Raw genomic sequence first — 181393 nt, forward strand, 5'->3', positions numbered from 1 at the left:
GCGGCGACGGGTCGCTCTCGGTCGAGGACATCCCGCTGCTCGACGAGCTGCGCTACGCGCTCGGCGACGTCCCGGCGAAGGTCGAGGACGAGCGCGACGACCCGATGGCCCTGATCGAGGGTGCCGTCGACCTCCAGGAGCTGACCACCGCCTCCGACCGTGAGTACGCGCCGTCGGGCCGGGCCTGGGCGCCGCCCACCTACCGGATCGAGGACGACGCGTTCGCCCACATCCTCATCGACGAGGCGCAGGACCTGACGCCGATGCAGTGGCGGATGGTCGGCCGCCGTGGCCGGGCCGCCTCCTGGACCATCGTCGGCGACCCGGCGCAGTCGTCGTGGCCGGTGCCGGCGGAGTCCGCCGCCGCCCGGGCCGCCGCGCTCGAGGGCAAGGCGCTGCACGAGTTCCATCTCTCGACCAACTACCGCAACTCCTCCGAGATCTACGAGTACGCCGCGGCCTACGCCGAGCGGGTCGGCCTCGACGCCGACCTGCCCACCGCCGTGCGCTCCACCGGCGTCGAGCCCCAGGTGATCACCGGGGTGGCCGACCTGGAGGCCGCGACCCGCGACGCCGTGGTCGACCTGGCCGGCCGGGTCGCCGGCACCGTCGGGGTCGTCGTACCCGTGGCTCGGCGCTCCGAGGTCAACGCCTGGCTGGCGTCGTGGCCCGAGCTGGCTGCCGACGCCCCCAGCGCCCGCGACGCGATCGACTCCTCGGTCGCGCCGTCGGGCAGCGACCGGGTGGTCGTGCTGACCGGCCTCGACACCAAGGGTCTGGAGTTCGACGGCATCGTCGTGGTCCGGCCCGGCGAGATCGAGCAGGAGTCGGCCACGGGGCGCGCGACCCTCTACGTCGTGCTCACCCGCGCCACCCAGCTGCTGACCACCATCTCCTGACGGTCGCTGCGGGTCAGGTGCGTCGCAACACCACGATGTCCTGGAACAACGGCCCCGGGCCGCCGGCCCAGCGGCCACGCTCGACGTCGACGAGCTCCAGGCCGGCGTCGGCCACCATCGCGCGAACGGCGTCCTCGTGGAACGCGATCGCCCGCAGCGGGTCGTCGGCGTCGTTGTAGATCGTGACGTCGTCCAGACGGTGGGTCATCGGGTAGGCCTCGGAGGCGACCGCGGCCTCGAGCCGGTCGTCGTCGTAGAGGAACCAGGTGGCCACCACCGTGCCTCCGGGGCGCAGCACCCGCCGCAGCTCGCGCAGGTAGAGGGCGATGTCCTCCTTGTAGAAGTGCGTGAAGATGCTGAACAGGCTGGCCATGTGGAAGCCCTCGTCGCGGGCCGGGAAACGGACCTCCGCGGGCTCCACCGTGCCGCCGGGGTTGTAGCGGTCGTTGCGCACGTCGACGTGGCGGAAGTGGAGGCGCCCGGCGACCGGGGAGAGGTTGCGCTTGGCCCACATCACCTGGCGGCGCATGACGTCGAAGCCCACGTAGCGTCCCCGGAAGTCGGTGCCGGCGAGCAGCCCGATCGGCAGCCGCCCCACGCTGCAGCCGACGTCGATCAGCTCGTGCCCGTCCTCGAGCCCGAGCCGGTAGAGGAGCTCGGCCAGCAGCACCCCGGCCTCGACGAAGGCCTCTTCGCTCTCGCCCATCAGTCGCAGCTTGCGGGGCGGGAGCGGGATCTCGACGTCGGTGCCTCTGATGGTCGCCACCCGCGGATGCTAGCCCCGACGGACGGGCCACCCGTGACGGGCCGGAGGCGAATAGGGTTCTGGCATGTCTGAGACCTCTGCCGCCCGGGACGCCATCGCCGCGCTCCAGGGGCACGAGGCATGGGCGATCATCCGGCGGTCCACCCGGGCGGGCGACCGCGACACCGTCGGCCTGGTCGGCGGCCGACGCAGCGTCGTCGAGTCGCTGCTCGACGTACCGCTCACCGACGGCGTGCCGTCCGACGCCCACATCGCCGACCGGCTGCTCGCGATCCCGTTCCGCCAGGTGGCCGAGCGCGGGTTCGAGGCCCACGACGACGGCACCCCGCTGGTCGTGGTCGACGTCGACACCGAGCTGGAGTTCTCGGTCGCCGAGATCATCGCGGCGATCGACGACGTCCCCGTCGAGTTCACCGACCGCGGCGGCTTCGAGACCGGCGACGAGGAGTACGGCGGGCTGGTCAAGGCGATCATCGAGGACGAGATCGGCCAGGGGGAGGGTGCCAACCTGGTGATCGGGCGCCACTACCGCGCGAAGGTCGCCGACTGGGGCCCGGCCACAGCGCTCACGGTCTTCAAGCGGCTGCTCGAGCGCGAGCGCGGGGCCTACTGGACCTACGTCTTCTTCACCGGCGACCGCTACCTGATCGGCGCCAGCCCGGAGCGGCACGTCACCATCCACCCCGTTCGCGACGGAGCCGAGCGAGGTACGAGCGAGCGACCGAGCGGACGATCAAGGCTGGCCGACGTCCGGATGAACCCGATCAGTGGCACGTTCCGGATCCCGCGGTCCGGCGACGGCGCACCGGTCAAGCAGCAGCTCCTCGACTTCCTCCACGACGAGAAGGAGATCTACGAGCTCTTCATGGTCGTCGACGAAGAGCTGAAGATGATGTGCGACCTGTGCCACGAGGGCGGCCAGGTGCTCGGGCCGTTCCTCAAGCCGATGACCCACCTGATCCACACCGAGTACCTCCTCGCCGGCCGCACCGACCGCGACGTGCGCGAAGTGCTGCGCGACACGATGTACGCCGCCACCGTCACCGGCAGCCCCGTGGAGAACGCCTGCCGGCTGATCAAGCAGTACGAGACCGAGGGCCGTGGCTACTACGGTGCCGCGCTGGCGATCCTGGGCCGCGACGCCGAGGGCGGCCCCGAGGTCGACAGCCCGATCGTGATCCGCTCGGCCGACGTCGGCCTCGACGGCAGTCTCAAGGTCACCGCCGGTGCCACGCTGGTGCGTGACTCCGACCCGGCGTACGAGGTGGCCGAGACGCACGCCAAGGCCGCCGGCATCCTGCGCGCTTTCGGGCTGGTGCCGGCCGCGCCGGTGCCGGACGTCAACATCGCCGAGCTCGTCAACGACGAGGACGTGCTGCTGACCCTCAACGCGCGCAACCGGCGGCTCAGCTCGTTCTGGCTGACCGACCAGGCCGGCTCGCCGCCGGACCGCCGGCTGGCAGGCAAGAGCGTCGTGATCCTGGACGGCGAGGACGACTTCGTCAACATGCTGCGCCACGTGCTCGGCGTGCTCGGGCTGACCAGCAGCGTGGTGCGCCACGAGGACTACGTCGCCGGCTGCTTGGACGGTTTCGACCTGGTGATCGTCGGGCCCGGACCGGGCGACCCGCGCGACGGCCACGACCCCAAGATGGCCCGGATGCGCGACGCCGTGGCCGCGCTGCTCGCGTCGGGGCAGCCGTTCCTGGCGGTGTGCCTCGGACACCAGACGCTGTGCCACCAGCTCGGGATTCCCCTTGTCTACAAGGACATCGTCTTCCAGGGCACGCAGTCGCCGGTGGTCGTCAACGGGCGCACCGAGCGGGTCGGCTTCTACAACACGTTCGTCGGCCGGGCCGGCGACCAGGCGCTCCCGGCCGGGGTGTCGGTCGACGCCGATGCGGACACCGACGACATCAACGTGCTGACCGGTCCGCACTACCGCGGCATCCAGTTCCACGCCGAGTCGATCCTCACCGAGCGTGGCTACGACGTACTTCACGAAATCGTTGTGGAACTTGTCCTTGGAGGGCGTGGCGCGGAGCCCCGGGACGGCTAGCATGACGACTGCAGTGGTGTGGACCCGGTGGAGACTGCCCCCCAGATTCATCGGGTCCCCCACTGCACTTCTGTTGTCAGGGGCGAGCGCGTGACGACACCCGACGTGGTCGTGGTCGACCACCACGACTCCTACACCTGGAACCTCGTCCACCTGGTCGCCGAGGTCACTGGGGTCGTCCCGGCCGTCGTCCAGCACGACGAGGCCACCCTCGACGAGGTGCTGGCCCACTCGCACGTCGTGCTGTCGCCCGGCCCCGGTCATCCCGACGTCCACGCCGACTTCGCGGTCGGCCGCGAGGTGCTGCTCGCCGGCACCCGACCGGTGCTCGGCGTCTGCCTGGGGCTGCAGGGCCTGGTCTCGGCGTACGGCGGTCGGGTCGACCGGGTGCCGCCGGGCCACGGGGTGCTGGCCACCGTCCGGCACGACGGCGACGGGCTGTTCGCCGGGGTGCCCGACCCGTTCCAGGCGGTGCGCTACCACTCACTGGCCGCGCTGGAGCTGCCGCCGTGCCTGCGGCGGACCGCCGTCGACGAGGTCAGCGGCGTCACGATGGCCGTCGCGCACCGTGACCTGCCGCTGGTGGGCGTGCAGTTCCACCCCGAGTCGATCCTGTCCGAGCACGGCGCCGCGATCGTGGCCAACTTCCTGGGGTCCTCGTGAGCCCGGGCCCGGCGGGCCCGGTGGCGTTCTTCCGGGAGGTGGCCGCCGCGCGGGCGCGCTGCTTCTGGCTCGACGGCGGCGGGGCGCGGGAGTGGTCGGGGCGCCGCTCGCTGATCGGGTGGCTCGAGGACGACGACGTCTCGCTGAGCTACGACGCCGCGCGGCGCGAGGTGACCCGCCACGAAGGCGGTCGGGCCGAGATCGTCGGCGACGACGTGTTCGCCGTACTGGAATCCGAGCTGGCTGCCGGTGACCCGGGCGACCAGTGGTTCGGCTACCTCGGCTACGCCTGTCGCCCCGACCTCCCCGCCGCCCCCGGCGAGCTGCCCGACGCGGTCTGGATGCGCCCCCGTCACGTGCGGCTGTTCGACCACCCGCCGTCGGCGTCTCCGTCGCTGTCGGGTCGTGTGCCTGAGAGTGCGCCGGGGCGCACCGTGGGGCACACGACCCACCCGACGCCGGCGTACGCCGACGCGTTCGAGCGTGTCCAGCAGGAGCTCCACGCGGGCAACTCCTACGAGGTCAACCTGACCTACCGGGCCGAGACCCGCAGCGGCCTCGACCCCGCGACCGCCTACCTGCGGCTGCGCGAGCTCAACCCCGCGCCGTACGCCGGTTTCCTCCAGCACGACGTCCCGGGCGCGCGGTCGTGGCTGCTCAGCTCGTCGCCTGAGCGCTATGCCCTGGTCGGCGCCGACCGGACCATCGAGACCAAGCCCATCAAGGGCACCACGCCGCGCGGCGCCGACGCCGCCGAGGACGAGCGGCAGCGGCGGTCACTGGCCACCGACCCGCGCTTCCGCTCCGAGAACCTGATGATCGTCGACCTGCTGCGCAACGACCTCTCGATGGTCTGCGACCCCGGGACGGTCGTGGTGCCGACGCTCATGGAGGTGGAGTCCTACGCCACCGTGCACCAGCTGGTCTCCACCGTCCGCGGCCACCTGGCCGACGGGGTCTCCACGGTCGCGGCGCTGCGGGTGCTGTTCCCGGCCGGCTCGATGACCGGCGCCCCCAAGCTGCGCACGATGCAGATCATCGAGGAGGTCGAGGACTCTCCGCGGGGCGTCTACTCCGGTGCGTTCGGCTGGGTCGCGGCCGACGGCCGCGCCGACCTCGGCGTGGTCATCCGCTCGCTGATGACCGGCGGCGACGGCCGCTACCTGCTCGGCACCGGCGGCGGGATCACCGTCCAGTCCGACGTCGCGTCGGAGTGGGTGGAGAGCGCGGTCAAGGCGGAGCGACTGCTCGCCGTCTTTGTGGACTGACTGCGTCAGCTGACGCCGTATTCGTTGGCATGAGCCGACAGCGCGGCCAGCACCGTGCGTACGCCGGCCACGTCGAGCGCCCGGTCGTGGGGCTTGGGGTCGACCAGGTTGACCATCTGGATCAGGTCGCCGTTCTGCACGAAACCCGTGACCAGCAAGGAGCCCTGCGCGAACTTCACGACCAGACGGGCGGCGTCCGCGCCCTCCACCTCGAGCTCCTCGACGTCGCCGGCGAGCGTGCCCATGGAGTCCCAGGCGGCGTCGAGCCCGGCCGGGAAGAGCATGTAGTTGGCGTCGAGCGCCGGTCCGCCGGTCTCGACGGGCGTGAAGGTGCACCGCGGCGCGGTGGGCTCGCCGTCCTCCTTGGTGAAGTCGACGCCGAACGCGCGTTGCAGCGCCGGCTTGGCGAGCCCGGCGCAGGGGTTCCAGACCGCGGGCGGGTCCTCGTCGATCGTCGGCGGGTCCGTCTTGTCGTCGCTGCACGCCGTGAGGGACAGCACGGCTCCGACGAGTACGACGGCCAGCCGGCGCGCGCGCTCAGGCATGGACGTGCTCGGCGGGGACGGGCGTACCGGGCAGGCGCATCGCCAGGCGGGCTCCGCCGCTGGGCGCGGAGACGGCCTCGACCCACCCGGAGTGCCGCTCGGCGACCTGGCGCACGATCGAGAGCCCGAGGCCCGAGCCCGGGAGCCCGCGCGACTCGTCGGCGCGCCAGAAGCGGTCGAAGACGTGCGGCCGGTCGGCCTCGGCGATCCCAGGACCTTCGTCGTCGACGGTCAGTGCGCCGCCGACGAGCCGGACCGTGACCGTGCCACCGGGCGGGCTCCACTTGGCGGCGTTGTCGAGCAGGTTGGTCATGGCCCGCTCCAGCGACGACGCCTCGCCGACGACCCACCAGGGCTCGGCGTGCACGTCGAAGGTCAGCGACGGCGCGCGCAGCCGGACCCGGCTGACGGCCTGGTCGACGATCCCGGTCAGGTCGACCGGCTCGACGACGGGGGTGAAGGGCTCGTCGCGGGCCAGCTCGACCAGGTCGCCGATCAGCGTGGTGAGCTCCTCGATCTGGGCGCGGACGTCCTCGAGCAGCTCGGCGCGGGCCTCGGGCGGGAGGTCGGGGCCGTCGCTGCTGGAGGCCTGCGTGAGCAGGTCGACGTTGGTGCGCAGCGACGTCAGCGGCGTACGCAGCTCGTGGCCGGCGTCGGCCACCAGCTGGCGCTGGCGGTCGCGGGAGGCGCCGAGCGCGAGCAGCATCTGGTTGAACGCCGAGGCCAGGCGGGCGATCTCGTCGTCGCCCTCGACCGGCAGCGGGGTGAGGTCCTCGGTGCGCGCGATGTGCTCGACGGACCTGGTCAGTCGGCGCACCGGCCGCAGCCCGTTGCGGGCGACGCCCCAGCCCGCGACCGCGGCGGCGGCCACGCCGAGCAGGCCGAAGACCAGCATCACGATCCCGAGCTTGGTCAGCACCCGGTGCTGGCCCTCGAGCGACTGGGCGATCACCAGCGCCTGGCCCTCGCCGTACGGGACCGTGACGACGCGGTACTCGACGTCGCCGCCGGGCACGGTGCGGATGCTCGACTCCGCGTCGCCGCGGGCCACCTCGAGCTCGGGTTCGTCCAGCTCGGGCGGGTCGTCGAGCTGCTCGGGCCGGTAGATCGAGCCGTCGGCGTAGACCAGCGCGATCCGCAGGTCGCTGGCGACCAGGGCCCACGCCGGCACCTCGCTGCCGGTGCGGGTGTTGAGGATCGTCGGCGCCTCGGTGGTCTGGTAGGCGCGGTCGTAGAGGGAGTCGTCGAGGGTCGACTGGAGCTGCATCCGCACCGTGACGTAGGCGCCGGCGGCCAGGAAGGCGACCGTGAGGCCCACGGCCATCGTCGTCAGCAGGGTGACCCGGCTGGCGAGGGAGCGGCGGTAGTGCCACCGGCTGGGCTCGGTGACGCTCATGACTCCTTCAGCACGTAGCCGACCCCACGGACCGTGTGGATCAGCCGCGGCTCGCCCTCGGCCTCGGTCTTGCGCCGCAGGTAGCCGACGTAGACCTCCAGCGAGTTGGCGGTCGTGGGGAAGTCGTAGCCCCACACCTCCTCGAGGATGAACGCCCGCTCCAGCACGCGCCGCGGCCGGCGCAGGAACATCTCGAGCAGCGAGAACTCCGTGCGGGTCAGCTCCATCCGCCGGGTGCCGCGGGTGACCTCGCGGGTGGCGACGTTCATGGACAGGTCGGCGAAGGTCAGCGTCTCCTCGGGTGCGTCCTCGGGGGGTACGACGCGGCGCAGCAGCGCGCGCAGCCGGGCGAGCAGCTCCTGGAGCGCGAACGGCTTCGTGAGGTAGTCGTCGGCCCCGGCGTCGAGCCCCTCGACCCGGTCGCCGATGGCGTCGCGGGCGGTGAGCACCAGGATCGGCACCGAGTTGCCCGCGGTGCGCAGCGCCCGGGTCGTCTCGAGCCCGTCGAGGCGCGGCATCATCACGTCCATCACCACGACGTCGGGGCTGACCCCGGCGATCCCGGCCAGCGCCTCGGCGCCGTCGCCGGCGAGGTGCACGTCGTACCCGTTGAACTCCAGCGAGCGCCGCAGCGACTCACGCACGGCGCGGTCGTCCTCGACGACGAGGACGCGCGGCTTGGCTACGGGAGGAGGCACGTCCCCACTCTGCCAGGACTGTCTGAGCCACTCCTGAGAGTGGAGGACTTCGTCCTCCATTGGGAGTACTCGCTTCGCTCGTACTCCCGCCTGTGTCAGCGGTCAGATGTAGCGGGCGGCGGTGTCGGCGGCGCGGGTGCCGTAGCCGCCGCCGAACAGGCAGGCGTGCACGAGCAGGGGGAAGAGCTGGTGCAGGCCGAGCCGGTCCTCCCAGCCGTCGGCGAGCGGGGTGGCCTCGTCGTAGGCGTCGAAGGCACGGGGCAGGTGCGGCAGCCCGAACATCGCCAGCATCGCGAGGTCGACCTCGCGATGACCGCCGTACGCCGCCGGGTCGACGACCCAGACCTGGCCGTCCTGGCCCCAGAGCACGTTGCCGTTCCAGAGGTCACCATGCAGCCGGGCCGGCGGCTCGTCGGGCACCAGCCCGCTCAGCCGCCCGATCACCGCCTCGACAGTCGCGGCCTCGCCGTCGGTCACGGCGCCGCGGTCGCGGGCCAGCTTGAGGTAGGGCAGCACCCGGCGGACGGCGTAGAACTCCGCCCACGAGTCGGCGGTGCGGTTGGGCAGCGGGAGGGTGCCGATGAAGCCGTCGTTCTCCGCGCCGTACGCCGAGGCGCCGGCGGCGTGGGTGACGGCGAGGGCCCGGCCGAACGCCGCGGCCGCCTCGACGCCGTTCTTGCCGGGCTCGACCCAGCGCACGATCAGGCACTCGCTGTCGACGCCGAGCACCTCGGGGACCCGGATGCCGTCGGCCTCGGTGAGCCAGCGCAGCCCGGCCGCCTCGGTCTCGAAGAACCCCTCCGGCGCGTGCGGCAGTGTCTTCATCAGCGCGGTGGTGCCGTCGGAGAGGCGCAGCTTGGTGGCGGTGCAGATGTCGCCGCCGGCGACCGGGGCCGTGGCGACGACCGACGACCCGAGGAGTCCCTCCGCGCGGCGGGCGACCAGCGGCTGCCGGGTCACGTGCGCTCGGTCCCCTGGGTCAGGTGCTGGGTGAGCGCGGCCACGAGGGCGCCGGTGGTGCGTTCCACCATCGCGAGCACCTCCTGGAATCCGTTGTCCCCACCGTAGTACGGGTCGGGTACCTCGCTCCCGGGATCGACGGGGTCGAAGCTGCGGAACAGCATGGCGCGGTCCGGCTCCGTGGTCGAGGCCCGGACGTCGCTGAGGTTGGACCGGTCCATCTCCAGCAGCAGGTCGAAGCGGTCGAACCACGACGCGTCGAGCTGCTGCGCGCGGTGCCGGGTGGCGTCATAGCCGGCGGTCGTGAGGGTCGCCGCGGCCCGTCGGTCCATCGGGTTGCCGACGTGCCAGTCGCCGGTCCCGCAGCTGGCGACGCTCACGCGGTCGTCGAGGCCGGCGGCGCCGAGGCGCTGCTGGAGTACGACGTCGGCCATCGGCGAGCGGCAGATGTTGCCCAGGCAGACCAGCGCGACGGCGTACTGCCCCGGGGTGCGAGCGGGAGGCAGGCTCGTGGTCACTTCTTCTCGGCGTCGGTGCCGATGAAGCCATCGACGATCCACGTGACCAGCGTGATCACGATCGCGCCGCCGACCGCCGGCCAGAAGCCGGTGACGTCGAAGCCGATGTCGAGCTTGTCGGCCAGCCAGGCGGTGAGCATCAGCATCGCGGCGTTGATGACGAGCAGGAACAGCCCGAGCGTGACGATGATGAACGGGATCGAGAGGATCGTCAGCACCGGCTTGACGAACGACGAGATCAGGCCGAGCAGCAGCGACACCAGGATCAGCGGGAGCAGCTTCTCCTGGATCTCGGCGGTGCCCGAGTCGGGTCCGGAAAAGCGGATGCCGTCGATCAGCCAGGCGGCGGTCGCCACGGCGATCGCGGTGGTCAGGAGCCAGGTCAGGAAGCGCACGGCTCCAGTGTGGCAGCAGTGCGGCAGTGCTGTGGTCGGGGCGGGTCAGGCCAGCCCGAGCGCCTCGATGATCGCGACCTCGGCGTCGGCGAGGTGCTGCTGGAGGAACGCGGAGGCGCCGTCGATGTCGTCGTCCTCGAGCAGCTGGACCAGCGCGGTGTGGGTGTCAGCCTGGTCGTGGGCGTTGCGGCGGAGCCGGTCGACCTGGGCGAGCGCCAGCTTGAGCTCGACCACGAGGTTGTCGGCCATCGCGACCAGGCGCGGGCTGCCGGTGAGGCCGACCAGGGACACGTGGAAGGCGAGGTGGCGCTCGTTGAGCTGCTGGTAGGACCCGCCGCGGCGTACGGCGGAGGTGTAGTCGTGCAGCGTGGCCCGCACCCGCTCGCGCTGGGGCTCGTCGGCCTCGCGCCAGCGGCGTACGCCGGCTCCTTCGAGGACCCACCGTGCGGCGCAGACGTCGCGCACGGAGTCGGCCTCGGGGCTCGAGACGGTGACGCCGCGGTGGGGCTCGCGGGTGGCGATGCCCTCGGCGACCAGGATCGTGAGCGCCTCGCGGACCGTGGGCCGCGAGACGCCGAGCGAGGCGGCCAGCGCGACCTCGCGCAGCGCCGTTCCGGACTCGAGCTCGCCGTCGAAGATCGCGCGCCGCAGTTCGTCGGCGGCCCGGTCGACCGTGGAGGAGTGCTCCAGGTGCAGGGTCGCGAACGGCTCGGCCATGGGGCCATTCTGCGGCACCCCGGGAGTCGTTGCTGCTTGCACTCACCGGGGAAGTCCCTACACTGATCATTCTGTCAGATTGTCTGACAACTAATCGTCCGCCGAGCAACCACCACGCAACCACCGAGAACGGGGTGATCCGCCATGTCCGAGCTGAGCTGGGGCCGCCACTACGTCATGGTCGAGCCGAGCCACTTCCGCATCGACTACGCCATCAACCCGTTCATGGACCCGTCGGTCCAGCCGGACCCGGTGCGCGCCACCGACCAGTGGCAGGCCCTCGTCGACACGCTGCGCGGGCTCGGCGCCGTCGTCGACGTGCTGCCGCAGCGCCCCGACGCCCCCGACATGGTCTACGCGATGAACCTCGGTCTCGCGCTCGCGCGCGCCGAGTCCCACGGCGGCGGGCGCCACGTCGTCATGTCGCACATGCGCTACCCGCAGCGGCGCATGGAGACCGGCTCGGCCCAGCCGTGGTTCGCGGACCGCGGGTTCACCACGTCGTACGTCGGTCACGAGGGCGTCGGTGCTCACCTGGAGGCCGGCGACGCGTTCGCGTTCGGCGACGCGCTCGTCGTGGGCTACGGCCCGCGCACCGAGGAGCTCGCGCTCAAGCACCTCGCCGCCGACCTGGGCATCCGGGTGCGCGGCCTGCGGATCACCCACCCCGGGATGTACCACCTCGACCTGGCCTTCTGCCCGCTCGACGCGAACCGGGCGATGGTCTGCCCGGCCGCCTTCGACGCGCCGTCGGCCCGCGCGCTGCTCGACCTCGTGCCCGAGCCGCTGATCCTGACCGAGGAGGAGGCGCTGACGTCGTTCGCCGCCAACTCCGTGGTCGTCGGCCGCACCATCGTGATGCCCTCCTGCCCAGACCGCGTCCGCGCGCAGCTCGAGGACTGGGGCTTCGAGGTGCGGATCGTCGACGTGTCGGAGTTCCACCTCGGCGGTGGCTCGATCCGTTGCCTGACCAACCCGCTCGACGTCACCCTCGGCCGCGACCTCCCCATCCACGGTCCTGGCGAGGTCGTCCTGCCCCTCGCCGCCTGACCGAGCCGCGGTTGGTCCCACCTGGCCCGGTCGGTAGCGTCGGCCAGGTGTTTCCGGTAGGTGGTGTCGACGTCATGCTGTTCGGCAGCGCCCTGGCGGGGGCGGTGTTCGTGCTGCTCGCGCTGGCGCTGCGGCGCCGCCTCGGGCCGACGGCCTGGACCCTCGCGGGGCTGCTGTGGACGCTGGTGGTGATCGGCATGATCACGCTGATCCCCGCCGACGGCGCGCCCGGCGTCGTACCGGCCGCGACCCGGCTGACCACCTGCTCCTGGGACATCGGTGGCCCCGCGCCCGAAGGCTTCTGGATCTTCTCCGGGGGCCAGCGGCTCCTCAACACCGTCGTGTTCGTGCCGTCGGGGATCCTGCTGGCGCTGATCGCCGTGCGGTGGCGCAGCGGGTGGGTGACGGTGCCACTCGGCCTCGGCCTGCTCGCGGCCTACTCCGCCGGTATCGAGTGGACCCAGCTCGAGCTGGCCCGGATCGACCGTGCCTGCGACGTCACCGACATCATCGACAACGTCACCGGTGCCGCTATCGGCGTCGCGATCGGGTTGGCGCTCGCGGTCGTCGTGAGGCCGTGGCGCAGCCGCCGCTAGCCTGCAGGGATGGCCCACCCTCAGCCGCGATCGCACATCGACCGGATCCCCACCTACGTCCCCGGCAAGCCGCCCACCCCGCGCGCCGGGCTGACGACGTACAAGCTCTCCTCCAACGAGAACCCCTACCCGCCGCTGCCCGGCGTGGTCGAGGCGGCGGAGGCCGCGGTGGCGGTGATGAACCGCTACCCCGACATGGGCAGCACCGCGCTGTACGACGCCCTGGCCGCGCGGCTGCAGGTCCCGGTCTCGGACCTGGTCGCTGCCACCGGGTCGGTCGCGCTCGTCTACCAGCTGCTCGCGGCGTTCTGCGACCCCGGCGACGAGGTCGTCTACGCGTGGCGGTCGTTCGAGGCCTACCCGATCGCGGTCACCGCGGCCGCGGCGACCTCGGTGCAGGTGCCGGTCACCGCCGACGGGCGCCACGACCTGGCCGCGATGGCGGCGGCCGTGACCGAGCGGACGAAGGTGGTCATCGTCTGCACGCCCAACAACCCGACCGGGCCGTCGGTCACCCAGTCCGACCTGGACGCCTTCCTCGCCGCGGTGCCTTCGCACGTGGTGGTCGTCGTCGACGAGGCCTACCTCGAGTTCGTACGCATGGACGACGCGGTCGACGGCCTCGCGACCTACCGCGCCCATCCCAACGTGGTGCTCTTCCGCACCTTCTCCAAGGCCTACGGGCTGGCCGGCCTCCGGGTCGGGTACGCCGTGGCGGCGACGCCGATCGCGGGTGCCCTGCGGGCGGTCTCGCTGCCGTTCGGCGTCTCCCACATCGCCCAGGCCGCGGCGATCGCCTCGCTGGCGGCCGAGGACGCGCTGCTCGAGCGGGTCGAGGCGCTGACCGTCGAGCGAGCCCGGGTCGCGGCGGACCTGGCGGCGGCCGGGTGGGACGTGCCGGAGCCCCAGGGCAACTTCGTCTGGTTCGCGCTGGGCGAGCGCACCGCCGAGTTCGCCACCGCCTGCGACGCCGCCGGGATCGTCGTACGACCCTTCGCCGGTGAGGGTGCCCGCATCTCCATCGGCGAGCCCGAGGCCAACGACCGGCTGCTCGAGGTCGCGCGCGCCTGGCACTTGTAACTCACTGTTACTGCTTGTGTCATGCCCGTATACGGGTGCGCTAGGTGCAGTAACGGTGAGTTACATAGCTGCCGCCGCGGGCTGGGGCCGCCGGTCGATCTCCCGCCAGCGCGGGTCGAGGGCCGGGAGCATGGTGACGGCGAAGTAGAGGGCGCCGCAGACGGCCATCGCGAACGGCAGCCCGCCGGTGGTGACCAGGACGCCACCGAGCAGCCCGCCGAACGGCAGGAGAGCGAAGCACATCGCCGTCGTCAGCGACGACACCCGGCCGAGCAGCCTCATACCCCTTCGTGATCCCCGGGCCGGTCCTCGACAAGCTCGACTTCGTCGCGTCGCTGCGCCCGGACCGCCCGGTCCAGAGTGGTTGAGCGTTCACCTACTCTTGGACGCATGAGCGACAGCGACGACCACACCCCGACGTACGTCGAGGCCGGCAAGGAGTTCAGCCGGGACATGAACTACGTCCCTGACCGGATCACCCGCGACGCGCGTCGCCCCGAGCACGGTCCGGTCGAGGGCGGGCTGTGGCCGGTCGAGCCCGGCCGCTACCGGCTGGTAGCCGCCAAGGCCTGCCCGTGGGCCAACCGCGCGATCATCGTGCGCTCACTGCTCGGCCTCGAGGACGTCATCTCGCTCGGCACGCCCGGCCCGACCCACGACAAGCGGAGCTGGACCTTCGACCTCGACGCGGGTGGCCGTGACCCGGTGCTCGGCATCGAGCGGCTCCAGGAGGCCTACTTCAAGCGCTTCCCGGGCTACGAGCGCGGCATCACCGTCCCCGCGGTCGTCGACATCCCCACCGGTGAGCTGGTCACCAACGACTTCCCGTGGATCACCCACGACCTGTTCTTCGAGTGGCGCGAGCACCACCGCGAAGGCGCGCCCGACCTCTGGCCCGCCGACCTGCGCGAGGAGATGGACGAGGTCATGCAGCGGATCTTCACCGAGGTCAACAACGGCGTCTACCGCTGTGGCTTCGCCGGCTCGCAGGAGTCCTACGACGCGGCCTACGACCGGCTGTGGACGGCCATGGACTGGCTCGAGGAGCGGCTCTCCGACCGCCGCTACCTGATGGGCGACGCGATCACCGAGGCCGACGTACGCCTCTTCACGACCCTGGCCCGCTTCGACGCCGTCTACCACGGGCACTTCAAGTGCAACCGGGTCAAGCTCACCGAGATGCCGCACCTGTGGGGCTATGCCCGCGACCTGTTCCAGACGCCGGGCTTCGGCGACAACACCGACTTCGAGCAGATCAAGGCTCACTACTACGTGGTCCACACCGACATCAACCCGTCCGGCGTCATCCCCGCCGGCCCCGACCCCGACGTCTGGCTGACGCCGCACGGTCGCGGCTGAGGGTCGCGCACCTGGAGGGGAACCTCTGACACCGTGAGCTGCGTCTAGAACAAGACAGCGACGCGGTTTCGGAGGATGAGTGGGCAATAGGGACGAGGACTTCAGCGAGTTCGCCAGCGCGCGCTGGCTGTCGCTCGTCCGCGCCGCTGTGGCCTTGGGGTGCACGGCCTCGGAGGCAGAGGACCTGGCGCAGGGCACCCTGCTGCGTGCATACGTCTTCTGGGCCAAGGTCGAGAAGGCCGACCACCGCGATGCCTACGTGTCGAGGATGCTCGTGAATGCCCATCGAGACAGCCATCGCAGTCGCTGGCGGCGGGAGACCGCGTTCGCTGAGGTGCCTGATGCACAGGTAGACGACACGACGGCCGCCAGCGACTCAGCCGATGCGCTGCGCCGAGCCGTTGGGCAGCTGAGCCAAGGACAGCGAGAGGTCCTGGCTCTTCGCTACTACCTACGCCTGACCGAGCCTGAGATCGCCACCGCGCTCGGCATTGCCCAAGGGACTGTGAAGAGCCGACTCTCACGGGCGCTCGCAGCTCTCTCCCACAGTCCTGATCTGGCTGAGTTCGGAGACACCAATGAACCACGATGAAGCGACTCGGCTCTTCGATGACCTGGGGGAGATGGTCCCTGACCGGCGTCCAGCGATGCCTGACCTGCTCGCCGCTGGGAAGTCTGCTGCGCGGCGTCGAAGCCGGAGGACGCTCGCGCTGAGTATCTCTGCGGTCTTGCTCGTCGCCGGCGCGGTGACGGCGGTAGGTAACGTCCTCACTGATGGTCGGGCCGACCCGGTCGATGGCGTCGCCTCCCCGGTGCTGACCCTGCCCGAGCGGGACGGCCCTTGGCCGATGGCCCTGGTGAGGGGTGTGGTGAGCCTGCGGGGCGGGTGCCTCTACGTCGGCGACCAGGCAGTCGTCTGGCCGAACGGCAGCACTTGGGACCCGGCGGAGCAGGCCGTCCGCTACGGATCCCTGGTCATTCCTGTTGGCGACTACGTCCGTGGTGGCGGCGGCTTCTACACGGTCGGCACGGATTCGGGCGGCGACTTCGGTGACGCTTGGCCTGCCGCGGAGCAGTGCGCTCGGCGGTCCGCTGGGGGCGGGGTCGTGGTGCTTCTCCCGGAGCAGGTGACGCCAGCGGACCCGGCCATGGTTGCTACGCCTGCCAGGGCACGTCCGGGCGACGTGGTGTCCCTGACCTTTCCGACCGAGCAGCCCCGAGGCGTGGGCTTCACCCTCACGGCGCGCTCCGACGGGACGAGATACGAGCTGACCTCGAACGCCACGCAACAGGACCGGGAGCCGACTGGGTGGACCGCGGGAAGGATGGGTTGGATCGATATCGGGATCATGGGTCCAGGCCCGGACGAGGTGTTGATTCCGCCCCCGTCCGCGCCGGGTGAGTACGACCTGTGCACAGGCAACGCCGTCGACGAGCTCTGCGTCCGTCTCACCGTCAGCGCGCCCTTGTCCACGATCGGGCCGACGTTGGCACCCTCGAGGCCGTGCCCGGCGATCCACTTCGAGGACCGCCGATACGTCCTCACCCTCCGTCCTGAGGGGGCCGGACCGGGCGTCGGTCGCGTGCTGGGTACCGGACGACTCATCGGCTGTGACACGGCAGTGGTGACTGTCTACTCAGTCAACGAACAGCCGAAGGGCGCGGCGATCACCGTCTCCGATGGCGAGAGCGTCTGGCTCTACACGGTTTCGGACTGAGACCACAACTATGAGCGATGAGCACTGTCGGTGGTCCCACCTAAGGTGAAACGCATGTTCGAGGTCTCGGGAGCATCGGTCAGCCAGTGGGTCTCCCCCCTGGCCGATCTCCCGCGCGAGCTCACCGACAGCGAGCGGATCGACCTGATCCGAGCTCTCGAGGACCTCAAGGGCGCGGCGGCTGCTGCGCAGGCGGTCGTGTCGGTGGACTTCGACGACTCTCAGCGGGCTGCGCAGAAGGAGCGTGGCTGGCCCGCGGCGCGGCTGGGTGAGGGGGTGGCCTCCCAGATCGGACTCGCCCGGCGAGAGTCGTCCAACAAGGCGTCCCGGCTCCTGGGCCTGGCGAAGATCCTCGACCGCGAGATGCCCTACACCCTGGAGCAGATGCGCACAGGTCGGCTCAGTGAGTGGCGCGCCACCATCCTGGCCCGTGAGACCGCCTGCCTGTCGGTCGAGGACCGACGCGAGGTCGACCGACGCCTGTGTGGTCCCGGCGGCACGGGACTGGACCTCTCGGACCACGCGTTGGGCAACGCGGCGCGCAAGCTCGCCGCCGACCTCGACAACGCCGCCGTCGCCGCCCGGGCCAGGAAGGCCGAGGCCGACCGGCACGTCACCCTGCGTCCGGCGCCGGACACGATGACCTGGTTCAGCGCGCTGCTCTCGGTCAAGGACGGGGTCGCGGTCTTCGCCGCACTCAAGGCCGCCGCTGACACCGTCCGCGCGGTCGGTGACCCCCGCAGCCGGGGCCAGGTCATGGCCGACAGCCTCGTCGAACGCGTCGCCGGCACATCGGTGGCCGACCCGGTGCGGGTCAACCTCGACCTGGTGATGACCGACCGCAGCTTCTTCGGTGCCAGTGAGGAGTCCGCGCACGTGCCGGGCTACGGGCCGGTGCCGGCGGACTGGGCCCACGATCTCCTTGACGACGCGATGACCGCGGTCCAGGTGTGGGTGAGGAGGCTCTACACCCATCCCGAGACCGGACAACTGGTCGGAATGGACTCCCGCGCCCGTCACGCACCGGCCGGCCTTGCTGACATGGTGCGGCGTCGTGACCAGGACCTGTGCCGCACCCCCTGGTGCGGTGCCCCGATCCGCGCCACCGACCACGTCACCGAGTGGCAGACCAGCCGCGAGACCTCCGAGACCAACTCCCAGGGCCTGTGCGAGCGCTGCAACCTCGCCAAGCAGGCCCCGGGCTGGTCCGCCTATCCCTCACCAGCCACCCGGGACGGCACCGACCGCCACACCGTCATCACCAGCACTCCCACCGGGCACACCTACCATTCCCGCGCGCCCGCACCCTTGGGCCACCTCGACTACAACGGCCGCACGACCCTCGGCTACGAGCTCATCGCCTAGAACGCCCTGACCTTGTAGTCGTCGCCGAGTGCCGCTGCAACCTCACGGGCGAGCATGTCTCCCGCGTCCTGCCACGCCCAGACCTCGGCGTCGTTGTCGCCGGTCGCGTGCGCGTACGTGCTCACCTGCGCCTTCCATACCGTCACCTTCGCCTTGAGTGCCGCCTCGACCGGGAGCGAGTTGACGTCGTCATCGAGCAGGGAGACGGCTGCCGTCGGGGTCGATCGAGCGGGCGGAACCGCGACCGCGGGGCCGACTTCGGCTGCCAGGCGACGCAGGAGCCCCTGCTCGACAACGAACAGCGCCTCCGAGCGGGCACCTGCTGCCAGGGAGGCGGAGTGCCAGGCCATCACCTCGTCGTACAAGCCTCGAGAGATCCCGATGTCCTCGTGGAGTTCGTCGAAGTCGTCACCCAGGCACCCCTCGGAGTACCAGAACGGTCCGCCGTACTCGTCGACCCGTAGGTGGACGTCCCGCACGGGTGGGTCTACGTAGCGGTCATCTGAGCCGGCACGCGGGTATGCGAACCAGCCGAACCTGTCCTCACTCTCGCCGCCGCTCACCGACCCATCTTCGCTCAGCTACCTCGGGGCGCGCGAGGTCAGAGCGGGAGGTCCGGGAGCCCGACGCCGGTGCCCGGGCCGGAGTCGCTGCCGGACGACTGCTGGTGCCCCCTGGGGCGGAGCCTGGTCGGCGTCACGAACCGGCCCAGGTGCGGGCGGCCGCGGCGGTCCCAGCGCAGGTGCGCGGCGTAGAGGACGCGCCGGGCGCCGTACCAACGTGCGCGTTGGAGGTCGCCGGCAGGGCACGGGCGGCCGTGACAGGTCCAGGCGTGCATCAGCACCATCGAGCCGCCGACCACGTCGGCGCCGCCAGGCCCGCACAGACGCGTGCTCTGGCGGGTGACCAGCGCGCGGGACCGGGCGTGGCGGAGGCCCTTCAGGTTGGGCGCGCGGCGCCAGGTGGTGCGGTAGCCGCAGTCGCCGTAGTAGCCCTGGGAGGTGATCAGCACCCATCCCTTGCGCTGCTGCATGAGCACGGGGTTCTCGACCACTCCCTTGGACGTCGCCAGCACCCGGCTGCGTACGCCGCGTCGGGCACGCGTGCCGTCGGCGGTGAGCCGCACCATCCGGATCGTCGACGGGGTGCCCTGGGTGCGGTAGAGCAGGTAGCGCTGACCGCCGCGGGTGCGGAAGCCCTCGGGGTCGATCACGCCGGCGCGGGCGAGCGACGGGCTGGCGGGGCGTACGGGGTCGAAGGCGTTGGGCGTGCGCGCCCAGCGCGGGCAGGTGAGCGGGCGCCGCATCGGACGGAACTTCTGCAGTGGGGTCCGGGCCACCGCGACCCCGATGCAGCGGCCGAGCGGACCGAGGCCGGCGACGGGGGCGGAGAAGTAGAGCAGGTAGCGGTTGCGCACGGCGACGACGTCGGAGGCCCAGATGCCGCGACCGGTCGCCCACCGCGGCATCCGCGACAAGGCGGTACCGGCCTTGCGCCACGGGCCCCGGAACGTGGGGGCGATGCTGCGCGGCGCGAGGGAGCCGGTGGCGATCGCGACCACGCGGCCGTGGAAGGCGATGCCGGTCGGGTCGGGGAACTCGGTGTGCCGGAAGAGCGGGCGTCCCTTGCGCTTGGGGTGTCCGCGGATCACCCGGCTGGCCAGGGGGTTGAGCACCCCGGCGCTCTGCCACGACACCGCAGCGGGGTGCGGCCCGCGGCCGGAACCGGCGGCCTCGGCAGGAGCGGTGACGCCGAGGGAGAGAAGGGTGGCGATGAGGGTGACGAGGGTCGTCAGGCTCGCGGCGCGTCGCGCAGGGGTCACCGGCAGGGTCACTTTCTCGGTCATGGGGTGCACAGGGTCTCCGGTGCGACGAACCCCGTCCGGGGAGCGCTCGAACCGTGACCTCTTCGTGACCGAGCCCCACGCGGAGGAGAGAATGGCACCACCAACTGCTGGCGGAGTAACGATGGGACACGGTCACGGTCACGGGCATGCCGCCGGGCGCGCGGCCGACCGCTCCCGCCTGCGGTGGGTCCTCGCGGCCACCGGCAGCGTCCTGGTCGTAGAGCTGGTCGGCGCGTACCTCACCGGCTCGCTCGCCCTCCTCGCCGACGCGGGCCACATGGCCACCGACGCCGGCGCCGTGGTGCTCGCGCTCGGGGCGTCGTACGTCGCGGGGAGGCCGGCGGGACCGCGTTCGACGTTCGGCTACCACCGCGCCGAGATCCTCGCCGCGATACTCAACGCCCTTGTCCTGCTGGGGGTCTGCGGTTATGTCGGCTACGCCGGGATCACCCGGCTGGGCGACCCGGCGGAGATCGAGGCTGCCCCGATGGTCGCGTTCGCGGCCTTCGGCCTGCTCGCCAACGCGGTCTCGCTGATGGTGCTCAACCGCTCGGACACCGGGTCACTCAACCTGCGCGGCGCCGCCAACGAGGTGCTGGCCGACCTGCTCGGCTCGGTGCTCGCCGTCATCGCCGGCGTGGTCGTCTGGACCACCGGCTGGGACCGGGCCGACGCGGTGGCGTCACTGCTGATCGCGGTGCTGATCCTGCCGCGCGCGCTGCTGCTGCTGCGCGACTCGGCCGTGATCCTGCTGGAGATCGCGCCCGCCGGCCTCGACCTGGACGACGTACGGCGCCACCTGGTCGAGGTGCCGGGCGTGGTCGACGTCCACGACCTGCACGCCTGGACGATCACCAGCGGCATGCCCAGCCTGTCGGCGCACGTGACCGTGACCGACGAGGCGCTGGCAGACCGCGGGGTGGGGCCGATCCTCGACGAGCTGTGCGAGTGCGTCAGCGCGCACTTCGAGGTCCGGCACGCGACCTTCCAGGTCGAGCCGCTCTCGCACGAGGCCCACGAGGACCTCGGCGAGGTCCACTGAGCCACGCCGCATGGGTCGTGTGCCCCAGAGAGCTCCAGGGCGCACGCTCAGGCACACGACCCGCCAGCGTCAGGCGGCGCCGGCCTCGGCGGCCTGCTTCAGCTTGACCAGGGTGCCGTCGATGGCCTTCTGCGTCTTGCCGGCGAGGGCCGCGGAGAGCCCGAGCCGCAGCGGCAGCGGGTAGCGGGAGAGGTCCCAGGTCTCGGTGACCTCCGTGCCGCCGTCGGCGGTGGGGGTCAGCTCGTAGCGCCAGCGGTGCAGGCCCTTGTGCCGCCATGCGATCAACCGGTCCTCGTCGTACTCGACGACCTTGTTCTTGATCTTGTACGACGCGCCCATCTTCATGTCCATGCCGAACTCCGCGCCCAGCGTCAGCCGCTCCGGCCCGGAAACCGTGCCCTGGACGGTGCCGGACCCGTCGATGTGCTGGTGCTGGCGGGGGTCGGCGAGGATCGCGAAGACCGCTGCGGGCGGTGCGTCGATCGTCGTACTGGCCGAGACGTTGCGAGAGGGCATGTCCGCGACACTAGCCAGGAAGGCATCGGATTGGCGACGCCGACGATGCCAACGGTAGGTTGGCGGAGCACGATTGTGTTCCGGGTCACAGGGCGCACCACCCCCGCGCCCCGCGTCCGGACGACAGCCCTCGGCCATCGCGGAGACCCCGTTTCGGCCGGCGACCTCGAAGGAGTACACGTGACTCAGCAGCCCACGGGTGAGACCCCCGGCTTCGGCCCCAACCTGGTGGAGGTCTTCGGACCCTCCCAGCAGGACGGCGGCCCCGAGCTGATCCAGCTCCTGACGCCTGAGGGTGAGCGCGTCCACCACCCCGAGTTCGACCACGACTTCACCGCCGAGGAGCTGCGCGGCTTCTACCGCGACATGGTGCTCACCCGGCGGATCGACACCGAGGCCACCGCGCTCCAGCGCCACGGCGAGCTCGGCATCTGGGCCCAGCTGCTCGGCCAGGAGGCCGCCCAGATCGGCGCCGGCCGCGCCCTGCGCCCGCAGGACTTCGTCTTCCCGACCTACCGCGAGCACGGCGTCGCCTGGTGCCGCGGTGTCGACCCGCTGCGCCTGCTCGGCCTCTTCCGCGGCGTCGACCAGGGCGGCTGGAACCCCGACGACAACAACTTCGGTCTCTACACGATCGTGATCGGCGCCCAGACGCTCCACGCCACCGGCTACGCCATGGGCATGCAGCGCGACGGGGTCGTCGGCACCGGTGACCCCGACCGCGACGCCGCGGTCGTCGCCCACTTCGGCGACGGCGCGTCCTCCCAGGGCGACGTCAACGAGGCCTTCATCTTCGCGGCCTCCTACAACGCTCCGGTCGTCTTCTTCTGCCAGAACAACCAGTGGGCGATCTCCGAGCCGATCGAGCGCCAGAGCCGGATCCCGCTCTACCAGCGTGCACTCGGCTTCGGCTTCCCCGGCGTCCGTGTCGACGGCAACGACGTGCTCGCGACGTACGCCGTCACGAAGGCCGCGCTCCAGCGGGCCCGCGACGGCCAGGGCCCCACGTTCGTGGAGGCCTACACCTACCGGATGGGTGCGCACACGACCACCGACGACCCGACCCGCTACCGGCTCTCCGGCGACGTGGAGAGCTGGAAGCTCAAGGACCCGATCGCCCGGGTCGAGGTCTACCTGCGCCGCAACGGCCTGGTCGACGACGAGTTCCTGGCCGGCATCCAGGCGGAGGCCGACGACCTCGGCCACACGCTGCGCGAGGGCTGCAAGGCGATGCCCGACCCGCAGCCGATGAGCATGTTCGACCACGTCTACGCCGAGATGACCGACGAGCTCGCCGCCCAGCGCGACGCCTACGCGGCCTACCTCGAGACGTTCGAGGGGAGCACCCACTGATGGCCACGCAGAAGATCACGCTCGCCAAGGGACTCAACATGGGTCTGCGCAAGGCGATGGAGGCCGACGACAAGGTCCTGCTCATGGGCGAGGACGTCGGCAAGCTCGGTGGCGTCTTCCGGATCACCGACGGCCTGCAGAAGGACTTCGGCGAGGACCGCGTCATCGACTCCCCGTTGGCCGAGTCCGGCATCGTCGGCACCGCGGTCGGCATGGCGATGCGCGGCTACCGGCCCGTGGTCGAGATCCAGTTCGACGGCTTCGTCTACCCCGCCTACGACCAGATCGTGTGCCAGGTCGCCAAGATCCACTTCCGCAGCCAGGGCCGCGTGAAGATGCCGATCGTCATCCGGATCCCCTTCGGCGGCGGCATCGGCGCGGTCGAGCACCACAGCGAGTCGCCGGAGGCGCAGTTCGCGCACACCCCCGGCCTCAAGGTGGTCGCCTGCTCCAACCCCGTCGACGGCTACTGGATGATCCAGCAGGCCATCGCCTGTGACGACCCGGTGATCTTCCTCGAGCCCAAGCGGCAGTACCACGCCGACAAGGCCGTGCTCGACGAGTCGGTCACGCCCGAGCCGCTGTTCACGTCGCGCGTCGTACGCGAGGGCAACGACCTGACGCTGCTGGCCTACGGCCCGATGGTCAAGACCGCCCTCAAGGCCGCCGAGGCCGCGTCGGGGGAGGGCCGCTCGGTCGAGGTGATCGACCTGCGCACCCTCTCGCCGCTCGACATGGCGCCGGTGCTCGAGTCCGTACGCCGTACCGGCCGCGCCGTCGTCACCCACGAGGCGCACGTCAACCTCGGCATGGGCGCCGAGCTCGCCGCCCGGATCACCGAGGAGTGCTTCTACTCCCTCGAGGCCCCGGTGCTCCGCGTCGGTGGCTTCGACACGCCCTACCCGCCGTCCCGGATCGAGGAGGACTACCTCCCCGACCTCGACCGGGTCCTCGACGCCGTCGACCGCAGCTGGGAGTTCTGAGATGCCTGAATACCTCCTGCCCGACGTCGGTGAGGGCCTGATCGAGGCCGAGATCGTGACCTGGAAGGTCAAGGTCGGCGACGTCGTCGCCATCAACGACATCGTCGTCGAGATCGAGACCGCCAAGTCCCTGGTCGAGCTGCCCTCGCCCTACGAGGGCGAGGTCACCGCCCTGCTCGCCGCCGAGGGTGACACGGTCGCCGTCGGCACGCCGATCATCGCGATCGGGGCGCCGGCCGAGGTGCCGGCGGAGATGGAGATCGACCTGTCCAACCCCGCCGCCAGCGGTCGGGTCGAGGGCGAGAGCCTCGTCGGCCGCAACAAGGCCGAGCGCGGCCCGCAGCGCCGTGCCCGCAAGGGCTCGGCGTCGCCGTCGACCGTGGCCGGCGCGTCCGCCCAGATGCAGCTCCAGGGTGCGTTCGCCCCCGGCGGCGCGCTGTCCGACGACGTCGTCGCCGACGACGAGCCGGCGGTGCCGGCCACGCCGGCCCGCCCACACGCCACGGCCGAGCGTGGAGCGCCGAAGTCGCTCCACGCTCTCGCCAAGCCGCCCGTCCGTAAGCTCGCCAAGGAGCTCGGCGTCGACCTCGCCGCCCTGGTCGGCACCGGTCCGCAGGGCTCGGTCACCCGCGCCGACCTCGAGGCCGCGGCAGGCGCCAACGGTGACGGGGTTTCGAGGCCCCTCGCTGGCGCTCGGGGCACCTCGACCACCGTCGAACGCGAGACTCGCGAGCCGATCAAGGGCGTCCGCAAGATGATGGCCACCGCGATGGTGGGGTCGGCCTTCTCGGCGCCCCACGTCACCGAGTGGGTCACCGTCGACGTCACCCGCACGATGGACTTCGTCGACCGGCTGAAGAAGCGGCGCGAGTTCCGCGACGTCAAGGTCTCGCCGCTGCTGGTGCTCGCCCGCGCGGTCGCGCTGGCGGTGCGCCGTACGCCGGAGGTCAACTCGTTCTGGGACGAGGCCGCCCAGGAGGTCGTGCTCAAGCACTACGTCAACCTCGGCATCGCCGCGGCCACCCCGCGCGGGCTGGTCGTCCCCAACGTCAAGGACGCCCAGGACCTCACCCTGCTCGAGCTCGCCGGCGCCCTCAACGCGCTCACCGCGACCGCGCGCGAGGGCAAAACCCAGCCGGCCGAGATGAGCGGCGGCACGTTCACGATCACCAACGTCGGCGTCTTCGGCGTTGACGCCGGCACCCCGATCATCAACCCCGGCGAGTCCGCGATCCTGTGCTTCGGCGCGATCAAGAAGCAGCCGTGGGTCGTCACCACCGACGGGGTCGACGAGATCGTGCCGCGCCAGGTCACCACGCTGGCGCTGTCGTTCGACCACCGTCACGTCGACGGCGAGAAGGGCTCACGCTTCCTCGCCGACGTCGCCGGCATCCTCGAGGACCCCGCCTCGGCCCTGCTGTTCTGACCGTCAACACCGCCGAGTCGGCGCTACTGCACGGCTGAGATCGCGCGAATCGGCTCTACTGCTCGTCATTGGCGCCAACTCGGCGTCCTTTGGGCGTGCACAAGCGCCGACTCGGCGTCGGGTCAGAGCTCGAGGGGGCCGATCTCCCAGCCCTCGGGGGCGATCGGGTGCAGGATCGCGTCGGTCCCGCCGTCGACGAACAGCACGACCCCGACCACCAGGCTGGAGGCGTCGGAGAGCAGGAAGCCGATCGTCGCGGCGACCTCCTCCGGCCGCCCGGGCCGGCCGAGCGCGGTCGGGTAGCTGTCGGCGAACGGCCCGAACTGCGGGTCGGCCCGCAGCTGCTCGGTCATCGGGGTCTCGATCAGGCCGGGCGCCACGGAGTTGATCCGGATGCCGGCGCCGATCCATTCCGGCGTCACGCCCTCGCGCCGCGCCCACCAGGCCAGCGCAGCCTTGGACGACGGGTAGACCATCACCGAGTCGACCTGGGCCGCGGCCGCGCGCGCCGCGGGCTCGTCGTCGCGCAGGCAGTGGGCGGCGACCTCGGCGTTCCAGCCGGGCATGCCGGTGATCGAGTTCGACGCCAGCAGTACGACGGCAGCGCCGTCGGCCGCCGCGAGCTGCGGGCGCAGCCCCCGCACCAGCGCGAGCGCCCCGAAGTAGTTGACCGACACGAGCAGCGCCGAGTCGACCCCGGTCAGCCCGGCGATCCCGGCGCAGGGCACCAGCCCGTGGACGACGTCGGTGAGCGACTGCACTCCCGCGACCGCGTCGGCGCGCCCCTGCTCGGTGCTCAGGTCGGCCACGACGTCGGCGTCGCGCTGGTCGACGGTCACCACGCGGTGTCCCTGGTCGCGGAGCATCTGGGTGGTCGCCGCACCGATCCCGCTGGCCGCACCGCTGACGACGTACGTCTTCATGGCGGGACTGTAACGCGTTCTAGTTCTGGGCGGCGGCGTGCCAGGCGGCGAGCAGCTCCGCCTCCCGGTCGCGGGTGATCCCGCTGACCGCCGCGTCCGGCTCGGCGCGCACCCAGGCGAGCGTGTCGCGTGCGGTCTCGGCCACCGGTCGCGGACGCAGCCCGGCCGCCAGTGACGGCGTCACGTCGTGGGCCAGCATCCCGTCGTACTCCGGCCGAGGCAGCCACAGCGGGAGCCCCTCGGGTCCGGACCAGGGCTCGACCCCCTGCTCCGTCAGGAACTTCTGGTCGACCCAGGTCCAGGTCGGCTCCACCCCGACCCCGGAAGCCGACGCCGCGAGCAGGTCGGCGATCCGGGCTACCGGGCCCACGCCGTCGAAGACACCGGTGAGCCCGGCCTCGGCGCCCTCCACGACCCACGTCGCCAGGTCCCGCACGTCGATGATCTGGACGGCGTCGTCGGGGCGGCCCGGCGCCAGCACCTCGCCCCCGTTGGCCAGCCCGGCCAGCCGGGCCGGCCAGTAGGTGTAGCGCCCGGTCGGGTCGCCGGGTCCGCTGATCAGGCCGGGGCGGACGACCATCGAGGAGGCAGCCCCCGACTGGACGATCTGCTCGCACGCGACCTTCATCGGGCCGTAGGCCTCCATGTCCACCGAGAGGTCGACGTCGTCGACGATCGGCTCCCGCAGCGCCAGCGCCGCGGGCGTGCCGCCGGGCGTGGCCTCGTCCGGGTAGACGTTGATCGTCGACACGAACACCCAGTGCGCGCCCGGCCACGCGGCGACCGCCGTGCGGACCCGTGACGGGTGCCGCGCGACGTCCACCACGGCGTCGTACGCCGTGTCGGTGAGGTCGGCCGGCACCGGCTGGTCGCGGTCCCACACGACGAGCCGGGCACCGTCGGGCACCGAGCCGGAGCTGCCGCGTGCGGCGCAGTCCACTTCGTGTCCACGCGCCGCCGCCTCGGCCGCGACCGCCTTCGACAAGAACACCGTGCCGCCCAGGACCAGGATCCGCATGGCCCGACCCTGCGTCACAGCACGCACCAGCGCAAGCAGTTCCGCCCAAGGCAGACGCGTCAGTCGCGCGGCGGCGTGACGTCCCCGAGCAGCCAGGCGTCGAAGAACTCCGTGAGCTCCTCGCCGGTCTGCTCCTCGAGCCAGGGCAGGTAGTCGTCGCGCCCGGCGTTGCCGTTGGCGTTGGCCTCGGGCCAGCCGCGCACGACGTCGAAGAACCGCTCGTCGCCGATCATCTGACGCAGCTCGTGCCACATCAAGGCGGGGCCGTAGTAGATGTTGCCGGAGCCGAACGAGTCCTTGTCGTAGTCGGCCGGGGGGCCGGCGAAGGTGCGCTCCTCGTCCTCGAACTGCGCCCACCCGTCCATGACCTCGTCGATGGTGCCGGCTCCGTGGTCGGCCTCCCACATGCCCTGGAGGTACATCGCCATGCCCTCGTTCATCCAGACGTCGCGCCAGTCGTCGGGCGTGACGGTGTCGCCGTACCAGTGGTGCGCGAGCTCGTGGAGCACCACCTTCGCCGACGTCGTGTACTCCGTGTCGCCCAGCGTCACCAGCGTCTGGGTCTCCATGCCGCTCTCGGAGTCGACGACCAGGACGCCGAACGTGTCGTAGGGGTAGGGACCCAGAAGGTCCTCCAGCCAGGCCATCGCCTCCGGCGTGACCCGCAGGTCGCTCAGGACCCCCGGGTCTGCGGCGCGGTTGACCCAGTAGCTGATCGGGACGCCCGACTCGGAGCGGTCCTCGGTCTGCTCGAAGTCGCCGAAGGCGACCGTGGTGAGGTACGACGCCGCGGGGTCGTCGAGGCTGAACGTCGTCGTGGTGGTGCCGCCCTCGTCGGTGCGCGACTCGAGGGTGCCGTTGGCGACGCCGACCCAGGGCGAGGCGACCGACAGCGTGAAGTCGTAGAGGGCCTTGTCGGACGGGTGGTCGTTGACGGCGTACCAGGTGAAGGCGCCGTACGGCTCCTGCATGGTCCACGTCTCGTGGGTCTCGGTGATCGTGAAGCCGGTGCCGCTGAAGTCGCTGCGCATCGTGGGCACGGGCACCGGGGCCGGCGTGCCGGCGTAGGTCAGCTCGAGCTCGTAGCGCTGGTCCTCGACCACGTCGGCGGTGACGACGAGGTCCTTGCCGCGCTCCTGGAACGGCACGCCGACGCCGTCCAGCGTCAGGGTCTCGACGGCCAGCGGGATGCCGAAGTCCAGCTGGAACTTCGGCCCGGTCGTGGTCGAGCGGAAGGTCAGCACCTCGGTTCCGGTGAGGGTGTCGGTGTCGGGGTCCCAGTCGAGGGTGAGGTCGTAGTGGAGCGCGTCGACACTCGGGTCGCCGACCCGCGGGTAGAGGGAGTCCTCCTGGGGCTCGCTCAGCGCGACGTCGAGCTCGGGCGCTGCCTCGGGGTCGGTCGTGGCACCGGACGACGACGGGCTGGTCGGCGACGACGAGCGCTCGCCCTCGCCCGCCGTGACGCCGGAGCAGGCGGCGAGCACGGTGGCGGCGACGGCGGCCGCGCCGACGACGACGGCACGCCCCACGAGCCGCTTCACAGGGCGCCTCACGGGTTGCCTCGCAGCAGCGGCCGGGCCAGTTTGCGGCCGGTGTGGATCTGGGCCTTGATCGTGCCGAGAGGCGCACCCACCTGCTGGGCGATCTCCTCGTAGGACATGCCGTAGACGTCGCGCAGCAGCAGCGGCTCGACGAGCTGGGGGTGGTCGCGCTCGATCGTCTCCATCGCCTCGAGCAGGTCCAGGCGGGTGCCCGCGATGACGCTGGTCGTGCGGGGGTCGGGCTTCTCCAGGTGGATCGCGTCGGTGGCCGCCGCCTGGTTGCGCATCCGGCGGTACGTCGTACGCGCCGAGTTGACTGCCACGACGTGCATCCAGGTCGTGAACCGCCCGCGGCCGCCCCACGACCCGATCTTGGTGGCGATGTTGAGCAGCGCCTCCTGGCAGGCGTCCTCGGCGTCGGGCGTGTAGGGCAGGACGCCCCGGCAGACGTTGAGCGCCCGCGGCCTCACCGCGGTCAGCAGGTCCTCGAGCGCAGCCCGGTCGCCGTCCCGGGCGCGCCGCGCCAGGTCGTCGATTGCGTCGGGCGTGAGCCCCTCGGTGGTCATGCCCGGCATCCTTCCCCCTTTGCGTGGAACATAATGCAGCGGTGTCCATGCCCAGCCGGATCGGTCGCTACGTCGTACGACGTCGCATCGGCGCGGGCGGTTTCGCCACGGTGTGGCTCGCCTACGACGAGCAGCTCGACTCGCCGGTCGCGGTGAAGGTCCTCGCGGACAACTGGACCGAGGACCACCACGTGCTCCAGCGCTTCGTCGAGGAGGGGCGCTACCTGCGCCGGGTGGAGTCGCCGCACGTCGTCACCGTCTACGACGCAGGCACGCTGGAGGACGGTCGTCCCTACCTGGTGATGACGTACGCCGACCAGGGCACCCTCGCCGACCGGCTCGAGGTCGATGGCCTCACCACCGGACAGGCGCTCGAAGTGGTGCGTCAGGTCGGGGCCGGCCTCCAGGCGCTGCACGACCGCGACATCCTGCACCGCGACGTCAAACCCGCCAACGTGCTGTTCCGCACGGTCGACCACGACATCCGCGCGATGGTCGGCGACCTCGGGCTGGGCAAGGCGCTCGACATGTCCTCGCGGCTGACGATGGTCGCCGGCACCCCGTCCTTCGTCGCGCCCGAGCAGGCGCAGGCGGAGGCGATCGACGCGCGCGCCGACCAGTACTCCCTCGGCGTCCTGACCTACCTGCTCCTCGCCGGCCACACGCCGTACGCCCACGCCAACCTCTCCGCCGCCGCGGAGCCGGACCCGCCGCCGCCGCTGTCCACCCCGGCGCGAACCTTCCCGACGGCGGTCGAGGAGGTCGTGCACCGGGCGATGGCCCGCGACCGCGGTGACCGCTACGACTCCGTGACCGAGTACGTCGCCGCCCTCACCGCCGCGTTCGGCGAGACGAGCAACCCCGGCCAGATCGCCGAGCCGTGGCTGCCGCTCGACCCCGACCTGACCCAGCCGGGGCCTCGGCCCTCGCCCCTCCCGGTGGCCGCCGGACAGCAGACGCTCCCCGTGCGCCCTCGCCGTCGCTGGGTGCCGGTGCTCGTGGCCGTCCTCGCCCTCGTGGTGGGGGCGGGCATCGGCGCCGCCGTCGCGCTGGCCGGCGACAGCGGCGACGTACGGCTCTCCGACGAGACCGGCTCGGTCTCCGTCCTCGTGCCCGACGACTGGGACCGGGCCGTGGCCGACGACGGCTGGGTTCCGCCCAACGCGCCCGAGGGGCACTACCCGGCCCTGTCGGTCGGCGGCGCCGGCGACTGGAACGACCTCGACTCCGAGGCGGAGGGCGTCTTCCTCGGCCTGTTCCCCGGCGACACCCTGCCCTCCTACCTGCCCAACCACCCCGAGTGCGAGCTCTCCGACGACCCGGTCGGCGACGCCAGTGGCGACCCGTCCTTGACCGTGGTCAGCACCGGCTGCCCGGGCGGCGTCACCGTCGAGCGGGTCGTGCAGGTGGCGTCCAACCGGCTGCTGTGGGTGCAGGTCCGCAGCGCCGACCGCGCCACGGCCAACCAGGTCCTCGACACCGTCCAGACCCACGGCCTGTGAAGCGACTTGTGGAAGGACTTCGTCCTTCCATTGGGAGAACTCGCTGGCGCTCGTTCTCCCGGTCCTGATTATCTGGTGGCGCCGTCGGTGATCCGCTCGAGCAGGTCGGCCATCCCGACCCGGTCGCTGAGGCGCCCGACCACCACGATCGTGACGTAGGCGCCGGGGCCGCCCAGCGAGAGGTAGCGCTCCATGGCGAGCCGCCGGTAGCTGTCGTTGATGTAGCTGGCCACGAACGTGTCCTCCGTGCGCGCCTCGAGGTCCCACTCCGAGACGACGGCCTCCAGGTCGTCCAGCCGCTGCGCCAGCGCCTGCTCGACCGTCAGGTTGAGGCCGCTCACGATCTTGACCCGCAGGAAGTAGGTGTTGAGCGGGGCCCGGGGCGGCAACCACTTGGCCTCGACGAGGTTGGTGTTGCTGCGGCCCCACCCGTCGGGGACCGGGACGGTCACGCCGAAGTCGCGCGAGCCCACCCGGGCGTCGTGCAGCGGGATCGCCGGCGCGAGGGCCGGGGTGCCCGGGTCGGGGAGCACCTCGACCTCCGGGTCGGAGGGGTACGACGGCGACTCGCCGGGCACGGGCGCGGCGACCCCGATCTGCTCGGGAGCCGGCTCGAGCCGGTCGACGAGCAGGTAGCCGCCGACGGCGCCCGCGACGGCGAGCAGCGCCGCCACCCCGAGAGCCCGCGCGTTCATGCCGATCACCGTAGCGGGGGCGAGCGATGACTAAATCGGTTGGGAGTGGTCTGTCGTATCTGTGACCCTCCCTTCGTGGAAGAGATGAAGCCTCTCCTCCAGACCAAGGACTGATGATGACCGACCTCACCACCCGCAGCCGCTGGCTCGCGCTCTACGTGCTCTGCCTGGGCGACCTGATGATCGTGCTCGACTCGAGCATCGTCAACGTCGCCCTGCCCTCGATCCAGTCGGACCTGGGCTTCTCGCAGTCCGCGCTCGCGTGGGTCGTCAACGCCTACCTGCTGACCTTCGGCGGCTTCCTGCTGCTCTCGGGCCGGCTCGGCGACCTGCTCGGCAGCAAGCGGGTCTTCCAGGGCGGCGTCGTGTCGTTCACCGTGGCGTCGGTGGCCTGCGGCCTGGCGCCGACCTCGGAGCTGCTGGTCCTCGGCCGGGCAGTCCAGGGGCTCGGCGGCGCGGCGGTCTCCGCCGTCGCTCTCTCCCTGATCATGGGGCTCTTCTCCGAAGCGGGCGAGCGGGCCAAGGCGATGGGCTTCTTCGGCTTCGTGATGTCCGGCGGCGGGGCCGTCGGCGTGCTCCTCGGCGGAGTCCTGACCGGTCTCTTCTCCTGGCACTGGATCTTCCTGGTCAACGTCCCGGTCGGGATCGCGGTGTGGTTCGCCGCCCGCCGGGTGCTGCCCGACGACGAGGTGGTGCCGCAGGAGGGCCGGCTCGACATCTCCGGTGCGGCGCTGGTGACCGTGGCGCTGATGGTGTCGGTCTACGCGATCGTGGGCGGCAACGAGGCCGGCTGGACCAGCGCGCGCACGCTGCTGCTCCTCGGGCTCGGTGTCCTGCTGCTCGCGGGCTTCGTGGCGCGGGAGGCCACCGCGTCCAACCCCCTGGTGCCGCTGCGTCTTTTCGGGCTGCGCAACGTGTCGGTGTCGCAGGTCGTGGGCGTGCTCTGGGCAGGCGCGATGTTCGCGTGGTTCTTCCTCGCTGCGCTCTACCTCCAGCAGGTGCTGGGTTACGAGGCGCTCGAGGTCGGCCTGGCGTTCATTCCGACCAGCGTGGTGATGGCCTTCTGCTCGCTGCGGGTCAGCGACCGGCTGGTGATGCGCTTCGGCATCCGCCCGCCACTGGTCGTTGGTCTGACCCTGGCTGCGACCAGCCTGGCGCTGTTCTCACAGGCCCCCGTGGGCGGCCGGTTCGTGACCGACGTACTGCCCTCGATGGTGCTGCTCGGTGCGGGTGCCGGGATCGCGTTCAACCCGGTCCTGCTCGCTGCGATGGGCGACGTCGAGCCGCACGAGTCGGGGCTCGCGTCGGGTGTGGTCAACACCAGCTTCATGATGGGCGGCGCCCTCGGGCTGGCCGTGCTCGTGAGCATCTCGTCGGCCCGCACCGAGAGCCTGCTCACGGGTGGGGCGAGCGAGGTGGCGGCGCTCAACGGCGGCTACCAGGTCGCCTTCGGGGTCGGCGCCGGGTGTGCGCTGCTGGCCGCGGTGGTCGGCGGGGTCTTCCTGCGGCCCAAGCCGATGATGGGCGGCGACCCCCACGACCCCACCCCGGCCGACGAGGTGGTCCCGGCCTGTCCGTAGCGTTTGCCCGGTGCTGATCCGCGACGCCCGTCTGGTGCCCGTGACCCCCGTCGCGGACCTGCCCGACCGACCCGTCGACGTGCTCGTCGAGGGCAGCCGCGTGACCGCCGTCGGTTTGGGGCTGGAGCGGCCCGCCGGTGTCGAGGAGTACGACGCCGGGGGACGCTGGCTGGTCCCCGGGCTGTGGGACCAGCACACCCACCTGGGTCAGTGGTCGCTCACCTCGACGCGGCTCGACCTCAGCGCCGCCGACTCCCCGGAGCACGCTCTCGACCTCGCCCGCGCCTGGCTCGCCGAGCAGCCGGGACGGCCGCTGGTGGGCTTCGGCCACCGGCCCGCGGTGTGGGACCGCCAACCCACGGTGGCTGAGCTCGACGAGGTGGCCGGCAACGTGCCGGTGGTGCTGATCGCAGGCGACGCCCACCACGCCTGGCTGAGCAGCTCGGCCCAGCGGGCGCTGGGGCTCGCCGTACGCGACGACAACATCTACGAGAACGAGTGGTTCGGCGCCTACGCCGACCTCCCGGGCCTGGTCGGCAACGACGGGATCTCACCCGCGGGTTACCAGAACGCGCTCAACCGGGCGGCGTCCAAGGGCGTCGTCGGGCTGGTCGACTTCGAGTTCGGCGGCGGCCCCCAGGACTGGGTGGAGCGCTGGTCCGAGGGCTGCGACGTGCTCCGCGTCCGCGTCGCGATGTACGCCGACCGGCTCGAGGAGGTCATCGCCGCGGGCCTCCGCAGCGGCGACCGTCTGCTCCCCGACGACGACCGCCTCACGATGGGTCCGTTGAAGATCATCAGCGACGGCTCCCTCAACACCCGCACGGCCTGGTGCTGCGAGCCCTACGCCGACGGCGGCCTGGGCGCCGCCAACCAGAGCGCGGCGGAGCTGCGCCGCCTGATCTCACGCGCCTCGGCGTCGGGTCTCGAGGTCGCCACCCACGCCATCGGCGACGCGGCCGTCGCCCACGCGCTCGACGTCTACGCCGCCACCGGCGCCCGCGGCAGCATCGAGCACGCGCAGCTCGTCACGCGTGACGACGTACGCCGGATGGCCGGGGTCGCCGTCCGCGCCAGCGTCCAGCCCGCCCACCTCCTCGACGACCGCGACCTCTCGGAGCAGATCTGGCCGGGGCTCGGAGGCCGCTGCTTCGCGTTCCGCTGGATGCTCGACGACGGCGTTCCGCTGGTGCTGGGCTCCGACGCCCCTGTCGCCCCGCTCGACCCGTGGCTGGCGATCGCGGCCGCCGTGCACCGCAGCGGCGACGCCCGCGACGCCTGGCACGCCGAGCAAGCACTCACGCCCGCCGAGGCGCTCGCCGCCTCCGTCGACTTCCAGCCGACCGTCGGCGTCGGCTCGCGCGCCGACCTCGTCCTCCTCGACCGCGACCCGCTGCTCGCGACCGGCGACTCCGCTGAGCTCGGTGAGCAGCTGCGCACCATGCCCGTGGCGCTCACCGTCGTCGCCGGCGTCGTACGTCACTCGACGCTGTAGCCCTAGTGCGGCACTAGCCTGCCAGCAGCTCCAGCAGCAGCCCCGCGACGGCCCGCTGCTCCACCGGGAACGGGTGGAACGCGAGCGCCCGAGACGGGTCGGTGTCGATGCCGTTGACCCAGGGCTGGTCGGAGCAGATGTCGTGGCCCTCGCTGGCGGCGTACATGTCGAGCACCTCGGCGCCGCCCGCCTCCGCGCCCGCCTTCTGTGCCTCCACGAGCGCGAGGGTGACCTCGCGGACGAAGGCGTAGTCGCCCTTGGCGAGCGGCACCAGGTCGGGGCAGACGCCCCAGGTCGGCAGGAACTTGGGATAGGTCACCAGCACCACCCGTGCCCCGGGTGCTCGCTCCCGGACCTCGGCGACGACCGACTCCACGCGCCCCTGGATCTCCGACACCTGGTCGAGCAGGCGGTTGGCGCCGTCCTGGTCGTAGGAGTCCCGGCACGGGGAGCCCGCCCGGTCGGTCCCCGCGAGGTTGAGGCAGCGGTAGACCAGGAAGCTGAAGAGGCTGAAGTCGTTGGCGCCGATGCCGAGGGTCACCACGTCGACGTCGTCGCTGAGCGCGTCGAACTGTGGCGGGTGCTCGACGCCGCCGACCACCTGCGGCTGCGTCATCTCGGCGCTGGAGGCGCCCGAGCAGCTGACGTCGACCAGCTCGTAGCCCGCGAGCTCGCGCACGGCGAGCTGGGGGTAGTTGTGGTCGGAGCGCAGGCAGCCGTGCGTCATGTTCGTCTTCGGCACCAGTGGCGCCGCCACGAACGAGTCACCCAGCGCGACGTAGACCGAGCCGGTCGGGCTCGGCGGCTCGGGCGCGGTCGACGTCGCGGTCGGCAACGTCGGCTCGGTCGGAACGGGTGAGCCCGCCCCGGGCGTGGCGCCGTTGCTCTGACAGGCGGTCAGCAGCAGCATCGCCGCCAGCCCGCCGAGCGCGCGCTGGAGGCCGGAGCGGGACGCGGTCATGCGGTCACGCTACGACGCCCGCACCGAACCCCGGCCCGACACCCAGCGCGAGCGTCAGCGCGAGGACTGTCTCGGGCTCCTCGAGCCGGTCGCCGTACAGCTCGCGGAGCTGGCCCATCCGGTAGCGCACGGTCTGCGGGTGCACGAACAGGGCGCCCGCCACCTCGTCGCGCCGCCCGTGGTGCAGCAGCCAGGTCCGCAGGGTCTCGGTGAGCTTCTCGGCGACGGCCGGCCGGAGGTCGGCCAGCGGCGCGAGCACGCTGGTGCGCAGGTCGGCCAGCGCGGCGGCGTCGGCGGTCAGCACCAGCTGGACCAGGTGGGCGTCGGTGTCGCCCAGCAGCCCGAGGGCGCTGGCCCGTAGCGCCCGTTCGTACGACGCCCGCACCTCGAGCCACGGCCGGGCCGGGCCGGCCACGCAGCCGCGGTCGGCGAGCACTCGGAGCAGGGCGGCGCGGCGTCGTCCGTGGGCGTCGGGCACCAGCAGCAGCGCGCCCTCGTCCAGGTCGGGCACCTCGGTCTGGAGGGTGTGCGCCGAGACCTCCGCCAGCACCGGCCGCACCTGCGACTCGGGCACGATCACCGCGGTGAGCGTGGTCGGCGCTGGCCACCCGGCCCGCTCAGCAGCGCTGGTGACGGTCTCGACCGGGGCGCCGTTGAGCAGGTGGTGGGCGATCCGCTCCACCAGCCGCTGCCGGACCCGCCCGGAGGTGGCCAGCTCGTCGGTGTGCCCGGCGACGCTGGCCGCCGACAGCTCGTCGATATAGGCGAAGACCAGCTCCGCGAACGACACCAGCGTCTCGGCCGACAGGCCGTTCTCGACCGCCCGCATCGACATCTCCCGCCAGGAGACGCGCGCGCCGATCCGGTAGGCCGCCAGCAGGGCGTCGGTCGAGCGGCCGCTGCGGGCCTCGCCCCGCCCGAGCTGGTAGGCACCCTCGACGGCGGGGGCGGCCGGCGTACGCGGGTCGGCGCCGCGGGTGCCGCCGGCCAACGAGAGGAACCCGCCGAGCGCGAGCTGGACGGCGTTGCGGATGGTCTCGCCCATCGGGCCGCTGAACGCGTCCTCGTAGCTGGGCACCTCGGCGATGATCGCGACCACGACGTCGTCGGCCACGCTCGGCAGGTGGGAGCGGATCTCGGCGACGGCCTCGGGCGGGATGAGCAGGCCGTGGCTGGCCGTCGAGCGGGAACGAGGGGGCATTTTTGTCTCCTACGAACAAAGTTGGCCGAGATCTTCACGTCCACCGGTCAGGACTTTACCCTTCCCGGTGCACCACAGTAGAGATATGACCCCCGTAGCCCTGATGCGCGCCTCCCAAGGCCCCGGCGCACCCCGGTCCAGGTCGTTGCGAGACCGCCTGATGCGGGTCGCCGAGGCGGCCGTGACGCCCCTGATGCCCTCCGACGTGCTCGACATGTTCGACCCGCTGCGCTCCGGCGCCGACCTGCGCGGGCGCATCGTCGCCGTGGTCGCTGAGACCGCCGACTCCGCCACCATCGTGCTCAAGCCCGGCAAGGACTGGGCCGGCCACAAGCCCGGCCAGTACCTCCGCGTCGGCGTCGACGTCGACGGCGTTCGCCTGTGGCGCACCTACTCGCTGACCCACGGCCCCCGCGCCGACCGCTGCATCAGCATCACCGTCAAGGCGATCCCCGACGGCAAGGTGTCCAACCACCTCGTGCGCCACGCCCGCGCCGGCCAGATGCTCCAGCTCGGCCAGGCCGAGGGCGACTTCGTGCTCTCCGACCCGCCCGCCGACAAGCTGCTGCTCGTTACCGCCGGCTCGGGCATCACCCCGGTGATCGGGATGCTGCGCAACATGTTCTCGCGCGCCGTGCCGGTCGTCGCCGACATCGTGCTGCTCCACTCGGCGCTCTCGCGCTCCGAGGTGATCTTCGGCGACGAGCTGCGACGCTACGCCGCCGAGGGCAAGCTGCGGCTCGTCGAGCTGCACACCGACGTCGACGGCATGCTCGACGTCGCCGACCTCGACACGATCGTCCCGGACCTCGCCGAACGTACGACGTACGCCTGCGGCCCGGTGGGCCTGCTCGACGCCCTCGAGGGCCACCACGGCGAGCGCGAGCTGCCGCTGCACATCGAGCGCTTCCGTACCGCGGTCGTCGCGGCCGCCGGAGACGAGCAGAGCGGTGGCACCGTCACCTTCTCCAGGACCGGCATCACCGTCGAGGGCGACGGCTCCACCCCGATCCTCGACGCCGCCGAGTCCGGTGGCGTCCTGATGCCGAGCGGCTGCCGCATGGGCGTCTGCTTCGGCTGTGTGCTGCCGCTGCGCGAGGGCGCCGTACGCGACCTGCGCAACGGCGAGCTCACCGTCGCCGCGCCCGGTGACGGCGTGATCATCCAGACCTGCATCAACGCAGCCGCCGGCGCCTGCGACATCGACCACTGACCGATCGACCCACACCCCGAGGAGATCGACATGACCGTCCTTCAGAAGAAGACCGAGAGCACCAACCCGATCGCGCACCTGAGCGCCGACGAGATCGAGCAGCTCGGCGTGGAGCTCGACGCCATCCGGCAGTCGATCCTCGACAGCCGCGGCGAGGCCGACGCGGCCTACATCCGCAAGGTGATCGCCGCGCAGCGCAAGCTCGAGCTCGGCAGCCGCGTCGTACTGCTCGCCAGCGTGTTCCCCCCGGCCTGGGTGCTCGGCACCGCCGGCCTGAGCGTCGCCAAGATCATCGAGAACATGGAGATCGGGCACAACATCATGCACGGCCAGTGGGACTGGATGCGTGACCCGAAGATCCACTCGACCACCTGGGAGTGGGACAACGCCTCCCCGTCGGACCAGTGGAAGCACTCGCACAACGAACTGCACCACACCTACACGAACGTCGTCGGCAAGGACAACGACCTCGGCTACGGCATCATGCGCGTCGACGAGGACCAGCGCTGGTATCCGCTCTACCTCGCCCAGCCGCTGTGGAACTTCATCAACGCCTGCTTCTTCGAGTACGGCATCGCGGCCTACGACCTCGAGCTCGGCAAGAACCTCGCGAGCGAGAAGCGCCGCAAGACCCCGGAGTTCAAGGCGCGCTACCAGCAGACGCTGAAGAAGATCCGCAACCAGGTGACCAAGGACTACGTCGTCCACCCCGCGCTGTCGCTGCCCACCGGCTCGTTCCTGCCGACCGTGGCCGCCAACTTCACCGCCAACCTGGTGCGCAACCTGTGGACGCACTCGGTGATCATGTGCGGTCACTTCCCCGAGGGCGTCGAGACCTTCGAGCGCACTTCGATCGAGGGCGAGACCCGCGGCGAGTGGTACCTCCGCCAGATGCTCGGCTCCGCCAACATCTCCGGCAGCAAGGCCATGCACTTCATGACCGGCAACCTGTCGCACCAGATCGAGCACCACCTGTTCCCCGACCTGCCCAGCAACCGCTACGCCGAGATCGCCCCGCAGGTGCAGGACGTGTTCCAGCGCTACGGCCTGAGCTACCACATGGCGTCGCTGCCCAAGCAGGTCGGCAGCGCCTGGCACAAGGTCGTGCGGCTCTCGCTGCCCAACGACTTCCTGGCCACCACCACGGTCAAGAACCTCCCCAGCCAGCTCAAGATCCTCTACGGCATGACCACCAAGGGCCCCAAGGTCCGCCGCGCCGCGCAGGCCCGCCTCACCCAGCAGGCCCGGCGCCTGAAGGTCGCTGCCGCCGCCTGATCCGCACCTAGACGTTGACCCGCCCGAAACTTTCGGGCGGGTCAACGTGCATTTCGGTCAGTTTCGGGCGGGTCAACGTGTGCCGTACCTGTGACGCCGGTCGCGCGTTAACCTCCCGTACCCCCAGGAGGAACCACCATGGACCGACGTCTCGTCGCGCTCGGAGCGGCACTGCTGCTCCCGCTCGTCGCCGCACCCGCCCTGCCCGCCGCCAGCGCCCCGCCGCCGTCCGCGTCGTCGGTGGCCGTCGAGGCGCCGGCCCCGGTGTCGACGAGTACGCCGGTCGCGGAGCGCAAGGCGCCGGGCCAGCGCCGGGCGCTGGTGATCCGGGTGCTGTCCAACCGGGCGGACCTGATCTCCGAGGGCGACGCCCGTATCTCGGTGATGCCGGCCAAGGGCATCAAGCTCCACACGATCAAGGTCTTCGTGGGCAACCGCAACGTGACCGACCGGTTCGCACTGCGGGCGAGCAAGCGCTTCGAGGGGTTGGTCACCGGGCTGCGCGTGGGGCGCAACGTGATCACGGCGACGGCCAGGGGCTACACGACCCGCGTGGTCGTCACCAACCACCCGACCGGGGGTCCGATCTTCTCCGGGCCGCAGCTGGGGCCCTACCAGTGCCAGGAGACCGCGCGCGACGCGAAGTGCAACGAGCCGGCGACGTACTCCTTCCTCTACCGCTCCACCGACCCGACCACCGGCGGCCTCCAGCCCTACGACCCGCAGGACCCGCCGAGCGACGTCGCCACGACGACCACCGACACCGGCGTGACGGTCCCGTTCATCGTGCGTCGCGAGGACGGCTTCCAGGACCGCGACCGCTACACGATCCTCACGCTCTTCCAGCCCGGGAAGCCGTGGGCGCCGTGGAAGCCGCAGTCGCAGTTCAACCACAAGGTGCTGGTGACGCACGGCGGCAACTGCGGGGCGTCGTACGCCCCCGGCAACCCGCCGCTCGAGGACTACTCCGGCACCATCCCGTCGGAGACGCCGGGCTTCACGCAGAGCTACGTCACGGCGCTGGGCAAGGGCTTCTCGGTCATCTCGACCGCCCTCGACAACACCGGGCACAACTGCAACGTCGCGATGCAGGCGGAGTCGCTGGTGATGGCCAAGGAGCGCTTCGTCGAGCGCTACGGCCTGATCCGCTACACGATCGGCACCGGCTGCTCGGGCGGCTCGATCGCCCAGCACACGGTCGCCAACGCCTACCCCGGCGTCTACCAGGGCCTGATCACCACCTGCTCCTACCCCGACACCCTGACCGCCGGCGCGCAGTTCGCCGACTACCACCTGATGCGGCTCTACTTCGAGGACCCGAGCCGCTGGGCGCCGGGCGTCGTCTGGTCACCCACGCAGATGGCCGACGTCGAGGGGCACATCTCGATCATCAACTCGGTCGCCGCCGACGAGGGTTTGTTCAAGGAAGCGCTCAACCCGGAGTCCGAGTGCAGCGGCACCAAGCCGCCGGTCGCCGGTGACCGCTCCACGCGCTACGACTCCGAGATCAACCCGGGCGGCGTGCGCTGCTCGGTGCTCGACATCATGATCAACGCGATCGGGCCGCGTCCGGAGTCGGTCTGGAGCCCGCAGGAGAAGGCCGCCGACCGCGGCTTCGGCGGCATCCCCTTCGCCAACACCGGCATCCAGTACGGCCTCGAGGCGCTCAAGGCCGGACGGATCACCACCGCGCAGTTCATCGACCTCAACACGAAGGTCGGCGGGCTCGACGTCGACTCGCAGCTCATCGAGGACCGCACCGCCGGCGACCTCGCGTCGGTACGGCGGGCCTACCGGACCGGGCTGGTCAACGAGGCCACCAACCTCGACCAGGTCGCGATGCTCAACTTCGGCGGCCCCGACCCGGGCATCGCCCACGACTACGCCCACGCCTTCTGGACCGAGGAGCGGTTGCTGCGCGACCAGGGCCACACCGACAACCGGGTGATGTGGTTCGGCGTGACGCCGCTGATCGGCGACCCCGGCTGGGCCAACGAAGCACTCACCGAGATGGACCGCTGGCTGCGCGCCGTCGAGCGTGACCGTCGTACCGTGCCGCTGGCCGCCAAGATCGTGCAGGACAAGCCGGACGACCTCACCGACCGCTGCTCCAACGTCCCGGGCGTCCTCGAGGTGCCCGGCGAGAACGACGAGGTCGACTGCGTGCTGCCCGAGCCGCTCCAGCTACGCCTCAGCACCCCGCGCGAGATGGCCGGCGACGAGGTCTTCAACGACCGGCTCTCCTGCGCGCTCAAGCCGCTCGAGCGCAGCTCGTTCGACTTCCTGCTGCTCCCGCTGACCGACGACGAGTGGGCCCAGCTCCAGGCGCTCTTCCCCGACGGGGTGTGCGACTACAGCTTGCCGGGGCTCGGGACGACGGGAGCAGAGACTTGGCTGACCTACTCCGACGCCGACGGCAAGGTCGTGTACGGCGGGCGCAACCTGCCGGCCGTCCCGTCCAACTCCGCCGACGGCTGGGCCAGCCCGTCCTTCCGGGGGCTCATCCGCTCCTGATCCTCTATTGGGCCTGATCGATCGAAGACCTTGTGATTTCGATTGTTTATCGATAGCTTCACGTCGTAAGTCAATAGACGGAAGGAGTGGTCACATGGGCAAGGTGACGGTGCTGGCGCTGCGGGTGGTGCTCGCCCTGGGGCTCGCGGGCTCGCTGTTCGTGCAGGCGGTGATGGTGCCGCTGCTGGCGATCGACCTCGACGAGGACTTCAACCAGGACGTCGCCGACGTGCGCGTGCCGATCATCGTCATCGTGCTGCTCGGGATCCTGACCGTGCAGGTCGCGATGGTCTGCGTGTGGCGGCTGCTGACGATGGTCAGGCGCGGCACGGTCTTCTCCCACGGCGCGTTCCGCTACGTCGACATCGTGTTCGGCGCGATCGCGGCGGCGTCGCTGCTCATGTTCGCCCTCGGGGTCGTGCTCGCGCCGGGAGAGACCGTGGCGCCGGGCATCGTGCTGCTGATCGGCGGGGCGGCCGGGCTGATCGCGGGGGTGGCCCTGGTCGTCGCCGTGCTGCGGATGCTGCTCGCGCAGGCGGTCGACCGTGACGCCGAGGCCCAGCACCTCCAGTCCGAGCTGGACGAGGTGATCTGATGCCGATCGTCGTCGACATCGACGTGATGCTGGCCCGGCGCAAGATGTCGGTGGGCGCGCTCGCCGAGCGGGTCGGGATCACTCCGGCCAACCTGGCGGTGCTCAAGAATGGGCGCGCCAAGGCGGTGCGGTTCACCACCCTCGAGGCCCTGTGCGAGGCGCTCGACTGCCAGCCCGGCGACCTGATCCGCTGGGAGCCCGATCCGGCTACTCGTCCCCGGTCAGGTTGAACGCCCGCAGCCGCTGGCCGGTGAGCCAGGTGCCGAGCACGAGTACGACGGCGGTCGCGATGACGGCGTACGTCACGGGCAGGTCCTCGACCAGCTCGAGGTCCGCGAGCTCGCCGATGACCGCCTCCGACCACCGGGTGATGCTCAGCCAGCGCACCCCGTCGAGGAGGCCACCGAGCAGGCCCTCCCAGATCAGCAGGTAGATCAGGCCGATCACGACGGCGTGCCGGCTCATCACCGACAGCAGCGCGAAGAGCGCGCAGTAGGCCAGCCCGCCGGCCACCGAGCCGACCCCGAAGCCGACGGCGAGCGACGGGGACGAGGTCAGCATGACCAGGCCGGCGATGAACAGCGGCACGGCGGCGAACACCACGACGCAGACCGCCGCGACCACGAGCTTGCTCATCACGATCGTGTAGCGCGAGATCGGCTTGGCCAGCAGGTAGGAGACCGACCCGTCGTCGATCTCCGGCGCCAGCAGACCCGAGGTCGCGAGCAGGGCGACCAGCGGCACGATCACCACCAGGCCGAGCCCCTGGAGCGTGTGCTGGGCACCGGTCTCGTTCTCGCCGACCAGCACCCGGACCAGCACCGACACCGCGATCAGCACGAGCGGCAGCACGAACAGCAGCGCGCCGCGCCAGCGCCCGAAGACACTACGGACGCCGAGCCGGACGATCGTGCGCGAGATCATGTCGACACCAGGTAGGCGAAGACGCTCTCCAGCGACTCGTCGGTCGGGGTGACCTCGTGGAGCCGGATGCCGTGCTCGCGCGCCAGCCGCGGCAGCACCTCGCTGAAGCGGCCGAAGTCGGAGGCCTCGAGCTCGATCCCGCCCTCCGAGCGCAGCCGCGCGCCGCGCACGGAGGCGTCGGCCAGCAGTGCGGAGGCCATCGTCCGGTCGTCGGAGGTGCGCAGCACGAACCGGTTGGGCCGGTCGGTCATCAGGCGGCGGATCGCGCCGAAGTCGCCGGACGCCGCATGCCGCCCCGCGACCACGACCTCGATCTGGCGGGCCACCTGCTCGACCTCCTCCAGGATGTGTGAGCTGAACAGCACGGTCCGGCCCTCGGCGCCCATGGTGCGCAGCAGCTCCATCAGGTGGATGCGCTGGCGCGGGTCCATGCCGTTGAAGGGCTCGTCGAGCAGCAGCACCGACGGGTCGTGCACGAGCGCGGACGCCATCTTGATCCGCTGCTTCATCCCCTTGGAGTACGTCGAGATCGTGCGGTCCTGGGCGTCGGTCATCTCGATCAGCGCGAGCGCCCGCTGCGCCGCGGCGCCCGGGTCGGGCAGCCCGTGCAGCTCGGCGTTGGCCACCACGAACTGCCGCCCGGTCAGGTAGTCGAAGAGCGCCTCGCGCTCCGGGACCAGCCCGATCTCGCGGTAGACCTGCTCGTTGCGCCAGAGGGGGTCTCCGTCCAGCGTCACCGTGCCCGTCGACGGGGCCAGGAAGCCCGACATCAACGCGATCAGCGTGGACTTGCCGGCCCCGTTGGGCCCGAGCAGCCCGGTCACGCCCGGTCCGATCGTCATGGTGATGTCGTTGACCGCGACGACGTTGCGGTACCAGCGCGAGACGTGGTCGATCTGGATGGTCGTCACGGGTGCACCGTCCGGTAGCGGGCGAGCAGGCCGCCGATCGCGCCGCCCACCGTCAGCACCACGGCGAGCAGGTAGACCAGGCCCATCGCGTCACTTGACGGCGGCGTGTTGGTGGCCGCGGGCGAGTCGAAGAGGAACACCTGGACGCCGTTGACGAGCGTGTAGGGCGAGAAGAGTCCCGCGACCTCCCCGACGGCCGGGCGGCCGGCGTCCCCCGAGATGCCTTGGATGGTCGCCACCACCGTGTAGCTGACGAGCAGCACCACGATCACCGCCGCCACCGCCAGCCCGCGCCGGACCGTCAGTGCCGCCACGAGTGCCGCCAGTCCGGACAGGCAAGCGGCCAGCAGTGCCGCGCCCACGATCGCGCCGAGGAAGCGCCCGGTCTCGCGGCCGACCGGCAGGTCGGCGAGCAACCCACCGACGTACATCAGCAGCAGCGGCGCCCCGATCAGCAGGAACGTCGCGACGGTCAGCGACGCCAGGCGCACCAGCACGTACGTCGTCCGGCGCATCGGGCGCGCCAGGTAGAGCGTGATCGTGCGGAAGCGCAGGTCGCGCGAGATCAGCGCCGGTGCCTGCGACGCGACGAAGACCGAGATCAGCAGCTGCGTGGTGAGCGGGTAGGTGGAGTAGGCCACGATCTGCTCGTTGAGACCGAGGATGTTGCGCGCCTGCACCAGCACCCCGACCAGGATCAGCGCCGGCAGCAGCATCACCCCGAGCAGGATGAACGGCAGCACCTTCGAGCGCCCCGAGCGGCCGAGGCCGTAGGTGTTGCGCAGGCCGGTCACGAAGAACGCCCGCGCGACCGCGCGCTCGCCGAGCCGCGGCCCGCCGTAGGGCCGGTAGCCGAGGTCGTGGATGACGCCCGTGGGTGCTCCGGCCGGTTCGCTGTCAGACGGGCTGGACACTGCCGGCACCTCCGTCCCGGAAGACGTCCTCGATGCGGTGGTGACGCTCCTGCATCCGGACCAGGCCGAGGCCGAGGTCGACGGTGAGGTCGCGGACGACGTCGGGCGTCGCGTCGTCGCGCACCTCGACCTCGATCATCCGGCCCTCCGCCGGCCGGGCGACCAGACCCGCGTCGACGAGCGCCTGCCCGAGCAGCCGGTCGGCGTCGGGACGCCCCTGCACCTCGACCAGCAGGCTGCCGGTGGCGTGCAGGAAGTCGGTGGTGGCGGAGGAGCGCAGCAGGCGCCCGCTGTCGAGCACGACCACGTGGTCGCTCATCCGCTCCAGCTCGCCGAGCAGGTGCGAGGTCACGAGCACGGCGATCCCGAACTCCGACCCGATCCGCCGCACCAGCGCGAGCATGTCGTCGCGCGACGAGGGGTCGAGGCCGTTGGTCGGCTCGTCCAGCAGCACCAGCCGCGGGTCGTGCACGAGTGCCTGGGCCAGCTTGGCCCGCTGCTTCATGCCGGTGGAGTAACCGCCCATGGGCCGGTAGCGCTCCTCGGCCAGGCCGACGTGGCGCAGTACGTCGGACGCCCGCTCGCGCGCCGCGGCGTACGGCAGGCCGGACATCTGGCCCAGGTGCACGACCAGGTCGCTCGCAGAGACGTCGGCGGGGAGGCAGTCGTGCTCGGGCATGTAGCCCACCAGCGCCCGGATCTCGGCGCCCTCGGTGGCGACGTCGTACCCGAGGACCGAGGCGGTGCCGCTGGTCGCGGGGACCAGTCCCAGCAGGATCTTGATCAGCGTCGACTTGCCGGCGCCGTTGGCGCCCACGAGGCCGGTGACGCCGTCGCCGACGGTGACGTCGAGGTGGTCGAGCGCGGTGACACGCGGGTAGCTCTTGGTCAGCCCCGCGGTCTCGATCACGCCCACGGCATCACGGTATCCGGTGCCTCTCGTCGCCGGTCCCCCTGTCGCCGCGAGCCTGCGTGCACGACAATCCCAGAGGGACGAAGGTGGGGGAGCCATCGTGGCGCAGCAACACGGCACGCAAGCGACGGACGGGCAGGTGACCCGGACCGACCACTCCGGCTGGTCGGACTCGTCGGCCCGGGCGGTGCTCCAGCTGATGGTCGAGTCGGTCGCGGAGATGATCGGTTTCGAGGTCGCGACGCTGTCGGTGGTCCTCGGCGACCAGCTCGTGACGGTGGCCTACACCGGTCCCGACGAGTTCCGGGAGTACCTCGAGCAGCCCGACCCGGTCTCCGTCCTCGACCCAGTCGCCGAGCACGCGGAGTCGTGGGGACGCTTCCGGTTCCTCGCGTCCGAGACCTACGACGACGCCGACCTCGAGGGCCACTGGCTGGTGGTGGACGACGAGCACCCCGACGTGCCCGACGCATGGCACCCGCACGATGCCCTGGTCGCGTTCCTCACCGACGACGAGGGCCGGCTGGTGGGGGCCATGTCGGTCGACCGTCCCGTGACCCACCGGCGGCCGGACGCGGCGCAGCGGCGGCTGCTCGAGCGGTACGCCGCGCAGGCGGAGCGGGCGGTGATCACCGCTTTCGAGCGCGAGGAGCTGGTGCGACAGGTGGCCGACGCGGAGACCGCTCGCCAGCTGATCCGCTCCGCCTCGATGCCGGCCCAGGCCTCCCTCGAGGCGGTGCTCCAGCACACGCACCGCCCGCTGATCGAGGGCTTCCGCGCCACCGGCTCGTGGATCCAGGTGTTCGACCCCGACGGTGAGGGGCGTGGCTACGCGCGGGCGCATGACGGGGAACCCGTCGCGCTCTCGGACCGGATGGTCGACCTCGCGCTCCACTTCGCGCCGCGGTTGTGGGCCGAGCAGCGGGTTTTCGTGATCACGGAGGACTGCGAGTCCGACGTGCCCGACGGCACCGGGCCGCTGCTGGACCAGGCCCGTCGCCAACTGGCGGAGCTGGGGCTCAGCACGGCGCTCGGCATCCCGCTCGGCGTCGCCAGGGAGTGCCTCGGGTTCCTGGTGCTGTGCCGCCGTCCCCGGGACCCCGCCTGGACGCCGGGCGAGATCGGCTCGGCCCTGCAGATCGGGCACGACCTCGGCGCCGCCCTGATGACCGCACGCGCACTGGAGCGCGAGCGCAACCTGGTGCGCGAGCTCCAGCAGCTCGCCGACTACCGCACCCAGCTCATCGCCACGCTCTCCCACGAGCTCCGCACCCCCCTCTCCGTCATCTCCGGGAACCTGGAGATGCTCGGCGAGCTGGACCTGGAGCACCCGGCGACGCAGTACCGCGAGGCGATGGCGCGCGGCACGGGCCGGATGGCGAAGGTCGTCGACGACCTGCTGCTCCTCGCCCGCGTCAGCGACCCGCGGCACCCCCTGGAGCGCACGCCCGTCGACCTGCGGCTGGTGGCCGAGGACGTCCTCGCGCTCGTCGGCTCGTCCGCCCGGTCGAAGGAGCTGACCCTGCGCGTCGAGCTCGGCGACGAGCCGTTGCTGGTCCCCGGCGACCCCACGGAGCTGGACCGCCTGGTGGCCAACCTGGTGAGCAACGCCGTGAAGTACACCGGGAGCGGTGGGACGGTCGTCGTGGCGGCCGCCCGCCGCGCTGCTGACGTCGTACTCCAGGTCGGCGACGACGGCCTGGGGATCTCGGAGGAGGACCAGATCGGTCTGTTCAGCCCGTTCTTCCGGACCACCAACCCCGACGCGCTGAGCCAGCCCGGCACGGGCCTCGGCCTGTCGATCGTGGCCACCATCGTCGAGCGGCACCACGGTCGGGTCGAGGTCAGCTCGCGCGTCGGCGTGGGTACGACGTTCACCGTCACCCTCCCCGTCGCCTGACCGGCGACCGAGGTCAGGCCTCGAGCAGGGGCAGGGTCACCCGGAAGGTGCTGCCTCGCCCGACCTCGCTCTCGACCGAGATCGTCCCCTCGTGCGCGGCCACGATCGAGCCGACGATGTCGAGGCCGAGCCCGGTTCCGGGGATGTGCTTCGCGAGCGCGTCCCCGCCCCGGAAGAAGCGGTCGAAGACCTGGTCGACCTCGTCCGGAGCGATGCCGATGCCCGTGTCGCGCACCTCGAGCTCGACCCCGCCCTCCGTCTCCCGCAGGACGACGGTGACCGAGTCGTTCGTCTCGCTGTACTTCACGGCGTTGGAGAGCAGGTTGTCCAGGACCTGGCGGATCCGTTGCTCATCGACCACGGTCACCAGTCGCTCCGGCACGTCGAGCGTGAGGCTCACCCCGGACGCGCCGGCGACCGGCCGGGCCACCTCGCTGGCCTGCCGCACGAGTGCGACCAGGTCGACGGGTTCGGGACGCAGCCGAAGGTCTCCGTCGCCGGCCCGGCCCACGTGGAGCAGGTCGGAGACCAGGGACTCCAGGCGGGCCGCGTTGCGCTGCACGACGCGCAGCTGACGGGTGACGTCGGCCGGCAGGTCACCGCGCCCGGCCAGGATCTCGAGGTAGCCGAGCACCGTGGTGAGCGGCGTACGCAGCTCGTGGGAGACCGACGCGACGAACTCGTCCTTAACCTGGACGGCGCGCATCAGCTCGGTGATCTCCTGACAGGCCAGGGTCGCCCCGATCCGCTCGCCGGAGGCGTTGCGCACCTGGCGGGCGGACGTGGAGTAGGCCGAGCGGGTCCGGGGGTCCGCCCCCGCCCAGTAGGAGTAGTCGTCGAACTCCTCGCCCTGGACCGCGCGGTAGGACGGCATCTCCTCCCGGGACATGGGCGTGCGGCCGTCGAGGTGGTAGACGTGCCCGAGCTGTCCGGCCTCCCCGGCATGGCCGTCGGGGAACGCGACCTCGATGGCCTCCTGGTGGCGCCGGTTGGTCCGCTCGTAACGGCCGTCCTGGCCGATCAGCAGGAGCCCGACGCCCACGGTCTCGAAGATCGCCTCGAGCGCCTGCCGCTCGCGCTCGACGTCGGCGTGGGCGGCCCTCAGGCGCTCCGCCTGCTCCTGGTGCTCGGTGACGTCGAGGATCTGCGAGATGAAGTGCAGGGGTAGGCCGTCCTGGCCGCGCACGAGAGCCACCGACAGGTCACCCCACACGACGTAGCCCTCGGCGTGCAGGTAGCGCTTGCGCAGGCGGTAGGAGTCGATCTCGCCGGCCAGCGCCTGGGTGACGAGAGCGAGGTCCTCCGCGAGGTCGTCGGGGTGGGTGATCTCCTGGAAGCCACGCTTCGTGAGGTCCGCGACGGCGTACCCGAGCATGTCGGCCATCGCCGGGTTGACCCTCAGCAGGCGCCCGTTGGGGGCGACGAGCGCCATGCCGATCGGCGAGTGCTGGAGCGTGAGGTTCCACAGGGCTGAGCCGTCAGATGTGCTCTCCAACGGAACCCCCCTCCCGGTAGGCACGGTGTGTCGGGTCCACCGTAGGGGACCGGCGCCGTCCCCGCAGGGTGCCAGGGTGTCCCCATGACCCGGGTCTCGCTCTCGCGCCTGCCGGGCGAGCGGGTGCTGGCGGTCGACGGCGGGTCCGAGCGCGACATGGCGATGGCAGACCTGGCGGCGTACGTCGAAGCGCGCGAGGCGGACGCCGGGGAGACGCGCTGGGCGTGGGACGACACCGCACGGTGGTACCCGCCGCTGCTGGCGGCCGGTGTGCGGGTGGAGCGCTGCCACGACCTGCGGCTGGGCCACCACCTGCTGCGCCGGGCACCCGCGGTGGACCAGCAGCTGCTGGAGGGGGAGCAGTCGGAGCACTGGGACCGGCTCGGGCCGAGCGCACCGTCCGCGCCGACGCTGTTCTCGATCGACGACACGGCCGAGCACCTGCGGGCCGACCTCGAGGACGCCCGCCAGCTGGCCGCGGTGGCGGCCTCGCCGGAGGCTCCGCGGCTCGGGCTGCTGCTCGCGGCCGAGTCGTCGGGTGCGTTGGTCGCCGCCGAGATGACGCACGCCGGGGTGCCGTGGCGGGTGGACGTCCACGAGCGCCTGCTCCGCGACCTGCTCGGGCCGAGGCCGCCGCGCGGTGCGCGGCCGCAGCGGCTCGAGGCTCTCGTGGCCGAGGTGCGTGAGGCGTTCGAGGCGCCCGGCCTCAACCCGGACTCACGGCCCGAGCTGCTGGCGGCGCTGCGCCGGGCGGGTCTGGAGGTCGCCGACACCCGGGCGTCGTCGCTGCGCGTGCTCGACCACCCGGGCATCGAGCCGCTGCTGCGCTACAAGCAGCTGGCGCACCTGTTCTCGACCAACGGTTGGGTCTGGATCGACCAGTGGGTGAGCGACGGCCGGTTCCGACCGTCGTACCAACCGGCCGGCTCGACCACCGGCCGCTGGTCGTCCAACGGCGGCGGTGCCCTGTCGTTCCCGGCGCAGGTGCGGCCGGCGGCCGTGGCCGACGAGGGCTGGGTCTTCGTCGTCGCCGACGTGGCCCAGCTCGAGCCGCGCGTGCTCGCCGGGATGAGCGGCGACCGCGCGTTGGCCCAGGCCGCCCGGGGCGCCGACCTCTACCAGGGGATGGTCGACGCCGGCGCGGTCGCCAGCCGCATGGACGCCAAGCTCGGTCTGCTCGGCGCGATGTACGGCGCCACCAGCGGCGAGAGCGGCCGCATGGTCGCCGGCCTCACCCGGCGCTACCCCCTGGCGTTCGGTCTCGTCGAGGAGGCGGCGCGTGCGGGTGAGCGGGGCCAGATCGTGCGCACCCTGCTGGGCCGCGGCTCACCCAGCCTCGGCGACGCGTGGGACCGCGACCCCGACGACCCACCGGGCGACCCGGACGCGCAGGCCCGCTACCGGCGCGCCTACGGCCGCTTTACCCGCAACTTCGTCGTGCAGGGCACCGGCGCCGAGTGGGCGCTGTGCTGGATCGCCGACCTGCGCAACCGGCTGTGGCGGTTGGGCTCGTCTGGGCCCCTGGATGCCCGCCCGCACCTGGTGTTCTTCCTCCACGACGAGGTCGTCGTCCACACGCCCGTCCGCCTGGCTAGTGCTGTGACTGCTGCGGTCACCGAGGCGGCAGCGACTGCCGGTGGGTTGCTGTTCCGCGACCTCGCCATCGACTTCCCGCTCAACATCTCGACCGTTCGTTCCTACGCCGACGCCGGCAAGCCGGGCGCACCCGAGTCCGCGGGGGACGGAGGCCCGCGCGCGTAGCAGGGTGGAGCCAACTCACCCCTTGCTGTCGCTGGGCCGCCGCATGCGTACCTTCGGAGTACCGACAACCGAAGAAGGAAGTGCCTCATGGGTCTCTTCAAGATCAGTAGAAGTCCGCAGGCACAGGCAGAACGGGATCTCAAGATCGGGGGGCGGACCAGTCACCGGAGTCTCCGAGAGCTCCAGGACCAGCTTCACGCCGTCGGAGATCTTGGCCTCGACCTGGACGAGACCGTGCGGAGCCCGAGCCAACGCCAGAAGGTCGATATCGCCACGCTGCTCAAGGCATTGACCATCGCGACTGAAACCGCTGAGCAGGCGCTCGCGGAGGTCATCGCACTCCGGCAGGCACTCGAGGGACCCTGACAGACGGCAATCCGGGGCGCCGCGGTCACGGACGCTGGGTGAGGACCTCTCGGGCCGTGGCCGAGCCGGAGCGCACGGCTCCTTCCATGTAGCCGTTCCACTCCACGGCGTACTCGGCGCCGGCCCAGTGGATCCGGTCGACGGGCGGGCGGAGGGCGTGGCCGTAGCTGGTCCACACGCCCGGGGCGAAGTGGGCGCCGTAACAGCCTCGGGTGAACTCCTCGGCACTCCAGTCCTTCTCGACGTAGTCGGTGGGGGTGGCGGCCTGCGGGCCGAAGTAGCTCGTGAAGCAGTCCAGCACGGCACGGCGGCGCTCGTCCGCGGGGAGCCGCTGCCACTGACGTGCCTCGTTGCCTTCGACGAAGCCGAGGAGGATGCCGACCTCGCCGTCGGGTGGCGAGACGTCGAAGGTGACCTTGACCGGTCCGGTGTCGGTGGCGGCCTGGCCGTTGAGTCCCTGGTCGCGCCAGAACGGCGTCTGGTAGGCGGCGAAGGTCTTCGCGACCGTTCCCGCCGGCACCCGCTGGGTGAGCTGGTCGCGCCAGGCCGGCAGCAGCGGGTCGTAGTGCAGGCGTCCGGCGAGCGTGGGCGGGAGCGCGACCACGACACGGCCGGCGGTGATCGTCTCCCCGGACCTCGTGATGATCCGGGTGCCCGACGCATCCTGGGCGACCGTCGTGACCGGCGTCGAGAGTCGTACGTCGAGGCCCTCAGCGAGCCGCTGGGCCACGAGCACCGAGCCACCCACGACCCGGTCCTGCTGGGCGCCGTGGTCGACGGCGAGCAGTGTCTCGAGGTCGGCGTTGCTCACGGCGTAGAACAGCGCGTGCAGGAGCGAGAGGTCGCTGGCGTCGGCGGCGAACACCGCCTCGGTCGCGATCCGGAAGTAGGCCCGGCCGGCGGGGGTGCGCAGGTTGCGGCTTACCCAGGTCTCGAAGGTCTGGCCGTCCAGCTGGTGGGCGCGCGGGTGCGCCCACGGCTGGGCAGGGTCGACGCTGCGGGCGAGCCGCCCGAAGCGAGCCATGCCCTGCGCGAGGTCGGCGATCGCGACCGGGTTCAGACGGGGGATCGCGCCCTTCTTGCCGGAGACGAGCGCGCGCTTCCTCCCGAGCCGGATCAGCAGCTTGCCCTCGTCGTTCCACGTCCGGAACGTCTCCAGCCCGAGCTCGTCGACCAGTGCGTACATCCGCGAGTGCCCCTCGCCGATCCAGGTGCCGCCGAGCTCGATCGGCTGCCCCTCGAGGGTGCCGCCCTCCAGGCGGCCGCCCACGCGGTCGCGGGCCTCGACGACGACCACCTCGCCGCCGGCCTGTTGGAGCTCACGCGCCGCCGACAGACCCGCCAGGCCGGCACCGATCACCACGACCTTCATGGCCACTCAGCCCAGCGCCGCCGACACCACGTCGCGGGCCTCGTCCTGCACCTGGGCGAGGTGCTCGGCGCCACGGAACGACTCGGCGTAGATCTTGTAGACGTCCTCGGTGCCGGACGGCCGGGCGGCGAACCACGCCGACTCGGTGGTCACCTTGAGGCCGCCGATCTTGGCGCCGTTGCCGGGGGCCTCGGTGAGCTTGGCGGTGATCTCCTCACCGGCCAGGCGGGTGGCGCTGACGTCGTCGGGGGAGAGGGCGGCGAGCTTGGCCTTCTGGGCGCGGTCGGCGGGCGCGTCGATGCGGGCGTACGCCGGGTCGCCGTGCTCGGCGACCAGGTCGGCGTAGTGCTGGCTGGGAGTCCGTCCGGTGCGGGCCAGGATCTCGGAGGCGAGCAGCGCGAGGATCAGTCCGTCCTTGTCGGTGGTCCACGTGCCGCCGTCCATGCGGAGGAACGACGCCCCCGCCGACTCCTCGCCGCCGAAGCCGAACGACCCGTCGATCAGGCCGGGCACGAACCACTTGAAGCCGACCGGCACCTCCACCATCGGCTTTCCGAGCGATGCCGCGACCCGGTCGATCATCGACGACGACACCAGCGTCTTGCCGATCCGGGCGCGGTCCGGCCAGCCCGCCCGGGCACCGCCGAACAGGTAGCCGATCGCGACAGCGAGGAAGTGGTTGGGGTTCATCAGTCCGCCGTCGGGCGTGACGATGCCGTGCCGGTCTGAGTCGGCGTCGTTGCCGGTGGCGATGTCGTAGTCGTCCTTGCGACCGATCAGGGACGCCATGGCGCTGGGCGACGAGCAGTCCATCCGGATCTTCTCGTCCCAGTCGAGAGTCATGAACCGCCACGTCGGGTCGACCAGCGGGTTGACCACGGTCAGGTCGATCCGGTGCCGGTCGGCGATCGCTGCCCAGTAGTCGACGCTCGCGCCGCCGAGCGGGTCGGCACCGATCCGCACGCCCGCTTGGCGGATCGCGTCGATGTCGACGACCGAAGGAAGGTCGTCGACGTAGGTCCCGAGGAAGTCGTACGACGAGGCGGCGGCGCGGGCGCGCGCGAACGGGATGCGCCGTACGCCGTCGAGGCCGGCGGCGATCAGCTCGTTGGCGCGCGCGGCGATGACGGAGGTCGCGTCGCTGTCGGCCGGGCCGCCGTGCGGCGGGTTGTACTTGAAGCCGCCGTCGCTCGGCGGGTTGTGCGACGGGGTGACGACGATGCCGTCGGCCAGCCCCGAGGTCCTGCCGACGTTGGCGCGGATGATCGCGTGCGAGACGGCCGGGGTCGGCGTGTAGCGGTCGTCGGCGTCGACCAGCACGGTGACGTCGTTGGCGGCCAGCACCTCGAGCGCGGTCGCCCACGCCGGCTCGGACAGCCCGTGGGTGTCGCGCCCGATGAACAGCGGCCCGTCGTACCCCTGCTCCTTGCGGTAGTCGCAGATCGCCTGCGTCGTCGCCAGGATGTGGGTCTCGTTGAAGCTGGTCCTGAGGCTCGTGCCGCGGTGCCCGCTGGTCCCGAACGCGACCTGCTGGTCGACGTCGCCCGGGTCCGGGACTCCGGTGTAGTACGCCGTCACGAGGTGCGCGACGTCGACGAGGTCCTGCGGCTGGGCGGGCGTGCCCGCGCGAGATTCGGCCATGGCCCCATCATGCACGGACCCGACGACGAGGGTTTCCTCGCTTCTGGTGCGGCGACGCCGTGCCTAGCGTCCTGGCATGAGGATGATCCGGCTGGTCTGCCTGACGACCGCGCTCACCTGCAGCCTGCTGCTGCCCGGCGCCACCACCCCTGCCCACGCGTTCGAGAGCAACGGTCCCGACATCGCGGTCGGCAACGTCACCGCGCACCTCCAGGCGCTGTCGGACATCGCGGCCGCCAACGGAGGCAACCGCGCGCACGGGACCAGCGGACACAACGCGAGCGTCGACTACGTGAAGGGCAAGCTGGACGCCGCCGGCTACACGACGCAGAAGGTCGCGTTCACCTACAACGGCAAGACCGGCTACAACCTGATCGCCGACCTCCCCGGCGGCGACACGACCAACACGGTCATGGTCGGCGGGCACCTCGACGGCGTCTCGTCGGGTCCCGGCATCAACGACAACGGCTCCGGCTCGGCGGCGATCCTCGAGGTCGCGCTGCGGCTGGCGGCCAGCGGCGAGACGCCGACCAAGCACGTGCGCTTCGCCTGGTGGGGCGCCGAGGAGCTCGGCCTGATCGGCTCGACCCGCTACGTGCAAGGGCTCACGACGACCCAGCGCTCGCAGATCGACTCCTACTACAACTTCGACATGGTCGCCTCGCCCAACCCCGGCTACTTCCTCTACGACGGCGACAACTCCGACGGCACGGGCTCGGGCCCCGGCCCCACCGGCTCGGCCCAGCTCGAGCAGGTCCTCGGCGACTACTTCACCGGGATCGGCGTGCCCACGCGTGGCACGGACTTCGACGGGCGCAGCGACTACGGACCGTTCATCCAGTACGGCATCCCGGCCGGCGGCACGTTCACCGGCGCCGAGAGCCGCAAGACCGCGGCCCAGGTGCAGCTCTGGGGCGGCACGACCACGGCCCACGACCCCTGCTACCACTCGTCCTGCGACACCATGGCCAACCTCAGCACCACCGCGCTCGACCGCAACGCCGACGCGATCGCGCACGCCGTCTGGACCGTCGCGCAGGTCGGCGACGTGACGCCGCCGCCCGCCGCCTGCGCCGAGCACACCGGCACCGGCACGCTCGCGTCGCGCGCCACGTCGTACCAACCCTCGAGCACGGGCTTCGCTGCCGCGGCCGCCACCATCCGCGGCTGCCTCGACGGCCCGACCGGCACCGACTTCGACCTCTACCTCCAGCGCCGCAGCTCCACCGGCACCTGGTCGAACGTCGCGGCGTCCGAGAGCTCCGGCGCCGACGAGGAGATCTCCTACACCGCCACCGCCGGCACCTACCGCTGGCGGGTCTACGCCTACTCCGGCTCCGGCGCCTTCACTCTCGGGTACGACGTGGAGTGACCCTCCCGAGGGGAAAGTACGGAACGTTTTCGACCTGGAAAGGTCCGATCCGGGTCGATTTCGTTCCGTACTTTCCCGGGTGGCCGACAGGCGGTGAGCCGCAACCGGTAGAACTTCCCTGTGAAGTTCCAGCGCACGGCCGCCCTGCTCGGAGTGGTGTTGCTGATCTGGGCCCTCGGTCCGCTGGTGCTGCTCGCCGCTCTGGTGGCGCTCGGCTTCCCGCGCGTACGCCGTTGGCTGCGCCCGACCCGCCGGGTGGTGGCCATCTGGGCGGCCACCGTCGTCGTCCTGGTCGGCGTCGTGGTCCTGGTCCCCGACGGCTACCTGCCGATCCCCCCGGGACCGGGCGCGCTGGTGACGCCGGGCTACGTCGGCAGCCCGGCCACGCCAGACCCGATCGACCTGCGCATCCCGCAGCACCCACGGCTCGCCTCCAACGGCAACAGCTCCATGCACAACGACGGCTGGGCGTCCGACGCGTACGCCGGGCCCGGCCCGCTCGGGGAGTCGCCCCGGGTCGACACCGCCTGGTACGGCCTCGAGGAGTGCGCGACGCTCGCCTTCGACTCCCGCGACCGGCTGATCGCCCTGTGCGGCAACATCTCCGGGCCGGTGATCCACGTGCTCGACCCCGAGTCGATGCGCGCCCAGGCCACCCTCGAGCTGCCCGGCCGCCGCGACAACGGCAACGGCAAGAAGCCCTGGGAGAACCTCTGCGGCGGCTCCTACTTCTTCCTCGACGACCAGGACCGTGCGGTCACCGCCACCACCGAGCGCAGCATCGTCGCGATCACCACCGCCGACGGCGAGGGGGAGCCGGACCTCACCATCCAGACGTCGTACGACCTCACCGAGCAGGTGCCCGAGGACGACTGCCTGATCGCGCTGATGCCCGACTGGGGCGGCCGGATCTGGTACGAGACCGAGGACGGCCGGGTCGGCTTCGTCGACCCCGGCACGGGCCGGGCGACGGTGCTGGACCTCGGTGAGGAGATCGCCAACTCCTTCTCGGTCGGCGCCGACGGCGGCGTCTATGTCGTCACGGTCAACGCGCTCTACAAGCTCGGCGTCGACGCCGCGGGGCGTCCCGCGGTCACGTGGCGCACCACCTACGACCGCGGCACCGACACCAAGCCCGGGCAGCTCAGCCGCGGCAGCGGTACGACGCCGACCCTGATGCCCGGCGGCCTGGTCGCGATCACCGACAACGCCGAGCCCCGGATGAACGTGCAGTTCTACGAGACCGGCGACGGCAGCCTGGTCTGCCAGCGCGCGGTCTTCGGTGACGGTGCCAGCGCGACCGACAACTCCCTGGTGTCCGTGGGCGACGGCGTCATCGTCGAGAACAACTACGGATACGGCGGCCCGCTGAGCACCATGTTCGGCAGGGCCACCCCGGGTGGGTTCGCCCGCGTCGACGTCGCCGGCGGGGAGTGCGAGCTCGTCTGGACCTCCGAGCAGGTGGCGCCGACGTCGGTCGCCAAGGTGTCGCTGGAGACCGGCCTGGTCTACGCCTACACCAAGCGCAAGAGCTGGCTGGGCGTCAACGCCTGGTACTTCACGGCGATCAGCGCCCGCACCGGCCGCACGGAGTTCTCGGTGCGCACCGGTCTCGGCACGCTGTTCAACAACCACTACTCCGCGGTGACGCTGGCCCCCGACGGCTCGGCGTACGTCGCCACCCTCGCCGGCCTGGTCCGGATCCGCGACCGTGAGTGACCCGCGGCTTGTCGGCCCAGGGTCGACGGTGACCCGACTTCGGTCGCGGAGTCACCGACCTGGGTCCAGCGTCCGGACCAGCTCGTCGATGTTGCCGTAGCTGAGCTTGGCGACCAGCCGCTGGTCCGCGAGGGCGTCGTCCATCGGTCGCTGGCTCGCCGTGGACAGCACCCAGCCGAGCGGGCCGGCGATCCCGGGGCTGGTCGCCTGGTAGACCACGAACACCGAGTGCGCCCGCCACTCGTCGACGCGGGACACGAGGTCGGAGCCGTCCACGCTCCACAGCTGGTCGGTGGCCAGCGCCGCGGTCGCCCGCTGGAGCTGTGAGTCGGTGGAGTACAGCGACTTCTTGGCCTTCAGCGCGGTGGCGACCGGCACCAGCACCTCGAGCGCCGGCTCTGGCGTGGGGGCGGCCAGGTCGGAGCCGCTGCCGTTGTCGAAGTAGACGAGCAGCGGCACGACCAGGGTCGTCGGCCGGGCACCGCAGTCCGGTCCGGCCATCAGGACGCAGTCGTTGTGGGCGCGCACCCAGGGCAGGACCTGTGGCGCGAGGTCCACCAGGGTGCCGATCCCGGTGTTCTCGGCGTACCCGCCGTCGACGTACTGCTGGTCGACGCCGGCGCACTCCTCGGACCCCGCGGGGGTGACGAACGGGAAGCGGGACGCCAGCAGGGCCGCGGTCGAGGTATACAGCTGCCCGGTGCACGCGACCAGGTCGGAGCTGCCGGCGACGTCCGTCGGCTCACCGCAGCCGGATCTCGTCATCTCCCCCAGCGCGACCTGGCTCACGAGCGCGCGGCAGCCTGTGGTCGAGGAGGTCGAGTTGAGCACCAACGGCCCGGTGATGCCCCAGCTCCACGACCCCCGGGCCTGCAGCCACGGCTCTCGCAGCTCCGGGATCTGCTCCTCCCAGGACTCCTCGATCAGCGCCGCACGGTCGGCCCACGTCGCGTCGTCGCGTCCCTCCGCTCCGAAGGACGGCAGCCCGATCCCGGTGGCGGCGAAGATCGTGTCGCGCAGCACCATCCCGGTGACCGCCTCGGTCAGCCCGTCCGGTCCACTGATCTGCCGCACCGCCTCGCGGGCATCCCCGGGGTCGCGCACCGAGGCGATGGCCAGGCCCAGCGCCCCGCCGGACGCCCCGGACGAGACGAACGCGCCACCGCAGACCTCGGGCCCGGGGGTGAGGGCGGCGATCTGGTCGACCCCGGACGCGGTCCAGTACGCCGCCCGGATCCCGCCGCCCTCGGCGGCGTACATCACGAGCGGTCGGACCCGCTGGCCTTCGAGCTCGGTCTCGCAGACGCCGTCCGGGTCGGCGGCCAGCCACTGGTCGAGGAGCACGGGCACCCCGGCGCGTACCCCGATCCCGGCGTCGTTGGGGCCGTCGCGCACCGGGTGCACGTCGTCGCCGGTGCCCGCGACGGCCGTCGCGAGGCAGGCCAGGACCACCAGTGACGTGGTGGGTGTGAAGGCGAGGGTGCGCGGGGTGAACCAGAACGCCTCGGGGGCACCCGGACGCTGGGTGATGACGACGACCGACGCGATCAGGATGCTGAGCGAGCCGAGGGCCAGCTGGAAGGTGGCGATCACGCCGAGTCCGGCGGCGGCCCAGCCCGGCAGCAACGCGAGGAGCAGCCCGGCCAGGGTGCTCAGGGCGAGTGCCAGCCAGCTGACGGGGTGCTGCTTGAGGCTGGCCAGGCTCGCGCTGCGCGAGGTGCGGCTGCGTGCTGGGGAGTCGATGCCAGGCGTCAGGAGCACCGTCGCCGCGTTGCGGTCGGCGGCATCCGCGAGCCGCCCGAGGCACCACCCGTACAGGGGCCAGGTGACCGCCACGGTGACGACGCCGATGAGCATGAGCGCGAGCGCCTGCCATCGGTCGTCGCCGAGCGCGACGACCGCGGTGAACGACCGGATCGCCCCGAGCCCGGTGACCACGAGCAGCACACCCGGCAGCACATCGCCCACCAGGGAGGCCGCCCGGAACCGGTCGGCTGTCACCTTCGGCCGTGTGGGGCGCCGGGCCGCCGACCCGCTGGAGCGCACGCGCCTGACCCAGGAGCAGAAGCCGACGAGGATCGGGATCGCGGCGAAGCCGCCTGCACGCCGCCACGCCACCTCACCTCCACCGACCTGCACGGCCACGCCGGCGACGAGCAGGACGACCGGCCCCGCGAACCACAGGAGCAGGGGCGACAGGGGGTCGGCCTCCTCCGGCAGCTCGACCGTCGTACGACGCCAGAGGTGGTCGGTGCGCTGCCGCCCGACGACGAACGTCGCGCCCGCCAGCACCGCCGTGACGAACGCCGCGGCGACCACGTGCCAGGGCCCGTCGTCGACCCAGCGACGCTGGATGTCCGGGACCTGCTCGACGATGTCCGGCCCGGCCACCAGCCCCAGCAGTGCCAGCGGCAGCACGATGATGGCTGAGTAGCGATGCGTGTAGAACGCCCCGGCCCCGAGCCGGAGCCCGGAGACCAGGTCCCGTCCCCGCATGACGACGAGGACGAGGACCGCGACCGCGAGGCCGGCCCACTTCACGTAGGACGCGAACGGCAGCGGGGTCTCCCAGCGCCCGAGGATCAGGACCCCCTCGGTCAGGTCCGCGGCGACCGCGACCACGGCGGCGGCCCCGGAGGCGACCGCCGCCCAGGCGCGCCCGAACGTCGTGGCCCGCGCGAGCTCGTGGACGACCCACCGCATCAGGAGCGCCCCGTAGGTCAGGGCGAAGGCCACGTCCAGGAAGACGTAGCCGGTGAGCCAGGCGTCGAGGCGGTGCTCCGCGGCGTCGGCCGGCCCGAAGAGGAAGCGCCAACCCTCGTGCGCGGTCTCGGGCCAGTGCAGGCCGGTCAGGTCGGTCGGGGTCCAGCGGGTGCCGTCCTGGAGCACCTGACCGACCAGCCCGTCGAGCTGGCGCAGGGCGATGGCGAGCGCGGCCGCCAGCGAGAGCAGGGTCGCGAGCCCGGCGTCGATGCGGGCCAGTGGTGCAGGTCGGTCGGGCATGGGCGATCCCGTTCGTGCGGGGGAGCGGTGCGGCCCAGACAACCGTGGGGGGAGTGTGCCACTGCGCGGCCCCGCCGGGGAAGGCCTAGGGGTAGTCGATGCCGGTGGTCCGCTCGCTGATCTCCCACAGCCGTCGCTGCGCGATCCGGTCGTAGGAGGCCTTGCCGCTGGTGACGATCTGCGGCGCCCCGGCCATCTGGGCCAGGCCGCTCGGTCCGCAGTAGGTGCCACCCGGCAGGTCAGCGGTCGCGGCCATCAGGCTCGGCCACGCGCCGGCCGCCGCCGACTGCGACACGGCCCGGATCGCGGCGTCGAGGATCGACGCGGTGCCACCGGAGGACCGGCCGTACTGGCCGTTGGCGGCCAGGTGCGTGCCGGCGAAGCCGGGGTGGGCGGCCAGCGCCTTCAGCGGCAGACCCGCCTCGCGCGCCCGGCGGTCGAGCTCGTAGGTGAAGAGCAGGTTGGCGAGCTTGGTCGCGCCGTAGGTGGGCCACTTGGAGTACCTGCCCTGCTGCGCCTTCGGGTCGCCCAGCGGCGCGCCCTTGGCATAGCGGTGGAACTGCGACGACACCGCCACCACCCGCGCGTCGCCGCTGGCGGCGAGCTGCGGGAGCAGCAGCCCGGTCAGCAGGAACGGGCCGAAGTGGTTGGTCGCGAGCTGGAGCTCGAGACCGTCGGCGGTGCGGGAGTAGGGCGTGCCCATGACGCCGGCGTTGTTGATGAGTACGTCGATCGGGCGAAGGCGGCCGCGTCGCCAGCGGCCCGACGTACGGACGCCAGGTCGGAGACGTCGACGGTGAGCCGCTCGAGCTCGGCGTCGGGAACCTCTCCGTGGATCGCCTCGTCGGTCTCGGCGATCTTGCTCTCGGTGCGGCCGGCCAGGATCACCCGGGCGCCGCGGCGGGCCAGCTCGAGCGCGGTGTGGTGGCCGAGGCCCCCGACCGTGGTGCCGGTGACCAGGATGGTGCGCCCGCTCTGGTCGGGTACGGCGTCCAGCCGCCAGTCGCTCACGGGGTCGTCGCCATCGCGTCGACGACCCGCTGTCCGACGGCTCGGTCGCCCTCGATGCTCACCACTCCCGGCTCGACCGGGGAGCGGCCGCCGGCCAGCACCACGAACGTCGGCCGGTCCATCCGCAGCCGGACCGTCGGCTCGGTCGGCACCTCGCTGAGACGCTCCCCGCGGCCGGCGTCGTTGACCGTGAACGCGAACGGGTTGCTGCCGGCCATCTCGAGGACCAGGGTGGTGCCCGGGTCGGCGCCGACCTTCTTGGCCAGCACGAAGCCGAGGCTCTCGGCGAGGTACTCCGCCGTGTGCTTGGCCGGGACGGTGTCCATGCCGCCGGGGAGGCCGACCGCGCGGCGTACGTCCTGCTCGTGCATCCACACGTCGAGCGGCCGGTTGCGCAGCAGCACCTCCCAGGTCCACGGGACACCGCCGAAGATCACCTCGGGCTTGGCCTTGGCATCGGTCGGCGGGTCGGCCAGGAGCCTGGTGTGGCGCGCGGTGGTCGCCTCGCGGATCTCGTTGATGATCGCGTCGGGGCTGCTGTCGCGCCGGTTGACGACCCCGATCTCGGTGTAGAGCCCCATGAAGCCGGTGACGTGGGCCGGCTCGCCGACCTCGGCGGTCTCCTCGGGGCCACCGGCGAGGATGCCCTCGAGGTGCGCGACGTGGGAGGCGCAGGCGCGGACGTCCCACCCCGGAAGGTCGGTGGGCGTCGCCCACTGCTCGGGGGTCAGCTGCTCGAGCAACGTGGTGAAGTCGTTGATCGCCTCCCACCAGACCTCGATGTAGCCGGCAAGACGCTCCTGGTCGCTCATGTCAGCCACCCTAGTGAAGATCACTGGCGCTGCTCGACCGTCCGAGGAGGGAGTGCGAGCGCAGCGAGCACTCCCAATGGAATGACGGAGTCATTCCACGTCACCCTAGGGCCAGGTTGAGCGCGATCCCCAGCATGGTGAGCCCGATGAGTACGTCGAGCACGCGCCACGCCCCGGCGGTGGCGAAGAGCCGCTGCGCGAAGCGGGCCCCGTAGCCGAGCGTGGTGAACCACAGCAGGCTGGCGGCGCAGGCGCCGACCGCGAACCACCAGCGCCCGTCGCCCTCCGCGGTCGCGATCGAGCCGAGCAGCAGCACGGTGTCGAGGTAGACGTGCGGGTTGAGCCAGGTGAGGGCGACGGCGGTCCCGACCGCTCGGCGCAGGGTCGGCGCCCCGGCCCGCGCGGCCTCGAGCGGCTGCGGACGCCGGGCCCGCAGCAGGGACGAGAGTCCGTACCAGGTGAGGAAGGCGACGCCGAGCCAGCGCACGACGTCGAGCACCCACGGCGCCTGCTCCACCACGGTCCCGATGCCGCTCACCCCGGCCAGGATCAGTACCAGGTCCGAGACCGCGCAGACCGCGACGACCGGACCGACGTACTGACGCACGAGGCCCTGCCGCAGCACGAACGCGTTCTGTGCGCCGATCGCGACGATCAGGGTCAGGCCGGTCGCCAGACCGGTCAGGAGCGAGTGCAGCACGCCCCGAACCTAGGGCACCCCGAAATGCACGTTGACCCGCCCGAAAGTTTCGGGCGGGTCAACCGTGGGTGGATCAGAAAGCGGCTTCGTCGAGGTCCATCAGCGAGAGGTCGGTGGCCTCCGCGATGGCGCGCTCGGCGCTGAGCCGGGGCAGGTTGGTCTGCGCGAAGAACTGCGCCGCCGCGACCTTGCCCTCGTAGAACGCCTTGTCCTTGCCGGGATCACCGGCGAGCTTCTCGAGGGCCACCTCGGCACCTCGCAGCAGCAGCCAGGCACACACGACGTCACCCAGGGCCATCAGCAGGCGGGTCGTGTTGAGGCCCACCTTGTAGATGTTGCGGATCTCGCCCTCGGCCGACATCAGGTCGTTGATCATGTGACCGACGATGGCGTTGGCGTCCTCGAGGGCCTGGGCCAGCAGGTCCCGCTCGACCTTGAGCCGACCGTTGCCGGCCTCGGACTTGATGAAGCCCTCGATCTCGCCGGCGAGGTGGCCGAGCGCCTTGCCCTGGTCCTTGACGATCTTGCGGAAGAAGAAGTCCTGGCCCTGGATCGCGGTCGTGCCCTCGTAGAGGGTGTCGATCTTGGCATCGCGGACGTACTGCTCGATCGGGTACTCGGACAGGAAGCCCGAGCCGCCGAAGGTCTGCAGCGACTCCGTGCCGAGCAGGACCCACGAGCGCTCCGAGCCGTAGCCCTTGACGATCGGCAGCAGCAGGTCGTTGACCTTCTCGGCCAGCTCGTCGCGCTCGCCGGCGTGCTCGGCCAGCATCACCTTGTCCTGCCAGGACGCGGTGTAGAGCACCAGCGACCGCATGGCCTCGGCGAACGACTTCTGCGTCATCAGCGAGCGGCGTACGTCGGGGTGGTGCGTGATCGTGACCCGCGGGGCGGTCTTGTCGCCCGACTGAGTGAGGTCGGCGCCCTGCTGGCGCTCCTTGGCGTAGTCGAGGGCGTTGAGGTAGCCGGTCGAGAGCGTGGCGATGGCCTTGGAGCCGACCATCATCCGGGCGTTCTCGATCACCTGGAACATCTGCGCGATGCCGTTGTGGACCTCGCCGAGCAGCCAGCCCTGGGCCGGCTCCCCGCCGTAGACCGAGGAGTCACCGAAGGTGACCTCGCAGGTGTTGGAGACCTTGATGCCCATCTTGTGCTCGACGTTGGTGACGTAGGCGCCGTTGCGCTCGCCGGTGAGCTCGCCGGTCTGGTGGTCGAAGTGGTACTGCGGGACCAGGAACAGGCTGAGGCCCTTGGTGCCAGGGCCGCCGACGCCGTCGATGCCGACGGGGCGGGCGAGCACCAGGTGCATGATGTTCTCGCTCATGTCGTGCTCGGCCGAGGTGATGAAGCGCTTGACGCCCTCGATGTTCCACGAGCCGTCGTCGTTGAGCGTGGCCTTGGCGCGACCGGCGCCGACGTCGGAGCCCGCGTCGGGCTCGGTCAGGACCATCGTGCAGCCCCACTGACGGTCGACCATGATCTGGGCGATCTGCTTGTCGCGCTCGTTGCCGTTGCGGTAGACGACGTTGGCGAATGCCGGGCCGGCGGCGTACATCCACACGGGGGCGTTGGCGCCGAGCACCATCTCGCCGAGCGCCCACACCAGGCTCGAGGGGGCGGGCTGGCCGCCGAGCTCCTCGAAGACCTGCAGGCGCCACCACTCGGAGTCCATCCAGGCCTGGTAGCTCTTCTTGAACGACTCGGGGATGTCGGCCTTGCCGGTCTTGGGGTCGAACACCGGCGGGTTGCGGTCGCTGTCCTCGTACGACGCCGCGAGCTCCTCGCGGGAGAGGCGGTCGACCTCGGCGAGGATCGAGCGAGCGGTCTCGCTGTCGACCTCGGCGAACGGGCCGGTGCCCAGGACCTCGTCGCGCCCCAGCATCTCGAAGAGGTTGAACTCGATGTCGCGAAGGTTGCTCTTGTAGTGGCTCACGGAACCCACCGTTTCTGTGTCTTGAGGATTCATCGACGCGCGCGGCAGCGGATTGCTACTGGTCGGTAACATAATGATAGGCAGGGGTTCAGCGGCGCGCAAGCCAGCGATGGTCAGGGCCTTGGTCCAGTAACTGAGTCGAGACATCTGACACACTTGCTTCATGCGAGTCTCCGCCAAGTCCGACTACGCCCTCCGCGCGCTGATCGAGATGGCTTCGCGCGTCGACGGTCGCGCGGTCAGCGCCGAGGAGCTGGGCAAGCTCCAGGAGATCCCTCACGGCTTCCTCCAGGCGATCCTGGCCGACCTACGCCGCTCCGGAATCGTGATGTCGCAGCGCGGCCAGTCCGGTGGCTGGCGGATGGGTCGGCCCGCGGCCGACGTGTCGGTGGCCGACGTGATCCGCGCTGTCGACGGCCCGCTGGTCTCCGTCTACGGCCTGCGCCCCGAGGCGGTCAGCTACAACGCCTCGGCCGAGGTGCTCCAGCACGTGTGGATCGCCGCCCGCCGATCGCTGCGCGACGTCTTCGAGGCGGTCTCCATCCAGCAGCTCGCCGACGGCAAGCTCCCCAAGGCGGTCACCACGCGCACCGCCGACGAAGACGCCTGGCAGCCTCACTGAGTGGAGGACTTCGTCCTCCATCGGGAGTACTCGCTTCGCTCGTACTCCCGGGCCAGCCGCCCCACGTCAGGCGACCGACGGGTCGTCCGCACCCCGCTTGAACCGGCGCTTGCGCTCGAGCCCGACCAGCCTGGTCTCCAGGGTGTCGTTGCGGCGCGCGAGCCGGTCGACCGTACGCAGCGCCTCGGCGAGCGCCGCGTCGGTGGACGTCACCAGCGTGACCGGGTCCGGGACCTCCATCGCCTCGGGGACGAGGTCGGAAAGGTCGCCGTGGACGTCGAGCTCGCGGCTGGCCAGCTGGCAGGCCCACCGGCGGCCGAGGTCGCGCAGGGCGTCGTACCGCTCCGTCGACACCAGCCGCGGCGGCCGGGGCACGGCCGGCTTGCCGACGCCGTCCAGCGGCAGCGACGCGGTGCCGAAGCCCACGACCCGGCCGAAGGCCTTCCAGATCGTGCGGCGGCTGCGGTCGGCCGGGGCGACGAGCACGTGGAGCCGCTCGGTCTTGCCCAGGGCGGTCGCCCACCGGTCGAGGAGGGCGCCCAGGTCGAGGTCGGGCTCGGTCCAGGTGTCGGGGGCGGCCACGGTCATGAGGACGTGCACCTTGAAGCCGCGCAGTCCGTCGAGCAGCAGCGCGATCTGGTCGGGGGTCGAGTCCGCGAGCAGAGGCTGGCTGAAGACCAGCGTGTCGTTGCCCTTGTAGCCGCGCCGGCAGATCTGCGCCCAGGCGCCCTCCACCTCGGCGCGGCGGAAACCCCAGGCGCGGTGCTCGCGCCGGATCTCGATCGCCGCCCGGAACATCTCCTCGGTCGCGCCGGGGCGGCGTACGCCGAGCGCCGCGAGCGCGTGCTGGTGCCGCTCCAGAGCGGCGTCGAGGAAGTTGCCGGAGTGGTCGTCCAGCCCGACGTGCAGGAAAGCCTTGCGCTTGGCCATGCCGTCACGGTGACAGTCTCCGGCGAGGGCGGTCCGAGCGTGCGGTGAACGCACGGTGGCCGGCGCCGGAAGCCTCGGAGATCTAGAACGTGTTCCAGTTCCGTCCTACGATGCCTCCATGATCACGTCGGACGCCATCATCTGGAACGCCCCCAACGACCCCCACCCCGCCCGCGCCGCGTCGCAGCGGTCCTACTCAGCGGTCGCCAAGGGGGACCTGGCCGAGTGGCTGACGGTCTACGCCGCCGATGCCGTCCTCGAGGACCCGGTCGGCCCCTCGATGTTCGACGCCGAGGGCAAGGGCCACCGCGGCCACGAGGGCATCTCGGCCTTCTGGGACGCAGCGATCGCGCCGATCGAGACCTTCGAGTTCACCATCACCGACTCGTTCGCCAACCCCGGCAGCAACACCTGCGCCAACATCGGCTCGATCCGTACGACGTTCCCCGACGGCAGCCACACCACCACCGACCTGATCATGGTCTACGTCGTCAATGACGACGGCACCGTCGCCTCCATGAAGGCCTACTGGGAGCCCGACCGCACCATGGCCAGCTTCACCAAGGCCTGACCTACTCAGCGGCGGCGAAGGCGCGCTCGAGCCAGGAGACGAGGGGCTTGAGTGCGCGCCAGTCAGTGCGCACGTGGTCGACCAGCTCGGCGGTGTGGATGAAGTCCGCGAAGCCGTAGGGCTTGCCGGCCAGGAGCTGCTTGTGGCGCAGCAGGTCGATGCGCGGGTGGTCGGCGTCGTAGCCGCGCGGAGTGGTCTTGAGCCGCTCGCCGCTGATCTCGAAGCCGTCCTTCTCGAGCTTGGTGAGGATGCGCTTCAGGGCCGGTCCGGTCTTGTCGTCGGCCACCGCGTCTCGTACGGCGGCCAGTCGCGGCCCGGCGGCCTCGTAGTAGCCGGCGCCGACGCGCATGCCCTGCGGGGCGATCTCGACGTACCAGCCGGTGGCGGGACCGGCCGCGACAAACGCGCCCTGGTGCGTCTTGTACGGCGTCTTGTCCTTCGCGAAGCGCACGTCGCGGTAGGGCCGGAAGATCTTGGCCGCACCGAACTCCGGCTCCAGCGCGGCGGTCAGCCCCTGCATCGGGGTGAGCACGGCCTGCTCGTAGACGGCCTTGTGCGCGGCCCAGTACGACTTGGTGTTGTCGACCTCGAGGTCGTCGTAGAAGTCGAAGGCCGCGACGGGAAAGCCAGTGAACTCCACGGTGCCCACCCTACGGAGGCGCCGCCCGCCCCCTCGAGGTCAGGCCCGGTAGGCGTCGCGCGGCACGACCACGGCGCGCCCCGCGACCTCGCCGGCCGCGAGCCGTCGGTAGGCCTCAGGCGCGTCGGCCAGCGAGAAGCGCGTGATGTCGGGCCGGAGCAGCCCGCGCGCAGCCAGGTCGAGAACCTCGACCAGCTCGCCACGGGTGCCCCAGTAGGTCGTCTGCAGGCTCACCTCGTAGGCCTGGCTGAAGAACGAGAACGGCACGCTGCCACCCGCGATCCCGACCAGGGTGAAGTCGCCGAGCATCCGGGTCGCGGCCAGGCCGGTCTGCATGGTCGCCTCGGACCCGACGAAGTCGAGCACCACGTCGGCTCCCCGGCCGTGCGCCGCCTGGCGGATCGTCGCCGCGGTGTCGGCGTCCGGCGACAGGCTCAGGTCGGCCCCCGCCTCATCGGCGAGCTGCCTGGCCTCAGCGCGCGGGTCGACCGCGATCACCTGGGCCGCGCAGACTGCCTTGAGGAGCTGCACGGCGAGGTGGCCGAGCCCGCCCACGCCGATCACGACCGCGGTCGCGTCCGGGGTCAGCTTGGGCAGCGAGCGCTTGATCGCGTGGTACGGCGTGAGGCCGGCGTCGGTCAGCGGCGCGGCGTGCACGGGATCCAGGCCGTCGGGCAGCGGCACCAGGAAGCGCGCGGCCGGCACCAGCAGGTACTCCGCCATCCCGCCGTCCAGGCCGAGCCCGCCGCCTCCGGCGGGGACGGGGGCGTTGGCGGGGTCCTCGCAGTAGGTCTCGAAGCCGACCCGGCAGCGCGCGCAGGCGCCGCAGCCCCAGGCTCCGACGACCGCCACCGGCTGCCCGGGCTCCGGGCCGGTCACGCCGGTGCCCAGCGTGTGCACCCAGCCGGCGTTCTCGTGGCCGAGGGTGAACGGCAGGTGCCAGGGCAGCAGTCCGTCCTCGAAGTCGTGCATCAGGTGGAGGTCGGAGTGGCACGCGCCCGCGCCACCCACCTGGACGAGCACCTGGCCGGGGCCGGGCTCGGGGACCGGCACGTCCTCCAGGACCGCCTCGGACTTCCAGCCGTTGAGTCGTAGAGCATGCATGGCGACACCCTTCCCTCAGGGCGATCGTCCGCCGAGGGTTCGACAATGGGAAGGGTCGGAGGTCCCGACGTGAGAGCTGGAGCGGACGACGAGATTCGAACTCGCGACATCGACCTTGGGAAGGTCGCGCTCTACCAACTGAGCTACGTCCGCACGGCCCGGTGTACCGGGTCGGCGTCAGACTATATCGACGCGTCCACGCCGCCGGGGCCCACCCGCCCGAGGGTCGGGTGGCGGGGCGAGACGGTGTCGCCGGACGACCGACCGGTGAGGCGGCGGTGCACCCACGGCGCCGCGGACCCGCGCACCCAGGTCGCGTGCTCGCGCAGCTGCTCGCGGCGCCCGGCGACCGTGAGGTCGCGCAGGGGCAGCGGCTCCAGGCCGTGGTCGACGCCCAGGACGTCGAGGACCTCGATCGCCATCCGCTGGTGACCGGCCGGCCCCATGTGCATCCGGTCGTCGTCCCACAGCCGCCAGTCGCGGTACTCCCGCAGTCGCCAGAAGTCGACGATCGACGCCCCGTGCCGGTCGCCGCTCTCGCGGACCAGCTCGTTGTAGAGCGCGAAGCGACCACGAAGCATCCTGTACGTCGCCGAGCCGCCCGGGTCGAAGGCCGTGAACACGAGCAGCCGGGCGCCGGTGGCCGCGAGGCGGCCGAGCGCTTCGTCGTACCGCCCGACCAGGGTGTCGAGGTCGACCTTGGGGCGCAGGATGTCGTTGGCGCCGGCGTAGACGGTGACCAGGTCGGGCTCGAGCGCGAGGGCCGGCGCGACCTGCTCGTCGAGCACACCGGCCATCTTGCGGCCGCGGATCGCGAGGTTGGCGTAGCCGAAGTCGTCGTTCTGCTCGGACAGCACCTCGGCGACGCGGTCGGCCCAGCCGCGCAGCCCGTTGGGTCGGGTGTGGTCGGGATCGCCGACCCCCTCGGTGAAGGAGTCACCCAGTGCGACAAACCTGTGGAACGACATGGCCCCATTCTGCTGGGCGCTCGGCTGCGGGCTCAGCCGAGGTCGGTGAAGGCCTCGTCGGCGCGCGCCACCTCGAGGTGGATGAGGGAGGCGGTGACCATCAGGTCGAGGGGCTCGTCCGCGCGTACGGCGTCGTCGACCGACGCGCACAGGGCGGCGAGCGCGAGCGCGCCCAGCGACGCGCTCGACGACCGCAGGCTGTGCGCGACCCCGCCGACCGCCTCCCGGTCGCCGGAGGCCGCGCCGCTGTCCAGCTGCTCCAGGAGGTGCCGCGACTCGCGGCGCCATGCGGAGACGAGCGTGTCGCGGAACCCGGGACCGTTCGCCCCGAGGTGGCGGGTCAGCGCGTCGAGCGCCGCCGGGTCGACCGCCGGCCCGCCGGGTGCAGGTGTGAGCGCGGGCGCGGCGGGCGGCGCCGCGGAAGCGCGGGTGGTCACGCGGGCCAGCACGTCGGCCAGCTCCTCGGCGCGCACGGGCTTGGCCAGGTGGTCGTCCATGCCCGCCGCGAGGCTGGCCTCACGGTCCTCGACCAGGGCGTTGGCGGTCATCGCCACGATCCGCGGCTGGCGGTCGGCCGGCAGGTCGGCCCGGATCCTGCGGGTCGCCTCGAGGCCGTCCATCACGGGCATCTGCACGTCCATCAGCACCAGGTCGTACGCCGCGTTCCTGAGTGCCTCGACCGCCTCGGCGCCGTCGCTCACGACGACCGGACGCTGACCCAGTCGCTCGAGCATGAGGACGGCGACCTTCTGGTTGACCGCGTTGTCCTCGGCGAGCAGGATCCGCAGCCGCCCCACCCGTTCGGGGCGTTCGGTCGCGCGGTGCTCGGGCTCGGTGGAGCCCAGGGCGCGGGCCACGACCGCCCGCAGGGCAGCGGCCTTGACCGGCTTGGTGAGGTGCACCAGGTCGGGCACCTCCGCGAGGGTGATCCGGTCTCCCAGAGACGTGAGCAGGACCAGCGGGATCTGCTCCCAGCCCGGGAGGGCGCGGAGCGTCACGGCGAGCTCGGCGCCGTCCATGTCGGGCATGTGCATGTCCAAGATCGCCACGTCGTACGCCGCGTCGGCGCCACGCACGCGGTCGAGGGCCTCGAGCGGCAGGCCGTCGTCGTCGACCGACATCCCCCACGCCTCCAGCTGGGCCCGCAGGATGCGCCGGTTGGTGGGGTTGTCGTCGACGATCAGGGCGCGCTTGCCGGGCAGCTGCGCGGGCGCGATGCGGACCCGGTCCTCGAGCTCGTGGCCCGGCGTGAACGGCGCGACCAGGGTGAACGTCGAGCCGGTGCCGACCTCGCTGCTGACGTCGAGCCGGCCACCCATCGCCTCGGCGAGGCGCAGGCTGATCGCCAGCCCGAGTCCGGTGCCGCCGTGCGTGCGGGTGGTGCTGCTGTCGACCTGGCTGAAGGAGCGGAAGAGCCGGTCCATCCGGTCCGCGGGGATCCCGATCCCGCTGTCGCGCACTGCGAACGAGAGCACGGGACGTCCGTCTGGCCCGGCCGATTCCGCGGTCACCGACACGAGGATCTCGCCCTGCTCGGTGAACTTGACGGCGTTGCCGAGCAGGTTGACCAGGACCTGGCGCAGTCGGGTGACGTCGCCCTCGACCACCGGCGGCACCTCGAGGTCGATCTGGGCGACCAGGTCGAGCCCCTTCGCGGTCGCCTGCGCGGCCACGAGGTCCAGCGAGCTCTCGACGCAGTCGCGCAGGACGAACGCCTGGTGCTCGAGCTCGAGCTGCCCGGACTCGATCTTCGAGAAGTCCAGCACGTCGTTGATGATTGTCAGCAGCGCATCGCCGCTCTGGCGCACGGTCTCGGCGAACTCGCGCTGCTCGTCGGTGAGCGGACTGTCCAGCAGCAGCCCGGTCATCCCGACGACGGCGTTCATGGGCGTGCGGATCTCGTGGGACATGGTGGCCAGGAAGGCGGACTTGGCCGCGTTGGCGTCCTCGGCCTCACGTCGGGCCTCGCGCAGCTGCTGCGCGCGTCGTTCGGTGCCGGCGCGCTCGGTGCCGAGCGCCTCGGCGAGCTCGTCCAGGCCGTCACCCACGGCGCGCAGCTCGGCCGGCCCCTGGGGTCGGCTGCGGGCCGAGAGGTTCCCGTCGCGCAGCTCGCTGATCGTGCCCAGCAACCCCTGGACCGGCTCGAGGATGGCGCCACGCAGGCTCCTGAGCTGCCGCCCCACGATCAGCAGCCCGGCGCACAGGAGCACCACCTGGAGCGCCAGGGCGCCCTTCACGACCCGGCCCCGCTCCGCCTCGGTGTCCTCGCGCAGGACGTTGGCTGCGACCTCGACGTCGTCGTGGGCCGCACGGTAGTCGTCGAACAGCAGCCGGCCCTCGGTCACGAACTCTCGTTTGTAGGGGCTCACCCCCGAGGAGGAGATGGACCCGCCGACCTGCACGGCCCGGTTGGCCCACTGCGAGGTCCAGGCGCGGCGGCGCTCGTCCTGGACGTCGATGAGCCCGAGCAGCTCGTCGTTGTCGGTGAGGAGGTCACGGGCCGCTGCGAGGTGCTGCACGACCACGTTGCGGCCCTCGAGGTACGGCGCCAGGGACTCTGCGTCGCCGGTGATGAGGAAGGCGCGGAGCCCGGTCTCCTGGTCGAGCATGGCCAGGTGCGCCAGCCGCAGCTCGCGCCCCGCGTCGGTGGCGCGCACCTCCTCGGCGTCGAGGTGGAGGTTGAGGTAGGCGAGCATCGCCATGTTGATCAGGGCCGCGACGGCCACCACCAGGAACGCCGTCCGCGTGACGCGGGCGACCTGGCGGGCGAGGGTCATGGGCAAAGACTCCCACGCCGACGAGACCGTGAGTATCAGGTACGGGTTTCGGACTAGGCTCGGGGTGTGCTGCTGAGCGACCGCGACATCCTGGCCGAGATCGACGCGGGCCGGGTGGCTCTGGACCCCTGGGACCCCGCGATGCTCCAGCCGTCGTCGATCGACGTGCGGCTCGACCGGTTCTTCCGCGTCTTCGAGAACCACCGCTACCCCCACATCGACCCCGCGACCGACCAGTCCGACCTGACCCGGGAGGTCCAGCCGGAGGGCGACGAGCCGTTCATCCTCCACCCGGGCGAGTTCGTGCTCGGCTCGACGTACGAGGTCGTGTCGTTGCCCGACGACATCGCGGCGCGGGTCGAGGGCAAGTCGTCGCTCGGCCGGCTGGGGCTGCTCACCCACGCGACCGCGGGCTTCGTGGACCCCGGGTTCTCCGGCCACGTCACCCTCGAGCTGGCCAACGTGGCCACCCTGCCGATCAAGCTCTACCCGGGCATGAAGATCGGGCAGTTCTGCTTCTTCCGGCTGTCGTCGCCCTCCGAGCACCCGTACGGGTCGGAGAAGTACGGCTCCCGCTACCAGGGCCAGCGCGGCCCGACACCGTCGCGCTCGTTCCAGAACTTCCACCGCACCCAGATCTGACATCCTCACGACGCTCGGGGTAAGGTCGTCCTAACTTAGGATTACCTAACGCCGAGGATCGCGATGACGACCACTGCCTCCACCGCCACCCTTCCGCTGCTGCTCGCGGAGGTCGAGGTCGTGCGCGTCGAGCGGCTCTCGCCCAGCTTCGTCCGGGTGGAGCTGGCCTCCCCGGTGCTCGCCGACTTCGGCGTCGACGGGCCGCGCTACGACCAGCGGATCAAGCTGATCTTCCCGGGCGAGGGCCCGCTGGCGAGCTTCGAGGGGGTCGACGAGGCCTGGATGCAGGCGTGGTTCGAGCAGCCCGCGGAGGAGCGCGGCCACATGCGCACCTACACCGTGCGCGACGTGCTGGGCTCCGGGGCCGACACCCGCCTCGTGGTCGACTTCGTGCTCCATGTCGGCGACGGACCGTGCGGCCCCGGTGCCTCCTGGGCCGACGGTGCCCGGGTCGGCGACCGGATCGCGACCATGGCCCCCCGCGCCGGAGTGCCGTTCGGTGGCATCGAGTTCGTGCCAGGTACGGCGGACCGGCTGCTGCTGGTGGGCGACGAGACCGCCGTACCGGCCGTCGCCGGCATCCTGGCCGACCTGTCCTCGGACGCCCAGGGAGCGGCCTTCCTCGAGGTGCCGGTGGCGGGCGACGTCCAGAGCGTCGTGCACCCCGAGGGCGTGAGCGTGACCTGGCTGCCGCGCGACGGCGCGCCGCGCGGCGTGGCCCTGCATCGGGCGGTGCTCGACCACCTCGGTGCCCCCGTCGCCGTACCCGAGGTCGACGAGGTGGACCCCGACCTGTGGGAGACACCGACCTACTCCTCCTCCGGCGAGGAGATCGACGACGCCGTCGTGGTGGGCCACGACTTCGACGGCCTCTACGCCTGGATCGCCGGCGAGTCCAAGGTCGTCACCGGCCTGCGTCGCGCGCTGGTCAACGACCTCGGCATCGACCGCCGCCAGGTGGCGTTCATGGGCTACTGGCGCGTCGGCGTCGCGATGAGGTCCTGACCCGTCCTCATCCTGGCGGGACCACCGGCTCCTCGCGGAGCCCGGCGACCGCCAGCAGGATCAGGACGCCGCCGGCGATGCCGAGCGGACCGATCCGCTCGTCGAGGAACAGCGCCGCCACGATCGCCGCGGTGACCGGCTCGAGCAGGGTCGCTATGACCGCCGAGCTGCCCGGCGTCGTACGCAGCCCGGCGTAGAGCAGGCCGTAGGCCAGCGCCATCGTGAGCACGCCGAGATAGGCCAGGGTGCCGACGACGACGGGGTCCGCGCTGACGACCGGGCTGCCGGCCAGGCCGCTCACGAGGCCGAGCGGCAGCAGCGCCAGGGCTCCGACGGTCGTCGTCGTCGTGGTGAGGGCGAGCGGGCCGGCGCCCCGGGCGAGCGGGCGACCGAGCACCGTGGTGAGGGCGTACGCCGTACCGGAGCCCGCCGCGGCGAGGACGCCGAGCCCCGGGTGCGGACCGGTCGCCGCGGAGCCGGCGCCCACGCTCACCAGGACCAGGCCGCCCAGGGCGGCGGCCAGCACCGCCAGGCGGCGGGGGTCCGGGCGCCGCCCGGCGTGGAGCGACTCGCCCACGGTGAGCAGCACGGGCGCCAGCCCGAGGCTCACCACGGTGGCGACGGTGACGCCGACGTTGACGACGGAGGCGAAGTAGAGCGCCTGGTAGGCGGCCGTGCTGACGCCGACCAGGGCCGCGTGCCCGGGTCGTTCGCGCAGCAGCCGGGCCACGCCACCCAGCTGGCGGAGTGCGAGGACCGCGGCGCCGAGGACGACGGCCGCGATCGCCATCCGGTAGGCGCTGATGACGAGGACCGACATCGGCGTGACCTCGCGGATCACCTGGACGGCGAGGCCGCCCGTGCCCCAGAGCACCCCGGCTGCGGAGATCTGCAGCAGCCCGACGCGGGCTGCCGAGGAGTGGGACACCCCAGGAGCCTGACGGATCAGCGCTCGTGGAGCATCCGCTTTTGGGGTTGGCTCAGGAGTCGAGACGGTCGGCGAGGGTGCGCAGGCGGCGCGCCATCCGGGCGCCCCGGCGTGACGTGATCCGCGGGGCGGCGGCCTTTGCGAGCCGCTCGCTGATGCGGTGGCGGGCCTCGGCCTCGCTCAGGGGGTGGTAGTCGAACATGGCGGCCTCTCAGATCTCGGTGAGGACGACGTCGCCGCTCACGGTCTTGGCGCGGACCTCGATGTGGTCGGCGCCCTCCTCGGGCTGCCCGGCGCCCTGCAGGGTCGAGTGGATGCGGCCCGTGACGGTGGAGATGTCGGTCCAGACGGGGACGCCGGCCGGGATGCCGATCCGGACGTCGCCCGACGCGCCCTTCGCGGTGAACCGCCCGCGCGTCGCCGTACTGATGAGCAGGTCGCCGCTCCCGGTCGACATCGACACGTCGTGGCTGGCCTGCACCACCTTGAGGTCGCCGGAGCCGGTCTTGACGATCGCGGGGGCGCTGTTGGTGCCGACCTGGACGTCGCCCGAGCCGGTGGACACGACCACGGCGCCGGAGGTGCGCTCGACGTGCACGTCGCCGGAGCCGCTCTTGACCCGCAGCTCGCCGCGCGCCTCCTCGATGCGGATGTCGCCGGAGCCGGTGTCGATGGTTCCCGGCCCCCCGAGTGTCTCGACGTTGACCTGACCGGACCCGCTCTTGAGCTGGCCGGAGCCGAACGCGCCGCGGCAGTCGATGTCGGCGCTGCCGGTCTTGACGGCGAGCTCGCTGTCGTTGGGCACGGTGACCACGACGTGCAGGGCCGCGTCGCCGCTGAGGAAGCTGGCCCGCTGTCGGGGCGCGACCACGCTGATCTGGTCGCCGTCCTGCTCGACCTGGACGTCGTCGGCGTCGCGGCCGGTGACTTCGACGAGGGACTCGGTGGTGTCGGTGGCGCGGACGCGCACCGAGCCCTTGCCGAGCTCGACGTACAGGCTGACGGGGCGCAGGGTCTCGTAGTGGTAGCTGGTCATGGCGGTCCTCTTTCGGGTGTGCTCGTCCGCGGGACCGGCCTGTCGCCGGACCCGGGTGGGTGGGTGGGTGGTGGGTCTAGATCCAGCCGGTCATGCGGCGGCCGGGCTTGTTGCCGCCGCCGAAGGGGTCCTTGCCGAGGAAGGGGATGCTCGACAGGTCGATGTCGACGGTGACGGCTCCGCGCTGCGTGGCCGAGCGAACGACGTTGACCAGCCAGGTGTTGAGCGACTGGCCGGCCTCGGCGGCGGCCTCCTCGGCCTTGGCCTTGACCGACTCGGGCAGCCGCAGGGTGATCCGGGCGACGCCGCCGTCCTCGTCGGTCTCCCCGGGGGGCGGCGGGGCAGGCGGAGCCGGGGGCGCCGGGGGCGTCATGGGTGCGTGGACGACGAAGTCGAGCTCGCGGCCGTTGAGCCGGACGTCGACCCCGCCCGCGGGCATCTCGGCGGTGATCTCGGCGGCCGCCTGGGAGACGGCCTCCATCAGCGCGAGGCGCGCGGCCGGGTCGAGCGCGAAGCCGAGCCGCTCGGCGGCCTGCCGGGCCTCGGGCCCGGCCCCTTCGGCAGCGGCCAGCAGGTCGCGCCGGAGGCTGTCGACGTACGGCGTGATGTCCATGTGCACCAGTATGACGTCATAGTGGCGTCACGTCAAGGCATGGTGATGTCATTTCTGGTGTCACGTTTTGCGGCCGGGGTGAGCGGGCACGGGGCGGTGTGGCCTCAGACACTCTCATCGACGCCAACGCCGTCGACTACCTGATCGTCCTGCTCTACTTCGGCGTCGTCCTCGGGATCGGGGTCGTCGCGCGGCGGCAGGTCTCCGACTCGGTCGACTTCTTCCTGTCGGGCCGGTCCCTGCCGGCGTGGGTCACCGGGCTGGCGTTCATCTCCGCCAACCTCGGCGCCGTCGAGATCATGGGCATGTCGGCGTCGGGCGCGGAGTTCGGGCTGCCGACGGTGCACTACTTCTGGGTCGGCGCCATCCCGGCGATGCTCTTCCTGGGCATCGTGATGATGCCGTTCTACTACGGCTCCAAGGTGCGCTCGGTCCCCGAGTTCATGCGCCGCCGCTTCGGCACGGGTGCCCACCTGGTCAACTCGCTGTCCTTCGCCGTCGCGCAGCTGCTGATCGCCGGCATCAACCTCTACCTTCTCGGCAGCATCATCCATGCGCTGCTGGGCTGGCCGCTGTGGGTGGCGCTCGTGGTGGCCGCGGCGATCGTGCTGTCCTACATCACGCTGGGCGGCTTGAGTGCCGCGATCTACAACGAGGTGCTGCAGTTCTTCGTGATCGTGGCGGCCCTGCTGCCGCTGACGCTGATCGGCCTCCACCGGGTCGGTGGCTACGGCGGGCTCAAGGACAAGATCACCGAGGCCGCGTCGGCCGGCGGTGACATCGCGCCGGCCGAGCAGCAGCTCAACTCCTGGCCGGGCCAGGCGCTGTCCGGCTTCGACTCCCCGCTGTTCTCGGTGATCGGGATCGTGTTCGGGCTCGGTTTCGTCCTGTCCTTCGGCTACTGGACGACCAACTTCGTCGAGGTCCAGCGGGCGATGGCCTCCGACTCGATCTCCTCGGCCCGCAAGACGCCGATCATCGGCGCCTTCCCCAAGATGTTCGTCCCCTTCATCACGATCCTCCCCGGCATGATCGCGGCGGTTCTCGTGAGCGAGATCGCCGACGTCAAGGCCGGCGAGACGGTGCCTGGCGGCGCCTCCGGTGAGGGCGTCGCCTACAACGACGCCCTGCTCTACCTGATGCGCGACACCCTGCCCAACGGCCTGCTGGGGTTGGCGATCGCCGGCCTGCTGGCGGCGTTCATGGCCGGCATGGCCGCCAACATCTCGGCGTTCAACACCGTGCTCAGCTACGACCTGTGGCAGCAGTACGTCGTCAAGGAGCGCGACGACAGCTACTACCTGCTGGTGGGGCGTCTGGCCACGGTCGCCGCCACGTTCATCGCGATCTTCACCGCGACCCTGGCCAGCAACTTCTCCAACATCATGGAGTACCTCCAGGTCCTGTTCGGCTTCTTCAACGCCCCGCTGTTCGCGACGTTCATCCTCGGCATGTTCTGGAAGCGGATGACACCGACCGCCGGCTGGGTCGGCCTGGTCTCCGGAACGCTCTCGGCCGTGGCCGTGGCGTTCCTCAGCGAGGACGCCTTCGGCTCCTGGAGCAGTGGCGTCATCCCGATCGGCGGCCAGGGCGCGGCCTTCCTCGCAGCGGCCGCGGCCTTTGTCGTCGACATCGTCGTCAGCGTCGCGGTCTCGCTGGTCACCAAGCCGAAGCCGGTCTCCGAGCTGCGGGGGCTCGTCTACTCCGAGACCCCCCGCGAGGACCTGGTCGACGCCGACGAGGCGTCGTACCCCTGGTACCGCCGCACGCTCCCGCTCGCCGGCGTCGCGCTCGCGATGGTCGTCATCCTGAACTTCGCCTTCTGAGGAGAACCCGATGCCCACTCCCCGCACCCGCAAGCCGGTCGTCGCCCCCGAGCGCCGCCACAAGGCCGGCATCCTCGACATCCGCAACATCATCGGCCTCCTGCTGACGACGTACGGCGTGATCCTCACCCTCACCGGGATCGTCGCCGACCCCCAGCACGACAAGACCGGCGGCGTCAACGCCAACCTCTGGGCCGGCCTCGCCCTCCTCGTCGTCGGCCTCGCCTTCGTCGCCTGGGCCAGGCTGCGGCCGGTGCTGGTGCCGGAGCAGCCAGCCGAGGACGACTAGGGAGCACCCATCAGCAGATTGACGGCGGTGATCTGGCCGACGTCGTTGTAGCCGATCTGCACTGCCCACGTGTCCAGCAGCGCCCGGTTCTCGTCCCGGGTTGGCGCCACGGTGACGGCGTTCCTATCGCGGAACTGGGGTGGGGTCTCGGGCTCGAGCAGGCTCAGGAGCTCGTAGGGGTTGTCGGCCAGCAGCTCGACATCGCCGCCCTCGGCGAGGAGCGGGATGGACGAGAGCGGGCAGGAACGCTCGGCGTATCCGCCAGGAACGCAGAGTTCGTACGACGAACGGACGCCGGAATCCTCAGCACTGATGGTCTTCACGAACCGGTTGCCGAGGTAGAGGTCGACGGGGGTGTCGACAGGTGGGAGGTCACGCTCACCGCGGGCGAACTCCACGAACAGGCGGCCGATGCGGTCCCGTTCCCCGGCGGCGGGACCCGGCGGGCCTCCACAGCCGTCGTCCTGGTTCCGGTTCACGACGAGGTGCACCCGGTCGCCGTGAGGTGCAGGCTCGCCAGCGGTGGGCTGTTGGCGCAGCACCACCCCGTCCGGCAGGCACCCGGCGCGGTCCTTGTAGTCCACGGACACGTCGATGCCCAGGTCCAGGAGCACCGCCCGCGCCGCTGCCTCGTCGATTCCGACAACCTTCGGAACCGCCAGCTGCCCAGGGTTGGTGCTGCGAGGCTTGGGCGCCGCGGAGTAGGCGATGACTGTGTCGATGCGGCCCCCGGTCTCGTACAGGTCGACTGCGGCAGGGCAGTCGTCGCTCGTAATGAGGGAGAGCTCGATCGACCACGCCTGGCGTCCTGCCGGGGGCGCGGGGACGCGGCCCCAGCGACAGGCGTCGACCGGGTTGCCGACACGGGTCGTCAGGAAGGGGCCTCGGTAGGCGCCGTACGTCCTGGTGACGAACTCGCCGCGGTCGGATGCGGGTACGACCACCTGACGAGCACGCTCAAGGATCGTGAGGGCCGATGACTCGCCCCAGGCCTCCTGGTCGGCCGCCTCGTCGGCGGACAGTGTTGCCGTCAGCGCGCCATCGACGTAAAGCGTCACCTGGTCGGCGAACGTCGGTCCCGGCCCTCGGGAGCCAGCGAAGTCGAGGAACGCGTAGGACTCCTGCCGGCGCGGCTGAGGGATGCAGTAGGCGCCGCTCATGTCGACGCCACTCGGCACGAGTGTGACCGGGTCACCCGGTTCGAACCGGGTGCCGATCGGCGGCTCGGTTCGCCAGGCGCGACCTGGAGGCTCGCCGCACTCCTGCGCGATGTCATCCGGGTAGCGGCTGGGCTGCACCTCGAGGCCGAGGTCGGTGAGCATCGCCTCGGCGTGCTGCACCGAGAGGCCGAAGACCGACGGGATCTGATCGGCCTGGAGAACTGAGTCTGGCGTCATGGATGGAGATGGTGCCGGGTCGGGGCGGTCGCCGTCGGAGCCTCGTGCGACCACAGCCGCCGCACCGGAAACCAGGACCAGCACAGCCGCGGCTGCGGCCAGCGCCTGCCAGCGCGGTCGGCGGCCAGACGTCTCGATCGGTCCGGAGGGTGCGACGTCGATCGTGGTTGCGGCCTCGCGCAACAGGGCGCGAGCCTCAGAGTCAGTGAGCATCGGGGCTCCTCAGGTTCTGGTCGGCGGCGAGGGCGGCGAGCGCTCGCGAGGTGCGGCTCTTGACCGTCCCGGGCGGGATCCGCAGCACGTCGGCGGTCTCGCGTTCGGAGAGGTCGGCGTAGTAGCGCAGGACGAGTACCTCGCGGTGCTCGGGGCGCATGGCCGCGAGCGCGCGGCGTACGCCGAGACCGACGGTCGCGTCGACCTCGCCGTCGGGTCGGTCCGGGAGCGTCTCCGTGGGCAGCTCGCCGTTCCAGCGACGGTTACGGGCGTCAGTCAGGGTGTTGACCAGGACGCGGTAGACGTAGGCATCGGGCTGGTCGGCGCGCTGGACGCGGCGCCAGGAGCGGTAGCACCGGAGCAGCGCGGTCTGCACCACGTCCTCCGCGTCGGGCTGCGGACACCCGAGCAGCACGGCGGAGCGCACCAGGCTGGTGCGGCGCGCCACGACGTACTCGCTGAAGTCCACGCGTTCTCCCGTCCGGTCACCACTATGACCGGCGGGACGGGTGGATCGGTTCCCGCCTCATGCGCAGGCGGCACATCGTTGGGCCTGACCGGGCCAGCCTTGTCGCTGCAGCACCAGCCCGAGCCGGGCCGCGGTCGAGCATCCGCGCTCGAACACCTGGCCGTAGCCGAGACGGATGGTCTCGGCCCCGCTGACCGCGGCATCCAGGTCACGCTCCAGGTCGAGGTCGCGGGCGTGGGCGGAGTCGTGGAAGACCCTGCGCGACGTCGTCGAGGATGTTCTCCAGCCAGGTACGGCGGGGGACCCGAGGCCGTTGGGCGAGGGTGCGCAGCAGCCGCGCCGCCGTGGTGCGCCGCGACCCGCAGGCGTCGGCCAGCGCCGCCACCGCGTCGAGGTCGGAGGGGGCGTCCGCCGCCACGTCGATGATCGCGTCGTCGTAGCGGACCCTCGGCGGGCCGAGGTTCCACTGCACGCGAGCCTCGAAGTCGCGCATCCGGCGGATGCGTACGCCGTCCGCGTCACCGGACAGGTGACGCTGGCGGTCGACCGTCACCTCGATCAGTCGGTCCTCCCCGCTGCGTCGACCGGGCCCCTCCGCTGCCCGCACCGCCGATCGGTGGGTCAGCGCCGCCGGCCAGGCGAAGAGCACGCCGGCCCACGCGCGCTGCTGCCAGGTGAGCGGCCCGGTGTGTTCGACGTAGACGCCGGGGTGCACCCGCGCCAGCTCGCGCCGCCGGAGCATCCTCGCGAGGTCTCCCGGGGTCAGCCCGGCCTCGTGCAGCTGTCTTCGACTGACCACGCCGTCCTGGTCGCGCAGCAGCTGGCTGATCTGGTCCATGCGGGAAGCCTGCGTCCCGGGTGACCGCCTGAAACTCCGGGCAGCGGGGCCTGTGGACGAACAACGCGGTTGATCTGACACACGGGGTGTGTCAGATCAACCGCGCTATTGCTCAGAGGTCGAAGAGGGACCCGGAGTCGCTGATGTCGACGTCGGTCTTCGGCTGGTGGGACTCCCCGGAGCTGGCCGGCTTCGGCTTCTCCTCCGGCTTGTCCTCCGCCTCGGGCTCGGGCTCGGGCTCGGGTTCCGGCTCCGGCTCGGCCTCTGCCTCGGCTTCCGCCTCGGGGGTGTCGCTCCCGAGCGAGGTCGCAGCTGCGCTGAGGGCCGCCCCAGGGGACGCGGACTCGCTGGGCTCCGGCTCCGGCTCGGGCTCCGGCTCCGCTGCCTTGGCAGGCGCAGGCGCGGGCTCGGCGGCCTCGATGTCGAAGAGCGACCCGGACTCCGGGATCTTCGTCGCCGCCTGGACAGCCTCGCCGGACGACACCGGCGCGGGCGCGGGCTTCTCCTCCGGCTCGGGCTCGGGCTCGGCCTGCTTCGGGGCGGGGGCACTCGGCTCCGGGGACGCGATGTCGAAGAGCGACCCACCGGACCCGAGGTCGGCGGCCGGCTTCGCAGCCGGCTTCGCCTCGGCCTTGGGCTCGGCCTCTGTCTTGGGCTCGGACTTCTCCTCCGGCTCGGCCTCGGGCTCAGGCTCCGCCTTCGTGGCCGGCTCGGTCCTCGCCTCGGGCTCCTCGGAGCCGAGGTCGAACAGCGACCCGCCACCGGACTCGAGGTCGGCGGCCGGCTTCGCAGCCGCCTTCTCCTCGGTCTTCTCCTCGGTCTTGGGCTCGGCCTTGGCTGCGGGCTCGGCCTCCGGCTCGGGGTCGTCGAACAGCGACCCGCCGGACTTCTCGGCCGGCTTCTTCGCCTCGGGCTCGGCCGCGACCTCGGTCTCTGGGTCGTCGAACAGCGACGACCCACCGGACGCCTTGGCCGCAGGGCCGGCATCCTCGGTGGCCACCACCGTGTCCTCGGTGATGGTGTCGTCGCCCGCTTCGGGCTCGGCCTTGGTGGCCTCGTCCTTCTTCGCGGCCGGCGAGGCCGCCTTCGCGCTGGCCCCCGCGCCGGGGGCGAGCTTGGTGGCCTGCTCGCCCTTCACGGACGCGAGCAGCATCTGCGCGACGTCGAGGACCTCGACCTCCTCGCGGGCGTCACCGTTGGACTGGGCGGCGGTGAGGCCGTCGGAGAGCATCACGCGGCAGAAGGGGCAGCCGACCGCGATCTGGTCGGCGCCGGTGCCGACGGCCTCGTTGGTGCGGTTGTTGTTGATCCGCTCGCCGATGGTCTCCTCCATCCACATGCGGGCACCACCGGCGCCGCAGCAGAAGGACCGCTCGGAGTTGCGCTCCATCTCGACGAACTCCGCACCGGGCAGCACCTGGAGCAGCTCGCGCGGCGGCGTGTAGACGCCGTTGTGGCGGCCGATGTAGCACGGGTCGTGGTAGGTGATCGTGCGCTTCTGGGCACCCGCGCCGTCCTTGACCGGCGTCAGCTTGCCCTCACGGACCAGGCGGTTGAGCAGCTGCGTGTGGTGCACGACCTCGAGCTCGATGCCGAACTCGGAGTACTCGTTCTTGAGGGTGTTGAAGCAGTGGGCGCAGGTCGAGACGACCTTCTTGACCTTCGCCTCCTTCAGCACCGCGACGTTCTGCTGGGCCAGGCCCTGGAACAAGAACTCGTTGCCGGCCCGGCGGGCGGAGTCACCGGTGCAGGTCTCACCGTTGCCGAGCACGCCGAAGCTGACGCCCGCGATGTCGAGCAGCTCCGCGACGGCGCGGGTGGTCTTCTTGGCGCGGTCCTCGTAGGCGCCCGCGCAGCCGACCCAGAACAGCCACTCGACCTCGTCGAGCGACTCGATGGACTCACCGACGACCTTGACCTCGAAGTCGAGACCCTTGGCCCAGTCCATGCGCGCGGTCGCCGACATGTTCCACGGGTTGCCCTTGTTCTCGAGGCCCTTGAACAGCCCGTTGAGCTCGGCGGGGAAGTTGGACTCGACCAGGACGGCGTAGCGGCGCATGTCGATGATGTGGTCGACGTGCTCGATGTCGACAGGGCACTGCTGCACGCAGGCGCCGCAGGTGACGCAGGACCAGAGCACGTCCGGGTCGATGACGCCGGAGCCGTCCTCGGGCATGTAGAACCAGTCGTCCCCGGTCTCGCCCACCAGCGGCCGGTCGACCTCCTTCTGGAGGGTGTCGTTGCCCTCGAGGAGCTTCTCCCGCTTGCCCTCGCCCGCGAGGACGTACGGCGCCTTCGCGAACGAGGCGTCGCGCAGGGCCATGATCATGAGCTTGGGGGAGAGCGGCTTCTCGGTGTTCCACGCCGGGCACTGCGACTGACAACGGCCGCACTCGGTGCACGTGGCCATGTCGAGCAGGCCCTTCCAGGAGAAGTCCTCCACGGCGCCGACGCCCAGCTTGGCGTCCTCGTCGAGGTCATCGATGTCGTCGAGCGTGACCGGCTTGCCCTCGGACATCAGCGGCTTGACCGCGCCCAGCGCGACCGGCCGGCGTCCGAAGAGCACGTTGAGCGGCGCCAGGAAGATGTGCAGGTGCTTGGAGTTCAGCACGAGGATCAGGAAGACCAGCATGATGCCGATGTGGAGCAGCAGCCCGACGTGCTCGAGGGTCTCGATGGTGTCGTGGCTGAGCCCGTCCAGCAGCTTGCCGATGCCGATCGAGACGAACGCGCCGTTGTCGTAGGGCAGGTTGTGGGCGGCGGAGGCAGCGCCGCGGAACAGGAACATCGTCCAGATGACGTTGAAGATCATCAGCAGGACGAGCCAGGCCCCACCCAGGTGGGAGCCCTTGAAGCGGGACTTGCGGCCGAGCCGCTCAGGGGAGTTCTTGAGCCGGATCTGGGCGAAGACCACGAGGCTGACCACGGCCATGACGGCGATGAAGTCCTGGGCGAAGCCCAGGATCGCCCAGTGCCCGACGAGCGGGATCGCGAACTTGGGGTCGAAGAGGGCGCCGTACGCCTCGAGGTAGACCGTCGAGAGGATCAGGAAGGCCCAGAACACGAAGAAGTGGGCGGCACCGGGCACGGACCACTTGAGCAGCTTCTTCTGGCCGAAGACCTCGACCACCTGGGTCTTGAGCGACTCGCCCAGCCGCTTCGTGACGTTCTCGAGGCGGTCCGGGGCCGGCTGCCCGCTGGTGATGAGCCGGCCGAGGAAGAGCACACGCCGCCCGGCGAGGGCCAGCGTGACCGCTGTCATCCCCAGCCCCAGAATCAGCACCAGATCCACTTTTACTCCCTCATCACGGGCGGTTCGCCGGGGTTGCCCGACGGATTGCTGTCAGGAGGATACGGCCCCACGCGGCCCGGCTCCGGCCCGGACCATGTGAGATTTTCGGCGAACGAGGTCAGCCAGGGCTACCCGAGGCGCGTGACCCGGCCGGCGCGGTTGAACGTCACAGTCATCATCACCTTGGGCCGGGTCGCGGTCTTGGCGCAGAAGCCGTACGTCGTACCGAGCCGCGTGTAGGGCTGGCCGACGGCTCGCATCACCGCGTGGGTGGTCATCCCCTTGCGGACCAGACCCTGCACGGTCGAGACGTCCTTGCGCAGGCCGGGGTTGCGGCACGAGTCGGCCTTGATGCCCATGGTGCGCTCCCACATCTGCAGGTAGGCCTCGGCTCCGCGCGCCATGTCGTCCACGATCGCGGCGCCGTCGCGGCCGGCGACCTTGCGCAGGTCCTCGACCCAGTCGGGGTAGAGGCCGTACTGGGCGACGCCGTCGAGGTTGATGTCGAAGACCCGCTGGCCGGCCGTCTGCCGCTTGACCCTGATCCCGTTGATGCCGCGGAAGGGATAGTTGACCTTGTTGGCGACGTTGGCACCACGCGGGTCGCCCTGCGCGCCGAGGCCGTTGATGTCCGCGCCGAAGCCGAACCCGAAGTAGTAGCGCTTGTCGGCCCAGCCGAGGTGGGTGCGCCACTTCTCGACGAACCCGGTCGAGTCGCCGGCGTACGGCGCGATGAAGCCGCCGAGCTTGTAGATGCGCGGGTAGGTGTCGGGGGTCGACCAGGAGTGGCTGGAGATGATCCCGGGGTAGTTCATCCGGTCGATCTGGTTCACCGCGGACTTGCGCGCCTTCACGCTGAGGTGGTCCGGGTCGAAGATCATCCGGCGCTTCGCCAGCCCGCGGATGGTGTGCTCGCCGAGGGTGGTGAGGCCGCGGGCGTTGCAGTGCAGCGGCGGCCCGTAGACCGGGACCGCGGGGAGCACGCCACCGAAGAGCTGGCCGATGGCGCCGAAGAGCGCGTCCTGCTGCTCGGGGTCGATCTCGGGGGCGGCGTACTGCGTGTTGTCAGCCGACTCGCCGTCGGCCGGCTCGCAGTGCTTCATGTCCCAGAACGTGCCGGTCTCGAGGAAGTTGGCGCCGTTGACGACCGTGCCCGTGCTGCCGGCGTCGCCAGCGACCCCGGCGAGGGCGTTGTCGAACTTGTTGACCAGCTCCATCTGACGCACGCCCATGCGGTGCACCTCGTTGAGCTGGCGGTCGATCTCGGCGGCGCTGCAGGCGGGCACGTCCTCACCGCCGACCTGCTTGAACGTGCAGCCGAACGGGATGCTGGTCTCGATGCCCATGACCACGGCCATCTTGCCCTGGTTGATCACCTTGCGGGCCTGGAAGGGGTTGGTCACGATCCGGTAGAAGCCCTTGCCCGGGCCGCCGAACTGGGCGTCGATGTAGTCCTCGAAGTTGTGCATCTGGCGCGCCTGCAGCCGGACGGAGTCCATGTCGTCACACGAGTTGCGCTTGAGCGGGTAGAGCTGGCACAGCTGGTTGTTCTCGACGAGCAGGTTGACGAACAGGCGCTGGCCGCCGCGCCACGCGCGCTCCATCCAGCGGTAGTAGGTGCCCTCGTGGGTCAGCGAGTGCGGCGCCGGCCAGTCCTTGAAGGTCGGCCAGCCCACGGGGTCGTGGCCGGGCTCGCCGGACAGGAAGGTCTCGAGCACGCCGCCGTAGCCGCCACTGGCCGAGTGGTCCTCGCAGTCGACCAGCGCGTAGGGCGCGCCGTACCGGTCCCAGGGCTTGCCGCAGTGGGCCTCGCCGCCGAGGAACTCGAAGGCCATCCCGTGGGTGTGGGCGTCGACGTAGCCGCGGACCTCCTGGAACGAGGTCACGCCGCCGTGAGGGTTGCCGCTGATGTCGATGCCGGACTCGGGGTAGGTGGCGCAGCCGCGCACCTTCTCGATGACGAAGCCGGAGGGCCGGTCGCCCAGGGCGAGCCGTCGTCCGTCGGCCCGCAACGCCTGGCCGCTGACCTGGCGGAGGCCGAAGAAGCCACCGCTGGTGCGCTTCACGACCCAGTCGGCGTTGGGGCTCGGCTCGGCCGCGAAGCCGGTGCCGGACAGGAAGTCGCGCTTGTTGCCGTAGAGCAGGTAGCTGCCGAGGTCGGTGGCCTTGAAGTAGAACCGCGCGGACCGCGCCCGCGTCTTCGCGCTCAGCACGAGAGCGCCGCCCGGCGTCCGGGCGAGGTAGCGCCCGCGCGGGACGCGCAAGGTGTAGCAGCCGCCCGCCATCTCGTAGCGGGTGCGCGGGTGGAGGGCGCGCTTGATGCCCATCGCGACGGTGGTGAGCGTCGGCTCGGCGAGCTTGCGCTGGCTGGCGACGTACGCCGCGTTGGCGCGGCGCTCGGCGGCGGTGGTGGGGTCCTGGGTGTCGGGGCCCACGTCACCGGCGCGAGAGATGGCGTTCTTCGTCGAGGGGTCGTTGTGGTCGTGGGGAGGGGCGCCCGGCGGGTCGTCGTGAGGCATCGCCTCGAGCGCGGCGGTCTTGCTGGTGTCGTTCTCGTCGAGGAGCGAGCCCTCGCGGTGACCGAACGACGGCACGGCCTGCAGCGCGCCGATGACGACGGCGACGGCGACGAGGCTCGCCCACAGGAGATGACGGCGGGGACGGGGCTGTGGACGCATCTGCTCTCCTGGGTCGGCTGCCGACAGGATCACCCACACGGTGGGCCCTGTCGAGGGAGCAACGCGTCAGCGGAGCTGGTGTTACGCGGTCGTCTCACCCACGGGACGACCGCCGATCCGCCGGGAGAGCGCCGCGGCCGCGTCACGCACGGCACCGACCAGCGCGGCAGCGCCGTCGCCCTCGACGGTGACCGCCACGGCGGCGGCCGGGAGCCCGTTGTGGTCCAGCACCGCCGACGCGACGCTGGCGAAGCCCAGGGTGACCTCGCCGTCCTCGGTGGCGTAGCCCCGACGGCGTACGTCGGTCAGCACCGACCGCAGGGCGCCGAGCGCCCGCGGGCCCTGGCCCGTCCGGTCGACCAGCGCGGCGGCGGAGGGGTAGAGCGCGCGCACCTGCGCGGCGGGCAGCTGGGCGAGCAGGGCGCGGCCGCTCGCGGTGAGGTGCGCGGGCAGGCGGACGCCGATGTCGGTGACGAGGGAGGGGCGGCCGAGGGCGCGTTCCTCGGCGACGTAGAGCACGTCGCGGCCGTGCAGGACCGCGAGGTGGGCGGTCTCGCCGACCCGGTCGACGAGGGCCTGCAGGTGGTGCCGGGCCAGCCGCTGGAGCGGTGCCTGCCGGGAGTAGCCGCTCCCGACCTCGAACGCCGCGACCCCCAGGCCGTAGCGGCGCTCCTCCTCGAGATGGACCACGAAGCCCTCGTCGGCCATCGCCGACAGGAGGTGGTAGGCCGAACTGCGGGGCAGGTCGCACGCGCGGCAGATGCTCTCGATGGGCACGGGGTCGGGCTGGCTCGCGAGGAACCGCAGCACCCGCAACGTGCGGGTTGCTGCGGGGACCTGGGACATGACCTTCATCCTGCTCTTCACCTGACGCGCCGAGGGCGGGGCCCCCGTCGGGGACCCCGCCCTCGGCGGTGGTGGAGTGCTCAGCCCTTGCGGATCTGGGTCTCGGCGATGCCGAGGTCGATCACCGCTCCGGTGCCGTCGAGCAGGGTGATGCGCAGCGCGATCACGGAGATGCCGTTCTTGATGTGGTGGACCACGGCCTCCTCGAGCTTGGCGATGCCCGGGATCTGCAGCACGCCGGTGGCCGGGAACGCGTAGGTCTGGCCGTTGGCCCGGATCGACCCGATGGTGGTGCCCTCGGCGTTGCGGGTCAGCGTGGTGCCGGTGCGGGTCACGTTGGCCTTGCCGGTGATGCCGTCGATGACCAGCTGGCCGTCGCCGATGTTGACCTTGGCGACGTGGCCGAGCTCGTAGGCGGTGGCGAAGCCGGGGCGCTGACGGCCCATCTGCTCGCTGTCGAGGCCGCGGACGACCGCCTGGTCACCGAGGTTGACCTGGGCGATGGCCTTGTTCTTGACTTGGCCCTTGGTGCCCTTGCAGGGCATCAGCGACAGCGGCGTACGACCGACCTTGGCGTTGTCCTCGAGGGCCCTGGCCTGGACACCGGCTGAGAAGCCGCGGAACGTGCCGAACGGTGCGCCCTTCTGGATCCTGGTCGCGGTGTGGGCGATCCGGGTGCGGGTGTCGGAGGGGATGACCTTGATGTCGAGCGCGTCGACGGCGACCCGGACACCATCGGTGATCTTCTGCGTCACCTCGTTGCCCACGGCGATGCGGGCCATCCCGGGCACTACGAGAGGCTGGCCGGGCTTGGGGATCTCGAGGACCTGCTCCGGTCCGGCGGCCGGCTTCATCACGATCTTGGCGACCTGGGTCTCGGTCTGCATCTTGAACTGGGTGCCGTCGTGATAGGCGCGCGACATCGACCGGACGCCCTCGATGGTGAGCGTGCCCATGGAGCTCTCGGCGATGACGATCTCGGCGACGCTGTGGGTCGCGTACGACGACACCACGTCGCCCTTCTTCTCGGTCCACAGGCGGGTGCGGAGGCCGCTCAGGGTGCCGATCCCGGGGATCGTGGTCTCCTCGACGAAGTTGCTCTTCGCGATGCCGGCGCGGACCGTGCACCCGATCATCGTGAACGCGGTCCCGTTGGAGCCGGCGGGCAGCTGGCCTCCGGTGAGGACACTGCCGACGCCGGTGCTGAACAGCGCGAAGCCGGTCTTGACCGTCGCCTTCTGGGCGAGGGGGGCCGGCGCGGCGGAGGTGGTGGCGGGCGCGGCCGTGAGGACGGTGGCGAGGAGACCGACGCTCGCGGCGATGGTTCCCAGACGGAGAGTCGGGCGCATGGCTGTGCTCCTTGGTTCGATGGCAGGTCGGGCCCCCCGGCCCCGAGTCGTTCCTGTGACACCCACTCGGTGCCCAACTTGTTCCTACCCCAAACGGCCGCCGTGAAGCCCCCGCGGGTATTGCGTCTCATATCTCGGATTCGAGACGGTGCCCTGTCGCCCGGGCTGTCGCGGGGCCCCATGGGGGCGTTGGATGGGCGCATGACGCCTCAGACGACCTCGCTCTCGCCCCCCACGGTCGTCGTCGACGTCGGTCCGCTGAGCCTGGAGGACGTCGTGTCCGTGGCTCGCGACGGCGCCCCCGTGGTGCTCGGCGACCAGGCTGTCGCGGCGATCGACCGCGCCCGGGAGGTGGTGGACGGCCTCGCTGCCGCACCCACCCCGGTCTACGGGATCTCGACCGGCTTCGGCGCCCTGGCCACCCGGCACATCCCCGCCGAGATGCGCGCGCAGCTCCAGCGCTCGCTGGTCCGCTCGCACGCGGCGGGGTCCGGTCCCGAGGTCGAGCGGGAGGTGGTGCGCGCGCTCATGCTGCTGCGGCTGTCCACGCTCGCGACCGGGCACACCGGCGTACGACGGGAGACAGCGCAGCTGCTCGCCGACCTGGTCAGCCACGGGATCACGCCGGTGGTGCATGAGTACGGCTCCCTCGGCTGCTCCGGCGACCTGGCGCCGCTGGCGCACTGCGCGCTGGCGCTGATGGGAGAGGGGCCGGTGCGTGACGCCTCGGGGGCGCTCGTGCCCGCCTCGGAGGCGCTGGCCGCGGCCGGCCTCACGCCGGTCGAGCTGGTGGCAAAGGAGGGGCTGGCGCTGATCAACGGAACCGACGGCATGCTCGGCATGCTGCTGCTCGCCATCTCCGACCTGCGCCGCCTGCTGCGTACGGCGGACGTCTCGGCCGCGATGTCGGTCGAGGCCCAGCTCGGCACCGACCGGGTCTTCGCGGCCGACCTCCAGGCGATCCGGCCCCACCCGGGGCAGGCGCTCTCGGCGGCCAACCTCACCCGGCTGCTCGCCGACTCCGGTGTCGTCGCCTCGCACCGTGGCCCCGACTGCAACCGGGTGCAGGACGCCTACTCGCTGCGCTGCTCGCCCCAGGTCAACGGTGCCGCGCGCGACACCGTCGAGCACGCGTCGACGGTGGCGGGCCGCGAGCTGGCCAGCGCCGTCGACAACCCGGTGGTGGTGGGGGACCGGGTGGAGTCCAACGGCAACTTCCACGGGGCTCCGGTCGCCTACGTGCTGGACTTCCTCGCGATCGTCGCGGCCGACGTGGCCTCGATGAGCGAGCGGCGGACCGACCGGTTCCTCGACAAGTCGCGCAGCCACGGGCTGCCGCCGTTCCTCGCCCACGACCCGGGCGTCGACAGCGGTCTGATGATCGCGCAGTACACCCAGGCCGCGATCGTCTCGGAGCTGAAGCGGCTGGCGGTGCCGGCCTCGGTCGACTCGATCCCGTCCAGCGCGATGCAGGAGGACCACGTCTCGATGGGGTGGTCGGCCGCTCGCAAGCTGCGCCGATCGGTGGACGGCCTGACCCGAGTCGTGGCCATCGAGGTGCTCACCGCTGCGCGAGCGCTCGACCTGCGCGCGCCGCTCACGCCGTCGCCCGCCACCGCTGCCGTCGTACGGCTTCTGCGGGAGGGTGGGGTCGAGGGCCCCGGCCCCGACCGCCACCTGTCCCCGGAGATCGAGGCCGCCGTGGAGCTGGTGCGGTCCGGGGCCGTCGTCACCGCCGTCGAAGAAGTGATCGGAGAGCTCGCATGACCGAGTCCAACCCGCGCTTGCCCATCCACGCGGCCACCGGCACCGAGCTGACCGCGCGGTCGTGGCAGACCGAGGCGCCGCTGCGGATGCTGATGAACAACCTCGACCCGGAGGTCGCTGAGCGTCCCGAGGACCTGGTCGTCTACGGCGGCACCGGGCGGGCCGCGCGCAGCTGGGAGGCGTACGACGCCCTGGTGCGGACGCTGCGCACGCTCGGCGACGACGAGACGCTGCTCGTGCAGTCGGGCAAGCCGGTCGGGGTCATGCGCACGCACGAGTGGGCGCCGCGGGTGCTGATCGCCAACTCCAACCTGGTCGGCGACTGGGCCAACTGGGAGGAGTTCCGGCGGCTGGAGGACCTCGGACTCACGATGTATGGCCAGATGACCGCCGGTTCGTGGATCTACATCGGGACCCAGGGCATCCTCCAGGGCACGTTCGAGACGTTCGCGGCCGTGGCGGACAAGCGGTTCGACGGGACCCTCGCCGGCACGATCACGGTGACGGCGGGCCTGGGTGGCATGGGCGGCGCCCAGCCGCTGGCGGTCACCATGAACGACGGCGTGGTCATCTGCATCGAGTGCGACCAGTCGCGGATCACCCGACGGATCGAGCACCGCTACCTCGACGTCCAGGCGGCGTCGCTGACCGAGGCGGTGTCGATGGCGGTGGCGGCGCGCGAGGAGCGGCGGCCGCTGTCGATCGGCGTACTCGGCAACGCGGCCGTCATGCTGCCCGAGCTGCTCGAGACCGGCGCGCCGATCGACATCGTCACCGACCAGACGTCGGCCCACGACCCGCTCTACTACCTGCCGGCCGGCACGTCGTACGACGACTGGGCGACCGAGCGGGAGGCCGACCCGGTCGGCTTCACCAAGCGGGCGCAGGAGTCGATGGCGACGCACGTGCGGGCGATGGTGGAGTTCCAGGACGCCGGGGCCGAGGTGTTCGACTACGGCAACTCGATCCGCGACGAGGCGCGCAAGGGCGGCTACGACCGGGCCTTCGAGTTCCCCGGGTTCGTGCCGGCCTACATCCGGCCGCTGTTCTGCGAGGGCAAGGGACCGTTCCGCTGGGCGGCGCTGTCGGGCGACCCCGCTGACATCGAGGCCACCGACCGCGCGATCCTCGAGCTCTTCCCCGACAACGCGCGGCTGCGGAAGTGGATCACCATGGCCGGTGAACGGGTCGCCTACCAGGGGCTGCCGGCGCGCATCTGCTGGCTCGGCTATGGCGAACGCCACCTGGCGGGGCTGAAGTTCAACGAGATGGTCGCCTCGGGCGAGCTGAAGGCCCCGATCGTCATCGGCCGGGACCACCTCGACTGCGGCTCCGTCGCCTCGCCGTACCGCGAGACCGAGGCGATGCTCGACGGCTCCGACGCCATCGCCGACTGGGCGATCCTCAACGCCCTGGTCAACACCGCCTCCGGCGCCACCTGGGTCTCGTTCCACCACGGTGGGGGCGTCGGCATGGGCCGCTCGCTCCACGCCGGCCAGGTCTGCGTCGCCGACGGGACCGAGCTGGCGGCCCAGAAGATCGAGCGCGTCCTCACCAACGACCCCGGCATGGGCGTCATCCGTCACGTCGACGCCGGCTACGACCGCGCCTCCGAAGTCGCCTCCACCCGCGGCGTCCGCATCCCCATGCAGGAGTAGCGCCGGAAAGTACGGAACGTTTTCGACCTGGATCAGCCAAATCCAGGTCGAAAACGTTCCGTACTTTCCCGGCCGCTGACCACCGCGACGCCACGAACCATGCACAGACCCGCCGACCGACGGCGCCATGCACAGGTTGATGTAGTCGCGGCGTCGGCTCGACGCGAGGGCGGCATACGTCGTGGATGAAACGACTGCACTGGGACCCGGTTTGCCTGCGGCCCGAAGGACTTGTGTCACCGAGTCGGGTGGACCCGTCAGGACTCGAGGGCCCAACCTGGCGGACCGCCAATGGCCCCAATTGGGACCGCGTGAGCCGCGGCCTCTATGTGCCGGCAAACCGACCGAAGGTCGTCGAGCAGCGCATCGTCGAACAGGCTGCGCGACTCCTCTCGGACGCCACCGCGGGATGTGTGACGGCATGGGCAGCCCTGCGGTGGCACGGAGCCAACTTCTTCGACGGCCTCGACAACGATGGCGTGACACTCCTTCCGGTCCCCATGGTGCTGGGGGGTGGGGGACACAAGCTGCGGCAGGTCGCGGGTTCGCACGTCTCCCGTGAGCAGCTCCCCTGGAACGACCGCGAAGTCGTCGACGGCGTGCCCGTGACGACGGTGGCGCGGGCGCTCTTCGACGAGGTCCATCGGCGCGGCCGACTGTGGCCGGCGGTGAGCGCCATCGACATGGCGGCCGCGGCAGGTCTAATCTCCGTGTGGCTGTTCGCGACCTACGTCGGCAACATGAACTCGCGCAACGGCGCCCCTTTGGCGCGCGAGGCGTGCTCCCTTGCTGTTGACGAGAGCCGCTCGCCGCTCGAGACCTGGCTGCGCCTGATCTGGCTGATCCTCGCGGGGCTCCCCGAGCCCCTGGTGAACCACCCTGTCTACGACTTGGACGGCCGTTTGCTCGGTATCCCGGACCTCTTCGATCCGATCGCGGGTCTCGTGGTCGAGTACGACGGAGCGCACCACACCATCGGAGACCAACCCCTGCGCGACTTGGTACGTGAGGAGAGGTTTCGTGATCACGGGCTTGAGTACATTGCCATCGTCAAGGGGCAGAGCAGGGCGGCGGTGGCCCGCAGGCTCGTCGCGGCACGCGCTCGCGCCCCCTTCCGCCCGCCGCCTTCGCGGGCCTGGACCGTGGACCGCCCCGCTTGGGACCCGGAGCCTGAGAACCTGACCGCGAGGCTCGAGCGTCTGGGGCTGGCGCCCTACCTGACCGGGGAAAGTACGGAACGCAATCGACCTGGATCCTGGGCTGAGGGGGCGAAAACGTTCCGTACTTTCCGGGGATCTCAGCCGGCGTAGAAGCCGATCATGTCGGTGGTGACGGTGAGGTCGGGGAGAAGGGTGCCGTCCGCGGCGACCAGGCCGGTCATGGTGAGGGTGCCGGTGACGCCGTTGAAGCCGTCGATGCTGGGCGGGCCGAGCGTCATGGTGCCGCTGCCCTCGACGATCGCCTGCTCGCCGGAGACACGGCCGTTCAGGATGTCGTTGCACTGGTCGCCGATCAGGTCCGTGCCGGTCTGCAAGGTCGCCGTGACCTCGGGGTCGGGGAGGGTGAGCTCCAGCGCGGTGGGCTGCGCGGCCGAGCGGTCGCGCTGCTCGACGTAGACCTGGATCACCTGGGATCCGTCGGCATCGGCGGCCCAGAAGAACGCCTCGCCGCAGCCGCCGCTCGCGGCGACCTCGAACGCGGGCCCGGACGAGGTCGAGGTACCCCCGGGGTCGACGGCACGGGTGTCGTCCGGCTCGTCGGAGCACGCGGCCAGAGACAGGGCGAGGGCCAGCGAGGAGGCGGCGATCACGGGGGTGCGCATGCCGGTTGGACGCCGGCCGCTCCGGAGGAGTTCCACTGGTTGACGGTAGACGCGGACCGGCCTACGTTGTCCTCAACCATTCGGTTGAGAAAGGACGGTCATGACCCCAGCCGAGGAGTACCGCGAGATCGTGAGGACGTTCACCGACCGGGTGCGGGGCACCACTGACTGGGACGCGCCGGCGCCGGTGGCGGGGTGGACGGCGCGCGACGTGGTGCGGCACCTGGTCGAGTGGTTCCCGGCGTTCCTGGAGGGCGGGGCCGGCATCACGCTGCCCACGGGGCCCTCGGTCGACGAGGACCCGGTCGCCGCGTGGACGACCTTCAGCGAGGGGGTCCAGTCGCTGCTCGACGACCCGACCTCCGAAGCCAAGGTGCTGACCAACCCGCACATCGGCGAGGTGCCGGTGCCGACCGCGATCTCCCGCTTCTTCACCGCCGACGTGTTCATGCACACCTGGGACCTGGCCCGCGCGACCGGCCAGGACGAGACGCTGGACCCGCAACGCTGCGCCGAGATGCTGGCCGGCATGGAGCCGTTGGACGACGTGCTCCGGCAGAGCGGGCAGTACGGCGCCAAGGTCGACGTCCCTGCCGATGCTGACGTTCAGACGCGGCTGCTGGCCTTCATCGGTCGCGACCCACGCTGACCCGCGGGCTGTCGAGCACCAGCGTGATCGGGCCGTCGTTGACCGACTCGACCTGCATGTCGGCGCCGAACGCACCCCGCGAGACCTGCGCCCCGAGACGCGAGAGCTCGGAGCAGAAGGCGTCGAACAGAGGTTCGCTGACGGGTCCGGGGGCGGCGGCCTGCCAGGTCGGGCGGCGGCCCTTGCGGGCGTCGCCGTAGAGGGTGAACTGGCTGACGACCAGGATCGGGGCGCCCACCTCGGAGGCTGACCGTTCGTCGCGCAGCAGCCGGAGCTCCCATACCTTGCGGGCGGTCCAGGCGAGGTCGGCGGGGCCGTCGTCGTGGGTGACGCCGAGGTAGACCAGCAGCCCGGGCTCGCGGGTCTCGCCGACCACGTCGCCGCCGACCGTGACCCGGGCTCGCAGGGTGCGCTGGATGACTGCTCGCATGGGGGCCATCCTGGTCCACGGCGACCGTCCGTGTGCCACGCTGGCCGGGTGACGAACCAACCGGCTCGCTCTCGGGCCACCCTGACCGGCATCAGCTCACGCGCGTGGGAGCACCCCGCCGACCAGGGCGCCCTGGTGGCCCTGCGCAAGCTGAAGGGCTTCGACACGGTGCTCAAGGCCGTGTCCGGGATGTTCAACGAACGCGCCTTCCGGCTGGTCTTCCTCGGCTCGGCCGTACGCGTCGACGAGCGGCAGTTCCCCGCGCTCCACTACCTCCTCGGCGACGTGGCGCGGGTGCTCGACGCCGAGGAGCTCCCCGAGATGTACGTCGCCGCCAACCCGGTCCTCAACGCGATGACGATCGGGATGAACAAGCCCTTCATCGTGCTCAACTCCGGCCTGGTCGACCTGCTCGACGACGAGGAGCTGCGCTTCGTGATCGCCCACGAGCTGGGTCACGCGATCAGCGGGCACGCGGTCTACCAGACTCTGCTCCAGCGGCTGCTCGTCCTCAGCGGGGTGCTCAGCAGCCTTCCGTTCGGCGGCCTGGGGGTCCGGGCGATCACGGCCGCGCTCTACGAGTGGTCGCGCAAGGCCGAGCTCTCGGCCGACCGGGCCGGGCTGCTCGCCACCCAGGACCCCGCCGCGGCGTTCCGGGTGCACATGCAGCTCGCCAGCGGCGGGCACCTCGACCACCTCGACACGACGTCGTTCTTCGCGCAGGGCCAGGAGTACCTCGACTCCAGCGACCTGCGCGACTCCGTGCTCAAGCTGCTGCTGATCGAGAACCGCACGCACCCGTTCGCCGTCGTCCGCGCCGCCGAGCTGCGTCGCTGGGTCGACTCCGGCGACTACACCCGCTACCTCGCCGGCGGCTACCCGCGCCGCACCACCGACGACGACGCCAAGGTCACCGACGCCGCCAGGGCCGCGGCCGCCAGCTACTCCGAGACCTTCCAGCAGTCGCAGGACGTGCTCGGCAAGCTCGTGCACGACATCGCCGGCGTCGCGGGCAGCGTCAAGCTCTGGCTCGACGAGAGGCTGCGCCGCGACGACGGCTGAGGTCCTACTCGACCGGCGAGGTGGTCGGCACCGGTGAGGTCACCGGCGGTACAACGGCGAACGGCGGCTCCGGCGTCGTCACCGGGCCGGCGTCCCGCCGCTCTGCCTCCTCCAGGCACGAACCGCGCCGCTGCTCGCGCTGGGCCAGGGGGAAGACGTTGAAGAGCTGACTGGTGCCGTTGAACCACCCGCAGCCGACGGTGCGCTCCGCGCCGCGACCCAGGTGCGCGTCGCCGGCGCGTACGTCGAGCGGCTCGCCGTTGGCGCGGAACAGCTGGGCGCCCTGGATGAGCCGCCCGTCGCGGTTGTAGGCGAACACGTTGCGCACCTCGCGGCCGTCGACCCGCAGGCCGGGCTGGTGCCGGCCGTCGCGGTAGCCGGCGGAGTAGCCGCTGTAGTCGCTGTGCTCGTGCTGCCCCGCGAGCTGGAAGCTGAACGGCAGCAGCAACGCCGTGACGTTGGCCGCGATCAGCAGCAACCGCGTGAGCAGCGGGCGGTCCGGGCCGGAGCGGGGCCACAGGCGCCCGAGCCCGATCAGGGCGCTGAGGACGATCGCGACGGCGAGGACGAGCGGACCCAGCAGGTCGATGCCCAGCGTGGGCACGAGGGTGACGTTCTCCCACTCGCCGGCCACCTGGTCGAGGAAGGTCACGACGATCCAGGCGCGCAGGGCCCACCACGCGGGACGCAGGGCCTCGGCGACGCTCCACGCCTGCCGGCTCCACGGGCGCAGCTCGACCTCCGCCAGCAGCCACGCCCGCATGCGGTCCAGGTCGTCGCCGAGGTCGCCCGGTCGGCGCACGGGAGGCAGCCAGCGCCGGCGGACCCGGGTCTGCTCGGGCAGGCCGGCCGCGGCGCGCAGCTCGGCGGCGTACGCCGTGGGGTCGCCCAGGACGTCGGCCCACAGGCCGGGGCTCTCGGCGAGCTGGTCGGACAGGTCGGCTTCGAGCCCGCCGACCAGCTCCTCGCGCTCCTCGTCGCTCAGGTCGGCCAGCCGGGCGCGGACCTCCGACACGAAGGTCTCGACCTCGGGCCGGGTGGGGATGTGAAGGGTGTCGTTCACGAGGCTGCTCCCTGCTTCTGCTGCTCGGCCGTCTGGCGATCGGGCGTCTGGTGGTCGAGGAGGGCGGAGACGGTGTCGGAGAAGGTCGCCCAGTCCTTGGTCTGCTGCGCGAGCTGGGTGCGCCCGATCGGGGTGATCCCGTAGTACTTGCGGTGCGGCCCCTCGTCGGAGGGCACGACGTACGACGTGAGGGCGCCCGCCGCGTAGAGGCGGCGCAGCGTGCCGTAGACCGAGGCGTCGCCGACCTCGGTCAGGCCGCCGGCGCGCAGGCGTCGGAGCACGTCGTAGCCGTAGCCGTCGTCGTCCTCCACGACGGCGAGCACCGCCAGGTCGAGCACGCCCTTGAGGAGCTGGGTGGTGTCCATGCACCGCACACTACTGCGCAACCCGCAGTAGTGCGAGCAACGAAGCAGCACCCGGCGCGTCGCGGGGCGCTGAGGTCCGAAATGAGGAGGACCCCCCCGGCCGGCGGCCAGGGGGTCCTCGTCAGTGCGTGTGGATCAATAGACCCGTCGGCGGGAGCCGCCGAGCGGGACGAGGTTCAGGATCAGACCGACGACCAACAGGATCGCGCCGATCGTGGTGAGGATCGGAATCGATGCCACCAGCCCGATGATGAGCAGAATCAGACCAAGTACAACCATGGGGAAAACCATCCTCTCGAAATGTGTCACTCGAAGCATGGCCCCCGACGTGGTGTGCCCGAACCACCCGCGCGGGTGGTTTCGTCCGTTGAACGGGTGGGTAAGGGCGAAAATCGTCGTAAAACGAACGGTTTAACTACTGATCCTGTAACGCTTCGATCGCCTCGTGGATCGCGAGCGTGCGCTGGGCCGACTCGACGTGGAGGTTCTCCACCATCTTGTTCTGGTAGGTGACGACTCCGCTGCCCTTGCCGTCCTCCCACGCCGCGAGCATGCCGCGGGCGTCCTCGACGGCCTGCTCCGACGGGGCGAACTGCTCGTTGGCGGGCACGACCTGTCCCGGGTGGATCAGGGTCTTGCCGTCGAAGCCCATCTCGCGGCCCTGGCGGCACTCGTCGAGGAAGCCCGCGTCGTTCTTCACGTCGTTGTAGACGCCGTCCAGGATCGCGATCCCGGCCGCGCGGGCGGCGAGCAGCGACAGCGACAGCGACGTGAGCAGCGGCGCCCGGCCGGGCACGTGCTCGGCGTAGAGCTCCTTGACCAGGTCGTTGGTGCCCATGACGAGCACCGCGAGCCGGTCGGAGGCGGCGGCGAGCTCACGCACGTTGAAGATCGCTTCGGGCGTCTCGACCATCGCCCACAGGCGGGTGTGGTCGGGCGCCCCGGCCTTCTCGAGGGCGGCGACCAGGGAGCGCACCTCGTCGGCGCTGTTGACCTTGGGTACGACGACGCCGGAGGGGCCGGCATGGGCGGCGGCGGCGATGTCGGCGTCGTGCCACTCGGTGCCGATCCCGTTGACGCGGATCGTGACCGTACGGCGTCCGTAGTCGCCCGATGCGGCGGCGGCGCAGGCCGACTCGCGGGCGGCCGGCTTGGCGTCGGGGGCGACGGCGTCCTCGAGGTCGAGGATCAGCCCGTCGCAGGCGATCGACTTGGCCTTCTCCAGCGCCCGCTCGTTGGAGCTGGGCATGTAGAGGACCGAGCGCAGCGGGGTGAACAGGCTCTGCTCAGTCATCTCAGGCCTCCTCGTCGACGGTGATCGCGTCGTACTGCTTCTTCAGCTCGGGGTCGATCGCGGCGAGCTCCTCGGCGAGGCGCACCATCACCAGGCACTGCTTGAGGGAGGCGTCGTCCTCCATCTTCCCGTCGAGCATCACCGCACCCGTGCCGTCGCCCATCGCGGCGACCACCCGGCGTGCGTGCAAGATGTCCTCGACGCTCGGGCTGAACACCCGGTTGGCGATCGCGATCTGCTTGGGGTGCAGGCTCCACGTGCCGACGCAGCCGAGCAGGAACGCGTTGCGGAACTGGTCTTCGCACGCGACCACGTCGGCGATGTCGCCGAACGGCCCGTAGTAGGGGTAGATGCCGTGCATCGCACACGCGTCGACCATGCGCGCGATCGTGTAGTGCCACAGGTCCTGCTGGTAGGTCGCGCGGTGCGCCTCGAGGTTGGCGGTGCCGTCGACGCGGGGCGGGTCCTCGCGGACCAGGTAGCCCGGGTGACCTCCCCCGACGCGGGTGGTCTTCATCCGGCGGTCCGCGGCGAGGTCGGCCGGCCCCAGGGAGAGACCCTGCATGCGCGGGGAGGCCCCGCAGATCTCCTCGACGTTGGCGACGCCGCGCGCGGTCTCGAGGATGGCGTGGATCAGGATCGGCCGGTCGAGCCCGGCCTTGGCCTCGAGCTGCGCGAGCAGCCGGTCGACGTAGTGGATGTCCTCGGCGCCCTGCACCTTCGGCACCATGATCACGTCGAGCTTGCCGCCGATCGCCGGCACCAGCGTGGTCAGGTCGTCGAGCACCCACGGGCTGTCGAGGGAGTTGATCCGGGTCCACAGCTGCGTCGGGCCGAAGTCAGTGGCTTTGGCGATCTTCACCAGGCCCTCACGGGCGGCGAGCTTGTTGTCGGCCTTGACGGCGTCCTCGAGGTTGCCCAGCAACACGTCGACGGTGCCGACCATGGCGGGGATCTTGGCCGCCATCTTCTCGTTGCTCGGGTCGAAGAAGTGGATCGCGCGGCTGGGCCGCGCGGGGATCTCGGTCAGGGGTGACGGAGCTCCCACCGCCAGCGGGCGGAAGAAGTCCTTGGCGCTACGCGAGGAACCGGTCATGCGCGGAAGTTATCAGCGCCTTCCCGGAGGCGGTATGACGGATCTCTCCCGGTCAGCGGCGGCGCTGCCACCACCGGCGTCGCGGCGGTGCCGGGTCAGGGGCGGCCTCCGCCGCCCGCGCCGTACGACGGTCGGCTCGTCGCTGCTGCCACGCGGCGACCGTCTCGTCGAGGTCGCGCGGCATCGTGATCAGGGGCGGCTGACCGTCCTGGGGCGAGTAGCGAGCGCGCATGACCCGGGCGTTGAAGTCCTCGACCTCACGGCGTACCTCCGCGTCGGCGAACAGCTGGTCGAGCCGGGCGTCGAGCTCGGCGTCGTCCTTGCGCAGCTGGAGCGACGGGGGCAGGACGGCGATCCGCTCCCGCTCGACGAGCTTCTTCAGCCACCAGTCCGGGTCGTGGCTGGAGCCCAGGTCCTTGAGCGGCTTGCCCGCACCGGGCAGGTCGTCGAACTCGCCCTTCGCCATCGCGACCCGGATCTGCTGGTCGACCCACGACGCCTGCTGGGCCATCCGGGCGGCGGCCGCGCTGCGCCCGGTCCGGTCGTCCTGGACCCGGGACCGGTCGGGCTTCTCCTGCTCAGGCTGGTCGCTCATCGTCATCACCCCGGTCTCCAGGTTAGAAGGAGCCTGGTCACTCCTCGACCGGTGCGCCCTTGTCGGAGAAGGCGTGCTTGGGCGCGGCCAGCAGCGAGACCGCGGCGAGCAGCGCGGCCACGGAGCAGACCGCCCACACGGTGAGGTAGCCCGACAGCGGGGCCTCGGCCTCCGTGACGCCCTCGATCCCCTTGCTGGCAAGGGCGATCGCGAAGATCGAGGACGCGATCGCGCCGCCGACGGTCTTGGTCGCGTTGGTCATGCCGGTCGCGAAACCGGTGCGGTCGGGTGGCGCGGCGGCGGCCGCGGCGGCGGGCAGGGCGGCCACCAGCGCGCCCGAGCCGAGGCCGGCGATCGCCATGTTGAGCAGCGCCTGGCCGGTGCTGTCGTGGAACGGGATCCACAGCGCGTAGCCCAGCGCGACCAGCAGGCACGACACCATCAGTGCCCGTCGTACGCCGAGCCAGCGCGAGGTGAGCGGTAGCGTGAACGCCCCGATCGCCAGCGTGATCACGTAGACGCCGATCAGGGTCGAGACGAAGGCGGAGTCGGCGCCCAGGCCGTAGCCGCGCTCGGCCGGGTCGGCCTGCGCGAACGTCGACAGCGGGATCTGCCCGCCGAGCACCGGGATGCCGAACAGGAACGCCGTCAGCTGCACGGGCCACTGCTTGGCGCTGGCCAGGAGCCGCACGTCGACGATCGGGTCGGCCTGCCCGGACTCGTAGCGCCAGAAGGGCACGAGCGCCGCCAGACCGACGACCACGAGCGCCCAGGCCAAAATGCTGCCGACGCCGTCCAGCCGGAGTACGACGAAGCCACCCATGATCAGCCCGAGCGCGAGGGTGATCAGGGTCAGCCCGGTCCAGTCGATGCCTCCCGTGGCCTCACCGGGGGAGTTCTCGACGCCGACCAGGATCACGAAGAACACCGCGGTGACGACGATCGCGGGGATGGCGAGGATCAGGTTCATGTCGAGGGTGTCGACGAGCAGCCCGCTGCTCAGGGCGCCGACGATGACGGCGAGCTCCAGGGCGCCGACGAGCACGGCGGCGCCGCGCCGGGTGAGCAGCTCCTGGCGGCCGGAGTCGCGGGTGCGGCGGTGGATGATCGCCACCTCGAGCGGCAGCCACACGACGTAGGCGCCCTGGAGCGCCCAGCCGATCAGGAACGTCGAGAACGTCGGCGAGAAGGCCAGCGCCCACGAGCCCACCGCGGTGACCGCCGTCGAGAGCAGCAGCACCCGCTGGTGCCCGATCAGGTCGGCCAGCCGCGAGAGCAACGGCACACACAGGGCGCTCACGATCAGCTGCGCCGCCTCGAACCAGTTGACGTCGCCCTCGCTGATCGAGAGGTGGTCGGCGATCTGCGGGAAGATCGGCGTGTAGTAGCCCTGGAGCACGCCGCTGGCGACCTCCACCGCGACCAGGAAGCCGACGATCAGGCCGAGCCCCTGGACGGCGCCGCGGGTGTCGAGCCTCGGCGGTGTGGTGCTGCTCATCAGTGGATCCTCTCGATCAGCCGCTGGTACCAGCGCACGCCGTCGACGAAGGCGTCGACACCGAGGTGCTCGTCGACAGCGTGGATGGACTGGCGCTGGGTCAAGGTCATCCGGAACGGGGCGAAGCGGTAGACGCGCTCGCAGATCCCGGTGAAGAAGCGGGAGTCGGTGGCGGCCATCATCACGTAGGGCGCGGGTACGGCGTCGGGGAAGACCTCGGTGATCGTCGACTCCAGCAGCGCGAACGCGTCGTCCATCGGCGAGACCGGGCTGGGCTCGCAGCTCTCGATCACGTCCAGGTGCACCTCGTCGTCGGCGATCACCGTGCGCAGGTGGGTGAGGACGTCGGCGATCGTGTCGCCGACCATGATCCGGATGTTGACGCCGGCCTTGGCAGTCGCGGCGATCACGTTGAGCGCGGGGGCGCCGGACAGCGTGGTGACCGCGAACGTCGTGCGGGTCATCGCACTCGTCTCGGGTCCGGCGGCCAGCAGCGCGCGGGTGAGGAGCGGCTTGATCCGGGCGGCGTTGGCGAACACCGGGCGCAGCGCCAGGGGGCCGTGCGGCGCCATCCGGCGGAACAGCTCGATCGTCGGGTCCGGCGTGCGAGGGGCCATCGGCGCCCGGTCGAGCCGGACGATGGCGCGCGCGATCCGCGCGGTCGGGCCCATCCGGGCCGGCGTGCTCGCGTGCCCGCCGCGGCCCTCGACCCGCAGCTCGACCGACGTGTTGCCCTTCTCGGTCAGCCCGATGACGCCGATCGGGGCGGCCACGCCGGGGAACGCCTGGCTGGCGACCGCCCCGCCCTCGTCGAGCACGAACCAGGGCCGTACGCCGCGGCGTACCAGCTCCTCGACGGCGAGCGGTGCGGCCTCACCCGACACCTCCTCGTCGCAGCCGAACGACAGCCAGACGTCCTGGGCGGGGGTGAAGCCCCGCTCGAGCAGGGTCTCGACTGCCTCGCAGATGGCGACCAGGGAGCCCTTGTCGTCGAGCGTGCCGCGGCCCCAGATCTGGCCGTCGACGATCTCGCCGCTGAAGGGCGGGTGCTGCCAGGTGCCCTCGACGGGTACGACGTCGAGGTGGGCCATCAGCACGACCGGCCGCTCGTCGCTCGCGCCCGGCCAGTGGAAGAGCAGGCCGTGCGTGTGGATCCGGGTCAGCTCGAGGGACTCGTGCAGCACCGGGAACTGGCGGGCCAGCTCGGCCACGAAGTCGTCGAAGGCGGCGGTGTCGACGAGGGCCAGGTCGCGGTTGCTGACGGTGGGGATCCGGACCAGCGCCTGGAGCTTGGAGACGGCGCGCGACGGCTCGGGCTCACCCTCCCTCAAGGACATGGGCGGAGGCTACTCGCTCAGGTCGGCCCGTGTGCCCAGTTGCCGTGATGCACGAGGTCGGTCCACGGGACGCGTGATCGGCGGGCCGGCGAGCCGGCGTTGCCGGTGTCGGGCAGGCGGTGGCCGAGCGTGATCACGCCGATCGGGTCGTAGTCGTCGGGGATGCCGAACTCCGCTCGCAGCCGCGGCTCGTTGGCCTTGAACACCCCGAAGAAGCAGGCGCCCAGGCCGGCGTCGGTCGCGGTCTGGAGGATCAGCAGCGAAGCCATCGCGGTGTCCATGTGCCAGAACGGCATCGGCCAGCGCGCCTCGTCGCGGTCGGTCCAGCCCTTGTCCGGCTGGGCGTAGCGGTCGAGGTAGGCCGCCCGGCTCGAGCACGGCACGATCACCACGGGTGCCGTCATCAGGCCCCGCAGCCACTCGTCGGGGTCGTCGACGCTGTCGGTGGAGGCCCGCCAGAACCGGCGTACGTCGTCGGGCTGGTCGAGCCTCAGGAATGCCCAGCCCTGGCTGAACCCGGCGCTCGGGGCGTGGGTGGCGTTGTCGAGCGCCCGGTCCACGATCGCCGGGTCGACCGGCCGGTCGTCGTACTTGCGGACCATTCTGCGGCGCCGGACGACGTCCTGGAACTCCATAGGGGCCAGTATGGGACGCACCATGACTGACGACTTCGAGCGGATGTGGGCCGACCTGACGCCGATCGGGCGGTCGGCCGCCTCCGGTGGCTACTTCCGCCAGCCCTTCCTGGGCGCCGAGACCGAGCTGCGGGCGTGGTTCGTGGAGCAGGCTGTCGCCCGCGGACTCGACGTCGAGGCCGACGGGGTCGGCAACGTCGTCGCCTGGTGGGACCCGCCGGTGGGGGTCGGCTCGGAGGCGGGGACCGCGGTGCTGACCGGCTCGCACCTCGACTCGGTGCTCGACGGCGGTGCGTACGACGGTCCGCTCGGCGTGGTCTCCGCGCTGGCGGCGGTCGACCTGCTGCGCTCGCGGGGCTTCGTGCCCGGGCGGCGGATCGGGGTGTCGGTGTTCGCCGAGGAGGAGGGCTCGCGCTTCGGGCTGGCCTGCCTGGGCTCGCGGCTCGCGGCGGGTGCGCTGTCGTGGGGTGATGCCCGCGAGCTGCGGGACCGCTCCGGAGTCGCGCTGCCGGACGCGCTGTCGGCCGTCGGGTTGGCCGGTGAGTCCGTGCTGTCGCTGGCTGACGTGGGGACGTTCGTGGAGCTGCACGTCGAGCAGGGCCGCGACCTGGTCGACCGCGGCGCCCCGGTGGGCATCGCCAGTGGGATCTGGCCGCACGGGCGCTGGCGCTTCGACTTCGCCGGGGAGGCCAACCACGCCGGGACCACCCGGATGGAGGACCGCGCCGACCCGATGCTGACCTACGCGATGACCGCGCTCGCGGCCAACAAGCAGGCGCGGCTGGCCGGGGCGCGGGCGACGTTCGGCCGGGTAGAGGTGACGCCCAACGGAACCAACGCGGTGCCGTCCCGGGTGGTGGCGTGGCTGGATGCGCGCTGCTCGTCGGACGAGGCGCTCGCCGGGCTCGTGGAGGCGGTGTCCCGTCAGGGGCTCGACCGGGCCGGGCGGGACGGGACGTCCTTGGAGGTCACCGCCGAGTCGGTGTCGTCGTCGGTGGTCTTCGACGCCGGGCTGGCTGCTTCCCTGGCCGCCGACCACGAGGGCGGCGACTGGCCGGTGCTCCCCACCCAGGCCGGCCACGACGCCGGCATCCTCTCCGCCGCGGGCATCCCGTCGGCGATGCTCTTCGTCCGCAACCCGACCGGCGTCTCCCACTCACCGGCCGAGTCGGCGCAGATGTCCGACTGCCTGGTGGGCGTCTCGGCGCTCGCCGACACCCTCGAGCGGCTCGCCCAGGGAGGGGCGCGGTGACCGGCACGACGTACCGCCTCGAGCGGGCGTGGGTCGGCGGCGCCGTCCACGACGACGTCCTGGTCACGGTCGAGGGCGGGCGCTTCACGGAGGTACTTGTCGGGCGAGTCGGTCACTTGTCGGGTGTTGCAACCCCCGACAAGCGACGGGATCCCCGGCCAGCCGGGGATCCCGCCATCCCCGGCCTCACCCTCCCCGGCTTCGCCAACTGCCACAGCCACGCTTTCCACCGGGCGCTGCGGGGGCGGACGCAGCGCGAGCGGGGGACGTTCTGGACGTGGCGGGAGCAGATGTACGCCGTGGCGGCGCGGCTCACCCCGGACAGCTACTTCAACCTCGCCAAGGCGACCTACCGGGAGATGGTGGCCGCCGGCATCACGAGCGTGGGGGAGTTCCACTACCTGCACCACCAGCCCGACGGGACGCCGTACGACGAGCCCAACGCGATGGGGCTCGCGCTGGTCGAGGCGGCGCGCGAGGCCGGGATCCGGATCGCGCTGCTCGACACCTGCTACCTGAGCAGCGGGTTCGGGGAGCCGGTCCAGGGCGTCCAGGTCCGCTACTCCGACGGCGACGCCGACGCCTGGGCCGCCCGGGTGGACAAGCTCCAGCCCGACGACACCACCGTCATCGGGGCCGCGATCCACTCGGTACGGGCGGTCGCGGACGAGGACCTCGCCACCGTCGTCGCGGCCGCGCAGGGACGACCGCTGCACGTGCACCTGTCGGAGCAGACCGCCGAGAACGACGCCTGCATCGCGGCGTACGGCGCCACCCCGACCCAGCTGCTCGCGGACCACGGGGTGCTGGGCCCGCTCACGACGGCGGTCCACGCGACGCACCTGATGCCCGACGACCTCGCGCACCTCGGCGGCACCGGCACCCACGCCTGCTTCTGCCCCACCACCGAGCGCGACCTAGGCGACGGGGTCGGCCCGAGCCGCCACCTGTTCCACGCCGGCAGCCCGATCACCCTCGGCTCGGACAGCCACGCGGTCATCGACCCGTTCGAGGAGATGCGCGCCCTGGAGATGGACGAGCGCCTGGCGTCGCGCACCCGTGGCCACTGGACCGCCGGTGAGCTGCTCGACGCGGCCACCCGCGCCGGCCACCGCAGCCTCGGCTTCGCCGACGCCGGGGAGATCGCGGTCGGTCAGCGGGCCGACCTGGTGACCGTCGACACCGCCGGCCCGCGCACGGCGGGCACCGGGGCCGACGAGAACAGCGCCGTCTTCGCGGCCACCGCCGCCGACGTCACCCAGGTCATGGTCGACGGACGGGTCGTCTTCGAGCAGGGCGGACGCGGCGACATCGGGCGCGACCTCGCCACCGCGATCGAGAGGCTGTGGACGTGACCAGCACGCTCCTGACCGGCATCGGCGAGTTGGTGAGCTTCGCCGGCTCCGACCTGCCGGACGTGATCGAGCAGGCGGCCCTGCTCATCGACGGCTCGACCGTCGCCTGGGTGGGCCGCGCCCTCGACGCACCTGATGCCGACGAGCAGGTCGACCTCGGCGGCCGGACGGTGATCCCCGGCTTCGTGGACAGCCACAGCCACCTGGTCTTCGCCGGGGACCGGGCCGCGGAGTTCGCGGCGCGGATGGCCGGGGAGCCGTACGCCGCCGGCGGGATCCGCACCACGGTCGCAGCGACTCGAGCGGCGACCGACGAGCAGCTCACCGCCCATGTCGCCCGGCTGGTGCAGGAGATGCGCCGCCAGGGCACCACGACCGTCGAGATCAAGAGCGGCTACGGCCTGACGACCCGCGACGAGGCGCGCAGCCTGGCGATCGCGAGGCAGTTCACCGAGGAGACGACGTTCCTGGGCGCGCACGTGGTGCCCGACGGCGACCCCGCGGCGTACGTCGATCTCGTCACCGGCCCGATGCTCGACGCGGCGGCGCCGTACGCCCGCTGGATCGACGTCTTCTGCGAGACCGGCGCCTTCGACGCCGACCAGGCCCGCACCGTCCTCGCCGCCGGAGCGGCCCGAGGCCTGCTGCCCCGGCTGCACGCCAACCAGCTCGGCCACGGGCCCGGAGTCAAGCTCGCCGCCGAGCTCGGGCTGCACGCGGTCGACCACTGCACCTACCTCGACGACTCCGACGTCGACGCGCTGCGCGACAGCGGCACTATCGCGACGCTGCTGCCCGGCGTGGAGTTCTCGACGCGGCAGCCCTACCCCGACGCCCGCCGGCTGCTCGACGCCGGCGTCCTGGTCGCCCTGGCCTCCGACTGCAACCCGGGCTCGAGCTTCACCTCGTCGCTCCCGTTCTGCATCGCGCTCGCCGTGCGCGAGATGGGGATGACCCCGCTCGAGGCCCTTCGCGCGGCCACCGTCACGGGTGCCGCCGCGCTCGGCCGCGCCGACATCGGGACCCTCGCGCCCGGCCAGCGGGCGGACCTCGTCGTCGTCGACGCCCCCAGTCATGTGCACGTGGCCTATCGTCCGGGTGTGCCGCTGATTGCTCAGACCTGGGTCGCAGGCCGCCAGTGACCACCACCGCGACCTGGAGCCTCGGTCAGCGTGCGACCGCGGCCGCCGTCCACGCCTACACCGCCAGTGGGTCGGTGCTGGCGCTGCTGATGGTCCACCACTCCTACCGCGGCAACGTCGACACCGTGCTGTGGCTCTTCCTCGCGGCCATGGTCGTCGACGGCACCGACGGCTTCCTCGCCCGGCGGTTCCGGGTCAAGGAGGTGCTCCCGGGCTTCGACGGGGCGCTGTTGGACAACGTCGTCGACTTCATGACCTACGTGCTCGCGCCGATGGCGCTGCTGTGGGCCAACGGCTACCTGCCGGACGGCACGTTCGGCGCGGTCTGCGCGGCCGTGCCGTTGCTCGCCTCGTGCGTGCAGTTCTGCCGCACCGACGCCAAGCCGTTCGTGGCCGGCGAGCACTTCTTCCTCGGCTTCCCCAGCTACTGGAACGTGCTGGCGTTCTACGTCGTGGCCACCGGCCTCGGCGAGGCGGCGACGGCCGCGGTGATCCTGGTCTGCACCGTCCTGGTGTTCGTCCCGATCCGCTACGTCTACCCCTCGCGCACCGAGGCGCTGTGGCAGCTGACGTTCGTGCTGACCGCCCTCTGGTTCGCGTCGTACGCCGTCATCGTGGCGCAGCTGCCGGACCCCCACGGGCTGGTCGTCGCCGCCTCGGTGGGCTACCTCGGCTACTACCTCGCGCTGAGCCTGTGGCTGACCCTGCGGTCGGCGGCGTCTAAGGCACCTGAGCCGGCGGCGGACCTCATTCAGGGGCAAACCTAAGGCACCTGCCCGATGTGGAGGGCTACCTCAGAGAGCGAACCTCGTCTCACCACCGAGGCACTGAGGAGCCACCGACATGAGCGACAGCAGCATCTTCGTCAAGACCGAGCTCGACTACCGCAGCAACCGCATCCGCACGAGCGTCAAGGGCAACCGCCACAGCCGCTCGCGCAACCCGTTCGTCCGCCGCCCGGCGGACAAGAGCGAGATCCGGGGCTGATGAGCCGCGCTGAACCCACACCGGCCCACCCGACACGACATCATGGAGACCATGGCGCACACCAGCCGCACGATGGTCGGACGAGACGCCGAGCTGACGGAGATCGCTTCGTCGCTCGGCGTCTCGTCTGACTCCGGAGCCGCGTCGGGGCCCGGTGCCGTGCTGCTCTCCGGTGACGCCGGGGTCGGCAAGACCCGCCTGCTGATGGAGCTGCGCGACCTCGCCCTCGCCGAGGGCTGGCAGGTCGTCGCGGGCCACTGCCTCGACTTCGGCGACAGCGCCCTGCCCTACCTGCCCTTCTCGGAGGTCCTCGGCCGCCTCGCCACCGACCTCCCTGACGTCGTCGACACGGTCGTCGTCGTCCACCCCGTCCTGGCGCGCCTCCAGCCCGGCCGGCGGGTGCTCTCGGCCACCGAGGGCACCGGCAGCAGCGACACGGGTAGCACCGACGGTGGCCACTCGCTCGACCGGTCCGACCTGTTCGGTGCCGTCCACGCCCTGCTCGAGGCCGTGGCCGAGAAGTGCCCGGTGCTGCTCGTCATCGAGGACATGCACTGGGCCGACCAGTCGACCCGCGACCTGCTCGGTTTCCTCTTCTCCCGCCCGTTCGAGGGCCCGGTGGCGATCGTCGCGTCCTACCGCTCCGACGACCTCCACCGCCGGCACCCGCTGCGGCGCCAGGTCGCCGAGTGGTCCCGGCTGCGCGGCGTCGACCGGGTCGCGCTGGCGCCGCTGCCCGACGATGCCGTCCGGGCCCTGATCGGCGAGCTCGTGCCCTCCGGTCTGTCCGAGAAGGAGCTGGCCGACATCGTCGCCCGCGCCGAGGGCAACGCGTTCTTCGTCGAGGAGCTGACCAGCGCCGCCGCGGCCCCCGGGAGCTGGGTGCCCGCCGACCTGGCCGACGTGCTGCTCGTCCGCCTCGACCGCCTCGACGACAACGCCCGCCAGGTCGTGCGCACGGCGAGCGCCAGCGGCCGCAAGGTCGCCCACGACATGCTCGAGGCTGCCTCCGGGCTCGACGGCACCGCTCTCGAGGAGGGGCTGCGCAAGGCGGTCGAGATGAACGTGCTGGTCTCCGAGGCCGGCTACTACGCCTTCCGTCACGCGCTGCTCGGCGAGGCCGTCTACGACGACCTGCTGCCAGGCGAGCGGGTCCGACTCCACCGGCAGTACGCCGTGGCGCTCAGCGAGGGCAGTGCCCGCGGCACCGCGGCCGAGCTGGCCCGGCACGCCCGGCTGGCCAACGACCTCGACACCGCGCTGAGCGCCAGCATCCGCGCCGGCAAGGAGGCCTCGACCGTCGGCGGCCCGGACGAGGCGGCGTACCACTTCCAGCAGGCCCTGGAGCTGCTCGCCGACCCGCAGCGCTGCGCCGACACCGACGTCGACCTGTCCAAGCTGGTGGTGGCGACGGCCGACGCGCTCACCGCGAGCGGTGACCCGGAGCGCGCGATCGCGGTGATCCAGGAGCAGCTCGACCGGCTGCCGCCCGACTCCTCCGACGTGTGGCGCGCGCGGATGCTCAGCGCCCAGGCCAACGCGCTCTACATCACCGAGACCGAGACGGACCCGACCGCCTTGTCCGCGCAGGCGGTCGCGCTCGCGCCCGAAGGCGAGAGCCCGCTCCGGGCGCGGGTGCTGGCCAACCACGCGCGGATCCTGGCGGCCTGGGGCCGTTACGACGAGGCCCAGACGGTGGGCATGGACGCGCTGGCACTGGCCGAGCGGCTCGACCTCAACGAGCTCGCCTCCGACGCGATCACGACCCTGAGCGGGCTCAAGAAGGCCGGGCCCAAGGAGGGGCTGCGGGCCGCCCTGAACGAGGCCGTCGGCCGGGCCGAGCGCGCCGGGGCGGTCCACGCCGAGCTGCGCGGGCGGTTCTTCCTCGGACGGTCCTACGAGGACTGGGCGGAGTTCGACGAGGCGGTCAGGTGGTTCGGCAGCGCGATCCGGCGCGCGGAGGCCGCGGGCATCCCCTGGGCGCCGTACGGGTTCGAGTCGCGGTGGCAGCTCGCCATGGTGCACCTCTACCGCGGTGAGTGGGACGAGGTGCTCCGGCTGACCGACGTCGCCGACTCCAGCCCGCCGCCGATCCCCAACGCGATGCTGGCGCCGCTGCGGCTGCACGTCCAGCAGGCTCGGGGCGTCGACGTCGAGCGGCAGGTCGAGGCGCTGCGGAAGTTCTGGCCGCGCGAGGGGTCGATCGCGATCCACGCCGCCGAGCTGGAGATGGTCGCGGTGGGCCGGCGGGGCGACCCGGCCGGGGTCCTGGCCGTCTACGGCGACGCGGTCACCGTGCTCACCCGGATCTGGCACCCGTGGTTCAGCGCCCGGATCCGGCTGGCCGCGGTGGCCATGTCCGCGATCGCCGACTCCCTGCCGCGGATGAGCGGCGCCGAGCGCGCCGACTACGGCGGCGCCGTCGACCGCCTCTGCGCCGACGGCCACAACGTGCTCGACCGGTACGCCGACCCGTCGGGCCACTGGGGCCCGGAGGGCCGGGCCTGGATGAAGCGGCTCGACGCCGAGACGCTCCGCGCGCGGTGGCTGGTCGGGCTCGACGTACCGCCCCAGGACGTGCTGGTCGAGACCTGGCGCGAGGCCGAGACCCTGTTCGACGACTTCGGGCACGTCCACGAGCTCGCCGCGGTGCGGGTCGGGCTGGCCGGCATCCTGCGCGCCGGCGGCGACCTGCCGGCCGCCCGCGAGGTGGGCGACCTGGCCCGCACCGCCGCTCACGCGCTCGGGGCCCAGCCGTTGCTCGACCAGCTGAAGGCGCTCGGCTCCGCGCCTCAGCGCAGCGACGCGACGCCCGACGCGCTCACGCCTCGTGAGCGCGAGATCCTCGCCCTGGTCGCCGCCGGCCGCAGCAACGGCGAGATCGGCAAGCAGCTGTTCATCAGCGCCAAGACCGTCTCGGTCCACGTCTCCAACATCCTCGGCAAGCTCGGCGCCTCCGGCCGGACCGAGGCCGCCGCCATCGCGCGGCGGCGGGGACTGCTGGAGTGACGCGTCGAGCGACGCGGGAGGACTGTATTTCCGGGCCTGGGACCGGCCCCGCACGTCACTCGACGCAACGTCAGTAGCCCGCGGGCCGCCCGTCGAGCTCGAGCCAGTCGGCGAAGAGCTGGTCGAGCTGCTCGCCGGAGACCTGCTCGGCGAGCGCGAGCAGCTGGGCGGTGCCGGCGTTGCCCTGGCGGTAGACGGCCGCCCAGCGCTTGAGCAGCCGGAAGAAGTCGGTGTCGCCGACCCGCTCGCGCAGCGCCTGGAGGGTCATCGCGCCGCGGTTGTAGACCGGCTCGCCGAACAGGTCGGCCGAGTCGGTGAACTCGGTGGGCGCCGGGGACCACAGCCCGTCGGAGGCCGGGGTGGCGTAGAGGTCGTCGAAGCGCTGGGCGGGCGTGCGGCCGTCGTGGGCGCCGGTCCAGAGCCACTCGGCGTACGTCGCGAACCCCTCGGGCAGCCAGATGTCGTGCCAGTCGCGCAGGGTGACCGAGTTGCCGAACCACTGGTGCGCGGACTCGTGCACGAGCGTCGCGGAGTCGACCGAGTCCGGGTAGAAGGGCCGGTTCTGGGTCTCGAGCGCGTAGCCCACCGACGCGGCGTCGACGACCAGGCCGGCCGACGTGAGCGGGTAGGGGCCGAAGAGCTTCTCCTGGAACCGCAGCACCTTGGGCAGCGCGGCCCGGGCGGTGGTCGACCTCCCGGTGGTCGGGTCGACGAAGCTCCAGATCGGGATCCGGCGGCCGGTCACCGACGTCATCGAGGAGCGGTGGACGGCGAACCGGCCGACCGCGACCATCGCGAGGTAGGTCGCCATCCGGTCGCGCACCCGCCAGGTCCACGTCGACCCGGCGCCACGGTCGACCTTCGAGACCAGGTCGCCGTTGGAGACGGCCTGCACCCCCCGGGGGACGGTGATCCGGAAGCGGAAGCGGGCCTTGTCGCCCGGGGTGTTGTCGGAGGGGATCCAGGCCATGGTGCCGACCGGCTCGCCGAGCGCGATCGCGCCGTCGTCGGTGCGGACCCACCCCTCGGTCGAGCCGTCGGCGTCGACGATCTCCTGCGGCGTGCCGGCGTAGGCGACGGTCGTGGTGAACCCACCGGTCACCGGCACGCGGGGGCGGACCACCAGGTGCTGGGCGTCGCGGCGGAAGCCGGCCGGCCGTCCGTCGACCCGGACCGAGGTGACCTTCATCCCGACCAGGTCGAGCGAGAACGTCTTCAGCCGCTGCGGGGTCGTGGCCCGGACCGTGGTGCGCGCGTCGAGCCGGTTGGTCGCCGGGTCGTAGTCGAGCCGGACGTCGTAGTGCCGGACGTCGTAGCCGGGGTGACCCTGCTGCGGGAACAGCGTGTCGGTACGGCCGGTCGGCTGGCCCTCGGGGGCCGCGGTCACCGCGGCCGTGACGCCGGCCAGCAGGGCGAGCACGACGAGGGGCACGAGGAGCAGACGACGCATGGGGGTGGGCACACTGCGACTCTAGAGCGGCGTCTGGTCGAATGTGCCGGTGAGTGAGCCGCTGGACGTCAGGTGCTCGGCGGCCAGCCTCGCCGACGCCGAGCCCATGGGCGGCACCGCGCCGACCGAGCGCGAGTGGCTCTTCGTCGAGCACGCCGGGTCGTGGGGCCGCCAGGCGGTCGCCGAGAGCCGGCTGCCCGAGGAGGTCCGGGACCACCTCGCGGCCTGGCCGGGGCGGGTGCAGCTGGTGCGCCGGCACGGTCGCGAGCCCGCTCCGGGAGCCGGGGTGCGGGTCTTCACCGCGTCGCTCGGCCCGACCCCGGTCGTGCGCAGCGGCGTCCTCGACCGGGTCGAGGACGTGCTGGTGCTCGGCGACGCCGACCTCACGCCGTACGACGGACCGCTCTGGCTGGTGTGCACCAACGGCCGCCGCGACCGGTGCTGCGCGGAGGTGGGCCGGCCGGTGACCGCGGCTCTGGTCGCCCGGTGGCCCGACGCGACCTGGGAGACCACCCACCTCGGCGGCCATCGCTTCTCCGGGACCCTGCTGGCGCTGCCGTCCGGGCTCACCCTTGGGCGGCTCGACCCCGAGACCGCGGTGCGGGCCTGCGAGGAGGTCGCGGCCGGCCGGGTGCCGACCTCGGTGACCCGCGGCCGGGCCGGGCTCGACGGCGCCTCACAGGTCGCCGAGCTGCACCTGCGGTCGACGTACGGCGCGACCGACGTGAGCGTGCTCGGGCGCGACGGCGACCGGGTGCTCGTGCTGGCCGACGGCGAGCGGTGGGACGTCACGGTCACCGAGAGCCGCGGGGAGCCGCGGGCGCAGTCGTGCGCGGACCTGAAGCTGAAGGCCGCACCGGTGTACGCCGTCAGCTCGGCCGGCAGGGCTTGACGTACTCGTAGTATGTGACGGGTGGCCCTTCTCGACGACGTCGGTGAGCTGACCGGCAAGCGCTTCCGCAGCATGAGCTTCGTGGGTGGCGGCTCGCTGCCACCGGTGGACGCGACCGGGCTCCCACCCGGCCCCAGGTGGCCGGCGCTGGCCCAGACCGCGGCGCTGCTGCGGTTCCGGCACCGGTTCCACCCCTACCTGCACCGCAAGTACGGCGACGTGTTCACCGTGCGGCTGGTGCCCAAGGGCCGGCCGCTGGTGTTCTTCACCCGGCCCGAGCACACCAAGGAGATCTTCGCGGGCGACCCCGACGTCTTCCACGCCGGCAAGGCCAACTCGATCCTCGGCCCGATCATGGGCCAGCACTCTCTGCTGCTCCAGGACTCCCTCGAGCACAAGCGGGCGCGCAAGCTGCTGATGCCGGCCTTCAACGGGCACGCGCTGCGTGAGTACGAGGCGCTGGTCACCGAGCTCGCGCGCGCCGAGGTCGCCACCTGGCGCAGCGGCTCCGACTTCCGCTCGCTCGACCGGATGAACGCGCTCACGCTCGAGGTGATCCTGCGCGTGGTCTTCGGCGTCACCGACGGAGCGCGGCTCGCCGAGCTGCGCCCGCGGGTCAACGCCACCGTCGACATCAGCCCCGCGATCCTGCTCGGCTGGGGCTACCCGCGGCTCCAGCGGTTCGGCCCGTGGAAGCGCACCGTCGACAACCAGTACGCACTCGACCGGCTGATGTATGCCGAGATCCGCGAGCGGCGCCTGGCCCCCGACCTCGCCGAGCGGACCGACGTACTGTCCCGGCTGATGCTGGCCGGCGCCGACGAGGGCGACACGCTCGACGACACGGAGCTGCGCGACCAGCTCGTCACGCTGCTGCTCGCTGGCCACGAGACCACCGCGACCGCTCTGTCGTGGGCGCTCTACGAGGTCGGCCGCAGCCCGGAGCTGCTGGCCCGCACGCAGCGCGCCGCCGACGAGGGCGACGACGCCTGGCTCGACGCGGTGCTCAAGGAGGCGATGCGCCTGCACCCGGTGATCCCGATGGTGGTGCGCACGCTGATGAAGCCCGCGACCATCGGCGGCGTGGACGTGCCGGCCGGCGCCACCGTCGGCCCGTCGATCATCGTCAGCCACCAGCGCACCGAGGCGTTCCCCGACCCCGAGGTCTTCCGCCCCGAGCGCTTCCTCGGCCACAACCCGCCGCCCAACACCTGGATCCCGTTCGGCGGCGGCGTACGCCGCTGCATCGGCGCCGGCTTCGCGATGATGGAGGGCGTCGCTGTGCTGCGCGAGGTCTTCCGGGAGCACGGCGTCGAGGCGCTCGGCCAGGACGAGCCCAAGGTCCGCAACATCACCAGCGTCCCCCGCAACGGAGCCCGGATCCGCACCACCTCCCGCTGACGGTCGAAGCGGTCAGGCTGCGAGCGGCCCGAGGTCGACGGTCTCGGCGATCGCCTCGAACACGTCGTAGTAGTCGCCGTAGTCCTCGCGGGCGACCGAGCAGGTCAGCGTGACCCCGAGCCCGCCGACGACCCACGCCCACTGGTCGCACAGCAGGTCGGCGGCGCCGACCCGGTGGGCGAAGCGCCGGTAGGCGACGTCGTGGCCGTCGAGGTCGTAGGTGTCGTCGTCCTCCAGGGCGAAGTCGTCGAGGCGCTCGGCCAGCTCGTCCATCGCGTCGTCCCGCCAGGACTCCAGGTCGCGGTCGACCGGCGTGCAGGTGAGGGTCAGCTCAGGACGTACGCCGCTCGCGGGCAGCGTCGTCGCCCGGGCGGCCATCAGGACGCCGTGGGCTGGGTCGGATCGCCGCCGCCAGCTGGGCGGCACGGCGATCCCGAGGTCACCGCGGGCCATCGGACAGCTCCCAGCTGATCGGCACCGGCGCGGCCAGCGAGGCCGGTGCCCAGTCGTCCTCGGAGGCCGACTCCCAGTCGTCCTGGACGGCGACCGGGGCGGGTGACGTGGTGGGCACGGAGGACGCCGTGGGCTCGGCGGTCGGCGCCGGCGGCGCCGACCCGGCCGGCGGATCGGGCTCCGGCTGCGGGTCCGGCTGCCGGTCGGATCGAGGGTCGGGCTGGGGCTCCGGCAAGGGCTCCGGCACGGGTTCCGGGACCGGGTCGGGGAGCGGCAGCCCGAACGGCCCGCCCGCGATCGGCGCCGGCGCCTGGGTTCCGGCGTGCTCCGCGAGCGTGACCTGCCAGTCGTGGTGAGCCCGGTGCTCGACGCGGCGGGCCTCGTGCACCGCGCCCTCGACCATCCGGAACACCTCGCGCTGGTGCTCGTCGGCGTAGGGGCCGGGTGGCTGGATCTCGAGCCCGACGATCACGAGGTGGTCGCGGGCCAGCGCGCGGGCACGCCTCAGGACCCGGCGTACGCCGTCGAGGTTGGTGGCGAGCTCGTCGAGGGCGACGGCGACCGCGCGCTGGGCCGACGCGGTGCCGACCGCGTCGTCGCGCAGCCGGCCCGCGCTGCCGCGGTAGGCGTCGCCGCTGAGGCCCTCGAAGTCGTCGGCCGGCAGGGACGCCTGGTGGCCGAGGAACCGGGTCGTGTCGTCGAGCGACTCAGCGAGCGTGTCGAGGCGGCGGGCGGCCCGCCAGCAGGACTCGGGGTCGCCCTCGAAGTAGGTGCTCAGTGTCATGACAGCTCCTGGTCGTGGATGAGGTCGAAGCCCCAGCCCACGGTGCCGTCGAGCACCGAGGACGACGAGACGAAGGTGTCGAGGGCGTCACCGAGGCGGCGCATCCCGTCGGCGGTGGCGGCGGCCTGGGCGAGCAGCCGCTCCAGTCCCTCCTGGGTGACGCAGCCGGAGCGGCCGGCGTCGGGCATCGGGATCCGGGACTCGTCGTCGAGGTCCAGACCGTGACGGATCAGGTCGCGGCTCGCGCGCCGCAGCACTCGCAGGTCGATGGTGAACATGGCCGGAGCCTGCTCGCGACGGCGTACCCCCGAAACCGGGCCGGTCTCGGCCTGTGGAAACACGCCTACGCTGAGCGTCATGAGCGACACCACCCCCGAGACCCAGGTCCACTGCCCCGAGTGCGGCAGCGAGCACACCTACGAGCTGGGCGGGCTGACCGTCTGCTCGATGTGCGCGTTCGAGTGGTCGCCGGACGACGTGGCGCCCGCGGTCGAGCAGGCACGGGTGGTCAAGGACTCGGTCGGCAACGTGCTCGCCGACGGCGACACGGTGGTCGTGGTCAAGGACCTCAAGGTCAAGGGGCAGGCGACCGCGATCAAGGTCGGCACCAAGGTCCGCAACATCCGCCTCGTCGAGGGCGTCGGCGACCACGACATCGACTGCAAGGTCGACGGCTTCGGCCCGATGCAGCTCAAGTCGAGCGTGGTGAAGAAGGCCTAGGGAGACCCGCCCTGGCTCAGCGGATGGTGCCGACCCCCGGGACCAGCGGCAGGTCGAGCGCGGTGACCCAGCCGGCGGGCAGGGCGTTGACGGCGGGTACGGCGTTCAGTGCGCGCAGGCCGGTGGCCAGGCAGCCGGCGACGGCGGGTGAGCGCCCCGAGCCGTCGGTGAAGCGGAACGACGTCTCCTGGCTGATCGAGGGCGAGCCGGTGATGTCGACGCGGTAGACGTCGTCCTGGGAGCCGGCCGGCCAGTCGGGCGCGGCGTCGAGGCCGATCCGGTTGACGTGCTCCAGCGAGATCACCTCGCGGCCCTGGAAGATCCCGTTGATCGTGAAGCGGATCGCCGCGACGTTGCCGGCCTCGATCACGCCCTTGGCGGTCTTGCGGTCCTCGGGGGTCACCCACTTCTCCCACGTGGTGGTGATGTCGTCGAGCTCGATGCCGGCGGCGTGCGCGATCATCGGCACGGTGGCGCCCCAGGCCATGATCAGCAGGTCCGGGATCTCGAGCAGCGGGGTGAACTCCGGCGGCCGGCCGATGCCCATCTCGTCCTCGTAGTCACCCTCGTAGTCGGTGTAGTCCAGCAGCTCGGAGGCTCGCACCGACTCCACCTCGCCGCACAGCCCCATCAGGGTCAGCGGGAACAGGTCGTTAGCGAAGCCGGGGTCGATACCCGTCGTGAAGCACGACGCGCCACCCTCCTCGCACGCGGCGGTGATCGGGTCGATCCACGCGGCGGGGTTCTGCTTCATGCCCGGCCACACCCACGGAGTCATCGCCGTCGAGCAGACGTCGATGCCGGCGCGCAGGAAGGCGCTCATGACGCGGATGTTGTCGTCGGCGTACTGCGCCGTCGGTCCGTAGTGGACCAGCGCGTCCGGCTTCAGCGCCACCAGGTCGTCGACCGAGTCGGTCGCGAGCACCCCGGTGTTGCCGATCCCGCAGATCTCGCCGGCGTCCTTCCCGACCTTGTCGGGGTTGCTGACGCCGACGCCGACCAGCTCGAAGACGGGGCTCTTCACGATCTCGGCGATCACCATCTTGCCGACCACCCCGGTGCCCCACACGACGACGCGCTTGATCTCGGGCTTCATCGGTCAAAGGCCTTTCGTACGTCGGTCTCGGTCAGGCCGTAGTCGGCCAGGTCGTACTTGTGCGACGGCTTCGCCGAGCCCGACCGCGACTCGCGGTCGATCTCGGTGACCGCCTGCTCCGCCTCGGGCGTCCAGTCGAGGGCGAAGCGCTCGTAGACGCCGCGGACGGTACCGAGCGGGTCGGAGACCAGGTCCTTGAAGGCGACGTCGACGAACTGCGACTGGTCGTACTTCGGCCGGGCGTCGTGGAACGCGTGGTAGGCCCGGGCCCACAGGTCGAGCTGGGTCCGGCCGATCACGTCACCGACGTACGTCGTGCTGTGGCCGAGCGTGGTCTCGGCCGACAGCGAGCAGGACGACGCGATGCAGACCACCGGGTCGCGGTGCGTGTAGACGATGAGCGCGTCGGGGTAGACCGTCATCAGCGCGTCGAGCGCGGTCATGTGCGACGGGTTCTTGAGCACCCAGCGCTTGTCGGCGTCGTTGAGCCCGACCAGCTGGAGGTTCTGCTTGTGCCGCGCGTAGGCGTCGGTCCAGTCCTGGCCGGCCAGCCACTCGGTGTAGCGCGGCACGTTGGCCAGCGACTCGTAGGAGTTGGACTTGCCGGTCTGGCGCAGCAGCCGCCAGCACTCCTCGACCGTGGTCGCATCCATGTAGTGGATGCCCATGAACTCCGGCGACTCCACGTGGTGGGCCGAGAACGCCTGCTGCATGGCGTTGAAGATCGGGTCGGACTCCCAGGTGTCGCGCGGGGGCCGCGGCTGCGGGTACTGCGTCAGCCACATCTCGAGTCCCTGGGCGCTGGGGTCCGCGTGCAGGTAGCGGTGCAGCGCCGTGGTGCCGGTGCGCGGCAGGCCCATCAGGAAGATCGGCCGCTCGATGGGCACGGCGCGGTGCTCCGGGTGCGCGGCGAACTGCGCCTGCGTGAGCAGCACCCCCACCAGCGCCGACTTCACCTCGGAGCGCTGGAAGTAGCTGCCTCGCGGGGTCAGCCCCGCCTCCGGCGAGGACAGGTCCTCGGTGAGGACCCGCAGGCCCTCCTCATGGGCCGTGCCGCCGAAGTCGCTCATGCCCGTAGTGCGTACGGCGGCCGCGACGATGTCCTCGTAGGACCCGACGTCGGGCCGCTCCCGCACCATGATGTTGTCGGACATGTCAGCTGTGGAACTCGCCGCAGTCGACGGTCAGCATCTGGCCGGTGACGGCGGAGGCCAGGTCGCTGGCGAGGAACAGTGTCGCGCGGGCGACCTCCTCGGAGGAGGCGAGGCGCTTGAGGTCGGTGGGCCCGGCCTTGTCGGCGTAGATCTCCTCATGGGTCTTCTCCTCGACAGCCGCGAGGAAGTCGAAGTAGCCGCGGTTGACGTCCTCGTAGATGTAGGACGGCGCCACGCTGTTGACCCGGATGCCGCGCGGCCCCAGCTCGGTCGCGAGCGACGAGGCCAGGTGCTCGAGCGCGCCCTTGGACAGCTTGTAGCCGGCGTACTCGGGCTGCGAGGAGAACGAGACGCACGAGTTGAGCATGATCAGCGAGCCCTTGCTCTCCGAGAGCGCGTCGGCGAACAGCGCCGAGAGCCGCAGCGGGGCGAAGACGTTTGTCTCGTTGACCTTCGCCAGCTTGCGCGGGCTGATCTGGGTGATGGGGTCCATCGGCGGGATCGTGAACGCGTTGTTGATGACGCAGTCGACGCGGCCGAACGCCTCGAGGGTCTTGTCGCGCAGGTTGACCCGCGAGTCCTCGTCGGTCACGTCGGTGACCACGGCCACGACCTTCCCGCCGTGGCCCTCGAGCTCCGCCTGGAGCTCGAGCAGCCGCGACTCGGTGCGGCTCGCGATCACCAGGTCGGCGCCCATCTTGGCGGCCTCCTCGGCCAGCGACCGGCCGAGGCCGGGTCCGATGCCGGAGATGACGATGACCTTGCCCTTCAGCAGGGCTACGGGGGTGTAGCGCTCCTCGATCGAGGTGTCGTGTGCCTCGGCGTATCCAAGCTCGCTCAAGAGATCATCCTTCGGGCTACGGAGCGCTGTCGCGCGGCGATGCGCTCGGCGTACTCCTCGGTGGTGATGGGGGTGAAGTGCGGGAGCAGGTCGGGGACGTCGGCGAGCTTGACGACCTGGATGGTCGGGCCGTCGGCGTCCTGGGTCAGGTCGCGCTCGAGGCGCTGCCAGCGCAGCATCATCGAGCCGGTGCGGTGGCCCGTCGTCTCGAGCCAGTTGGCGATCCCGGGGTTGCCCTCGGAGATCACGAAGCGCATCACGCCGTCGGGGTCGGTGACCGCCTGGGCTTTGGTGAGCGAGGTCTGGTGGGTCTCGTAGTCGGTCGAGGCGTACCAGTCGGAGCCGATCTGGATCGCCTGGTAGCTGCAGTCGGTGCACACCGGCACCGACACGATCATCGCCTCGTCCTCGGCGAGCTCGTAGTGGCCGATCGACGAGCGCTGCGACGCCAGGCCGCCCGGCGTCGACTGCGGTGCGGTCAGGGTGTTGACCGGCTCCTTGTACTGGAAGAACTGGGGGAAGGCGAACCACGTCTGGATGCTGCCGACCAGGCTGCGCGCGGCCACCTCGTACTTCTTGCGCAGCAGGTCCGCGGTCAACGGCTTGGCCGGTCTGCCCATCGTGTCCGGGCGCTCGATCGTCAGCGTGCCGCGCAGCTCGGTGTCCCAGTCGTTGAAGACCTCGCGCACGATCATGGTCTTGGCGCCGGGCTCCGCGACGTAGGTGAACTCGAACGTGCCGTCCGGCGCGATGTCGAGCTCACGGTCGTCGAAGGCCATCAGCGACGTGGCCGCCGAGTCGGCGCTGTAGGTGCCGGCCATCACCTGGAAGGACAGGTCCGCGCTGGTGCCGCGGCACCCGCGTACGACGTACTCGACACCCTCGCGCAGGTAGGCGTTGAAGTAGACCGCGTCCGGGTTGTCCAGCCCCTGCCGGGAGAACTGGTGCGTGGGGTTGATGAACAGCGGCCGGTCGAGGTCGTAGTCGAAGGCCATCTGCATGGCCATCCGGATCCGCCCGGCCAGGTAGTCGTAGCCCTCGAGCCGGTCCTGCTCGGTGCGGATGAACGGCGCGTTGGCGATGAGCTCTTCGGCTTCGGCAATCGCGTCCTGGAGGGGCTTGGTCAGCCCGAGTGACCCAGTCACAGTCATTCGTTGGCCTTGGCGATGATCTGGTCGGCGTACTTGTTGAGGTTGTCGATCTTGTCCTGGAGGGGCTCGGGGTCCGCGCCCATGATGTAGGGCACCCGGAAGCCCACGATGCAGTCGGTGACGCCCTTGTCCTCGAGGCGCTTGATGCCGTCGAGGTCGTAGGCGTCGTAGGAGATCACGTGCACCTCGAAGTCGTCGCGGGTGTCGCCTTCCTCCTTGCGGATCTCGGCGAGGCGGGTGAGCAGCCGGTCGAGCTCCTCGCCGTCGCCGCCGGCGTGCATCCAGCCGTCGCCCTTCAGCACGGCGCGGCGTAGCGCGTTGTCGACGTGGCCGCCGACCAGCAGCGGGATCTTCTCGCTGGCGCCGGGGCACTGCTTGAGCTCGTCGACCTGGTAGAACTCGCCGTCGTAGCCGAAGAACTCACCGGTGGTGAGCCCGCGCAGGATGTCCATGCACTCGTCCATGCGCTTGCCGCGCTTGGCCCAGTCGACGCCGAGGTTGGCGAAGTCCTCGGGCCACGGGGAGATGCCGACGCCGAGGCCGAGCCGGTTGACGGAGAGGAACGCCAGCGACGAGGCCTGCTTGGCGACCAGGACCGGGGGGCGCACCGGGAGCTTCAGCACGAACGGCGTGAGCCGCAGCGTCGTGGTCACCGCGAAGAGGTGCGCGCAGAGCACCATCGTCTCGATGAACTCCTTGCCGTCGAGGAAGGCGCGGTCGCCGGTGTCGGTGTAGGGGTACTTGGAGTCGGAGTCCTTGGGGTAGATCAGGCTGTCGGCCACGGTCATGCTGGTGTAGCCGGCGGCCTCGGCCGCCTGGGCGAGCGGAGCGTAGAACTTCGCCTGGGTCATCGCTTCGGCGTAGGTGAATCGCATGGGCGCAAGACTAGAACGTGTTTCAGTTTTCTGCCAGAGTTGAGCCTGTGGACCTTCAGACGCTCTCCGACCGGGCCGAGATCACCGACCTGCTGACGCGCTACACCCGCGCGATCGACACCGGGGAGTGGGACTGGCTCGACACCGTGTTCGCCCCCGACGCGCAGATCGACTACACGCAGTCGGGCGGCATCGCGGCGGCGTACCCCGAGGTGAAGCCGTGGCTGGCCGAGATGCTGCCGGCCTTCTTCCCCAAGCGGATGCACACGCTGGGCCAGCTCGACATCCGCATCGACGGTGACGAGGCCAGCTGTTCGGCGTACTTCCACAACCCGATGCCCATGGATGACGGCGCCGGGGGCGAGAAGATCGTGGAGTTCGGCGGGATCTACCATCACACCCTGGCGCGTACGGCGGACGGTTGGCGCAGCGTGCGACTGTTCGAAGAGGTCGTCTGGAAGCGAGGGATCTGAGCCTGTGGCCACGCAGATGACGCCCGAGGAGCTGGAGAAGCGCAAGAAGGCGCTGGCCAACCCGACGACGGCCAAGGTCATCAAGTACATGGCCCGGGCGCAGGTGCGCGTCTTCAAGCTGACCGGCGGCCGGATCGGCAGCAAGTGGCGCATCGGCGCGGGGTTCCGCAAGCCGGTGCCGACGCTGCTGCTCGAGCACGTGGGCCGCAAGTCGGGCACCCGGTTCGTGACGCCGCTGCTCTACCTCGTCGACGGCCGCAACGTGGTCGTGGTCGCGTCCCAGGGCGGGCTGCCGAAGAACCCGCAGTGGTACCCCAACCTGGTCGCCAACCCCGACACGACGGTCCAGATCCGGACCGAGAAGCGGGCCGTGCGCGCGCACACCGCCTCGCCCGAGGAGCGCGCCGAGCTGTGGCCCAAGCTGGTCGAGCTGTACGCCGACTTCGAGGTCTACCAGCAGTGCACCGACCGCGTGATCCCCGTGGTCGTCCTCGAGCCGCGCTGACCCTCGGTCCCTGGGTGGGCCTCGGCGCCGGGCCGGGCGTTTGGTCGGTTTGACCCTGTCCTCGACAATGGGGCGAACGCACCAAGCCCAGGGAGCAGAGACGTGGCCGAGGAAGACGACCGACCGACGCGAGGCTCCGGCGACGGTCACCCCGTGCTGACCGGCCTGATCGCGCTGGTGGCGGTCGCCGTCACCGTCGGGCTCATCCTGGGCGGCGGCGCGCTGGCCGCGACCCGCGTGCTGGGCATCGGTGGCGACACCGAGGCCACCGACACCTCCACCACCAGCGAGGAGTCGATGTACCTGCCGAAGCCGGAGCCGACCCAGTCGGAGTCCGGCCCCCTGATCACGCTCGAGCCCGACCCGGAGGGCCCGGTCAGCTCGCTGCCGACCGACGAGACCTCCGAGGCCGAGCCGGAGACCAAGATCGCGCTGTCGGCCGACCAGACCGAGGTCGGCTCGATGGAGCGGATCTACCTCACCGGCACCTACCCGGGCGGCGAGGGCGCGATCCTCCAGGTGCAGCAGTGGGAGGGCGGCGCCTGGGGCGAGTTCCCGGTGACCGCGTCGGTCAGCAACGAGACGTTCACGACCTACATCCAGACCAGCCAGACCGGCAAGAACCGGTTCCGCGTGGTCGACACCGACACCGGTGAGGCGTCCAACGAGATCCGGGTGACGATCAGCTGACCCGGCTGACCCTGCTGAGGTCGGCGCGCCGGGTCCAGTAGCCCACCCACGCGGTGCCCGCGAGCCCGAGCAGGCCGATCACCACGCTGGCCGTGGCCAGCGGCGCCGCGACGGCGACCGCCGCCACCAGCAGCGGCCCACCGGAGTTGCCGATGTCGCCGCACAGGCGCCAGCCGCCCAGGAACTGCGAACGACCCATGGCCGGCGCCGCGTCCGCGCCCAGGGTCATCACGATCCCGGAGCCCAGGCCGTTGCCGAGCGCGATCAGGGCGACGACCGCCGCCAGCCCCCAGATCGACGTGGCCAGGGGGAGGACCAGGCAGCCGGCCGCGGTGGTCAGTACGACGGGGACCGCGACGACGGTCCGCCCGTAGTGGTCCATGAGCCAGCCGCCGGGGAAGAAGAAGGCGATGTCGACGGCGGCGGCCAAGGCGAAGATCAGCGAGGTGTCGCTGGGGGACAGCCCGATGTGCTCGGCCCAGAGCGGCAGCAGCCCGTTGCGCACCGACCGGGACGCGGAGATCACCACGACCGCCAGGCCGAGCGTGAGCAGGGTGGCGCGGTGGGCGGCGAGGACGGACCACACGCTGGCGTGCCCGGCCGCGCCCTGCTCGGCGCGGCCCTCCGACCCCAGGTCCGGCATCAGCCGGGCCATCAGGGCGGCGACGAGGGAGAGCCCGGCGGCCAGCACGAAGGCCGCGCGCAGGTCGTAGAGGTGGATCAGCCCGGCGCCGAGCAGCGGGCCGATCAGGATCCCGACCCGGTGCGAGCCGCCCAGCGCGGCCAGCGCGCGGGCGCGGTGGCTGAGCGGCACCGCGTCGATCATGAAGCCCTGGCGGGCGATCAGGAACGCGGTCCAGCTCATCCCGCTCAGCATCGCCGCCGTCGCCAGCAACGCGACCGACGTACTGGCTGCGGCGCTGAGCATCGCGACCGCCTCGACCACCCCCGCGATGGCCAGGGTGCGGGGCTCGCCGATGCGGGCGACGACCGCACCGGCCGGCAGCGAGCCGAGCAGCATGCCGACGCCCAGCAGGGCGACCACCAGGGCGGCCGTGCTGACGTCGGCTCCCAGGTCCCTCGCGCGGAGCGCGAGGACGGGCATCACCGCACCGTGGCCGGAGGAGCTGACGATCGCAGGGGCGTAGGCAGTGAGGGCGACGTCGCGGAGACGGAAGGTCGGGGGAGCCGGGGGGCGCGGTTGCACCCGCCTGATTCTCCCTGACGCCGTCGGGCGCCGGCCTGCCCGGCCACCACGCCACCGAGCACGAGCAGCATCCCCAGCGCCTGCGTCCAGCCGAACAGCTCGCCGGCGACCAGGACGCCCAGGGACGTGCCGACGACGGGGTTGAGGAGCCCGACCAGCGACACCGCACCGGCGGGCAGCATCGCCAGGCCGTGGAACCAGCAGACGTAGGCGAGCACGGTGCCGACGCCGGCCAGCCATACGAACCCGGTGGCGGCGTCGACGTCGATCGCGGGGGGAGCCCCCTCGACGACCAGCGCCACGGGCACCAGGGCCAGGCCGCCGACCACGAGCTGCCAGGACACGAGCGTGCGCATGTCGACCGGCGCCGGCCACCGCTTGACGAGGACGAAGCCGAGTGCCGAGACCAGGACCGAGGCGAACGCGGCGACCAGTCCCAGGACCGAGACCTCGCCGGGGGCCCGGGCCAGGAGCAGGGCGACGCCGACCAGACCCACGAGCGCGGCGCCGACGCGGACGGCGCCGGCCCGCTCGCGGATCACCAGCCAGGCAAGCGCCATCACGGCGAGCGGCGACGTGGCCTGGAGGGTCGAGGCCAGGCCGCCGGGCAGCTCGTACGCGGCCAGGAAGAGCAGCGGGAAGAAGAGCCCGATGTTGCACAGCCCCAGCAGCGTGGCGCGCCACCACCAGTCGCCGCGCGGGAGCCGGCGGCGGAAGGCCAGGATCAGCAGTCCGGCCGGCAGGGCGCGGACGACCGACGAGAAGAGCGGCCGGTCTGGCGGCAGAAGCTCGGCGGTGACGAGGTACGTCGTACCCCAGGCGACGGGGGCGACAGCGGTGATCAGCAGCGCTCGCCGGGAGATAGTTTCCATGGAAGAGATAATATCTTCCGAGTCAGATATATTCCATCCCATGTCAGGGCAGCAGGAGCTCGACCACGTCGGCCGGATCATGGCGCAGTGGGCCGTCGAGCGCCCCGACGTCGACGTCTCGCCGCAGGGCATCATCGGCCGGCTGCACCGGCTGGCGATCCAGCTGGACGAGGAGCTGCGTCCGGTCTTCGCCGCGGCCGGGCTCTCCGACGGCGACTTCGACGTGCTGGCCGCCCTGCGGCGTTCCGGTGCGCCGTACGAGCTGTCGCCCGGCCAGATCGCCGAGACCACGATGGTGACCTCGGGAGCGGTCACCAAGCGCCTCGACCGGCTCGAGGGCGCGGGGCTGGTGTCGCGCCGGACCAGTGCGGCGGACGGACGCGGTCGCCGGGTGCGGCTCACCGAGCGCGGCCGGACGCTGGTGGACGACGTCTTCGAGAAGCACATGGCCAACGAGCACCTGCTGCTCGCGTCGTTCAGCGACCTCGAACGATCGCGGTTGGCGCACCTGCTGGAGGCCTGGGGTCGCGCGCTCGGGGCGTGACACCATCGGCGACATGACACGAGTCCGTCCGCTGCTCGCCGGCGTGCTGGCCGTCTGCCTCGGTGGGCTGGCCGGGTGCGGCGACGACGAGCCGGACCGCGCTGAGGCGCCCGACGTGTCGAGCAGCGTCGCGCCGGCATCCCCGGTCGAGCTCCGCGTGGTGCTCGCGACCGACCTCGAGCCGCCGCCCGACTCGCAGGTCTTGCAGCAGTTCGACAACCTCGACTGCGACGCGGCCCCCGCGGAGGTGGCGGCGGACGAGCCGCTGGCCACGTGCGACGACGCCGGCGTGAAGTACAGCCTGGAGCCGGCCCGCATCGTCGGCGGGATCGAGTCGGCCTCCGCCGGCATCCCCGAGGGTAAGGAGGCCTGGGTGGTGACCCTCGACCTCGACGCCGAGGCCACCCGCACGTTCGCCGACCTCACCGCCGAGCTCGCCGTGAGCCGGCTCCAGGTCGCGGTGGTGGTCGACGGCCGCGTCGTGACCGCGCCGCTGGTCCAGGCCCCGATCGCGGACGGACGCCTCCAGATCGCCGCCGACCTCACCGAGGAGTCGGCCACCGCGCTGGCCGACCGGCTAGCGCAGGGCTGACCCGGTCGCTCAGCCCAGGGTCTCGGGGTTGGGTCCGATCCGGCCGGCCTCACCCCGGTCGAGCGCGGTGATCTCGGCGACCTCGACCGGTGAGAGCTGGAAGTCGAAGATGTCGAAGTTCTCGCGCATCCGCTCCTCGCGCATGGACTTGGGGAAGACCACGTCGCGACGCTCGAGGTGCCAGCGCAGCGTGACCTGCGAGGGGGTCTTGCCGTGGCGCTTGGCGATCCGCTGGATGACCTCGTCGTCGTTGACCTTGCCGCGCGCGATCGGCGACCACGCCTCGACGGTGATGCCGTGCGCGTGGGAGGCGGCGCGCACGTCGTCGTTGGCGAGGTAGGGATGCGCCTCGATCTGGTTCACGGCCGGGATCTCGCCGGTCTCGCCGATGATCCGGTCGAGGTGCTCGGCGTGGAAGTTGGAGACCCCCACCGACCGGGCGCGGCCCTCGGCCCGGAGCTCGGTCATGGCCTTCCAGGTCGACACGTAGTCGCCGTCGTACGACGTGGGCAGCGGCCAGTGGATGAGGAACAGGTCGACGTGGTCGAGGCCGAGGCGGGCCAGCGACTCGTCGAAGCTGCGCCGTACGTCGTCGGGCCGGTGGTTGCCGTTGTCGAGCTTGGTCGTGACGTACAGCTCGTCGCGCGGGATGCCGGAGGAGGCGATCGCCTGGCCGACGCCCTCCTCGTTGCCGTACATCTGCGCGGTGTCGATGTGGCGGTAGCCGATGTCGAGCGCGGTCCCCACGGTGGCCGCGGTCTGCGCCGCCGGCACCTGGAATACGCCGAAGCCGAGCTGGGGGATGGAGGTCTGGTCGTTGAGGGTGATCGTGGGAACGGTCATAGGGGCCTGTAACCCGCCCGGTGCTCAGGTATTCCATGATGGGCCGATGGAGTTCACCGACTACGACACCCGCCTCGCCGCCTACGCCGTGGTCGTGGACGACGACGAGCGGGTGCTCCTCGCGCTCTGGAACGAGGCGGAGGAGGGGCGGTGGGCGCTGCCGGGTGGCGGCGTCGACTTCGAGGAGACCGCCGAGGCGGGTGCGGTCCGGGAGGTGCGCGAGGAGACCGGGTACGACGTGGTGCTGGACCGGCTGCTGGGCGTGGACTCCCACGTCATCCCGGTGGAGCGGCGGTTGTCCGACACCGACCGGCCGATGAAGGCCGTGCGCGTCGTCTACGCGGCGACGGTCGTGGGCGGTGAGCTGACCCACGAGGTCGACGGCACGACCGACGAGGCCCGCTGGTTCCCGCTCGCCGAGGTCGCCGACCTCCCGCGGGTCGGGATCGTCGACATCGCGCTCGCCCTCTGGCGCCAGCGGTGAGCCGGCGCGCCGGCGCGGTCGTGGCGGTCGCGGCGGCGGTGCTCGGCCTCGCCGCGTGCACCGACAGCACCGAGTCGCCGGTCGCCCCCCGGGAGAGCCTGGTGCCCAGCGTCCTCGAGCCTTCGCCGCCCGCTGTCCCACGACCGGAGGAGCCGCTGGTCGTCATCGGCCACGCCACCGTGCCGCAGCTCGACCTGACGGGGGCCCAGTCGCAGCGGCTGCTGGCCGGCGAGGTCAGCCGGTGGCGAGGCTTCCGGGTGCTGACCGGTCGCGCGCCGGCCCGACTGGTCCGCGCCGTCGAGCGCGACGCGGGCACCCTGGCCGTCGTACCCGTCTCGGCCGTGGGCCCGACCGTGATGGCGGCCCGGGTCGACGGCTACGACCCCGTCCGGGACGCCGCCGGGACGGTCGACCTGACGGTGGCCGGCGACGTGATGCTGGTGCGCCGGGTGCCGGACCCGGCCGCGGCCCTCGCGCCGCTGGCACAGCGGCTGCGCGGCGCCGACCTGACGGTCGGCAACCTCGAGAGCACCCTGTCGCGGGACGGCGAGCCGACCCAGGGTGGCGACTCGTTCGGGGGGACGCCGGCGCTGGTCCCGGTGCTGCGCGCGGCCGGCTTCGACGCGGTGTCGCTGGCCAACAACCACGTCGGCGACTACGGCGAGGTGGCGCTGCTCGAGACCGTGCGCACCCTGAGGTCGAGCAGTCTGCAGGGCTTCGGAGCGGGCCGCGACCTGGCGTCCGCGGGCCGGGCGGCGGTGCTGACCCGCGACGGCGTGAGCTTCGCCTTTCTCGGCTTCAACGCGATCGGCGAGACCCCGCAGGCGACGCCCGAGCGGCCCGGCGCCCTCTCGGTGCGGATGCCGCCGCGCACTGGCCCGCTGGTGCGCAGCGACCTGGACCACGTGGCCGACCTGGTGAGTGAGTACGACGGACTGGCCGACGTGGTCGTGGTCCTCCCGCACTGGGGTGAGCAGTACGTGCACGAGCCCTGGCAGGTCCAGCGCGACGTGGCCCGCCGCCTCGTCGCCGCCGGCGCCGACCTCGTGGTGGGCGGCCACCCGCACTGGGTCCAGGGCGTCGAGGCCGTCGACGGCGTGCCCGTCGTGCACTCCCTCGGCAACTTCGTCTTCGACATGGACTACATGGAGCAGACCCTCGAGGGCGTCCTGCTCGAGGCCACGTTCTGGGGCAAGGAGCTCAAGGCCGTGCGGTTCGTGCCCTACCGGATGGACACCGAGGCCTTCGCGCCGCGCGTCGCCCGCGGTGACGCCGGCTCGGCGATCCTGGACGACCTGTGGAGCAGCAGCCGCGGTCCGTGGGCGTCCTGAGTCCCGGTCACCTGAGCCAGGCCAGCACCGTGCGGGCGGTGCGCTCGAGCTGCGCGCGGTTGACGACGGCCGGCAGGTCGGCGGCCGAGTGGTAGGCGCCGTACGACGTGCCGCCGAGGCGGGCGCCGGGTAGGCCGTCGCGCACGAACGACCAGTGGTCGCTGGAGTCCTGGCCGGTGTCGAGCACCGTCTCGACGCCGGCGCTGCGGGCCGCCTCGACCAGGGCGTCGGTGAGGGCGGTGGGCCCGTCGGCCGGCGTACCGACCGGGAGCACGTCGCCGACCCCGACACGGTCCATCGAGACCATGCCGCGCAGCGACTGTCGCTGCTGCGGCGTCAGCGAGGCGACGTAGGCCCGGGAGCCGTAGTGGTGGTGCGCGTCGCCCTCGCCCCGGGGCTCCTCGGAGCCGAAGGCGACCAGGACGACGGGGAGCCTGCTGCGGGTGTCCTGCAGCGCCTCGGCCACCGCGAGCAGGACGCCGATGCCCGACGCGTTGTCCTCGGCGCCGGGCGCCAGGGGGACCGTGTCGAGGTGGGCACCGACGGCCAGCCAGGGCTCGCCCGGCTGGAGCTCGCCCTGTGTGGCGATCAGGTTGACCGACGGGCCGGCCTCGACCGGTGCGTTCCAGGAGTAGCCGGCCGGGGTGGGGAAGCGCTGCCGCTCCACGCTCCACCCGCTCCCGGTGAGCTGCCGCTCGACCCACGCCGCCGCCTCGAAGTAGGCCTTCGTGGTGCCCGGCCGTGGGCCGATCTCGAGCGCGAGGTGGCGTACGGCGTCCATCGCCGTCCGCACCCGCGCATCGTCGGGGGTGACCCGGGGCGGCTCGGGCGGTGGCGTCGGGGTCGGGGCTGGCTCGCTCGGGGACTGCGCCTGGGTGGGCCTGGGGTTCGGCGCCGGGTCTGCCGTCGTGTCCGAGGGGGAGCTGCACGCGGCGATCAGGGCCAGGGTGGCTGCTGCCGCCGCTGCCGTCGCACGCCTCATGCCCGCCAGTGTGCCTGCCCGCCGCTCATCGACAGGGTCGTGTGCCTCAGGGTGCGGCCCAGCGCACGCTCAGGCACACGACCCGCAACTGGTGACGCTGAGCGGGAACAACCGCCCCGCACCCTCCGTTGAACCGACTGAACGAACTTGAGTTGATCGCACTCAACTTGTTTGCGAGACTTGGGTTCATCACCTGAATCACCTACACGGAGGTAACCCGAAATGGCACGTGCTGTCGGTATCGACCTGGGGACGACCAACAGCGTCGTCGCCGTCCTCGAGGGTGGCGAGCCCACGGTCATCGCCAACGCCGAGGGCGCTCGCACCACCCCGTCCGTCGTCGCGTTCGCGAAGTCCGGCGAGGTCCTCGTCGGCGAGGTCGCCAAGCGTCAGGCGGTCACCAACGTCGACCGCACGATCCGCTCCGTCAAGCGCCACATGGGCACCGACTGGAAGCAGAAGATCGACGACAAGGACTTCACGCCGCAGCAGATCAGCGCGTTCGTCCTCCAGAAGCTCAAGCGGGACGCCGAGGCCTACCTCGGTGAGCCCGTGACCGACGCGGTGATCACCGTGCCGGCGTACTTCTCCGACGCCCAGCGCCAGGCCACCAAGGAGGCCGGCGAGATCGCGGGCCTCAACGTGAGTCGCATCGTCAACGAGCCGACCGCCGCCGCGCTGGCCTACGGCCTCGACAAGGGCGACGACCAGACGATCCTCGTCTTCGACCTCGGTGGCGGCACGTTCGACGTGTCCCTGCTCGAGATCGGCGAGGGCGTCGTCGAGGTCAAGGCGACCTCCGGCGACAACCACCTCGGTGGTGACGACTGGGACAACCGCGTCGTCGAGTGGATGGTCAAGAAGTTCAAGGACAACAACGGCGTCGACCTCGGGGCCGACAAGATCGCCAAGCAGCGCCTCCAGGAGGCCGCCGAGAAGGCCAAGATCGAGCTGTCCTCCTCGAGCGAGACCACGGTCCACCTGCCCTACATCACCCACGGCGAGTCCGGCCCCCTCCACTTCGAGGAGAAGCTGACCCGCAGCGAGTTCCAGAAGATGACCGCCGACCTGCTCGACCGCACCAAGTCGCCGTTCAAGAACGTCCTCAAGGACGGCGGCGTCGCGATCGACAAGATCGACCACGTGGTCCTCGTGGGCGGCTCGACCCGCATGCCCGCCGTCGGCGAGCTGGTCACCGAGCTTCTCGGTGGCAAGCAGCCCAACAAGGGCGTCAACCCCGACGAGGTCGTCGCGGTCGGTGCCGCGCTCCAGGCCGGCGTGCTCAAGGGCGAGGTCAAGGACGTCCTGCTCCTCGACGTCACCCCGCTGTCGCTCGGCATCGAGACCAAGGGCGGCGTCATGACCACCCTGATCGAGCGCAACACCACGATCCCGACCAAGCGCTCGGAGATCTTCACGACCGCCGACGACAACCAGCCGTCGGTCGAGATCAAGGTCGCCCAGGGCGAGCGCCAGATGTGGGGCCAGAACCAGCCGCTCGGCAACTTCGAGCTCACCGGCCTGCCGCCGGCGCCGCGGGGCATCCCGAAGATCGAGGTCACCTTCGACATCGACGCCAACGGCATCGTCCACGTCTCCGCCAAGGACCAGGGCTCCGGCAAGGAGCAGTCGATGACGATCTCCGGCGGCTCCGCGCTGTCGAAGGACGAGATCGACCGGATGGTCAAGGAGGCTGAGCAGTACGCCGAGGAGGACGCCAAGCGCCGCGAGACCGTCGAGGTCCGCAACCAGGCCGACCAGCTCGTCTACACGACCGAGAAGTTCCTCGCCGAGAACGCCGAGAAGATCCCCGAGGACGTGAAGACCGAGGTCCAGGCCGACGTCGACTCCCTCAAGGTGCTGCTCGAGGACGCCGAGTCGTCCCCCGAGACGCTGACCGCCGGGGTCAGCAAGCTCGGTGAGTCCAGCCAGAAGATGGGGGCCGCGATGTACGCCGCCGCCGAGGCCGAGTCGGCTGCTGCCGGCGGGGCCACCGGTGCCACGGGTGAGGCCGACGACGACGTCGTCGACGCCGAGATCGTGGACGAGGCAGACGAGGCCCCCGCTGACGAGGGCTCCGCCGACGGAGGGGCCAAGTGACCCAACCGGACCCCGCGTCCGAGATGCCCACCGAGACCGAGGTCGCCGAGGAGCCCACCAGCGGGGTCCAGGCTGACGACCTCGGCGAGGTCGGCGAGATCGGTGACGTCGAGTTCGAGGACGACCTCACGCGGGCGCGTCGGGACCTCACCGAGCTGACCACCGACCTGCAGCGGCTCCAGGCCGAGTACCTCAACTACAAGCGCCGGGTCGAACGTGACCGGGAGCTGGTCCGCGAGAACGCGACGTACGCCGCGCTCACGCCGATCGTCGAGGTCCTCGACAACATCGACCGGGCGCGTGAGCACGGGCCGCTCGACGACGGCTTCAAGGCCGTCGCCGAGCAGCTCGAGCGGGTCGTGTCCGGCCTGGGGCTGGCTCGTTTCGGTGCGGTCGGCGACCCGTTCGACCCCACGGTCCACGAGGCGCTGTCCCACATCGGCGAGGACCCGGAGGTCTCGGTGACCACCTGCAAGGTGATCGCCAAGGCCGGCTACAAGATCGGCAACCGCGTGGTGCGCGCCGCGCAGGTGCTCGTGGTCGATCCTGTTGTCCAGCCGGTTGTCCAGCCGGGTGAAGAGCCGGTTGTCACGGAGGAGTGAGAGGGGAGGTGCGCGATGAGTGACAAGGACGGGTTCCGGGCCGACTGGGCCCAGAAGGACTTCTACCAGGTGCTCGGAGTCAAGAAGGACGCCCCGGCCGACGAGGTCAAGAAGGCCTACCGCAAGCTCGCGCGCGCCAACCACCCCGACTCGCACCCCGGCGACGAGAAGAAGCACGAGAAGTTCAAGGCCGTCGCCGAGGCCTACGACGTCGTGGGCGACACCGAGAAGCGCAAGAAGTACGACGAGATGCGCGAGCTCTACGGCTCCGGTGGCGGATTCCGCGGCGGCGGCGGTGGTGGCGGCGGGTTCAACATGGACGACCTGCTGCGCGACCGGGCCGGCGGTGGCGGTGGCTTCGGCGACATGTTCGGTGACCTGTTCGGCGGCGGCGCGGGACGGCGTACCCAGCAGGTCCGGCGGCCCAGCAAGGGCGCCGACGTCGAGACCACGGCGACGATCAGCTTCACCGACGCCATCGACGGCGTCACGATCTCGCTGCGGCTGACCTCCGACGCGCCCTGCCCCGACTGCTCCGGCACCGGCGGCAAGGCGGGCACCCGTCCGCGGGTGTGCCCCGAGTGCGAGGGCGCCGGCTACGTCACGGTCTCCACCGGCGGCGGCTTCTCGATGAACGAGTCCTGCCCCAACTGCGGTGGCCGGCAGCTCGTCTACGACGAGAAGTGCCCCACCTGCCACGGCAACGGCCGCGGCCTGTCCGCGCGCTCGATCCAGGCGCGGATCCCCGCGGGCGTCAAGGACGGCCAGCGGATCCGGGTGCGCGGCAAGGGCGCCGCGGGCGAGAACGGCGGCCCGGCCGGTGACCTGTTCGTCGTGGTCAAGGTCTCGCCGCACCGGCTCTTCGGACGCAAGGGCGACAACCTCACGCTGACCGTGCCGGTCTCCTTCGACGAGGCCGCGCTCGGCGCCGAGATCAAGGTGCCGACGCTCTCGGGGGCGCCGGTCACCCTCAAGATCCCGGCCGGCACCCCCAACGGGCGCACGTTCCGGGTGCGCGGCAAGGGGGCCAGCAAGGCCGACGGCACCACCGGCGACCTGCTCGCGACCGTCGAGGTCCAGGTCCCCGCGGTCCTCGACGACGCCGCCCGCCAGGCGGTCGAGGCCTACCGCGAGGCCACCGCCGGCAAGCCGCTGCGCGCCGGACTCTTCGAGGCAGGCGCCTGATGGCCGGCCGCGACCCGTTCGCCGCACCCGGCCCGGACGCCGCGGTGTTCGTGATCAGCGTCGCGGCCGAGCTCACCGGGCTCCACCCGCAGACGCTGCGCACCTACGAGCGGCTCGGGCTGATCACCCCCGGCCGCACCGTCGGCGGCGGGCGCCGCTACTCCGCCCGCGACCTCGACCGGCTCCGCGAGATCTCCGACCTCACCTCCGCCGGCATCGGCATCGAGGGCGTACGCCGCATCCTCGAGCTCGAGAACCGCGTGATCGCCCTGGCCTCGCGCAACGAGGAGCTGGTGGCCGAGCTCGAGGCGACCCGCGAGGCGCTGCGCCACGCCGCGACGGTCCGGCGTACCGACGGCGCGCCCAACAAGCTCCCGGTCCTGCGCCAGCCCGACGCCGGCCAGGCCGTCGTCGTCTGGCGCCGCTCCCGCTGACCCAGGCGTGACCCGCGTCCTTTACAGCGACGCCGATAATGTCTAGTGTCGGTCGACCGCCCCGCGAGGGTCGAGCGAAGGGGGCCGGGTGGACTGGCTGCAGGAGTGGGCGGCGCAGGTCGACTGGGTCTCGTTCGTCACCATCCCGGTGTTCACCGGGGTGATCGGCTGGCTGATCAACTGGTCCGGCCTGGTGATGCTCTTCAGCCCGGTGCGCTTCCACGGCGTCTCCGTGCCCGGCATGCGCGAGTTCGCGACGCTGCTGCCGCGCAAGCTGCAGGAGGTCCCCGGCCTGCTCCAGGGCGGTATTGGCTGGCAGGGGATCATCCCCGCCCGCGCCGCCAAGATGGGCAGCATCGCCGTCGACAAGGCGATCGCCAAGCTCGGGACGCCGGCGGAGTTCTACCAGCAGCTCGAGCCCGACCGGATCGCCGAGCACATCGTCACCACGTTCCGCCCCGAGATCCCCCAGCTCGTCGACGAGGTGATGCGGCGCGAGCACCCACGGCTCTGGCTCGACCTGCCGCTCTCGGTGCGTGAGGCCGTCGTGGAGCGGGTCCAGGCGCAGCTGCCGTCGGTGGTCAATCGGGTCACGACCGAGATCGGGATCCACATCGACCAGTTGCTCGACCCCAAGATCATGGTGATCGACCACTTCCAGGAGAACCCCGCGCTGGTGGTGCGGATCTTCCGCGACTTCGGTCAGCGCGAGCTGAACCTGATGGTGCGGTTCGGCTTCATCTTCGGCTTCCTGCTCGGCATCCCGGTGGCGCTGGCCGACAGCATCGCCCATCAGTGGTGGCTGCTGCCGGTGCTGGGCGTCATCGTCGGATGGGTCACCAACGCGCTGGGCATGTGGCTGATCTTCGAGCCGCCCGAGCCGCGCAAGGTCTTCGGCGTCACGGTGCACGGCCTCTTCCTGCGCCGGCAGGACCAGGCCGCCGAGGTCTACGCCCGGATCATCGCCGACGACGTGATCACCCTCGAGCGGATCGGCGACTTCCTGCTCGACGGGCCGCGCGGCGACCGGACCCGCCAGATGCTCGCGACCGCCCTGCGCCCGGCCATCGACCAGGCGGCCGGCCCCGCCCGCGGTGCCGTGCGGGTGGCGGTCGGCGCCCACCGGTTCGACACGATCCGCGACTCCGTGGCCACCGAGGCGGTCGGCCACACCATGACGCCGTTCAAGGACCCGGTGTTCAGTGCCCGGCAGGCGGAGAAGATCCGCGACCTGGTCGCGCGCCGGACCAAGGAGCTGTCACCGCGAGACTTCGTCGAGATGATGCGGGCCGCGATCCGTGAGGACGAGTGGATGCTCTACGCCCATGGCGCGATCATGGGGCTGGGTGGCGGTTTCCTGCACCTGTGGATCTTCGGAGTGGGCGGATGACTGAGTACGACGAGCACGACCCCGGGCTGCCCGGCCTCGCCCGGGTCGCGGCGTACGCCGCGCTGCACACCACCGAGTGGGGGGTGCGCACCTCGCTCCAGTCGTGGAAGCGGGTCGGTCGCGCCGTCACCGACCCCGAAGAGGCGGCCGCGCTGGTCCACGACGCCGGCCGGGCCCTCGACCTCGTCGGCGAGGTCGCCCGGTCGGTCACCACCGGGACGCCGGTCGCCCAGGCGCTGATCGCCGCCGCCGAGCGGGTCAACGGCAGCACCAACGGCCGGCTCAACGGCCGGGCCGAGCCGCCCAAGTCCCAGGCGGAGACCCTGCGGGAGATGGGCCAGGACCTGCTGAGCAGGTCGCGCGACGTGTGGAACACCGACGAGGGACATCCCGCCTACGAGCGGATCCTGGGCGAGCTCGCCCCCGACGAGGCCCGGATCCTGATGCTGCTGCTCACTGGCGGGCCGCAGCCGAGCGTCGACGTGCGCACCGGTGGCCCGGCCGGCATGGTCCACAGCCAGCTGATCGCACCGGGGCTGACCATGATCGGCGCCCGGGCCGGCTGCCGCTACCTCGACCACGTGCCCGCCTACCTCAACAACCTGTTCCGCCTCGGCCTGGTGTGGTTCTCCCGGGAGTCGCTGCGCGATCCGATGGAGTACCAGGTGGTCGAGGCCCAGCCCGACGTCCTCGCCGCCCTGCACTCGGTGAAGTTCGCCAAGGTGGTGCGGCGCAGCATCCACCTCACGCCGTTCGGTGAGGACTTCTGCCGGACCTGCCTGGTCGAGGAGGAGCACCTCGCCGTCGCGTCGTTCCCCGAGCACGCCGTGCCTCCCGAGATCGACGAGGACTAGCGGACTAGCAGGCGAGCAGCTTGATGGTGAAGACCGCGCCCTCGGTCTCGCCCGGGTTGTAGGTCACCTCGCCGTTCTGCGAGTGCGCCAGCGTGCGGACGACGTAGAGGCCGAGGCCGGTACCGCTGGCGACCGCGTCGTTGGCCCGCGCGAACTCCTCGAACAGCTGGTCGCGGAAGTCTTCGGGCACGCCTTCGCCGTGGTCGATGACGTCGATGCAGGTGTAGTCGCCCTCGGCGCGCACGTGGATGGAGTACGGCGCCTCGCCGTACTTGTGGGCGTTGCTCAGCAGGTTGGTCAGCATCTGCTCGAGACGCAGCGGATCGGCGCGCACCGTGCGCGGGTCGTCGACGAACACCGGGATCTCGTAGCGGTCGGCGATCGCGCCCTCGATCACGGCGCGGGGCTCGACCACCTGCATGTCGATCCGCAGGGTGCCGCGCTGGATCTGGGCCGCGGTCAGGAGGTCCGCGGTGATCGAGTCGAGGATCCGCGCCTGCCGCGCCACCGACCCCATCAGCCGGTCGCGCTGCTCGTCGTTGATCTGCTGGGAGTCCCAGCCCATGGTCTCCGCGATACCGCAGATGACCGCGACGGGACCGCGGATCTCGTGCGCGGTCGTGGCGATCGCGCGTCGCAGCAGGCCGACGTCCTCGGCGGCGGAGTCGAGGTAGACCAGCACCGACCAGCCCGTACGCCGCAGCGTCGCGCGGACCCGGCCGCCGGCGACCTCGACCTCGAAGGACGCGTCGGCGTCGAGCCGGTGGTAGGAGACCAGCTGGGCGAGCTCGGGGGCCGCCATGCTCAGCGGCATCCCGGTCTTCGCCTTGCCCAGCAGCCGCTCGGCCATCGCGTTGGCGTGGACGATCCGGAAGAGCGGCTCGTCGGCGAGCTCCATGACGCCGTACGGCGCGACGTTCATCGCCTCCCAGGACGAGACGTGGGCGTGGTCGCCGGACCCCTTCACGGAGGCGGCGCGGTCGGCGCCGCGGTCCTCCAGCGTCTCGGCCTTGACCGCGCGGTCGCTGCTCGGCACGACCGAGAGGGTGCGGGCCGGCTTGCGGGGTCCGCCGGAGGTGATGTCGCGGACGTAGTCGAGGATCGTGTTGAGCGGGGCGCCCTTCTGCACGTAGCCGTCGGCGCCGGCGGCCACGGCGCGTGCCGACATCTGCTGGGCGCCGAAGCCGGAGAGCACCACGATCTTGGCGGCGGGGCACAGTCGCCGGATCGTCGGGAGCGCCTCGATCCCGTCCATGACCGGCATCGCCAGGTCGAGCAGCACGACGTCGGGGCGGGTCTCGCGGACGACCTCGATCCCCTCGCGGCCGTCGCCGGCCTCGGCGACGACGTCGAAGCCGCCGCGGGTCAGTGCGAGCTTGAGCAGCTCGCGGAGGTCCTGGGTGTCGTCGATGATGACGACCCGGCGAGGCCGGCCGCCGGCGAGAGCGCTCATGGTGTCTGCCTTTCGGGCGGGGCGTCGGGGCGGTCGGAGTGGGCCTCGCTGAGGTCGACCACCGCCGGGGCGGACCGCAGGAGCTCGATGTTGAAGCCCTCGGTCCCGAGCAGGTTGGTGATGATCCGGCTGGCGGAGGCGATCGACGACGTCAGGGCGGCGTTGGCCTTGGCGGTGTCGTCCAGGTCGAGCGCCATCTTCGCGACGACGATGCCCTGGAGCACGCTGTCGTTGAGCTCCAGGGCCTGCTGCTCGCGCTTGCGCAGGTCCTCGAAGAGCTGGGCTCCCTGCATCAGCGAGGAGTAGTTGCGTCGCAGGGTCCAGTAGTAGAGGGCGACGATCAGCCCGACGCAGTCCCAGATCGTCAGCGGCCAGCCCCAGGCGTTGCGCATCGCGAGCCCCCGGTCGTCGTTGATCCCCAGCGACGGGAGCAGCATGTGCACCGCGTGGCTGCCGTGGTGGACCGCGCAGGTGAGGAAGATCGCGGACGTGGCGGCGCCCAGCGGGTTGGTGCGCAGCTGGTTGCTCTTGGCGAGCGGGATGACGATCGCCAGGCAGATGAGCAGGTAGGACATCGCGATCCCGGCGTTGCACACCATGGCGATCTGCCAGCTCATGCGCCCGCTCCGCTCAGGGACAGCAGGGCGAGCAGCAGCACCGAGCAGGCGGTCCAGCCCCGGGCCAGGCCCGGCCAGTCGAACCAGCCCGCGGTGCGCAGCCCCGCGGGCGCCTTCAGCGCAACGCACGCGAGCACGACCGCGATCTCCCACCCGGTGGCGGCGAGGTCCCACGGACCGACCGGTTCGCTGCCGCTCAGGCGGCTGAGCGCCCAGAGGGTGACCAGCGCTGCGTTGCCGACGACGCCGGCCTCGAGCAGGGCCCGGCCGGGGCGGGCCAGGAACAGGGCGCTCCAGCCGAGCTGGGCGGCGGCGCAGGCCAGGAAGAACATCCCGACCAGTGGCTGGTCGGTGAGGTGCGCCGGCCCGACGGCGGCGTGGACGCCGGCCGCGGCCGCGCTGCTGACCAGCGCCACGGGCAGGGCGGCCGGGGCCGCGCGGGGTGTGGGAGCCACCTCCCGCACCGGACGGACGGCGGTCAGGGTGGCGCCGGGTTCGGCGAGCCGCCCGACGGCGGCGAGCTCGCGCAGCCGGAGGACCCGGTCCTCGTGGGCGCTGCGCGCGGGTGCGGACTCGACGCGGAGGCGCTCGAGGGCATGCGGGAGCAGCAGCAGTGCGAGCCCGAGCACTCCGCCGAGCACGACGGCGTAGTGCACTGTGTGCGCCAGCATGCTCGCGCCGGCGGCGGTGGACATGACTGTCACCGACGATCCCTCCCCACGCCGCCCCCAGGCGACGTGCTACCCACGGTCACGGTAGGGGACGGGGTGGTCCGGCCGCCTGGCTTTGGGCAAAGATCTGTCCGGACGAAAACAGTCGAAGTTGAGTGGAACAGACTCAACTTTGGGATCGTTGTGACTAGTGACCGCCCGTATCAGTCGCGCACCCACAGGAGAGACATGAGCCAGTTCGGCGCCGACAAGTTCACGACCCGCAGCCGCGAGGCGATCGAGGCTGCCCAGCTCTCGGCCACCACCGCCGGCAACACCGCCACCGAGCCCATCCACGTTCTGGTCGCCCTGCTCCGCCAGGACGACGGGATCGCCCGCAACCTGGTCGCCAAGGCGGGGGTCGACGCCGCCGCCCTCACCGCGCGCGCGGTCGCCGTGCTCGAGGCCCTGCCCAAGGCCAGCGGCGCCACCGTGCAGCAGCCGGCCGCGTCGGCCGCCCTCACCCGTGTGCTCGCGGCCGCGCTCGACCTCGCGTCGTCCATGAAGGACGACTACGTCGCGACCGAGCACCTGCTGATCGCGATCGCCGGCACCGACAGCCCCGCCCAGAAGGTGCTCACCGACTCCGGTCTCACCGAGGCCGGGCTGCGCGAGGGGCTGACGGCCGTCCGCGGCAACCGTCGGGTCACCAGCCAGGAGGCCGAGTCGACGTACGAGGCCCTGGAGAAGTACTCCGTCGACCTCACCTCCGCCGCCGAGGACGGCCGGCTCGACCCGGTGATCGGCCGCGACGCCGAGATCCGCCGCGTGGTGCAGGTGCTCTCGCGGCGCACCAAGAACAACCCCGTGCTCATCGGCGAGCCCGGTGTGGGCAAGACCGCCGTCGTCGAGGGCCTGGCCCAGCGCGTCGTCGCCGGCGACGTCCCCGACTCCCTCAAGGGCCGCCGGGTGCTGAGCCTCGACCTGGCCGCGATGGTCGCGGGCGCGAAGTACCGCGGTGAGTTCGAGGAGCGGCTCAAGGCCGTGCTCGAGGAGATCAAGGACGCCGGCGGCCAGATCATCACGTTCATCGACGAGCTCCACACCGTCGTCGGCGCGGGCGCGGGCGGCGACTCCGCCATGGACGCCGGCAACATGCTCAAGCCGATGCTGGCCCGCGGCGAGCTGCACATGATCGGCGCGACCACCCTCGACGAGTACCGCGAGCGGATCGAGAAGGACCCCGCCCTGGAGCGCCGCTTCCAGCAGGTCTTCGTCGGCGAGCCCAGCGTCGAGGACACCATCCAGATCCTGCGCGGCATCCAGCAGAAGTACGAGGCCCACCACGGCGTCCGGATCACCGACGCCGCGCTGGTCGCCGCCGCCACCCTGTCCGACCGCTACATCACCGGTCGCCAGCTGCCCGACAAGGCGATCGACCTGATCGACGAGGCGTCGTCCCGGCTGCGCATGGAGATCGAGTCCTCCCCGGAGGAGATCGACCAGCTGCGCCGCCAGGTGGAGCGGCTCAAGATGGAGGAGTTCGCACTCGAGCGCGAGAGCGACGAGGCCTCGGCCGACCGGCTCGAGCGGCTGCAGGCCGACCTCGCCGACCGCGAGGAGGAGCTGCGCGGGCTCGAGGCCCGGTGGGAGCAGGAGAAGGCCTCGCTCGAGGGCGAGGGCGAGCTGCGCCGCCAGCTCGACCACCTGCGGATCGAGGCCGAGAAGCTCCAGCGCGACCAGGAGTACGAGAAGGCCAGCGAGCTGCTCTACGGCCAGATCCCCATGCTGGAGAAGAAGATCGCCGAGGTCGAGGCGGTCGAGCGCAGCGAGCTCGAGCCCCTGGTCGGCGAGGAGGTCGGTGCCGAGCAGATCGCCGAGGTCGTCGAGGCCTGGACCGGCATCCCCACCGGGCGGATGCTCGAGGGCGAGACCGCCAAGCTGCTGCGCATGGAGGACGTCGTCGGTGAGCGTCTGGTCGGCCAGCAGGACGCCGTAGGCGCCGTCAGTGACGCCGTACGCCGTTCGCGTGCCGGCATCGCCGACCCCAACCGGCCCACCGGCTCGTTCCTGTTCCTCGGCCCGACCGGCACCGGCAAGACCGAGCTGGCCAAGGCGCTGGCCGACTTCCTGTTCGACGACGAGCGCGCGATCGTGCGCATCGACATGAGCGAGTACTCCGAGAAGCACTCGGTGGCGCGCCTGGTCGGGGCCCCTCCGGGCTACGTCGGCTACGAGGAGGGCGGCCAGCTGACCGAGGCGGTCCGCCGCCGGCCCTACTCCGTCGTGCTGCTCGACGAGGTCGAGAAGGCCCACCCCGAGGCCTTCGACATCCTGCTCCAGGTGCTCGACGACGGCCGGCTCACCGACGGCCAGGGCCGCACGGTCGACTTCCGCAACACAATCCTGATCCTCACCAGCAACCTCGGCTCGCACTTCCTGGTCGACCCGACGCTCGACACCGAGAAGAAGAAGGAGTCCGTGCTCGCGGTCGTCCGGGCCAGCTTCAAGCCGGAGTTCCTCAACCGGCTCGACGAGATCGTGCAGTTCGACGCGCTCACCCGCGACGACCTCGCCCGGATCGTCGACCTCCAGCTGGCGCTGCTCGAGAAGCGGCTGGCGGTGCGCCGGATCAGCATCGTGGTGACGCCCGAGGCCCGCACCTGGCTCGCCGACACCGGCTACGACCCGGCGTACGGCGCCCGCCCGCTCCGGCGTCTGATCCAGACCGCCATCGGCGACCCGCTGGCCCGGCTGCTGATCGGCGGCGAGGTGGTCGACGGTGGCACGGTGAGCGTCGACGTGAGCGCTGACGGGGCCTCGGGGCTGACCCTCGCCGTCGGGGCGTGACCGGGTCACTGGTGGAATGGGCGCCATGAGTGACCTGCCCGCACGCCCCCGCCAGGTCACCCTCGGCGCCGTCATCATCATGGGCGGGTCGGCCCTCATCGTGGCCTCGGTGTTCGAGCGCGTCGCAGGCCTGGGCTCCCTGGAGACGCAGAAGTCGGTCGAGCAGTTCCTCTCCGAACCGCCTGGTGACGGCCTCGGCATGAGTGCCGAGGACGTCGTCACCGCGCTTCGAGCGCTCTCGATGGTGGCGGGTGCCTGCGCCACCGCGGCGGCGATCCTCGGGTTCTTCGTCCTGCAGCGCTCGCGGAGCGCTCGGATCGGCCTGGCCGTGCTCGCGCTGCCCCTGTTCGTGAGCGGGATGGCGGTCGGCGGCTTCCTGTCCGCGCTCGTCGTCGCCGCGACGGTGATGCTGTGGCTCCAGCCGGCGCGTGACTGGTTCGACGGCGTCGTACGCCGTCCCGCGGTGGAGGCGGCCGCGGCCATGGCCGGGCCCCGGCACCCGGAGGAGTCCCCGGGCGAGACGCCGGTGGGGCCCCCGGTGGCCCCGCCGTCCACCGAGCCCCGCCCGATGAGCGGCTTCGGCACCACCCCCGTCGGCTACGGGCCGATGGTGACGACCGCCCCCTTCGCCGGCCCGGCGCCACGACCGGCGCGGCTGCTGTGGGCGTGCATCCTGACCTGGACCTTCTGCGGCCTGGCGATCTTCGCCATGGCGCTGAGCGTCCTGGTGCTGCTGGCGGCCCCCGACCTCGTCTTCGACGAGCTGCACCGGCAGAACCCCGACCTGTCCTCCGAGGGGATGACCGACTCGGCCATCAAGTCGGCGACCTACGTCACCGCTGCCGTCGTGCTGGTGTGGGGAGGGGCCGCGAGCTTCTTCGCCCTGCAGGCCTTCCGGCGGGTGGCCTGGGGCCGCACCGCCCTGCTCTTCTCGGCGGCGGGCGCCGCCGCGGTGTGCCTCGTGTTCACGATCTTCAACTTCCTGATGGCGCTGCCGCTGGTCGCGTGCCTGGTCACTGTGTCGCTGCTGGTCCGGCCCGACGTCCGCGCGTGGTTCGCCGCCCGCTCAGGCTCCTAGGTCGGCAGCCGCCAGCCGCCGGATGCCGTCCTCGATGACCTCGGGCTGCTTGCAGAACGCCCACCGCACCAGGTGCCGACCCGCCTCGCGGTCGTCGTAGAAGACCTGCGCGGGGATCGCGACGACGCCGGCGCGCTCCGGCAGCGCCTGGCAGAACGCCAGGCCGTCGTCCCAGCCGAGGTCGCGCACGTCGGTGGTCGCGAAGTAGGTGCCCTCGGGCACCTGGACGGTCAGCCCGGCGGCGGCCAGGCCTTCGCACAGGAGGTCCCGGCGCTGCTGGAGGTCGGCGGCCAGCTCGGTCGGGAAGTCGGGGTGCTCGTCGAGCGCCAGCGCGACCGCGGGCTGGAGCGGCGAGCCGGAGGTGAAGGTCAGCCACTGCTTGGCCGCGAGCACCGCGCCGACCAGGTCGGCCGGACCGGTCGCCCAGCCGACCTTCCACCCGGTGAAGGAGTAGGACTTGCCGGCGCTGGACAGCGTCAGCGTGCGTTCGGCCATGCCGGGCAGGGTCGCGAGCGGCACGTGCTCGTGGTCGTCGAAGACCAGGTGCTCGTAGACCTCGTCGGTGATCACCACCAGGTCGTGCTCGATCGCCACGTCGGCGACCGCCTGGAGCTCGTCACGGCGCAGCACGCTGCCGGTCGGGTTGTGCGGTGAGTTGAGCAGCACGAACCGGGTGCGCGCGGTGACCGCGGCCCGCAGCTCGTCGGCGTCGAGCCGGAAGTCGGGGGCGCGCAGGGTGACCGGGCGGCGTACGCCACCGGCCATCTGGATCATCGCGACGTAGGAGTCGTAGTAGGGCTCGAGCACGACGACCTCGTCACCCGGGTCGACCAGGCCCAGCAGGGCCGCGGCCACCGCCTCCGTGCAGCCGGTGGTGACCACGACCTGGGAGTCGGGGTCGAGCTCGATCCCGTAGTGGCGCTGCTGGTGGCGGGCGATCGCCTGGCGCAGCGCGGGGACACCGATGCCCGGTGCGTACTGGTTGGCGCCCTCCTCCAGCGCCCGCACCGCCCGCGCCACCACCTCGGGCGGGCCGTCGACGTCGGGGAAGCCCTGGCCCAGGTTGACCGAGCCGGTGCGCACGGCCAGCGCCGACATCTGGGAGAAGATCGTCGGCGGGATGCCGTCGAGCCGGCGCGCGTGCTGGTGAGCGGGCATGCGAGCGAGCCTACGACGGGTGGTTTCGAGGCTCGCAAGCTCGCACCTCAGGACGAGCGCTCGCTCGCACCTCAACCACCGATAATGTTCGGACGTGACCAGTGATCCCAGCAGTGACTCGGGCCTCGCGGCCGACATCGACGCCTGCTGCCGCCTGACGGGGGAGTTCACGCTCCGGTCGGGGCAGGTGTCGTCGGAGTACTTCGACAAGTACCTCTTCGAGGCGCAGCCGGAGCTGTTGGCGCGGGTGGCCCGGCAGATGGTGCCGCTGCTGCCGCACGACACCGACCTGCTCGGTGGGCTCGAGCTCGGAGGCATCCCGATCGCGACGATGGTCAGCAGCCTGACCGGCCGGCCGGCGCTGTTCGTGCGCAAGCAGGCCAAGGAGTACGGCACCTGCAAGCTGGCCGAGGGACCGGACGTGGCCGGGCGGCGGGTCACCCTGGTCGAGGACGTGATCACCACGGGTGGCGCCGTACGCGACGCGACCAACGCGCTGCGGGCCGCGGGCGCCGTCGTGGAGGTCGTCGTGTGCGCGATCGACCGCAGCCCCGCCGGGGAGAACCCGTTGGCCGACGTCGGCCTCGAGGTGCGCCCGGTGCTCACCAAGGCGCAGCTGGACGCCGTCCGCGGCTGACGCGGAGCCAGCTGGTCCGGCTCAGCCCTCGACCGGGCCTTCGACGACGTCCTCGACGACGTCCTTGGCCTGGCGGCGGTGCTTCCACCACTCGTAGGCCACGGGGACCAGGGAGAAGGCGATGATCACGATGATCGCCTTGTCGATGTTCTCGCCGAGGGTGGGGAACGCCGAGCCGAGGAAGTAGCCGAGCGCGAGGACGCTGGCGACCCAGAGCGCGGCTCCCACCAGGCTCCACTTGAAGAAGCGCTGGCGGTCCATGCGGGTCACTCCCGCGACCACGGTGATGTAGGTCCGCACGAACGGGACGAAGCGGCCGATCACCAGGGCCTTGTTGCCGTGCTTCTCGAAGAAGGCGCTGGTCTGGTCGAAGTACTTGCGCTTGAGGATCCGCCCCTCGCGGTTGTAGAGCGGCGGGCCGATGGCCCGGCCTATCTCGTAGCCGGCGACATTGCCCATCACCGCGGCCACCGTCAGCAGCAGGAATGTCACCAGCAGCTCGACGAACGGGGCGCCGGGGAACAGGTCGATCTTCTCGCCGGCGATGAAGAGCCCGAGCGCGAAGAGCAGGGTGTCGCCCGGCAGGAACGGGAAGAAGAGCCCGCACTCGACGAAGATGATCAGCAGGCTGATCCAGAAGAACTGGGCGTCGAAGCGCTCGAGCAGCCAGTTGGGATCCATCCAGTCCATGCCCAGGAGCAGGGGCTGGAGCTCGACGAGGTCGAGGAGGGCAGTCACGCGCAAACCGTACCCGGGGCCTCCTACACGGACCTGGGTAGTCTCGCGCCGTGCCGGACCCGGATGAGAGCGCTGCCAGCGGGGTCGAGCGCAACGCGCCGTACGACCCGATGCCGCACGGTCCCGCCGAGGTCGGCGTCGGCCCGTGGGAGGGCCCGTGGCCGACCGGCGCGCAGTACGACCCCGTGCTGCTGGCCGAGGGCGACCGCCGCAACGTCGTGGACCGCTACCGCTACTGGAGCCTCGAGGCGATCGTGGCCGACCTCGACCTGCGCCGCCACGACTTCCACGTCGCGATCGAGAACTGGCAGCACGACTTCAACATCGGCACGATCGTCCGCTCCGCCAACGCGTTCCTCGCCGCCGAGGTGCACATTGTCGGCAACCGGCGCTGGAACCGCCGCGGCGCGATGGTGACCGACCGCTACCAGCACGTGCGGCACCACCCCACCGTCGCCGACCTGGTCGCCTACCTCCACGAGCGCGACGTGCGGCTGCTCGGCGTCGACAACCTGCCCGGGAGCGCGCACCTGGAGACGATGCGTATGCCGCGGCGGGTCTGCTTCCTGTTCGGCCAGGAGGGTCCGGGGCTCTCCGAGGGTGCGCGGGACGCCTGCGACGGCACGTTCTCGATCGCGCAGTTCGGCTCGACCCGCTCGATCAACGCCTCGGCCGCGGCCGCCATCGCGATGCACTCCTGGGTCCGTGAGTACGCCGACCTCGCGGGCGAGGGTGCCGCCGAGCCCTGGCGGGGCTGACCGTCAGCAGGACATATCGAGCTCGCGCACCTGGCCGCGCCCGACGAGCACGCGGGTGGTCTGCCGGACCTTCCCGGCGCGTGTGCAGGTGAGCGTGTAGCGCTCGGGCTCGGCCGCGGTCGGCCGGGTCGACGGGTTGACGTGCCAGGTGAACGTCCCGTCGGCCGGGACCCGGATCGACGTGCGGAACGTGGCGGGGCTGGAGCCGTCCCAGGTCGCCGTCGAGGCGTCGCGGGTGAGCGTGAGCCGGGCGCCCGCGGGGGCCCGGCCGCTGAGCACCGAGTGGTGCTCGGGGTCGGCGGCGTGCTCGAGGGCGATCAGGTACGCCGCGCGGTTGCGGCCGTAGTGGTCGACCACGTCCTCGAACGGCGGGTGGAACTCGGTGCCGCCGATCTCGAAGGTGTAGCCGTACGTCCCGGTGGCGCCGTAGGCCCAGTCCTCGGTGGTGCCCATGCCGTCGTACAGGGCGTAGCTGCGCTGGCTGGTGTAGCCGTTCTGCCGGGCGAGGCGGCCACCGAGTGCGGCCATCGCCCGCTCGTCGCGGGCCAGGCCGACCCGGCGGCCGGCGTCGGTGACGTGGTCGGGGGAGCCGGACCACGGCCGGAGGACGAGGTTGCCGAAGGTGTGGTTGGTGATCATCCCGGTCGCCGAGCGCGACAGGAACAGGTCGCGCACGTTGCGGGTCTCGGGCTCGGAGAACGGCGCGGCGCCGTGGTAGCGCGGGTCCAGCAGGCCGGCGTGGAACTCGGTCGCGCTCGGCACCTGACCGGCGGCGCCCGGCCCGCCCCACCACATGCCGTAGTTGCGGTTGAGGTCCACCCCGAGGCCGAACCCGGCCGGGGTCGCGAGCATCGCGCCGCAGCTGCCGTCGGGGGTGTCGACGCCGTCGGCGAGCCGGCAGTTCTTGCGCAGGTAGGCCATGCCGGGCGTCAGCACCTGGGTCGCCGTCGGGATGACGGTGCCGCTGGGGTCGAGCGGGTTGAGCAGGTTGAGGTCGACCAGCCCGCCGGACGTGCGCGAGAGGTCGAAACCGTCGGCGTTGACCACCGGGACGAGCACCACGCGCAGCCGGTCGAGGAGCCGGGTGACCCGCGCGTCGTGGCCGTAGCCGCGCACCAGCTCGTGGGCGAACTCCATCGTGTGCTCGGCCGACGGCCACTCGCGGGCGTGGTGGAGACCCAGCATCACGAACGTCGGCCGGCCCGACGCGGGCCGGCGTACGTCACTGCCGATCTCGATGGCCCGGACGGTGCGCCCGTCGAGGGTGGGACGGGCGAGGGTGAAGGTCCGCACCAGCGACGGGCGACGCTTCGCCAGTCCGCGCATCTCCCGGTCGTAGTCCTCCAGGGTGCGGTACGACGTGCGCCCCGACGGCAGCGGGGAGCGGGCCGTGCCGGCGGCGTACTCCGCGTTGGCGAGGTTGTTGGCGGCCTCGCGGGCCAGCAGGTCCCCGATCGTGACCTGCCACTCGAGCCCGCTGCCGGCGAGCCGGTCGCGGTCGTCGGCCGTGTGCAGGACGAGGTCAGTGTGGTCCGGCCCGGCGTGCTCGGTGCCGTCGAGGCCGAGCCCGGCCAGGGTGGCCCGCTCGGCCGGGGTGTCGGTGTGGACGCGCACCAGCTGAGGGCTGAACGGCGCCACCGGCTCCGACCCGTGGCCCGGGCCCACGACGCCGAGCAGCCCGGCGCTCAGGGCGAGGGCTACCAGGGTGGCGGCGGTGCGAAGGCGCGTCATGACGGGACAACCGCCGAGGCAGCCCCGGGGTCACTGTGACGTTGGGCTCGTCAGCACCTTGGAGCCTGTCGACGGCCCGGGACACCGGTTGTCACGAGCCGAGGTCGCGCAGCAGCCGTCGGTGCGTGAGCTCGAGGAGGGCCTCGCGCGCCGGGAGGTCCGCGAGCAGGTACGCCGTCCCGAGCAGGCCGCTCGGGTCGAGCCGCACCGTCTGGCGCAGCGCGCAGCCGGCGGTGCGCGGCTGGACCTCGGAGACCAGCGTGACCGTGCCCGGCGCGCGGACCTCCGCGGTGAGGACCAGGCGCCGGTGCGTGTGGTCGGCCTCGGTGACCCGCCAGAGACCGGCGAGGTCACCCGTCGCCAGCACCGGCGTCCCCGGAGGGTCCCAGCGGCGGCCGGTGCCGCCGGTGAGCCGGTCGAGGGCGCCGCGGACGACGAACGGCGCGGCGTCGACGTACCACTGCGGGCCGGCGCGCCCCGAGGCCACGACCGCCCACGCCTCTTCGGCGGTGAGGGGCAGGCGGGACTCCCGGGAGGTGCTGGTCAGGGAGCTCCGTCGGCGCATTCCTCCGAGGCTACGGACCGCTCACCAACGGCGGCGGCACTCCCCGAGGTCGACCTGCTTGGTCTGGCCGCGGCCGATGAAGACCTGGGTCGTCTGGAGGACCTTCCCGAACTTCTCGCAGGTGAGCGTGTAGGCCTCGCGCGTGCCCTTGGTCGTGAGGGTGCGGGCGTCGAAGAACGACTCCGTCAGCGTGTAGGACGGCGACGCCGAGGCGTAGTTGGTGACCCGGAGGACGTAGGTGCCGGCGGGGGCGTCGGGCAGCTCGACCATCTCCTTGGAGCCGGGCAGCTCGCCGGAGGTCCCGACCTCGACCAGCTGGCCGCCCTGCTTGCGGAAGACGGTGAGGTCCAGGTCGTCGGGGGTCGGCCAGTCGAGCTCCGTGCGCCACAGGTCGACCGGCTTCGAGAGCACGAACGTGTGGTCGGTCGAGCCGTTGGGAGCCGCCGTGGTGCCGTCGATCGTGGTGACCTTGAACGGCCTGTCGGCCAGGGCCTGGTAGGTGCGGGGACGCACGACCGGCCGGGTGGACGGGTTGACGATCCACGAGAACGCGCCGTCGGCGCCGACCCGGATCGGGGTGTCGATGCGGTCGCGGAACGACGACTCCCAGGTGGGGCTGCGGAACGTCTTCGACAGCCGGATCGTGGCGCCCTTCGGCGCCTTGCCCTCGAGGACGCCGCTGTAGCGGGTGTCGACGGCGTGCTCGAGCGCGATCAGGAACGCGGCGCGGTTGCCCTTGCCGGCGTACTTGCCGGCGCCGAGGTACTCACCGACGACCTCCTGGTACGGCGGGTGGAACTCGTTGGCGCCGATCTCGAAGGTGTAGCCGAAACCGCCGGTGGCGTTGTAGGACCAGTCCTCGGTGGTGCCGGTCGTGTCGTAGAGCTGCCAGCCGTGGATGTTGGCGTAGCCGTTCTGGGCGCTCATCCGGGCGCCGAGCTGCTTGAGCGCCTGCTCGTCGGGGGCGTCGCCGACCGGGAGGCCGTCGTGGCCGATCGTGTTGGGGTTGACCCCGTTGGGGCGCAGCACCAGGTTGGAGAAGGTGTGGTTGGAGATCAGCATCGTGACCTGGCGGCTCGACACGAGGTCCTGGATGTTCTTGGTCTCCGGCTCCGAGAACGGGCCGGCGCCGCGGTAGGTCGGGTCGGCGATGCCGGTCTCGACCTCGGCCGCGTCGGGCTCCGTCTCGGCCGCGCCGGGACCGCCCCAGAAGCCGCCGTAGTTGCGGTTGAGGTCGACGCCGAGGCCGAAGCCGCCGTTGCTGTTGAGGGTCAGCGCGCAGGTGCCGTCAGGCGTGTCCTGGCCGTCGACGACGCGGCAGTTCTTGCGCTTGTAGGTCTGGCCCGGGGTGGCGAGGATCGACGCGGAGCCACCGAGCGGGTCGTTGGGGTTGAGCGCGCGCAGGTCGACGTACTCGCCGTCGGTGCGCGAGAGGTGGAAGCCGTCGACGTTGACGACGGGTACGACGATGACGCGCGCCTTGCCGAGCAGGTCGGTGATCCGCTGGTTGCGGCCGAAGCTCTTCGCCAGGTCGGTGGCGAACTCCATGGCCAGCTCGCCCGAGGGCCACTCACGCGCGTGGTGGACGCCCATCAGCAGGAACGTCGGCTGGCCGCTCAGCGGCTTGCGCACGTCGCGGCCGATCTCGACGCCGTAGATGGGGCGTCCGTCCAGGCTCGGCCGCTTCAGTGTGAATCGCTTGACGAGGGTGGGGTGCTTGCGTGCCAGTGCCGCCATGTCGGCGTTGTAGTCGGCGAGGGTGCGGTAGCCGGTGCGGCCCGAGGGCAGTTGCGACCTCGCGACCCGGGCGGCGTAGACCTCGTTGAGCTCGGCGATCTCGACACCGCGCGCCACGAGGTCGGGGATCCGGACGTCGTGGGTGAAGCCGGCGGCCGTGAGCGCGGCGAGGTCGGCGGGGGTGTGCAGCACGACCTCGATGTAGTCGTGGCCGGCGTGCTCGGTGAGGTCGAGGCCGAGCTGCTGGAGCCGCTCCTTGTCGGCCCGGGTGGGGGTGTCGACGGTGACGAGCTGGGGCGCGAAGTCGGCCACGGGCGCCGCGGCGGGCGGGGCGGCGCCGGTGGGCTGCGCGAGCATCGTGGCGCACAGCGTGAGGGCGGCGCCGGCGGCGGCCAGGGCGGTGCTGGAGCGGAGGGGGCGGCGGACCATGGTCGGGACTCCTGATCGGGTTCGTCCGAGGGGGCTTGTCAGACAAACGTGTCAAGGGGCCGAAGGTCACGGGAGGCGTGGGTCTCGTTGCCCTTCGGGCGACTCGCGAGTAGCCACTAGGGTCGAGACATGCCTATCGCAACCCCTGAGATCTATGCCCAGATGCTCGACAACGCGAAGCAGAACGCCTTCGCCTTCCCGGCCATCAACGTCTCGTCGTCGCAGACCCTGAACGCTGCCCTCCAGGGGTTCGCGGACGCCGGGTCGGACGGCATCATCCAGGTGTCCACGGGAGGTGCCGAGTACTTCTCCGGCCCCTCGGTGAAGAACATGGTCACCGGCTCGGTCGCCTTCGCGGCCTACGCCGCCGAGGTGGCCAAGAACTACCCGATCCACGTCGCCCTGCACACCGACCACTGCCCCAAGGGCAAGCTCGACGGCTTCGTCCGTCCCCTGGTCGAGATCTCCGCCGAGCGGGTCAAGCGCGGCGAGCTGCCGCTGTTCCAGTCGCACATGTGGGACGGCTCCGCCGTACCTCTCGAGGAGAACCTCCAGATCGCGCGTGAGCTGCTCGAGCGCTGCGCCGCGGCCAAGATCATCCTCGAGGTCGAGATCGGTGTCGTCGGTGGCGAGGAGGACGGTGTCGTCGGCGAGATCAACGAGAAGCTCTACACGACGCCGGAGGACGCCCTGGCCACCGTGAAGGCGCTCGGCACCGGCGAGCACGGTCGCTACATGACGGCCCTGACGTTCGGCAACGTGCACGGCGCCTACAAGCCCGGTCACGTCCGGCTGCGGCCCGAGATCCTCAAGCACGCCCAGGAGGCCGTCGTGGCCGAGCTGGGTCTCGAGGCCGGCGCCCGCCCGTTCGACCTGGTCTTCCACGGTGGCTCCGGCTCGCTGCCCGAGGAGATCGGTGCGGCCGTCGACTACGGCGTCGTCAAGATGAACGTCGACACCGACACCCAGTACGCCTTCACCCGGCCGGTCGCCGCGCACATGTTCCAGAACTACGACGGCGTGCTCAAGGTCGACGGCGAGGTGGGCAACAAGAAGGCCTACGACCCGCGTGCCTGGGGCAAGGCCGCCGAGGCGGGCATGGCCGCTCGGGTCGTCGAGGCCTGCGAGAACCTGCGCGCGTCCGGCAAGGCCCTCAGCGTCTGACGAACCCGTCGTGCTGGGGTCGCTCGAAGAGCAGTGACGCGAGCAGCCCCAGCACGAGGATCGCCGCCGGCAGCAGCATCGCCTGCGACATCGCCTCGGCGAACGGCCCCTGAACGGCGGCGGGCAGCCGCGAGGCCCCGCCCTCGGGAGTGAAGCTCGTGGGCAGTCCCTGGGCGGCCAGCCGGGAGTCGATCAGCACCGCGATGCCGGCCGCGCCGAGCACGGCGCCGACCTGGCGCGTGGCGTTGTAGACACCCGCGCCCGCACCCGCCTGGTGCAGCGGCAGGTTGCGGGTGGCGGTGGCGGAGACCGGCGCCCAGATGCCGGCGTTGCCGATGCCGAGGAGCGCCATCGGCAGCAGGATCTCCCAGGTGGCGGAGTCGGCGGTCATCACGGCCGAGAGCCACACCAGCGACAGCACGATCGCGGTGAAGCCGAAGCCGGTGATCAGGCGCGGGTGGACGGAGTCGGTGAGCCCGCCGACGTAGCGCGCCAGACCGATCGACATCAGCGCCATCGGGACGAGCAGCAGCGCGGCCTCGGTGGGGCTGAGGCCGCGGACCAGCTGGGCGTAGAGCATCAGCGGGATCGCCATGCCGGTGATCGCGAAGCCCATCGTGGAGATCGCGATGTTGGCGAGCGAGAAGTTGCGGTCGCGGAAGAGCGCCAGCGGGACCAGCGGCTCCTTGCGGTTGTAGTGCTGCCAGGCGAAGAACGCCGCGAGGACCACCAGGCCGAGGATGATCATCCGCCACACCGTGACCTGCCCGGTGATGGTGCCCCAGTCGTACTGGTCGCCCTCCTGGATGCCGAAGACCAGCAGGAACATGCCGGCGCCGCTCAGCGCCACCCCGAGCCAGTCGAAGCGGTGGGTGTTGGTGGACAGGGTCGGCACCAGCCGCCATGCGAGCACGAACCCGAGGATGCCGACCGGCACGTTGATGAAGAAGATCCACTCCCAGCCGAGGGCGTCGACGAGCACACCGCCGAGGATCGGCCCGACCAGCGTGGCCACGCCGGCCGTCGCGCCCCACAGCGCCATCGCCTTGCCGCGTCGTACGGCGGGGAAGATGCGGGTGATGATCGCCATCGTCTGCGGCGTCATCATCGACGCGCCGAGCCCCTGCACCACGCGGGCCAGGATCAGGCCCTCGATGGTGCTGGTCAGGCCGCACCACAGGCTGGCGAGCGTGAAGACCGTGAGCCCGGCGAGGTAGAGCTTCTTCGGGCCGTAGCGGTCACCCAGGCGGCCGGTGATCAGCACCGGGACGGCGTAGGCCAGCAGGTAGGCGCTCGTGACCCACACGACCGTGTTGACCTCGGCGTCGAAGTCCTCGATGATCGCCGGCGTCGCGACGGACACGATGGTCGAGTCGACCAGGATCATGAAGAAGCCGAGGCACAGCGCGAACAGCGCGGGCCACGGGTCCTTCTCCTCGGTCGGGTGGTCGGCCGGCTGGTGGGTCTGGGTCACGGCGTCAGTCAACACCTCGCCTGGGACACTCATTCCATGAGTCACATGGACCTGATGGCCGGACCCCCTCCCACCCACCTGCCGATCGACCCGGCGAGCGCCGAGCTGGCGGGGTCGTCGCCTGCTGACGTCGTACGACGTCACCCCGAGTCGCCGGCCGCCTGGGCCGCGCTCGCCGGTGAGGCCCGCGACGGCGGCGCCGACGACGTGTCGGTCTACGCCTACGCCCGCGTCGGCTACCACCGCTCCCTCGACAACCTGCGCCGCAACGGCTGGAAGGGCCACGGCCCCGTCCCGTGGGAGCACGAGCCCAACCGCGGCTTCCTCACCTCCCTGGCGTTGCTCGCCCTCTCCGCCCGCGCCATCGGCGAGACCCACGAATGGGAGCGCTGCTCGGAGTTCCTCCGCGACTCCAGCCCGACCGCCTTCGACGCGCTGCTGGGCTGAGCTGATGTTGTAACTCACCGTTACTGCATCTGGTGCACCCGTGTGCGGGCATGACAGAGGCAGTAACGGTGAGTTACATAGCGCGGCCGGACGCTCAGGCGCTGCGGCGGCCGCGCATCTCCTGGGCGAACTGCGCCAGGTGATCAGGCAGGTCGGCGCCGAACCTGGCCACCGTGACGTCGTACTCGGCGCGGAGCCGGCGCTTGGCGGCTGACCGCTTGGGCTCCCACAGGTCCTCCCAGAGCACTCGGGACACGCCGAGCCCTTCGGCGCGAATGAGTCGCTCTCGCCGCTTCTCCTCCCAGATGACGTCTTCCGGCCGCTGGGCCAGGCCGCCGTCCTGGGTGCTGCGGTACTTGACGTGGCCGTCGACCTCGAAGACGTGGCAACCCACGCGCAGGTCGCACCGCACGACCCGGTCGTCGAGTCGCACAGGGAACTGCGTCTCGACCGAACCGATACCCAGCTCGCTGACGAGCAGGCGGCCGAGGCTCTCGGCGATCGACTCCGCGCCGGGATCCGCGAGCTCGATGGAATGTCGTACCTGTGTGATGCCCGGCCAGAAGCTCATGGGCGCACTGGCGGCGACGAGAGCACTACGCGGGACGCCCCTTCTCATCGCCGCATCCATGACCGGTACGCCGTGAGTCAGTCCGCGCTCGCGCGCGATGTCACAGCAGGTGCGGGCGAGGTCGAGGCAGGCGAGGCCATCCACTGTCACGACCTGGTCGGGTTCGAAGCCGGCGAGGTGATGCTTCACGCCCGCCTTGGTCCACGCGTTGGTGTGTCCGGGCAGGGTGATGTGCACGAACGGCTTCGCCGGAGCCAGGATGTCCAGCCCCTGTTGGTGTGCGGACGAGTCGTGGCTGAGCACCCAGCCCCGGGTCATGTTGAGCAGGGCCGCGCGGGTCTGCAGTCGTGGCCGTCCGCGGTACGGGTCCAGCGACTCCCACAGGTCTCGCTCGGCGTAGACGCCGCGCCTCACGACGACCCACTCGTGCACCAGCAGGGCGCGGATGGCGCCAGGTGACACGCCGAGGTCGAGCGCCTGTGAGCGCGTGATCAGTCCGTAGTTGCTCGCCATGGCGGCGGGGACTCCTGGGTGCATGCAGGACTTGTGCCCCCTGGACAGACCTCGTGAAACGACGCCCCCCGCGGCTGTGGACAACGATTCGTGGCTGCGGCTGGGGTCCCTTTGTAACTCACCGTTACTGCATCTAGGGCACCCGCATACGGGCATGACAGGTGCAGTAACGGTGAGTTACAAGAGGCCGCGCGCGCTCAGCCGCCCAGCAGCGAGCGCACCCGGTCGGGGCCGAGGGCGACGAAGAGGGTGGGGAGGCGCGGGCCGCGGGGGGCGGCGACGAGCAGGTCGTAGAGCAGGCCGAAGAAGAGCTTCTGGTCGGCCTTGACCTGGTCGGTGGGCGGGTCGTCGAGGCCGAGGCCGCGGGCCAGCTTGGGTACGCCGTAGATCAGCGTGGTCAGCGAGTCCAGGTCGAACGACGAGGGCAGCCGGTCGAGGAGCTGGGCCAGCCAGATGGTCTCGTCCTCGGTCAGCGCGGCCAGCCGGTCGGCAGCGGGCGCGGACCGGACCGTCGTGCGCTCGTCCTCGGGCACGAACTCCGCGGTCCAGGTCATCGCCTTGGACAGCCGCGGCTCGAGGTCGCTGACCGAGGAGTGCGGGTGGCCGACGTCGCCGATCGTGCGGGAGATGAGCTCGGCGGAGCCGGCGGTGACGTCGGCGACCGACGACAGCAGCTTGAACGGCACCGGCACCGGCGACGTCGGCAGCACCCCGGCCGCGACAGTTGCGGACGCCCGCTCGTAGGCGAGCACGGCGACGTCGCGCTTGGCCGGGTCGGCGGCCTTGCGGGCGAGCGCGTCCCACTCGTCGTACAGGCGCACGACCTCGGGACCGAAGTCGATCGTGAACACCTGCCGCGGCTGGCGGCGCACGTAGAGCCAGCGCAGGATCGGCGCCTCGAGGATGCGCAACGCGTCGGACGCGGTGGGTACGCCGCCGCGCGACGAGGACATCTTGGCCATCCCGGCGATGCCGACGAAGGAGTAGCCAAAGTGGGTCGGCATCGGGTGGCCGAACACCTCGGTGACCAGCTCCTTGCCGACGGTGAACGACGAGCCGGGGGTCGCGTGGTCGTCGCCGGCGGGCTCGAAGTCGACCTTCTCGAGCGCCCAGCGCATCGGCCAGTCGACCTTCCACACGAGCTTGCCCTCGTTGTCCGTGGACAGGTCGGTGGAGCCGACGAAGCCGCACGAGGAGCAGGTGTAGTCGAGGACGGTGGTCGCGTCGTCGTAGGCCGTGGCGGTGGTGGTGTCGCGGCCGCACTGGCGGCAGTAGGGCTTGAACGGGAAGGGCATCCCCGCGGGCGCGGAGTCCTCGCCGGCCGGCGGCGCCTTGGTGCGGTAGCGCGCCATCACGGTCTCGATGTCGTCGCGCCGCGCGACCGCGTTGAGGATCTGCTCGCGGTAGAAGCCGGAGGTGTAGCGCTCGGTCTGGCTGACCTGCTCCATCTCGACGCCCATCTCGGCGAGCGCGGAGAGCAGCGGCGCCTTGAAGCGCTCGGCCCAGCTGGGGAACTCACCCGTCGGGTCGGGTACGGCGCTCAGCGGGCGGCCGATGTGCTCGGCGTAGGACGGGTCGATCCCGGCGGGCACCTTGCGGAACCGGTCGTAGTCGTCCCAGACGTGCAGGTGCCGCACGGGTACGCCGCGCCGCGCGATCTCGTCGGCGACGAAGTGCACCGTGAGCACCTCGCGCAGGTTGCCCAGGTGCACGGGCCCCGACGGGCTGATGCCGGAGGACACCGTGACCAGGTTGCCCTCGCCGGCGTGCCGGATCGCGTTGTCGGCGGCGCGCGTCACCCAGTCGACTGGCCCGCCGTTGTGCTGGCCGCCCTGCTGCCCGCCCTGATCGCCCTTGCCTCGTGCCACAGGCGGCAACGCTACCCGGCGGGAGAGGTCAGCCGACCGGCAGGACCATGGAGTACGCCGCCGGCTCGATGTGCCACGTGCGGTGCCGCTCCGGTCCGTAGATCTCACCGTCGGCGCTGATCCAGAACTCCTCGCCGCGCACGGACACCTCGCGCCCGCGCAGCGCCGTGACGTCGTCGGCCTCCTGGTGGGTGCCGAAGCCCAGCCGGGCGGCGTACAGGAGCCGAGCCAGCGGCCCGGTGGCCTTCGAGATCATCAGGTCGATCCGGCCGTCGGCGGGGTCCGCCTCGGGGGTGAGCTCGGTGCCCCCGCCGACCGACGAGCCGTTGCCGAGCGCGACCATCAGCACCCGGGTGTCGAGGTCGTTGACGACCTTGCCGTCGAGCTCGACGTGCAGGCGCAGCGCGGGCGGGTTGAACGCGGTGAGCGCGGCGCCGATCGGGTAGCCGAGCTTGCCGAGGTTGACCTTGCCGACGCCCACGGCGTGCAGGCGGCCCTTCCAGCGGTGGCCGCGGCGGCTGGCGTTGGCGCCGGCGCCGACGTGGACGCTGTTGACGACGACCTGCCCGACCTCGTCGACGATCAGGTCCATCGGGGTCGGCACGCCGGACACCAGGACGCGGGCGGCCTCCTCGATGTCGAGGGGGATCCCGACGCCGCGCGCGAAGTCGTTGCCGGTGCCGAGCGGGAGCAGGCCCACCACGGCGTCGGCCAGCTCGTGGCGCCGGTGGAGCGCCGAGATCACGGCGTGCAGGCTGCCGTCGCCGCCGGCCACCACGATCCGGCGGGACCCGGCGCGGTGGAGCACGCCGTCGAGCTCGCCGGGGTTGGAGGTCGCCTGGACCTCCACGGAGCTGTGCTCGCGGAGCACGGCCAGCGCGGCCTTCAGCGTCTCGTCGTCGGCGGTGCCGGCATCGCTGTTCTTGATCACCAGGAGGGGGTCCATCGCCCCGGACAGTAGCCCACGAGATTCCGCTCCGCTGCGGCCGACGTGATTCCGCTCTCAGCGCCGCACTTTGGTAACGTGTGGACGCAAGAGCCCCGGCCGCTGTTGCCGGGGTTTTGTCATGTTCGACCTGCGTGTCGACCCCGTGAAGTCGATCCTGTGGAGGAGTGCACATGCCTGCGATCGCCATCATCGGCGCCCAGTGGGGCGACGAGGGCAAGGGCAAGGCGACCGACCTGCTCGGCAGCCGGGTCGACTACGTCGTCAAGTTCAACGGCGGCAACAACGCCGGCCACACCGTGGTCATCGGCGACGAGAAGTACGCCCTCCACCTGCTGCCCAGCGGCATCCTCAGCCCCAACTGCACCCCGGTCATCGGCAACGGCGTGGTCGTCGACCTCGAGGTGCTCTTCGAGGAGCTCGAGGGCCTCACCGCCCGCGGCGTCGACGTCAGCCGGCTCAAGATCAGCGCCAACGCCCACGTCATCGCCGACTACAACCGCAGCCTCGACAAGGTCACCGAGCGCTTCCTCGGCAGCCGCAAGATCGGGACGACCGGGCGCGGCATCGGACCGACGTACGCCGACAAGATGAACCGCGTCGGCATCCGGATGCAGGACCTGTTCGACGAGAAGATCCTGGAACAGAAGGTCGAGGGCGTCCTCGAGCTCAAGAACCAGATCCTGACCAAGATCTACAACCGCCGCAGCGTCACCGTCGAGTCGACCGTCGAGGAGCTGCTGGCCTACGCCGACCGGGTGCGCCCGATGGTCTGCGACACCGGCCTGCTGCTCAACCAGGCACTCGACCGCGACGAGACCGTGCTGCTCGAGGCCGGCCAGGCCACGCTGCTCGACGTCGACCACGGCACCTACCCGTTCGTCACCTCGTCCTCGGCGACCGCGGGCGGCGCCTGCACCGGCTCCGGCATCCCGCCCATGCGCCTCGACCGGGTGATCGGCATCGTCAAGGCCTACACCACCCGGGTCGGCGAGGGTCCGTTCCCCACCGAGCTCGACGACGACGCCGGCGAGCACCTGCGCAAGGTGGGCGCCGAGTACGGCACCACCACCGGGCGCCCCCGCCGTTGCGGCTGGTACGACGCCGTGATCGCCCGCTACGCCGCGCGCGTCAACGGGATCACCGACTTCGTGCTGACCAAGCTCGACGTGCTCACCGGCCTCGAGCAGGTGCCGGTGTGCGTGGCCTACGACGTCGGCGGCGTGCGCCACGACGAGATGCCGGTCAACCAGAGCGACTTCCACCACGCGGTGCCGATCTACGAGTACCTCCCCGGTTGGTGGGAGGACATCAGCGAGTGCCGCACGTTCGCCGAGCTGCCCAAGAACGCGCAGGACTACGTCACCGCCGTCGAGGCGATGTCGGGCTCGCGGATCTCCACGATCGGCGTGGGACCCAAGCGGGACCAGACGATCCTGCTCCACGACCTGCTCTGAGCCCGCTCGGCGCGGTCAGTCGCGGTAGACCATCGGGCCCAGCGTCCCCTCGGTGGACTTGCGCGGCGCCAGGACGCGTCCGCCTCCGGGCAGCACCCGGAAGGACCGTCCCGTCGAGTCGATCACGCGTAGCCCCTTCCCGCTGAGAGCGACCACCAGGTCGTCGTCCCCGTCGCCGTCGACGTCCACCACGCTGGTCTGGCGCGGGTAGAACTCGTCGCGCAGCTCGTCCGCCCAGACCTGCGAGGTGAAGCGCCGGCCGGTCCACGACATCAAGGTCACCTGGGGCCCGATGTCGGACATGCTGAGCTCGTCGACGCCGTCGCCGTCGAAGTCGCCGGCCCGCCAGGTGGCGTACCTCGTCTCGTCGGGGACCCGCTGCGGCTCGCCCTTCTGCTCGAAGGCGGTGCCGGTCGAGGCGAGCAGCCGGTAGCGGGGTGCTCGCTCGTCGGGCTCTAGCACGTGGACGAGGTCGGCCAGGCCGTCGCCGGTCAGGTCGCCGACGGTCAGCTGGTTGTAGGACCCGATGCCGTCCGGGGCCTCGCCGTCGAACCACCGCCTGCTGGCGGCCAGTGTCCCGTCCTTGCGGGCGTGGGCGACCACCACCAGGAGGCGCCCCGCCCCGAGGGTCGCGAGACCGACGTCGTCGAGGCCGTCGCCGTCCATGTCCGCCACGAACGGGGTTGTGGCGGCCAGCAGGTCACCCACGACGGGGGAGTCGAGCAGCGACGACGGCGCCTCGCCGGTGGCGAGGTTGACCGTGACTCGCAACGTCGGCGCCTCCCCGTCGACGGTCACGACGTCGATCCGCCCGTCGCCGTCGACGTCGCCGATGACCGACGGGTACCTCGCCTGCGGCAGCGGCTTGGGCGCCCCGAACGTCGTGGCCCCGTCGGAGCTCAGCAGCCAGCCCCCGTCGTACGTCACCGTGGCGAAGTCGCCGAAGCCGTCGCCGTCGAGGTCGCCGGTCACGATCGGCTCCGGCTCGGGGTCGGGGGTGGAGGTCGTCGTAGGGGTGGGGTCCGCGGTCGGGTCGGCGCCGGCCCCGGCGGCCGGCGACTGGTCGTCGGGCCGGAGCAGCAGCGCCGCGGTGGCCCCGCCGGCGACGAGCGCGACGGCGAGCACCGCGCCGAGCACCTGACGGCGCCGCCTCCGCCCCTGGGCAAGGACCCGCGGTGGCTGCGACGGGCTCGACGGGGTGAGCCCGCCGCCGAGTGCCCGCAGGGCGTCGCGCAGCTCGGCGGCCGAGCCGTAGCGGTGTGCCGGGTCCTTGGCAAGGGACCGCGCCAGCACCTCGTTGACGCCCCGGGTGAGCTGGTCGTCGCCCGGCAGCTGGGGCACGGGCTGCTGGAGGTGGGCCATCGCGACCTGCACGTCGGCTCCGGTGTACGGCGGCCGGCCGGTGAGCGTCTCGAAGAGCAGGCAGCCCACGGAGTAGAGGTCGCTGGCCGGCGTCCCGCGCTGGCCGGCGGCCCGCTCCGGTGCCAGGTAGTTCCAGGTGCCGGCGATGGCGCCGGCGGTGGTCAGACCGGTGGTCTCGGTGTGCGCGACGCCGAAGTCGCAGAGGAAGACGTGGAGGCGGTCGGTGCGACGGTCGCGCAGCAGCACGTTGGCCGGCTTCACGTCGCGGTGGATCACCCCGACCGCGTGGGCGGCCGCGAGGGCGTCGGCGACCTGCGCGCACACCCGGAACGCCAGCGGCGGCGCCAGCGGACCGCCCTCGCGCAGGAGCCGGCCGAGGTCGCCTCCGGCCGCGTGCTGGGTGACCAGGTAGGGCCAGCCGTCCTGCTCGCCGTGGTCGTAGATGGAGATGACGTGGGGTGAGTCCAGCCGGGCCAGGATCGACGCCTCGCGCTGGAAGCGGCCCAGGAACGTGGGGGAGGTCGCGACGTGCGCGAGCATCACCTTCAGCGCGACCGGCCGGTTGAGCCGCAGGTCCGTGGCGGCGAAGACCATGCCCATCCCGCCCACGCCGAGGACGCTGTCGATCCGGTAGTGCCCGACCACGTCGCCGGGCTGTGGCTGGCCGATGGGTGGTTGGCTCATGAGTGGGGGCTCACGGGAAGGTCTCGCCGAAGGCCTCGGTGCCGTACGTGTCGACCAGGTCGAAGCGCCAGGTGGCCCAGGTGGTGGCGTTGTCGAAACGCTTGCCGGTGGAGAGGGCGACCTGGAGCTCGGAGACCTTCGGGGTGGCCGACGGGCCGATCGCCAGGATGTCGTCGAGCCCGTCGCCGTCGTAGTCGCCGACGGCGATGTCCGAGTCGTAGAAGGAGTTGGCCACCATCGGCAGCAGGCCCCATCCCTTCGGCCGCCTCATCCCGGAGTCGCCGTGGTCGAGGACGCCGATCTGCATGAAGGTGTCCCGGTCCTGGACCAGGCCGAGCTCGATGTCCTCGTCGCCGTCGAAGTCGCCCGACACGAACGCGTGGCCGATCGTGGACGGGAAGGTCCGGGGCTCGCCGTCGGAGACGAAGCCGCCCGTGGCCCGGCCCAGGTGGACCTCGAGGGTCGAGCTGTAGTGGTAGTTCCGGTCCGGGTCGTCGGACGTGGTGAGGACCGCGACGTCGGCCAGGCCGTCACCGTCGAAGTCCCCGACCTCGACCTCGGAGTCCTCGTAGCCGGTCCCGATGGAGATCACCGGCCGCGGGTCCCGGAGCTTGGTGTGGGGTGCCGTGCCGGTGGACGTGGCGACCCACAGGCGCATCGCCTTCTTGCCCCAGGCCAGGAGCAGCAGGTCCTCGTCGCCGTCGCCGTCCGCGTCGGTCGGGAACTGGGTGACGTAGGTGCCGCCGGTCGGACGCGGGAGCCGCTGGCTCAGGGAGGACCCGCTGCTGAGCTCGGCGGTGACCGTGATGGCACCACGCCGGGCGGGGGTGTCGACCGCGATCGTCTCGAGCACGTCGTCGCCGTCGAGGTCGCCCAGGGCGAGGTCCCGGTTGACGTCCGTGGGGCTCGGGTCGGGACGCTTCGCGGGGTCGACGAAGGCGCTGCCGGTGGAGGTCCACGAGAACAGCTGGTAGGCGCCCCTCCCCTCTTTCGGCTGGCCCTTCTTCGGCTGGACGAACTCGCGCAGCGCGACGTCGCCGATGCCGTCGCCGTCCAGGTCGCCGGTCACCGGTCCGACCACGGGAGGCGGCTCGAGGCTCGGGCTCGGGCTGTCCGAGCCGCTGGAGGTGCTCGTGGTGGGGTCGGCGCCAGGCGAGGCAGGGCCGGAGGGGTCGTCGCCGGTGAGCGTGACCGCCACGATGCCGCCGGCCACGGCCAGCACCGCGAGACAGGTGGCGGCGACCACGAGCGCCGTACGGCGTCGGCGCGGCGGGGGGAGAGGCGAGCCCGGGGGGAGGGAGCCCAGGCTGATCCGGTCCAACGAGACGCGGTCGGGCGTGACCGCAGGCGGTGCCGTGGGCACGGGCCGCACTCCTGTGCTCGGGATCGCGGCGGCGGCGAGCAGGTCGGTGCGTACGGCGTCCGCGTCGGCGTAGCGGGCCCGGGGGTCCTTGGCGAGGGTGTTGGCGAGGATCGCGTTGACGTGGCGAGTGAACGGGTCCCCGGCAGGACTGTCGGCCAGCTGCGGCACCGGCGCCTGCTGATGGGCGATCGCGATCTCGACGTCCGTGCCACCGAAGGGCGCCTTGCCGGTGAGTGCCGCCCACAGCAGGCAGCCCAGGGCGTAGAGGTCGGAGGAGACCGTGCCGGGGGCACCCGTGCCGCACTCGGGGGCGAGGTAGCTCCACGTGCCCGACACCGAGCCCGGAGCGGTCAGGCCCTCGCTGTCGGTGCGCGCGATCCCGAAGTCGCAGAGGTAGGCGTGCACGTCGAGGGTGTCGGCGTCCCGCAGCAGCACGTTGGTCGGCTTGACGTCGCGGTGGACGACGCCGGCCCGGTGGGCGTCGGCGAGCGCGTCGGCCACCTGCGCGCAGACCTCGGCCGCGAGCTTGGGCGGCATCGGGCCCCTGGCCGCGAGCAGCCCGCCCAGGTCGCCACCGCCGACGTACTGGGCCGCGAGGTAGGGGCAGCCGTCCTGCTCGCCGTAGTCGAAGATCGCGATCACGTGCGGGGAGTTGAGCCGCGCCAGCAGTGCCGCCTCCCGCTCGAAGCGGGCCAGGAACTCCGCCGAGCCTCCGAGGGCCGCCGACACGACCTTGAGGGCGACCCGGCGGTCGAAGGCGGTGTCGGTCGCCGAGAAGACCACGCCCATGCCGCCCTGCCCGATCTGGGCGTCGATGCGGTAACGACCGAAGACGTCACCGACACGGGGGAACTGGGCCATGGACTCTTCCTTCCCGAGTGAGACCGGCGGCAATCATGCCTGGTCGAGTCCGGCCACTGTGCGCGCGTTGGCCCGGAAGGCGCCTCTGACCGAGGCCGCGCCGTCGAGGTAGACACCTACGAACAGCGCGTCCCTCAGCAGGACCAGGCTCGCGGCGGCACGGGCGGGATCGGGGTGCCGGTTCGCGGTCGCGAGCGCGGTCAGCGTCGCGCGGAACCAGTCGCGTTGTCGACGCACGACGGCGCGCACGTCGCTCTCGGGGTCGGGGTACTCCGCACTCGCGTTGATGAACGGGCAGCCGCGGTCGTGGTGGCGGCTGGCGTCCTCGACGATGCCGTCGATGACCCACTCCAGCAGCTCGCGCGGGCTGCCGCCCGCTTCCTCTGCCTGGGCGAAGTGGTCGCGGATGGTGGCGTCCTCGCGCTCGAGGTAGGCCACGACCAGCGCCTGCTTGCCAGAAAAGTGGCGGTACATCGTGGCTCGGGTGACGCCGGCCTCACCGAGCACGCGGTCCACCCCCACGCCCGTGATGCCTTCGCGATAGAAGAGGGCACCCCAACCCCGCCAGCACCGTCACCGAGCGCGAGGCCACCGCCGTCGCCGCCGCCAACGGCTCGGGCCTGGTGACCAGGCGTCGTACCCCGAGGCACACTCGACGCCCGGCTCCCTAGCCGGCACCTCGGTCGCCGACGTCGCCGACCACGTGGCCGAGGTCATCGCCGGTCTGGACAAGAAGCCCGTCGTCATCGGGCACTCGTTCGGCGGTCTGCTCGCCCAGATGATCGCCGGCCGCGGCCTGGCCTCGGCCACTGTCGCGATCGACCCCGCCCCGAGCCGGGGCGTCCTCCCGCTTCCGTTCTCGGCCCTCAAGGCGGCGTTCCCGGTGCTCGGCAACCCGGTCAACCGGGGCCGGACGGTGACCTTGACCTTTGAGCAGTTCCGGTTCGGCTTCGCCAACGCGGTGCCCGAGGACGAGGCGCACCACCTCTACGAGACCTTCCACACCCCGGCGCCGGGACGCCCGCTCTTCCAGGCGGCAACTGCGAACCTCTACCCGCGAACGGTCGCCAAGGTGGACAACAAGGCCCCGTTTCGCGGCCCGATGCTCGTCATCTCTGGCGAGCAGGACAACATCGTCCCCTGGGCACTGGCCAACGCCGCGTACAAGCGGCAGGTCAAGAGCAGCTGGCCGACCGAGATCGTCGAGATCCCCGGACGGGGCCACTCGCTGGTCATCGACTCCGGGTGGCGCGAGGTCGCGGACCCGGCGCTGGAGTTCCTGGCGCGGCACTAAAGTAGGCGCACGTGAAGACTCTCGTGATCGGCAACGGCGGCCGTGAGCACGCGCTCGCCCGGGCTCTGGCCCTCGACCCGGCGGTGACCGAGGTGCACGTGGCCCCCGGCAACCCCGGCACCGCCGCCGTCGCCACGCTCCACGACGTCGACCCCATGGACGGTGGAGCGGTCGCCGAGCTGGCCGTGCGGCTGGGCATCGACCTGGTCGTGGTCGGCCCCGAGGCGCCGCTGGTGGCGGGGGTCTCCGACGCCGTGACCGCCCGTGGGATCGCGGTCTTCGGCCCGTCCGGCGCGGCCGCCCGGCTCGAGGGCTCCAAGGCGTTCGCCAAGGAGGTCATGGCGGCCGCGGGCGTGCCCACGGCGCGCTCCTTCGTCTGCGTCGACGATGAGGAGGCCGAGCGTGCGCTCGTCGAGTTCGGCCCGCCGTACGTCGTCAAGGACGACGGCCTCGCCGCCGGCAAGGGGGTCGTGGTGACCGAGGACCACGCCCTGGCCCTGGCCCACGCGACGTCCTGCGAACGGGCCGTGATCGAGGAGTACCTCGACGGCCCCGAGGTCTCACTCTTCGGCATCACCGACGGCGTCACCGTCTACCCGCTCCAGCCGGCCCAGGACTTCAAGCGGATCCACGACGGCGACCGCGGGCCCAACACCGGCGGCATGGGTGCCTACACGCCCCTGCCCTGGGCGCCAGCCGACCTGGTCGCCGAGGTCCTGGCCACCGTGCTCCAGCCGACCGTGGACGAGATGGCTCGGAGGGGTACGCCGTTCACCGGTCTGCTCTACGCCGGGCTCGCGCTCACCTCCAAGGGCATGCGCGTCGTGGAGTTCAACGCCCGCTTCGGCGACCCCGAGACCCAGCCACTGCTGGCCCTCCTCGACGCTCCTCTGTCGCCGCTGCTCTACGCGGCGGCCACCGGCACCCTGGCCGAGGTCCCGCCGCCGGTGTGGAAGCGCGGCGCCGCCGTGGCCGTCGTGATGGCGAGCGCCGGCTACCCCGAGAGCTCCTCCAGCGGCGACGTGATCACCGGTATCGACGCCGCCGAGACGATCGACGGGGTGCACGTGATCCAGGCGGGCACTGCTCTCGATGAGGGCGATCTGGTCACTGCCGGGGGCCGGGTGCTCGCGGTGATCGCGACCGGGGAGTCCGTGGCCGCCGCCCGCGACGCGGCGTACGACGGCGTCGCGCAGGTCCACTTCGACGGCGCGCAGCACCGCACCGACATCGCGTCCTCCGTCTGAGGTCTCCCGGGCCTCCCCGGGGACAGGCTCCGCTGCACTCAGGAGAGGGGTCCACGTGGACCCCTCTCCTGAGTGCGCAAGAAGGCCTCTCCACAGAGGCTGGAGGCTCCCTGTTGCGAGCGGTCGTGAGTGCCTACCGTCTGTCGGATGCCCGACCCCGACCTGATCAGCTCCCGCGAGGCCGAGACCTGGCTCGGCTTGGCCAGACGGCAGGCGCGGCGGGTCCTGACGGCCGGTTTGGCTGGCCCGCCTGTGGTGACCCCGAGCGCCCATCTCTACAGGGCCGCCGACGTCGGTGACCTGAGCCGGTGGCCGCGCGTCGCCCTGGAGGAGGGGTGGGACCTGTCGGTATGGACACGTCTCTGGATCCGCATCGTCTGCGAGCGGGACGGCTGGCTGCCGTTCGTGGCCACGGTGGGCGGCTTTGTGGCGCTGGGGGCCGAGATCACCGCGGTGGCGCAGACGTCACCGCGACGGTGCCGCCTCGAGCTGCGGGACCCGGGGGCCTGGTTCGAGACGCTGAGGTCGACCCGCTTCCCCACTGGCCCCGGCCGCGACTGGGTGCTGCGTGGGTCGCCCTGCTCATCCAGGGGCTCGTCCGAGGGCCCGTCCATGGGAGAATGGCAGCCGTGACCGTCCCGAATGTCCTCGCCACCCGCTACGCCGGGGCCGACCTCGCACAGATCTGGTCACCGGAGCACAAGATCGTGCTCGAGCGGCAGCTCTGGATCGCCGTCCTGAGAGCGCAGCGCGACCTCGGCATCGACGTGCCCGACGGGGTGGTCGAGGCCTACGAGGACGTCGTCGACAAGGTCGACCTCGAGTCGATCGCGGCCCGGGAGCGGGTCACCCGCCACGACGTGAAGGCGCGGATCGAGGAGTTCAACGCCCTCGCCAGCCACGAGCACATCCCTCTGCAGTACATCCATGCGGGCATGACCTCGCGCGACCTGACGGAGAACGTCGAGCAGCTACAGGTCCGCCAGTCCCTCGAGCTGCTGCGCGACCGCGCCGTGGCCACCCTGGCCCGGCTCGCGCGGCTGGCCGCGGAGCACGAGACCACCGTGATGGCCGGACGCAGCCACAACGTGGCGGCACAGGCGACCACGCTCGGCAAGCGGTTCGCCACCGTGGCCGACGAGATGATGATCGCGCTCGAGCGCATCGAGGACCTGCTGCGGCGCTATCCGCTGCGCGGCATCAAGGGCCCGATGGGCACCGCCCAGGACATGCTCGACCTGCTCGACGGCGACGACGCCAAGCTGGCCGACCTCGAGCAGCGCGTGGCCGCACACCTCGGGTTCGAGCGGGTGCTGACCTCGGTCGGCCAGGTCTACCCGCGCTCCCTGGACCTCGACGTCGTGAGCGCGCTGGTGCAGCTCGTCGCCGGTCCCTCCAACCTCGCCACCACGATCCGGCTGATGGCGGGCAACGAGCTGGTGACCGAGGGCTTCAAGGAGGGCCAGGTCGGCTCGTCGGCGATGCCGCACAAGATGAACAGCCGTTCTGCCGAGCGGGTCAACGGTCTGTCCGTCGTGCTCCGCGGCCACCTGTCGATGATCGGCGAGCTGGCCGGCGACCAGTGGAACGAGGGCGACGTCTCCGACTCCGTCGTACGCCGGGTCGCGCTGCCCGACGCGTTCTTCGCGGCCGACGGGCTGTTCCAGACGTTCCTCACCGTGCTCGACGAGTTCGGTGCCTTCCCCGCGGTGATCCAGCGCGAGCTCGACCGCTACCTGCCCTTCCTGGCCACCACCAAGGTGCTGATGGCCGCCGTGCGCAACGGCGTGGGCCGCGAGAGCGCGCACGAGGCGATCAAGGAGGCGGCGGTCGGCGTCGCGCTCGACATGCGCCGCGGCCAGGCCGACAACGACGTCTTCGCCCGGCTCGCGGCCGACGAGCGGCTCGGGCTCACCGCCGACCAGCTCGCCTCGCTGGTGGCCGACCCGATCACCTTCACCGGTGCCGCGGTCGCGCAGACCCAGAGTGTCGTACGCCGGGTGGCCGAGGTCGCCGCCCGCTACCCGGAGGCCGCGACCTACTCGCCCGGCGCGATCCTCTGACCAGCCCCGCGGGTGGGCCGGTCACCGTCTCGATCACGCGGCAGCTCGAGGCCGGCCACGAGGCCGAGATGGTCAGCTGGCTGTCGGCCGGGATCACCCTCGCAGAGCGCTTCCCGGGGTTCCTGGGCGCCGGGTGGGTGCGTCCGGACACCGGCTCCGAGACGTGGCACATGCTCTACCGCTTCGCCGATCAGGACGCGTTGCTCACGTGGGAGCAGTCGCCGCAGCGCCAGTGGTGGCGCTCGTCGGCCGCCGGCCTCGGGGTCGTCGAGTCACGGGTCGAGAAGCGGACGGGCATCGAGGGCTGGTTCGACGAACCGACCACCCGCGACGTGAGCGACCTGCGTGCGGCACCGGCGCCGCCGCCGCGCTGGAAGCAGGCGTGCGTGATCTTCCTGGTGTTCTTCCCGCTGAGCCTGCTGGTCAACTGGGCGTCCAGCGAGCTGGTGCCCGACCTGTTCCTGCCGCTGCGGGTGCTGCTGGCGGTGCTGGTCATGACGCCGGTGATGACCTACCTGGCGCTGCCGTGGATGACGCGCCGGATGCAGTGGTGGCTGCACCCGAAGCAGTCCTGACCGGGACGGGAAGCGGCTAGGCGCGCGCGTCGCCGCCCCAGTTGGCGAGCTTGGTGGCGACCGTGTGCAGGTCGGCGCGCCAGACGTCCTCGGGGCCGGGGGGCAGGATCTCGTCCCACTCGACCGCGAAGGAGCCGAGCACGTTGGGGAGCCGCGCCGTACGGATGAAGAACCACAGGTGGAAGTGGGAGCCGCCGTCGCCCCACCGGTTCATGTGTACGCGGCCGATGTCGGGCAGGTGCTCGATGATCCGCGTGAGGCGGTTGGAGATCCGGCCGCACTCGGAGGCGAGGTCGTCGTCGAAGTCGCCGAAGTCGAGGTGCTCGCGGGTGTGCAGCACGAGCACGAGCGGGAGACCGCTCGGCTGGCCGCCATGGGTGAGCACCCACCGCTCGTCCTCCCACACCACCCGGGCGGGGTCGAAGCCGGCGCACGCGGGACAGGGCTTGTCGTCGGACTCGCCGTCGCGCACGGGTTCGTCGCTCGGTGGCCGCAGGGTCTTGGGGACGACCTCGCCGTCGACGGCCTCCCACGGGAAGACGTCCCAGCCACCGATCGGCGGCGTCGGGAGGTGGCCGTCGGGACCGACGGCGGCGATGACTCGGGCGTAGACCTCTTCGGCAGACTCCGGCATGGCCCAACTGTGCCACTCGCGGCCGGGGGGCCAGAGCGCGCCCCTAGGCTGGGCCACATGGCCGACCTGAACATCCCCGTGGCGCCGGCGATCCCTGGCGCCACCCCGCTGCACTCGGGGAAGGTGCGCGACCTCTACGTGCTCGACGCCGGCCCCTACGCCGGCGAGCTGCTGATGGTGGCCAGCGACCGGCTCTCGATCTTCGACTTCGTGCTCGACACGACGATCCCCGACAAGGGCGAGATCCTCACCCGGATGTCGCTGTGGTGGTTCGGCCAGCTAGGCGTCCCGCACCACGTCCTCTCGACCGACGTGCCCGACGCCGTCCGGGGCCGGGCAGTCGTGTGCCGGCGCCTCGAGATGTACCCGGTCGAGTGCGTCGCCCGCGGCTACCTCACCGGCACCGGGCTGCTCGACTACCGCGCGACCGGTGAGGTCTGCGGGATCACGCTGCCCGACGGGCTGGAGGACGGCAGCCGCCTGCCCGAGCCGATCTTCACGCCGGCCGCGAAGGCGGCCCTGGGCGACCACGACGAGAACGTCTCGTACGACGAGGTCGTCGCCGAGGTCGGGCCGGACGTGGCCTCCGCGCTGCGCGAGTCCACGCTCGACATCTACGGGCGGGCCGAGACCATCGCCCGCGAGCGGGGGATCATCCTGGCCGACACCAAGTTCGAGTTCGGCGCCGACTCCGAGGGCACCCTGGTACTCGCCGACGAGGTGCTGACGCCCGACTCGTCGCGCTTCTGGCCGGCCGCCGAGTGGCAGCCCGGCCGCACGCAGCCGTCGTACGACAAGCAGATCGTGCGCAACTGGGCGCTCTCGCCCGAGTCCGGCTGGGACCGCTCCTCCGGTGAGCCGCCCCCGGCGCTGCCGCCCGAGGTCGTGGAGCGCACGCGCAGCCGGTACGTCGAGGCGTACGAGCTGCTCACCGGCGAGACGTTCTAGAAGGGCCTGTCTGATGCACCTGCCGGTCCCGCCCGAGGTGGCGTTCGACTACCTCGTCGACCCCGCCAACCGCGCCGAGTGGCAGCCCAGCCTGGCCCGGGTCGAGGACGTCGTCGGCCCGGTCGGCGTCGGCCAGCGCTGGGTCGACGTGACCCGCCCCGGGCTGCGCCCGCTCATGGAGACCACCGAGCTGGACCGCCCGCACCGCTGGACCGAGCGCGGGACGTGGCGCACGTTCTCCGCCGAGCTCACGCTGGAGTTCGCCCCCGCCCCGGGCGGCTGCGAGGTCGAGCCGACGATGCGGCTGCGCGCGCGGGGCCCGGCCGGGCTGGCGGCCCGGGTGCTCGACCGCCTTGCGCCGCTCGCCGTACGGGCGGACCTGCGCAACGCGGGCCGGATCCTAGGCAGCCGATCTCGGGGAACTGCATAAGTTCTGGGTTGGTAGGGCCTCGGCGGCTGTCTAGGTTCGTGCGTATGAAGGTGCTGACGCCGAAGGTCGTGGTGGTGATCGGCGGCGTCATCACCAGCGCGGGCATTCTGCTCGCGGTGGTCCTCACGGTGCTCGGGGTGGTGCCGCTGATCGTGCTGACCCAGGTCGGCGTGATCGTCGGCTTCGGTGTCCTGCTCGACACGTTGCTCGTGCGCAGCGTGGTGGGGCCGGCGCTGGCCGCGCTGCTGGTCATCTCGGGGGGACGCCGTTTCTGGTGGCCGGCGGACACCTCGCAGGCGACCCCGGGCGAGGTCGACGAGGAGGCCAGTAGGTTGGCTCTCACCACGACGAAGTGACGGAGGACGCGGTGTCGGACACGACGTACAACCTGGCCAGCCTGCTCGAGGACAGCGCCGAGCGCTATCCCGACCGAGAGGCGGTCGTCCTCGGGGACACGCGCCTGACCTACGCCCAGGTCGACGGGGTGGCCAACATGGTCGCCAACCTGCTCGTCTCCCGCGGCATCGAGCCGGGCGACAAGGTGGCGCTGAGCTGCGCCAACCTGCCCTACTTCTCGATGATCTACTACGGCATCCTCAAGGCCGGCGCGACCGTCGTACCCCTCAACATCCTGCTCAAGGGCCGCGAGGTCGCCTACCACCTCGGCGACGCCGACGCGAAGGCCTACTTCTGCTTCCAGGGCACCCCCGAGCTGCCGATCGGCCAGGAGGGGTACGCCGGGTTCCAGGCCGCCGAGGGCTGCACCGACTTCTTCATGGTCACCGTCGACCCGGCGGCCGCGTCGCCGATCGAGGGCACCGAGTCGTTCGGCCAGGCCATCTCCGGGCAGCCCGGGACCTTCGAGACCGTGGCCACCGACGAGGGCGACACGGCCGTCATCCTCTACACGTCGGGCACGACCGGGCAGCCCAAGGGCGCCGAGCTGCGGCACTGCAACATGCGCGACAACGCGCTCGCCGGTGAGGCGCTGTTCGGCGCCGACGCGGAGCGGCCCGACACCTACCTGTGCGTCCTGCCGCTGTTCCACTCCTTCGGCCAGACCGTGATCCAGAACGGCGCCTTCGCCTACGGCGGCACCGTCGTGATGCTGCCGCGCTTCGAGGCCGGGCCCGCGCTGATGACGATGCTGTCGGAGAAGGTGACGTTCTTTGCCGGCGTCCCGACCATGTACTGGGGCCTGCTCGGCGCCCTCGACCCGACCGTCGACGTCGAGGAGATCGCCCGCAACCTCCGGGTGGCCGCGGCCGGTGGCTCGGCGCTGCCGGTGGAGGTGCACAAGGACTTCGAGAAGAAGTTCGGCGTCACCATCCTCGAGGGCTACGGCCTCTCCGAGACCTCGCCGGTCGCGAGCTTCTCGCCGTACGGCGAGCCGGTGCGGGTCGGCTCCATCGGCACCCCCATCCCCGGCGTCGAGATGAAGCTGCTCAAGCCCGACACCTGGGACGACCTCGAGGGCGGCGACGACCCCGAGCACGCGGTGGGCGAGATCGCGATCAAGGGCCACAACGTCATGAAGGGCTACTACCAGCGGCCCGAGGCGACCGAGGAGGCCATCCAGGACGGGTGGTTCCGCTCGGGTGACCTGGGCCGGCGCGACGCCGACGGCTGGTACTACATCGTCGACCGGTCCAAGGACATGATCATCCGCGGTGGCTACAACGTCTATCCGCGTGAGGTCGAGGAGGTCCTGATGACCCACCCCGACGTCTCGCTGGCCGCCGTCATCGGCGTCCCCGACCCGAGCCACGGCGAGGAGATCAAGGCCGTCGTTATCCTCAACGACGGGGCGACGGTCACCGAGGAGGAGCTGGTCGCCTGGGGCAAGGAGCAGATGGCCGGCTACAAGTACCCCCGCCAGGTGCAGGTCGTCAGCGCCCTGCCGATGACCGCCACCGGCAAGATCCTCAAGCGCGAGCTCTCGTGACCGCGCCATGGTGAAGGTCATCGGCCTGGCCGTGGCCGGGCTGATGGTCCTGGTCGGCGCGCTGTGGACCCTCCAGGGTCTCGGCTACGTCGAGGGCAGCTCCATGACCGGCGAGAAGACCTGGTCGGTGATCGGCCCGATCGTCGCCGGCCTCGGCGTCGCGCTCGCGATCTCGATCATGGGCCGCAAGCACTAGCCTGAGCGCATGGAGCTGCACGAGCACCTCGCGGAGCTGGTCGCCAGCGTCGGGCCCCAGGTGCTGGACGACCCCGACGGCTTCCGCGCCGCGCTCGACGACTACCTCGACGAGGGCGCGGCCAGCACCGGTGACATCAACCTGCTGGTCGACACGGTCCGGCTGGGCGCCTACGGCTGGATGATCAACACGATCACCAGCGGCGGCGAGGGGGCGCGGGCGGTCGAGGCCGCCGGGACCCTCCTGGCCCGCGACCGCGGCAGCCGCGACGTCGACAGCGCCCGGTGGGCCTGCGCCGTGCTGGCGTTCGCGGTCGGCAAGGTCGGCGACGCCGACGTACGCCGCTACCGGACGCGCAGCCTCTCGCCGCTCTCCGAGCAGCCCGTCGCGGCACCCGATCCCGGTGGGGTGACCGAGCCGACTGCGCCACCGACCGCCGTGGTCGCCCCCGACGCGTCCACCGAGCCGGCCCAGCCGCCCGCGCCCCCGCCCGCCCCCACCCCTGCCGACGAGACCGTCCTCGGCGAGCCCGCGGCGGAGGTCGCCGTCCCGGCCGCCCGGCTGCCGGAGCGGCGCCGCAGCTGGGCTCCCGTCCTCGCCGTGCTCGTCGTCCTGGCCCTGGTCGGCGGCGGGTTCGCCGCGTGGCGGGTGCTGGGCGCCGACGACGACGGCACCCCGGGTGACACGGCCGGCGAGCGCACCACGGACCCCACCGACGCCACGACCGGCCCCACCGAGCCGACCGAGTCGACCGGGTCGACCGACAACCCGGTCGAGGAGCGCACCGACTACGTGCCCGTGCCGGAGGACCCGGAGCCGTTGCCGTTCGACGTCAACGCCGAGCTCGTCAACCTTCCGTGCACGGGGGAGGTCATCGTCATGCTCGCCACCGCCAGCGTGCCGGCCAACTACGCCGACAAGCTCGGCAAGGCGATCGAGGGCGTGCCGGACGCCGCGGTGCTGCGTGCCTCCGACTCGTGCGACGCGTTCCAGGAGACCAACCCCGACTCCGGGGCGCCGATCTACAACGCCTACCTCGGCCCCTTCGCGACCGCTGCCGACGCCTGCGAGGTGATCAGCACCCTCGACAGCCCGAGCGCCTGGGTGCGCAGGCTCGCCAACCCGTCGCAGGAGCGCGAGCTCTGCTTCTGCGAGGAGTCCATCGACGGGCTGCCGGTCCTCGGTCCCGAGAGCGACCTCGACTCCCTCGTCACCCGGCGGCTGATCGGGCAGGTGCAGTGGGCGCTCTACCTGGACGACCATCTGCCCAAGGACGCGGTGTTCACGACCCTCGGGCAGTACACGCCGGAGTTCGCGGGCGCCGTGACGGCGTTCCAGGGCGAGGTGCTCGTGGAGCAGAACGGATCGGTCACCCGGGAGACCTGGGAGCGGCTCCTCGACGAGTTCTGCGACACCGACTACTACGACGTCGAACGCTGAAAAGTAGGATGGTGCTGCCTTCGCACCCGTCCGTGAAGCCCGCCCCTGAGCAGGAGCCCGTCGTGCCCCGAGTCGTCGTCGACGTCATGCCCAAGCCCGAGATCCTCGACCCGCAGGGCAAGGCCGTCCTCGGCGCCCTGCCAAGGCTCGGCTTCGTCGGCGTCACCGACGTACGCCAGGGCAAGCGCTTCGAGCTCGAGTTCGCCGGAGAGATCACCGACGCGGTGCTCGCCGAGGTGCACGAGATGGCCGAGACGCTGCTGTCCAACCCGGTCATCGAGTACTACACCGTCCACCTCGCCGAGGCGGAGCAGCCCGCATGAAGGTCGGGGTCGTCACGTTCCCCGGGTCGCTCGACGACGTCGACGCCCAGCGCGCGGTGGGGTTCGGCGGCCACGAGGCCGTCGCGCTGTGGCACGGTGACCACGACCTGCGCGGGGTCGACGCGATCATCCTGCCGGGCGGGTTCTCGTACGGCGACTACCTGCGCTGCGGTGCCCTGTCGCGCTTCTCCCCGGTGATGACCGAGGTCATCGCGGCCGCCGAGCGGGGGATGCCGGTGCTCGGCATCTGCAACGGCTTCCAGGTCCTGTGCGAGTCGCACCTGCTGCCGGGCGCGCTGATCCGCAACGACCACCGCAAGTTCGTCTGCCGCGACCAGCGCCTGCGCATCGAGAACAACCGCACCCCCTGGACCTCCGCCTACGCCGAGGGCGCCGAGGTCACGATCGTGCTCAAGAACGGCGAGGGCGGGTTCGTCGCCGACGAGGCGACCCTCGACCGCCTCGAGGGGGAGGGGCAGGTCCTGGCCCGCTACCTCGGCGACAACCCCAACGGCTCGCTGCGCGACATCGCCGGCATCACCAACGCCCGCGGCAACGTGGTCGGCCTGATGCCGCATCCCGAGCACGCCGTCGAGGACCTGACAGGTGCCGGCACCGACGGTCTCGGCTTCTTCACCAGCCTCGTCGAGGGCTCGTTCGCGTGAGCCCCACCCGGCTGTTCCGCGTCGTGGCGACCGCGGAGGCTCTCACCTGGGCCGGCCTGCTGACCGGCATGTTCTTCAAGTACGTCACCGAGACCACCGAGCTCGGGGTCCGCGTCTTCGGGATGCTGCACGGCGTGGTGTTCATCGGCTACTGCCTCACCACGGTGGTCGTCGCGGTCGACCGCCGCTGGACCCTCGGCCGGACGGCGCTCGGGCTGGCCTCGGCGGTCCCGCCGTTCATGACCGTCTGGTTCGACCGCCACGTCGAGCGACGCGCGGGGCTGGGTGACACCTGGCGCCTGGTGGGCGAGGACGCCGCCCGGCCGGTCGAGCGACCGGTGGCGTGGCTGCTGCGCAACCCGGCCCGCGGCGTGGCCGCCGCGCTGGTCGCCGTCGTCGCGTTGACCGGGGTCGCGCTGCTGGTCGGCCCGCCCGCGAGCTGACGCTGTCCGGCGGCCGGGTCAGCGGACGCCGGCCGCCAGCTTGGTCCAGGACTCCGCGGCGATGACGCCCGAGGCCGTGATCCCGACCTTGGACTGCCACGTCCGCACGGCCCCGAAGGTCGCGGTGTCGAACACCCCGTTGGTCGGCACCGACTTGCCGAGCGCCGCGGCGTTGAGCGTGCGCTGGAGGCGGCGTACGGCGGGACCGGCGGAGCCGTACTTGACGATCTTGCGGTCGCCCGCCACGAGCAGCGTCATCCAGTGCTTCACGAACCACGACGTGCCCACCGCGAGACCACGCTCGGCCTGCCAGGTGTTCATCGCCTTGACCAGCTTGGGGTTGTAGTTGCCGCCGGTCGGGCCGTCGTAGTAGCCGTGCTCCTTGAGCAGGCACTGCAGCGCCTTCACGTGCGGGGCCGACGGGGTGTAGCCCTCCGACGGCGCCTTCAACGGCAGGTACTCCCGGAACGACACGTTGACCCCGTCGCAGTGCGTCTCCGGCTCGGCGTAGGAACCGCGGCCGACGTCGAGGAAGTTGCGGTCGATGTTGATCTTGACGCCGCCCCACGTCTCGTCGTGGCCGCCCTCGTACTGCTTGATCCTGCCGCCGGGGCGCCACCCGTCCTCGCGGATGTACGACGTCGACGTGTTGGGGATGCCGTCCCAGCGCGCCACCCAGATCATGTCGGGCAGCGTGAACCGGTCCGGGCGGTTGACCCGGGCCGAGTCGAGCGCGGCGATCCCGGAGCCGGCGCTGGAGTAGACGCCCGACACGAAGCCCAGCTCGTGGAGCTTCTGGGTCCAGCCGCTGAGGAAGGTCAGCGCGGACTCACGGCAGTCGGTGTTGCTGGAGTCGAAGCCCTCGAGGTCGTACCAGAGCGTGCTCCCCGGTGCGATGCCCAGCGAGGTGGCGACCTGGACGGTGTCGACCGCCTCGTCCATGCCCTGCTGCTTGGCCAGGGCGTAGCGCTTGACCTTGCCCGGCTTGGGGTTGATCTTGACGTCGTCGTCGTAGCGCGGGAACCGCGGCTGGCACGAGGCCTGGGGCCCGAGAGTGATCGGCAGCAGCCGCCAGCCGTTGCGCAGCTGGGTGGAGATCCAGGTCGGCGTCAGGTTGGGCTGGTCGCGGCAGGCGCGCGAGTCGCCGGCGATGTAGATGCCGACCGACAGGAACGGCGAGGCCTTCAGCCAGGCGTTCATCGCCTTCTGGTTGGGCGCGTGGCACTGGTCGAAGCCGAAGCCGGTGAAGTCGCCCGGGGTCACCACGTTGGTGGCGCGCTGCGAGGCGGTGGTCGGGGCGGTGGTCGAGGAGCTCGGGGCGGCGGTGTCGGAGGCGCCTCCGGGCGCGCTCGTCAGGGCCAGTGCCACGGCGACGGCGACCAGCACGGAGCTGGTGCGGGCGAGGCGGGCGGGTAGCCGGCCAATCAGACGGGCAGGCAGACGGGCGGTCATCGCGGATCTCCAGGGGAAGGGGTGTCGGTCCGGCGGAAGCCTCGCCACCATAACCCCACAAGTAACACCAGTAACATCGGTTGCGGGCAACTACACCGCTGTAATTCACAAAGCGTGGCCGACGAGGTGTGCCCGGGTAGGTTCGGCCCAGCGAAGGAGGCGACGTTGATCGAGCTGACCAAGGGTCAGGAGCTGGTGCTGGCGACCGATGACGGGCGTCCGCGCAGCCGGATCCAGCTGGGCCTGGGCTGGGACAAGCTCTACACCGCGGGCGCCATGGGCACCGGCGCTCCCGACATCGACCTGGACGCCACCGCCGTGCAGTTCGCCGGCGAGCAGCTCTTCGACCTGGCGTTCTACAACAACCTGCAGACCCGCGACGGCTCCGTCGTACACCTCGGCGACAACCTCACCGGCCGAGGTGACGACGACGACGAGGTCCTGACCGTGGACCTCGACCGCGTCTACCAGCGGGTCGACACGATCGTCTTCCTGGTGAGCAGCTACCACGGCCACAGCCTCGAGTGGATCGACCGGGCCTACGTGCGCCTGCTCGACGAGGAGCGGGTCGAGTTCGCCCGGTTCCGCCTCACCGCGGGTGTCCCCGAGACGGGGCTGGTGATGGCCAAGCTCGTCCGTGACGAGGCGGGGTGGCGCCTGCGCGCCATCGGCGAAGGCATCGCCGTCACCGTCCCCACCGAGTCGGTCGACAAGCTGCGCCCGTTCCTCTAGGCCCTTTCGCTGGCCGTGTCGAGGCAGGCGACTGTCCGCCGCGGGGGACTGTGGCCCGCGCGCGTAGCAACCCGGGTCTCGCCGTCAAGGAGCTTCGCCCGCTTCGCGGCGCCTTCGGCGTCCTTGACTGCGAGCCTCTCCCGGGTTGCTGGGGCGGCGCACGGGCGGCGGCGGCTTCGCCGCGCCGCCCGCACAAGCGCGGGCCCTTCCTACGGTGGTTGAGGTGCGAGCGCAGCGAGCCTCGAAACCACCCCCGAACCCCAAAGGTAAAGTCCCAGAAAGTTGCGGAAGCCCTTGTGGGTAAGGGGTTCTGAGCCCTTCGACTGTCGGTGGTCGATGCTGGAATAGTCCCATGGCCAGCACCGGACACCGCACCGATCGGGACCACCCGATCCTCGCTGCCGTGTCCGCGATCCAGGCCGAGCTGCGCAGTGTCGAGCACGCGCCGGCGTGGTCGTTGTCCGACGACGAGACCCGATGCGCCTTGGTGGAGCTGACCCGGCTCGTCGCCCAAGCCACCTCGCTGGAGCTCAAGGTCGCGGCCCACGCGGACCGCAACCAGGTCGGCGACGCGTCCGGTGCGACGTCGACGTCGGTGTGGTGGGCGAACCACACCCGCATGACCCAGCGCGAAGCCGCACGGAAGATCAAGCTCGCCAATGCCCTCGAGACCCACGACCCCGTCGCCCACGCGCTGGCGGCAGGCGACGTGCTGGTCGACCAAGCCCACGTGGTCACCGACGCCGTCGACGCCCTGCCCGACACCGTCCAGCCCGACGTCCGCACTCGAGCACGTGACTACCTCCTCGAAGCCGCTGCGCACTACGACGCCCGCGCGCTGCGCATCCAGGGCCGACGGATCCTCGACGTCGTCGCCCCCGAGATCGGCGAGGCCGA

171 protein-coding genes, 1 tRNA gene and 2 pseudogenes (1 of these 174 running past the window's edge) are annotated in these 181393 nt (G+C 71.6%); 84 read left to right on the forward strand and 90 right to left on the reverse strand.

Annotation, left to right across the window (positions count from 1 at the left end; genetic code table 11):
- A protein-coding gene (locus tag BLR90_RS11770; protein ID WP_091025567.1) for a HelD family protein crosses the window boundary here: on the forward strand, positions 1 to 899 show its final stretch. 1315 nt of this gene lie to the left of the window's left edge; the window shows 899 of its 2214 coding nt (coding positions 1316-2214); the start codon falls outside the window, past its left edge; it ends in the stop codon at positions 897 to 899.
- A 13-nt stretch (positions 900 to 912) separates the two neighbouring features.
- Here BLR90_RS11770 and BLR90_RS11775 read toward each other — a convergent pair whose 3' ends face one another.
- Positions 913 to 1665: an SAM-dependent methyltransferase gene (locus BLR90_RS11775; RefSeq protein ID WP_091025408.1), complete on the reverse strand. Its 753-nt coding sequence runs from the start codon at positions 1663 to 1665 to the stop codon at positions 913 to 915.
- A gap of 64 nt (positions 1666 to 1729) precedes the next feature.
- Here BLR90_RS11775 and BLR90_RS11780 point away from each other — a divergent pair, with 64 nt between their 5' ends.
- From BLR90_RS11780 to BLR90_RS11790, 3 genes are all read left to right on the forward strand, one after another.
- Positions 1730 to 3724, forward strand: coding sequence for an anthranilate synthase family protein (locus BLR90_RS11780; protein WP_091025409.1), 1995 nt, complete (start codon positions 1730 to 1732; stop codon positions 3722 to 3724).
- A 90-nt stretch (positions 3725 to 3814) separates the two neighbouring features.
- Entirely contained in the window at positions 3815 to 4387 is a 573-nt protein-coding gene (locus BLR90_RS11785; RefSeq protein WP_091025410.1) for an anthranilate synthase component II, read from the forward strand.
- Positions 4384 to 5655, forward strand: coding sequence for an anthranilate synthase component I family protein (locus BLR90_RS11790; protein ID WP_091025411.1), 1272 nt, complete (start codon positions 4384 to 4386; stop codon positions 5653 to 5655). Before BLR90_RS11785 ends, BLR90_RS11790 begins: the two co-directional genes overlap by 4 nt.
- A 5-nt stretch (positions 5656 to 5660) precedes the next feature.
- Here the strand turns inward: BLR90_RS11790 and BLR90_RS11795 are convergent, their stop codons facing one another.
- The 7 genes from BLR90_RS11795 to BLR90_RS11825 all read right to left on the reverse strand — a co-directional run bounded on the left by BLR90_RS11795 (position 5661) and on the right by BLR90_RS11825 (position 10884).
- On the reverse strand, positions 5661 to 6200 hold the full coding sequence (locus tag BLR90_RS11795; protein ID WP_091025412.1) for a hypothetical protein: 540 nt from the start codon (positions 6198 to 6200) through the stop codon (positions 5661 to 5663).
- Positions 6193 to 7596 (reverse strand): HAMP domain-containing sensor histidine kinase, encoded by a 1404-nt coding sequence (locus BLR90_RS11800; protein WP_091025413.1) that lies wholly within the window; start codon positions 7594 to 7596, stop codon positions 6193 to 6195. The genes BLR90_RS11795 and BLR90_RS11800 overlap by 8 nt, the downstream gene beginning before the upstream one ends.
- Positions 7593 to 8294 carry a response regulator transcription factor gene (locus tag BLR90_RS11805; RefSeq protein WP_245715273.1) on the reverse strand — a complete coding sequence of 234 codons (702 nt, stop codon included), beginning with the start codon at positions 8292 to 8294 and terminating at the stop codon, positions 7593 to 7595. The genes BLR90_RS11800 and BLR90_RS11805 overlap by 4 nt, the downstream gene beginning before the upstream one ends.
- A gap of 102 nt (positions 8295 to 8396) precedes the next feature.
- A complete protein-coding gene (locus tag BLR90_RS11810) occupies positions 8397 to 9254 on the reverse strand; it encodes a fructosamine kinase family protein (protein ID WP_091025415.1) in 858 nt (285 codons plus the stop codon).
- Positions 9251 to 9772, reverse strand: coding sequence for a low molecular weight protein-tyrosine-phosphatase (locus BLR90_RS11815; protein WP_245715274.1), 522 nt, complete (start codon positions 9770 to 9772; stop codon positions 9251 to 9253). The genes BLR90_RS11810 and BLR90_RS11815 overlap by 4 nt, the downstream gene beginning before the upstream one ends.
- Positions 9769 to 10167, reverse strand: a complete 399-nt coding sequence (locus BLR90_RS11820; RefSeq protein ID WP_091025416.1) for a phage holin family protein — start codon at positions 10165 to 10167, stop codon at positions 9769 to 9771. Before BLR90_RS11820 ends, BLR90_RS11815 begins: the two co-directional genes overlap by 4 nt.
- Positions 10168 to 10212: 45 nt before the next feature.
- Positions 10213 to 10884: a GntR family transcriptional regulator gene (locus tag BLR90_RS11825; RefSeq protein WP_091025417.1), complete on the reverse strand. Its 672-nt coding sequence runs from the start codon at positions 10882 to 10884 to the stop codon at positions 10213 to 10215.
- Between the two features lie 144 nt (positions 10885 to 11028).
- Here BLR90_RS11825 and BLR90_RS11830 point away from each other — a divergent pair, with 144 nt between their 5' ends.
- Genes BLR90_RS11830 through hisC form a run of 3 tightly spaced genes read left to right on the forward strand, consistent with a single transcriptional unit; the run spans position 11029 to position 13610 of the window.
- Positions 11029 to 11934 carry a dimethylarginine dimethylaminohydrolase family protein gene (locus BLR90_RS11830; RefSeq protein ID WP_091025418.1) on the forward strand — a complete coding sequence of 302 codons (906 nt, stop codon included), beginning with the start codon at positions 11029 to 11031 and terminating at the stop codon, positions 11932 to 11934.
- A 47-nt stretch (positions 11935 to 11981) separates the two neighbouring features.
- Positions 11982 to 12530 (forward strand): VanZ family protein, encoded by a 549-nt coding sequence (locus BLR90_RS11835; protein WP_143016197.1) that lies wholly within the window; start codon positions 11982 to 11984, stop codon positions 12528 to 12530.
- 9 nt (positions 12531 to 12539) lie between these two features.
- Complete coding sequence (gene hisC / locus BLR90_RS11840; RefSeq protein WP_091025420.1) at positions 12540 to 13610, forward strand: histidinol-phosphate transaminase; 1071 nt, start codon at positions 12540 to 12542, stop codon at positions 13608 to 13610.
- Between the two features lie 60 nt (positions 13611 to 13670).
- Here hisC and BLR90_RS11845 read toward each other — a convergent pair whose 3' ends face one another.
- A complete protein-coding gene (locus tag BLR90_RS11845) occupies positions 13671 to 13892 on the reverse strand; it encodes a hypothetical protein (protein ID WP_091025421.1) in 222 nt (73 codons plus the stop codon).
- 108 nt (positions 13893 to 14000) lie between these two features.
- Here BLR90_RS11845 and BLR90_RS11850 point away from each other — a divergent pair, with 108 nt between their 5' ends.
- The 4 genes from BLR90_RS11850 to BLR90_RS11865 all read left to right on the forward strand — a co-directional run bounded on the left by BLR90_RS11850 (position 14001) and on the right by BLR90_RS11865 (position 18052).
- Positions 14001 to 14969: a glutathione S-transferase C-terminal domain-containing protein gene (locus BLR90_RS11850; protein WP_091025422.1), complete on the forward strand. Its 969-nt coding sequence runs from the start codon at positions 14001 to 14003 to the stop codon at positions 14967 to 14969.
- A gap of 79 nt (positions 14970 to 15048) precedes the next feature.
- The gene (locus tag BLR90_RS11855; RefSeq protein WP_091025423.1) at positions 15049 to 15561 is read left to right on the forward strand and encodes a SigE family RNA polymerase sigma factor; all 513 of its coding nucleotides are present in this window, start codon (positions 15049 to 15051) and stop codon (positions 15559 to 15561) included.
- A 55-nt stretch (positions 15562 to 15616) separates the two neighbouring features.
- A complete protein-coding gene (locus BLR90_RS11860) occupies positions 15617 to 16687 on the forward strand; it encodes a hypothetical protein (protein ID WP_143016198.1) in 1071 nt (356 codons plus the stop codon).
- A 54-nt stretch (positions 16688 to 16741) separates the two neighbouring features.
- Entirely contained in the window at positions 16742 to 18052 is a 1311-nt protein-coding gene (locus tag BLR90_RS11865; protein ID WP_091025425.1) for an HNH endonuclease, read from the forward strand.
- On the opposite strand, the gene BLR90_RS11870 is transcribed toward BLR90_RS11865, so the two are convergent.
- Positions 18049 to 18615: a hypothetical protein gene (locus BLR90_RS11870; protein WP_143016199.1), complete on the reverse strand. Its 567-nt coding sequence runs from the start codon at positions 18613 to 18615 to the stop codon at positions 18049 to 18051. The genes BLR90_RS11865 and BLR90_RS11870 overlap by 4 nt on opposite strands.
- Before the next feature lie 38 nt (positions 18616 to 18653).
- The gene (locus BLR90_RS11875) at positions 18654 to 19898 is read right to left on the reverse strand and encodes a family 43 glycosylhydrolase (protein WP_091025427.1); all 1245 of its coding nucleotides are present in this window, start codon (positions 19896 to 19898) and stop codon (positions 18654 to 18656) included.
- A gap of 121 nt (positions 19899 to 20019) precedes the next feature.
- On the opposite strand from BLR90_RS11875, the gene BLR90_RS11880 reads away from it, so the two are divergent.
- Positions 20020 to 20940 (forward strand): cation diffusion facilitator family transporter, encoded by a 921-nt coding sequence (locus tag BLR90_RS11880; RefSeq protein WP_091025428.1) that lies wholly within the window; start codon positions 20020 to 20022, stop codon positions 20938 to 20940.
- 69 nt (positions 20941 to 21009) lie between these two features.
- Here BLR90_RS11880 and BLR90_RS11885 read toward each other — a convergent pair whose 3' ends face one another.
- Positions 21010 to 21456: an SRPBCC family protein gene (locus BLR90_RS11885; protein WP_091025429.1), complete on the reverse strand. Its 447-nt coding sequence runs from the start codon at positions 21454 to 21456 to the stop codon at positions 21010 to 21012.
- 180 nt (positions 21457 to 21636) lie between these two features.
- Here BLR90_RS11885 and pdhA point away from each other — a divergent pair, with 180 nt between their 5' ends.
- Genes pdhA through BLR90_RS11900 form a run of 3 tightly spaced genes read left to right on the forward strand, consistent with a single transcriptional unit; the run spans position 21637 to position 25218 of the window.
- The gene (gene pdhA / locus BLR90_RS11890; RefSeq protein WP_091025430.1) at positions 21637 to 22809 is read left to right on the forward strand and encodes a pyruvate dehydrogenase (acetyl-transferring) E1 component subunit alpha; all 1173 of its coding nucleotides are present in this window, start codon (positions 21637 to 21639) and stop codon (positions 22807 to 22809) included.
- Complete coding sequence (locus BLR90_RS11895; protein WP_091025431.1) at positions 22809 to 23792, forward strand: alpha-ketoacid dehydrogenase subunit beta; 984 nt, start codon at positions 22809 to 22811, stop codon at positions 23790 to 23792. Before pdhA ends, BLR90_RS11895 begins: the two co-directional genes overlap by 1 nt.
- A gap of 1 nt (position 23793) precedes the next feature.
- Positions 23794 to 25218 (forward strand): dihydrolipoamide acetyltransferase family protein, encoded by a 1425-nt coding sequence (locus BLR90_RS11900; protein ID WP_091025432.1) that lies wholly within the window; start codon positions 23794 to 23796, stop codon positions 25216 to 25218.
- 122 nt (positions 25219 to 25340) lie between these two features.
- Here the strand turns inward: BLR90_RS11900 and BLR90_RS11905 are convergent, their stop codons facing one another.
- From BLR90_RS11905 to BLR90_RS11920, 4 genes are read right to left on the reverse strand one after another with little or no spacing between them, the layout of a single operon-like run.
- Complete coding sequence (locus BLR90_RS11905) at positions 25341 to 26141, reverse strand: SDR family oxidoreductase (protein ID WP_091025433.1); 801 nt, start codon at positions 26139 to 26141, stop codon at positions 25341 to 25343.
- Between the two features lie 19 nt (positions 26142 to 26160).
- Entirely contained in the window at positions 26161 to 27159 is a 999-nt protein-coding gene (locus tag BLR90_RS11910) for a Rossmann-fold NAD(P)-binding domain-containing protein (RefSeq protein WP_091025434.1), read from the reverse strand.
- Between the two features lie 59 nt (positions 27160 to 27218).
- The gene (locus tag BLR90_RS11915) at positions 27219 to 28712 is read right to left on the reverse strand and encodes a M1 family metallopeptidase (protein ID WP_143016200.1); all 1494 of its coding nucleotides are present in this window, start codon (positions 28710 to 28712) and stop codon (positions 27219 to 27221) included.
- Positions 28709 to 29266, reverse strand: a complete 558-nt coding sequence (locus BLR90_RS11920) for an RNA polymerase sigma factor (protein WP_091025436.1) — start codon at positions 29264 to 29266, stop codon at positions 28709 to 28711. Before BLR90_RS11920 ends, BLR90_RS11915 begins: the two co-directional genes overlap by 4 nt.
- Before the next feature lie 47 nt (positions 29267 to 29313).
- Here BLR90_RS11920 and BLR90_RS21025 point away from each other — a divergent pair, with 47 nt between their 5' ends.
- Entirely contained in the window at positions 29314 to 30768 is a 1455-nt protein-coding gene (locus BLR90_RS21025) for a serine/threonine-protein kinase (protein WP_245715290.1), read from the forward strand.
- A gap of 68 nt (positions 30769 to 30836) precedes the next feature.
- On the opposite strand, the gene BLR90_RS11930 is transcribed toward BLR90_RS21025, so the two are convergent.
- Positions 30837 to 31463: a hypothetical protein gene (locus tag BLR90_RS11930; protein ID WP_143016201.1), complete on the reverse strand. Its 627-nt coding sequence runs from the start codon at positions 31461 to 31463 to the stop codon at positions 30837 to 30839.
- Between the two features lie 116 nt (positions 31464 to 31579).
- On the opposite strand from BLR90_RS11930, the gene BLR90_RS11935 reads away from it, so the two are divergent.
- Positions 31580 to 33043 (forward strand): DHA2 family efflux MFS transporter permease subunit, encoded by a 1464-nt coding sequence (locus BLR90_RS11935; protein ID WP_091025569.1) that lies wholly within the window; start codon positions 31580 to 31582, stop codon positions 33041 to 33043.
- A 10-nt stretch (positions 33044 to 33053) separates the two neighbouring features.
- The gene (locus BLR90_RS11940) at positions 33054 to 34538 is read left to right on the forward strand and encodes an amidohydrolase (RefSeq protein ID WP_091025438.1); all 1485 of its coding nucleotides are present in this window, start codon (positions 33054 to 33056) and stop codon (positions 34536 to 34538) included.
- 13 nt (positions 34539 to 34551) lie between these two features.
- Here the strand turns inward: BLR90_RS11940 and BLR90_RS11945 are convergent, their stop codons facing one another.
- Both BLR90_RS11945 and BLR90_RS11950 read right to left on the reverse strand, forming a co-directional pair.
- On the reverse strand, positions 34552 to 35499 hold the full coding sequence (locus BLR90_RS11945) for an SGNH/GDSL hydrolase family protein (protein ID WP_091025439.1): 948 nt from the start codon (positions 35497 to 35499) through the stop codon (positions 34552 to 34554).
- 4 nt (positions 35500 to 35503) lie between these two features.
- Positions 35504 to 36700, reverse strand: coding sequence for a PucR family transcriptional regulator (locus BLR90_RS11950; protein WP_091025440.1), 1197 nt, complete (start codon positions 36698 to 36700; stop codon positions 35504 to 35506).
- Positions 36701 to 36785: 85 nt separating this feature from the next.
- Here BLR90_RS11950 and BLR90_RS11955 point away from each other — a divergent pair, with 85 nt between their 5' ends.
- The 5 genes from BLR90_RS11955 to BLR90_RS11975 all read left to right on the forward strand — a co-directional run bounded on the left by BLR90_RS11955 (position 36786) and on the right by BLR90_RS11975 (position 42527).
- Positions 36786 to 37913: a ferredoxin reductase gene (locus BLR90_RS11955; protein ID WP_218029411.1), complete on the forward strand. Its 1128-nt coding sequence runs from the start codon at positions 36786 to 36788 to the stop codon at positions 37911 to 37913.
- A 30-nt stretch (positions 37914 to 37943) separates the two neighbouring features.
- Positions 37944 to 39188 (forward strand): fatty acid desaturase family protein, encoded by a 1245-nt coding sequence (locus tag BLR90_RS11960; RefSeq protein ID WP_091025441.1) that lies wholly within the window; start codon positions 37944 to 37946, stop codon positions 39186 to 39188.
- A gap of 138 nt (positions 39189 to 39326) precedes the next feature.
- Complete coding sequence (locus BLR90_RS11965; protein WP_091025442.1) at positions 39327 to 41702, forward strand: DUF6351 family protein; 2376 nt, start codon at positions 39327 to 39329, stop codon at positions 41700 to 41702.
- Between the two features lie 94 nt (positions 41703 to 41796).
- A complete protein-coding gene (locus tag BLR90_RS11970) occupies positions 41797 to 42297 on the forward strand; it encodes a DUF2975 domain-containing protein (RefSeq protein WP_091025443.1) in 501 nt (166 codons plus the stop codon).
- Positions 42297 to 42527 (forward strand): helix-turn-helix domain-containing protein, encoded by a 231-nt coding sequence (locus tag BLR90_RS11975; RefSeq protein ID WP_091025444.1) that lies wholly within the window; start codon positions 42297 to 42299, stop codon positions 42525 to 42527. The genes BLR90_RS11970 and BLR90_RS11975 overlap by 1 nt, the downstream gene beginning before the upstream one ends.
- Here BLR90_RS11975 and BLR90_RS11980 read toward each other — a convergent pair.
- Genes BLR90_RS11980 through BLR90_RS11995 form a run of 4 tightly spaced genes read right to left on the reverse strand, consistent with a single transcriptional unit; the run spans position 42505 to position 45962 of the window.
- On the reverse strand, positions 42505 to 43221 hold the full coding sequence (locus BLR90_RS11980; RefSeq protein ID WP_091025445.1) for an ABC transporter permease: 717 nt from the start codon (positions 43219 to 43221) through the stop codon (positions 42505 to 42507). The two genes, BLR90_RS11975 and BLR90_RS11980, sit on opposite strands and share 23 nt — an antisense overlap.
- Positions 43218 to 44132, reverse strand: a complete 915-nt coding sequence (locus BLR90_RS11985; RefSeq protein WP_091025446.1) for an ABC transporter ATP-binding protein — start codon at positions 44130 to 44132, stop codon at positions 43218 to 43220. Before BLR90_RS11985 ends, BLR90_RS11980 begins: the two co-directional genes overlap by 4 nt.
- Positions 44129 to 45046: an ABC transporter permease gene (locus tag BLR90_RS11990; RefSeq protein WP_091025447.1), complete on the reverse strand. Its 918-nt coding sequence runs from the start codon at positions 45044 to 45046 to the stop codon at positions 44129 to 44131. The genes BLR90_RS11985 and BLR90_RS11990 overlap by 4 nt, the downstream gene beginning before the upstream one ends.
- Positions 45030 to 45962, reverse strand: coding sequence for an ABC transporter ATP-binding protein (locus BLR90_RS11995; protein WP_091025448.1), 933 nt, complete (start codon positions 45960 to 45962; stop codon positions 45030 to 45032). Before BLR90_RS11995 ends, BLR90_RS11990 begins: the two co-directional genes overlap by 17 nt.
- A gap of 136 nt (positions 45963 to 46098) precedes the next feature.
- Between BLR90_RS11995 and BLR90_RS12000 the strand changes: the two genes are divergently transcribed.
- Positions 46099 to 47859 carry a GAF domain-containing sensor histidine kinase gene (locus BLR90_RS12000; protein ID WP_091025449.1) on the forward strand — a complete coding sequence of 587 codons (1761 nt, stop codon included), beginning with the start codon at positions 46099 to 46101 and terminating at the stop codon, positions 47857 to 47859.
- A gap of 13 nt (positions 47860 to 47872) precedes the next feature.
- On the opposite strand, the gene BLR90_RS12005 is transcribed toward BLR90_RS12000, so the two are convergent.
- Positions 47873 to 49354, reverse strand: coding sequence for a sensor histidine kinase (locus BLR90_RS12005; protein ID WP_143016202.1), 1482 nt, complete (start codon positions 49352 to 49354; stop codon positions 47873 to 47875).
- 84 nt (positions 49355 to 49438) lie between these two features.
- Here BLR90_RS12005 and BLR90_RS12010 point away from each other — a divergent pair, with 84 nt between their 5' ends.
- Both BLR90_RS12010 and BLR90_RS12015 read left to right on the forward strand, forming a co-directional pair.
- Positions 49439 to 51115, forward strand: a complete 1677-nt coding sequence (locus BLR90_RS12010) for a bifunctional 3'-5' exonuclease/DNA polymerase (RefSeq protein WP_091025451.1) — start codon at positions 49439 to 49441, stop codon at positions 51113 to 51115.
- Between the two features lie 87 nt (positions 51116 to 51202).
- Complete coding sequence (locus BLR90_RS12015) at positions 51203 to 51481, forward strand: hypothetical protein (RefSeq protein WP_091025452.1); 279 nt, start codon at positions 51203 to 51205, stop codon at positions 51479 to 51481.
- Between the two features lie 25 nt (positions 51482 to 51506).
- Here the strand turns inward: BLR90_RS12015 and BLR90_RS12020 are convergent, their stop codons facing one another.
- Both BLR90_RS12020 and pgm read right to left on the reverse strand, forming a co-directional pair.
- Complete coding sequence (locus BLR90_RS12020) at positions 51507 to 52853, reverse strand: flavin monoamine oxidase family protein (protein ID WP_091025571.1); 1347 nt, start codon at positions 52851 to 52853, stop codon at positions 51507 to 51509.
- Between the two features lie 6 nt (positions 52854 to 52859).
- A complete protein-coding gene (gene pgm, locus BLR90_RS12025) occupies positions 52860 to 54494 on the reverse strand; it encodes a phosphoglucomutase (alpha-D-glucose-1,6-bisphosphate-dependent) (RefSeq protein WP_091025453.1) in 1635 nt (544 codons plus the stop codon).
- 76 nt (positions 54495 to 54570) lie between these two features.
- Between pgm and BLR90_RS12030 the strand changes: the two genes are divergently transcribed.
- Positions 54571 to 55866: a M20/M25/M40 family metallo-hydrolase gene (locus tag BLR90_RS12030; RefSeq protein WP_147212939.1), complete on the forward strand. Its 1296-nt coding sequence runs from the start codon at positions 54571 to 54573 to the stop codon at positions 55864 to 55866.
- 120 nt (positions 55867 to 55986) lie between these two features.
- Positions 55987 to 57585 (forward strand): PQQ-binding-like beta-propeller repeat protein, encoded by a 1599-nt coding sequence (locus tag BLR90_RS12035; RefSeq protein ID WP_091025454.1) that lies wholly within the window; start codon positions 55987 to 55989, stop codon positions 57583 to 57585.
- A gap of 51 nt (positions 57586 to 57636) precedes the next feature.
- Here the strand turns inward: BLR90_RS12035 and BLR90_RS12040 are convergent, their stop codons facing one another.
- From BLR90_RS12040 to BLR90_RS12060, 6 genes are all read right to left on the reverse strand, one after another.
- On the reverse strand, positions 57637 to 60588 hold the full coding sequence (locus tag BLR90_RS12040) for a hypothetical protein (protein WP_091025455.1): 2952 nt from the start codon (positions 60586 to 60588) through the stop codon (positions 57637 to 57639).
- A gap of 85 nt (positions 60589 to 60673) precedes the next feature.
- Positions 60674 to 61291, reverse strand: a complete 618-nt coding sequence (locus BLR90_RS12045) for an SDR family NAD(P)-dependent oxidoreductase (protein WP_342706585.1) — start codon at positions 61289 to 61291, stop codon at positions 60674 to 60676.
- Complete coding sequence (locus BLR90_RS21720; RefSeq protein WP_342706586.1) at positions 61213 to 61599, reverse strand: SDR family NAD(P)-dependent oxidoreductase; 387 nt, start codon at positions 61597 to 61599, stop codon at positions 61213 to 61215. Before BLR90_RS21720 ends, BLR90_RS12045 begins: the two co-directional genes overlap by 79 nt.
- Positions 61596 to 62411 (reverse strand): maleylpyruvate isomerase family mycothiol-dependent enzyme, encoded by an 816-nt coding sequence (locus tag BLR90_RS12050; RefSeq protein ID WP_091025456.1) that lies wholly within the window; start codon positions 62409 to 62411, stop codon positions 61596 to 61598. The genes BLR90_RS21720 and BLR90_RS12050 overlap by 4 nt, the downstream gene beginning before the upstream one ends.
- A gap of 100 nt (positions 62412 to 62511) precedes the next feature.
- Positions 62512 to 63111 carry a LysE/ArgO family amino acid transporter gene (locus BLR90_RS12055; protein ID WP_218029410.1) on the reverse strand — a complete coding sequence of 200 codons (600 nt, stop codon included), beginning with the start codon at positions 63109 to 63111 and terminating at the stop codon, positions 62512 to 62514.
- 73 nt (positions 63112 to 63184) lie between these two features.
- Positions 63185 to 65044 carry an acyl-CoA dehydrogenase gene (locus BLR90_RS12060; RefSeq protein WP_091025457.1) on the reverse strand — a complete coding sequence of 620 codons (1860 nt, stop codon included), beginning with the start codon at positions 65042 to 65044 and terminating at the stop codon, positions 63185 to 63187.
- Positions 65045 to 65207: 163 nt separating this feature from the next.
- On the opposite strand from BLR90_RS12060, the gene BLR90_RS12065 reads away from it, so the two are divergent.
- A complete protein-coding gene (locus BLR90_RS12065) occupies positions 65208 to 65666 on the forward strand; it encodes an RrF2 family transcriptional regulator (protein WP_091025458.1) in 459 nt (152 codons plus the stop codon).
- A gap of 66 nt (positions 65667 to 65732) precedes the next feature.
- Here the strand turns inward: BLR90_RS12065 and BLR90_RS12070 are convergent, their stop codons facing one another.
- Positions 65733 to 66596: a hypothetical protein gene (locus BLR90_RS12070; RefSeq protein ID WP_091025459.1), complete on the reverse strand. Its 864-nt coding sequence runs from the start codon at positions 66594 to 66596 to the stop codon at positions 65733 to 65735.
- Between the two features lie 118 nt (positions 66597 to 66714).
- Here BLR90_RS12070 and BLR90_RS12075 point away from each other — a divergent pair, with 118 nt between their 5' ends.
- Entirely contained in the window at positions 66715 to 67167 is a 453-nt protein-coding gene (locus tag BLR90_RS12075; protein WP_091025460.1) for a nuclear transport factor 2 family protein, read from the forward strand.
- Between the two features lies 1 nt (position 67168).
- Here the strand turns inward: BLR90_RS12075 and BLR90_RS12080 are convergent, their stop codons facing one another.
- The 5 genes from BLR90_RS12080 to BLR90_RS12100 form a co-directional block, all read right to left on the reverse strand.
- The gene (locus tag BLR90_RS12080) at positions 67169 to 67807 is read right to left on the reverse strand and encodes a DUF2461 domain-containing protein (RefSeq protein ID WP_091025573.1); all 639 of its coding nucleotides are present in this window, start codon (positions 67805 to 67807) and stop codon (positions 67169 to 67171) included.
- 39 nt (positions 67808 to 67846) lie between these two features.
- Entirely contained in the window at positions 67847 to 68911 is a 1065-nt protein-coding gene (locus tag BLR90_RS12085) for an NAD(P)-dependent alcohol dehydrogenase (RefSeq protein WP_091025461.1), read from the reverse strand.
- Positions 68912 to 68988: 77 nt separating this feature from the next.
- Positions 68989 to 69064 (reverse strand) — tRNA-Gly (locus BLR90_RS12090).
- A gap of 29 nt (positions 69065 to 69093) precedes the next feature.
- Positions 69094 to 69879, reverse strand: a complete 786-nt coding sequence (locus BLR90_RS12095) for an SGNH/GDSL hydrolase family protein (protein ID WP_091025462.1) — start codon at positions 69877 to 69879, stop codon at positions 69094 to 69096.
- A gap of 32 nt (positions 69880 to 69911) precedes the next feature.
- Positions 69912 to 72656: a hybrid sensor histidine kinase/response regulator gene (locus BLR90_RS12100; protein ID WP_091025463.1), complete on the reverse strand. Its 2745-nt coding sequence runs from the start codon at positions 72654 to 72656 to the stop codon at positions 69912 to 69914.
- Between the two features lie 66 nt (positions 72657 to 72722).
- On the opposite strand from BLR90_RS12100, the gene dcd reads away from it, so the two are divergent.
- Both dcd and BLR90_RS12110 read left to right on the forward strand, forming a co-directional pair.
- Complete coding sequence (gene dcd, locus BLR90_RS12105) at positions 72723 to 73298, forward strand: dCTP deaminase (protein WP_091025464.1); 576 nt, start codon at positions 72723 to 72725, stop codon at positions 73296 to 73298.
- A 63-nt stretch (positions 73299 to 73361) separates the two neighbouring features.
- Positions 73362 to 74303 carry a siderophore-interacting protein gene (locus BLR90_RS12110; protein WP_091025465.1) on the forward strand — a complete coding sequence of 314 codons (942 nt, stop codon included), beginning with the start codon at positions 73362 to 73364 and terminating at the stop codon, positions 74301 to 74303.
- Between the two features lie 7 nt (positions 74304 to 74310).
- Here BLR90_RS12110 and BLR90_RS12115 read toward each other — a convergent pair whose 3' ends face one another.
- The 4 genes from BLR90_RS12115 to BLR90_RS12125 form a co-directional block, all read right to left on the reverse strand.
- Complete coding sequence (locus BLR90_RS12115) at positions 74311 to 75231, reverse strand: DMT family transporter (RefSeq protein ID WP_245715275.1); 921 nt, start codon at positions 75229 to 75231, stop codon at positions 74311 to 74313.
- 52 nt (positions 75232 to 75283) lie between these two features.
- Positions 75284 to 75433, reverse strand: a complete 150-nt coding sequence (locus BLR90_RS21030) for a hypothetical protein (RefSeq protein ID WP_170254327.1) — start codon at positions 75431 to 75433, stop codon at positions 75284 to 75286.
- 9 nt (positions 75434 to 75442) lie between these two features.
- On the reverse strand, positions 75443 to 76267 hold the full coding sequence (locus BLR90_RS12120) for a DUF4097 family beta strand repeat-containing protein (RefSeq protein WP_091025467.1): 825 nt from the start codon (positions 76265 to 76267) through the stop codon (positions 75443 to 75445).
- A 76-nt stretch (positions 76268 to 76343) separates the two neighbouring features.
- Positions 76344 to 76880, reverse strand: coding sequence for a toxin-antitoxin system HicB family antitoxin (locus BLR90_RS12125; RefSeq protein WP_091025468.1), 537 nt, complete (start codon positions 76878 to 76880; stop codon positions 76344 to 76346).
- 98 nt (positions 76881 to 76978) lie between these two features.
- On the opposite strand from BLR90_RS12125, the gene BLR90_RS12130 reads away from it, so the two are divergent.
- Both BLR90_RS12130 and BLR90_RS12135 read left to right on the forward strand, forming a co-directional pair.
- Complete coding sequence (locus BLR90_RS12130) at positions 76979 to 78706, forward strand: sodium:solute symporter family protein (RefSeq protein ID WP_091025469.1); 1728 nt, start codon at positions 76979 to 76981, stop codon at positions 78704 to 78706.
- Between the two features lie 10 nt (positions 78707 to 78716).
- Complete coding sequence (locus BLR90_RS12135) at positions 78717 to 78995, forward strand: hypothetical protein (protein WP_091025470.1); 279 nt, start codon at positions 78717 to 78719, stop codon at positions 78993 to 78995.
- On the opposite strand, the gene BLR90_RS12140 is transcribed toward BLR90_RS12135, so the two are convergent.
- The 7 genes from BLR90_RS12140 to BLR90_RS12170 all read right to left on the reverse strand — a co-directional run bounded on the left by BLR90_RS12140 (position 78992) and on the right by BLR90_RS12170 (position 90077).
- Positions 78992 to 80605 carry a PASTA domain-containing protein gene (locus BLR90_RS12140; protein WP_091025471.1) on the reverse strand — a complete coding sequence of 538 codons (1614 nt, stop codon included), beginning with the start codon at positions 80603 to 80605 and terminating at the stop codon, positions 78992 to 78994. The two genes, BLR90_RS12135 and BLR90_RS12140, sit on opposite strands and share 4 nt — an antisense overlap.
- Complete coding sequence (locus BLR90_RS12145; protein ID WP_091025472.1) at positions 80595 to 81074, reverse strand: SigE family RNA polymerase sigma factor; 480 nt, start codon at positions 81072 to 81074, stop codon at positions 80595 to 80597. The genes BLR90_RS12140 and BLR90_RS12145 overlap by 11 nt, the downstream gene beginning before the upstream one ends.
- Before the next feature lie 208 nt (positions 81075 to 81282).
- Entirely contained in the window at positions 81283 to 81912 is a 630-nt protein-coding gene (locus BLR90_RS12150; RefSeq protein ID WP_218029409.1) for a type IV toxin-antitoxin system AbiEi family antitoxin domain-containing protein, read from the reverse strand.
- Between the two features lie 112 nt (positions 81913 to 82024).
- Entirely contained in the window at positions 82025 to 85204 is a 3180-nt protein-coding gene (locus BLR90_RS12155) for a (Fe-S)-binding protein (protein ID WP_091025473.1), read from the reverse strand.
- Positions 85205 to 85332: 128 nt separating this feature from the next.
- The gene (locus BLR90_RS12160) at positions 85333 to 87882 is read right to left on the reverse strand and encodes a hypothetical protein (RefSeq protein ID WP_091025474.1); all 2550 of its coding nucleotides are present in this window, start codon (positions 87880 to 87882) and stop codon (positions 85333 to 85335) included.
- Positions 87883 to 87963: 81 nt separating this feature from the next.
- Positions 87964 to 88728: an IclR family transcriptional regulator gene (locus tag BLR90_RS12165; protein WP_091025574.1), complete on the reverse strand. Its 765-nt coding sequence runs from the start codon at positions 88726 to 88728 to the stop codon at positions 87964 to 87966.
- A gap of 80 nt (positions 88729 to 88808) precedes the next feature.
- On the reverse strand, positions 88809 to 90077 hold the full coding sequence (locus BLR90_RS12170) for a choice-of-anchor P family protein (RefSeq protein WP_091025475.1): 1269 nt from the start codon (positions 90075 to 90077) through the stop codon (positions 88809 to 88811).
- A gap of 201 nt (positions 90078 to 90278) precedes the next feature.
- Here BLR90_RS12170 and hutH point away from each other — a divergent pair, with 201 nt between their 5' ends.
- The 3 genes from hutH to BLR90_RS12185 all read left to right on the forward strand — a co-directional run bounded on the left by hutH (position 90279) and on the right by BLR90_RS12185 (position 94812).
- A complete protein-coding gene (hutH, locus tag BLR90_RS12175) occupies positions 90279 to 91844 on the forward strand; it encodes a histidine ammonia-lyase (protein WP_091025476.1) in 1566 nt (521 codons plus the stop codon).
- On the forward strand, positions 91841 to 93502 hold the full coding sequence (hutU, locus tag BLR90_RS12180) for a urocanate hydratase (RefSeq protein WP_091025477.1): 1662 nt from the start codon (positions 91841 to 91843) through the stop codon (positions 93500 to 93502). The genes hutH and hutU overlap by 4 nt, the downstream gene beginning before the upstream one ends.
- Positions 93503 to 93813: 311 nt before the next feature.
- Positions 93814 to 94812: a hypothetical protein gene (locus BLR90_RS12185; protein ID WP_091025478.1), complete on the forward strand. Its 999-nt coding sequence runs from the start codon at positions 93814 to 93816 to the stop codon at positions 94810 to 94812.
- Here BLR90_RS12185 and BLR90_RS12190 read toward each other — a convergent pair.
- Complete coding sequence (locus tag BLR90_RS12190; protein ID WP_143016203.1) at positions 94800 to 95360, reverse strand: hypothetical protein; 561 nt, start codon at positions 95358 to 95360, stop codon at positions 94800 to 94802. The two genes, BLR90_RS12185 and BLR90_RS12190, sit on opposite strands and share 13 nt — an antisense overlap.
- Before the next feature lie 64 nt (positions 95361 to 95424).
- Here BLR90_RS12190 and BLR90_RS12195 point away from each other — a divergent pair, with 64 nt between their 5' ends.
- A complete protein-coding gene (locus BLR90_RS12195) occupies positions 95425 to 95973 on the forward strand; it encodes a TIGR03086 family metal-binding protein (RefSeq protein WP_091025480.1) in 549 nt (182 codons plus the stop codon).
- Here BLR90_RS12195 and dtd read toward each other — a convergent pair.
- The gene (dtd, locus tag BLR90_RS12200; protein WP_091025575.1) at positions 95951 to 96403 is read right to left on the reverse strand and encodes a D-aminoacyl-tRNA deacylase; all 453 of its coding nucleotides are present in this window, start codon (positions 96401 to 96403) and stop codon (positions 95951 to 95953) included. The two genes, BLR90_RS12195 and dtd, sit on opposite strands and share 23 nt — an antisense overlap.
- A 48-nt stretch (positions 96404 to 96451) precedes the next feature.
- Between dtd and BLR90_RS12205 the strand changes: the two genes are divergently transcribed.
- Positions 96452 to 97465 carry a M48 family metallopeptidase gene (locus BLR90_RS12205; RefSeq protein ID WP_245715276.1) on the forward strand — a complete coding sequence of 338 codons (1014 nt, stop codon included), beginning with the start codon at positions 96452 to 96454 and terminating at the stop codon, positions 97463 to 97465.
- Positions 97466 to 97469: 4 nt separating this feature from the next.
- Here the strand turns inward: BLR90_RS12205 and BLR90_RS12210 are convergent, their stop codons facing one another.
- The 9 genes from BLR90_RS12210 to BLR90_RS12250 all read right to left on the reverse strand — a co-directional run bounded on the left by BLR90_RS12210 (position 97470) and on the right by BLR90_RS12250 (position 105348).
- The gene (locus BLR90_RS12210; protein WP_091025481.1) at positions 97470 to 98528 is read right to left on the reverse strand and encodes an HAAS signaling domain-containing protein; all 1059 of its coding nucleotides are present in this window, start codon (positions 98526 to 98528) and stop codon (positions 97470 to 97472) included.
- Positions 98525 to 98893, reverse strand: coding sequence for a PadR family transcriptional regulator (locus BLR90_RS12215; protein WP_174812371.1), 369 nt, complete (start codon positions 98891 to 98893; stop codon positions 98525 to 98527). Before BLR90_RS12215 ends, BLR90_RS12210 begins: the two co-directional genes overlap by 4 nt.
- Positions 98894 to 99028: 135 nt before the next feature.
- On the reverse strand, positions 99029 to 99184 hold the full coding sequence (locus tag BLR90_RS21035; RefSeq protein WP_170254322.1) for a hypothetical protein: 156 nt from the start codon (positions 99182 to 99184) through the stop codon (positions 99029 to 99031).
- 124 nt (positions 99185 to 99308) lie between these two features.
- Complete coding sequence (locus BLR90_RS12225) at positions 99309 to 100187, reverse strand: HpcH/HpaI aldolase/citrate lyase family protein (protein ID WP_091025484.1); 879 nt, start codon at positions 100185 to 100187, stop codon at positions 99309 to 99311.
- A gap of 1 nt (position 100188) precedes the next feature.
- On the reverse strand, positions 100189 to 101283 hold the full coding sequence (locus tag BLR90_RS12230; protein ID WP_091025485.1) for an HpcH/HpaI aldolase/citrate lyase family protein: 1095 nt from the start codon (positions 101281 to 101283) through the stop codon (positions 100189 to 100191).
- A 52-nt stretch (positions 101284 to 101335) separates the two neighbouring features.
- The gene (locus BLR90_RS12235) at positions 101336 to 101878 is read right to left on the reverse strand and encodes a DnaJ family domain-containing protein (RefSeq protein WP_091025577.1); all 543 of its coding nucleotides are present in this window, start codon (positions 101876 to 101878) and stop codon (positions 101336 to 101338) included.
- A 37-nt stretch (positions 101879 to 101915) separates the two neighbouring features.
- Positions 101916 to 103376, reverse strand: a complete 1461-nt coding sequence (locus BLR90_RS12240) for an MFS transporter (RefSeq protein WP_091025486.1) — start codon at positions 103374 to 103376, stop codon at positions 101916 to 101918.
- The gene (locus BLR90_RS12245) at positions 103376 to 104713 is read right to left on the reverse strand and encodes a M20 family peptidase (RefSeq protein WP_091025487.1); all 1338 of its coding nucleotides are present in this window, start codon (positions 104711 to 104713) and stop codon (positions 103376 to 103378) included. The genes BLR90_RS12240 and BLR90_RS12245 overlap by 1 nt, the downstream gene beginning before the upstream one ends.
- 17 nt (positions 104714 to 104730) lie before the next feature.
- The gene (locus tag BLR90_RS12250; RefSeq protein ID WP_091025488.1) at positions 104731 to 105348 is read right to left on the reverse strand and encodes a nitroreductase family protein; all 618 of its coding nucleotides are present in this window, start codon (positions 105346 to 105348) and stop codon (positions 104731 to 104733) included.
- A gap of 22 nt (positions 105349 to 105370) precedes the next feature.
- On the opposite strand from BLR90_RS12250, the gene BLR90_RS12255 reads away from it, so the two are divergent.
- The 6 genes from BLR90_RS12255 to BLR90_RS21660 all read left to right on the forward strand — a co-directional run bounded on the left by BLR90_RS12255 (position 105371) and on the right by BLR90_RS21660 (position 113093).
- Positions 105371 to 106600 carry an allantoate amidohydrolase gene (locus tag BLR90_RS12255; protein WP_091025578.1) on the forward strand — a complete coding sequence of 410 codons (1230 nt, stop codon included), beginning with the start codon at positions 105371 to 105373 and terminating at the stop codon, positions 106598 to 106600.
- On the forward strand, positions 106597 to 107955 hold the full coding sequence (locus BLR90_RS12260; protein ID WP_091025489.1) for a formimidoylglutamate deiminase: 1359 nt from the start codon (positions 106597 to 106599) through the stop codon (positions 107953 to 107955). Before BLR90_RS12255 ends, BLR90_RS12260 begins: the two co-directional genes overlap by 4 nt.
- Positions 107952 to 109097, forward strand: coding sequence for an imidazolonepropionase (gene hutI / locus BLR90_RS12265; RefSeq protein ID WP_091025579.1), 1146 nt, complete (start codon positions 107952 to 107954; stop codon positions 109095 to 109097). The genes BLR90_RS12260 and hutI overlap by 4 nt, the downstream gene beginning before the upstream one ends.
- Positions 109094 to 109864, forward strand: a complete 771-nt coding sequence (locus tag BLR90_RS12270; protein WP_091025490.1) for a CDP-alcohol phosphatidyltransferase family protein — start codon at positions 109094 to 109096, stop codon at positions 109862 to 109864. Before hutI ends, BLR90_RS12270 begins: the two co-directional genes overlap by 4 nt.
- Before the next feature lie 76 nt (positions 109865 to 109940).
- Positions 109941 to 110084 carry a hypothetical protein gene (locus BLR90_RS21040; protein WP_170254326.1) on the forward strand — a complete coding sequence of 48 codons (144 nt, stop codon included), beginning with the start codon at positions 109941 to 109943 and terminating at the stop codon, positions 110082 to 110084.
- A gap of 51 nt (positions 110085 to 110135) precedes the next feature.
- Positions 110136 to 113093: a helix-turn-helix transcriptional regulator gene (locus tag BLR90_RS21660; RefSeq protein WP_170254325.1), complete on the forward strand. Its 2958-nt coding sequence runs from the start codon at positions 110136 to 110138 to the stop codon at positions 113091 to 113093.
- 70 nt (positions 113094 to 113163) lie between these two features.
- On the opposite strand, the gene BLR90_RS12280 is transcribed toward BLR90_RS21660, so the two are convergent.
- Complete coding sequence (locus tag BLR90_RS12280; RefSeq protein ID WP_218029408.1) at positions 113164 to 114555, reverse strand: M1 family metallopeptidase; 1392 nt, start codon at positions 114553 to 114555, stop codon at positions 113164 to 113166.
- 37 nt (positions 114556 to 114592) lie between these two features.
- On the opposite strand from BLR90_RS12280, the gene BLR90_RS12285 reads away from it, so the two are divergent.
- Both BLR90_RS12285 and BLR90_RS12290 read left to right on the forward strand, forming a co-directional pair.
- The gene (locus tag BLR90_RS12285) at positions 114593 to 115435 is read left to right on the forward strand and encodes a ferredoxin family protein (protein ID WP_091025493.1); all 843 of its coding nucleotides are present in this window, start codon (positions 114593 to 114595) and stop codon (positions 115433 to 115435) included.
- Between the two features lie 21 nt (positions 115436 to 115456).
- On the forward strand, positions 115457 to 116836 hold the full coding sequence (locus BLR90_RS12290; protein ID WP_091025494.1) for a cytochrome P450: 1380 nt from the start codon (positions 115457 to 115459) through the stop codon (positions 116834 to 116836).
- Positions 116837 to 116848: 12 nt separating this feature from the next.
- On the opposite strand, the gene BLR90_RS12295 is transcribed toward BLR90_RS12290, so the two are convergent.
- From BLR90_RS12295 to BLR90_RS12305, 3 genes are read right to left on the reverse strand one after another with little or no spacing between them, the layout of a single operon-like run.
- Complete coding sequence (locus BLR90_RS12295) at positions 116849 to 117289, reverse strand: hypothetical protein (protein ID WP_091025495.1); 441 nt, start codon at positions 117287 to 117289, stop codon at positions 116849 to 116851.
- Positions 117276 to 118073, reverse strand: a complete 798-nt coding sequence (locus BLR90_RS12300; RefSeq protein ID WP_091025496.1) for a hypothetical protein — start codon at positions 118071 to 118073, stop codon at positions 117276 to 117278. Before BLR90_RS12300 ends, BLR90_RS12295 begins: the two co-directional genes overlap by 14 nt.
- Complete coding sequence (locus tag BLR90_RS12305) at positions 118070 to 118351, reverse strand: hypothetical protein (protein WP_091025497.1); 282 nt, start codon at positions 118349 to 118351, stop codon at positions 118070 to 118072. The genes BLR90_RS12300 and BLR90_RS12305 overlap by 4 nt, the downstream gene beginning before the upstream one ends.
- Positions 118352 to 118430: 79 nt before the next feature.
- On the opposite strand from BLR90_RS12305, the gene BLR90_RS12310 reads away from it, so the two are divergent.
- A complete protein-coding gene (locus BLR90_RS12310) occupies positions 118431 to 118793 on the forward strand; it encodes a zinc ribbon domain-containing protein YjdM (RefSeq protein WP_091025498.1) in 363 nt (120 codons plus the stop codon).
- 16 nt (positions 118794 to 118809) lie between these two features.
- On the opposite strand, the gene BLR90_RS12315 is transcribed toward BLR90_RS12310, so the two are convergent.
- From BLR90_RS12315 to BLR90_RS12335, 5 genes are read right to left on the reverse strand one after another with little or no spacing between them, the layout of a single operon-like run.
- Positions 118810 to 119889 carry an NAD(P)H-dependent amine dehydrogenase family protein gene (locus tag BLR90_RS12315; RefSeq protein WP_091025499.1) on the reverse strand — a complete coding sequence of 360 codons (1080 nt, stop codon included), beginning with the start codon at positions 119887 to 119889 and terminating at the stop codon, positions 118810 to 118812.
- On the reverse strand, positions 119886 to 121043 hold the full coding sequence (locus tag BLR90_RS12320) for a sulfotransferase family protein (RefSeq protein ID WP_091025500.1): 1158 nt from the start codon (positions 121041 to 121043) through the stop codon (positions 119886 to 119888). The genes BLR90_RS12315 and BLR90_RS12320 overlap by 4 nt, the downstream gene beginning before the upstream one ends.
- Before the next feature lies 1 nt (position 121044).
- Positions 121045 to 121884, reverse strand: a complete 840-nt coding sequence (locus BLR90_RS12325; RefSeq protein ID WP_091025501.1) for an SDR family oxidoreductase — start codon at positions 121882 to 121884, stop codon at positions 121045 to 121047.
- Positions 121881 to 123029 carry a hypothetical protein gene (locus BLR90_RS12330; RefSeq protein WP_245715277.1) on the reverse strand — a complete coding sequence of 383 codons (1149 nt, stop codon included), beginning with the start codon at positions 123027 to 123029 and terminating at the stop codon, positions 121881 to 121883. Before BLR90_RS12330 ends, BLR90_RS12325 begins: the two co-directional genes overlap by 4 nt.
- 2 nt (positions 123030 to 123031) lie before the next feature.
- The gene (locus BLR90_RS12335; RefSeq protein ID WP_091025503.1) at positions 123032 to 123910 is read right to left on the reverse strand and encodes a TIGR03619 family F420-dependent LLM class oxidoreductase; all 879 of its coding nucleotides are present in this window, start codon (positions 123908 to 123910) and stop codon (positions 123032 to 123034) included.
- A 47-nt stretch (positions 123911 to 123957) separates the two neighbouring features.
- Here BLR90_RS12335 and BLR90_RS12340 point away from each other — a divergent pair, with 47 nt between their 5' ends.
- From BLR90_RS12340 to BLR90_RS12350, 3 genes are all read left to right on the forward strand, one after another.
- Positions 123958 to 124383, forward strand: coding sequence for a nuclear transport factor 2 family protein (locus BLR90_RS12340; protein WP_091025504.1), 426 nt, complete (start codon positions 123958 to 123960; stop codon positions 124381 to 124383).
- Positions 124384 to 124387: 4 nt separating this feature from the next.
- Positions 124388 to 124888, forward strand: coding sequence for a nitroreductase family deazaflavin-dependent oxidoreductase (locus tag BLR90_RS12345; RefSeq protein ID WP_245715278.1), 501 nt, complete (start codon positions 124388 to 124390; stop codon positions 124886 to 124888).
- A gap of 102 nt (positions 124889 to 124990) precedes the next feature.
- Positions 124991 to 125578 (forward strand): hypothetical protein, encoded by a 588-nt coding sequence (locus tag BLR90_RS12350; RefSeq protein ID WP_091025505.1) that lies wholly within the window; start codon positions 124991 to 124993, stop codon positions 125576 to 125578.
- Here the strand turns inward: BLR90_RS12350 and BLR90_RS12355 are convergent.
- Both BLR90_RS12355 and BLR90_RS21275 read right to left on the reverse strand, forming a co-directional pair.
- Positions 125571 to 126683: an MFS transporter gene (locus tag BLR90_RS12355; RefSeq protein WP_218029413.1), complete on the reverse strand. Its 1113-nt coding sequence runs from the start codon at positions 126681 to 126683 to the stop codon at positions 125571 to 125573. The two genes, BLR90_RS12350 and BLR90_RS12355, sit on opposite strands and share 8 nt — an antisense overlap.
- Entirely contained in the window at positions 126683 to 127657 is a 975-nt protein-coding gene (locus BLR90_RS21275) for an EamA family transporter (protein ID WP_245715279.1), read from the reverse strand. The genes BLR90_RS12355 and BLR90_RS21275 overlap by 1 nt, the downstream gene beginning before the upstream one ends.
- A gap of 40 nt (positions 127658 to 127697) precedes the next feature.
- Here BLR90_RS21275 and BLR90_RS12365 point away from each other — a divergent pair, with 40 nt between their 5' ends.
- Positions 127698 to 128201: a MarR family winged helix-turn-helix transcriptional regulator gene (locus BLR90_RS12365; RefSeq protein ID WP_091025508.1), complete on the forward strand. Its 504-nt coding sequence runs from the start codon at positions 127698 to 127700 to the stop codon at positions 128199 to 128201.
- Between the two features lie 13 nt (positions 128202 to 128214).
- Positions 128215 to 128793, forward strand: coding sequence for a SecDF P1 head subdomain-containing protein (locus tag BLR90_RS12370; protein WP_091025509.1), 579 nt, complete (start codon positions 128215 to 128217; stop codon positions 128791 to 128793).
- A 9-nt stretch (positions 128794 to 128802) separates the two neighbouring features.
- Here BLR90_RS12370 and BLR90_RS12375 read toward each other — a convergent pair whose 3' ends face one another.
- Positions 128803 to 129636 carry an aldo/keto reductase gene (locus BLR90_RS12375; protein WP_091025510.1) on the reverse strand — a complete coding sequence of 278 codons (834 nt, stop codon included), beginning with the start codon at positions 129634 to 129636 and terminating at the stop codon, positions 128803 to 128805.
- 46 nt (positions 129637 to 129682) lie between these two features.
- Here BLR90_RS12375 and BLR90_RS12380 point away from each other — a divergent pair, with 46 nt between their 5' ends.
- A complete protein-coding gene (locus BLR90_RS12380; protein WP_091025511.1) occupies positions 129683 to 130120 on the forward strand; it encodes an NUDIX hydrolase in 438 nt (145 codons plus the stop codon).
- Positions 130117 to 131451: a CapA family protein gene (locus BLR90_RS12385; RefSeq protein ID WP_091025512.1), complete on the forward strand. Its 1335-nt coding sequence runs from the start codon at positions 130117 to 130119 to the stop codon at positions 131449 to 131451. Before BLR90_RS12380 ends, BLR90_RS12385 begins: the two co-directional genes overlap by 4 nt.
- 7 nt (positions 131452 to 131458) lie before the next feature.
- Here BLR90_RS12385 and BLR90_RS12390 read toward each other — a convergent pair whose 3' ends face one another.
- Positions 131459 to 132433 carry a M28 family metallopeptidase gene (locus BLR90_RS12390; RefSeq protein WP_091025513.1) on the reverse strand — a complete coding sequence of 325 codons (975 nt, stop codon included), beginning with the start codon at positions 132431 to 132433 and terminating at the stop codon, positions 131459 to 131461.
- Between the two features lie 222 nt (positions 132434 to 132655).
- Here BLR90_RS12390 and dnaK point away from each other — a divergent pair, with 222 nt between their 5' ends.
- From dnaK to BLR90_RS21280, 6 genes are all read left to right on the forward strand, one after another.
- Complete coding sequence (dnaK, locus tag BLR90_RS12395; protein WP_091025514.1) at positions 132656 to 134533, forward strand: molecular chaperone DnaK; 1878 nt, start codon at positions 132656 to 132658, stop codon at positions 134531 to 134533.
- Positions 134530 to 135135: a nucleotide exchange factor GrpE gene (gene grpE, locus BLR90_RS12400; protein WP_245715280.1), complete on the forward strand. Its 606-nt coding sequence runs from the start codon at positions 134530 to 134532 to the stop codon at positions 135133 to 135135. The genes dnaK and grpE overlap by 4 nt, the downstream gene beginning before the upstream one ends.
- A gap of 15 nt (positions 135136 to 135150) precedes the next feature.
- Positions 135151 to 136320, forward strand: coding sequence for a molecular chaperone DnaJ (gene dnaJ, locus BLR90_RS12405; protein ID WP_091025515.1), 1170 nt, complete (start codon positions 135151 to 135153; stop codon positions 136318 to 136320).
- The gene (locus tag BLR90_RS12410) at positions 136320 to 136754 is read left to right on the forward strand and encodes a heat shock protein transcriptional repressor HspR (RefSeq protein ID WP_091025516.1); all 435 of its coding nucleotides are present in this window, start codon (positions 136320 to 136322) and stop codon (positions 136752 to 136754) included. Before dnaJ ends, BLR90_RS12410 begins: the two co-directional genes overlap by 1 nt.
- Positions 136755 to 136842: 88 nt before the next feature.
- Positions 136843 to 138144 carry a DUF445 domain-containing protein gene (locus tag BLR90_RS12415; RefSeq protein WP_091025517.1) on the forward strand — a complete coding sequence of 434 codons (1302 nt, stop codon included), beginning with the start codon at positions 136843 to 136845 and terminating at the stop codon, positions 138142 to 138144.
- Positions 138141 to 138998 (forward strand): Abi-alpha family protein, encoded by an 858-nt coding sequence (locus tag BLR90_RS21280; protein WP_091025518.1) that lies wholly within the window; start codon positions 138141 to 138143, stop codon positions 138996 to 138998. The genes BLR90_RS12415 and BLR90_RS21280 overlap by 4 nt, the downstream gene beginning before the upstream one ends.
- A 4-nt stretch (positions 138999 to 139002) precedes the next feature.
- Here the strand turns inward: BLR90_RS21280 and BLR90_RS12425 are convergent, their stop codons facing one another.
- The 3 genes from BLR90_RS12425 to BLR90_RS12435 are packed head-to-tail and all read right to left on the reverse strand — an operon-like array spanning position 139003 to position 141772.
- The gene (locus BLR90_RS12425) at positions 139003 to 140451 is read right to left on the reverse strand and encodes an ATP-binding response regulator (protein WP_091025519.1); all 1449 of its coding nucleotides are present in this window, start codon (positions 140449 to 140451) and stop codon (positions 139003 to 139005) included.
- On the reverse strand, positions 140448 to 141068 hold the full coding sequence (locus tag BLR90_RS12430; RefSeq protein ID WP_091025520.1) for a hypothetical protein: 621 nt from the start codon (positions 141066 to 141068) through the stop codon (positions 140448 to 140450). The genes BLR90_RS12425 and BLR90_RS12430 overlap by 4 nt, the downstream gene beginning before the upstream one ends.
- Positions 141065 to 141772, reverse strand: coding sequence for a hypothetical protein (locus BLR90_RS12435; protein WP_143016204.1), 708 nt, complete (start codon positions 141770 to 141772; stop codon positions 141065 to 141067). Before BLR90_RS12435 ends, BLR90_RS12430 begins: the two co-directional genes overlap by 4 nt.
- Before the next feature lie 195 nt (positions 141773 to 141967).
- On the opposite strand from BLR90_RS12435, the gene clpB reads away from it, so the two are divergent.
- Both clpB and BLR90_RS12445 read left to right on the forward strand, forming a co-directional pair.
- A complete protein-coding gene (gene clpB, locus BLR90_RS12440; protein WP_091025522.1) occupies positions 141968 to 144568 on the forward strand; it encodes an ATP-dependent chaperone ClpB in 2601 nt (866 codons plus the stop codon).
- A gap of 25 nt (positions 144569 to 144593) precedes the next feature.
- A complete protein-coding gene (locus tag BLR90_RS12445; RefSeq protein ID WP_143016205.1) occupies positions 144594 to 145646 on the forward strand; it encodes a hypothetical protein in 1053 nt (350 codons plus the stop codon).
- Here the strand turns inward: BLR90_RS12445 and BLR90_RS12450 are convergent.
- Positions 145635 to 146804 carry a pyridoxal phosphate-dependent aminotransferase gene (locus BLR90_RS12450; RefSeq protein WP_091025524.1) on the reverse strand — a complete coding sequence of 390 codons (1170 nt, stop codon included), beginning with the start codon at positions 146802 to 146804 and terminating at the stop codon, positions 145635 to 145637. The genes BLR90_RS12445 and BLR90_RS12450 overlap by 12 nt on opposite strands.
- Before the next feature lie 94 nt (positions 146805 to 146898).
- On the opposite strand from BLR90_RS12450, the gene pyrE reads away from it, so the two are divergent.
- Complete coding sequence (pyrE, locus tag BLR90_RS12455) at positions 146899 to 147441, forward strand: orotate phosphoribosyltransferase (protein ID WP_091025525.1); 543 nt, start codon at positions 146899 to 146901, stop codon at positions 147439 to 147441.
- A gap of 21 nt (positions 147442 to 147462) precedes the next feature.
- Here pyrE and BLR90_RS12460 read toward each other — a convergent pair whose 3' ends face one another.
- A complete protein-coding gene (locus tag BLR90_RS12460) occupies positions 147463 to 148179 on the reverse strand; it encodes a DedA family protein (protein ID WP_245715281.1) in 717 nt (238 codons plus the stop codon).
- A 110-nt stretch (positions 148180 to 148289) separates the two neighbouring features.
- Between BLR90_RS12460 and BLR90_RS12465 the strand changes: the two genes are divergently transcribed.
- On the forward strand, positions 148290 to 148937 hold the full coding sequence (locus BLR90_RS12465) for a TrmH family RNA methyltransferase (protein WP_091025583.1): 648 nt from the start codon (positions 148290 to 148292) through the stop codon (positions 148935 to 148937).
- A gap of 3 nt (positions 148938 to 148940) precedes the next feature.
- Here the strand turns inward: BLR90_RS12465 and BLR90_RS12470 are convergent, their stop codons facing one another.
- The 3 genes from BLR90_RS12470 to BLR90_RS12480 form a co-directional block, all read right to left on the reverse strand.
- On the reverse strand, positions 148941 to 150668 hold the full coding sequence (locus BLR90_RS12470) for a M14 family zinc carboxypeptidase (protein ID WP_091025526.1): 1728 nt from the start codon (positions 150666 to 150668) through the stop codon (positions 148941 to 148943).
- Between the two features lie 91 nt (positions 150669 to 150759).
- Complete coding sequence (locus tag BLR90_RS12475) at positions 150760 to 151233, reverse strand: DUF2867 domain-containing protein (protein WP_091025527.1); 474 nt, start codon at positions 151231 to 151233, stop codon at positions 150760 to 150762.
- Between the two features lie 21 nt (positions 151234 to 151254).
- On the reverse strand, positions 151255 to 153399 hold the full coding sequence (locus BLR90_RS12480; protein ID WP_218029407.1) for a M14 family zinc carboxypeptidase: 2145 nt from the start codon (positions 153397 to 153399) through the stop codon (positions 151255 to 151257).
- 129 nt (positions 153400 to 153528) lie between these two features.
- Between BLR90_RS12480 and fbaA the strand changes: the two genes are divergently transcribed.
- Positions 153529 to 154563, forward strand: coding sequence for a class II fructose-bisphosphate aldolase (gene fbaA / locus BLR90_RS12485; RefSeq protein WP_091025528.1), 1035 nt, complete (start codon positions 153529 to 153531; stop codon positions 154561 to 154563).
- Here fbaA and BLR90_RS12490 read toward each other — a convergent pair.
- The gene (locus tag BLR90_RS12490; RefSeq protein ID WP_281245395.1) at positions 154553 to 156037 is read right to left on the reverse strand and encodes a DHA2 family efflux MFS transporter permease subunit; all 1485 of its coding nucleotides are present in this window, start codon (positions 156035 to 156037) and stop codon (positions 154553 to 154555) included. The genes fbaA and BLR90_RS12490 overlap by 11 nt on opposite strands.
- A 36-nt stretch (positions 156038 to 156073) precedes the next feature.
- Between BLR90_RS12490 and BLR90_RS12495 the strand changes: the two genes are divergently transcribed.
- Positions 156074 to 156484: a DUF3151 domain-containing protein gene (locus tag BLR90_RS12495; RefSeq protein WP_091025530.1), complete on the forward strand. Its 411-nt coding sequence runs from the start codon at positions 156074 to 156076 to the stop codon at positions 156482 to 156484.
- Between the two features lie 94 nt (positions 156485 to 156578).
- Here the strand turns inward: BLR90_RS12495 and BLR90_RS12500 are convergent, their stop codons facing one another.
- The 3 genes from BLR90_RS12500 to BLR90_RS12510 all read right to left on the reverse strand — a co-directional run bounded on the left by BLR90_RS12500 (position 156579) and on the right by BLR90_RS12510 (position 160382).
- Entirely contained in the window at positions 156579 to 157592 is a 1014-nt protein-coding gene (locus BLR90_RS12500) for a type IV toxin-antitoxin system AbiEi family antitoxin domain-containing protein (protein ID WP_143016206.1), read from the reverse strand.
- 173 nt (positions 157593 to 157765) lie between these two features.
- Complete coding sequence (gene lysS, locus BLR90_RS12505; RefSeq protein ID WP_091025532.1) at positions 157766 to 159436, reverse strand: lysine--tRNA ligase; 1671 nt, start codon at positions 159434 to 159436, stop codon at positions 157766 to 157768.
- A 28-nt stretch (positions 159437 to 159464) separates the two neighbouring features.
- Positions 159465 to 160382 (reverse strand): diacylglycerol/lipid kinase family protein, encoded by a 918-nt coding sequence (locus tag BLR90_RS12510; RefSeq protein ID WP_245715282.1) that lies wholly within the window; start codon positions 160380 to 160382, stop codon positions 159465 to 159467.
- A 173-nt stretch (positions 160383 to 160555) separates the two neighbouring features.
- Between BLR90_RS12510 and BLR90_RS12515 the strand changes: the two genes are divergently transcribed.
- Positions 160556 to 161839: an adenylosuccinate synthase gene (locus tag BLR90_RS12515; protein ID WP_091025533.1), complete on the forward strand. Its 1284-nt coding sequence runs from the start codon at positions 160556 to 160558 to the stop codon at positions 161837 to 161839.
- A gap of 15 nt (positions 161840 to 161854) precedes the next feature.
- On the opposite strand, the gene BLR90_RS12520 is transcribed toward BLR90_RS12515, so the two are convergent.
- The 3 genes and pseudogenes from BLR90_RS12520 to BLR90_RS12530 form a co-directional block, all read right to left on the reverse strand.
- Complete coding sequence (locus BLR90_RS12520; protein ID WP_091025534.1) at positions 161855 to 163885, reverse strand: serine/threonine-protein kinase; 2031 nt, start codon at positions 163883 to 163885, stop codon at positions 161855 to 161857.
- A 10-nt stretch (positions 163886 to 163895) separates the two neighbouring features.
- Complete coding sequence (locus BLR90_RS12525) at positions 163896 to 166109, reverse strand: protein kinase domain-containing protein (RefSeq protein WP_091025535.1); 2214 nt, start codon at positions 166107 to 166109, stop codon at positions 163896 to 163898.
- Positions 166110 to 166142: 33 nt separating this feature from the next.
- A pseudogene (locus tag BLR90_RS12530) lies at positions 166143 to 166649 on the reverse strand (TetR/AcrR family transcriptional regulator); the annotation flags it as partial.
- A 136-nt stretch (positions 166650 to 166785) separates the two neighbouring features.
- Here BLR90_RS12530 and BLR90_RS12535 point away from each other — a divergent pair.
- The 5 genes and pseudogenes from BLR90_RS12535 to BLR90_RS12555 form a co-directional block, all read left to right on the forward strand.
- Positions 166786 to 167403 (forward strand): annotated as a pseudogene (locus BLR90_RS12535) (alpha/beta hydrolase); the annotation flags it as partial.
- Between the two features lie 11 nt (positions 167404 to 167414).
- The gene (purD, locus tag BLR90_RS12540) at positions 167415 to 168650 is read left to right on the forward strand and encodes a phosphoribosylamine--glycine ligase (protein WP_091025538.1); all 1236 of its coding nucleotides are present in this window, start codon (positions 167415 to 167417) and stop codon (positions 168648 to 168650) included.
- A gap of 147 nt (positions 168651 to 168797) precedes the next feature.
- Complete coding sequence (locus BLR90_RS12545) at positions 168798 to 169283, forward strand: hypothetical protein (protein ID WP_091025539.1); 486 nt, start codon at positions 168798 to 168800, stop codon at positions 169281 to 169283.
- On the forward strand, positions 169271 to 170713 hold the full coding sequence (purB, locus tag BLR90_RS12550) for an adenylosuccinate lyase (RefSeq protein WP_091025540.1): 1443 nt from the start codon (positions 169271 to 169273) through the stop codon (positions 170711 to 170713). The genes BLR90_RS12545 and purB overlap by 13 nt, the downstream gene beginning before the upstream one ends.
- Complete coding sequence (locus tag BLR90_RS12555) at positions 170710 to 171288, forward strand: antibiotic biosynthesis monooxygenase (protein WP_091025586.1); 579 nt, start codon at positions 170710 to 170712, stop codon at positions 171286 to 171288. Before purB ends, BLR90_RS12555 begins: the two co-directional genes overlap by 4 nt.
- A 16-nt stretch (positions 171289 to 171304) precedes the next feature.
- Here BLR90_RS12555 and BLR90_RS12560 read toward each other — a convergent pair whose 3' ends face one another.
- Complete coding sequence (locus tag BLR90_RS12560; RefSeq protein WP_091025541.1) at positions 171305 to 171922, reverse strand: hypothetical protein; 618 nt, start codon at positions 171920 to 171922, stop codon at positions 171305 to 171307.
- 57 nt (positions 171923 to 171979) lie between these two features.
- On the opposite strand from BLR90_RS12560, the gene BLR90_RS12565 reads away from it, so the two are divergent.
- From BLR90_RS12565 to BLR90_RS12605, 9 genes are all read left to right on the forward strand, one after another.
- Entirely contained in the window at positions 171980 to 172870 is an 891-nt protein-coding gene (locus BLR90_RS12565) for a phosphoribosylaminoimidazolesuccinocarboxamide synthase (protein WP_091025542.1), read from the forward strand.
- A 13-nt stretch (positions 172871 to 172883) separates the two neighbouring features.
- On the forward strand, positions 172884 to 173300 hold the full coding sequence (locus tag BLR90_RS12570) for an SRPBCC family protein (protein WP_091025543.1): 417 nt from the start codon (positions 172884 to 172886) through the stop codon (positions 173298 to 173300).
- Positions 173301 to 173344: 44 nt separating this feature from the next.
- Positions 173345 to 173656 (forward strand): MMPL family transporter, encoded by a 312-nt coding sequence (locus tag BLR90_RS12575; RefSeq protein ID WP_091025544.1) that lies wholly within the window; start codon positions 173345 to 173347, stop codon positions 173654 to 173656.
- 11 nt (positions 173657 to 173667) lie between these two features.
- A complete protein-coding gene (locus BLR90_RS12580) occupies positions 173668 to 175245 on the forward strand; it encodes a long-chain-fatty-acid--CoA ligase (protein ID WP_091025587.1) in 1578 nt (525 codons plus the stop codon).
- Between the two features lie 7 nt (positions 175246 to 175252).
- A complete protein-coding gene (locus BLR90_RS12585) occupies positions 175253 to 175441 on the forward strand; it encodes a hypothetical protein (protein WP_091025545.1) in 189 nt (62 codons plus the stop codon).
- A 9-nt stretch (positions 175442 to 175450) separates the two neighbouring features.
- Positions 175451 to 176881, forward strand: coding sequence for a hypothetical protein (locus tag BLR90_RS12590; RefSeq protein ID WP_091025546.1), 1431 nt, complete (start codon positions 175451 to 175453; stop codon positions 176879 to 176881).
- Between the two features lie 62 nt (positions 176882 to 176943).
- On the forward strand, positions 176944 to 177204 hold the full coding sequence (gene purS, locus BLR90_RS12595) for a phosphoribosylformylglycinamidine synthase subunit PurS (RefSeq protein WP_091025588.1): 261 nt from the start codon (positions 176944 to 176946) through the stop codon (positions 177202 to 177204).
- Positions 177201 to 177869 carry a phosphoribosylformylglycinamidine synthase subunit PurQ gene (gene purQ / locus BLR90_RS12600; RefSeq protein WP_091025547.1) on the forward strand — a complete coding sequence of 223 codons (669 nt, stop codon included), beginning with the start codon at positions 177201 to 177203 and terminating at the stop codon, positions 177867 to 177869. The genes purS and purQ overlap by 4 nt, the downstream gene beginning before the upstream one ends.
- Positions 177866 to 178312, forward strand: coding sequence for a DUF3817 domain-containing protein (locus BLR90_RS12605; protein ID WP_091025548.1), 447 nt, complete (start codon positions 177866 to 177868; stop codon positions 178310 to 178312). The genes purQ and BLR90_RS12605 overlap by 4 nt, the downstream gene beginning before the upstream one ends.
- Before the next feature lie 18 nt (positions 178313 to 178330).
- On the opposite strand, the gene BLR90_RS12610 is transcribed toward BLR90_RS12605, so the two are convergent.
- The gene (locus BLR90_RS12610) at positions 178331 to 179764 is read right to left on the reverse strand and encodes a glycoside hydrolase domain-containing protein (protein WP_170254324.1); all 1434 of its coding nucleotides are present in this window, start codon (positions 179762 to 179764) and stop codon (positions 178331 to 178333) included.
- 165 nt (positions 179765 to 179929) lie between these two features.
- Here BLR90_RS12610 and BLR90_RS12615 point away from each other — a divergent pair, with 165 nt between their 5' ends.
- Both BLR90_RS12615 and BLR90_RS12620 read left to right on the forward strand, forming a co-directional pair.
- Entirely contained in the window at positions 179930 to 180496 is a 567-nt protein-coding gene (locus BLR90_RS12615; protein WP_170254323.1) for a TerD family protein, read from the forward strand.
- 352 nt (positions 180497 to 180848) lie between these two features.
- On the forward strand, positions 180849 to 181393 hold a 545-nt coding region (locus tag BLR90_RS12620; protein WP_143016208.1), incomplete at its 3' end, for a DUF222 domain-containing protein.

This window comes from Nocardioides szechwanensis (assembly GCF_900103935.1).
Lineage (GTDB): Bacteria > Actinomycetota > Actinomycetes > Propionibacteriales > Nocardioidaceae > Nocardioides > Nocardioides szechwanensis.

Coding starts and splice junctions, on each gene's coding strand:
- BLR90_RS12610 (WP_170254324.1), bottom strand. CDS start 179,764: ATGACCGCCCGTCTGCCTGCCCGTCTGATTGGCCGGCTACCCGCCCGC.
- BLR90_RS12465 (WP_091025583.1), top strand. CDS start 148,290: ATGCCGCACGGTCCCGCCGAGGTCGGCGTCGGCCCGTGGGAGGGCCCG.
- BLR90_RS12500 (WP_143016206.1), bottom strand. CDS start 157,592: ATGCACCCAGGAGTCCCCGCCGCCATGGCGAGCAACTACGGACTGATC.
- BLR90_RS11880 (WP_091025428.1), top strand. CDS start 20,020: ATGGGACACGGTCACGGTCACGGGCATGCCGCCGGGCGCGCGGCCGAC.
- BLR90_RS11860 (WP_143016198.1), top strand. CDS start 15,617: ATGCCTGACCTGCTCGCCGCTGGGAAGTCTGCTGCGCGGCGTCGAAGC.
- BLR90_RS11865 (WP_091025425.1), top strand. CDS start 16,742: ATGTTCGAGGTCTCGGGAGCATCGGTCAGCCAGTGGGTCTCCCCCCTG.
- BLR90_RS12480 (WP_218029407.1), bottom strand. CDS start 153,399: ATGGTCCGCCGCCCCCTCCGCTCCAGCACCGCCCTGGCCGCCGCCGGC.
- BLR90_RS12135 (WP_091025470.1), top strand. CDS start 78,717: ATGCCCACTCCCCGCACCCGCAAGCCGGTCGTCGCCCCCGAGCGCCGC.
- dtd (WP_091025575.1), bottom strand. CDS start 96,403: ATGCGAGCAGTCATCCAGCGCACCCTGCGAGCCCGGGTCACGGTCGGC.
- BLR90_RS11970 (WP_091025443.1), top strand. CDS start 41,797: ATGGGCAAGGTGACGGTGCTGGCGCTGCGGGTGGTGCTCGCCCTGGGG.
- BLR90_RS12545 (WP_091025539.1), top strand. CDS start 168,798: ATGCCCGACCCCGACCTGATCAGCTCCCGCGAGGCCGAGACCTGGCTC.
- BLR90_RS11780 (WP_091025409.1), top strand. CDS start 1,730: ATGTCTGAGACCTCTGCCGCCCGGGACGCCATCGCCGCGCTCCAGGGG.
- BLR90_RS11905 (WP_091025433.1), bottom strand. CDS start 26,141: ATGAAGACGTACGTCGTCAGCGGTGCGGCCAGCGGGATCGGTGCGGCG.
- BLR90_RS12160 (WP_091025474.1), bottom strand. CDS start 87,882: ATGCGTCCACAGCCCCGTCCCCGCCGTCATCTCCTGTGGGCGAGCCTC.
- fbaA (WP_091025528.1), top strand. CDS start 153,529: ATGCCTATCGCAACCCCTGAGATCTATGCCCAGATGCTCGACAACGCG.
- BLR90_RS12470 (WP_091025526.1), bottom strand. CDS start 150,668: ATGACGCGCCTTCGCACCGCCGCCACCCTGGTAGCCCTCGCCCTGAGC.
- hutU (WP_091025477.1), top strand. CDS start 91,841: ATGACCGAGTCCAACCCGCGCTTGCCCATCCACGCGGCCACCGGCACC.
- BLR90_RS12590 (WP_091025546.1), top strand. CDS start 175,451: ATGGAGCTGCACGAGCACCTCGCGGAGCTGGTCGCCAGCGTCGGGCCC.
- BLR90_RS11850 (WP_091025422.1), top strand. CDS start 14,001: ATGAGCGACAGCGACGACCACACCCCGACGTACGTCGAGGCCGGCAAG.
- BLR90_RS11930 (WP_143016201.1), bottom strand. CDS start 31,463: ATGAACGCGCGGGCTCTCGGGGTGGCGGCGCTGCTCGCCGTCGCGGGC.
- hutH (WP_091025476.1), top strand. CDS start 90,279: ATGACGCCTCAGACGACCTCGCTCTCGCCCCCCACGGTCGTCGTCGAC.
- BLR90_RS12380 (WP_091025511.1), top strand. CDS start 129,683: ATGGAGTTCACCGACTACGACACCCGCCTCGCCGCCTACGCCGTGGTC.
- BLR90_RS11825 (WP_091025417.1), bottom strand. CDS start 10,884: ATGGCCGAGCCGTTCGCGACCCTGCACCTGGAGCACTCCTCCACGGTC.
- BLR90_RS12120 (WP_091025467.1), bottom strand. CDS start 76,267: ATGACCAGCTACCACTACGAGACCCTGCGCCCCGTCAGCCTGTACGTC.
- BLR90_RS12510 (WP_245715282.1), bottom strand. CDS start 160,382: ATGGACCCCCTCCTGGTGATCAAGAACAGCGATGCCGGCACCGCCGAC.
- BLR90_RS12100 (WP_091025463.1), bottom strand. CDS start 72,656: ATGACCCTCGCCCGCCAGGTCGCCCGCGTCACGCGGACGGCGTTCCTG.
- BLR90_RS21030 (WP_170254327.1), bottom strand. CDS start 75,433: ATGTTCGACTACCACCCCCTGAGCGAGGCCGAGGCCCGCCACCGCATC.
- BLR90_RS12215 (WP_174812371.1), bottom strand. CDS start 98,893: ATGGACACCACCCAGCTCCTCAAGGGCGTGCTCGACCTGGCGGTGCTC.
- BLR90_RS12585 (WP_091025545.1), top strand. CDS start 175,253: ATGGTGAAGGTCATCGGCCTGGCCGTGGCCGGGCTGATGGTCCTGGTC.
- dnaJ (WP_091025515.1), top strand. CDS start 135,151: ATGAGTGACAAGGACGGGTTCCGGGCCGACTGGGCCCAGAAGGACTTC.
- BLR90_RS12020 (WP_091025571.1), bottom strand. CDS start 52,853: ATGAAGGTCGTGGTGATCGGTGCCGGCCTGGCGGGTCTGTCGGCGGCG.
- BLR90_RS11910 (WP_091025434.1), bottom strand. CDS start 27,159: ATGCGGATCCTGGTCCTGGGCGGCACGGTGTTCTTGTCGAAGGCGGTC.
- BLR90_RS12250 (WP_091025488.1), bottom strand. CDS start 105,348: ATGGAGTTCCAGGACGTCGTCCGGCGCCGCAGAATGGTCCGCAAGTAC.
- BLR90_RS12065 (WP_091025458.1), top strand. CDS start 65,208: ATGCGAGTCTCCGCCAAGTCCGACTACGCCCTCCGCGCGCTGATCGAG.
- BLR90_RS12170 (WP_091025475.1), bottom strand. CDS start 90,077: ATGCGCCCGACTCTCCGTCTGGGAACCATCGCCGCGAGCGTCGGTCTC.
- BLR90_RS12010 (WP_091025451.1), top strand. CDS start 49,439: ATGACCCGGGTCTCGCTCTCGCGCCTGCCGGGCGAGCGGGTGCTGGCG.
- BLR90_RS21275 (WP_245715279.1), bottom strand. CDS start 127,657: ATGGAAACTATCTCCCGGCGAGCGCTGCTGATCACCGCTGTCGCCCCC.
- BLR90_RS11830 (WP_091025418.1), top strand. CDS start 11,029: ATGTCCGAGCTGAGCTGGGGCCGCCACTACGTCATGGTCGAGCCGAGC.
- clpB (WP_091025522.1), top strand. CDS start 141,968: ATGAGCCAGTTCGGCGCCGACAAGTTCACGACCCGCAGCCGCGAGGCG.
- BLR90_RS11845 (WP_091025421.1), bottom strand. CDS start 13,892: ATGAGGCTGCTCGGCCGGGTGTCGTCGCTGACGACGGCGATGTGCTTC.
- BLR90_RS12565 (WP_091025542.1), top strand. CDS start 171,980: ATGGCCGACCTGAACATCCCCGTGGCGCCGGCGATCCCTGGCGCCACC.
- BLR90_RS12390 (WP_091025513.1), bottom strand. CDS start 132,433: ATGAGGCGTGCGACGGCAGCGGCGGCAGCAGCCACCCTGGCCCTGATC.
- BLR90_RS11920 (WP_091025436.1), bottom strand. CDS start 29,266: ATGACCACCGAGGGGCTCACGCCCGACGCAATCGACGACCTGGCGCGG.
- BLR90_RS11900 (WP_091025432.1), top strand. CDS start 23,794: ATGCCTGAATACCTCCTGCCCGACGTCGGTGAGGGCCTGATCGAGGCC.
- BLR90_RS12320 (WP_091025500.1), bottom strand. CDS start 121,043: ATGTCCGACAACATCATGGTGCGGGAGCGGCCCGACGTCGGGTCCTAC.
- BLR90_RS12300 (WP_091025496.1), bottom strand. CDS start 118,073: ATGACACTGAGCACCTACTTCGAGGGCGACCCCGAGTCCTGCTGGCGG.
- hisC (WP_091025420.1), top strand. CDS start 12,540: ATGGCCCACCCTCAGCCGCGATCGCACATCGACCGGATCCCCACCTAC.
- BLR90_RS12015 (WP_091025452.1), top strand. CDS start 51,203: ATGGGTCTCTTCAAGATCAGTAGAAGTCCGCAGGCACAGGCAGAACGG.
- BLR90_RS11885 (WP_091025429.1), bottom strand. CDS start 21,456: ATGCCCTCTCGCAACGTCTCGGCCAGTACGACGATCGACGCACCGCCC.
- BLR90_RS12410 (WP_091025516.1), top strand. CDS start 136,320: ATGGCCGGCCGCGACCCGTTCGCCGCACCCGGCCCGGACGCCGCGGTG.
- BLR90_RS11945 (WP_091025439.1), bottom strand. CDS start 35,499: ATGACCGCGTCCCGCTCCGGCCTCCAGCGCGCGCTCGGCGGGCTGGCG.
- BLR90_RS21035 (WP_170254322.1), bottom strand. CDS start 99,184: ATGGTTTTCCCCATGGTTGTACTTGGTCTGATTCTGCTCATCATCGGG.
- pgm (WP_091025453.1), bottom strand. CDS start 54,494: ATGGCCGAATCTCGCGCGGGCACGCCCGCCCAGCCGCAGGACCTCGTC.
- BLR90_RS12150 (WP_218029409.1), bottom strand. CDS start 81,912: ATGGACCAGATCAGCCAGCTGCTGCGCGACCAGGACGGCGTGGTCAGT.
- BLR90_RS12560 (WP_091025541.1), bottom strand. CDS start 171,922: ATGCCGGAGTCTGCCGAAGAGGTCTACGCCCGAGTCATCGCCGCCGTC.
- BLR90_RS21040 (WP_170254326.1), top strand. CDS start 109,941: ATGAGCGACAGCAGCATCTTCGTCAAGACCGAGCTCGACTACCGCAGC.
- BLR90_RS12070 (WP_091025459.1), bottom strand. CDS start 66,596: ATGGCCAAGCGCAAGGCTTTCCTGCACGTCGGGCTGGACGACCACTCC.
- BLR90_RS12335 (WP_091025503.1), bottom strand. CDS start 123,910: ATGCGATTCACCTACGCCGAAGCGATGACCCAGGCGAAGTTCTACGCT.
- BLR90_RS12305 (WP_091025497.1), bottom strand. CDS start 118,351: ATGTTCACCATCGACCTGCGAGTGCTGCGGCGCGCGAGCCGCGACCTG.
- BLR90_RS11975 (WP_091025444.1), top strand. CDS start 42,297: ATGCCGATCGTCGTCGACATCGACGTGATGCTGGCCCGGCGCAAGATG.
- BLR90_RS12475 (WP_091025527.1), bottom strand. CDS start 151,233: ATGCGCCGACGGAGCTCCCTGACCAGCACCTCCCGGGAGTCCCGCCTG.
- BLR90_RS12515 (WP_091025533.1), top strand. CDS start 160,556: ATGCCTGCGATCGCCATCATCGGCGCCCAGTGGGGCGACGAGGGCAAG.
- BLR90_RS12240 (WP_091025486.1), bottom strand. CDS start 103,376: ATGAGCAGCACCACACCGCCGAGGCTCGACACCCGCGGCGCCGTCCAG.
- BLR90_RS12230 (WP_091025485.1), bottom strand. CDS start 101,283: ATGACCGGTTCCTCGCGTAGCGCCAAGGACTTCTTCCGCCCGCTGGCG.
- BLR90_RS12520 (WP_091025534.1), bottom strand. CDS start 163,885: ATGAGCCAACCACCCATCGGCCAGCCACAGCCCGGCGACGTGGTCGGG.
- BLR90_RS12375 (WP_091025510.1), bottom strand. CDS start 129,636: ATGACCGTTCCCACGATCACCCTCAACGACCAGACCTCCATCCCCCAG.
- BLR90_RS12095 (WP_091025462.1), bottom strand. CDS start 69,879: ATGTCGTTCCACAGGTTTGTCGCACTGGGTGACTCCTTCACCGAGGGG.
- BLR90_RS12195 (WP_091025480.1), top strand. CDS start 95,425: ATGACCCCAGCCGAGGAGTACCGCGAGATCGTGAGGACGTTCACCGAC.
- BLR90_RS11950 (WP_091025440.1), bottom strand. CDS start 36,700: ATGCCCCCTCGTTCCCGCTCGACGGCCAGCCACGGCCTGCTCATCCCG.
- BLR90_RS12370 (WP_091025509.1), top strand. CDS start 128,215: ATGACACGAGTCCGTCCGCTGCTCGCCGGCGTGCTGGCCGTCTGCCTC.
- BLR90_RS12245 (WP_091025487.1), bottom strand. CDS start 104,713: ATGTCCTTGAGGGAGGGTGAGCCCGAGCCGTCGCGCGCCGTCTCCAAG.
- BLR90_RS21025 (WP_245715290.1), top strand. CDS start 29,314: ATGCCCAGCCGGATCGGTCGCTACGTCGTACGACGTCGCATCGGCGCG.
- BLR90_RS12570 (WP_091025543.1), top strand. CDS start 172,884: ATGCACCTGCCGGTCCCGCCCGAGGTGGCGTTCGACTACCTCGTCGAC.
- BLR90_RS12235 (WP_091025577.1), bottom strand. CDS start 101,878: ATGAGCGACCAGCCTGAGCAGGAGAAGCCCGACCGGTCCCGGGTCCAG.
- BLR90_RS11980 (WP_091025445.1), bottom strand. CDS start 43,221: ATGATCTCGCGCACGATCGTCCGGCTCGGCGTCCGTAGTGTCTTCGGG.
- BLR90_RS12110 (WP_091025465.1), top strand. CDS start 73,362: ATGACGACCACTGCCTCCACCGCCACCCTTCCGCTGCTGCTCGCGGAG.
- BLR90_RS12165 (WP_091025574.1), bottom strand. CDS start 88,728: ATGTCCCAGGTCCCCGCAGCAACCCGCACGTTGCGGGTGCTGCGGTTC.
- BLR90_RS12075 (WP_091025460.1), top strand. CDS start 66,715: ATGATCACGTCGGACGCCATCATCTGGAACGCCCCCAACGACCCCCAC.
- BLR90_RS11800 (WP_091025413.1), bottom strand. CDS start 7,596: ATGAGCGTCACCGAGCCCAGCCGGTGGCACTACCGCCGCTCCCTCGCC.
- BLR90_RS21660 (WP_170254325.1), top strand. CDS start 110,136: ATGGCGCACACCAGCCGCACGATGGTCGGACGAGACGCCGAGCTGACG.
- purQ (WP_091025547.1), top strand. CDS start 177,201: ATGAAGGTCGGGGTCGTCACGTTCCCCGGGTCGCTCGACGACGTCGAC.
- BLR90_RS11960 (WP_091025441.1), top strand. CDS start 37,944: ATGACCGTCCTTCAGAAGAAGACCGAGAGCACCAACCCGATCGCGCAC.
- BLR90_RS21280 (WP_091025518.1), top strand. CDS start 138,141: ATGACTGAGTACGACGAGCACGACCCCGGGCTGCCCGGCCTCGCCCGG.
- BLR90_RS12125 (WP_091025468.1), bottom strand. CDS start 76,880: ATGGACATCACGCCGTACGTCGACAGCCTCCGGCGCGACCTGCTGGCC.
- BLR90_RS12140 (WP_091025471.1), bottom strand. CDS start 80,605: ATGCTCACTGACTCTGAGGCTCGCGCCCTGTTGCGCGAGGCCGCAACC.
- BLR90_RS12315 (WP_091025499.1), bottom strand. CDS start 119,889: ATGAAGCCCGAGATCAAGCGCGTCGTCGTGTGGGGCACCGGGGTGGTC.
- purB (WP_091025540.1), top strand. CDS start 169,271: ATGGCAGCCGTGACCGTCCCGAATGTCCTCGCCACCCGCTACGCCGGG.
- BLR90_RS12255 (WP_091025578.1), top strand. CDS start 105,371: ATGACTGACGACTTCGAGCGGATGTGGGCCGACCTGACGCCGATCGGG.
- BLR90_RS12225 (WP_091025484.1), bottom strand. CDS start 100,187: ATGACTGAGCAGAGCCTGTTCACCCCGCTGCGCTCGGTCCTCTACATG.
- BLR90_RS12525 (WP_091025535.1), bottom strand. CDS start 166,109: ATGGCCCAGTTCCCCCGTGTCGGTGACGTCTTCGGTCGTTACCGCATC.
- BLR90_RS11795 (WP_091025412.1), bottom strand. CDS start 6,200: ATGCCTGAGCGCGCGCGCCGGCTGGCCGTCGTACTCGTCGGAGCCGTG.
- BLR90_RS12450 (WP_091025524.1), bottom strand. CDS start 146,804: ATGCCCGCTCACCAGCACGCGCGCCGGCTCGACGGCATCCCGCCGACG.
- BLR90_RS12495 (WP_091025530.1), top strand. CDS start 156,074: ATGAGTCACATGGACCTGATGGCCGGACCCCCTCCCACCCACCTGCCG.
- BLR90_RS12430 (WP_091025520.1), bottom strand. CDS start 141,068: ATGAGCTGGCAGATCGCCATGGTGTGCAACGCCGGGATCGCGATGTCC.
- BLR90_RS12425 (WP_091025519.1), bottom strand. CDS start 140,451: ATGAGCGCTCTCGCCGGCGGCCGGCCTCGCCGGGTCGTCATCATCGAC.
- BLR90_RS12295 (WP_091025495.1), bottom strand. CDS start 117,289: ATGGCCCGCGGTGACCTCGGGATCGCCGTGCCGCCCAGCTGGCGGCGG.
- BLR90_RS11895 (WP_091025431.1), top strand. CDS start 22,809: ATGGCCACGCAGAAGATCACGCTCGCCAAGGGACTCAACATGGGTCTG.
- BLR90_RS12310 (WP_091025498.1), top strand. CDS start 118,431: ATGAGCGACACCACCCCCGAGACCCAGGTCCACTGCCCCGAGTGCGGC.
- BLR90_RS12040 (WP_091025455.1), bottom strand. CDS start 60,588: ATGCCCGACCGACCTGCACCACTGGCCCGCATCGACGCCGGGCTCGCG.
- BLR90_RS12355 (WP_218029413.1), bottom strand. CDS start 126,683: ATGCCCGTCCTCGCGCTCCGCGCGAGGGACCTGGGAGCCGACGTCAGC.
- BLR90_RS11955 (WP_218029411.1), top strand. CDS start 36,786: ATGACCCCCGTAGCCCTGATGCGCGCCTCCCAAGGCCCCGGCGCACCC.
- BLR90_RS12030 (WP_147212939.1), top strand. CDS start 54,571: ATGAGGATGATCCGGCTGGTCTGCCTGACGACCGCGCTCACCTGCAGC.
- BLR90_RS12050 (WP_091025456.1), bottom strand. CDS start 62,411: ATGAGCGACCAGGAGCGTCTTGCCGGCTACATCGAGGTCTGGTGGGAG.
- BLR90_RS11935 (WP_091025569.1), top strand. CDS start 31,580: ATGACCGACCTCACCACCCGCAGCCGCTGGCTCGCGCTCTACGTGCTC.
- BLR90_RS11965 (WP_091025442.1), top strand. CDS start 39,327: ATGGACCGACGTCTCGTCGCGCTCGGAGCGGCACTGCTGCTCCCGCTC.
- BLR90_RS12445 (WP_143016205.1), top strand. CDS start 144,594: ATGAGTGACCTGCCCGCACGCCCCCGCCAGGTCACCCTCGGCGCCGTC.
- dnaK (WP_091025514.1), top strand. CDS start 132,656: ATGGCACGTGCTGTCGGTATCGACCTGGGGACGACCAACAGCGTCGTC.
- BLR90_RS12045 (WP_342706585.1), bottom strand. CDS start 61,291: ATGGGCACGCCCTACTCCCGCACCGCCGACGGTCTCGAGCTCCAGCTC.
- BLR90_RS12085 (WP_091025461.1), bottom strand. CDS start 68,911: ATGCATGCTCTACGACTCAACGGCTGGAAGTCCGAGGCGGTCCTGGAG.
- BLR90_RS12365 (WP_091025508.1), top strand. CDS start 127,698: ATGTCAGGGCAGCAGGAGCTCGACCACGTCGGCCGGATCATGGCGCAG.
- BLR90_RS11875 (WP_091025427.1), bottom strand. CDS start 19,898: ATGACCGAGAAAGTGACCCTGCCGGTGACCCCTGCGCGACGCGCCGCG.
- BLR90_RS12575 (WP_091025544.1), top strand. CDS start 173,345: ATGAAGGTGCTGACGCCGAAGGTCGTGGTGGTGATCGGCGGCGTCATC.